Below are 230,686 nucleotides of genomic sequence, written 5' to 3'. Positions count from 1 at the left end.
AAATTGCAATGATTGGTAAACGACCGATAAATTCAGGAATTAATCCAAATTTTATTAAATCTGTAGGTTGTACTTTTTTTAGTATTGTATTATCTGAAATTGTTTTTTTATTTCTTTTAACAACAGCATTAAAACCAATTTTTGTTCTTATATTAAGTCTTTTAGAAACTATTTTTGATAAACCTGAAAATGCACCAGCACATATAAATAGGATATTTGAAGTATTAACGTGTAAAAATTCTTGTTGAGGATGTTTTCGTCCGCCTTGAGGAGGAACAGCTGCTAGAGTTCCTTCAATTAATTTTAATAAAGCTTGCTGAACTCCTTCTCCAGATACATCTCTAGTAATAGAGACATTATCAGATTTTCTTGCTATTTTATCTATTTCATCTATGTAAATAATACCTAACTCTGCTTTTTTTACATTATTTTTACATTTTTGTAGTAGTTTTTGTATGATATTCTCTACGTCTTCTCCTACATATCCAGCTTCTGTAAGACTTGTTGCATCTGCAATTACAAATGGAACATCTAATAGTTTAGCGAGTGTTTCTGCTAATAATGTTTTTCCACTACCAGTTGGGCCTATTAATAAAATATTACTTTTTCCTAATTCAACTGTATTTAATTTGTTATTAAAATTACGTAAACGTTTGTAATGATTATATACTGCAACAGACAATACTTTTTTTGTGTAATTTTGTCCAATTACGTAATTATCGAGATGTTGTTTTATTTCATGAGGTGTAGGTAAATAATTTATTTGATTTTCAGTTTCTATTGTTTTTTTTTGTTTGATTTCTTTATTGATAATATTATGACATAAATTAACACATTCATTACATATATATACTGCTGGACCAGCTATCATTTTTTTTACTTCTTTTTGATTTTTTCCACAAAAAGAGCAAATAAGGAATTTTTTAGAATCATCTTTACTCTTGTCAGTCATTTTTTAACCTCTTTTATGTATTTTGTTATTTGAGTAAATAGATTCTATAAATTTTTAAGAAATTAAAGTATATCCATTCATTTTATTTTTTATTGACGTTTGGTTAAAACAACATCAATTAAACCATATGTCATTGATTCATCTGCTGATAAAAAATGATCACGTTCTGTGTCTTTATTAATTTTATTAATAGTTTGACCAGTATGAAAAGACATTAATTGATTTAATTTTTTTTTCATTTGTACTATTTCTCTAGCATGAATAACAATATCTGAAGCTTGTCCTTGATATCCACCTAATGGTTGATGAATCATGATTTTAGAATTAGGTAAGGAAAATCTTTTTCCTTTACACCCAGATGCTAGTAATAATGCAGCCATTGAACATGCTTGACCGATACAAATAGTATTAATATCTGGCTTAACAAATTGCATTGTATCATAAATAGACATTCCTGATGTGATAACACCTCCTGGAGAATTTATATATAAAAAGATATCTTTTTGCGGGTTTTCAGCTTCTAAAAATAATATTTGAGCGACGACATTGTTAGATAATGTATCTTCAATACTACCAGTAATAAAAATTATTCGTTCTTTTAATAATCTTGAATATATATCATATGCACGTTCTCCTTTAGAATGTTCTTCAACTACCATAGGAATCAACGTGGTATAAAAATTTTTTTTATTTGTCGTATATAACATTTTTTATTCCTAAAAATATTCATTTTTTAAAAATTAATATTACATTTTATCATGTAATAATTTTTATGAGTGAATAAAAATAGAATTTTTTATTATTATGTATAGAAGATTTATATAAGTATCATGTTACAGAAAAACTTCTTGATTAGTTTGCCATTTAAAAGTTATAAATTGATCAAAGTTCCATTCTTGTTGAATGATGTTCACTTTCTTTTTAAGTAAATACATGGCTTGAGTTTCTATATCCAAATTGTGAATTAAATCTTTAAAATAATGGTTTTTATTGTACAAATCAATCAGTTCTAATTCTTTTTTCTTATTTAAAGAAATTTTTTTAATGAGTGCTTTTATGTTCTTTTTGTGTGAAGTTAAATTATTATCAACAATAATTTTTTCTATAATTATTTTAAAGCATAGTATCTTTTTTGCTTGTTTTCTTAGATTATAATGATATCTTTTTTCTAAAATATTATGGTTATTTTCTTTGTAATTTATTTTATATTTTTCATACAGTTTATTAACTTCTTCTTCCAATAAAATTTTTGGTATTATTATAATATTTTTTTTTAGTATGTTGTCCAAAATTTGATTTTTCAGGTATTCTTCAATTGTTTTGGTTATTTCATAATTAAGATTATTTTTTATAATTTTATATTCCGATGCATCAAATTTTTTGATTTCTTTTGTATGTTGATTATCTATTTCTTTTAATTTTTCAATTTTTTTTATTTTAATTTTAAATGATATTGCTTGGTTTTGTAATTCTTTTTCTGGATGAAATTGATGAAATTTGACTTTGAAAAATATAATGTCATTGACGACATGATTAATCACCCTTTCGTTTAATTGAGTAAATAATGTATTTTTAAATACAATAAATTGAATTGTTTTTACATTAAATTTCTCTATTTTTTGGTTTTTTTCATCATAAATATTATATTCAACTGTAATACGATCATACATTTTAATAGGTTTATTGACTGTTTCCCAATTTTGTTGTTCATATGCATTTTGTTCTATAATGTTAGTAATATTTTTATCAGTTACATTTACAATTATTTCTTTTGCTGTTAAGTATTTTAATTGTTTTATATCAAATTTTGGGTATTTTTCATATATTACAAAGTATTCAAAATATTCTTGTTTTTGATTTTGATTTTTATTCATATAATACTTTGGATGTCCAATGATTTTGATTTTTTCTTTATATATAAAATCATGAAAAAATTTTTGCATTAGTTTTTTAAATACATCATAATATACTTTTTCACCATGTTTTTCTTTAATAATTTTAATAGGTATTTTACCTTTTCGAAATCCATTAATGTTAGTTTTTTTTCTAATTTTTATGAATTCTGTCATAATTTCATTATTAATGATTTTATTGAGAATTTTAATTGTAACACGATGACTTGAATCTTTATTTTTTTCCATAATAAATTTCATCTTATTACCTCAAAACGATTATTTTTTATCAATTTATTATATTTATGTATATATTTCTTATAGTTACAAGTTTTCAAAATATTTTGCAATTATTAAAATACATAACCTCGTGTGTTTTTTGTAAACCATATAATAATTTTTTAATAATCGGATAAAATATCATTTTTTTTTAAAACATTGAGAAATACTAATATTTTTATTTTTTTTATATTTCCATTCGTGAATAGTATAAGTATGTAATGTTATTGAATATATTTTTTCTTTTTTTATTTCTAATAAAATAGAAAATATCATACGATGTCTATTTATCATCGGTTTTTTAATAAAATCATCACTCACAATAATCATTCTTAAATGTGTAATATCTTTTTTTGAGTGATTATGAAATAAGCTATCGTCATAAATTTTAATAAAATGTATTGTTAATTTAGATGTTAAATATTGATTAATTGTTTTCAATATCATTAATTAATGTTATATCCTATTTGTTTTTATTATAAAATATTCTAAAATAAATTAGAAAAATCTTTATACATTAGTTTATAGAACTATGTTTTATTTTCTGCAATTTTATCAATTTTTAGAAAATAATTCAATTATTTCACAAATTATTAACTTTTATAAAAAATTTTTTTCTAAATATTTAAATAAATAGTTTTAAAAAAATTTTTTATAAAGAATTTTTGATGGTAAATATCATAATTATTTTGAGGTTTTGGAATGACATTTTTAAGTTATAAAAACTTTTTTAAAAAATTATTATTACTCATCATATTTATTTCTTTGAATGGATGTAATAATTTATTTGTAGATCTTCATGGATCAATTGCTAAGGAAGAACATTCTTTAATATTGATAGCATTTATAATGATGTTATTTGTTGTTATTCCTGTGATTTTCATGAGTATATATTTTCCACTTAAATATCGTTCAAAAAATGTAAATCAAGTTTATGAACCTAACTGGTCTGATTCTTTAAAAATAGAAACAATTGTATGGGGTATTCCTATTTTGATAATTTCTTTTTTAGCATTTTTATCATGGAATTACACTCATAAATTAGAACCAAAAAAATCCATAGAATCACTTTATAAACCTATTAAAATAAATGTCATTGCATTAGATTGGAAATGGTTGTTTATTTATCCAGATTATCATATTGCAACAATTAATGAAATTTTATTACCTGTAAATAGACCTATAGTTTTTTATATCACTTCAAATTCTGTGATGAACTCTTTTTTTATACCCTCTCTTGGAAGTCAAATATATGCTATGCCAGGAATGGTAACAAAATTAAATTTAATTGCTAATAGTTCGGGAGTCTACAAAGGAATATCATCTAACTATAGTGGTAAAGGATTTTCTAATATGAAATTTACTGTCATCTCTACTGATAATAATATTATGTTTACAGATTGGATAAAAAATATAAGAAAATCATCTAATAAATTAAACTTTAACACGTTTTTTAACATAATATCTACACCAAATGAAAGTAGTTCAGTACAGTATTTCTCTTACGTTGAAAAGGATTTATTCCATCAAGTTGTACATCAATATGTTAAAAAAAGTATAAAATCAAAGAAAATATATTGTCAATTAAGATTTAATAAAGAAATCTAATAATATGGAGACATGAATAAATGTTTGGAAAACTAACATTTGACGTTATACCATACAATGAACCTATTATTATGGTGACATATCTTGCAATTTTTTTAGTTGGTTTATTTATTACGTCAAGTATTACTTATCATAAGAAATGGCGATACTTATGGTGTGAATGGTTTACTACTGTGGATCATAAAAAAATATCTATCATGTATGGAATACTTGCATTTGTTATGTTATTTCGTGGTTTTGTTGATGCAATATTAATGCGTACACAACAAGTTATTGCTTCAGCAGGTCATTCAGGTTTTTTACCACCTCATCATTATGATCAGATATTTACAGCTCATGGTGTGATAATGATTTTTTTTGTAGCGATGCCCCTTGTTATTGGATTAATGAATTTAGTTGTACCACTCCAAATTGGAGCTAGAGATGTAGCTTTTCCTTTTCTTAACAATTTAAGTTTTTGGTTAAATGTAAGTAGTACTATTTTACTTACTTTATCTTTAGGGGTAGGTGAATTTGCTGAAACTGGTTGGTTGGCTTATCCTCCTCTTTCTGAACGACAATATAGTCCAGGTGTAGGAGTAGATTATTGGATTTGGAGTTTACAAATTTCAGGTATTTCTACTACTTTAACAGGAATTAATTTTTTAGTGACAATTTTAAAAATGAGAGCGCCTGGTATGTCTTTTTTTAAAATGCCTGTTTTTACTTGGACTGCTTTATGCACTAATATTCTTATTATTATTTCTTTTCCAGTTTTAACTATCACTCTTATATTATTAACTTTAGATCGTTATTTTAATTTTCATTTTTTCACCAATGATTTAGGTGGAAATGCAATGATGTATGTCAATTTAATATGGATTTGGGGTCATCCAGAAGTATATATTTTAGTTTTACCTGTTTTTGGTGTATTTTCAGAGGTTGTTGCTACTTTTTCTCAAAAACGTTTATTTGGGTATGTTTCTTTAGTTTGGGCTACTCTATCTATTACCATTTTATCTTTTATTGTTTGGTTACATCATTTTTTTACTATGGGAGCAGGAGCAAATATTAATTCGTTTTTTGGTATTACTACTATGATTATAGCTATTCCTACTGGAGTAAAAATTTTTAATTGGTTATTTACGATGTATAAAGGTCGTGTTTACATTCATTCTGCAATGTTATGGACTTTAGGATTTTTAATAACTTTCTCCATTGGAGGAATGACTGGTGTACTTTTATCAGTACCTCCTGCTGATTTTGTTTTACATAATAGTTTATTTTTAGTTGCGCATTTTCATAATGTGATTATAGGTGGTGTTGTATTTGGATGTTTTGCCGGAATTAGTTATTGGTTTCCTAAATTATTTGGATTTACTTTAAATGAGGTATGGGGTAAACGTGCCTTTTGGTTTTGGATTATAGGTTTTTTTATTGCTTTCATGCCTTTGTATTTTTTAGGACTTATGGGTATGACTCGTCGTTTAAGTCAAAACATTGATCCTGGTTTTCATAGTTTATTATGTATTGCTGCTATTGGAGCTGTTTTAATTTCAATAGGTATAATTTGTCAAATTATTCAGTTTTTTGTTTCAATAAGAGATCGCGCTAATAATTTAGATTTAACTGGAGATCCTTGGAATGCGAGAACTTTAGAATGGTACACTAGTTCTCCTGCTCCTATTTATAATTTTGCCACTATTCCTATAGTTAATTCTAGAGATGCATTTTGGGCTATTAAAGAAAAACAAAATAATAAAAATATAAAAAAAATATCAAGTAATATTCATTATAATAATATTCATATTCCTAAAAACACAAGCTCAGGTGTGGTAATAAGTTTTTTTTCATTAATCTTTGGTTTTTCAGCTGTATGGCATATTACATGGTTGTGTCTTTTATCTTTTTTCTTAACTATTTTTAGTTTGTTTATAAAAAGTCTTAATGAAGAAAATGAACGTATTATATTAGCTGAAGAAATAAAAAAAATAGAAGATCGACATGGAAAAATGTTTAAAAAGTAGGTTTAAAATGATAAAAAATAAAACAAATAATTTAAAATTAGATGAAGTAAGTATTGAAGAAAAAAATAGAGAAAGTAATAAATTATTTGGTGTATGGGTGTATTTACTGAGTGATTGCATTATGTTTGCAGTTTTATTTGCCATTTATGCTATTATTTCTTCCAATGTACCATTTAAATTACTAGATAACAAAGTTTTTAATTTATCTTCTATTTTTTTAGAAACATTATTATTATTATTTAGTTCTTTATCTTGTGGTTTAGTAGTAACAGCTATGAATAAAAAAAATATTCAGAGGATTTATTTATATTTAATAACTACTTTTTTATTAGGCCTCCTTTTTTTATATATAGAAATAAAAGAATTTTATGAGCTTTCTATAAATAATTTTAGTCCTGATCAAAATGCATTTTTTTCAATATTTTTTACTCTGATCGGTACTCATGGAGTGCATATTTTTTTCGGTCTAATTTTAATAATATCAATTATGTTTCAAATAAAAAAATTAGGTTTAACTAATTCTATTTGTACTCGCATTTTATGTTTTAATGTATTTTGGCATTTTTTAGATATTATATGGATTTGTATTTTTACGTTTGTGTATTTAAATGGAGCTATTTAATGTATAACTCTATTAAAAAACTATTAAATTCTGATAAAAAATTAAAATCTTATCTATTAGGATGTTTTTTGTCTTTTATATTAACTACATTATCATTTTTATCAGTTATACAAAAACTTTTTTCCAATGAAATAAATCATTTAATAATATTATTATTAGCTATAAGTCAAATTATTGTCCATTTTATATATTTTTTACATTTAAATTTTTCTAAAGAAAAACAATGGCATGTAATAACTTTACTTTTTGTTATGATAATAATGTTTATTCTAGTGTTTGGTTCTATATGGATTATGTCTAATTTAAATCATCATGTGTAATTCAATTAAAAAAAGAATATATTATTTATGTTGAATTCTTATTTAAGAATAATTAAGCCTGGAATTATCATTGGAAATATTATTTTAATGATAGGAAGTTTTTTATTTGCATCTAGTCATTCATATTTTAGTTTTTTTTTATTTTTATACACTGTTTTAGGGACATCTTTAGTCATTGCATCTGCTTGTGTTTTCAATAATTTGATTGATTGTGATATTGATCAGAAAATGAAACGCACAAGCAAAAGAGTGCTACCTAATAAAATGATACATCCTAGATTTGCATTAATTTTTGCTATTTTTTTAGGATTTTTAGGAGTTTTTATATTAGGTGTATTAGTGAATTTTTTATCAATGTTTGTGTCTATTTTTGGGTTTTTTATTTATGTAGTTTTATATACTCTTTTATATAAGAGAAAATCAATTTATTCAACGTTTATTGGAAGTTTTTCAGGTTCTACTCCGTCTATGATTGGTTATACAGCAGTAACTCAATCTATTGATATATGTGCTATTTTATTATTTTTTATTTTTATATTTTGGCAAATGGCTCATTTTTATTCCATTTCGATTCTCAGAATAAAAGATTACAAAAAAGCTAAAATTCCTGTTTTTCCAGTTGTAAAAGGTATTATTATAACTAAGATACATATATTTTATTATATCATAGGTTTTAATTTTTTAGTGGCATTATTGACGTTTTTAAGTTACACAAGTTTTACTTTTTTAGTATTGTCTTTTATTTTTAATTTTTATTGGCTATCTTTATCTTATTTTAACCTTAAAAAGAAAAACCATAAAGAAAATGCAAGACAATTGTTTCAATATTCTATTTTAATAGTAATTATATTAAACATTCTTATGTCAATAGATTTTTTATTTTAATAAATCAATAGACTTTTTTATTCATTTTTATACATTATAAACATTTTACAGGTTTTGGTATTCCAGCAATTTTACTAGCTTGTTTAGCTGGTCCTTGTGGAAAGAGTTTAAATAAATAAATACTATTGCTTTTATTTTCTCCTATTTCTTCTTTAATACTATTTATTAACATTCTTATAGATGGGGTAATATTAAATTGAAAATAAAATTTTCTTATAAACATTATCACTATCCAATGATCAGAATTTAAATTAATATTTTCTCTTTTTGCTATTTCTTTAGCTAATTTTTTATTCCAATCTTTACTGTTTTTTAAATAACCTTCTTGATCTTTTTTTACTGTTTCATATAAATATGATTTTTTATTTTTAATATTCATGATTTTTAGAAAATATATGTTGATTAAACATAAAGTTTGAAGAAAAAAATAAGTGTGGAAAATTATAAAATGAATCTTTTAGAATTACAAGTGACATTAAGTTTTTGTATGGTTTTTTTATTACGTATGTTAGGAATGTTTATGATAGTGCCAGTTTTGAGTAAATACGGGATTCTTTTAGACGGTAGTAATAAATTTTTAGTTGGTTTGTCTATGGGTGTATATGGTATTTCTCAAGTTTTTTTTCAAATTCCTTTTGGAATTTTATCAGATAAATTTGGTCGAAAAAAAATAATTATCTTTGGTTTGTTTATATTTTTTATTGGAAATCTTATATCTGCTAATTTTCATTCTATTTGGGGATTAATTATTGGTAGGTTTTTACAAGGTTCTGGTGCAATATCTGGTGTATGTATGGCTTGTTTATCTGATTTAATTGATCAAAAAAACTATGTCAAAGCAATAGCTGCTATAGGTGTAAGTTTTGCACTATCTTTTTTGATAGCAATGGTTATTGGACCTATAATTATTCAATATTTTGGTTTTTTTTCGACTTTTTGGCTATCTTCATATTTCTCAGTCATATGTATGATAATTGTTCTTTTTGTGTTGCCTTTTTCGCAAAAAAATATTGTAGAACCTAATAAAAATCATTCAAACATAAAGATATTAAAATTTGTTTTTAATAAATTTTCTTTTAAATCTTATTTAGGTATATTTTGTTTGCATTTTTTATTAATAATAAATTTTATAGTTATACCTAATCAATTAGAATTGTCTGGTTGTTTGTTAAATGATCATTGGAAAATATACTTATGTATCATATTGATTTCATTTGCTATGTTATTTTTATTCATATTTTATTGTAAAATAAATACTATTTTAGAACATATTATTGAAATTTGTATTTTTTTTATTTTGATTTCAGAAATTATATTTTTAAGTATAAAAAATAATATCTTTTTTTTAATATTAGGATTACAAATTTTTTTTATTGCATTTAACTGTCTGGAAGTGTTTCTTCCTGAAAATCTAAGAAAACAAAAATCTAAATATTATAAGGGAAGTATAATGAGTATTTATTCTACTAGTCAATTTTTAGGTATAGCATGCGGTGGTGTGATTGGTGGATGGTTATATAGTTTTTTAAGTGTTCAACAAATATTTTTATTTGAAATTTTTTTTATTTATATATGGTTTTTATGTAGCTTATTTTTAAGTAATAAATTTTTTACGAAATAATTGTTTATTTTAATTTTTTAGGTATTGAAATATGTATTTTTTTCGTTTATATAATATGTATAAATGTCGAGTAAATAAAAGATTATATTATATATTAAATAAGTTACCTTTTCAAAAATATAATCTTTTGAAAGCTATGAAATACAGTATGTTTTCTGGTGGAAAAAGATTGCGTCCTTGTTTGGTATATGGTATCGGAAGAATGTTTACAGTTAATTTAATAACTTTAGATGTCATATCTTCTGCTATTGAATGTATTCATATATACTCTTTAATTCATGATGATTTACCTTGTATGGATAATGATTCTTTAAGAAGAGGTAAAAATTCTTGTCATATTGAGTATAATGAATATATTTCTTTGCTTGCTGGAGATGCTTTTCAAAGTCTTTCATTTAATATTTTATCTAATAGTATTATGCCAGGTGTTTCTAATTATAAACGCTTAAATATGATTTCAGAATTATCAAATTCTATCGGTTCATCTGGGATGTGCATAGGTCAAATGTTAGATTTAGAAAAAAAAACAATTACTGATCATAATTTAGAATCTATTAATTTATACAAAACAGCATTGTTAATACGTTCTTCTGTACGTTTAGCTTATTTTGCATCACGTAATCGTTCTAAATCTATTTTACAAATTTTAGATTCTTTTGCAATTTGTATTGGATTAGCATTTCAAATAAAAGATGATATCATAGATTTTAAAAATGATTCTTGTTCTGTAATAAAGAATATAAAACATGCTGAACACAAAATAAAAGATTTATATGAAAAGGCTTTTTTAGCATTAAAAAGTTTGAAAAAAAAAGATTTTAATATCAAGTTTTTAGAAAATTTAACAAAATTTATCATTCTAGGTAATCAATAAATTTATTAAAGAGTCCGAAATGAATTTTAATTCTAAAAAATATCCAATTTTATATTTTGCTAGTTCAGTAAAAAATTTACGCTTATTGTCTATCGATAAGTTACCTCAATTATGTTGTGAATTACGTAAATATTTATTAGAAGTTATTAGTTTTTCTAAAGGACATTTGGCTTCTGGATTAGGTGTAATCGAAATCACTGTTGCACTACATTATATTTATAATACTCCATTTGATAATTTAATATGGGATGTAGGACACCAAACATATCCTCACAAAATACTTACCGGAAGAAGACAAAAAATTAAAACTATTCGTCAAAAAAATGGTTTGCATTCATTCCCTTGCAGAGAAGAAAGCGAATATGATGCATTTAATGTTGGTCATTCTTCTACTTCTATTAGTGCAGGGTTAGGAATGTCTATTGCTGCGTTAAAAGAAGATAAAAATAGAAAAACTGTTTGTGTAATTGGTGACGGTGCAATCACAGCTGGTATGGCTTTTGAAGCAATGAACCATGCTGGTGTAACTAAATCTAATTTATTAGTGATATTAAACGATAATCAAATGTCTATCTCAAAAAACGTTGGAGCGCTATGTAATCATTTAAAATTTTTAAGATCATATAATGAAAACAATGTAAAAAAAACAAATTTTTTTACAAACAAATCGTTTTATAAAAACGATAGGATTACAAATAGTCGTAGTTCTTTTAATTCTATTTTTTCTAATTTAGGTTTTAAATATTCAGGACCTTTTGATGGTCATAATGTTATAGCTATTATTAATATATTAAAAAAAATTAAACATAAAACAGGTGTTCGTTTATTACATCTTATTACTAAAAAAGGTAAAGGTTATATTCCAGCAGAATTAGATCCTATTAAATGGCATACAATCTCTTTTTGTAATACGTTAAAGAAAAAATCTATTGTTAGTTATTCAGATGTTTTTGGTTCTTGGTTATGTGAAATAGCAAAATTTGATAAAAAATTAATAGCTATTACACCTGCTATGTGTGAAGGGTCTGGTATGCATGAATTTTCGCGTCGTTTCCCAGATCAATATTTTGATGTATCTATTGCTGAACAACATGCAGTTACTTTTGCAGCAGGTTTAGCAATTGGTGGTTATAAACCTATTATATCTATTTATTCAACTTTTTTACAACGAGCTTATGATCAATTAATACATGATGTTGCATTACAAAAATTATCTATTTTATTTGCTGTTGATAGAGGAGGTATTGTTGGTAAAGATGGACAAACTCATCAAGGAATTTTTGATTTAGCTTATCTGAGATGTATTCCTGGGATAGTTATTATGACTCCTAGTGATGAAAATGAATGTAGACAAATGCTTTATACAGGTTATATGTATAAAAATGGTCCTAGTGTGGTAAGATATCCTAAAGGAGATGGTACTGGAGTGTTATTGACACCACTAAATAAACTTCAACTTGGAAAATCGCTTATAAAGAGAGTTGGTAAAAATATAGCTATCTTGAATTTTGGAACGTTGTTAAAACATGCTATTTTTTCAGCAAACGATTTAGATGCGACATTAGTAGATATGCGTTTTGTTAAACCTTTAGACAAAGATGTTATTTTGAAACTTACTTACAATCACAAGTTTTTTGTCACTCTTGAAGAAGGAGTCATTTCTGGTGGAGCAGGTAGTGCAGTGAATGAATTTATCATGTTTAAAAAGATTCTTTTATCTGTTTTAAATATTGGATTACCAGATGTTTTTATTCCGCAAGGTAGTCAAGAAGAAATTAGACATGATTATCAAATAGATAAAAAAGGTATTCACAAAAGAATATTATCTTGGTTAAAAAAATAACAACATAGTTACTATAATTTAATAGTATTTTGTTGATTTTATTTTATTTTAACTGCTGCTTTATCTAAAACACCATTTATAAATTTATGACTGTCTTTAGAACCAAATAATTTTGCTAGTTCTATTCCCTCATTAATAGAAACCTTATAAGGTATATCTTTTCGATTATATAATTCATAGAATGCAATTCTAAGAATTGCTTTCTCAATGTGTCCTAATTCTTTTAATGATCTAAACAAATAAGGTTTCATTAAATTATCTATATTTTTACAGTTACGTGTTATTCCAAAAATTAATTCATAAAAATATTGAATATCAATATTTTTTTGGTTTTTTTCTTTCAAAAATTCTCTTGCGCTTTCTTTGATATTATTATGGGAGATTTCCCAAGAATATAGAATTTGTAAAGCGCATGTACGAGCTTTTCTTCGAAAAGAAGGTTTCATAAAATATAATACTCCTCACTATTATTTAAAATTATTTTTAGGATGTAGTATCAATCTGATATCTGAACCTATTGTTTGAATATTTTTAAATTCAAATTGAAGAGCATCAATTAAATTGAATTCATTATAAAAACAACACAGTGGTTGTGCTTTATGTCCGAGTATTTTAGGTCCTATATATATGATTAATTCATCGATTAAATGTTGATGTAATAAAAAACCAGATAAACGACTCCCCGCTTCTATCCATACGTTGTTAATTTCTGATTGACCTAAAAATTTCAAAACAGATAAAATATCTATTTTTTTTTCATGTTCTTTTATTATGATTTGTTTTGTATTTTTAGGCCATTTATTTTCATCTAATTTTAACCGCATTAGCCAAATTTTACCTTTTGTGTTGAATATTTTACATGATGGTGTAATACGATTTTTACTATCTATAATTACTCTAATTGGGTGTTTAAATATTTTTTTAGGAAATATGGATAGTGTTTTTTTATCAAATTCTTGATAACGCACGCTCAATAAAGAATCATCTTTTAATATAGTAGCGCTAGTACTTAAAATTACTGGACTTTTTGCTCGAAATTTTTGCACATCTTGACGAGCATATTTTGAAGTAATCCATTTGCTTTCACCATTTTCCATTGCTATTCTACCATCAATCGACATAGCTAGTTTAAGTTGTATTCATGGTAAACCAGTTTTCATTCTTTTAAAAAATCCTTGATTACATTTTTTGGATTCTTCTGATAATAAACCTGTCACAACAGGAATACCATTTTGTTTTAAATATAAAATTCCATTTCCTGAAACTTTAGGATTAGGATCTACGTTAGATATAATAACACGATTTATGCCTGCTTTTAATATTGCTTCGCAACATGGTGGTGTTTTTCCAAAATAATTACATGGTTCAAGTGTTATATAAGCATCAGCTCCTTTTGATTTTTCTCCAGCCATTTTTAATGCATTGATTTCTGCATGATTTTCTCCTGATTTTTCATGCCATCCTTCACCAATAATTTTGTTATTTTTTACTATCACACAGCCTACATTTGGATTAGGAAAAGTAGTAAACTGACCTAATTTACTAATTTTTATTGCTCTTTTCATGTAAAATATATCGTTCATGTTTTAACCAAAATTTTTCTTTTTTATTTTTAGATACTATATTAAAAAATTTTTTAATGCATCTAATATATTCTTCAATATATATAAAGTTTTTTAAAATACTACGCAATTTTTTATGTTTGTTTTTTTTAAAATAGTATCATATTATTTATAATTTTTTATATATAAAATTTAATTTAATTATCGTAATTTTTAAAATTATTAACGAATTTTTCAGGAAATTAATTTATTTAAATTGATTGTTTTTTTAATTGATTATTTTTGCACAATAGAACTGAAATTTATTTATATTTATAAATAGATTAAAGAAATATTCTTTAGAATAAAACTTGTTTGATTAAAATATTAATTTTATTTGTAAAAATATTCTTTTGAATTTTTATCAACTTATTATAATCAATAATTTATTGAATTATATTAAAATTTTCTTTTTAAAATTCTCAACTTTTTAAAAATGCTTTTACAGTAAGTGTGATTATCTCATGGTTTAAAATTAAATTTTTAAAATTTTATAAAATATTAAATTTTTAATTTTTTTAATTTTTTCATAACGTTAATCATTTCTAAAGCAGATAAAGCAGCCTGAGAACCTTTATTTCCCATTTTTGTCCCTGATCTTTCAATAGATTGTTCAACATTATTTATAGTTAATATACTTGATATTATAGGAATATGAGATTGAATACTAATATTTAATAAACTGCTACTAGTATCACTAGTAATATATTTAAAATGATCAGTGTCTCCTTTTATAATTGTACCTATTACAATGATAGAATCATATTTTTTAGTTTGCGCAATATAATTTGCTACAATAGGTATTTCATAAGCTCCAGGAACATAAATAATTAAAATATTTTCTTCGTTAATTTGACCTATTCTTTTTAGTGTATCTACTGCTCCTGATAATAAATTTTTATTAATAAATTCATTAAATCGTGACACAATTATAGCGATAGATGCATTTTTTGTGGTAATTCCTACTTGAATTATATTCATTTTCTATTTACTTTTTATTGATGTTGATAGTTAGTGTGTTTTATTTAATAGTTTATTTTAATATCCAAGCATATCCATAATGATTATAAAATCCGGCTAATATACCAGCTTTTTCTCCTATTCCTTCATATAAATCAAAATGTTGACCTTTAATAGCACCGCCTACATCTAATGCAACAACTAAGTGCATTTCATATTCATTAATAAAAATACCTTGTTTATTTAACAATGGTATTTTTAATAAAATTACACTTCCTTTTTTAACTATAGAATTATCTACAGCTATTGAAGTTTGTGGGATTAATGGAACACCATTAGCACCATATACCTGATTTTGTTTTGTTTCTTTAAAAAATACAAATGATGTATTTTCTTCAAATAAACTTTTTACTTCTTGTTTTGTATGTGTTTTGCACCATTCTTTAATAGCTTGCATTGACATATTTTTTTTACTTATTTCACCACGATTAATTAAAATTTGTCCAATAGCTTTATAAGGCCGGCCATTTTTACCTGCATAACTAAAAAAAGTTAATGGTTTGTTATCACCATAACTAATAAAAGCACTTCCTTGAATTTCCATAATAAAATTGTTTATTAAAGAATCACTATAAGCTAAAATATATTTTTTATCTAAAATGCCATCGTATATATCTTTTCGTTTTGGTAACAATTGATTTTTTTTTGTATTTTGAGGCATAGAGTATATTGGGTATTTAAATTGATTTTGTTTGATTTTTCTAGCGTTAATTACTGGAGTGTAATATGCAGTTATTTTAACATTTCCGTAATTATCTATACCTTTCATTTGAAATATATTAATTCCAAATTTGTCAATTTCTTTGATTTTAGAATTTTCTTTTAGCCAATTTATAATTCTATTATAAAGAGGCTTATTTTTTAGATATAAAGATGGAGATGATTTTTCAATTTCTTGAATTTGTTTCAGAAATAATTCTGAATTAGTAATTTTATTGGTAATATGAATTTTTTCAATTTTTGTAATATTTTTTGTGAATTTTTGATTGTATTGCTGTCCTCGATTTGTATTGTTATTTTGGCATGCTATTATAAAAATAGAGAATGAAATTAAAATTATTATTTGAGATATTTTGTTCATTTTTTTATTATATATAAAATATTGTTTTTTTAGTAATATTTATTTTAAAAAAGATTTTTTATAAAAAAACCTTGTATTATTTTTTGTAAAGGTGTATTATTTTATCTGTAAACGCGGGGTGGAGCAGTTTGGTAGCTCGTCGGGCTCATAACCCGAAGGTCGTTGGTTCAAATCCAGCCCCCGCAACCAAATTTTTTGAATATACAGATTTTTATGACAGAAATAAGATTTTATATTTATTATAAACCTTCCTAAAAAAAATTTCTATTCTTTTTTCAAAATTCCACTAATACTAATTCCATTGATATTAATTTTTGTAAATGTTAAAAAAATATAGGGATTTCAAAAAAAATAAAAAATATTCTCACGAAAATCGTACAGATTATTCATATTTTTTGTTTTTTATAGTTTACTTTATATTAACATTCAGTACGGTAAAGATTTTTTAGAAAAACTATGAAATATAATAATTTTTTTAATGAAATTAGATTATCATTTAATTTATAGCTTATTTAGTATGTTTAGACAAAAATTAGAAAAAGAGTATCATGATACTGTAGACTGTCTTTATTATAAAAATTAGAAAAAATATCAATTGATCTAAAAAAATTTTTTATTCATAATTAAAAAAATGATTTATTAATTGCAAAAAATAGGTTGTATTTTAACTGATATATCAGAAATTGTTTATCAATTATTCTCTTATAATAAAAAAATGTATAATTATTAGAGAAATTCTAAATCTTTGATAATTCATATATTTAAACAATTATGTTTTAAAAAAAATATTTATAATTTTTTTTAAATCATGATTTAAAATCATTAATTCTGTCTATTAAACTATTAGATATATCTGTGTTTTTTAAAACAGTTTTTAAAAAAACTTTTCTCGTCGCGAAGATATGTAATGTATTTCGAGCTCTTGTGATACTAGTATATAAAATATCTTTATTTAGAACTTGTGAGTCAAAATTTGGTAATACTAAAAATGTATGAGTAAATTCAGATCCTTGCGCTTTATGAACTGTTGTTGTCCAAGCTGTATCATAATCTCTTAGAACGTTTATAGGAATATTTAAAACTCTATCGTTTTCTTTTAGGAAAGATACTTGAAAAATACCTTTTTTATTAATATTAGTAATTCCTATATTTCCATTAAATAAATTTAAATATGTATTATTGTGAGTAATGATAATAGGTTTTCCTACATACCATATTTTTTCATTAATATAGAATTTTTTTATCATATAGTTTTTATACATTGCTTCTTCTATTTTTTGATTTAAAATCTGTACACCAAATATACTTTCATTTAAGGTGCATAATACTTGATAATTTTGAAAAATTTTTATTATTTCTTTAATTTCTTTTTTATTATATATTTTTTCCCAAAAATTTTTATAGGTTAAAGAAATATATTCGATCATGTTATGATATTCTATAATAGAATTGGTCTCATGAAAAAAAATATTATTTATAGAATTATTAAACAATTTTTTGATTATTTTAATATTTTTACTATAAATAGCATTTGATAAGATATACATCCCTGAATTTTTATTGAATCGATAATTCTTTTTTAAGACACATATCTTATCACTTATAAAATTAGATTTTTTTTTATTTTGTTTTTTTAAACATCTATATTGTATCAGTTTTGAAATTCTAGTTAAATGTTGTAAACTATAACCATCCTTAGAATAGTAACAAATGTTTTGGAATATACATCCAGGTTCTATCGGTGGTAATTGATGGTGATCACCTAGAAAAATTAGTTTGGTATGTTTTGATACTGCATAAAATATTTTTTCCATCATTAAAAGATCTATCATTGAACTTTCATCAATAATTAATATATCTAAATTTAATAAATTATTTTCTTTAAAGAATGTTTTTTGAGATGTTTTTTGAATTCCTAATAATCTATGTATAGTTAAAGCTTCGTAGGGTAAAGATATTTTTTCTTTTTCAGACAAATAAAGATCAAAAATATTATTTTTTAATATTTCATTTAAATGTGTGGTTGCTTTTCCAGTAAGTGCAGACAATTGAATTTTTATTGGATTTTTTGAATTTTTTATTGATGCAATAATTATTTTTAATATAATAGTGGTTTTCCCAGTTCCAGGACCACCGATAATAAATGTTATTTTATTGATCAAGCTAATTGCCACTGCTATTTTTTGTATATTGTCTTTTTTATTTAAAAATAAATTTTCTAATATGATAGCGCATTTTACTTTGTTGATTTTTGGATTATATCTTTTATGTAAAATTTTTAAAATATTGCTTTCTGCTTTCCACATTTTATAGAGATATATTTTTTTTTTAAAAAATACTAAAGGTGTCAAAATAGAACCATTACTTATCGCTGTATGTTTCAATATTTCTTTTTTCCAGTTCACATCTTTTCCTAAAATATTGAAACATTTTTTAAGTATTTTTTTATCAAAAATAGAAGAAAAACTATTTTTTTTAAAATATTCTATTGATAGGAAAACATGTCCATTTCTATTTTCATAGCTTACACAAGTTGCTATCAACATAAAAATATTGCTTTTTTGTGCAACAAAATTTCCAAAATATAAATCAATAGGATGAATCATTTTTTTAGATAGAGCTTGTTTCAGCAACGTAAACATTTTCATATTTTTAGATTTTCTATGAGATTAAATCTGTTAAATTTTTTACTAATGAATAATTTGGTAGTGTATAAAACACACCGTTGTTTTTTTGATTGTTGATTCCTCGTAAGAAAATATAAAAAACACCACCAAAATGATTTTTATAATCATAGTTCTTTATTCTTGTTTCTAAATATTTGTTGATTGCAATAGTATATATTTGATATTGTAAATCATATCTTTTTTTGATCATTTCTTTTTTAATACATTGATCAGAATAATATCTGTTATTTGATCCTAACCAATTAGATTTATAATCGATTATATAGTATTTATTATCCCAAAAAAACATTAAATCAATACATCCTTTTAATATCTCAGAAACAGGATTAAAAAATATTTTCGGAGTGAAAACAGATAAAGAATCAAAAGATTTAATAATATTATTTATTTTTTCAGAACATAAAATGTTTTTAATAGGTAAAAAAAATTCTAATTCTGCTACATATAATTTTTTTAACTGTGATAAAATAATTTTTTGATTACTTAAAGGGGTATTGATAATATCATATATCCAAGACATTAAGGTTTTAGACCATTTTTTAGATATATTATATTCATCTAAAATATTAACGAACCAATTTAAATGACTTTTATTTAAAATATTTAAATTTTTTAATATATAATGTATTAATATTCCAGATGTTTTTCCACTGGGAAAATTATGTATATTTAAATTGTAATTTTGTAATTTCTTTTTTTTAGAAAAGTGTGTTTCAATAATTTTATCGTTATTATAAACTAATGACTTATTTTCTTGAATTAGTGTAGTAAAACTAGTGATATCATAAGAATGATTTATTTTTCTATTTAAAATTTTCGGTGAGGGTATAGAGTAAAAATAATGTTTTTTTTCTTCAGATAACTTAAATTTAATTGTTTTTTGCTTAATTTCTATAATATTATTTTTTTTAAGTTCATTTAGATGACTCATTAAATTTTCATAATTCATAGGATTTCCATTTTGAATAATATATCCTAAAGCGCTTAAATGAATATCACTATTATTGGTATTTTTTTTTCTTTTTTTTGTTAAGCATGCTATACCGATACTACAATGAAGAATCGATCTAGTTATTGCAACATATAAAAAACGAATATCTTCTGCTAATCTTTCTTTATCAGCTTTTTTTAAAGAAGTATTATTTTTATCTATATCAAAAAATATTTTGAAATTTTTTTTATTATGATATAAAGGTAGTTTTGATTTATTAAAATTTATACTAAAAGGTATCCATACAATTGGATATTCTAATCCTTTGGATTTATGTATCGTAATAATTTTCACTGATTGGGATTCATCAAAATTTTTAATACATTCACTATATGATGGGAGTTTTTTATTATTTATTTTTTTTTCTAACCATGTTATTAAATATTTTTTTTTATAAAAAAATTTAAATTTTTCTAATAATAATTCTGCAATATGTAAAACATTTAAATTGTTTTGATATTTGACTTCTACTTTAGAATCATTTAAACATTTTTGATAATCTAGTATTATAGTTTTGATCATATGAAAAATATTTTTTGTGTTCCAAATATTTTTATATTTATACAATTTTTCTATTATTTGATATGAATGTTTAATTGTTTCTTGTGTTTTAATTTCAAAAAATATTGTATTTAAAATATTTGTTGCGATAGATTGTTCTAAAAGTTTTTTATTAGTAGGTTCTAAAATAGATTCTAAAATCCATAGCAATTCTTGAGCTTCAGAAGTGTGAAATATGCTCTTCTTACTAGAAGAATAAAAAGAAAGTATGTTTAGTTTTTTTAATTCCTCTTGAATAATATGAGCTTCTTGTTCGTTTCTAATTAATATAGCAATATCACTAGATTTTAGAGTTTGTTCGCCTTTTTTAGTGATAATTTTCACTTTGTCGTTTTTTGCGCCATTTAACCAATAACTAATTTCGTTTGCGCATTGTTTTGCTATCCATATTTGGTAATCTTCTATATTAATTGTTTTTTCTTGTGGCATAAAAAAGCTAAGTGAAGATTGAGAAATTTTTTTAATTTGAAAATCCATTTTTGAATTTTTACAACAAGGCAAAACAGGTTTAAATAAAATATCTTTGAAGATAAATGGATTTTTATTTTGAAAAAATAAATAATTAATACTATTACACATTTTAATAGAAGAACGCCAATTGGTGTCTAAATAATAGTGTTTTTTTACTTTTTTTTGAACGTATAAATATGAAAAAATATCAGCGCCTCTAAAACTGTATATCGCTTGTTTGGGGTCTCCTATTAAAAATAATGCAGTTTTTTTTGTGTTTTTATATATTAAATCAAATATTTTATATTGTTCAATATTCGTATCTTGAAATTCATCAATAAATGTTACAGGATATTTTTTGCTAATTAGATTTTTTAAATATTTTTCTTTTTGTATATTCTTTAAAAGAATACTTAATAGATCATTAAATCCTAATAATGATTGTTTGTTTTTTTCTTTAGATAAAATTATAGGAATTGTTTTTATAGCGTAAAAAATAATAATATTTTTTAATGAGAATTTTTTTTTTAATATTTTTTCAATTTTGTCAAAAAAAATATGTTGCATTTTTGTTTCAGTTGTTATGTTGTTTTGTAGATATTCTTTTGTAAAATATTTTAGTGCATTTGGTAAGATATAATCTTTAGTATCATTTTTTGACCATTGTGTAATATCTTTTACCCATCTACTAATATTAGATTGATTATATATCTTTTTGTTTATTTTTAACGTTTTAATTGTATTTAATATCGTTGAATAATAAGTTAACCATATTTTTTTAAAACAATTTATTTTATATATATTTCTTTTGTGATATACAAGCAATGTTTCATTGTTAAAATTTTTTTTTTGGAATTTTATTGATTTTATATATAACAGTGGTTTCACTTCCTTTAATAACTGTTTTGGATCTTTATAATATTTATATATGATTTTTATCATATCTTTTGGTAATTTATAGAAATAATTTCTCCAAAAATCTTGTGTGGCTTGTAAATATAACTTTTCTTCATTTTCGATAATTTTTTCTTTAAAAACAGAATTAAAATCGAAAGTATATAATTGTAATATTTTTTTACAAAATCCATGTATTGTATATATAGATATATTATTTATGTTTTTTTGCGCTTCTTCTAAAATATTAATTGCTTCTTCTAAATTTTTTATTTTTTTTAAAAAGACCTTTAAAAAAGATGGTTGTTTGATTTTTTTTGTACAAATTAAATATAAATTTTGAATTGCAGTTTTAATGCGTAAATATAATTCTTCTTTCGCAGCATTAGTAAAAGTAACTACTAATATTTCATGTATTAGAAGTTTTTTAATTGGATTTTTATCGTTTCCTATACCTAATAATAAACGTAAATACAATAATACAATGGTAAATGTTTTTCCGGTTCCAGCTGAAGCTTCTATTAAATTTATACCGTTCAGTGGTATCTTAAAAAGATTTAGTTTTTTCAAATTATCATTTTTCATATATTTTTTTATTTCTTAATAATGGCATTATCCATTTTTTAGCTGTTTTGCAAATTTTTTCTACATTACTTAAATCTAATTGTGTGATTGTTTTTTTAATATATAAATCTTCTTTTTCACCTTTAATATAATTATTTCCAATCCAAGTTTTAAACAATTTTTTGTATCCTATAAGTTTTGTATTATCATCATGTTGAATGATATTTTTCTTTATATTATAAACTGCGTCTAACCATGATGCACCTGATTTTGTTAATAAAATTAATTCTTTTGAACCTTTTATATATCCTATTATATATTTATAAAGATAATTATATGCTTTTTCATGATTCAGAGAAGAATAAGACCATATTTGATTTTTAGGACCTATTATCTTACTTTCTCCGAATCCTTTTATACAAGAATACATTAAATGTTCTATCCATAAAGCAATACGATCACTATAGCTAATTGTATTAGGCTGCCAACGTATCAGACCTGTACTTTGTACGTTATATAAAATACCATGTATTTGAAATTTTTTTAAAATAAAATTAATTTTTTTTTCTTTTGTGACAGACTTGTGTTTTATCACTGATTTAGCTATGGATTCCATATCCTTTTTTATTTTTTTAAATATATTCTCTCCAAAAAAACCGTAAGGTAATTTTCCAGAAAGAATATAAATTTTTAAAATTTTTTCGGTGTCTTTTTGATTGATTATGTTCGTCAATAACATTTCTTTTATTTTAAAAGACTCTATTTGACTGACGCAAAAAGGTTCAGTGTTATTAATTTTTTCTTTTTGAAATCTAAATTTAATTTTTAAAGAATGATTAAAAAAATAACGTATTGGATTTTTCCAGAAAAAAATTAGATCTTTTAGATGAATTTTATTGGAAATATTATTTTTGAATAATTTTATATTATATGTTTTATTGTTGTTTGTTTTAATCTTATTTTTTATAGAGTTATCTAAAGTATTTTTTATATTTTCTTTTTTGTAAAAATATTCTTTTTTGTAATTTTTACATAATAAATTAATAATTCTTTTTTTATTGTCTTTTATATTTAGATTATAATCATGTTTAGGAAAAAAATTAAATGCGATGTAATCTAATAATTGTTCAATTAAAATTGAGGAACTTGTTTTACTTTCATCTTTAATAGAAGTGCCTACATAACTTATATATAAATATTTTTGAGCACAAGAAATATTTTGCAAAAATAAATAACAATACTGTTCATAGAAATTTAAATCGCCAATTAATGGATATTTGTTTAATATATTAATAAAACTATTTGGTTTATTATTTTTTAAAGTGCTTTTATAATCTGAACCAATAATACATATTATTTCAAACGGAATATAACATATATCAGATGGATGACAAAAATTTATAACACCTGGTAAAAATTTTTGGTATGTTCTTTTTATTGTACAATTAAAATGTTTTTTTAGTATTTTAATTGAAATTTTTTGCGTATAGTTAGAATATGAAATATCATCAATCATCTTGATCCAAGATTTATGTAAATTTTGAACAGGTTTATTTGTTTTTTTATAAAAAAAGTCATTGATAAATTCTCTAAACAAAGAGCGCCAACATGAAAGATATTGTGATTTAGATATTTTTTTTTTCCATTTTTTCAGTACGTTTATAAAAATAATTAATTTTCCTATCAGATCTGCTCTAGAAGTGTTAATAACGCTACATGACACGACATCATTCCAAACATTTTCTGTGGTATTAGTTGCATAACTAAGTAATAGTTTTTCAATACCCCATTCCCATGTATTTGCATTATGTTCAGGAAGTGATAAACTTTTTTTGTGTTTAGAGTTAATACCCCATCGAATATTAGCTTCTTGTATCCAATGATATAAAATATTTATATCGTCTTCTGATATATTAAAATGATTAGCTATTTCTGGAATATTAAGAAATTCTAATATTTCTTCATTTTCAAAACGACTATATGATAAATTTAATATTTTATTAAAAAATAAAAATATTTTTTCTTCTTTTTTGGAAACTTTTGTAGAAATAAAAAAAGGAAGATTTTCATTTTCATTTTTTGCTTCGAATATTGCATGAATAGATGACATATAATCATCAATTGAATCACAAATCACAACTATATTATCTAGCTTTAGGTTTTTATTTTTATTAAAATGTAATAATAATGTGTCATGTAAAATTTGAATTTCATTATATTTATTGTCACAAATATTTATAGAAATAGAGTTGTCTATTTTAAGAAATGATTTTTTTTTAATGTTTTTTAAATTTAAACAATCAAATTTAAGAAAATTTTTTTTTATATTATTTAATAAATTTATATTTTTGTTTGCTTCATTTTTAAAAAAATTAGTTATTTTTATTTTTTTAGAATGCATCAGTTTAATTATATAATATTCTTCATATTTTCTCCATAATGATAATATTGTATTATTTGGATGTTTTTTTTTGTGAGAAAGATTACCATTTTTAATGGTATTTGGATAAAATATATTTGTTTTAAAAGGTGTTATATATAAAAAGTAGATATTTGTATATTTACTAATAATTTTTAATATTTTTATATACGATGGCGTTAATGTAAAAGAAGAAATAATAAAAATACGATTAGGTAAAACATTTTTTTTTATTTTATTATGATTCTTTAAAGATTGAAAATAATTGAATAAATTTACAAAATGATAACCGGATTGATTATTTTTTTTAGAATGATTTATTATTTCTTTCCATAATTTTACTTGCCATATTTCATCTTCGTTAATTAAACATGTATTTTTATTTTGTTCCCATTCGTTAATCCAGTTAGGACGATATATAAGGTATTGATGAAAAATTGTTGCCATTAAATATGAAAATTTAAATTTTTTATATGCATTGTCTTTTGTTTTTATATGTTCACAAAAATTCTTTTTATTTAACACATTCATAATGTTCCAAGTTATAATAGATTGGGTGCATGTGTTTTTTAAATTATTTTTGTACAGGATTGATTGAAACACTTTCCATATAAAATCATGAGGACGATAAAATTTAAAATTTGCTGAAATTCCTATATTATTTGAAATGAATATATTTAAATATTTAAATAGTATTTTACTATCATGAATAAAAATTTCTTTTTCGAAAATATTAGAAAGTGGTTTTTTTTGAATAATTTGACATACTTTTGATAAAAGTATATTTATTTTATTTGATCTAAAAATAATAAACATAATAACCTAATTGTTTTTAAATAAACACTGAAAAATAAAAAATATCTTTATAATTTATTTTTTTTACTTTTTTGATAAAAATGTACATCTATTTGAGGATAAGGGATGTTGATATTATTATCATCGAGTGCTTTTTTAAACTTCACCATTAAATCCCAGTATACAGAATGTAAATCATCTGTGTTACTCCAACAACGTACTATAAAATTTAAGGAAGATGGAGCTAATTCACTAAGTCCTACAATAATATCTCGATCTTTAATGACTCTGTCTTCATTTTCTATTACATTTCGTAAAACTTTTATCACAAAATCAATGTCTGAATCATATGCTACACTAATAATAAATTCATTACGACGTGCAGGTTCTCTTGAATAATTAATAACATTACCAGAAATAATTTTATTATTTGGGACTACTACAATTTTCCCATCTAAAGTGCGTAATGTTGTATAGAAAATATGGATATTTAATACAGTACCTGCTACGTTTCCTAAATCAACATATTCACTTGTTTTTAACGGTCTTAAAGTGACTAATAAAACACCAGCTGCAAAATTAGATAATGAACCCTGTAATGCTAAACCTATTGTCATCCCAGCAGCTCCTAATATAGCAATTACTGATGTTGTCTGTACTCCAATTCGACCTAATGCAGCAATAAGTGTAAAAGTGATGATGATATATCGCATTAATGCAGATAAAAATCCAGCGATTGTTGCATCAATATTACGAGTTATTAGGACTTGATTTACTCCGTTTGATATTATTTTTGCTATAAACATTCCCACAGTTAAAATAATAATTGCAGATGTCAGATTAACTGTATATTCAACAAGTAATTCTTGATTTCGCATTAACCAATTTCCTGCATGATTAATATCGTTTACTACATTTAATTCATCCATTTTTGTCTCTGTATATTTTAATTAATATTTGGAGATATTATAATACTTTTAATATAATAATATCTCGGAGAATAGTTTTTTTATTCCCCGGAGTATAATTTACATTGTCATAAAATATTACAAGCATTTAATTCCTTAAATGATTGTTCTAGTCTTTTTGACATTGATTCTTGAGAGGCTCTAATCCATGATCTTGGATCATAGTATTTTTTATTTGGTTGATTTTTATTAGTATTATTTCCTAATTGGTTATGTAAAAATTCTTTATTTTTTCTATAAAAGTCTAATACACCATGCCATGTAGCCCATTGCATATCTGTATCAATATTCATTTTAACTATTCCGTATTTAATCGATTCTTTTATTTCTGTTATATCAGATCCTGAACCTCCATGAAACACTAAATTTAATGGATTTTTTTTTAAATTATGTTTAATACTGACATATTTTTGTGAATTTTTTAAGATAATAGGTTTAAGATCAACATTTCCAGGTTGATAAACACCATGTACATTTCCAAATGCTGCAGCAATAGTAAAATTATTACTAATTTTATATAATATTTCGTAAGCATAATTAACGTCTTCAGGTTGTGTATATAGCAGTTTTTTATCTATTTCATTGTTATTTACACCATCTTCTTCTCCTCCTGTACATCCTAATTCTATTTCTAACATCATGTTGATTTTTTTCATCTTTTTTAAATAATTTCTACAAATAGATATATTTTCTTTTAAATTTTCTTTTGATAAATCAATCATATGAGATGTAAATAAGGGTTTATTATATTTTTTATAATAATTTTTACCAATTTTTAGTAATTCATCAATCCATGTCAATATTTCTTTTGAACAATGATCTGTGTGAAGTATTACTGGAATTTTATAATATTTTGCCATCAAATGTACATGTTTAGCTCCAGATATAGATCCTTGAATTGCTTGTTCCTGAGTACTTTTAAATCTTTCTTTATATCCTGCAATAAAAGCAGCACCTCCATGAGAAAATTGAATAATAACTGGAGCTCTCATTCTAGCAGCGGTCTCTAGTACACTGTTTATAGAATCTGTTCCTATACAATTTACAGCAGGAATTGCGAATTTTTTCTTTTTAGCAAATTCAAATATTTTTCGTGCTTCGTTGCCAGTTACAACACCGGGTTTTATTATATTTAAAATATTCAATTTTCTTCCTATTACGTAATGTTTTAAGTTTTATCTCTATTAATTTAGTTGCATTTTTTATAGGTTTCTTCCAACATACTTATTGAAGGTAATTTTTTTCCTTCTATAAATTCTAAAAAAGCACCTCCTCCAGTTGAAATATAAGAGATATTATTCTTTATATTAAACATATCTATAACAGACAATGTATCACCTCCTCCAGCAATAGAAAATGCATTGCTTGCTGAAATTGTTTTTGCAATTGTTTCAGTCCCTTGACGAAAATTGGGAAATTCAAAAACTCCAACCGGACCATTCCAAATAATTGTTTTGGACATTTTAAGAATTGGAATAATTTTTTTTATAGTTTCATCTCCAAAATCCATAATTTCTTCATCTGAATTTATATTAAAAGGTAATCTAATTATAGATTCTTCAGTTTTAGAAAAATTTTTCCCTACGCGAGAATCAATCGGTATAATAATATTATATGTATCACGTATCTTTTTAGCTTCCGCAATAAAATCTGGTTCATATAATGATTTTCCAATGTTGTAATCAATTGCTAAAAAAGTATTAGCTATTCCACCTCCAACTATAATAGTATCTGCAATTGTAGCTAATTTATGTAATACATTGAATTTAGTTGATACCTTTGCACCTCCTACTATAGCTGTCATAGGACGTTCAGGGTTTTCTAATGATTTTTTTAAACATTTTATTTCATTAATTAAAAGCGGTCCAGCGCATGCTATTTTTGCAAATTTTCCTACACCATAAGTAGATGATTGCATTCTATGTGCGCTTCCAAAAGCATCCATGACGAAGATATCGCATAGATTGGCATATTTTTTAGATAATTCATCGTTATTTTCTAATTCTCCTAAATTAAATCGAACATTTTCTAAAATAACAATTTCTTTTGGTTTAAGCTGTATTCCATCAAGGTAATTATTAGAAAAATATATTTTTATATGACTTAATTGTTTTTTTAAAAATTCAAATATAGGTAATAAAGAATATTTTTTTTCGTAATGTCCTTCTTTTGGTCTTCCTAAATGAGACATAATAATTATTTTAGCATTTTGTTTAATGGCTATTTCGATAGTAGGAAGTGCTGCTAATATTCTAGCATGAGATTGAATAATTCCATTTTTTATAGGAACATTGAGATCACTTCTAATCAAAAGTGTTTTTTCTGTTATGTTTAATTCAGTCATTTTGATCATATTCATAATATAAGTATCCATTTTATAGATAGTATTATCTAGCTATTAATTTTTTAATTACAAGTCATTAAAAAATATTTTATTTTAAAATAAATTAAAACTGTTTATTAATAAATATTTTTTAGTATTAATTTTAAATATTATATTAATTCTTAAACCAAATTTTAATTCCGTCGAGAAACATTTGAGTAGAAAGCATGATTAAAATTAAACCCATAAGACGTTCTAAGGCATTAACTCCTTTCGTTCCAAATAGTTTTAAAAATGAACCAGACAATAATAATGTAATAATAGTAAAGCACCATGCTATTAGCAATGATCCTACCAAATAAAACATATGGTTTAAATATTGATGTGATAATAGCATTAAAGTTGCTAACAAAGATGGTCCTGCAACTAATGGAATAGCTAAAGGAACTAAAAAAGGCTCTTCATGATTAGTAGTATTATTTTGATTTTCTTCAGGTGGAAAAATCATTTTGACAGCAATTAAAAAAAGAATAATCCCACCAGATATTGAAACAGTTTCAGTTTTTAAATTTAAGATGATGAGTATTTTTTCTCCAATAAATAAAAATAATAACATAATAATTAATGCTATAATCATTTCTCTTATAACTACAATCCTTCTTCTTTTTTCTTCTAAATGTTTTAATATAGTCATGAATATTGGAAGATTTCCTAAAGGATCCATAATTAGAATTAACAATATTGTTGTTGAAATTATTTCATTCATTTTAATGTTTGATGTCCTTGTAAAATTTCATGTTTTTATACGCAATATTTTTTTTAATTAATTATATAAATTTTATTTTTAACATAAAATTATAATTTTATAGTATATTTAAAATAAAAATATAATTTTTTATTTTTATTAAAAAAAAGTATATGTTTTTATTAATTATTTTTTGGAGGCGGATAAAAATTTGATTTTAACTGAATTAGTTGTGAAATTTATAAATAATTACTGTTAATTTAAATCATCCGTATATTTATTAATGATAAAATCTGTTGGATTTATAGGTTGGCGAGGAATGGTTGGATCAGTCTTAATGAAGAGAATGAAAGAAGAAAACGATTTTTTAAATATTCGTGCTATTTTTTTTTCAACATCGCAATCTGGTCAAGCTATTCCTTCAATAAAAAACGTATCAAACAAAGAATTACAAGATGCTTATAATCTTGAACTATTAAAAGAAATGGATATTATTATCACATGTCAAGGAAGTTCGTATACTGAAAATATTTATCCCAAATTACGAAAAACCGGTTGGTCAGGTTATTGGATAGATGCATCTTCTAGTTTACGTATGCACAACGATTCTATTATTGTCTTAGACCCAGTTAATTCTAAACTTATATATAAATCTATAAACCAAGGAATTAAGACTTTTGTTGGAGGAAATTGTACAGTTAGTTTAATGTTGATGTCACTAGGAGGATTATTTGCAACAGAATTAATTGAATGGATTTCCGTTTCTACTTATCAAGCTGCATCTGGTGCAGGTGCTCGTCATATAATAGAATTATTAAAACAAATGGGTATGCTATATAACATTTGTTCTAAAGATTTATTCAACGACTCTTCAATTTTAGATATCGAACATAAAGTAACCGAAGTTTCTCGTAGTCCTAATTTTCCTATAGACTATTTTTCAGCCCCGTTAGCTGGTAGTTTGATACCATGGATTGATAAAAAAATGAGTAATGGTCAAAGTCGTGAAGAATGGAAAGGTCAATCTGAAACTAATAAAATTTTAGGTTTAAATAATCAAGTTATTATTGATGGTTTGTGTGTAAGGATAAGCTCACTTCGATGTCATAGTCAATCATTTTTAATTAAATTAAAAAAAGATCTTTCTTTAGATATGATTAAAGATATTTTAAAAAACCATAATGATTGGATTGATATTATTGCGAATAATCCTAAAGATACCATATCAAAATTAACTCCATCCGCTGTAACTGGAACTTTAAATATTCCTCTTGGGCGTTTAAGAAAATTAAATATGGGTAAAAGATATTTATCTGCGTTTACAGTGGGAGATCAATTGTTATGGGGAGCTGCAGAACCTTTGAGAAGAATGTTAAATATATTAATAGCAATATAATTATATGTTTTTATGAATAAAAAATAAATTTTCATTTATACACTATATTTTAATATATTTAAATATATTAAAATTTAAGTGTATATATTAAAGTTTTTATACTCCCTTTTTTAATAAATAGTAATAAGGTTTATTGTCAATTTTATTTTCTAATAAAACATGTTGCATAAAATAACAAAAATTAGGAATATCTCTTTTTGTAGAAGGATCATCTGATAAAACTAATATTTTTTCATTTTTTTTCATGTTACGAAGTGTTTTTCTTATAATCATAATTGGTTCTGGACATCTTAATCCGATTAAATTTAATGTGATATTATATTTTTTTTTCATTATGTTTTTACTATAAATTGTTTTTTAATTAATATAAGATTTATTAAATAATAAAAATTTTTAATAAAAAATGATTTTTTTTAAACATATAATTTTTTTGATAAGATATATTGATGTACAATAGGCGGCAATAGTTTATGAGGATTTTTTCCTTTTAAATAATTATCTCTAATTTCACTAGAAGAAATATTAATAGTATTCATATTTGAACAGAAAATTAGTCCAAATGATTTTTTATGAAGTAAACTACAATCTGTGACTCGATGTGAATTAATCCAATGTTTTATTTTAAGGTTTGTTTTAATGTGTGTTCTAGGATAAATTAATAAATGTGAATATAATAATATTTCTTTCCAATTTTTCCAAAGATGTAAATTTTCTAAATTATCTTCTCCTATAATAAAACATAAAGAATCTAAGAAGCCTATTTTTGTTCTAATTTTTTTTAATGTATCTACAGTATAAAAAAATTTTTTAGTGTTTGTTTCTAAATAACTAATTTGAAAAAACGGGTGGTTATTAATAGCTAATTTAATCATTTTTAATCTATCTACAATAGACGTTTTAGTTTTTTTTTTATGAGGAGGATTTTCATTTGGTAAAAATATTATTTTTTTAAGAGATAGTTCTTTTAATAATTGTTTAGATAGATGAATATGACCATAATGAATAGGATCAAAATTTCCACCAAATATTGCATATAATTTTTTCATTTTTTGTATTTTTTGGGTTAACTGATATAAATTTTTTTCAACATAATGTTAAAGTTAATTCATATAATTGAATCCACACAGATTTACTGTATTTTTGTTTAATATTTATTTCTATTTTTAAAAGAATTTTGATTGCTTGCAAACAGTTTTGATAATTAATATTTTCAATAGCTTGTTTAAAAAATTTATATCTTGTATTCCAAACATTATGTTTTTTTAATAACATATTAATGTTAATTATTTTTTCATGTTTTGCATAAATAAGTATCAGTAAATCTTTTTGTAAAATTCGTATTAAAATAAGAGGATTATATTTCTTTTGATAAAACGTATGTAAAATATATATTGCTTTTTCTTTATTATTTTGGAGTATAGCATTAATCCAATGTAATGGAAGAAAATTAAAAAACTCTGTAATAATTTTTTTCATATTTTCTATAGTAATAGAAATATTTGGGCATGTCTTAAATAAAAAATCTAACACGTCGTTTATAAATGAAGTATTTCCTTCATAATATTTGCATAATAAAAAAAAAGCTTTTTCTTCTATTTTTATATTTTTTTTATTAATTTCGTATTTGATCCAATTTATAAAGTCTAAATTATATGGTGTACAACAAGAAATCATATTTCCATAGTTTTTTATTATATTTAAAGATTGATTGTTTTTAAATAAATGAGATAAGTGATTGAATTTTAATAAAAATAAAATATCTGAACAGAATAAAGAATTAATTTCATTAATACTTTTTATTATTTTTTTATTTAGATACGTAATAGAGAAATTAATAATTAAAGTTGTTTTTTTTAAAAATAAATTTCTTTTATTACAAAAATTTAAAATTTTTTCCCAATCTTGATTGTTTTCTATATTAACTGTAAAAATTTCAGTAAATCCATTTTGATTAGCAAATTTTAAAAGTAAGTTTTGATTTTTATTTAATAAGAAAAGATCTTCTCCTAGAAATATATAACAAGAATTTAATTTATTGTTTAAATGTTGCTGAAATTTATCGAGATGTATGATATTCATATTAATCGGTGTATCTTTTTTTGTAGTAAGTTATTCTTTATATTACAAAGTTTATAATTTTGTTTGGAATATGTATTATTTTTTTTATGGTAGCAAATTTTAAATATTTTTTAATAACATTTTGTTTTTTTGCATGTAAGAAAATTTCTTTTTCGCTAATCTGATTAGATACTTTTATGATACAGCGTTTTTTTCCGTTAATTTGAATGACAATAACATTATATTCTTTTAACAATATTTTTTTATCAAAAATTGGCCATGTCTCTTCATCAATGGATGTTTTTTGATTTAGATGTTTCCAAACCATGAAACAAAAATGAGGTGTAAAAGGATATAGCATTTTAATTATACAAATTAAACATTCTCTTATAATAAATTGATCTTGTTGTGTTTTTGTTACAATATTTTCTAATTTATTTACTAATTTCATTATTGTAGAGATAGCTGTATTAAATGATTTTCGACGACCGATATCATCTGATACTTTAGCTATGGTTTTGTGTAATTGATATTGTAATTCATTGGTTTGATTTTCTCGAAAAGAAGTATTTATATTAATATTATTTTTTGTTACATGAATGTAATTGAAGATTAACAACCACAGTTTTTTTAAAAAACGATGTGTTCCTTGAACACCAGATTCGTTCCATTCTAAAGAAGATTCTATAGGAGCAGCAAACATAATAAATAAACGAATGGTATCAGCTCCGTAATGTTTTATTGTTATTTCTGGTTCAATTCCATTGTTTTTAGATTTGGACATTTTTATCATACCCGCATAAGTTACTTCTTTCCCTTTTTTAGTATATGATTTAATAATTTGGCCTTTTGAATTGCGCTCAATTAAAAGTGATGATAAAGGCAGCCAATTACGTTCTGAATTGTTTCCAATATCATAAAAAGCATCAGCAAGCACCATTCCTTGACATAATAAGTTATCTACAGGTTCATCAAAATCAACTAATTTAAAATCACGTAATAATTTATGATAAAATCTAAAATATATTAGATGCATTGTTGCATGCTCTACTCCTCCAATATATTGATCAACAGGTAACCAATATTTAGATGCTACTGAATCAATCATTCCTAGTTTAAAATGTGGACAAGTATATCTTGCATAATACCAAGATGATTCCATAAATGTATCAAAAGTATCTGTTTCTCTAATAGCTTCTTGATTATTAATAAAAATTTTAGCCCATTTAGAATCAGGACTAATAGGATTTCTTAAAATATTAGTAGCACTGTTTTTAATTTTTGGTAATACAACTGGTAGTTCGTTTTTAGGTATTAAAACTATTTTTCCGTTTTTTAATTTTGCTATCGGAATAGGAGCTCCCCAATATCTTTGTCGCGATATACACCAATCTTGTAACTTATAATGAATTTTTTTTACTAATATTTTTTTCTGAATCAATATATTTTTTATTATTTTTGTACTATCTTTGAAATTCAAACCATTAAATTCCTGTGAATTAAATAGTATTCCTTTTGTATCTAAAAATGACGTAGATGGGTAATGTTTAGCATTTTTAGCATTCAAAATTACATATTTTATTTTTAAATTATGTGCAATTGCAAAATTCCAATGATACTTATTATGAGCAGGAATAGATAGCATAGAATTTATTCCATATTCCCTCATTGTAAAATTTGTAATCCAAATAGGTATTTTTTCTTTTGTCAAAGGATGAATAGCAAAAATATTTGTATTGATTCCTGCATACTGGAACTTTTCTATTTCTCTAGGTGAAATATTTTCGTGTTTTTTTATAAAATCTTGAATTATTTTATTTTTTTTAGCTAGATATATAGACAATTCATGACAAAAAGATATCGAAATATATGTAACACCCATGATGAGATCTAATCTATTTGTAAATGATTGTAATTGTTTCTTATAGTTAAAAATATCTAAGGTAATTTCAAATCCTTTTGTTCTTCCTATCCAATTACGTTGCATGTTTTTTATTTTTTCAGGCCAGTTTTTCAATGTATTTAAATCTTGATACAATGATTCAGCATATTTTCTAATTTTTAAAAACCATTGAGGAATTTTTTTTATTGTAATTTTCCCTTGGCAACGCCAACAACAGCCATCAATAACTTGTTCATTAGCTAAAACAGTCTTGTCATATGAACACCAATTGACGAAACTATTTTTTTTATAAACTAATTTTTTTTCATATAACAGAGTAAAAAACCATTGTTCCCATTGATAATATTCTGGTTTACACGTAGTAATTTCTCTACTCCAATCATAACTAAAACCTAATGATTGAAGTTGTTTTTTCATGTATTTTATATTTTTTTTTGTCCAATGTTCCGGTATAGTATTATTTTTTATGGAAGCTTCTTCAGCAGGTAAGCCAAAAGCATCCCATCCCATTGGCTGTAAAACATTTTTTCCTAACATTCTTTGATATCGCGCAATAACATCACTAATTGTATAGTTTCTAACATGTCCCATATGTAATTTTCCCGAAGGATAAGGAAGCATCGGGAGGCAATAATATTTTTCTTTTTTAGCGTCTTCTAATACTTCAAAAGTTTTTTTTTCTTTCCAATGTTTTTGTACGTAAAATTCTATTTTTTTTGGTGAATATTTTTTTTCCATAGTTGTCTCTTTATAAAAAATCAAATTTTACTCTATAAAAAGTAATATTATTTTATTTCTAATAAAACTGGCGTGTTGTTTTTTGGAACTGTTACATGTAATTGTATAATTTTTCTGCTGTCTACTATAGAAACTTTAAAAGAATAATCACCAATATTTAAGATTTCTCCTCTACTAGGTAAATGACCAAATTTTTTCATCACTAATCCACCAATAGTATCGACTTCTTCATCTTGAAAATTAGTATTAAAAGTTTCATTGAATTCTTTGATTTCTGTAAGTGCTCTAATAGAAAATGTACATTTTTGTAGTTTTCTGATATTTAGTGTTTCTTTGTCATATTCATCTTCAATTTCACCAACAATTAATTCTAATACATCTTCTATAGTAACTAGACCTGAAACAGCACCGAATTCATCTATTACAATTGCCATATGATTTTTTTTTGAACGAAATTCTCTTAACATTTCGTCTACATATTTACTTTCTGGAACTACAACTGCTGATCTTAGTATATTTTTTATGCAAAAAATATTATTATTCATTCTCATAAAAGGTAATAAATCTTTTGCAATTAAAACACCTTCAACGTAATTTTTATCTGCATTCATTACTGGAAAACGTGAATGTGCTGATTCAATAATTACATCGAGACATTTATTTAAATCATAATTTAATTTTAATGTTATCATTTGTGTTCTTGGAATCATGATTTCTTTAATTCTTTTTTTTGCAATATGCATTACTCCTTCTAACATATCACAAGTATTTTGATCGATAAGTTCATTTTGTTCTGCATCTCGAATTAATACTAGTAGTTCTTCTCGATTTTTAGGTTCATCATGAAAAATTTGATTTAACAAAATAGAAAAAAATCCTTTTCTATTTATTTTATCGTAGTTTCGTGAATGGTTGTCGCTCATAATGTTTTGTATTTTTTATTTTTAAAATATATTGTGTTATTCTATGGTAGAATAACTTAAGTTAAAATATTTTTATATAGAAATAGATAATTTAAAAGAAGTATGGTTCTTCATAATTTAAAGATAGCATAATTTTATTTTCTATTTTTTCCATAATGTATGCTTCTCGTTCTTTTTTATGATCGTGTCCTAATAAATGCAAAGTTCCATGTATTGTCATGTGAGCCCATCGAGATTCTAGTATTTTTTTATATTTTAAAGATTCGTATTCTATGATATGTTTGCATAGAACTAAATCTCCTAACAATTTATAATTGGTTTTAATAAATTGATTGACAGGAAAAGATAAAACATTTGTTGCTGTGTTTTGTCCTCGATAGGTAAAATTTAAATATTTTATTTCCCATTCATCAACAATACGTATTGTAATTATATTAATATTTTTTTTTTAAGAAATATTTTTTTTAACCATTTTTTAAAATCTATTTTTTTGGGTATAAACCCATTTTTCTTACAACACACTTGAAGATTTATAATTATTTTATTCATATTTTTTTATTTAGTTGTTATTAAATTAATTCACCTTTTAACGAATGTGTATGTATTTTTTTGATTTTTAACTTGATAAATTTCCCAATCATATTATATTTTCCAGTAAAAGTTACGATTCTATTGTTTTCTGTACGACCATATAATTCCATGATGTTTTTATTAGAAATTCCTTCTACTAAAACTGATTGTGTGCTATTAAACATTTTTCTGCTCCACATCATTGTTTGCATATTAATAAGGTGTTGTAAAAAATATAAACGTTTCTTCTTTTCTTTTAAATCAACGTTATCTTTCATTTTGGATGCAGGTGTACCAGGTCGATTAGAATATATAAAACTAAAACTCATATCAAAATTAATTTTTTTTATAAATGTTATAGTTTCTTGAAAATCTGTTTCGGATTCTCCTGGAAAACCTACAATAAAATCAGAACTAATTTGAATATTAGGTCTAACAGAAATTAATTTATTAATAATAGATTCATAATCTTCTGTTGTGTATGATCGTTTCATTAAATTAAGTATTTTATTAGAACCACTTTGTACTGGAAGATGAAGAAAACTTACTAATTTTGGTGTATCACGATATACTTCAATAATATCATCAGTAAATTCAAGTGGATTACTAGTTGTGAAACGGATTCTATCAATGCCTTCTATTTCTGCAACTAATCTTATTAATTCTGAAAAATAGCAAATTTTGTTATTAAAAGTTCGACCTTGATAAGCGTTAACATTTTGTCCTAATAAATTAATCTCCCTAACACCATTTTCTGCTAGATTGGATATTTCAAACAAAATATCATCACATGGTCGACTAATTTCGTCTCCTCTAGTATATGGTACAACACAAAATGAACAATATTTATTACATCCTTCCATTATAGAAATAAAACTCGTAGATCCTGTTTTTTTAGGTTTTAACAAATAATTAAATTTTTCTAATTTAGGAAAGCTGATATCTATAGTAGATTTTTTATTTTCTTGTACTTCAGAAATCATATTTGGTAACTTATGTAAAGTTTGGGTTCCAAATATAATATCTACATAACTTGCTCTTTTGAATATTTCTTTGCCTTCTTGGGTTGCGACGCAACCTCCTACAGCAATAATAATTTTAGGATTATTATTTTTTAATTTTCTCCATCTTCCCAATTGATGAAAAACTTTTTCTTGCGCTTTTTCTCTTATAGAACAAGTATTTAATATTAAAATATCAGCTTTTTCTACATTTTCAGTGATTAAATATTCATTATTGTTTTCAAGTAAACTAGCTATCATGGATGAATCATATTCATTCATTTGACAGCCCCAAGTTTTTATATATATATATTTCATATTTTTAAAAAAGCCTATTTAATGTTTATATAGATATTTTTGCTTTAATAGAAGCATAAGGATTATATCCAATAATTTTAAAATCTTGAAAAGAGTATTGAAACAATGATGGTGGTTTATTCATTATTACTAGTTTTGGAAGTGTTAAAGGAGTTCTTTTTATTTGTGTTTTTGCTTGCTCAATGTGATTTTGATATAAATGAACATCGCCTCCTGTCCATAAAAATTCTCCTACTTTTAAGTCACATTGTTGTGCTATCATATGTATAAGCAAGGAATAACTAGCTATATTAAAAGGTAATCCAAGAAATACATCACATGAACGTTGATATAGTTGACAGCTTAGTGTTTTTTTGAACACATAGAACTGAAAAAGAACATGGCAAGGAGGTAATCCCATTTGATCTATTTCGCCAACATTCCAACTAGATACTAAAATTCTACGAGAATTAGGGTCTTTTTTTAATTTAATTAATATATTTTTGATCTGATCAATTTTTTTATTTTCTAGTGTATTCCAATTTCTCCATTGTTGACCATAAATAGGACCAACGTTTCCAAATTTATCTGCCCAATGATCCCAAATAGATATTTTATTTTCATTTAAATACTTAATATTAGTATCACCATTTAAAAACCATAAAAGTTCGTGAATAATAGATGGAATATGACATTTTTTTGTTGTGATTAGTGGAAAACCTTTTTTTAAATTAAATCTCATATTATAACCGAAAATAGACAAAGTTCCTGTTCCTGTACGATCTTCTTTTTGATTTCCACTTTTAATGATTTTTTTTATTAATTTAAGATATTGTTTCATTGTTTTCCATAATCCAATTTCTTTTATAAAAAGCTTGCAATATAATAATCAATCCTAGAAAAATCATCGGAATAGATAAAATTTGACCCATAGTCATTAAATTTTTGAATAATCCTATTTGAGGATCTGGTTCTCGAAAAAATTCTATAATAATTCTAAATATTCCATAAAAAATTAAAAATAAACCGCTAACACTACCTGTAGGTCTATTTTTTTTAGTAAAAAAATTAATTATACAAAATAAAATGATACCTTCTAAAAAAAATTCATATAATTGTGAAGGATGACGGGGTAATCCTCCATATTGATCAAATAAACTTTTTAGTTTTGGATATTTTTCAATTGTTTGTAAATCTTGATATCGAGAATTAGGAAAAATCATTGCATATGAAAAATTGGGTGATACACGACCCCATAGTTCACTATTGATAAAATTTCCTAGTCTTCCAGCACCTAACCCAAAAGGTACTAGAGGAGTGATAAGATCAGATATTTCTAGCATTTTTTTTTGATATTTAAAAGAAAAATATAATATTGTAATTATAGCTCCTATTAATCCTCCATGAAACGACATTCCGCCTTCCCAGATATAAAAAAAACGTAGTATATTTTCAGAAAAATATGAAAAGTTATAAAAAATAAAATAGCCTATTCTACCTCCTATACAAGAACCTAAAAAAACAGAATATATCAATGTTTCTATTTTTTTTTCATACCATATGTTTTTGTCTTTAATTATTTTTTTTTTACCATACCATAAAGCAAAAATAAGGCTAATAAAATACATGAGCCCATACCAATGGGCAGATATAGGACCAATAGAAAAAATAATAGGATTCAAATTAGGAAATTTGATATACATTTTTTCACAACCCCTTTTTTATTAAAAATTCTTTTTATTTTTTCTTTGAAAAAAATTATATTTCTAAACTTAGAATTTCTTCTATTTTTTGTCTTCTTCGAATAAGCATTACATTATCGTTTTTTAATAGTATTTCAGGAATCAAGGGCCTAGTATTGTAATTGGATGACATTGAAGCACCGTAAGCACCTGTATCATGAAAAATTAAATAATCTCCTTTTTTAATTATTGGTAATAGTCTAGTTTGGATCGTACCTCCTTCTTTTTGCGTAAAAATATCACCTGATTCACATAAAGGTCCTGCAATGACAGTTTTTATTGTTTTTTTTTCATCAATATTTCGATTATCTCCAGAAATTACTGATATATGGTGATAACTACCATACATAGCTGGTCTCATTAAATCATTAAATCCCACATCTACTAAAACAAAATTTTTATTTCCCATTTTTTTTACAGACCATACTTGCGAAATTAAAATACCTGATTCAGCCACTAAAAATCTTCCAGGTTCGATTTCTAATTCAATTTTTTTGCCTAAAAATTTAGATATTTCTTTTCTAGCTAAATCCCATAAAATAAAATATTTTTTTATATTGATAGGTTTTTCATTAAATTTATATGGTATCGGTAAACCACCACCAGCAGAAATAGATGATATTTTTTGATTTAATTTGATTACGTTTTCTATCATCGATTTACACACTTTTTTTAGATGAATATAATTTACTCCTGATCCAATATGCATATGTAAACCTATTAATTTTAATTGATATTTTTTTATAATTGGTATTGCTAGTAACGGATCCCAGATCCCATGTTTGCTATTTTCTCCTCCAGTATTTGTTTTTTTACTATGTCCGTATCCAAATCCTGGATTGATTCGCAACCAAACGTTATGACCAGAAGATGCTTTTCCTAATTGTTCCAACATATCTAAAGAACCAGCATTAACTGGTATGTTAAAATTTACTACTTGAGACAAGGTTTTGTCATCTAAAATATCAGCAGTAAAAACTATATCATTTGTATTATGTTTAAAACCGGATAATAAAGCTCGTTGAATCTCACCTAATGAAACCGCGTCTACTTTGACATTTTTGTTTTTCATTAAGCGTAATATATGAATATTTGAACAAGATTTTTGAGCAAATCTAATTACATCAAATTCTTGCAATAATTTTATTTTTTTATAAATAATATTAGCATCATAAACCCAGAAAGGTGGTTGATATTGTTTTATTAAATCTTTTATTTTTTCTTCATTAAAATTATTTTTTATATCATTTAAACAATATGGCATTGTATTTCCTTGTTTGCCTTATAAAAAGATTCATTTTTATACGTAAAATTATTTTTTAATTTACAATATTATTTTTTTAATTGACGTAATATTGGAAAAAAAATTACATCACGAATGTTGTTTTGATTAGTTAATATCATAGCTAAACGATCAATACCAATTCCTAATCCAGATGTTGGTGGTAAACCGTATTTTAACGCGTCTATATAATCTTTATCGTAAAAAACATCTTTATTATTTGTTTGTTTTTCTTTTTTAATTTGATTTAAAAATCTATTTTTTTGATCTTCTACATCATTTAATTCTGAAAATCCATTACTAATCTCATATCCAGCAATGAAAAGCTCAAATCTATCTGTTACATTGTGGTTAATATTATTACGTTTGGCTAATGGAGATACTTCGACTGGATACTCAGTTATAAAAGTAGGTTGAATTAAGTTTTTTTCTACAGTTTTTTCAAAAATCTCATTTTCTATTTGACCTATTTCCCATGTTTTTTCTATTTTTATATTCTTTGATATAGCAATCTTTTTAAGATTATCTAAGTTATTTAAATCAGATAATTGAATTTCAGAATTAAATTTAAGAATAGCATTTTTCATGGTAATTTTATGAAATGGTTTGTTAAAATTAACATAATAATTATTAAATTTGATTGTAGTATTTTTAAAAATTGATTTTATAATTCTATTAATAAGATTTTCTGTAAATTTCATCATATCTGTGTAATCGGAATATGCCATGTATGCTTCCATCATGGTAAATTCTGGATTGTGTCGACTAGATACTCCCTCATTACGAAAATTTTTGTTAAGTTCAAAAATTCGTTCAAATCCACCGATAATCAATTGTTTTAAGTATAATTCTGGTGCTATTCTTAAATACATTTGCGTATTGATTTCGTTATGATGAGTAATAAAAGGACGAGCGTTAGCTCCTCCAGGAATATTTTGCAACATTGGAGTTTCTACTTCTAAAAAATTATGTTTTTTCATAAAATTTCTAATTTCCATAATAATTTTAGAACGATTTTTAAACACATGATATAATTTACTATTACTAATTAAATCTAAATAACGTTTTCGATACCGAGTTTCTTGATTAGATAATCCATGAAATTTATCAGGTAAAGGTTTTAATGATTTATTAAGTATTTGTATGTTACTACAATAAACTGATAATTCTTCAGTTTTGGTTTTAAATAATGTTCCTATTACTCCTAAAATATCCCCAATATCCCATTTTTTAAAATTTTTATTGTAGTGTTCAGGAGATATGTTAGATTCTGTTATATATACTTGTATTTTTCCTTTTACGTCCTGTAACGTAAAAAAAGATGCTTTCCCCATAATTCGTCTTCGTGTCATACGACCAGCAATAGAAACTTTAATTTTTAGTGTTTTCAGTTCATTAGCATTTTTTTGATCGTACTTTTGATGTATTCTTTTTGGATTGGTATTTATCTTAAAGTTATTTGGAAAAGAAAATCCTGCGTTTTTCATATTTATAAGTTTTTCTTTTCTAATATGTATCTCATGATTATAAACATTGTTTTTTTTTTCTAACATTTTTCTTCCTTATAATCCCATTATTAAGCTTTGTTCAATAAATTCATCTAAATCACCATCTAATATTGATTGAATATTATTTGTCTCTATACCTGTACGAAGATCTTTTATTTTGGAATTATCTAATATGTATGAACGTATTTGATTACCCCAAGTTATATTTGATTTGTTTTTTTCTAATTCTTTTTTCTCTTTCTGTTTTTCTCTTTTTTGTATTTCATATAATTTGGATTTCATTTGTTTGATTGCTTGTTCTTTGTTTTTATGTTGAGAACGATTGCTTTGACATTGAGTTACAACATTCGTAGGTAAATGAGTAACACGTACAGCTGATTCTGTGCGATTAACATGTTGTCCACCGGCTCCAGAAGATCTATAAACATCTATTCTTAATTCAGATGAATTTAGATTTATATAAATTTTGTCGTCTATATCTGGATATACAAAAACTGAACTAAAAGAGGTATGTCGTCTTCTTCCGGAATCAAAAGGACTTTTTCTAATTAAACGATGTATCCCTGTTTCTGTTCTTAACCATCCAAAAGAATATTCTCCATAGACTTTAATTGTAGCAGATTTAATTCCTATTATTTCTCCAGAAGATTCATGAACAATATCTGTTTGAAACCCCTTTTTATCCAACCATTTTAAATACATTCTAAGTAACATTTTAGCCCAATCTTGGGCATCTGTTCCTCCTGATCCAGATTGTATGTCTACGTAACAATTACAGTTATCATTTTCTTTTGCAAACATACGATAAAACTCAATTTTTTGGATTTTTTTGTCAATTTTTTGACTTTTAAAAAAAACCTCTTTAATTAATTGATTATCTTTTGTTTCTATACCTAACTCTAAAAAAACAATTATTTCGTTAATCTCAGTTTCTATTTCATTAATATTATCAATTATTGTTTTTAAGTAATATTTTTCTTTATTCAGTTTTTTTATAGATTCTTGTTTTTTCCATGTTATAGGTGATAATAATTCTAAGTCAATTTCTAAAATACGAGCGTTTTTTTTACCATAGTCAAAGATACCTCTTAAGATCTTTTATTCTTTTTTGTAAATTATTAATTTGATTTGAAATCATTGTTTTTCCAATATGTTTTATAGCGTGTGAATTAATCATAAAAATGATAAAAAATTTTTAACTAATTTTAATATATAGTTTTTTTTGCGTATAAAAACTATATATTTCTATTATATATATTATTTTAAATAAATTTATTTTATTTTAATTTTGTATAATATATTTTCAGTATTTTGTATAGAAAAAAGGAAAAAATTTAAAAATGTCATCATTTATATTACGACAAAATCAAGTGTATCCTTCACGTCATTTATCTTTAACTATGATATTACTAGAAGAATGGTCATTTGTTTATATAGAAGGTCTTGATGCAAAGAAATATCTTCAAAGTCAATTTACAATTGACATGAACGATTTAAGAAAAAATGATCACATGTTGTGTGCACATTGTAATTTTAATGGTAAAGTATGGAGTACGATGCGTTTATTTCATTATGATCAAGGTTATGCTTATATTCAAAGAAAAAGTATTTCTACAATACAAATAAAAGAATTACAAAAATATGCTATATTTTCAAAAGTAAAAATTCATGAATTAAATAATATTTATTTAATAGGAATCACAGGTTTGAATGCAAGATTATTTTTATTAAAATTTTTTGTAAATATACCTGATGTGAATTCACCAATAATTTATGATAACGGAAAGACCATACTATGGTTTTCTGATCCATTAGAACGGTTTTTACTAATTTTAAATGTATCAGATTTTTTATTTTTTAAAAAAAGCATTACTAACAAAATTTTTTTCAATAATAGCAAACAATGGTTGGCTTTAGATATAGAAGCTGGTTTTCCAATTATTGATAAAAAATGTTCTATCAAGTTTACGCCTCAAGCTATTAATTTAGATCAGCTTAAAGCGATTAGTTTTAAAAAAGGATGTTATTATGGACAGGAAACAGTCGCACGAATATTTTTTAAAAATTTAAATAAACGTTACTTATGTTATTTAATAGGAAATGGAAAAATTTTCCCTGAGATTGGTTCTTTTATTGAAACTAAATTAGAAAAAAAATGGTATAAGATAGGTGTTTTATTATCTCTAGTTCATATTGATGCTGAAGAAACATTAATACAAACAGTATTGCATAAATCTGTAAATGTCAATAATTCATTTAGAATATGTGGATTTAGAAATGTTTTTTTTATGACAACTATATAATCATTTTTTAAAAATATATCTTTTTTAGACGTATTTTATATAGAAATAAAATCACATGTATAATAACATACGACATTTATTTTTATTTTTTTATTGAAATTAATCGCTTAAATATCATGTCTCTAGGCATTCTTTTTATTATTTCAGCACCAAGTGGAACAGGGAAATCAAGTTTAATTAAAGGATTATTAAAATCACAATTTCTAAACAATATTAAAGCATCTATTTCTCATACTACTCGTAGTATACGTCCTGGAGAATTGCATGGAAAAGATTATTATTTTATTTCTAAAAGAGAATTTAAAATTATGATTCAACAAGAATCTTTTTTAGAATATGCAAAAGTTTTTAATCATTACTATGGAACTTCTCGCGAATTTATTGAAGACATGTTGCATTCTGGAATTGATGTTTTTCTTGATATTGATTGGCAAGGAGCAAAGCAAATTCGATATAAAATACCTAAATCAAAAAGTATTTTTTTGTTACCGCCATCTAAAGATATATTGTATAAAAGATTAAGAAACAGAGGTCAAGATAGCGATATAGTAATTGCTAAAAGAATGGAACAAGCAGTAGATGAAATGGAACATTATTTAGAATATGATTATTTGATTATTAATGATGATTTTGAAAAAGCCATTAATGATTTAATCACCATTATTTCTTCTGAACATTTATGTTTATTACATCAAAAACATAAATATAATATTTTAATTTCTAATTTATTAAAACGTTAATTTTTGTAAACAATTGTAAAAATATTTTATATAATTCTATTGAAAAAATAGAATTATATAATTAGCAAAATTATATTTTTATAAATGTTCATTGAAACTAAATATTTTTATTACGATGAAATTTTTTGCGTTCATTTTCTTTTAAATATCGTTTACGTAATCTTATAGAATGTGGTGTTACTTCTACAAGTTCATCATCGTTTATAAATCCCAATGCTTCTTCAAGTGTAAAATCGGTAGTAGTAGTTAAATTTATGGCTTCATCAGTTCCAGAAGCTCGCATATTAGTTAATTTTTTACCTGTTAAACAATTCACTGTTAAATCATTAGAACGATTATGAAGTCCTATTATCTGTCCTTCATATATTTTTTCACCATGTCTAATAAACAATTTTCCTCGTTCTTGTAAATTGAATAAAGAAAAAGCAACAGCTATACCGGTATTATTAGCAATTAAAACTCCATTTTTTCTTTGTCCAATATTATTATTTTTATAAGTATCGTAATGATTAAAAGATGAATAAAATAATCCTGTTCCAGAAGTAATACTCATAAATTCTGAACGAAATCCAATTAGTGCCCTACTAGATAAAACATATTCTAAACGTACTCTTTTATTTTCATCTATCTTCATGTTCTTTAATTCGCCTTTTCTTTCTCCTATAAATTTCATAATATTACCCTGGTGTGTTTCTTGAATATCTAAAAGTACATTTTCAAATGGTTCTTTTTTAATTCCATTAATTTCACGAAAAATTATTTTAGGACGAGAGACTTCTAATTCAAATCCTTCACGACGCATATTTTCAATTAATATAGATAAATGTAATTCACCACGTCCAGATACAGAAAAAATATTTGAATCTTTTGTTTCTTCCATTTGTAAAGCAACATTATGCATCGTCTCCTTTTTTAATCGCTCTAATATTTGACGAGATGTAACATATTTTCCTTCTTTTCCTGAAAAAGGCGATGTATTTACTGAGAATAACATGTTTACTGTTGGCTGATCTATACTTAGTGGGGGTAAGGGTTTGAAATTTTCTGGGTGACAAATTGTATCAGAAATATTTAATTTATTAAGACCTGTAATCGCAATTATATCACCAGCTACTCCTTTTTCTATCTCAATTCTTTTTAATCCAAAGTAACTTAGGACTTTATTGATTTTTCCATTACGTATTTTCCCAGAATTATCAATAATTATTACTTGATCATTTGATTTTACAGAACCTTGTTTAATACGTCCAACTCCTATACTTCCTAAATAATTATTATAATCAAGTTGTGAAATTTGCATTTGAAATTTTTGATTAGGATCAACGTTTGGAGCTGGAGCATATTTAATAATAGATTCATATAATGGAATCATATTTTTTTCCATTTTTAGATAATCTATCCCTGCAGTACCTAAGATTGCAGAAGTATAAAGGATAGGAAAATCAAGTTGTTCATCGTTAGCATCAAGATTCACGAAAAGATCAAATATTTGATTTACTACCCAATCAGGACGAGCGTTTACTCTATCTATTTTATTAATTACTACAATAGGATTTAAACCATATTTAAAAGCTTTTTTAGTTACGAATCTTGTTTGAGGCATTGGTCCATCTAATGCATCTACTACTAAAAGTACTGAGTCTACCATAGACATAACGCGTTCTACTTCGCCACCGAAATCAGAATGACCAGGAGTATCTACTATATTAATTTTATAATTATTCCATTTTATAGAAGTGTTTTTAGATAATATTGTGATACCCCTTTCTTTTTCTAAATCATTAGAATCCATAATACGTTCAGTTTTTTGTTCATGTTTCTGAAATGTCCCTGATTGTTGTAATAATTGGTCAAGTAATGTTGTTTTTCCATGATCAACATGTGCTATAATAGCTATGTTTCTTATATTTTTATGCATATTTTTCTCTTTAAATATGATTTCATGTATTTCATCAAAAATATATACTTTAGACTAATTTTAGATAGAATTACAAAAAAAGATTCATTGTTTGCAGAAATAGTATTTATATATTAAACTAAAAAATATTTTATAAATATAGTTTATAAACTAATAATTTTTAATTATTTCATAATTAGGATGAAAATTTTGCATTTATTGAACTATCATAAAACAAAATTTTTAAAAAGTTATTCGAAAACTAATGATATAGAAATTCAAGATGGTATTGAAATTGGATTTTTTGGTTATTCTAATTCAGGAAAATCTAGTGTCATTAATTCATTAACTAATCAAAAAAAATTAGCTCGTTTCAGTAAAATTCCTGGAAGAACTCAATTAATTAATGTTTTTGAGGTAGTTTCAGGTTTTAGAATAGTTGATCTTCCAGGATATGGTTATTCTGAAGTGCCCTTGTTTTTGAAAAATAAAATAAAAAAAATGATATATAATTATTTAGAAAAGCGGACACAACTCAAATGTTTAGTGTTATTAATGGATATTCGACATCCTTTTAAAGTTCTTGATCAGGATATAATCAATATTGCAATATATAATAAAATTTTTGTTTTAGTGTTATTAAACAAATGTGATAAATTTAAAAAAAATCAACAACGAATTCAATTATGTAAAGTATATAAAAAACTACATGTATTATTAAAAAAATCTTTTCAAGTTCAATTGTTTTCATCTCTAAAAAAGATAGGTATTAAAGAATTAAAATTAAATTTAAATACATTTTATCAAAAACATATCATAATAAAAAATTCAATTTTTTCAAAAAATAGTATTAAAAAATTTGAATAAATTTTCAGTATGACATGTGTTTAAAAACATATCTTTTGACGTTATATTAATAGGAATATCTATTTTGATTTTTACTAGTTTGTATGAAAGAAAAGCTAATTTTTTATAATTTTTAAGTTGGATTGTAACATTTTTAGCATTTCGAAAAGGTAAAAGTGGTATTTTTTGAATATTACAATAAATATTTTCAATGCTAGAAAACTGTTTGATTAAAAATAATGCAGTTTTTTTGCCTATTTTAGGAACACCTGGGATATTATCTGAAGCATCTCCGATTAACGCTAAAAAATCGATATATTCTTTAGGTTTAATACCATATTCGTGTTTTATTGTTTCTGATGTGATCAGATATTTTTTTTTTATTTAAAATACTAATATTTTCTGTGACTAGTTGCAACATGTCTTTGTCATGGCTTGCAATTAATACTTTATCTCCTTCTTTTTCTAATTTATATGCCAAACTTCCAATAATATCATCTGCTTCTATTCCTGGAATACTTAATATTTTAATGCCAATGTCTTGTAATATTTTAAGTAAAGGTTGAATTTGAACATATAATGCATTTGGCATAGGGGATCTATTGTTTTTATATTCTTTAAATATTTTTTTTCTAAATGTTGTTTTAAATGAATCAAAAATAATAATGAGTTTTTTGGAATGATTATATTTTTTTAAAATGTTATCTATCATTTTTAGCATTCCATATATAGCTCCATATGGTTTTCCTTTTATGTTTTTGAAATGATTAAATCCATAATAAGCGGTATATAAATATAAATTTCCATCTATTATTATAACGGGTGCTTGTTTTTGCGACATGTTTCCTCTTTTATATTATTTACTATATTCAAGTTAATATTTTTTTGAATTTATTTAAAAAAAATTTTAATATCTATTTTTTTTGAATTAAAAATTGAATTAATCTAATATATTTTTGTGCAAAATTATCTTTAAAAATTTTTTCTATATTAAAATAATCAACTATATATTTTCCGTTAACAAGGAGTATTGGTACATGTTTTAATTTAGATTTGTTAATATCTTGCTTGTATTTTTTAAGTAATATTTCTATTGTTAAACTATTCCAAAAATTATCGAATGTATTTTCATTAATCCCTGCTTTTTTTTTAAATAATTTTTTTATACTATTGATATCATAAATGGTATGAGTTTTTTGAATGCCATTAAAAATTGGCATCATAATTTTTTCTTCAATACCTATTTGTTCTGCTATTATCCAAGATTTTGTTAATATATAATTTAACGTTCCTCCTGATAAGTTAACATGATATGCATGAAATGTTATATTTTTATTTATATTTTTTTTGATTAATTTCATTGTGTTATGTGTTTTTTCAAATTCATAACAATACGGACAAAAAAACGAAAAAAAAACCATTACATGAGGAACATCGTGTATACTTTTTTTTTTATACTATATTCTTTTTTATTAATAAATTCTGCAGATGAAACGTTAAAAGATAAAAAAATAATATATAAAAAAATTAATATTGTTTTCATTTTATCACCGAATTTTATTGTTTATTATTTTTATATTATAAATTTATTAAAGTAAAGGATAATTTTAAAAATGTACTGTAACACGTTATAATTTTATTGATATATATATTTTTTTGATGTTATAAATATGTTAAAAAAATTTTACATAAATATGAAAAAATGAATTTTCTATAATGAACAAAAAAAATATAAATATTAATCTGGAATATCATACACCAATGATAAAACAATATTTATCTTTTAAAATCACAATATCCTGAAACGTTGCTTTTTATCAAATGGGTGATTTTTATGAATTGTTTTATGAAGATGCAAAACGTATTTCTCAATTATTAAAAATTACTTTAACAAAAAAAGGATACTCAAATAAAAAAATTATACCAATGGCTGGAATTCCATGTCATACAGCTAATCATTATTTATCAAAACTTATTAAGTTAGGTGAATCTATTGTAATTTGTGATCAAATAAAAGATAAACATTTTAAAAAAATTTAATTACTCGTAAGATAGTTCGTATAGTTATTCCAGGAACTACAACAGATGAAATTTTTCTTGAAGCCAATGAAGATAATTTTATATCTTCTATATGGAAAGAAAAAAATATATTTAGATATGCTATTTTAGACCTTTCTTTAGGTTTTTTTGGTGTTTCTAAGCACTTTAACCAAACTTCTTTACTTGCAGAAATTGAACGCACCAACCCTAAAGAAATACTTTATCCAGAAAATTTTTCAGATGTTTTGTTAATTTCAAGCAGAAGATGTATTCAGAAACGTCCATTATCAGAATTTGATTTAGAAACTTCATATACATTATTAAATTTACAGTTTAAAACGCATAGTTTAAATGGATTTGGAATAGAAAAAAATGATTTTATAATACGTCCTGCTAGTTGTTTACTTCGATATATTAAATTGACGAATATGAATGCAATACCTCATATTCGAATGTTAAAAAATAATTATATAGAAGACCATATTTTTATGAACGTAAGTACTCGTAGAAATTTAGAAATCACTCAAAATTTTTTAAGGGAAAATAAGAACACGTTATTTTCGATATTAAATAAAACTACTACTTCTATGGGTAGTTGAATGTTATATCGTTGGCTAAATTCTCCATTAAAAAATTTTAATTTGATCAAAAACGTCATGATAGTGTCAAGATTTTACAATCTTTTATAAAGCACTATAATCTATTCTGCGAAAAGTCAATGATTTAGAAAGAATTTATTCTCGATTATCTTTACTTACGCGTTGCCTTATGATTTTACACGTATGTGTTCCACATTAAGAATTTTACCTAATTTTCACTTAATATTAAAAAAATTAAATTGAAATATATTCAAGATATAGATCTTAATATTGGTTATTTTGAAAAAATTTTGCTCTTATTAGAAAAAGCTATTCGTCTAGATCCATCTAAATCTATTCGAGATGGAGATGTTATAGCTGATGGATATAATGTTCAATTAGATATTTTACGAGCTATCAAAAAAATTCAAAAGAGTATATTAATAATTTTGAAAAAAAATACTAATGATTGAATCATTAAAAATAAAATATAACAATATTATTCGATATTATATTCAAGTAAATAAACGTCATACTCATTTGATCCCGAAAAATTATAATAGAGTACAAACATTAAAATATACTGAATGTTATAATATTCCATTATTAAAAGAATATGAACAAAAAGTTGTGAATGCTGAAAACGAATCTTTGTTGTTAGAAAAAAAATATATATAGAGATATTTGACCATTTAGCACCATTTTTACAAGATTTAAAAAATAGTGCGTTAGCTTTTTCAGAGTTAGATGTATTAGTAAATTCTTCTGAACGTTCCATGTCTTTAAATTATACACGTCCTATTATGACTAAAAAACATAATATTTCTTTATTAAAAAGTCGACATCCAGTTGTTGAATGTTTCTTGACCACACCATTTATAAAAAATTCTGTAGTTTTATCAAAACAGCAAAAAATGCTTATTATAACAGGTCCTAATATGGGTGGAAAAAGTACTTATATGCGTCAAATTGCTCTTATTATAATAATGGCTTGGTTAGGTAGTTTTGTTCCTGCAGAATATGCTTTAATTGGTCTTATTGATAAAATTTTCACAAGAATTGGTGCAGCTGATGATTTAAGTAATGGATATTTAACGTTTATGATGGAAATGACAGAAATATCTAATATTCTTTATAATGCAACATCTAATAGTTTAGTTTTAATAGATGAGTTGGTCCGAGGAACTTCAACTAATGAAGGATTAGCATTGGCTTGGTCATGTTCTAAATATTTAATTAATCACACGAAGTGTTTCACATTATTATCTACTCATTTTATTGAATTGACAAAATTAGCTTCAAGTGAAAATTTTGTGAAACATTTTTGTTTTACTGCCTTTAATAGTAACGGTCACATAGCATTTTTATATCAAATTAAACATGGTATTTGTAAGAAAAATTACGGTATATCGGTAGCATCAATATCAGGATTACCTGATTCTGTTATCAAGAATGCAAAAGAAAATTCATGGAATTAGAAGAACTTTAGTTTTTTAAAATGTTGCTTCATAACAATTACACTTACAATCATATTTTAATTAAAATTTTTTTAACGTTATAAAAATGTAATAATAATTAATTTTTCATAAATTACATTTTATCAACAATATTAATTATTTCATATAATGAAATTTGGATTTTTAATATAATGAAAAATCAAAAAATTTTTGATCTTTTAGCTCCATTAGGATTAGAACAATTAAATTTCTTAAAACAGTTAGAAGATACTTGTTCTGATCTTCAATGCGCATGGTTATCAGGTTATTTTTGGAAAATTGCAAATAAAGATTCTAACTCTATTTCTTTGAAAGAAAATCAAAATAATAAAGATACAATAATTACTATTATTTCAGCTTCTCAAACTGGTAATGCAAAATTATTATCTCAACGACTTCATGAATATTTAACAAAAAATAATATAAAAAATCGTTTAATAGATGCTATAAATTATAAATTTAAAAAAATAAAAAATGAAAAAATACTAATTTTAATTATTTCGACTCAAGGTGAAGGTGAACCTCCAGAAGAAGCGTTATCTTTTTACAAATTTTTAATGTCAACACAAGTACCAAAATTAAATTTTTTGTATTATAGTATTTTTGGGTTAGGAGATATATCTTATGATTTGTTTTGCCAAGCAGGAAAAGATTTTGATAAAAGATTAAAAGAATTAGGCGCAAACTCTTTATTAGATAGATTTGATGCTGATATTGAATATGAAAATGATTATAATAAATGGTCTAAAAAACTGTTATCCATTATTAATGAAAAAAATATCATCAATAACTTTTCTATTAAAAATTTTAGTCAAAAAAATAATTTTGTCAATTCTGTTATTTTCTATAATAAAACAAATCCTGCGATAGCTTCTATATCAAAAAATCAAAAAATAACTGGTCGATATTCTAAAAAAGATGTACGTCATATTGAAATTGATATAAATGATTTAAACATAAGTTATACTCCTGGTGATGCACTTGGTGTGTGGTATCAAAACGATACTAATTTAATAAAAAAAATATTAAAATCACTGTCTATCAATGAATCTGAAAAAATTAATCTTAAAGAGCATATTATTACAATTTATGATGCTTTGAAGAATAGTTTTGAATTGACTGTTAATACAAAAAATATAGTAAGAAAATATGCTGATTTTTCAAAAAATAATTTCTTAAAAAATATTGTTTCTGATGAAATAAAATTAAATCAATATGTTATTAACACACCCTTAGTTAGTATGATATATGATAATCCATCAAAAATATCTTCTGATCAACTTATTAGTTTTTTACGTCCTTTAAGACCTCGATTATATTCTATTGCTTCATCGCAAGCAGAAATAAACGATGAAATTCATATTACAGTCGGTGTTGTACAAAAAATTTTTTCTAATTGTATATATTTAGGTGGTGCCTCTGGTTATCTTTCACAATCTTTAAAATCAAATAATAAAATAAAAATTTTCATTGAAATTAATAATAATTTTCGTTTACCTATAGATAAAACTACACCCATTATAATGATTGCGTCAGGAACAGGAATTGCGCCTTTTCGTGCTTTTATGCAACAACGAGATAACGATGGTTCTACAGGAAAAAACTGGATATTTTTTGGAAATCCTCACTTTACAGAAGATTTTCTATATCAAATAGAGTGGCAAGAATATATAAAAAAAGGTTTACTCACTAAAATGAGTTTAGCTTGGTCACAAGATCAAAAAAATAAAATATACATACAAGATAAAATAAAAGAACATGGAAACGAAGTTTGGTCTTGGATAGAACATGGTGCTCAAATATATGTATGCGGAAATGCTTCAAAAATGGCTAAAGATGTTGAACTAGCATTATTAGATATCATTGCTAAAAATGGTAATATGAATATTGAAGATGCTAATGAATTTTTAAACAATTTACGTATCAAGAAACGCTATAAAAGAGATGTATATTAATGAATAATGATCAAAAAATAAAGAAAGTATTGAAAACAACGCTTACTGATGCAGAGCGTGTTAAAGAAAATAGTAATTATCTTAGAGGTACAATTGTTAATGATTTAAAAAATGAAATTACCAATGGTTTCACTGGAGATAACTTTTCACTGATTCGATTTCATGGAATGTATCAACAAGATGATCGCGATTTACGCTTAGAACGCCATGAACAGAAATTAGAACCTCGTTATGCTATGATGTTACGTTGTAGATTACCAGGTGGTATTATTAAAGCAAAAAAATGGTTAAAAATTGATCATTTTGCTAGTAAATATACATTGTACGGTACAATTAGATTAACTAATCGTCAAACTTTTCAATTTCATGGCATTATAAAGAAGAAATTGAAAGATGCACATAAAATGTTACATGATATAGAATTAGATTCTTTAGGGACAGCAAATGATGTAAATAGAAATGTTCTTTGTACATCTAATCCAATGGAATCTATCGTTCATAAAGAAGCTTATAAATGGGCAAAAAAAATTTCAGAATTTTTATTACCCCATACCAAAGCATATGCGGAAATTTGGTTAAATCAAAAAAAAGTGTATACGACAGATAATGAACCGATTTTAGGTAAAACTTATTTACCAAGAAAATTTAAAACGACAGTAGTTATCCCACCCAATAATGATGTAGATTTATATGCTAATGATATGAATTTTGTTGCAATTGTCAAAAATAAAAAGATCATTGGTTTTAATGTTTTAATAGGTGGAGGTTTATCTTTTGTTCATGGGAATAAAAAAACATGGCCATCTCTTGCAAGAGAATTAGGTTATATTTCGATAGAAAATACTTTACTCGTTGCTAAAGCTATAGTAACAACACAGAGAGATTGGGGCAATCGTACTGATCGTAATAATGCAAAAACTAGATATACGATTAATAATTTCAGTTTAGAAGTTTTTAAAAAAGAAGTTGAAAAAAGAGCTAATGTAATTTTTGAACCAATTCGATTTTATAATTTCACAAATAGAGGAGATAAATTTGGTTGGAGTAAAGATATAAATCATCATTGGAATTTAACTTTGTTCATTCCTAATGGACGGATAGATGATAATGGTAATGCATCATTAAAATCTGGATTGGCAAAAATAGCAAAAATACATGATGGTAATTTTAGATTAACATCTAATCAAAACATAATTATTTCAGAAATATCTGAAAAAAATAAAAATACAATACAAGAAATTGCTATATTAAATGGATTAATAAAGAACATTAGTAATTTGCGTTTACATTCCATGGCATGCGTTTCATTTCCTACTTGTCCTTTAGCAATGGCTGAAGCTGAAAGAGTTCTTTCTTTTTTTATTACTAAATTAGAAGATATCATGTTGAAATATGGTGTTCAAAAAGAAATAATAGTTTTTCGTATTTCTGGATGCCCAAATGGTTGCGGAAGATCCTTATTATCTGAAATCGGTTTGATAGGAAAATCAAAAGGTCGATATAATTTATATATAGGCGGTAATAAAATAGGCAATCGCATTCCAAAGATGTATAAAGAAAATATTACTGAAAAAGAAATACTTTTTTATCTAGAAAATTTAATTCAAAATTGGTCTTCAAAAAGATTAAATCAAGAAGATTTTGGAGATTTTGTTATTCGAAATAATATTATAAAAAAAATTGTTAATCCCATTGCTGATTTCTGGAAATAATGTGGAGAAAATATAATGTCCAGATTTAATATTCAAGATATTAATTTATTAAACTCAGACAAAAAAAACAACATTTTATCTGAATTTAATTTATTAATCTCAAACTATTCCGCAGAAGAACGAGTATATTGGTCATTAAAAAATTTACCTGATACGCATATTATGTCATCTAGTTTTGGTATTCAATCAATGGTTTTATTGCATATCATCATACAACAAAAACCTGATATTCCTATAGTATTGATTGATACAGGTTATTTATTTCCTGAAACGTATAAATTTATTGATCTGATAAATAAAAAATATAATTTAAATTTAAAAATTTTCAGGTCAAAAATATCTCCGGCATGGCAAGAAGCTCGATACGGAAAATTATGGAAGAAAGGAATACAAGGAATTAATTTTTATAATAAAATAAATAAAGTAGAACCTATGAACTGTGCTTTAAATGAATTATCAGTAAAAACTTGGTTTTCTGGATTACGTCGTGATCAATCAAAAACCCGAAATTTATTAAATTATCTTTCTATTCAGAAAAAAGTTTTTAAAGTATTACCAATATTAGATTGGTCTAATGATCAAATACATAAATATTTGAAAAAGAATAATCTAGATATTCATCCTTTATCAAAAAATGGATATGTTTCTGTTGGTGATATACATACTACTATTAAATATATACCAGGAATGTTAGAGGAAAAAACCCGGTTTTTTGGATTAAAACGAGAATGTGGTTTGCATGAAGATTAAGTTTAATACTTTAAAAGTAGTACTATATAATAATATGTTTGTTAAAAAATTTTATTATATTCATAAATATATTCTTTTAAAATATTTTATATTTATATTTTTAATTAATTATATCAAATGACCAGTATTTATAAAAATATAAATTAATTAGAGATATAAAAAATATTTTTAGATAATATTTTCATAATTGGTTTTGTAATTTTTTTTACGATACTTTAAAAATCTTATTTATTTTAGTAAAAGGTAAATGTGAATTATCTTCCTCTTTTTTTAGATTTAACATCTAAAAATATATTAATTGTTGGTGGTGGAGAAGTTGCTTTTAATAAGATTACATTATTACTTAAAGCAAATGCTAAAGTTAATGTTATCGCAAAAGACTTGTGTACAGATGTAGAAAATCTTTTACATGAAAACAAAATAACATGGATATCTAGAGAATTTGATTCATTGTTTTTAAAAAAAATGTTTTTAGTAATTGCAGCTACAAATGATTTAAAATTAAATCAGTATGTATTTAAATTATGTAATAATCGTTGTTTATTCGTAAATGTTGTTGATGATAAATCAAAATGTTCTTTTATTTTTCCTTCTATTATTGATCGTTCCCCTATTATTATATCGCTTTCTTCAGGAGGAACCGCTCCTGTTTTATTACGTTTATTACGTGAAAAAATCGAATCAATTTTGCCTATGAAATTAGGTAAAGTTGCAAAAATTTCTGGAAAATGGAGGGAAGTAGTTAAAAACAGTTTTAATAGTTTGTTAGCAAGACGTCGATTTTGGGAAAAATTATTTAAAGGTATTTTTACTGAACATATTTTAAATGAAAATACAGAACAAGCGACTAGGATTCTAAAAAACACTCTTCAAGAACATACCTTATTAAAAGGTCAAATTAGTTTAGTAGGAGCAGGACCTGGAGATAGTGGATTATTAACTTTAAGAGGTTTACAGGTACTGCAGCAAGCAGATGTAGTATTATATGACAGATTAGTTTCTAAAGATATTTTAAATTTAATTCGTCGTGATGCAAAACGTATTTATGTAGGTAAACGTGTAGGTGTAAAAACCATATCTCAAGAAAAAATTATTAAACTATTAATATTTTTAGCGCGACAAGGTAAAAGAGTAGTACGTTTAAAAGGAGGAGATTCTTTCATATTTGGTAGAGGAGGTGAAGAAATCGAAGCAGCAAAAAATGCAGATATTGATTTTCAAATTATTCCAGGCATTACTTCTGCAATTGGTATTTCAGCATATACCGGTATACCACTAACACATCGTAAATATTCTCATGGTGTTGTTTTCATAACAGGTCATAAATATAAAAATAATTTTGTGAATAATTTTTCTATTTTATGCAATCCTTTTTATACCTTAGTAGTATATATGGGCACTTTAAACGCTATAGAAATTTCTGAAAAACTTATTATGTATGGTCGTCTAAAATCAACACCTATAGCAATTATAAGTGAAGGAACTACTATGAATCAAAAAGTTATAATAGGACGTTTAGATGAAATTAAAAAAATAATTCACCTTATTAAAACTCCATCTTTATTGATTATAGGAGAAGTTGTTCTTTTTCATGAGAAATTAAAATGGTTTAATACTAATCATAGCTTTAATAATATCGATAATATATCAAATTCTATAATAAAATTGATTTAAGGTAAATTAATGTTTAAAGAAAATACTACTCATCTCCGTCAATTAGAATCAGAAAGTATTTATATAATACGAGAGGTTGTATCAGAGTTTCAGAATCCTGTTATGCTATATTCTATTGGAAAAGATTCTTCAGTAATGCTTCATCTTGCAAAAAAATCTTTTTATCCTGGAAATTTACCATTTCCACTTTTACATATAGATACTGGATGGAAATTTCAAGAAATGTATAAATTTAGAGATTATGTGGCAAATACTAATGAAATAGAATTAATAATTCATTGTAATTCACAAGGTAAATTATTAAATTTAAATCCATTTAAAAATGGAGGTAACAAGTACACTGATATTATGAAAACTGAAAGTCTTAAAGAAGCTATAAATAAATATAATTTCGATGCAGCTTTTGGAGGAGCTAGACGAGATGAAGAAAAATCGAGATCTAAAGAACGTATTTACTCTTTTCGTGATTCTTTCCATCAATGGGATCCAAAAAAACAACGTCCTGAATTATGGTGGAATTATAATGGGCAAATTAATAAAGGAGAAAATATTCGTGTTTTTCCTCTTTCAAATTGGACTGAATTAGATATTTGGCAATATATTTTTTTGGAAAAAATAGAGATTGTTCCACTTTATTTTGCTGCTATACGTCCAGTGTTAAAAAGAGATAACATGTTAATAATGATTGATGATAAACGTATTAAACTTGATTCAAATGAAGCTATAAAAAATAAAATGATTAGATTTCGTACTTTAGGTTGTTGGCCTTTAACAAGTGCAATTGAATCTAAAGCAAAAAATCTTGAAGAAGTTATTATAGAAACACTTGCTGTCAAAACTAGTGAACGAATAGGTCGAGTTATTGATTATAACCAAAAAAGTTCAATGGAACTTAAAAAAAGACAAGGTTATTTTTAAATAAAAGGTGTTTTTAAATATGAATAGTAATGCGAAAAATGATTTTCAAAACTGGTTAAATTTACATCAAAAGAAAACTTTATTAAAATTTTTAACATGTGGTAGTGTAGACGATGGAAAAAGTACCTTAATTGGTCGTTTATTATATGATACTAAACAAATTTATGATGATCAATTATCTTCGTTAAAGGATGATAGTAAACGTCATGGAACTCAAGGAAAACAAATAGATTTTGCATTATTAGTAGATGGTCTTCAATCTGAACGTGAACAAGGAATTACTATTGATGTAGCGTATCGTTATTTTTCTACTGATAAAAGAAAATTTATTATTGCTGATACTCCTGGTCATGAACAGTATACGTGTAATATGGTTACAGGAGCGTCTACTTGCGATTTGTCTATTTTATTAGTTGATTCAAGAAAGGGTTTATTAGAACAAACTTATCGACATAGTTTTATTTCGACTTTACTTGGAATAAAATATTTAATAGTTGCTGTTAATAAAATGGATTTAGTAAACTATCAAAAAGATATTTTTATTAATATTAAAAAAAATTTTTTAAAATTTTCTAAAAAACTGTCTAATAACTTGAAAGTTTTTTTATTCCTATTTCTGCATTAATTGGTGAAAATATTGTTTTTAAAAATAATTTTATGCCTTGGTATAATGGTTTAACATTATTAAATATTTTAGAAACAGTGAAAATTCAAAACAATAATAGATTAGTTGAAATGAGATTTCCGATACAGTATGTAAATCGTCCTAATTCAAATTTTCGCGGATATTCAGGTACATTAGTATCTGGTACTATTCATGTTGGACAATTTATTAAAATTTTACCTATCAATATAACTTCTCGTATTGCTCGTATTATTGAATTTAATAAGGATTTAAAATATGCAGAAATTGGACAACCGATTACAATAGTTTTAGAAAAAGAAATAGATATTAATAGAGGAGATTTTTTTGTAAACATTAATTCTGATTTACAACCTATGCAAGAAGCTATTATTGATATCGTTTGGATGACAAGTAAAATTTTATCAATCGGACAATCATACAATGCTAAATTGTCAGGTAAAATAATACGTGTTTATGTCAAAGAAATTATATCTAGAACAGATATAAATACTTTAATGAAAAAAAAAGCAAACTTCCTAACATTAAATAATATTGGTCAAATAAAAGTAATCTTTAGTGAATCTGTTATTTTTGACGATTATCATGATAATCGAATGACAGGAAATATAATTTTTATTGATCTTTTAACAAATAGCACCGTAGGAGCAGGGATGATGAAAAAAAAATTGAAAGGAAAAGAAATCACCCCAACTGATAATAAAAATGATTTCGAATTAAGTTTCCATGCTTTTATTTCTCAACATTTTCCACATTGGAATATACCTAAATTAGCAAAAAAAAAAGTTTTTAACTAATATGAACGATGATAATTTTAAAAATAATATTACTTGGCATAAACATTCTATTACACGTGTACAACGTGAAAAAAAATATAGTCATAAATCAATTGCAGTATGGTTTACAGGTTTATCAGGTTCAGGTAAATCAACAATTGCAAATTTTTTTGAAACAATATTATTTAAAAATAATATTAAAACTTACTTATTAGATGGAGATAATATTAGATCTGGTTTATGTTCTAATTTAAATTTTAGTCGTTCTGATAGAGAAGAAAATATCAGACGTATTGGAGAAGTAGTGAAATTAATGTTAGATTCAGGTATGATAGTATTAGTATCTGTCATTTCTCCATTTCGATATCAAAGAGAAATGATTAGTAGGATGCTAGGTAAATCAAATTTTTTAGAAGTTTTTGTGAATACTCCAATCAATATATGTGAAAATAGAGATCCTAAGAATTTGTATAAAAAAGCTCGTACAGGGAAAATACTTGATTTTACTGGTATTCATGCAAAATATGAAATACCAGAAAAACCTGATCTGATTTTAGATGGTACGCAATCTTTAGAAAAAAATGCAAAAAAATTAATTAAAATTCTATATTTTCGTGATATTATATCTTTTTTTAATTTTGATTAAATAAAAAAATTTACTCTTTATAAAATTGATCAATTAGAGTAAAAGATGAATACATTGAAAATGTTCTTGTTGTTTTTATTAATTTGGTTGCAATATTCTCTTTGGTGGGGGAAAAATGGTGTGTTTGATTATATAACAATACGTAAAAAAGTATGTTTGCAAAAAAAAGAAAATATAGATCTTAATTTTCGTAACCAAAAAATTATTTTAGAACTGCAGAAATTAAATAATCATATAAAAAATGATTAAAACAAATATAGTTTTTGTAATTATTTTATAATTTTATTATATATTCAAAATTTTTAGAGTTATTTTAATGGATGTGAAAAAATATTAGTGAATTTACTAAAATTAAAAATTATTGCTATAGTACCAGCTGCAGGAATTGGAAGTAGAATGCAGTCTAGTTTACCGAAACAATATATAAAAATTAAAAATTTTACTATCCTTGAATATACCTTACATACATTATTATTGCATCCTAACATTGTTAAAATAATTGTAAGTTTGCATAAAGAAGATAAATATTTTTATAAATTACCCGTATCGTCACATTTTCGAATTATTCCTGTCATAGGAGGAAAAGATAGAATAAATTCTGTATTATCAGGACTAAAAATAAAAACAAATGCTCACTGGGTGATAATACATGATGCAGTTCGTCCTTGTTTAAGTTATCAAGATTTAGATAGATTAATATCTATTGTTAAAAAAAAACCTATAGGGGCAATTTTAGCTAGACCTGTTTCTGATACTATTAAATATAGTGATAAAAAAGGTAAGAAAACTTTATATACTCTCAACAGAAATCATTTATGGCATGCTTTAACACCTCAATTGTTTCAAATAAACGTTTTAAAAAATTGTTTAAAAAATGTGATAAAAAATAAAATTAATGTTACAGATGAAGCATCAGCACTGGAATACTACGGATATAATCCATTGTTAATTATAGGGAATAGTAGAAATATTAAAATTACTTGTCCAGAAGATTTAAGTATTGCCGAATTTTATTTAAAAAATTATGATATTAATTAGTGAAAAAAGGATGTACTTTGAAAATTGGATATGGTTTTGATCTGCATGCTTTTGGTAGTAAAAAACCTTTAATTATTGGTGGTGTTTTAATTCCTTATTCAACGGGTTTAATTTCTCATTCTAATGGTGATGTATTAATCCATACTGTAATAGATGCATTATTAGGCGCATTAGCTATGGGTGACATTGGTAGTTTCTTTCCAAGTAGTAATATAATATATAAAAATATTGATAGTAGAATACTACTTAGTAGTATTTGGAAAAAAATTAAATTAACAAATTATATTATATCTAATATTGATATTACTATTATTACAGAGTCTCCTAAAATGGCATCTTATATATTTTTTATGCGATCTAACTTAGCATTAGATCTTAATACTAAAATAGATAATATTAGTATTAAAGCTACAAGTGCAAAAAAGATAGGAGCTATTGGAAGAAAAGAAGGGATTGCTTGCCAAGCTGTAGTTATGCTTGTTAAAGATTTATAAAAATTTTTTTATAAATTCAATGGAAATATAATGGAATTAAAAAAAGTTTTATATAAATTATTTTTTTTTATTTTAGTATTAATTACTTTCAGTCATGTTTCTGTTGCGTTATCTAATAAAAAGCAAGAAAAAAATAATTATGTATATCAAAAAAAATATTCAAATATTGAATTCATTCAAAAAAAAGAAAAAAAATTTATTTTTTTAAAAAAAAATGAATGTTTTTTGTTTTCAAAATATAATGTTTTTTTTAAAAAAACAGATTTGATTATTTCTAATAGCAATTTTACTGGAATTTTTCAAAAAAATAAATTTAAGATGTTTTACGTTGTTAAACCTAAAGATACGCTTTATTCGATTGGGAAAAAATCTGGTCACAGTTATTATGAATTATCTAGATTGAATGTTATTAAAAAACCTTATAAAATTTTTGTTGGTCAAAAGATATGGGTAGGTGATTTTTTTGTTGATAATTATGTAGATAACTGTTCTGTTGTAGAATTAAATAAAAATAATGTTACTCCTTGTAAATTTATTTTTAATAATACTTTAAATTTGAAAAATTTTTTGAATAATGTAAAAAACACATATGATAAAAAATCAATAAAAATATGTTTTTCTTGCAATTATAATTGTAATATCAGTAATTTTCCTTTAAAAAACAATTTTTTTTCAAATAATTGGTTTTGGCCTGTAAAAAGTAAACATATTCAATATGTTTATGATATTAAATCAAGAAATCAACATATAGAAATTCCTGGTTTTAAAGGCCAATCAGTTTTTGCAGCAGCTGATGGAGAAGTAGTTTATATAACTGATTTATTCGAAAAATATGGTCGATTGATTATCATTCGACACAATGAAAATTATCTTAGTATTTATGCATTTAATGATGTGATTTTAGTCAAACCACGAGACAAGGTGCATGCACAACAAAAAATTTCTACAATGGGTTTTTCTGACAAGAATATAGTTCGACTTTATTTTGAAATACGTTATAAAGGAGAATCCGTAAATCCATTAAAAATTTTACCTAAAATTGATAAAAAAATTTTAGATTTTAATTTTTAAATCCATTAAAATAAATGTTGATAATCATATGACAACTATAATATTTAAAGAGTTTTATTTTGAAGCCGCACATTATTTACCTTTCGTTGATAAACAACATAAATGTGGTAGATTACATGGTCATTCTTTTTTAGTACGTTTAGAAGTAGAAGGTAAAATTCACAAAGAAACTGGATGGATAATGGATTATTCTGATATTAAATTAAAATTTAAACCAATTTATGATCAATTAGATCATCATTTTTTAAATGAAATATCTGGATTAGAAAATCCTACTAGTGAGATGTTAGCAAAATGGATTTGGAATAATTTAAAGCCGAAATTGCCTTTATTAACTTCTGTAATAATTAAGGAAACTTGTACATCTGGATGTATTTATAAAGGTGATTAAAAAGAAAAGATTTATAAACACAAATCACCTTATTAAAAGGTATTTATGAGTTTGTATAGAAAGACGCCAATTTTTAACTGTACATATTTTCATACAAATTTTTAAAGATTCTGGATTTTGACTAATGGGTTGTAAAAAAATATGACATGTTTTTCGATGTTTTAATATTGACAAAATTATTTCTAAATATAATAAATCTTGTTCTTGTAATACTGGAAATTTAATTTCATTTGCACGTATTATTGAAGTATATAAAGTTGTTTTATGTTTTTTTGGAGAAAGAGTAACCCAAGTATTAAAAGAACAATCAAGTAATTGAGTACCACTTGTTTCTATTTGACAGGTAAATCCTTGTTTTTCTAGTTTATTTGTAAGAGAACGTAAATTATATATACATGGCTCTCCACCTGTGATAACTACGTGTTTAGCTTTCCATTTTTTTTCTTTTATATTTAAAATTATTTCTTTAACATTCATATAACTCCATTTATTATTTGATATCTTTTTTTTCATCAATTCCTGAAAAGGGATTTTGTTGTTATGTATACATGACCAAGTATATTTTGTATCACACCATTTACAATGAACTGCACAACCTTGTATTCGAATAAAAATAGATGGAGTTCCAGTATAATAACCTTCTCCTTGTATTGTTTGAAAGATTTCATTAATTGAATAATACATAATTGTCTCATAAATTAATTAGGTTTTTTTATACTAAAATAAGAAGCAGGCATATTTAAAAAATACCTGATTCTTTTTTTTAGAAGAGTATTGTATATTGTTAGTGATAATTTAATTTTTTATTGCTTTATAAAATGGTGCATTTTTTTTGCCTAAATGTTCTTCTATTCTAATTAATTGATTATATTTCGCAGTTCTATCAGAACGACTCATAGAACCAGTTTTAATTTGACCTGATGCTGTTCCTACTGATAAATCTGCTATAGATGTATCTTCTGTTTCACCTGAACGATGCGAGATAATTACACCATAATTGGATTTTTTTGCTATATTTATAGCTTCAAGTGTTTCTGTCAATGTTCCTATTTGATTTAATTTAATTAAAATAGCATTAGCTATACTATTTTTAATGCCTTTTTTTAAAATTTTTGTATTAGTCACAAATAAATCATCCCCTACAAGTTGTATTTTTTTTCCTAATACATTTGTTTGATACTTAAATCCTTCCCAATCAAATTCATCTTGTCCATCTTCAATTGAAGAAATAGGATATTTATTAGATAATTCTTCTAAATAACGGGTAAATTCTTGTGAAGAAAAATTCTTTTTTTCACCTTGAAGTTGATATGTTTTAGTGTTTTTACAATATAATTCAGATGCTGCACAATCGATAGCTAGTTTGATATCTTTTCCTAATTTATATTTAGTTTTTTGTATAGCATCTTGAATAAGATTTAATGCTTCTTCATTAGATCTTAAATTAGGTGCATATCCGCCTTCATCTCCTACTGTTGTACTCATATTTTTTTCTTTTAATAATAAACCTAATGCATAAAACACTTCACATCCCATTTTTATAGCTTCTTTAATTGTTTTTGCACTAACAGGTTGGATCATAAATTCTTGAATATCAATGTTGTTATTAGCATGCTTTCCACCATTAATAATATTGATCATTGGCAGTGGCATAGAAAAAACTCCTGTAGTATTATTAATATCAGCTATATGTTGATATAAAGGGATTTTTTTAGATAAAGCCGCTGCTTTTGCAACAGCTAGAGAAACAGATAAAATAGCATTTGCACCTAATTTAGATTTATTAGATGTACCATCTAAATTAATCATAGTATGATCAATGTCATTTTGATTGTTGGCATCTTTATTTTTTAAAGCATCTGAAATTTTTTCATTAATTAAAGCAACTGCTTTTTTTACACCCATACCATTGAATCTATTTATATTTTTGTCTCTTAGTTCTAAAGCTTCAAAAGAACCTGTAGAAGCTCCAGAAGGAGATGAAGCCAAACCAATAAAACCACTCTTCAAATGTACTTCGGATTCTATAGTAGGGTTTCCTCGAGAATCTATTATTTCACGAGCTATAATTTTGATAATTTTAGACATGTTTTACCTTAATATGTTTCAATACTGTTATGATTTAATTGTGTGATATATTATTGTTTTTATACTTTCTTGCAGATTTAATGAAATCTATAAATAATGGATGTCCATCACGTGGTGTAGAAGTAAATTCAGGATGAAATTGGCATCCTAAAAACCATGGATGATTCGATATTTCTATGATTTCTACTATATTATTTTTTTGAGAGCGACCTGTCACTTTTAATCCATGTTTTTCTATTCTTTTGAGTAAAAAATTATTTACTTCATATCGATGCCGATGTCGTTCTATAATAATATCTTTTTTATATAATTTTTTAGACAAACTATTAATACTTAATTTACATGCCTGATTACCTAGTCTCATTGTACCACCTAAATTAACCTTATTTGTTTCATCAGAAATATTTTTATATATATTTATATCCCAATCTTTTATTATATCAATAATAGGGTATTTACATTTAGGATCAAATTCTGTTGAATTCGCTTCTTTTATTCCAATAACATTTTGTGCAAATTCTATAATGGCTATTTGCATTCCTAAACAAATGCCAAAATACGGAATATTATTTTCTCTTGCATACTTTGTAGATAATAACTTACCTATAATACCTCGATCACCAAAACCACCTGGTATCAAAATACCGTTAAGATTTTTTAATAGTTGAGTATCATGATGTTTTATATCTTGAGAGTTAATTAATTTTATTTTTACTTTTATTTGATTTTTTAAACCTGCATGTTTAAGTGCTTCTATGACTGATTTATATGCATCAGGTAATTTTATATATTTCCCAATAATACCAATAATAATTGTTTCATTCGAATTTTGTTCTTCATAAATTACTTGTTCCCATTCTTTTAAATCAGCTTCAGGAGCATTTAACTGAAAATACTCACAAATATAATCATCTAACTTTTGATTTTTTAATAATTTTGGTATTTTGTATATAGAGTTTACATCTTTTAAAGAAATTACAGCATTTACTGGTACATTACAAAATAATGCAATTTTTTTTCTTTCATTGATAGGTATTGTTTTTTCAGACCTACAAATTAAAATATCTGGTTGTATTCCTATTGAAAGTAATTCTTTGACTGAATGTTGAGTAGGTTTTGTTTTTATTTCACCAGCTGTGGCAATATATGGTACTAGTGTTAAATGTATATATATGACATTTTTACGACCTGTATCTGCCGCCATTTGACGAATGGCTTCTAAAAATGGTAAGGATTCAATATCTCCAACAGTTCCACCTATTTCTACAATAATAATGTCATTACTTTTTGAACATACAATAATTCTTTCTTTAATCGCATTAGTAATATGAGGAATCACTTGTATAGTAGCACCTAAATAATCACCTCTTCTTTCTTTCTGTAGAACTTTGGAATAAATACTACCGGTAGTAAAATTATTTAAATATGTCATTTTAGTATGAATAAAACGTTCATAGTGACCTAAATCTAGGTCGGTTTCAGCACCATCTTCTGTCACAAATACCTCTCCATGCTGAATAGGACTCATTGTTCCAGGATCGACATTAATATATGGATCTAGTTTTATGATGGTTACATTTAATTTTCGCGCTTTCAATATTGCTCCTAACGAAGCTGCTGCAATACCTTTTCCTAAAGATGATACTACTCCGCCAGTGATAAAAATATAATTTTTAGTCATTCTAAATATAAAATATTAGTTAAGATAAATGAATATTTTTGAATTAAAATCATAATTTTTTAACTTAAAATATTTTATTATGATATTGAATTGTAAAATATATTTGCAAAAAAGATTTTTTTGTTAAAAATTAACACGTTATTGATTTTGTAAAATAAATTAATTTTTATTCGAATAAATTTTATTATATACTTATACTTGTTTTTAGTAATATTTTTTATTAAAATAATTTATTTTTTTGAATTCCATAATTCGCGTAAACCTACAGTGCGATTAAATACTAATTTATCTTTTATAGAATCAATTTCGTCTATACAAAAGTAACCAATTCTTTCAAATTGAAAAAATATGTTCTTTATCTTGATTACTGTTTTTTCTATAAAACCATTTTTTATTATTAACGATTTTGGATTTATATACGAAAGAAAATTTTTTTCTCTTTCCGGATTTTTAATATTAAATAAATGATTATACAGTCGAAATTCTGCAGGAAATGTATTATTGACTGAAATCCAGTGTATTACTGCAGGATTTTTATTGTTTTTTGTTTTTTTTCCTAAAGTATTTAGATCACAAAAACATATGATTTTAACTATATTGTTGTATTTGTCTTTTTCTATTTTTTCTGCTTTTATTACATATGCATACCTTAGACGTACTTCTCCACCAAGTTTCAATCTTTTATATTTTTTATTGTATTTTTCTTGAAAATCTACACGATCAATATATATAATTTTGGTAAAAATAATTTCATGAGTACCTAATTCTGGAATACTTGGATGATTAGGAACTATAAATTTTTCTTCATAATTGTCATCTAGATTATATAAATATATTTTAATTGGTTCTAATACGGCCATAGTGCGAATAGCTATTTTATTCAAATCTTTTCTAATACAGTACTCTAACATAGAAAATTCTATTAGATTATTTTGTTTCGTTATACCAATGTTTTCACAAAAATTTTTAATAGAAGCAGGAGTGTAACCTTTTCTTTTTAAACCAGAAAGAGTAGGTATACGAGGATCGTTCCATCCGTTTACAAATTTTTTTTTAATTAAAATTGATAATTTTCTTTTAGATAAAACACAAAATTCTAAATTTAATCGAGAAAATTCATATTGTTTAGGGTATTTTTTTACACTAGTATTTTTTAAAATCCAGTTATATAACGATTTGTTGTCCTGAAATTCTAATGTGCATAACGAGTGAGTAATTCCTTCAATAGAATCTGAAAGACAATGAGTAAAATCATACATTGGATATATGCACCATTTATTTTTAGTTTGGTGATGTTCAGAAAAAATAATTCTATATATTACAGGATCACGCATAACCATAAAAGAAGATTGCATATCAATTTTGGCTCTCAAACATACTTCTCCTTCAGAAAATTCGCCTTTTTTCATCTTCTGAAATAATTTTATATTGTCCTGAATAGTTCTATCTCTATATGGACTATTTTTTCCTGGTTTTTTCAAACTCCCTCTATATTCACGTATTTGTTCCTTTGTTAGTTGATCTACATATGCAAGACCCTTTTTTATTAATTCTTTTGCATATTTATACAATTTTGGAAAATAATCAGAAGAATAATGAACATTATTGTTCCATTTATAACCAAGCCATTTAATGTCTTCTTGAATTGCATTGATATATTTTATATTTTCTTTTAATGGATTGGTATCATCAAATCGAAGATTACATTTTCCATTATATAATTTTGCCAGTTCAAAATTTAAACATATTGATTTTGCATGACCAATATGAAGATATCCATTAGGTTCAGGTGGAAATCTAGTATGTAAGGATAAGTTTTGATCTTCATCAAAATCGTTGTTAATGATTTGACTGATAAAATTATTTTTATATTTCTTTTTTTTATTATTCATCTATTTCTCGTTTGTTATTCTTTATCTAAATTGATAAAAATATTTTTGTTGATTATTCGATAGATATATTATAAAGTATAACAACTCTTAGATAATTAAAAATTTATTTAATAGGCTACGTAGCTCAGTTGGTTAGAGCACAGCACTCATAACGCTGGGGTCATGGGTTCGAATCCCGTCGTAGCTACTAGATATTTTAGCGCGGGAGTGGCGAAATTGGTAGACGCACCAGATTTAGGTTCTGGCGCCGAAAGGTATGCGAGTTCAAATCTCGCCTCCCGTATATTTTACAACATACAATAAGAAATGGGGTATAGCCAAGAGGTTAAGGCACCGGTTTTTGATACCGGCATCCCTGGTTCGAATCCAGGTACCCCAGCCAATCTGGGTACTATCTTGTTTAATTCCTATATAAAATAACATTTAAAAATCATGTTATTTTTTAGTGTTTATTAATTTTTAATTCAACTAACAAATAATTTATTATTTTAAATTGTTAAGATAAATTTTTATACTATGAATTTAGATAAATTAAAAAAAAAAGCCGCATGGGCAGCATTAGATTATATTCTTCCTGGTACTATCATTGGAGTTGGCACTGGCACTACTGTTTCTTTTTTTATTGAAGCATTAAGTACAATAAAAAAAATAATATACGGAGCAGTATCTAGTTCTAATAATTCTACGTTATTATTAAAAAAAAATGGAATACAGGTGTTTAATTTGCAAAATTTCAGTTCACTTCCTATTTATATTGATAGTGCTGATGAAATCAATCATCAGATGCAAATGATTAAAGGAGGAGGAGCAGCTTTAACTAGAGAAAAAATTATTGCTGCAATAGCAAAAAAATTCATTTGTATTGTTGATGAATCAAAAATAGTAGATGTTTTTAGTAATTTTCCCTTACCTATTGAAGTAATTCCTAAGGCGTTGTCTTATATTTCAAAAGAAATAATAAAAATTGGAGGACAACCAAAATATCGAAAAAATATCATTACAGATAATGGGAACATTATTATAGATGTATATAATTTACATATAAAAGATCCTGTCTTTTTAGAAAAAAAAATTAATTCACTACCTGGTGTAGTAACAGTAGGCTTATTTGCCTCAAGATCTGCCGATATTGTTTTAATTGGTACACGAAAAGGTGTTAAAGTTATTAAAAAAAATAAATTTTAACTATATTCAAAAAAATTTAAAATTAGAAATAATATTTGTATATATAAATTATCCGTTAATAATTAAATTGCACAGAAAAATATAATAAATTCATTAACACTTCTAAAATATTATATAAATATAAATGTATATATGATACTAAGCATGTTTCTTGTTTGACTATTTTACAATGCAATCGATTCAAGTTTTTTTAAAGATAAAGTGACAGCAGATAAATATAAAAAAATTTTTGTTTCTAAACATGTTTTTTTAAAAAACATATATCGTGTTCGTTTTACTTTTTACTATATTTTATATTATTATCAATGTAACATATTAGAATCTATTTTTAATTGTTAAAGATGTGATTTTAGTTTCTAGTTTAAATATGATAATATCATTTTAATCGATTTTTATCGAATTTTTGTAAAATTAGGAATGGGAAAAACTTTAATTATTTTTTTCAGAAATTATGATAAAAAATTTTTCTAGTCAGTTATCTTATAATTTTTTCATGGGTTACTAATAGTGTTTATCCTTACTAAAAGATAAGTTTTTTAGATATAATATTAAAAATTATAATTGATAAGAGTTTTATCAAAAACTATTTTTTAGCTCACCAAATTTTGTTTGTAGCGCAGTGATTGCTACAATAGCAGCCGTTTCTGTTCTTAATATTCTAGGACCTAATTTAACGGAAGTAAATCCACATTTAATAATTTTTTTAATCTCATTTTTTGAAAATCCACCTTCAGGACCAATAACTATTCTAATGTATTTTTTAAATTCAGTTAGTTGATTAATTGTGACATCAGATTCCGGATGGAAAATAATTTTCATATCATTTTTTTTATTGTTTTTACACCATGATAAAATATCTTCAGGTTTTTTTATTTTAGGAATAATATTACGATTACATTGTTGACAAGAAGATATTATTATTTTTTTCCAGCGTTTTATTTTATGAGAAAAATTAAAGAATTTTTGCTGAATATTACAATTTTCAGAAAATAAAGGTGTAATTTGTTTAATACCCATTTCAGTAGATTTTTGTATAATAAATTCTATTTTATCATTTTTAGAAATCACTTGTCCTATGTGGATATTAATAGAAGATTCATTATTTTTAATTTCATTTTTATAAATTTTAATTTTTATTGCGTGAAAGGTAATACATATTATTTTAGCAAAAAAAACATAATTAGTATTATTAAATATTTCTATTTTATCTTGAATTTTTATTCTTAAAACCTTGCTAAGGTAATGACTATTGTCTTTTGACAAATTATAAGTTTGATTTATTTGTAAATGTTCTTTCATATAAATACGTGGTATCTTATGTTTCATAAGATTAAATCTCACCTCTTAATAAGACATTTTCTATACACATAATTATTATGATGGCCTTGTATTTGAAATATTAACCCCTCTCTTTTACATTCCCAATTTGTAACAGGAAATTCTATATCCCACTTTTCAAATATTTTTTTTTGTTTAAGAGATAACGAAATGTTGTATCGTTTACTCATATAAAAATAAGTTCTAGCTATAGCTCCCCGAGCTCTTACAGGTGGTTCGACTAGTTTTTTTGTAAAATCTATTTTAAAATTACATTTTCCATATTTTGAAGTTTGTTTATTTAATTCATCGTACATGAAATTAGAACGATCTCCATTGATTTCGCCAATAACTGGTTCTAAATTATAAAGATCTGATTCAATATTATTATAAATTTGATTTTTTGTACATTTTTTACGACCACCTTTTTTCCAACATGTTTTTTCATGTCCAAATTGCCATGCTGGTACTACATGTTCCCATTCAATTCGTGTAGCTCTATTTTTATTTTTACGGATTTTATACCCACAAGATGATAAAATAGGAATACCTTTTTTTTGCTTCCAGATAATTTTACATCCACAATAAAATGAGCCTGGAACTTGTTGGTGAATTTTTATTGCTTTTAGTTTAGCTTGATGAAAATTTTTTATTTTTTGTTGTTTGAAATGATTTTGTTTAATTGAAAAGAAAAAAAAAACATACTGATTATAATTATTATTTTTTTTATCATTTTGTATTTTTATCAATTTTTAAAAATTAATTTTGTATAATAAATTATATTAAAAACATGTGTAACATTTTTTTAATTAATATGAATATACAATATATATTAATTTTTTTGAAAATAAATATCAAGAAATATTCTTAAAAAGAAATATCATATAAAAACAATTTTTTATAGTAAGAAATTAATACATATTTCATATGCATGATGTTATATTTTTATAAAATTTCACATGATAAATTTGTTAAATATCAATAAAAAAAAGGTAAATGAAAATGAATGAATATCTTTTTACATCTGAGTCTGTTTCAGAAGGTCATCCAGATAAAATAGCTGATCAGATTTCTGATGCTTTACTTGATGAAATTCTTAAACAAGATAAAAAAGCACGTGTTGCCTGTGAAACATATGTTAAAACAGGGATGGTTTTAATTGGAGGAGAAATTACAACAACTGCATGGGTTGATGTAGAACAAATCACTCGTAATACTATTAAAAATATCGGCTATATTGATTCTGATACGGGGTTTAATGCTGATTCTTGTTCTGTTTTAAGCACAATTGGAAAACAATCTATTGATATAAATCAAGGTGTAGATCGTATTAATCCTTTAGAACAAGGAGCTGGAGATCAAGGAATTATATTTGGTTATGCTACTAATGAGACTGATGTTTTCATGCCAGCTCCTATTACTTATGCTCATCTTTTAATGAAAAAACAATCTGAATTAAGAAAAAATAAAATTTTACCTTGGTTGAGGCCTGATGCTAAAAGTCAAGTAACGTTTAGATATAAAAATGGAAATATAGTAGCAATAGACACTGTAGTTTTTTCAACACAACATCGAGAAAATATTTCTCAAAATATTTTAAAAGATGCAATTATGGATGAAATTATAAAACCAGTTTTACCAAAAAAATGGCTAACAAAAAACACTAAATTTTTTATTAATCCTACCGGTAGATTTGTTATAGGAGGTCCAGTTGCAGATTGCGGTTTAACTGGTCGCAAAATTATTGTAGATACTTACGGTGGTATGTCTAGACACGGTGGAGGAGCTTTTTCTGGCAAAGATCCTTCTAAAGTAGATCGTTCTGCAGCATATGCAGCTAGATATGTAGCTAAAAATATTGTGGCAGCTGGTTTAGCTGATCGTTGTGAAATTCAATTATCATATGCAATTGGAATAGCAGAACCAATTTCTATTATGGTTGAAACATTTAATACTGGGAAAATCAGCAATCAATCTTTAATTTTTTTGATTCGTGATATTTTTGATTTACGTCCATATGGATTAATTAAGATGTTAGATCTTATACAGCCAATTTATCTTAGTACAGCAGTTTACGGTCATTTTGGAAGAAATGAGTTTCCCTGGGAAAAAACTGATAAAATAGATCAATTATCAAAATAATGTAATATGATTTAAAATTTTCAATGCTAAATATTAAATATTTTTTGAGTATATCAATTTTTAAAGATAAAAAGAATGTTTTATGAATAAGAATATATGGTCATTGTAATATTGCCCATGTTTATTGTTAGCATGGGTAGTTTTTATTTTTGATGTAATCTTCAAAAGATATTTTGTCTTCTTGTTCTATAATTTTTTGTTTTTCATGTGAATGTATGACTTCATTTTCTAGTAATGTTTGATGCAAAATTTTATGTGATTTATTAATGAATTCTTCATGGTATTTATTTGAAAAATTTAAACCAGTTTCTTTTGCACCTATTTCAAGAAAATATTTTAAGCATTGAGCAGAATAAGTTAAATCTGGATTTTTAAAAAATGAAATGATTTTTTCGCATACTTCTTGATACAATTGATTATTTTCTATTTTATCAAGTATATACGCAATATTATTGAGATCTTGAAAAATGGTTTCACCAATTTCAACTAGTGTTTTTGTTTCATTTTTTTGATTAATATAAATTTTTTGATTCGGTTTTCTTCCTTCAAAAATAATTTTTTCCCAGTTTCTAGTGGTCAGGATAAAATCCGATTTATTCATCTTTGGGGAATCAATTAAGGTACACCAGATTAAAAATAAATCTAATAATAATATTTGACTTTTATCTATACCTATTGATGAAAATGGATTTATATCTAATGAACGTATTTCTACATATTCAATACCTCTTTTTTTTAATGCTTCTATAAGTGTTTCACCATTGTATGGTGTTCTTTTGGGTCTGATTTGTGTATAAAGTTCGTTTTCTATTTGTAAAATATTAGTATTTAATTGTTGAACGTTGCCAGATATATCTTGTAAACCTATTTCTATAAATTTTTTTGATGGAGTCATCATTGCATATTGTAGTGATTTAAGATATGAATTTAAATTATTAAATGTAATGTTTAAATCCATAATGTTCGTATTAGTATATCCCATATCACTTAATCTTAGTGCAGTAGACCATGGTAAATAATATATATTATCTTTGTTCTTTTTGAATTTATGTATTTTTTGTTTATTTTTTAAAAAATGTGATGTAATTGCTGGAGACGCGCCAAACAAATAAGGAATAATCCAGCCAAATCTATAATAATTTCTAATTAAATTTAAATATCCTGATGAAATAGAATCTATTTTATTTTTTTCTTTCCAATGACGCCAAAAATTTAAGGGTAATGAAAAGTTATAATGTATACCAGAAATGGTATTCTTAAGATCACCATAACGCGCTTTTAGACCCATACGATAAGTAGTTTTTTTTCTTCCTAAATTAGAAGATCCGTATTGAGCAATTTTAATATTTGTTTTATCATCGTAACAGTAGGGTATACTAAATGGCCACATTCTTTCATTTTGTGTTTTAGATGCTACAAAACAATGAATATCTTTCAAAAAAGATAATAAGTAATTGATGTTATTGCTACTTGGAGTGATGAATTCTAATAAATTTTCTGCGAAATCAGTAGTAATCCATTTATGGGTTAAAGCTGATCCAATAGAATTGGGATGTGAAGATTCAGAAAATCGTCCATTTTTTTGAATTCTCAAAGTTTCACGCTCAATTCCTCGAAAGATACCTTTTAATATTCTAGGATTTTGTTTTAACCAGGAAATTTTTTCTGAGATATCTTGTATCAATTTTTACTCCTGATTTAACATGTTTATTTTATATTTTGAAAAAGTTTGTTTATATTCATGTTCATGTTAAAGAGATATTTTAGTATATTTTATGCATCCGGAAGGATTCGAACCTCCGACCGCTCGGTTCGTAGCCGAGTACTCTATCCAACTGAGCTACGGATGCATATTGATGTTGATCAATTATAATATTATTTCGGTGAGAGAGGGATTCGAACCCTCGATGCAAAATTTTTTTACATACTCCCTTAGCAGGGGAGCGCCTTTAACCTCTCGGCCATCTCACCTGATTTTTTATTTTACAATCATTATTGTACTTTTTTTTAGATATAAGTCAAACACATTTTATGAATTTCATAGAGATGAATAAAAATGCATCTTACTTAACAAGTAGTAAGATGCATGATTCATTAGAAACTTTTTTTTTGTTTTTTTTCAGCTTGAATACGTTGATAGATTTCTTCACGATGTACCGAAACTTCTTTAGGGGCGTTAACACCAACTCGAACTTGGTTACCTTTAACTCCTAGTACTGTTACAGTTATTTCATCTCCAATGATTAATGTTTCGCCAACTCGACGAGTTAGAATCAGCATTATTTTTTGCTCCTTAAAAGATTAAAAGAGTTCGGTCTTTCCAATCCCTGGTTTTATGAATAATATAGGGTTAAACGTAGACCAAAAAACATTTTATGATATATTATATTTTTTATAAGTAGATTGACACAAATTAGTATTATTTGTTTAAAAACTTTTAATTTAAAATAAATTTACTTTTTAATATATTAAAAAATCATCTTTATTTTTTAATTTAACATTAATCCATGATTGCATACTATTTAAAATAATCGGTAATTTTTTTGTATTGATACCTCCTCCTTCGGCGATTTCTTCTTTTCCTCCACCGTTTCCTTTTATTTTTTTCATAATTATATTTATAATATTTTTAGCTGTTATATGATTAATTAAATTTTTTGACACTCCAATCACAATAGTAAAATGGTTATCTATAATATTAACCAATATTATCACTATGTTCTTTAGTTCTTTTTTTAATTGATTAACTATTGTTCGTAATAATTTATGTTCATAATTATGAAAGATATGTGATATAAATTTTATTCCTTTTATTTCATTAGCATTTTTAACTAATTTTTTTATATTTTTTGCATTTTCTTTATTTTGAAAATCAATGATTTTATTTTCTAATTGTTTTGTTTTATTTATTAATTTTGTGATTTTATCTTTAATGCAAGCAGAATTACAATTTAGTAAAAAAGATATATCTTGTATATTATTATCTTTTTCATGTAAATAAGCTATTGCTTTTTGTCCAGTTTTAGCTTCAATTCTTTTAATTCCGGAAGATACACTTGATTGAGAAAAAATTTTAAAAAGTCCTATATCTCCAGTTCTTTTTGTATGAGTTCCACCGCAAAGTTCAATCGAAAAATCTTTTATAAAGACAGTTCTGACTTTAGAGCTATATTTATTTTCAAACAAACACATTGCTTTCTTTTTTTTTGCTTCTTCTAAATTTAACATTTGTGCTTTAATAAGAATATTATCACGAATTTTCATATTAATAATATGTTCAATTTTTTGAATATGAGATGTTTTTATGGTTTTAAAGCAAGAAAAATCAAATCTTAAATGTGTATCAGAGACCAAAGAACCTTTTTGAAATACATCATCTCCAAAAGTTTCACGTAGTGCAGCATGTAGTAAATGTGTAGCTGAATGGTTTATTTGAATAGAATGTCGATAATTTTGATTGATCTGACTAGATATACAATCATGAACTTTAATTTCCCCTATAATGAGTTTTCCAATATGTCCTATTGATTTCCCGTATCTTTTTGTATTTTCGACTATAAAACGTGAATTTTTATTGTATAATTCACCTATATCTCCTATTTGTCCACCAGATTCTCCGTAAAATGTTGTTTTATCAAGAAAAATAATTCCAGTTTCATTTTTCATAATTTTTTTAACTAATTGATTTTTTATAAAAATATATCTTACTACAGATTTTGTCTTATGTTTGTTGTATCCTTCAAATAAGCATTTATCATTTACAATGATACTATTATTGTAATTTTTATAGAATTTATTTTTTCTACTAGATTCTCTTTTTTGTTTTTCTTTTAGTAACTTATAACTAATATAATCTATTTTTATATTTTTTTCACGACACACATCAGATGTTAAATCAATGGGAAACCCAAAGGTATCATAAAGATAAAAAAGGGTTTCACCAGAAAGTGTGTTAGAATTTGCTTTTTTTATTTCGTCATCTAATATTTTTAGTCCTTTATCGAGAGTATAAGAAAATTGTATTTCTTCCATTTTTAATATTTTTTTTATTTTTTCTTTTTTTTTCTTTAATATATCAGAGTTTTCACCCATTACTTTAATTAAAGTAGATACTAATTTATAAAAAAACTTTTCTTTAATGCCAAGTTTGTGCCCATGTCTTAAGGCTCTTCTAATAATTCGTCTTAAAACGTAACCTCTGTTTTCATTAGATGGAATAATATTATCTGAAATAATGTATGCACATGATCTAATGTGATCAGCTATAATTCTCAATGAAACGTGATTTAAATCTTTTATAGAAGTTAACATGGATATATTTTTAATTAATTCTTGAAATATATCAATATCATAATTAGAATTTACGTTTTGTAAAACAGCAGATATTCTTTCTAGTCCCATACCAGTATCTATGCATTTGTTTGGTAAATGAACTATTTTTGTTTTTGAAATTCGATTGAATTCTATAAAAACAATATTCCAAATTTCAAGAAAACAATTACCTTCATTTTTGAAAAATTCTAATGAATTTTTTATTAATTTATCACTATAATTATAAAATATTTCCGTTGATGGTCCGCATGGACCAGTATCTCCCATTTGCCAAAAATTATCGGAATTATACTTGCAATTATTTTTATCACCTATCCTTATAATACGTTCGGGAGGTATTTGAATTATATTTTTCCAGATTTTATATGATTCATAATCATTTTTATAGACTGAAACCCATAATTTATCTTCAGGTATATTAAACCATTTTTTTGATGTTAATAATTCCCAAGCATATTGTATAGCTTCTTCTTTAAAGTAATCATTAAAACTAAAATTACCAAGCATTTCAAAAAATGTATGATGTTTAGAAGTATATCCTACATTTTCTAAATCATTATGTTTTCCACCAGTTCTTAAACAGTTTTGAACTGTAACAACACGAGAGTGATTAATTTTTTTTTGACCTAAAAAAATTTCTTTAAATTGATTCATACCAGCATTAGTAAATAATAAAGTAGAATCGTCTTCTGGAACTAAAGAACTACCTGGAAGAATTATATGTCCTTTATTTTGAAAAAATTTTAGAAAATCTTGACGTATTTCACTGGTTGTTTTATTCATGATTATTCTTTTTAATTTTAAAATCAAATATTAATTTATACTTCAATATTTTTAAAACTATTAATTAGTTTTTCAATTATTGTTTAACGATATTATTTTTGATATTTTTTTAGCAGTATCGAAAATCTTTAGAGCAAAAAAAGATTGTTTCATATATGTCAATGCTTTTCGTGCAGCTAATGTTTCTGGATATTTCTGAATGATTTCTTCACCTCTATTAATAACTGCTATATATTTTTTACGTGAAAAATAAAATTTTAAAATTTTCAGATCATATTCTGATAAACGACGTTTTATACATATCATGTGTTTTTTAGAATTTATTACATATGGACTATTAGGATATCTATCAATTAAATATTTAAATTGAAAAAATGCATTTATTGCGTGAATAGGATCGTTTTTATCATATTCTATAGGAAAAATTTTAAAGAATATATGTTTATCCATAGCTAAAACAATTAAAGCTTTCATGTATAATACATAATCTAAATTTGGATGATGTGGATAAAGACTGATAAATTCTTGTACAGTTTTTTGAGCCATATTAAAATTAAAATTTTTGTAATATACATAAATTAAATTTATTTGAATTTTATCATTATCAGTATTAAAAATATTATTTTTTTTTATATTTTCTAAGATGGTTATTGCTTCATCAAATTTTTTTTCTTTTAATTTTTTTTTAGCATTTTCGTAAAGCATATTTTTTTTGATTAAAGGAAAATACTTTAAAGTTTGACAATGTACTGTTAAATTTAAAAATAGAATGATAAAAATAAATATAGCTTTGTATTTTGTTTTCATTATGATTTATTCAGTTTGATTTAATAAAATTTTTATTAAAAAAATTTATATTTAATAGTATTATTAAATATTATTTTTTATAAATTTTTAGAATTAAGTTTATAAATGTATATAATATTTAATTATAGCGAGGATAATATTTTTGAAAAAAATAAAACTAAATGCCATTGTATCTTCTGTTTCTTTATCAGGGAAAAGATTAGATCAGGTGTTATCTAAATTGTTTAAAGAATATTCTCGTTCATATTTAAAACAATTAATTTTAATTAATCAAGTTTTTATTAATGATCATATAGTTAATCAACCTGATAGAAAAATATTAGGCGGAGAAATAATTACTGTCTATATTTTTTTAAATGATATTTCATTTAATCTGCCAGAGAAAATTAATTTGAATATTGTTTATGAAGATAATGAAATATTAGTTATTAACAAACCTGCGGGTTTAGTTGTTCATCCAGGTGCTGGTAATAATACAGGTACTATTTTTAATGCTTTATTATATCATTATAAAAATATTAAATATTTACCGCGAGCAGGTATCGTTCATCGTTTAGATAAAAATACAAGTGGATTAATGGTAATAGCAAAAACTATTTTTTCTTACAATTTTTTATTAAAATTGTTAAAAAAAAGAAAAATTTCTAGAGAATACCAGGGCATTGTCAAAGGAAAAATGATTTCTGGTGGAACTATAAATGCTCCTATTATGCGTCACCATAAAAAGAGAATATGTATGATGGTTCATCATTTGGGAAAAAAATCAGTTACGCACTACAAAATCATCAATGGTTTTAAATGTCATACTCATATATTGATACGATTGGAAACAGGGCGAACACATCAAATTCGTGTTCACATGTTACATATTGGCTATCCCTTGGTTGGAGATCCTCTATATAGAGGTCTTAATCGTTGTATAAGTTATCAAAAATATCAGGATGTATATAAAAAAAAATATCAATTTTCTCGTCAAGCATTACATGCCAGTCATATTGCTTTTTGTCATCCTGCTAGTCGATCTTTGATGTCTTGGACAATTCCGCTTCCTCAAGATATGAAAAATCTTCTTTTGAATTTATAAAAATCGGAAAGTTATTTTTTATTTATTGTATTTATTTTAAATAAAACATATTATTTATTCTAAATTTACTTGTTTTTTAATTTTATAATTTTTTTAATTTAAAAAAATAAAGAGTTGCCAATATCATGTTAGATGAATCTACAAAAACAGAATTTTTAATCGTATCTTTTATGAATTCTCGAAATCAAATTGTCAAAAAACCTTTGCGTGAATCTGTAAAAAAATCTTTAAAACATTATCTATTAAATCTAAATGGAAAATGTATAAATAATTTATATAAATTAGTGTTAGCTGAATTAGAACAACCTTTATTAGATATAGTTATGCAACATACTCGAGGAAATCAAACACGTGCAGCTTTACTAATGGGAATTAATCGAAGTACATTACGTAAAAAATTAAAACAATATGGTATGAATTAGTGAAGATTTAAATATTATTTTTTTCTGCACTTTCTATGTTTTATTAAGAATTAATTTCTTATAAGAGAGTGCAAGATCTTTTTTTAAAAAAATATATTCATAAATTTTTTCATGTTTTTATATTTTCCCAATTCTGTTAAAGATTGTTTTTAGCGCCCAAATATAACCGTCGACACCCAGCCCACTTATTACACCTTTAGAAATGTCAGATAACCATGAATGGGAACGAAAGTTTTCTCTTGAATAAATATTTGAAATATGAACTTCAATAAATGGAATATCAACAGAAATTAAAGCGTCTCTAATTGCTATACTAGTATGTGTAAATGCTGCAGGATTAATAATAATATAGTCAATTTTATTTTTTGAAGCATGAATTGTATCAATTAAAACATGTTCTGCATTAGATTGTAAATGTTGTAATTTAAAATTTAGTTTTTTAGCTTCTTTTTCTAATTTTTCTAATAAATCAAGCAAACTAAGATGTCCATAGATTTCGATTTCCCTTGTCCCTAAAAGATTTAAATTAGGTCCATTTACTATTAATATGTTTTTATTTTGTTTCATATAGAAATCTCTACTTAAGAATTGTTTTAAACATATAAAAAATGTTGTTTATTTTTTATTTTATATTTTATAATAAGTTTTTACAAGACCATTATAAATTAAGCGGGTTCAAATGACAGTTGAATTAGTTACTGAATCTTTATTAACTGTAAATAAAATAAATCATCAAGATATTTTTATTTGTTTAGAAGAACTTTGTAAGCGTAAAATAGATTACGGGGATTTTTATTTTCAATCTCATCTTTATGAATCTTGGCATTTAGAAAATGGAATTATTAAAGAAGGTAGTTGTCATTCAGATCAAGGCGTGGGAGTAAGAGCTATTCAAGGAGAGACTACAGGCTTTGCATACGCAGATCAAATATCACTAAAATCTTTAATAAAAAGTACAAATATGGCTAATAGTATTATATTTACAAAAGGAGGAGGTAAAACAAAAACATTATCAACAAAAAATACAGTACCATTTTACACTAATATTAATCCTTTACATAAATTTTCTTCTCAAGATAAAAATGACTTGCTTTATAGGGCAAATCATATTGCTCGTAGCTTTGATCATCGTGTTGTAGAAGTCAATGTTACTTTAACAGGCTCATACGAACAAGTGTTAGTTGCTTCAACTGATGGCAGTTTAGCTGCAGATATAAGACCGCTAGTATATTTTTCAATTAGTGTTTTAGTTGAAGATCATGGGAAAAGAGAACGGGGCAGAAGTGGAGGAAGTAGTCGTACGAATTATGACTTTTTTTTAAAAAAATATGAAAATTCTAATGAAGTGAGAATTGATTATTGGGCTAAAGAAGCAGTACGAATTGCTTTACTAAATTTATCTTCTAAAGAAGCTCCATCAGGTACATTTCCAGTAGTTTTAGGATCTGGTTGGCCAGGTGTTTTATTGCATGAAGCAATTGGACATGGTTTAGAAGGTGATTTTAATAGAAGAAAAACTTCTATTTTTACGAATATGATTGGTAAAAAAGTAGCATCAGAATTATGTACTATCATTGATGATGGAACAATATCTAATCAACGTGGTTCATTGAACATTGATGATGAAGGCACTCCAGGTCAACATAATATATTAATTGAAAAGGGAATATTAAAAAAATATATGCAAGATAAACTTAATGCACACTTAATGGGTACAAAATCTACAGGAAATGGTCGTCGTGAATCTTATTCTTATTTGCCTATGCCTCGTATGACGAACACTTATATGTTGCCTGGAAAATCAAAAATAGACGATATTATAAAAAGTGTTGATTATGGTATATATGCTGTAAATTTTTCTGGAGGACAAGTTGATATCACTTCAGGTAAATTTGTGTTTTCTACTTCTGAAGCCTACTTAATAAAACAAGGAAAAATTTCTACTCCTATTAAAAATACAACGTTAATAGGGTCTGGTTTAGAAGTGATGCAAAAAATCTCAATGGTTGGTGATGACTTAAAAATGGATGAAGGCATGGGTTTCTGCGGAAAAGATGGTCAAAATATTCCAGTTGGAATTGGTCAGCCATCTATGAAATTAGATAGCCTAACAATAGGTGGAACGGCTTAATTGTTTATGTAAGATTTATTTTTAAAATTAATATAATAATGCAGTCAAGAATTACATCGTGACTGCATATTCTTGCAAATGATATTTCATTGTTCTATTTTAGTCTTTCTTTAATGCGCGCAGCCTTTCCAGTTCTATTTCGTAAAAAATACAATTTTGCTTTTCTTACTAAACCTTTTCTTTTTACAATGATTTCATCTATACTATAAGAATGTGTTTGAAAAACACGTTCAATACCCTCTCCGTTAGAAATTTTACGAACTGTGAAAGATGAATTTAAATGACGATTTTTTATTCCAATTACAACTCCTTCAAAAGATTGTAAACGTTTTTTAGCACCTTCAATCACCCATACTTTGACTTCTATAGTATCTCCAGATCTAAAAATAGGAATATTTTTTTTTAGTTGTTCTTTTTCTATTTCGTAAATGATATTTTTCATGTATTAACCTTTAAATTAGACAACTAAAGAAATTCATTTATAATTTTTTATTATATTTTTTTTTAAATTGATTTAATAATATTGTTTCTTCTGTTGTTAATTTTTTATTTAAGAGATCAGGACGATTTAACCATGTTTTTTCTAGTGATTTTTTTAATCGCCAGAGATGAATTTTTTTATGATTCCCAGATAGTAATACTTTTGGAACCGATATATTTTTTATTTTTCTCGGTCGAGTATAATTCGGATAGTCTAGTAAATTATTAGAAAATGTTTCTGCTTCTATGGATTCTTTTTTTTTAATAACACCTGGAATGAGTCTAGAAATAGAATCAATCATAATCATAGAAGCTAGTTCTCCTCCGGTAAGTATATATTCTCCAATAGACCATTCTTCATTTACATAGTTATCAATGATTCTTTGATCAATTCCTTCATATCTACCGCAAATAAAAATAATTCTTTTTTTGTTGATTAATATTGGTATGTGTTTTTGTTGAAAAATTTTTCCTTGAGGAGACATATAAATGATAGTTGCATGTTCTTTTAGTGTTGATTTTGCATGTTGAATCGATAAATATAATGGTTCAGCACTCATTAACATCCCTGGTCCTCCTCCATAAGGACGATCATCTATAGATTTATATTTATTTTGAGAAAAATCTCTTGGATTAATAAAATCAATATTAATAATGTTATTTTGAATAGCTTTTTTGATTATTCCATAATTAGTGATTGCACGAAACATATCTGGAAAAATTGTAATAATTCTAAACCATATTAAAGTATTATCATCTGTTTTTTTCATTTATAGTATATAATTTGATTCCACTGAGCTATAATAAGTTTATTATTTATATCTATTTTTTTAATTATTTTTTCATTTATAAAAGGAATAAAAATATTTTTTTTATATATTTTAAATTCGTTTTTAATTACTAAAATATCATTAGCTTTTGTCCTGAGTAAATCAATTACTTTACCTAAATATTCTTGATTTAAATTAAATACTTTAAAATTAATAATTTGAAACCAATAATATTCATTTTTTTTTAATTCAGGTAATTGATGATTATTAATCATGATATTTGAATTAGTTAGATTTTCAGCTTCTGTACGATTAAAAATTCCTTGTATTCGTACTATAAAATTTTTTTTGTATCTTTTCCAATCATCAACATGGACTTTTGTCCATTTGTCTTCTTTACAAAAAAACCATGGAAGATAATGAAATATTTTTTCTTTTCTTTCTGAAAAAGAAAAAATGGTAATCCATCCTAATATACCATAGGCTTTTCCTACTTTTCCTACTAATATTGAATTGTTTGGTTTAATTGATCTAATATGTTTAAAATTATTTTTCATTTAATAATTTAATGATTTTTTTTGTTCTGTCTGACATTTTAGCTCCTTGATTTCTCCAATATTTAATACGATCTAAATTTAATTTAATTTGTTCAGATTTACCTTTTGTAATTGGATTAAAATAACCAACATGTTCAATAAATCGACCATCTCTAGAAAAACGACTATCAGCTATTACCATTTTATAAAAAGGACGTTTTTTTGTTCCATATCGAGCTAAACGAATTTTTATCATATATGTTTTCTTCTTTAAAGTAGATGAAACTATCAAAATTTTAGTTTTTAAATAATAATTCAAAATTATATTATAGATATATTATCCATGTATAGTTTTTTAATTCTATTATTTAGGTAATATATTTTTTATTCCTCTTATCATTTTTGATATTCCACCAGTTTGAATTTTTTTCATGATTTTTTTCACATCATTAAAATTTTTTAATAATTTATTTACATCTTGTATTTTTGTTCCTGAACCTAAAGCTATTCTACGTTTCCTTGAACCTTTTATAATAACTGGTTCTATTCTTTCTTTAGGTGTCATTGAGGATATCATTGCTTCTAGTTTATTTAAGGTATTTGTATCTGTTTTTAAGGATGATATTTTGTTAGATAATAGATTATTTCTAGAAAATTTATCTATAAAATAATTTAATCCTCCTATTTTTTTCATTTGTTTAATTTGCATTAAAAAATCATTTAAATTAAAATTATGACCTTTTTTTAATTTATTTGTTAGTTTTTTAATTTGAAATTGATCTACTTTTTCTTCTATATCTTCAATTAGAGATATGACATCATTCATGCCTAAAATTCTTTCAGCAGTTTTCTCTGGATAAAAAGCATCTAGTTCATTAATTTTTTCACCTGTTCCTATAAACTTAATAGGTTTGCCAGTGATATAACGCATAGATAACGCGATTCCATTTCTAGAATCCCCATCTGTTTTAGTTAAAATTATACCAGATATGGATAATTTATTATTAAATATTTTTGCCATATTGATTGCATCTTGTCCCATCATTGAATCTACTACTAATAGTGTTTCAATAGGTTTTGATACATGATGTATTTGATGTATTTCATCCATCATTTTTTTATCAATATGTAAACGTCCTGCTGTATCAATTAATAAAATATCATATAATTTTAATACAGCGTGTTTTATTGCTGCTTTAGTAATTTCTATAGGTTTTTGATTTTCATTAGATGAAAAAAAATCTATTGAAATTTGTTGAGATAAAATTTTAAGTTGTTTGATGGCTGCTGCACGATAAACATCAGTAGATACAATTAATATTTTTTTATTGTGTTTATTTTTAATCCATTTAGCTAATTTTGCTAAGCTAGTTGTTTTTCCAGCTCCTTGTAGACCAACCATTAATATTATAGCTGGTGGTTTGATAGATAAATTTAAAGAATTATTTTTATCACCCATTGCAAGTATTAATTCATTTTTGACAATTTTTATAAATTCTTGACCAGGTGTTAAACTTTTATTAATCGTACAACCAATTGATTTGTTTTTAACGTTATCTATAAATTTTTTTACTACTGAAAATGTTACGTCTGCTTCTAATAATGCTTTTCTTACTTCACGTATAGTATCTTGAATATTTTCCTCTGTAAGTCTTCCTTTATTAGTAATTTTATGTAAACTTTGTGAAAGACGTTGAGTTAAATTTTTAAACATTGTGTATTACTCATATTAAAATTTATAACTATATATTTTAATTGAAATAAAAATAATTATTTACAAGAATATTTAATTCTTATTAAAGAATTATTTGTAATATTTTAGATAATTTTTAAAAAAATTATATATGTTGAAATAATTTATTTATTTCAGGTTTCTACGATACTACTGGAATAATATCTTCACTAGGGTAACATCCTAGAATTTTACAAAATTTAGTGATGTTTTGTATCTGTTTAATTGTTTCCTGTATGATTGTTGAAGATAAATTGGCTGAAATTTCAATATAAAACATATCTTCCCATAGATTTTGATAAATGGTATGAGAAGTTAGTTTGTTCATAATAATTGCTTTTTCTTGCAATATTAATAATATTTTTGAAAGTACTTCTGATTTTTGTCCTGTAGTAAATATTAATGTTGTTTTAGCTGGTATTTTTTCAGATACTTCAATAGGCTTTTTTTGTAATAAAATAAATTTTGTGATATTTTTTTCTTTATTTGATAAATTTTTAGATAAAATTTTTAATCCATAAATTCTACTGCCTATTTCACTTCCTAACGCTGCATTTCTTGGATCATTATATAGAACAATTTTTTTCATTGCATCAGCTGTACTTTTTGTATATTTAATTTTCCATTTTGGAAATTTTTTAATAAAATCACTACATTGCTGAAATGGTTGAGAATGACTATATACTGTTTTAATTTTATCTAATGCAATATCTTCTGTTGACAGTAAACAGTGATTAATTGATATGTTTAATTCTCCGGTAATAAATAAATTAGTTGTTCTTAATAAGAAAACAACCTCATTAATATAACCAGAACACGTGTTTTCTAGTGGTAAAACAGCATAATCTGATTTATTATTTTCTACCGCTGTAATTACATTTTGAAATGTTTCACATTCATTGGTAATACATATTTTAAAATTTCTATCTGCATATTTGCAAGCGGCAATATGCGAATAAGATCCTTTAGGACCTAAAAAAGAAAAACTAGCAGAATGTAATTTGTGATTATTGTAAAATTTTTGTAATATTTTCTTTTGGATTGATACAGATTCTTCAATAATTAATTGAAATAATCGAGTAATATATTCAGCTCGTAAATGTTTTTCTTTTCCTAAAAATATTAACTGTTGTAATATTTTTTTTTCACGTTCTATATCTCTTATTGATTGATTATTTTCTATTTTAGATTTAGCTATTTTAGATACTAATATGTGTCTTTGTGATAATAATGTAACGATTTTTTCGTCAATTTTGTTAATTTGATCACGAAAAACACGTAGTGCACTGTTAGTAGGCATTATTTTTTACCTATGAATATATTAATTATGTTTGATATGTAAAAATTAAATTTTTAAAAAAATACACTTATCATAAATTATTAATTTTATAAAATTAAAAGTAAATAAATATTTTAATATTATGTTTAATCATTTTCATTAAGTGATAACATATATTGTAAACTACATATTTAGTACAATATATTTACTATATCTTATTAATTATAATCATAGTATTATTTTATAATATAAATAACTATATTTTTAAAGCGAATATTTGTATGAAAACTTTTTCAATAAAATCAAGTGGCATAAAAAGAAATTGGTATTATATTGATGCAACTAATAAAGTATTAGGTAGATTAGCTAGTGAATTATCTTTACGTCTTCGAGGTAAACATAAAGTTGAATACACTCCTCATCTTGATACTGGAGATTATATTATCGTCTTAAATGCTTCAAAAATTTTGGTAACAGGAAGAAAAAAAACAAATAAAATTTATTATCACCATACTGGTTATATAGGTGGTATAAAAAAATTTAGATTTGAAGAAATCATATCTCGATTTCCAGAAAAAGTAATTGAAATTGCAGTAAAAGGCATGTTACCAAAAGGTTCTTTAGGACGTGCTATGTTTAAAAAGTTAAAAGTTTTTCCACATGGAAACCATGACCATATAGCGCAATGTCCACAGTTATTAAGAATTTAGTTAAAGGGATACAAAATGATTCAGAATCAAAATTATGGAACTGGTCGTCGTAAAAGTTCTTCTGCTAGAGTATTTCTTAGAGCTGGACAGGGAGAAATTATTATAAATAAACGTTCTTTAAAAGAATATTTTGGCCGTGAAACTGCATGTATGATTGTTTGTCAACCTCTAGAACTAGTTGATATGATGAATAAATTCAATATTTACATTACTGTAAAGGGTGGTGGCATTTCTGGTCAAGCAGGTGCAATTCGTCAAGGTATAACTCGTGCATTAATGAAATATAATCAATCTTTGCGTTTTGAATTGCGCAAATCTGGATTTGTAACACGTGATTCTCGTCAAGTTGAACGTAAAAAAGTTGGTTTTCGTAAAGCAAGAAAACGTCCACAATTTTCCAAGCGTTAAAGATAAAATATCTATATGAGTGATGTTCTAGAAGAACTTGGTTTTTCAACAAACCAAGTTCTTTGTATTTTTTTCTAGATATTGACTTATGTCAACACATAATTTTTTCGTGCCTATTTTTTTTAAAGTAGAAATAAAGTAGTATTTTTCTTTTATGTTTAACCGATGTATTATTTCGTTAATTATTTTATTGATTTTATTTGAATTTAGTGAATCAATTTTATTAAAAACTAACCATCTTGGTTTTTTGTATAATTTTTTGCTGTATTTTTTTAATTCATTTACCACTATTTTTATATTTTCAAGGGGATGTAAATTGTTTTGAGGTGTTAAATCGACTATGTGTAACAATATTTTACATCTTTCTAAATGTTTTAGAAAATGAATTCCTAGTCCGAAACCGTTAGAGGCTCCTTGAATAATACCTGGAATATCTGCTATAATAAATTTTTTATTATTTTTAATACTCACACTTCCTAAAATTGGATTTAATGTAGTAAATGGATAATTTGCAATTTTTGTTTTAGCTCCTGATATGCTTGCAACTAAACTTGATTTTCCAACGTTTGGCATTCCTAATGTTCCTACATCTGCAATCAAAGAGAGTTCCAATTGTATATCTCTTTGTTCTCCTATTGTTCCTAACGTACTTTGTTTTGGTGTACGATTTGTAGAAGATTTAAATCTAGTATTACCTAATCCATGCCAACCTCCTTTAGCAACTAATATTTTTTGTTTATTTTGAATTAAATCACCTATTATTTCACGCGTTTGATAATTTATTACTTTTGTCCCTGTTGGAACATGTATTATTATATCTTCTCCTTTTTTTCCAGTACATTTTTTAGATGATCCATTTCCTCCATTTTGTGCTTGAAATTTTTTTTTAAATCTAAGATCTATTAATGTATTTAAATTATTATCAGATTTTAACCATATATTCCCACCGTTTCCTCCATCTCCACCATCTGGACCTCCTTTAGGAATATATTTTTCTCTTCTAAAATTTACACATCCATTGCCACCATTTCCAGCAATCACTTGTATTATAGTTTGATCGATAAATTTCATAATTGAATCCGTGCATAATGTTTTCTATATCAAGATTTTTTATCTTGAAATATCATATTTTAAAATGAATATATTAAACCCCTTTTTAAAAGGGGTTTTTGTATAATTTTTAGTTTATTATATTTATATATGTTCTTTTTCTTAATCCCTTTTTTTGAAATTGCACTTTGCCTTTCGAAGTAGCAAAAATTGTATGATCTTTTCCACAACCTACGTTTTTACCAGGATGAAATTTTGTTCCCCTCTGTTTAACAATGATACTCCCTGATGAAATGCATTCACCACCAAAACATTTTACACCTAATCTTTGAGCGTTAGAATCTCTTCCATTTCTAGTAGATCCTCCAGCTTTTTTATGTGCCATTTATATAACTCCCTTCATTAAAAATTATTAATATCTACAATTTTTACCTCAGTATAATATTGACGATGACCTTGTTGTTTTTTATAATGTTTACGACGATTAAATTTAATAACTTTGATTTTTTTGAGACGACCATGACTTTGAACAAGAGCTTTTATTTTTATTTCCTTTAAAAAAGGAGTTCCAATTTTCACAGAATCTTTACTAGAAATCATTAAAATTTTATTAAATTCTATAGTAGAATCAAGTGTATTATTTAATTTTTCTAATCTAACGATCTGATTTTTTTTTACTTTATATTGTTTTCCGCCACTTAAAAAAACTGCATACATAAAAGACTCCATTTTATTTTTTACTAATTTTTTTATATTTTATACAATTTTAATATCAGCTCCTAATTTATTTAATTTTTTATGAAACGATTCATACCCTCTAATGAGATGATGAGTGTGATTAACTATGGTTATCCCTTGAGCAATACAAGCTGCTAAAACTAATGTTGCTGCAGTTCTTAAATCAGTGCAAAAAACGTTAGAGGATGATAATATAGGTGTTTCATAGCAGGTAATAGTATTTTCGTTTATTTTTATTTTAGCTCCCATCTTAATTAATTCTGCAACATATTTAAAACGATTTTTAAATATCGTATCAGTGATACTTCCTACCCCTTTAGAAATTGTATTTAATAAAGCAAATTGAGTTTGCATATCTGTTGGAAATCCTGGATAAGGTCCAGTACAAATATTTAAAGAACGAGGCTGTTTCCCTCTCATATCTAATTTAATCCAGTCTTTTCCTATATAGATATTTGCTCCAGATCTACTTAATTTTTTTAATACACTTTTTAAATGTTTAGGTTCAGTTTGGTGACAAACAATGTTACCTTTAGAAATAGCTGCTGCTACTAAAAAAGTTCCAGTTTCAATTCTATCTGGAATAATTCTGTGTGTACCGCCTTTTAATTTTAAAACACCCTTGATTAATATTTTTTTGCTTCCTGCCCCAGTAATATTGGCACCTAGAGTATTTAAAAAATTTGCAATATCAACTATTTCAGGTTCTTGAGCTGCATTATCGATAATAGTTAAACCTTGAGCTAAGGTAGCAGCACTCATAATTGTAATGGTGGCACCAACGCTAATTTTTTCCATAAATATATACTTTCCCTTGAAACGTCCTGTAATTGAAGCATAAATGCAATTATCTTCTAAATGAATTTTAGCACCTAGTTTAATTAAACTATGTATGTGTAAATCTATTGGTCTCGTACCTATATTACATCCTCCTGGTAAAAATATTTTAGCTTTCCCAAAACGTGTTAAAAGAGGAGCTAATACCCATATAGATGCTCTAATTTTTTTAATTAAATTATATGGAGGTGAAAAATTATTAATTGAACTTGGATCAATATATAATATTTTTTTCTGTTTTATTTTTGCCCCTAAATTTTTAAGTATTTTAATGACTATATCAACATCTATTACATTTGGAATATTATTAATTTTTATTATTTTTTTAGTTAATATACTCATAAATAAAATTGGTAATGCAGCATTTTTTGAGCCAGAAATAGTAACGTGACCATTTAAGTTTTTATTACCTTTTATAAAAAATTTATCCATTGATTGATAAATCTCTGTTTTTTTCAATATATAAAACTTTTTTTATTATATATTGTCAGAATTATTATTATGTTTATTATGTTTTTTCCATTCTTTACATGTATAAGAAAAAATAGAAATTGCATGAATATGTTGTTTTGTAATCATTTTCATTAATGGTGTATAAACTATTTTTTGCCTTTGTACTTCACTCATTCCTATAAATATATCTCCTATAACGATTATTTTAATATGATTATTATCACCTGTAACATAAGTTTCTGTTAAATTTAATTCTGTTTTAAGCAATGATTTAATTTTTTGATTATTCATTTTTCAATATACTTTTAATGAAATGTTTTAAATTAATTTTATATTATCAAAATTTTTAACATCTTAAATATATTAATGTTTATGTCAGTGTGAAATACTTGAATAATATGTTAAATACTTTAAATTCGATATTATATTATTAATATAATGACAACACTAAATTTTTAAAATTTTGATAAATTATATTTTTTACTTTAAAATAAAAAACTAGATTTAGCATGATAATAATAAATACATATAATTTGAACAATTTGCTTTCTTTAATCTCCAAGTATTTTTTATGAATTTTAAATTACTCTTTTAAAGTTATTTCAATTTTTTTATAAAAATCAATCAATTTTAGTAAAAAATTTTTCACTATAAATTTTATATAAACTTGAAGAAATAAAAATTTTTATTTTGAAAAATTATATATAAACATATTATGTTATAAAATATATACTTTTATTAAAAATATTTAAAAATATTACCATTTTTTTAAAATTTAAAAAATATTTGTATATATTTAAAATAAAATGTTTTTTGATTTGTACAAAAAATATTTTTTATATTATTAAATTACAAAGATAATGGAGTATATAAGTATGGTAAATTTAATTCCAATGACTGTAAAAGGTGCAGAGCAGCTTCGTCAAGAACTGGAAAAATTAAAAAATATAAAACGTCCTCGTATTATTACTGCAATTGCAGAAGCAAGAGGGCATGGTGATTTAAAAGAAAACGCTGAATATCATTCGGCTCGTGAAGAACAGAGTTTTTGTGAAGGACGTATTAAAGAAATTGAAATAAAACTATCTAATGCTCAAATTATAGATGTAACAAAATTATCTAATCATAATCGAGTCGTCTTTGGTTCTACTGTAACTGTTTTAAATGTAAAAACAAATGAAAAGTTTACTTATCAAATTGTAGGTGATGATGAATCTGATTTTAAAAAAAATTTAATATCTATTAATTCTCCTATGTCTCGAGGGCTAATTGGAAAAAAAATTAATACAACCACAGAAATATGTACGCCAAGTGGTTATATTGAGTATAAAATTTTAAAAATAGCTTATATATAATTAATTATGGTGAAAATTTTATTAATTTTCTTTTTGCATTCATTAATAAAATTATAAAAATATGATTTTTAAAAAACGAAAAAAAAGTTCTAATCGTTGGTTATTAGAACATTTTAATGATAAATATGTCAAAGAAGCAAAAAAAAATAAAGTCCGTTCAAGAGCTTGGTTTAAGTTAGAAGAACTAGATAATAATCATCAATTATTTAAAATTGGTATGAATGTTATTGATTTAGGAGCTGCTCCTGGAAGTTGGTCACAATATGCTAGTACTAAAATAGGAAAAACAGGGTGTATCACGGCTTGTGATATATTACCTATTAAACCAATCAATGGTGTTAATTTTTTTCAAGGAGATATTAGTGAAAAAAAAATATTTAATTTAATAATAAATTCTTTAAATAATATCCAATATCATTTAGTAATGTCAGATATGGCTCCTAATATTACAGGAAAAGTTTCTATTGATATGCCACGTGTTATCAATTTATCAAAATTAGCTTTAAAAATATCAGATATTTTTTTATCTAAAAATGGTATTTTTTTATTAAAATCATTTCAAGGAGAAGGATTTAGTGAATTATATAAAAAAATTACAAAATTATTTAAAAAAGTTAAAATTTGCAAGCCTAAAAGTTCTCGAACAAGATCTCGAGAAATATTCATTTTAGCAATCAGATAAATATTACAGTTCTTAGTCTGTGTTTTTTTTAATATAGATTTAATGAGAGGTTGTTCCTTTGAATGACATGGTTAAAAATCTGATCTTTTGGTTAGTTATAACAGTTATACTAATGTCTATTTTTCAAAACTTCAATGCTAATGATGTAAATAATCGTAGAGTTGATTATTCCACTTTTTTATCAGAAGTCAATGAGGATCAGGTTCGTGAAGCATATATTAATGGACGTGTGATTAGTGTAACTAAGAAAGATAGTAGCAAATATACTACTTATATACCTATTAATGATCCTAAATTGCTAGATAATCTTTTAACAAAAAATGTCAAAGTGAATGGATCTATTCCTGAAGAACCAAGTCTGCTAATTTCCATTTTTATTTCTTGGTTTCCAATGTTATTGTTAATTGGTATATGGATTTTTTTTATGAGGCAAATGCAAATAGGTGGTGGAAAAGGTGCAATGTCTTTTGGAAAAAGTAAAGCACGTATGTTATCAGAAGATCAAATTCAAACTACTTTCGCAGACGTAGCAGGTTGTGATGAAGCAAAAGAAGAAGTTAGTGAATTAGTTGAATATCTTAAAGAACCTAGTCGTTTTCAAAAGTTAGGAGGAAAAATTCCAAAAGGGATATTAATGGTGGGTCCACCTGGAACTGGAAAGACTTTACTTGCAAAAGCAATAGCTGGAGAAGCAAAAGTTCCATTTTTTACTATTTCTGGATCTGATTTTGTAGAAATGTTTGTTGGAGTAGGTGCTTCTAGAGTAAGAGATATGTTTGAACATTCAAGAAAATCTGCTCCATGTATAATATTTATTGATGAAATTGATGCAGTAGGACGACAAAGAGGTGCAGGATTAGGTGGAGGTCATGATGAACGAGAACAGACGTTAAATCAAATGCTCGTGGAAATGGATGGTTTTGATGGAAATGAAGGTGTGATTTTAATCGCTGCTACTAATAGACCTGATGTTTTAGATCCCGCTTTATTACGTCCTGGTCGGTTTGACCGACAGGTAATTGTAGCACTTCCAGATATTCGAGGTAGAGAACAAATTTTGAAAGTCCATATGAGAAAAGTACCATTATCTAAAGATGTGGATGCTATGATTATTGCACGTGGTACACCAGGTTTTTCCGGTGCTGATTTAGCTAACTTAGTTAATGAAGCAGCTCTTTTTGCTGCTAGACTCGATAATCGTGTAGTATCTATGTTAGAATTTGAAAGAGCCAAAGATAAAATGATGATGGGTTCTGAAAGAAAATCTATGGTTATGAGTGATTTTCAAAAAGAGTCTACTGCTTATCATGAAGCTGGTCACGTAATCATTGGAAGATTGGTTCCCGATCATGATCCTGCTCATAAAGTAACCATTATTCCTAGAGGACGAGCATTAGGAGTAACATTTTTTTTACCAGAATCAGATACTTTGAGTATAAGTCGACAAAAGTTAGAAAGTCAAATATCTACGTTATATGGTGGTCGTTTAGCAGAAGAAATTATTTATGGTCCGAAAAATGTTTCTACTGGAGCTTGTAATGATATTAAAATAGCTACGAATTTAGCACGAAATATGGTCACTCAATGGGGGTTTTCCGAAAAATTAGGACCTTTATTATATGCCGAAGATGAAGAAGAAGTTTTTCTAGGTCGTTCAGTAGCTAAAGCTAAACATATGTCTGATGAAACAGCTAGAATTATTGATGAAGAAATTAAATTATTAATTGAAAATAATTATAGCCGAGCTCGAAATATTTTAAATGAAAATATTGATATATTACACGCTATGAAAGATGCTTTAATCAAATACGAAACTATTGATGCATGTCAAATTGATGATTTAATGGAAAGACGAGAAGTACGTAAACCAATGGGATGGATAGAAACTAGTGTTAACAAATAAATTTTTTAATTTATATATATAAATATATTTCGTAATATGTTTAGAGAAGAAATTTTTATTAATAATATTGTTTCATTTATTTTAAGTTGTTTCAATTTATATGTATTAAAATAAGATGAAGTGATAAAATTTCTATAACTTCATCTTATTTTTTTTAAATTATATAGTAATATTATAATTTATTGCAAATATCATTATTTTTAGCATTGAGTATAGGAATACAATTATTATGACTCGTTTGCAATATTTTAGAACTGATGGTATACGCGGAAAAGTAGGAAAAAATCCTATGAAACCAGAATTTTTATTAAAATTAGGAAGAGCTATTGGAATCGTTTTAGGTAAAAAAAAAGAAAAAAAAATTATCATAGGAAGAGATACGCGTATTACTGGATCTTTATTACAGTCGGCTTTAGAATTTGGCATTTTATCAACAGGAGTTTCTACTCTATTAGCTGATTGTATACCAACTTCAGCAATTTCATATTTTACAAGATATTTTAATGCTGCAGCAGGTATTATGATTTCCGGGTCACATAATCTTATTGATGATAATGGAATAAAAATTTTTTATAAAAATGGCATAAAATTGTCTGAAAAAATAGAATATTGTATTGAAAAACAAATAAAAAATACTTTTATTTATCCTAATTTTATAACTTTTGGTCGTTCTCATAGAATTAAAAATCCTGAAGATGAATATATTAACTTTTGTAAAAATATTTATCCTAAAAATTTAAATTTGTCTAAATTTACTATTGTTTTAGATTGCGCTAATGGTTCAACATTTCAGGTTGCACCGCAAATTTTTCGCGATTTAGGCGCAAAAGTAATCACACTTTCTGTTAACCCTAATGGGATAAACATCAATAAAAATTCTGGATCTACTAATATTTTAAGTTTAAAAAATATAGTGTTGTCAGAAAAAGCAGATATTGGTTTAGCATTTGATGGCGATGGCGATCGTGTTATCATGATCGATCATTTAGGAAATGAAATCAATGGTGATCAAATAATTTATATTATTGCAAAAGAATATTTACAAAAACATCAGTTGCATGGAGGTGTTATAGGAACCTTAATGACTAATACAGGGATAATCAGAGCATTAAAAAAATTAGGAATTCCCTTTTATAGTGCACACATAGGTGATCGTAACGTATATAAAAAAATACGAGAAAAAAAATGGGTCTTGGGAGCTGAACAATCAGGTCATATTATTTTAGCTGATAAACACCTGACTGGTGATGGAATCATAGCTAGTTTACAAGTTTTATTAATTATGATTGATAATAGAAAAAGTTTATATCATTTATTAAGCGAAATAAAATTATTTCCTCAAGTATTATTAAATGTTTTTTTAAAAAAAGATATTGATTTAGCAAAAAATTTAGAATTAAAAACTATTCTTAGTCAATACAAAAATATTTTAGGAAAACATAGTAGAGTATTAATTCGTAGATCTGGAACAGAATATTGTATGCGTATTATGGTAGAAGGAGAAAATTATTTAAAAGTATACAAACTAGCTCATCATATTGCAGAGATAATCAAAAAAATGTAATTTTTTAATATGTAAAACATAAAAAATATTTTTGTTCAAAAAATTTATCTTTTTTTATTAAATAAATTAATATTAAATTGTGAATCATTATATAAATAATAAAATTAATGTAAAAATAGATAATTTATATGTACAAATTTTATATATAAATTCTTTATGAAAAAATAATTTTTGGTTAATATATATTCAAAAATTTTTTATTAACAAATTAATAAAAATTTTGTCAAACAAGGAAATTATTTTTATGTATTTATTTTTTTTAGTTTTTTTTATTTTGATTTCTTTTTTTTTAATTTTTTTAATTTTATCACAATCAGGAAAAGGACTGCATAATACTTTAAATATAACTAATAATGTAAAATATTTTAATAATATTGGAACAAACAATTTTATAACAAACATTATTTCAGTATTAACATGCATATTTTTTATTATTAGTATTATATTATGTAATATTAACACTAGAAAAATGGATATAGATTTTTTTATAGAGAAAAATGTAAAAAATATTGAAACGAATGAATCTATATTAAAAAACAAATGATCAAATTTTGATATTCCTCGTTAATTTTTTAGATATTTATCATATCTATGATATATATTAATTATAAATAATATTATTTTGACCGAGGTGGTGAAATTGGTAGACACGCTATCTTGAGGGGATAGTGCCGGATAGGCATATGGGTTCAAATCCCATCCTCGGTATTATTAAATATTTGAATAAAAATTTATATATAGGGTAAAATTATCTTAACCCCGATTTTTCGGGGTTTTTTATTAGAATATTTTATTGTAAATTATTTTAATTGTATTCTGATATTAATTTATAATTAATTATATAATTATTGATTAGTAAAAATTAGTGTATTAATTATCTAATTTTATGATGAACTTTTTTATAATTAATACATTTTAAATGAGTGATTGCCTCTCATTTAAGAAATTTTTATTTTGAGGTTGTTTGAAATGAATAAAGAAATATTAGCTGTTGTAGAAGCTGTTTCTAATGAAAAATCTCTTCCCCGTGAAAAAATTTTTGAAGCATTAGAAATTGCGTTAGCAACAGCAACAAAGAAAAAACATGAACAAGAAATAGATGTGCGAGTTAGTATTAATAGAAAAACTGGAAACTTTACTACTTTTCGGCGTTGGATGGTAGTAGAGATTGTGACACAACCTACTAGAGAAATTACTTTGGAAGCAGCATGTTTTGAAGGTGAAAAAGTAAAATTAAACGATTTTGTAGAAGATGAAATTGAATCGGTTAATTTTGATAGAATAACAACTCAAACTGCAAAGCAAGTAATTGTACAAAAAGTTCGCGAAGCGGAAAGAGCAATGTTAGTAGATCAATTCCGAAAATACATTGGTCAAATAATTACTGGTATAGTAAAAAAAATTAATCGAGATAATTTAATTTTAGATTTAGGTAACAATGCTGAAGCATTAATTTTACGTGAAGGTATGTTACCAAAAGAAAATTTTCGTATAGGTGATCGTATTCGTGGTATTTTATATGGTGTATATCCAGAGTCTCGTGGTCCACAATTATTTATCAGTCGTTCAAAAATAGAAATGCTGACCGAATTATTTAGAATAGAAGTTCCAGAAATTGGAGAAGAAGTTATTGAAATAAAAGCTGCAGCACGTGATCCAGGTTCTCGAGCAAAAATAGCCGTTAAAACTAATGATAAACGCATTGATCCGGTCGGAGCTTGTGTAGGAATGAGAGGAGCTCGAGTACAAGCGGTATCAAGTGAATTATGTGGAGAACGTATTGATATTATTTTATGGGATGATAATCCCGCTCAATTTGTTATTAATGCAATGGCGCCAGCTGATGTTGCTTCTATTATAGTAGACGAAGATCATCATACCATGGATATAGCTGTAGATACTAGTAATTTAGCCCAAGCTATTGGTCGAAATGGACAAAATGTTCGTTTAGCGTCTCAAATTAGTGGCTGGGAACTAAATGTAATGACTACAGAAAATCTTCATTGTAAACATCAAGAAGAGGCTCATGCTGCTTTTAATATTTTTCAAAAATATTTAAAAATTGATGATAATATCATTAAAATTTTAGTAAAAGAAGGATTTTCTTCTCTGGAAGAATTAGCTTATATACCATTTGATGAATTATTAGAAATTGAAGGTTTAACTAAAAAAGAAGTAAGATTAGTACGAGAATCTGCTAAAAATGCATTAGTTGCAATAGAATTAAAGAAAAAAAATTTAATTGAAGAAAAAAAAACATCAGAAGATTTACTAAGAATTGACGGTATGAGTTTAGAATTAGCATCCCAATTAGCAGAAAAAAACATATTTACTTTAGAGGAATTAGCTAATCAAGGGATAGATGATTTGACTGATATTAAGAATTTAAATTCTGAAAAAGCTGGTTTATTAATTATGACTGCTCGTAATATTTGTTGGTTTGGTAGTAAAGTTTAATAATAGGAAAAATCGTATGACAGATATCAGTTTAAAAATTTTATCTAGTGAAATAAAGATTTCTATTCAAGAATTAATACAAGAATTATCTGACATTAATATAATAAAAAGTGAAAATGATTATCTTAATGTTCATGAAAAAAATATTTTTTTAAAATATTTAAAAAATAAAAAGAAAAATTCTTTAAGTACTTTAATTTTACAAAGGAAAAAACGTAGTACATTAAATGTTTCTACTATAGGAGGAAAAAATAAATCTATACAAATAGAAGTAAGAAAAAAAAGAACTTATTTAAAAAACAATAAATTTGGACATGATATTTCATTAAATTCAATAAAAAAAAATAAATCTTATATTAATCAGAATAACTCATTAAAAAATGAAGAAAAAAATAATTCAAAAAATTCAATAAAAGTACAAGATAAAAAAGATACTAATACATTAAATTCAAATACAATTCATACGCAATCTTTACATTTTAAAAAAACTAATAGATCTAAAAACTTAAATAATTCTAATCTAAATGAAAAAAATAAAAAAATAATAAGACATGTAGAAAATAAAAATTCTAATATAGAAAACAGAAAAAAAAATAAAGATAAAAAAAATATTTGGATACCTTATAAAACACCAAAAAAAGATCATCATATCACAACATTTTTAGATATAAATCAAAAAGAGAAAAATAATACTCAAAAATTAGAAAAAGATAAAAAGAATCAGAATAGATTTGTAAAAAATTATCGTCAAAAAAAGAATAAAAAAAATTTTCATAATGAGAAATATCTAAGAGAAGAAGTGCGAATAAGTATTCGTAATAAAAAAAATATTAAACAAAAAAATAAACCTATTTTGTTACATCAAGTTTTTCAAAAACCTGAATTTATTATTAATAGAGATGTTACAATTAATGGTCCTATTTCTGTTTCTGATTTAGCAAACAAAATGGCTATAAAAAGTATTGATCTTATTAAAGCTATGATGAATATGGGTATCATAGGAAATATAAATTATATTCTTGATCAAGATACAGCACAGTTAATTGCTGAAGATATGGGTCATAAAGTTATTTTACGTCGAGAAAACGCATTAGAAGAAATGATCATGAAAGATCGTGATCAAGGAAACGAAACATTTATTGTTAGAGCACCAGTAGTAACTATAATGGGTCACGTGGATCATGGGAAAACATCTTTATTAGATTATATTCGTTCTACAAAAATAGCATATGATGAAGTAGGTGGTATTACACAAAATATTGGAGCTTATCATGTTAATACAGATCTAGGTTCTATTACTTTTTTAGATACTCCTGGACATGCAGCTTTTACTGCAATGAGATCTCGTGGAGTTCAAATCACTGATATTGTTGTGTTAGTTGTAGCTGCAGATGATGGGGTAATGCCTCAAACTATTGAAGCAATCGAACATGCTAAAGAAGCTAATGTTCCTGTAATTATTGCTATTAATAAAATAGATAAACTAGAAACAGATATAGGTAAAATCAAAAATGATTTGATGAAATATAATATTGTTTCAGAAGAATGGGGTGGTGAAAATATATTTGTACCTCTGTCTGCTAAAACAGGAAAAGGTGTAAATGATTTATTGCAAGCTATTTTATTACAATCAGAAATTTTAGAATTAAAAACACTTTCTACTGGTATGGCTGAAGGTGTTGTTATAGAATCTTCCTTAGATAAAAATCGAGGACCTGTAGCTACTGTATTAGTAAAAAAAGGTAATTTGAAAAAAGGAGATATAATTTTATGTGGTTTTGAATATGGACGTGTTAGAGCATTACGAAATGAAATTGGAAAAGAAATTTTGAATGCTGGTCCATCTATCCCTGTAGAAATTTTAGGTTTATCTAAAGTACCTTTTTCAGGAGATGTAATTACTGTTGTACGTGATGAAAAAAAAGCACGTCATGTTGCTGATTATCGAAAAGAAAAATCTCGTGAAACAAAATTTTTAGGTCAAAATAAAATTAATTTAGAAAATATGTTCGATGATATAAATAAAAATAATTTTTCTGAATTAAAAATTATCCTTAAATCTGATGTACAAGGTTCTTTAGAAGCTATATCTGGTGCTTTATTAAAATTATCAAATAAAGAAGTAAAAATAAAAATAATAGGATTAGGTATTGGTGGCATTACAGAAACAGATGCCTCATTAGCTTTAGCTTCTAATGCTATTATTTTAGGTTTTAATGTTAGAGCAGACTCTTCTGCTAAAAAAATTATTAATTCAGAAAATTTAGATCTTCGTTATTATTCAGTTATTTATAATTTACTTGACGAAGTAAAACTAGCTATGGCAGGTTTGTTATCACCGAAATATAAACAAAACATCATTGGTTTAGCTGAAGTGAGAAATACTTTTAAATCCCCTAAATTTGGTTTAATTGCTGGTTGTATGGTTGTGGAAGGAATTATTAAACGAAATAACCCGATTCATGTATTAAGAAATAATATAGTCATTTATGAAGGTGAAATAGAATCATTACGCCGTTTTAAGGAAGATATGAACGAAGTACGAAATGGATTAGAATGTGGTATTGGAATAAAAAATTATAATGATATGCTGATTGGAGATATTATAGAAGTTTTTGAATTAAAAGAAATTAAAAGAATATTATAAATATTCATATATTATGTTATTGTAGAAAATTTAATTCGGTCATATAATTATGGAAAAATTGTTTCATCGATCTGTTCGTATTGCTCAAGAATTACAAAAAAAAATAGCTGTTATTATACAATATTCATTAAAAGATCCACGAATAAAAACATTCATAACAGTTTCTGAAGTTAAAGTATCTAAGGATTTATCTCATGCTCAAATATTTGTCAGTTTTTTAAAAAATGAAGATGAATTAAATATAAAAACATTATTAATTATTTTAAATAATGCTTCTAGTTATATTCGTAAATTATTATGTAAAACAATGAAATTGAGAATTGTACCAAATATTGTTTTTTATCACGATAAATCTTTTTTAATAGGTAATCATATTTCTAAATTATTAGATAATGTATCTAAAAAAAATAAAAATTCATTATGTTATGGAAATATAAAAGGTAGGTAAATGTTTTTTCATAAAAAAAGAAATGTTAATGGATTTCTTTTGTTAGATAAAACTAAAGGAATATCTTCTAATCATGCTTTACAAAAAGTTAAATGTTTATTTAATGCAAAAAAAGCAGGATATATTGGTACACTTGATCCCTTAGCTACAGGAATGTTACCAATTTGTTTTGGCGAGTGTACAAAATTTTCTCATTATTTAACAGATTCTAATAAACGATATCATGTTATTGCTAAGTTAGGTGAAAAAACATCTACATCTGATTCTGATGGTGTTATTATTAAAAAACGTCCAATTCTTTTTACTGATTCTCAACTCTATTCGTCTATAAAAGAATTTCTTGGTTTAACTTCTCAAGTTCCTTCAATGTATTCAGCTATTAAATATCATGGTATATCTTTATATAAATATGCACGTCAGGGATTAGAAATTAAACGATCTTCAAGAACAATTTTAATATATAGTATTGATTCTATTTATCAAAAAAATAATTTACTTGAATTTAAAATATTTTGTTCAAAAGGTACATATGTTCGTACACTTGTTGAAGATTTAGGAGAAAAATTAGGTTGCGGAGCTCATGTGACTTTTTTACGTCGTTTACAAGTCGGATCGTATATTACTGAAAAATTAGTCAAAATATCTGATTTACATAAACTATTAAAACCAGAAAATATTAGACATAATACATTTTTTAAAGAAATAGATAATTTATTAATGCCTATAGATAGTCCTGTTTCTTTTTTACCAAAAATATATCTTTCTGTTAAGAAATCATATAATTTTAAGTTAGGAAAAATCATTAATTTACGTTCTCACATTAAAAACAGTTTAGTACGAGTTTTTGAGGAAGATCAAAAATTTATTGGATTAGGAAAAATTAACATAGAAGAATTATTAATTCCATATAGATTAATTTCTACTTTTTCTTATTAAGTTATTCACTTTTAAATCGAAGATCTGCATGTTATTATCTTCAAAAAAATTAATTGAATGGAATACTTAATTTAATATAGCTCTAAATATATGGAGTATTATATGGCTTTATCTAAAATGAATACACAAAAAACAATTTTAAAATATGGAAAATCAGAAAGAAACAGTGGAAAAACAGAAGTTCAAATTGCATTGTTAACAAATCAAATTAATCATCTTCAAACCCATTTTTCTCAACATAAAAAAGATCACTGTAGTCGTAGAGGTCTTTTAAACATGGTATCTAAACGTCGAAAATTATTAAATTATTTAAAAAAAAACGATATATCTAATTATACTGTTTTAATTGAAAATTTAAAATTAAGACGCTAATAAATTTTATAAAAAGTTATGAAATGAAAAATTTTATTTTTAAACAAATAAAGATTTCTACAAAGGGCTGTATTGGCCCTTTTTTTACAATTTTCATTTAAATTTTATCATTAATTATATACATATATTTGTTATATTAAAATGTTTAAAATATATTTTTAAATAATTTAAAAAATTAGTTTTATGTTAAGGATATTATTTTGCTAAACCCAATTGTACGTAAATTTCAATATGGTCAATACACTATTACCTTGGAAACTGGTATCATGGCTAGACAAGCTACAGCTGCTGTTATGGCGAGTATGGATGATACTGCAGTCTTTGTCACTGTTGTTGGATATAAAAAAACAAATTTAGGTCAAAAATTTTTTCCACTTACTGTGAATTATCAAGAACGTACATATGCTGCAGGACGTATACCTGGTGGTTTTTTCAGAAGAGAAGGACGTCCTAGTGAAAATGAAATTTTAATAGCTCGATTAATAGATAGACCTATTCGTCCTTTATTCCCTAAAAATTTTTTCAATGAAATTCAAATAATTGCAACGGTAGTATCAGTTAATCCACAAATTAATCCCGATATTATTTCTATCATAGGAGCATCAGCAGCGTTAAGTTTATCAGGAATTCCATTTTATGGCCCAGTAGGTGCTGCTCGAGTTGGTTATATTAATAATCAATATATGCTAAATCCTACTAGTGACGATATGAAAAATAGTTCTTTAGATTTAGTCATTTCAGGAACTCAAAACGCTGTCCTTATGGTAGAAGCAGAAGCAAAAATATTAAGTGAAGAAAAAATTCTTGAAGCTATTGTTTTTGGACATCAACAACAACAAGTTGTGATTAATAATATTCGTTCTTTATCAAATGAAGCTAGTAAACTACCTTGGATTATATCTTATCCAGAAATTAATAAACAACTAGAATCACAAGTAATAAAATTAGCAGAAAAAGATATATATTCTGCTTATTTAATAAGCAATAAACAAGACCGATCTGAAAGATTAAATCTTATTAAAGAAGACACAATAAAATTTGTTTTGAACGAAAAACAAAATATTGATCAATCAGAAATAGAAGATATCTTACAAAAAATAGAAAAAAAAATTGTGCGAAAACGAATATTAAACAATGAAACACGTATTGACGGACGTGAAAAAGATATGATTCGTGCACTAGATGTTCGTACAGGTGTTTTGCCTAGAACACATGGTTCTGCTTTATTTACTAGAGGTGAAACTCAATCTTTAGCCGCAGTGACTTTGGGAACATCTCGAGACGCACAAAATTTAGATGAACTATTAGGAGATAGAACCGATAATTTTTTATTTCATTATAATTTTCCTCCTTATTCAGTTGGAGAAATAGGAATAGTAGGATCCCCTAAAAGAAGGGAAATTGGTCATGGACGTTTAGCGAAAAGAAGTCTTTTAGCTGTTATGCCTAAACTAGAAGATTTTCCTTATACAATTAGAATTGTATCTGAAATCACAGAATCTAATGGTTCTTCTTCCATGGCTTCTGTTTGTAGTGCTTCTTTAGCGTTAATGGATGCTGGAGTGCCTATAAAATCTGCTGTTGCTGGAATATCTATGGGTTTAGTAAAAGAAGGATCGCAATATATATTGCTTTCAGATATTCTAGGAGATGAAGATCATTTAGGAGATATGGATTTTAAAGTTTCTGGAACAGATGAAGGTATTACAGCATTGCAAATGGATATGAAAATAGAAGGTATTACTAATGACATTATACGTATAGCGTTAAATTCCGCAAGATCAGCTCGATTACATATTTTAAATGTTATGAATCGAGCATTAAGTGTATCAAGAAGTGAGATTTCTGAATTTGCACCCCGTATCCATACAATAAAAATTAATCCTGATAAAATCAAAGATGTAATAGGAAAAGGTGGTTCTGTTATTCGTATGCTCACTGAAGAAACAGGCACTATCATTGAAATTGAAGATGATGGGACAGTCAAAATATCGGCAACTATTAGAGAAAAAGCAAAAAATGCTATTCGGCGAATTCAAGAAATTACAGCTGAAATTGAAGTAGGACGAGTTTATTCTGGAAAAGTTACACGTATTGTTGATTTTGGTGCTTTTGTTTCAATTGGTTTTGGAAAAGAAGGTTTAGTCCATATTTCTCAAATCTCCGAAAAAAGAGTAGGAAAAGTTTCTGATCATTTAAAAATAGATCAAATAATATCTGTAAAGGTATTAGAAATAGATCGTCAAGGACGTCTTAGATTGAGCATTAAAGAAACAGAAAATTGTCTTGTTTCTAATCAATCGATAAATCATAATATTATCTGATATAATTATTTAATGTTTTTTTGAAATTTTAGAAACATTTTTTAATAAAACATAGATTTATGTCTTGTCAAATAGTACCATTATAAATAAATATATTATTCAATTAATTTATTTAAATGAAAATTAAAATTTAAAATAGATAAAAAATTTTTAAAAATAAATTTTAATATATTGCTAAGTATGATTTTATAAAAAATAATTTATTTATATATTTTAAAAATCATTAGCAACAACTCATAAGTAAAATTTTTACTTCTTTTGAAGTATTAAAGTTTTGTTTATTAAATCACTTTATTTGAGCCGGTTCACACTTTTCAATGAGAATAAATAAAATATTTTCATCATGAGCTATGTAGACTGGCCACTGTAACTTAAAAGGCATATCTACTGCATGACTCATATTGAAAGCACATTTTCTTTTCTTGGTTTAAATCCTTTTTTAATTCAATCACTAAACGAAATGGGATATGTTAAACCTTCTCCTATTCAAGCCACTTGTATTCCTTTACTTTTAAAAGGAAATGATGTATTAGGCATGGCACAAACTGGCAGTGGAAAAACAGCTGCTTTTTCATTACCTTTATTACATAATCTTAATATTAGTTTAAAAGCTCCTCAAATATTAGTATTAGCACCTACAAGAGAACTAGCGGTACAAGTAGCCGAGTCGTTTTCTAGTTTTTCTAAATATATGGTTGGAATTAATGTATTACCTTTATATGGTGGTCAAAGGTATGAGTTGCAGCTACGTGCATTACGACAAGGCCCTCAAATTGTTGTAGGAACTCCAGGACGTCTATTAGATCATTTAAAAAGAGGAACTCTTAATCTTTCAAATTTACGTGGATTAGTCTTAGATGAAGCAGATGAAATGTTACGAATGGGTTTTATAGAAGATGTAGAAGAAATTATGAAAAAAATCCCAAAAGATCATCAAACTGCATTATTTTCAGCTACAATGCCCGAAGTAATACGTCGTATTTCTAAAAGATTTATGAAAAACCCAAAAGAAATTAAAATACAATCGAATATAACTACACGTCCAGATATAAAACAAAGTTATTGGATGGTATGTGGTAGAAAAACTGATGCGTTAATTAGGTTTTTAGAAGCAGAAGATTTTTCTGCTACAATTATATTTGTTAGGACGAAAAATGCAACTTTAGAAGTATCTGAAGCTCTAGAACGAAATGGATATAATAGTGCAGCTTTAAACGGAGATATGAATCAAGCTTTAAGAGAACAAACGCTAGAACGATTAAAAAACGGTCGATTAGATATTTTAATAGCAACAGACGTTGCAGCTCGTGGTTTAGATGTTGATCGTATTAGCTTTGTTATTAATTATGACATTCCAATGGATGCAGAATCATATGTACACCGAATAGGACGTACTGGACGTGCTGGACGTACTGGACGTGCTTTATTATTTGTTGAAAATCGTGAACGTCGTTTATTACGTAACATAGAACGTACTATTAAACAAAGTATTCCAGAAGTACAACTGCCAAGAATTGAATTATTATCTCAAAGACGTCTTGAACAATTTGCAAAACAAGTACAAAAGCAGTTAGAAAGCAAAGATTTAGATCAATACGTTTCATTATTAGATAAACTATATTCTGTAGATGATTTAGATATAAAAAATTTAGCTGCGGCTTTATTGAAAATGGCTCAAGGTGAACGACCATTAATTATAAAATCAGATTTATCACATAATGCATCTAAAAATATCTCATTTAAAAAAGATGATCGCAGACGTGATAATAAAACATATAGTAATCGATCACGTCGTGACAGTAAAGATATAGATTTATATCGTATTGAAATAGGACGTAATGACGGAGTAGAAGTAAGACATATAGTTGGAGCAATTGCTAATGAAGGAAATATTAATAGTCGGAATATTGGTAATATTAAAATTTTTCCTACTTACTCTACTGTTGAATTATCTAAAGAATTACCTAAAGATTTATTACAACATTTTACTCATACTAAAATATTAAATAAATTAATTAACATAAAATTATTACGAGATACTAAAAAATATGAAAAAAAAATGTCTAATAGGTCTTTATTTCATAAAGATAAAACAAGTCATCGTCGTTTTTCTAATAATCGTGTAAGTAAATCAAAACCATGCAAAAACGAATTAAAATCATCTTTTTTTCGTCGTAAAAGTATTTAACTATGAATTTTTTATGCCGCTTTGCGGCATATTAAAACAGTTTAAATATAATTTATTTGAAAATCACTTGTTACATCGAATTAAAATTGTTAATTTTTTTTAAATGCAATTGCTTCAATTTCTATTTTTACATTTTTAGGTAATGCTTGAACTTCTATACAAGACCTAGCAGGAAAATTAGCGTGATTATCTAAAAAAAATTTCATGTAAATTTCATTAATAATATCAATTTTTTTTAACTGAGTAGTAAAAATTGTAGTTTTTATAATATCTTTTACTTGCAAACCTGATTCAATTAAAATTGATTTTATATTCATCAATACAATATATGTTTGCTCAGAAATATTTTCTGGAATACGATTAGATTTGATATCAATAGGTATTTGTCCAGATAAAATAACAAAATTATCTGTTTTAATAGCTTGGGAATAAGGACCAATAGGTTTAGGTGCATTTTTAGTTTTAATTATACAATTCATACAGTACCGTTTTTTTATATTTAATGTTATAAATATGATTATTAATGTGACAACACTATATTTTTAGAAAATTCTTTTTCGCAATATTTACATTTTAAATACATATTATAAAGTTTATCTTGTTTCAAAAAAAAACTAGAAGTAATAAAGTCATGATGACTGACACAATTACTATTTGGACAAATTAGAATTCTATCTATTTTTTTAGGCAAACTTGGAAAAGTTTTTCCTACTAGATTATATTCGTTAATATAATTTACAGTTGCATGTGGAGCATAAATAGCTAATTGATTAATTTGATCGTCACTTAAAAAAATATTTTCAATTTTAATGATATCTTTTTTTCCTAATTTTTGAGATGGTAAATTTAAACCTATAGTGATACGTTTTTCTGTTTCGGTAAATCTAAATAAAGATAGCAATTTGAATCCAATATGAGCTGGTATATGGTCAATAACACTACCGGATTTAATCGCTTCTACTTGAAGTTTATTGATTTCCATATTTTATCTTAAATGTTTTTCTATTAACGCCAGTGCTAAAATAGCTTGACGTACATAAATCCCATTTGCTGCTTGTTTGAAATACCATGCATAAGGTGTATGATCGACGTCATAATCTATTTCATCTATACGAGGAAGAGGATGTAATATTTTTAAATTTTTACGTGCATTTTGTAACGTTTTAGCATGTAATACAAATTTTGATTTTGAGTTTGCATATTCAGTTGAATCAAGTCGTTCTTTTTGTACTCTTGTCATATACAGAATATCTATCTTAGAAATTATTTCTTCAATATTTTTACATCTTTTCCAAAAAATTTCTTTTTTATCAAGCATATCGTTAATATATTCAGGCATAATTAATGCATCAGGTGAAATAAAAAAAAATTTATTATCTTCAAATTTAGCTAATGCTTGTGTTAATGAGTGTACGGTTCTTCCATATTTCAAATCTCCCACCATTGCAATATTTAAGTGAGTCAGTCTATTTTGAGTTTCTTGAATAGTAAATAGATCTAAAAGTGTTTGAGTAGGATGTTGATTCGCTCCATCTCCAGCATTAAATATTGGTATTCCATTAGAAAATTCAGCTGCTAAACGTGCAGAGCCTTCTTGAGGATGTCGAATAATAATAGCATCAACATAAGAACTAATTACTGTAATAGTATCTGCTAATGTTTCTCCTTTTTTTTTTAAAGAAATATTACTTTCATCAGAAAACCCTATGATTGAAGCTCCTAATCGATAGACAGCTGTTTCGAACGACAAACGAGTGCGAGTAGAAGCTTCAAAAAAACAACTAGCTATAATTTTATTTTTTAATAAATCTACTTGCGGTTTCTTTTTAAGAACCTGAGTTTTTTTTAAAACTAGTTCTAGTTCATTTCGTTTTAATTCATTAATTGAAATAATGTTTTTTTTAAACAAAGGATTTCTCAACTTTTATTTTCCTTGATTAATTCAGAGACTACAGTACTGAATACTTCGAGTATATAAAACCCTACAAAATATTTAACAAATAATTTATATATTTACAAATAATTTTTTTGTACCATCGATTTAATCTTAATTCTATTTATTAGTCTTTACAAGTTAATTGTCTTTGCAAGACTAGAGACTAGAATAGCTTTTATAGTATGTAATCTATTTTCAGCTTGTTCGAAGATAATTTTTTCGTTTTTTTGAAAAATATCATTTGTTATCTCCATACCATTGTTAAATCCATATTTTTGTAATATAGATTTTCCTAGTTCTGTTTTTTGATTATGTAATGCAGGAAGGCAGTGAAGTATTTTTACTTGAGGATTATAAGTTGCATTTAACATAGTATTGTTAACTTGATAAGATTTTAATAGTTTAATTCTTTCTTTCCATGTGTTCAAAGGTTCTCCCATAGAAACCCAAACATCAGTATAAATAAAATCTACATATTTTAGTCCTTCTTTAATATCTTCCGTGCATATTATGTTTCCTTTATGTTTTTGTGATTTTTTTTTGCACATTGAAAAAAAGTTATTTTCTGGCCAACATTCTTTTGGAGATATTAAACGTAAATCTAGTCCAACTAGTGATGCAGCTTCTAAAAAGCTATTTCCTATATTATTATGCGCATCTCCGACATATGCACATTTTATTTCATGAAATTTTTTTTTAGGATGTGTTTCTTTAATAGTTAATAAATCAGCAAGTAATTGTGTAGGATGAAATTTTTCAGTTAAACCATTCCATACTGGAACTTTTGAATTTTTTGCTAAGATTTCTATTGTTTTATGGTCATGACCTCTGTATTGAATGCCGTCATATAATCGACTAAGTACTTTTGCTGTATCTTCAATTGATTCTTTGGTGCCAAAATGTGTACTGCCAGGTCCAAGATAAGTAACATGAGCTCCTTGATCAAAAGCTGCAATCTCAAAAGAACACCGTGTACGAGTAGATTCTTTTTCAAAAATTAAAGCTATATTTTTTTTTTTAAGTAACTGAATTTCTTTTTTATCTTTTTTATTTTTTTTTAATTTTTGAGATAAATCAAGAATTAGTTTCAATTCCGAAGAAGAAAAATCTAATAATCTTAAAAAATTACGATTATACAAATTATTCATATTTAACATCCCAGTAGATAAAATTTTTATTAGAAGTAAAAAGATGTTTGTATTATATAGTATTTTTTTATTTTTCGATAATTTTAATAATAGATATTGTTAATATATTAAAACACAGTATTATAAATAAATTATATTGTAATTTGAAATAAATAAAAAATGAAATTTATTATAAAAAGTTGTAATTTAGACAAAATAAATACAGATTGTATAATAGTAAGTATTTTTGATTCATGTAAATTTTCCATTTCTGCTAATTATTTAGATCAATGTAGCAATGGTTATATTACTTCTTTATTAAAATTTGGGGATATTCAAGGGAAAATAGGTGAAACGTTGATGTTGTATAACATCCCTAAAATTTCTGCAAAAAGAATATTTATAGTAGGTTTTGGCAAAGAAAAAGAAATAAATCAATTTATTTTAAAAAAAATTTGTAAAAATATTATTGAAAAACTCAAACAGACATCTATAAAAAATTTTGTGTGTTCTTTTTCTGAATTAAGTATTAATATTAAAAATAATATATATTGGTTAATTAGATCAATTACTCTTTTTTTATATAAAGCTTTATATAAAATCAGAAAAATGAATGATGTTTTAAAAAAAAATATTTATTTTAATGTAATTATTTTAAACGTGTTAAAAGATAATGAATTATTGAGTGCAAAAAAAGCTTTAAAACATGCACTAGCTATTAATCTTGGGATAACTTCTGCAAAAGATATTAATAATTTACCACCTAATATTTGCAATCCTGAATATTTATCTATACAGGCGAAAAAACTTGCCAAAAAATATCCAAAAAATATTTTTGTTAAAATCATTGATCTTGAAAAAATGAAAAAATTAGGAATGAATGCTTATGTAGCTGTTGGGCAAGGATCTAAAAATAAACCATTTATGTCTGTAATAAAATACACTGGAAAAAATGTTATTAATAATAAAATAGTTGCTTTAGTAGGTAAAGGATTAACATTTGATTCTGGTGGAATATCTATTAAACCTGCATTAAATATGCACGAAATGAAATATGATATGTCTGGTGCTGCAGCAGTTTATGGTGTTTTAATTGCAGCGTCTGAATTAGAATTACCTTTAACAATTATAGGTATTTTATCTGGATGTGAAAACATGCCAGGATCCTCTTCCTTTAGACCAGGAGATGTTTTAACTACTATGTCAGGAAAAACTGTAGAAGTTTTAAATACTGATGCTGAGGGACGTTTAGTATTATGTGATACATTAACTTATTTAGAACGTTTTTCTCCAAATATAGTTATTGATATTGCTACATTAACTGGCGCATGCGTAACAGCATTAGGAGACTCTGTAAGTGGTTTTTTTACAAATAGTGAATATCTATCTGATGAATTTGAAAAAGCTTCGAAAGAAACGAATGATAAAATATGGCGTTTACCATTATTTACAGAATATCAGAAACAACTAACTTCTTCTATAGCAGATTTTTCTAACAGTGGGAATAGTAAAGCTGGAGCTATAACTGCAGCTTGTTTTCTTTATAACTTTGCAAAAAAATATAATTGGGTACATTTAGATATTGCAGGTACTGCTTGGAAATCACAAACAGGATCCACAGGACGACCTGTTGAACTTGTATGTCAATTTTTATTGAATCAATTAAATTAACTTTATTCTTAAAAATATTACGTAAATACTTTATATTTTTGATAATATTATTATACCTTTCTTTTATTCAAAATAGTTAGATAAAAATGGAAAAAATTTATAACCCTAAAAATATTGAAGAATCTTTATATAATTTTTGGGAAAAAAATGGGTATTTTAAACCAAACAATTTACGAAAACCAACTTTTTGTATTATGATGCCACCTCCCAATATTACTGGGAATCTTCATATGGGTCATGCATTTCAACAAACAATTATGGATATATTAGTTCGTTATCATAGAATGCAAGGAAAAAATACTTTTTGGCAAGTTGGTACAGATCATGCTGGAATAGCAACACAAATATTAGTCGAACGTCAAATATTTTTAGAAGAAAGAAAAACTAAAAAAGATTATAATAGAAATGATTTTCTTAAAAAAGTTTGGATTTGGCAAAAAAAATATAAAAACATTGTGACTAAACAAATGCGACGTTTAGGAGTATCTGTTGATTGGGATCGTGAAAAATTTACTTTAGATCCAGATATTTCTTTTTCTGTAAGAGAAGCATTTATTATATTGTATAAAAATAATTTTATTTATCAAAAAAAAAGATTAGTTCATTGGGATTCAAAACTAGAAACTGTAATTTCAGATTTAGAAGTTGAACATCGTTTAGAAAAAGGTCAAAAATGGCTAATCAAATATCCTATTATTAAAAATAATTTTTGTGCAAATTCTAAAATTAAATACTTAGTTGTTTCTACAACTCGACCTGAAACTTTATTAGGAGACACAGCTATAGCAGTCAATCCGCAAGACATTAAGTATAATCAATTAATTGGTCAATTTGTTAAATGTCCTCTAATTGATAGAATAATTCCTATTATCGGAGATAAATATGCGGATATGAAAAAAGGAACAGGATGTGTTAAAATTACTCCAGCTCATGATTTTAATGATTATGAGGTAGGTTATCGTCATAAACTACCTATGATTAATGTTTTTTCTTTTGATGGACGAATTAAATCTTTTTCTGATGTTTATGATTATAATGGGAAAATATCTAATATACATAGTAATGTTATTCCTATATCATTTCAAAAATTAGATATTTTTTCTGCCAGAAATAAAATTATTGAAGCAATTAACAATTTAGGATTATTGAAAAAAGTTGAAGAGTGTCAAATAAATGTCCCTTATAGTGATCGCAGTGGTATCGTTATTCAACCTATTCTTACAAATCAATGGTATTTAAAAACATCAAAATTAGCTCAAGTAGCACTTGATGCAGTAAAAGAAAAAAAAATAAAATTTATTCCTGAGCAATATGAAAGTATGTATTTTTCTTGGATGAAGAATATTGAAGATTGGTGTATTTCTCGTCAATTATGGTGGGGTCATCGAATTCCTATATGGTACGATAATAAAAAAAATATATATGTTGGACATAATGAAGAGATAATACGCAAAGAATATTTTTTATCAAACAAAATATTTTTACAACAGGATGAAGATGTATTAGATACATGGTTTTCTTCTGGATTATGGACATTTTCAACTTTAGGTTGGCCTAAAAAGACAACATTTTTGAAACTTTTTCATCCTACTGATGTTTTGGTTAGTGGTTTCGATATTATTTTTTTTTGGATCGCTCGTATGATTATGTTGACAATGTATCTTATGAAAGATAAAGAAAAAAACCCTGAAGTTCCATTTAAAAAAGTGTATATAACAGGATTAATTCGAGATGATCAAGGTATTAAAATGTCGAAATCAAAAGGAAATGTAATTGATCCTCTAGATATGATAGATGGAATTTCTTTAAAAAAATTGCTTCAAAAAAGAACTAGTAACTTATTACAATCACATGTATCTAATAAAATCATTCAACGTACGACCAATCAATTTCCTAATGGTATTGAGGCTACTGGAACAGATGCATTGCGTTTTACTATTTCTGCATTAGCTTCTAATACACGTGATATTAACTGGGATGTTAAACGATTAACAGGATATCGAAATTTTTGTAATAAACTTTGGAATGCTAGTCGATTTGTTTTAATAAATACTAAAAATCATTCTTTTTCAAAAATAAATTTTACGCAAGATATGTTATTAATCAATAAATGGATTTTAATAAAACTGAATAATACTATTAAATTATATCGTGATTCATTAGATAATTATCGTTTTGACGTTTCTGCTAATATTCTATATGATTTTATTTGGAATATTTTTTGCGATTGGTATTTAGAATTTGTAAAAATAATTATTAAAAATTTTTCTAATAATGAAATTCATATTACTAAAAATATTTTAGTTTATACCTTAGAGTCGATTTTAAGATTAGCTCATCCAATTATTCCATTTATAACAGAATCAATTTGGCAACGTATCAAATTAATTACTAATATAGAAGAAAAAACAATTATGTTACAACCTTTTCCAAAATATAACAACAAATTAATTGATGGAACAGTGTTAAATAATATGCATTTTCTACAACAAATTATCATCTTTTTAAGACATATTAGAATTAAAATGCATGTTAATCCCACTAAACTATTACCATTGTTTTTATATAATTTAAAATCTGAACAACAAATCATTATTAAAGAAAATTTACTTTTTTTAAAAAAAATCGCTGCTTTAGAAAGTATTACAATATTATCTGAAGAGTATAATGAAAATTTATTCATAAAAGAGATCATTAATGGAGTATCTGTAATCATCCCTATATTAAAATTAGTAGATGTAAAAATAGAATTAACACGATTAAAAAAAGAAAAAGAAAAAATTTTTACAACTATTTCAATCATAAAAGAAAAACTTTTGAATGAAAGATTTTTATTATTTGCTCCAGAAAACATAATAAAAAAAGAAAAAACTAAATTGTTACAATTAAATAAAACATATAAAGAGCTATCAAAACAAATAAAAAAATTTATAGTTTTATGTCATTAATAATATTTTTTTAATGAATGTAAAATTTATTTTTTAGAATGTTTTCTATTTTCAAAACTACAATACAAGGTATTCTAATGTCTGTTTTATATAATACTGTAGCTAAAAAAGAATTAAAAAAACGTATGTTATCAGAACAAGTACAACGTTTAACGTTATCTTTTTATAAATATTTTAATATTTTAGAACCTCAGATATATCGAGATAAAATTTATGAAAATTTTTATAAATATGATGTATTAGGTAGAGTTTACATTGCTAAAGAGGGTATTAATGCACAAATCAGTGTTCCAATAAAAAATTATTTTTTTTTAAAAAAATTTTTATATGCATTTGATTCAGAGTTAAATTGTATACGTATTAATAAATCTTTAAGCTCTAAGAAATCTTTTTGGGTTTTATCTGTTAAAGTTAGAAAAAAAATTGTATCAGATGGAATCAATGAATCTTTTTTTAATCCTAAAAACACTGGTGTTTACATTAAATCTAAAGAAACTAATATCATGCTAAATGATAAAGAAACAATATTCGTTGATATGAGAAATTCTTATGAATACGCAATTGGACATTTTAAAAATGCAGTAGAAATTAAAAGCTCAACTTTTCGAGAGCAATTAAAAAATGTAATAAAAATAATGAAATATGCAAAAGAAAAAAAAATTGTTATGTATTGTACTGGAGGAATCCGTTGTGAAAAAGCCACTTCTTGGATGCTTTTTAATGGTTTTAAATATGTTTATCATATAGAAGGAGGTATTATTGGATATGTACATGATGCTAAAAAAAATAATTTACCTATCCTTTTTAAAGGAAAGAATTTTGTTTTTGATTATCGTATGTCTGAAAAAATCTCAGATGACATAATATCTTCTTGTTATCAGTGCAAAAATTTATCAGATAATTATGTTAATTGTAAAAATAATATATGTCATTTACTTTTTATTCAATGTAAAAACTGTGCTAATATTTTTGATGGTTGTTGTTCTTTTAAATGTATGAAATAATTTGTATAATTTAATTTTTATTTCTTATTTTTTATAATATATTTTTCTAAATTTTCCCAATATATTATTTTTTTTTCTAATTTTTGTTCTTTTTTGTTTAAGTTTTTTAGTACTGGCAATGTATCTTCTACTTGATTTTTAAAAAAGTCGGTTTGATTTATTTGTTTTTGCAATTTTTTAATTTCTAACTCAATTTTTTCTATTTCAAGTAAAGTTTTGTTTAAATCTTGTTTTAATTTTTTTTGTCTCATTGTTTCTAAAGTATTATTTATTGTATTTTTATTTTTTTTTCTCTCTTTTTTTTCTTTTTGAAACAACTGATAATGGCCAATATAACTTTTAATGATCCCTTTTTCTTCAAAACACCAAGATTTATTTATTGTATTTTTGATGAATCTTTCATCATGACTAACGATTAAAACAGTTCCTTGATAATTAATAATCACTTTTTCTAATAATTGTAAACTATCTAAATCTAAGTCATTTGTAGGTTCATCAAGAATTAAAACATTACTTGGTTTCAAAAATAATTTTGCTAATAATAATCTATTACATTGTCCACCTGATAATGTTTTTACCAATGATTGTAACTCGTTTTTTTTAAAAAGAAAATTATTTAAATATTTTATTAAATATTTTTCTTCTCCATAATCCATATTTTCTATAATAGATTTGTTTGGATTTAATAAAGATCGATTTTGATCAAAATATGATATTTTTAATCCCTTTTTTTTATATATTGTTCCTTTTTCAGGTTGTGTTTCTCCTATTAGAATTTTAATAATTGTACTTTTTCCACATCCATTATCACCAATTAATCCTAATTTATCACCATTTTGAATGCTTGACGAAAAATTTTTAATAATAACTTTATTATTTATAGAAAAATGTATATTTTCTAATTTAAAAAGAATATTTCCTAAATAATCTTTAGATTGATTAATTTGAATTTTACCTAATTTTTCTGTTTTTTTATACTCATTGTGTTTTTTGCGTAAATTTTGAAAATTTTTAACTCTTCCTTCATTGCGAGTAGAACGAGCTTTAACACTAGTTTTGATCCATTTCTCTTCAATTTTAAAATTTTTATCAAATATTTTTTTATTCATTTCTTCAATACGATAGCTTTCTTGTTTTAATTTTACAAAATTATAATAATCTCCTGGCCAAGATGTTAATTTTCCACGATCAAGATCTATGATGCGTGTAGATAAATTTTGAATAAAATTTCTATCATGCGATACAAACAATATACTTCCTAGAAATTGATTTAATGTTTTTTCTAACCATTTTATTGTTTTTATATCTAAGTGATTTGTAGGTTCATCTAATAATAAGACATCAGGTTGACCTATTAATACATGAGCTAATGCAACTTTTCTTAATAATCCACCAGATAACTGAGATAACAAAGTATGTTTTTTTAATTGAATGATGTTAATTATTTTTTCAACTTTTATATGATTGTGGATATATATTTTTTTATCTGATATAATACTATTATTTTTTGTGTATTTCTGATTTAACCCTAAACTGATAAAATCATATATTGAAATATCTAATGTATTAGGGTTTTCTTGTTTTAGATAAGATATTTTTATGTCTTTTTTATAAAAAATTTTACCGTTATCTAAATCTTGTGTTTTGTTTATAATTTTTAAAATAGTAGATTTTCCAACACCATTTTTACCGATTAAACATATTTTTTCACGCTTATTAATATATAATGTGGCATTTTTTAAAATTTCTAAACTACTAAATGATAAATAAGCGTTTTGCAGTGCAATTATAGGCATAAATTTTTTTATCTTTGAGTTTTTAAATATGTTTAATGATCCAAGAATGATAAACTTTTGAATTATTTATATAATCTTTACATGTGACTTTTTTTGTAATATTTTTTGCATATAATTTAATTTTATTTAATTCGTCTAAATTAATTTTAAAATTATGTGTAGAGCTTGAAAAAATAATACTACCATTTTTACGTAAAATTTTTCTTACATTGTTGATAACATCAAAATAGTCTTTCTTTAATTCAAAAGATTTATTCATTTTTTTAGAATTTGAAAATGTGGGTGGATTGATAAATATGAGATCAAATGTTTTTTCTGTTTTTTTGATCCATTTTAAACAGTCTGTTACGATAAAATTGTGCTTAAAATGCGTTAAATTATTAATAGACATATTTTTTATAGCCCATTTTATATAAGTATTCGATATATCTACACTAGTAGTGCTTTTGGCTTGTCCTAGTCCTGCATAAACAGTTGCAGTTCCAGTATATGAAAATAAATTTAAAAAATCTTTGTCTTTAGACATTATACCGATTAATTTTCGTATTAATCTTTTTTCTAAAAATAATCCAGTATCTAAATAATCTGTTAAGTTTACTAAAAATTTTGCATGGAATTCTTTGATTTCAATAAAATTTTTTTTATCGAATAATTTTTGGTATTGTGTTTTATTTTTATTTTTTTGTCTAGTTTTTAATATTATATTATTAATATCAATAGATAATATTTCTTTAGTATAATAAATAGCATCACATAATCTTTTATGTGATTTTTTACAATTTATTATTTTAGGAGCTTTATATTCTTGAATAATTATCCATTTTTGATAAACATCTACTATTATTTTGTAATTGGGTAAATCAGCATTATATACACGAAAACATTCTATATTTTCTTTTTGAGCCCATTTTTTTAATTTTTGAAAATTTTTAGCTAGTCTATTTTGATATTCATGATTTTCTATGACAACATGTTCTAAAAAAATTTGATAGTTTTTTTGAATACAATTTAATGTACCGTTTTTTAAAAAATATTCTTTCTGTGTTTGCATTTGTAAAAAATTCAACAAAAAACATGATGAACTCAAAACAGAAAGTTGCCAATTTTTAAAATATTTTTTTGACGTTACACCTAACTGTAAATATAAAGCAACTAATTGACTTTCTGTTTTTTCTCTCTGGCCGTATGGTAGATTACTTAATAATATACCTGTATTTTTTTTATCATGAATATTTCGCAAATCACTTATATTTTTTTTAAAAAATTTTATTATTCCTGCAAAACCAGCGTTAAATGCGTTTTCTTTTGCTTTATTTATAATATTAGCATTATTATCATATCCTATAAAATAATTTGCAGAATCTTTTTTTAATCCTTTTTCAAATCTTTTTTCTGCAACATTAACAATATTTTCCCATAATGTTTTATTATATTTTTTCCAAAATTTAAATCCCCATTTTTTTCTAGTTAATCCAGGTGCTTTATCATAAAAAATCATAGCTGCTTCAATTAACAATGTTCCTGATCCACACATAGGATCTATCATTGGTGTATTTTTATTCCATTCTGAATTTAATATTATTGCAGCACCTAAGTTTTCTTTAATAGGAGTCAAATTACAAAATTTACGATAACCTCTTTTATGTAAAGCTTCACCACTTAAATCTAGCATAACATTGATCATATTGACATTTGTCATTAATACTTTTATCCTAATATCTGGATTAATCAGATTCACATTCGGACGAAAAGAATATTTTTCTTTAAATTGATCTACAATAGCATCTTTTACTATTAAAGCTCCAAATAAACTACTGCGAATAATATGATTCGTTCCTTTGAAGTTTATAATAAAAGTATTGTTTAAATGAAAAATTTTATGCCAATATATGTTATATATATTTTGATACAGATCTTTGACATTTTTTATTCTAAAAGTTTTTATACATAAAAAAATCCTGGAAGCAATTCGGCTCCAAATTAAGCTTTCATATAATAAAGCATCATTTGCTTCATAATAAATACCACCATATTTTACATTTAAATTTCTCACTCCTAAATCTAATAGTTCTTTTTCTAACAATTTTTCAGTGCCAAAATTTGTACTTGCAAATAAATAATTCATTTTTATTTTTTATGATCGGTATTATAAAAGATATATTACATACTTTTTATATATTGATATACATTTTTATTATGTTATCAAATATAAATTATGACTTAGAATAATATTTTTTAAATTAAAAATAAAAAATTTTATACAGATTTAATGATGTTTCTAATAAGTTTAGGACCATGATATATTAATCCAGAATACATTTGTATTAAAGTTGCTCCTGATTTAATTTTTTCTTTTGCTGCATTCACTGAATTAATCCCTCCTACTCCAATAATAGGGATCTTTTTTTTTAAATACTCAGATAATATTAAAATTATATCAGTACTTTTTTTTTGTAAAGGTAAACCGCTTAATCCACCTTCTTCAAAACTATATTTTAAATTAAGTATTGATGAATGATCTAATGTTGTATTTGTAGCAATGATTCCATCGATTTCATATTGAATTAATTTTTGCGAAATCTGAAATAACTCTTTTTTTGAAAGATCTGGTGAAATTTTAATTACTATTGGTACATATTTTAAATATTTATTATATAATTCATTTTGTTTTGTTTTTATTTTATACAATAAGTTCTCAAAAATAATTCCATGTTGTAATTCTCTTAAAGAAACAGTATTAGGAGACGAAATATTTATAGCAATGTAACTTGCATAAATATAAATTTTTTCTATGCATATTAAATAATCATTAATGGCATTCTGGATAGTGGTGTCTTTATTTTTTCCAATATTTACACCTATAATTCCTTCAAACTTAGATTTTTTTATGTTTTTTATTAAATTATCAATACCTAAATTATTAAATCCCATTCTATTAATAATCGCTTCTTTAGAAATAATTCTAAACATTCTAGGTTTAATATTACCGTATTGAGGTAAAGGAGTGACGGTTCCTACTTCAATAAAACCGAAACCCATTTGTGATAAAATATTTATATATTCTCCATTTTTATCTATTCCAGCTGCTGTTCCTAATTTATTTGTAAACGTTAATCCCATACATTGAATTGTTTTTGATGGAATATTGTGTTTAAAAAAAAATCTCTTAAAAATTGAAGTTTGTTACAATTAAGATATTTTAGTGTCAAAGTATGTGATTTTTCGGGATCAATTAAAAATAATAGTTTACGAATGAAATAATAAAACATTATAATTCCTATTTAATTCAGAGTCGATTAAAATTAATACTTATAATAAAAATTTAAAAAACTATAAAAATGATATTAGTTAGAATATTTTCAGTATTGCATATAATTTATACGATTAAAAAATATTATTTTACTAGAAAATTAATATCTTTTTTATTTATGTTATATTTTTTAAAAAAAGTTTATACATCGTAATATAAATTACAATATAATATAAATTACATAGTAAATTTTATACTGACTAGATGAGATAAAAAACAAAAAATATAAATAATTAGAATATACTATGAAACAATATAATTATCCAATATTAAAAACTTTTCTTGATACTGATGTATATAAATTTTATATGCAACAAGCTGTTTTTTATCATTATAAAAATGTAGATGTAGTAGCTGAATTTATTTTTAGAGGAGAGAATATTTTAGGTGGTTATTCTGATATTTTACAAGAACAAATCAAGATGATGAGGTGTTTATCTTTAAGTAACGAAGAGTATATTTATATGAATTCTTTTCCATTTTTTAAAAAAGAATATTTACTTTGGTTAAGAAATTTCCGTTATAATACTTCTCAAGTAGAAATTAATAATTATAAAGGTCAATTAAATATTCGTATAAGTGGATTATGGAAAGAAGTGATATTATGGGAAGTTCCGATTTTAGCATTAATTAGTGAAGTTTTTCACAGTAATTTTTCTCCTAAAATTACTTCTCGAAACGCCATACAACATTTAGATTATAAACTAATAGATTTCTTTAATTCTACTAAATATGTTGATTTATCACGTCTAAAAATTGTTGATTTTGGCACAAGAAGAAGATTTTCTTATGATGTACAATATTCTATTGTTAAAAGATTAAAAGAAAAATTTCCCTTTTTCATTGGTTCAAGTAATTTTCATATATCTCGTATATTAAAATTACAACCAATAGGCACACAAGCTCATGAATGGTTTCAAGCACATCAACAAATTAGTTCAAACTTAAAAGAAAGTCAAACTTTAGCATTGAAAACATGGTTATATCAATATAACAATTACTTAAATATAGCTCTTACAGATTCTATTAATATGGATACTTTTTTGCATGATTTTAATTTATATTTTACATCTTCATATCAAGGTATAAGACATGATTCAGGAGATCCAGTAAAATGGGCGGAAAAAGCTCTCGCACACTATGAAAAATTGGGTATCAATCCTTGTACAAAAACATTGATATTTTCAGATAATTTAAACTTCAAAAGAATAATATCTCTTTATAAAATGTTCAGTCATAAAATTAATATGATTTTTGGAATAGGAACAAAATTAACTTGTGATATTCCTCATGTAAAACCACTTAATATGGTATTAAAATTAGTGAAATGTAACGGTAAACCTGTTGCTAAATTGTCTGATAGTCCAGAAAAAACTTTTTGTTTAGATAAAAATTTTTTACAACATTTATGTAAAGTATTTAATATCACTCTAAATAAAAAATAACAGATGAATATATTATAAATATACAACATTGATAATATTTTATAGAAATTTTTGAACGAATTGATAATTTAAAAATATTTCCTATATTTTTTATATGTGTTAAAAAGTAATTGGAAATACATAATTTATTAGTGATATGAATAATTTATTATTTATTTTTTCAATTAATCACTTGATCTTTTATAAAATAACTTAAAAGGAAAGTATGTATGAGTACAGTATCAATATCAAATATATATAAAAATGATATTATAATTAATAGTTTAATTACTGTATCTGGATGGGTTAAAAGTCGCAGAGATTCAAAATCAGGCTTTTCTTTTATTACGCTTTATGATGGTTCATGTGGTTACTCTATACAAGTTATTGCGAATAATACGTTATCTAATTATGATAAAGAAATTTCACATTTAACGATTGGATGTTCTGTAGTTCTTACCGGAAAATTAATATTATCTATCGGAAATAAACAAAAATATGAAATTCAAGCAAAAACAATTAAAGTTTTAGGTTGGATTAAAAATCCAAATACTTATCCTATATCTGCTAAAAAACACAGTATGGAATATTTAAGAGAGGTTTCTCATTTAAGACCTAGAACAAATTTCATAGGCGTAATAGTTCGCATAAGAAATCAAGTATTACAATCACTGCATAATTTTTTACATAAAAATAATTATTATTGGATCCCTACTCCTATTATTACTTCATTAGACGCTGAAGGTGCTGGAGAAATGTTTCGCATTTCAACTTTAGATATGAAAAATATTCCTAAAAAAAAAGATGGTTCCGTTGATTTTAAAAAAGATTTTTTTGGAAAAGAATCTTTTTTAACTGTTTCGGGACAGCTAAATTTAGAAGCATATGCTTGTTCTTTATCTAAAGTATATACATTTGGTCCTACATTTCGTGCTGAAAATTCTAATACTACTCGTCATTTAGCAGAATTTTGGATGTTAGAAGTAGAATCATCTTTTGTAAATTTAAATGATCTATCAGATTTTTCTGAACGTATGTTAAAATATATTTGTAACGCTGTTGTTGAAAATTGTATTGAAGATATTAATTTTTTAAAGAATTATATTGATACTGATATAATCAATCGTTTAAACCAATTTTTATTAGTAGATTTTATACAAATAGATTATATAGAAGCTATAGAAATATTACTTGATTCTAAAATGCAATTTAAAAAACGTGTTTTTTTTGGTGTTGATTTATCATCTGAACATGAGCGTTTTCTTGTGGAGAAACACTTTAAAACTCCTATAATCATAAAGAACTATCCTAAAGAGTTAAAAGCATTTTATATGAGACTAAATGATGACAAGAAAACTGTGGCAGCAATGGATGTATTAGTCCCAAATATTGGAGAATTAATAGGAGGATCTCAACGTGAAGAACGTATTGAAATATTAGATGAACGTTTATTAGCAATGGGATTAAACAAGGAAAAATATTGGTGGTATAGAGATCTTCGTCAATATGGAACGGTTCCGCATTCAGGATTTGGGATGGGTTTTGAAAGATTAATTTCCTATATTACAGGTGTATCAAATATACGAGATGTGATTCCATTTCCACGTACTGTTAAAAACTCTAACTTTTGATAAGAATGTTTTAAGTATGCATCAACAATCAACTATTTTATTATATTAATTTTGATATAAAAAAGCAAAAAACACTTTTATTTTTTTATTACAATATACATTAATATATAATGTATATATTCATTAAAAAGGTGATATAAAAAATTATGATAAATCGTAAATCCTTAGTAATTGCAATACCATTGTTATTATCTGCTAGTCATAGTGTTCATGCTGTAGATATTTTTAATAAAAATGGCAATAAATTAGAAATATATGGAAGTATTAATCCGAACCATGAGTTCTCTCATAAATTTTTATCAAAACAAATTGAATCGCATAATGATAATACGAATGCTATTTTAGGTTTATCAGGAGAAATAAATATTACAGACGAATTAATTAGTTATGGTACTATCGAATATAGAACTGATTTTTTCTCACCAGAAGATACAATCGATAAAAAACAATCTAATACTGTGCGTTTAGGTTATGCTGGGTTTAAGTATGGAAACTTAGGTTCAATAGATTATGGTCGTAATTATGGTGTTTTTCATGATGTAGAATCTTTAACAAATCATATACCTTATATTTTTAATAAAAATAGTATCTTTTCTAATAATGATTCTTATATGATAGGTAGAAACAATAGTCTTCTTACCTATAGAAATAAAAATTTTTTTGGTTTATTTGATGGAATCAGTTTTGCATTGCAATATCAAAATCAAGCTAAAAATCAATTATCTAAACAAGAATATAACTCTAGTTGGGGTGCATCTGTAAAATATGAAACTGATGTAGGATTAACTGCTATCGGTTCTTGTTTTTCTACTGAAGGATACAAGTACAACGAACAACATAAGATTGAAAAAATCTCTCCAATAAATGCCTATGGATTAGGATTTAAGTATGATGCTAATGATGTATATATTGCTGCGTTTTATGGTGCGGGAAGTAATTTAAAATTATCTAATATTAATGCGAATCATGAACCAAATATAGATATGAATAAAACAGAAAATATTGAAGCAATTGCAGAGTATAATTTTCATTCTGGTTTTTATCCTTCTTTAAGTTATGTAGATTCCAAGGTACAAAATTCTAATGCAAAAAATTCTTCTAATCAAAATACTTGGGAATTAGCAAAACAAATTAATATATCTACTCGTTATGAATTTAATAAAAATATTTCTACATATATGAATTACAAAATTAATTTATTGAAGAATACTAATGAATTTATTGAAAAAAATAATATTCCTACAGATAATGTTATTGGTGCTGGATTAGTTTATCAATTTTAGTTATTTTTAAAATATATATTTTTTATCATTTATTTGATACCAGAATTAAAAATAATTAAGAGTTAGAACTTTCTACTGACTTATATAATAACAAAACTGTTTTTATAAATAAGTATCATATATACTAATTTTTAATATAAGTTTCAGTAGAAAGCGCTACTCTTATAAAATAGAGTTTTTAAAAGTATAGATATTTTTTTAAATAAAATATTTTTTATAAATACAATTGTTCTGTTTTTAAAAACATTATCTCTCCTGTGTTGACTCATATTAACTGTATTGTTAAAAAAATTTTTATTTTTACTATAAATATTACTTTTGAAATAATATGTTTTATGATTATTTCAAGACAATAACATTTTTTTTTTATATTTTGATCAATTTTTTTACATGTAACATGATAAACATAATTATTTTTTTAAGAAATTTTATTTTTTAAAATTTTTATTAATGTTTTATTTTTTTATAAAATATTAGTGTAATTTTTTAATAAATTCATAAAAAATCATGTTTTTTTATTAATAAATACATTTTTAGTAGAATTTAATATTTCTAAAATATTATTTTTTACTACTAAATTAAAACTTAAAAAAAAGATTTTGAATTATTTCGTTTTATTAACTGTTTTTGTGAAAGTAGAGCAACTACCTAAAAGGAAGAGAGCAAACATATAAAAAATAAATATTTAATCAAAATTTTTTCCTTATATTTTAAAAAACATAATTATTGATATTAAATTTTATTTAATTTTTTACCTCCTAATAGATGTATATGTAGATAATTTATTTCTTGTCCCGCATTTTTATTACAATTTATAATAATTCTATAACCTTCTTGACTTATTTTTTGTTGTTTTGCAATATTGACAGAAACATAGAGCATATGTGCAATAATATCTTTATTGCTTTCTTTAATATCATTTAATGATGCAATAAAAGTATTAGGTATAATTAATATATGTACTGGAGCTTTAGGTTTAATATCTTCAAATGCAGTTACTAATTTATCTTCATATATAATATTTGCTTTTGTTTTTTTATCAATAATTTTTTTGAAGATTGAATTATTTAACATTTTATAAATCCTTTAAATCTTAACATTTATTTTTTTTAAATGTGATATTTTTTTGCTATATAGATATGTAATTTTTTTTATATATTTTTTATATATTCATCTATAGCTGTTTTAATATTTTCAGATCTTGTACCAAACACAGCTTGTACACCTGATCCTGAAATAATAATTCCTGCTGCACCAAGATTTTTTAAATTTTTGTCATTAACTTTAGATATTTCTAAAACTGTTATTCTTAGTCTAGTAATACATGCATCTAAATTTTTGATGTTGTTTTTACCACCTAGTGCTTCAACGATATATGGTGCAATTTCAATATTATTTTTTAACGATGTATTATTTTGATTTTCTTCTCTTCCAGGAGTTTTTAATTTCAAATTTGTAATTAATAAATAGAAGATGCTATAGTATAAAAATCCATAAAGCATTCCAATTATAGGAAATAAGAGTATATGATTGCTATTCCCACTTAATACTATAAAATCTATAAAACCATGTGAAAAACTCGTCCCCGCCCGCATTTTCAAGAAAATACAAAGAGGAAAAGACAATCCTGCTAAAATAGCATGTACAACATATAAAATAGGTGCAACAATAATAAATGAAAATTCAATCGGTTCAGTGATTCCTGTCAAAAACGATGTTAAAGCGGCTGAAATCATGATGCTGCCTATTTTAGTTTTGTTTTCTTTTTTAGCTGAATGCCAAATAGCTAAAGCTGCTCCAGGAAGACCATACATTTTAAAAATAAATCCTCCTGATAAATTTCCTGCTGTAGCATCCCCAGCCATATATCTAGCAATGTCACCATGAAACACTTGTCCTAATGAATTAGTATATTCTCCAATTTGCATTTGAAAAGGAACATTCCATATATGATGTAATCCAAATGGTACTAAGGCTCTTTCTAATAACCCATAAAGAGCAAAAGCAAGCATAGGGTTTTGATAAGCAGCCCACTGAGAAAAAATTTGAATTGAATGTCCAATAGGAGGCCAAATGATAGATAAAGTTACACCTATAACAATTGTAGATAAACCAGATATGATAGGGATAAACCTTTTTCCGGAAAAAAAACCTAAGTATTCAGGTAATTGAATACGATAGAATTTATTAAACATATATGAAGAAATGGCTCCCGCTATAATACCTCCTAATATACCAGTGTCAGAAAGGTGTTTTTCTTTTACAATATTAATTGTTGTATGTAAAAAAATAGGTTCCACTACTGACATTGTTTCAATTAAAATACCATAAGAAACAACAGCTGCTAATGCAGCAACACCATCATTTTTAGTAAAACCAAGTGCCACTCCAATTGCAAAAATTAAAGGCATATTACTAAAAACAGATCCTCCTGTTTGAGCCATAACCTGAGAAACAACATTGGGTAAAAAACTGAAATGTGCAGATCCTATCCCTAATAGTATTCCTGCGATAGGCAATACTGACACAGGCAACATAAGCGACTTACCAACTTTTTGAAGGTTTGAAAATAAGTTTTTAAACACGTTAAACGACTCCTAAAAAAATATAAAAAATATAAATGTACATTTTATTTATGAAAAAATATATTAATTATTTATGTTCTTTATATTAAATAACGTAAAAAAATTTTTTTTTATAATTTTCGCAAGTGTTTTAATATCTATTTTAAGCAATAAAGAAATATATTTTGCTATATCAAATAAATATGCAGGCTGATTTTCCAATCCTCTATATGGCTCTGGTGATAAATATGGTGAATCTGTTTCTATCAATAAACGTTCTAATGGTATTTTTGTAATTGTATTTTGTAGCTGTGTAGAATTTTTAAAAGTAATAATTCCAGAGATAGAAATATAAAAACCCATATCTAATAATTTAGATGCTGAATTATAGTCTTCAGTAAAAGAGTGTAATATTCCTTTACATTTTTCTGCATTTTCTTCTCTTAATATTTTAAGAATATCATTAATAGCATTTCGAGAATGCACGATAATTGGTTTTTTGACGTTTTTTGCTATTCTAATATGTTCGCGAAATAGTTTTTTTTGAATATTTTTAGTATCTGTTGAATGGAAATAATCTAAACCAGTTTCACCTAATGCAATAACATTTTTTACATAAGATTGTTCTTCTATTTTTTTAGATAAATTTTCTAAGTTAGAAAAATTTTTTAATTCGCGTTTGCAATTTAATGGATGAATTCCACAGGAATAAAAAATAGATGTATTATCTTTTGATAATTTTTGGATTTTGTCAAAATTATTTATAGACGTTGATACTGCTAAAAAATTTTTGACATGATTTTTATAAGCTTTTCTTAATACATCTTGTATATTTTTATGTGAAATATCATAATTTAATCTATCAATATGACAATGTGAATCAATTAAGAACATTTTTCTATCTCTGTTATCAAAGTAATTTTTCAATTAAGTTAAAATATAAAATGTAAGATTTTTTCCCATCTAAGTAATTGTTCTATTAATAATAACTCACAATTAACTCCTGGTATATTCAACAATCTATGTTTACATCGCATCCAAGTGCGAATACTAATATCTAAAATAGAGTTTTTATAGTTGTAAGAGATAAATTTAATTAAGTCTATTTGATCTAAGTTAGTTAATTCTTTTTGTTTACTAAAATTAAGTTTAATGGAATCAAATAATAAAATACATATCCAGTCTATTTTAATTAATCGATCTCTGGTATTGAGTATATTTAATATTTTTAAAAAATTTTTATTTTTAAAACCATCAAATAAGTGTTTATAAAGATTCTCTCTTTCTATCCATATATTTCCATCAATCAAATTTTTTGCCAATATAGGTGAACCTTGACTGATTCTTAAAGCAGTTAAATATGATATATTTTTTTTAGATTTTTTTTCTTTTAGCCATCTTAAACTATCTTGTTCGTTTGGAGAAAATAGTTTATACAAAAGACAACGACTATGTAATGTTACATATAAATTTAAAGAATCATAATTTACAAAGAAAAACCAAGTTTTTTTTGGTGGTTCTTCTAATGTTTTTAAAAATGCATTTACTGCAGATTGTGTCAATTTTTGAATATTTGATAAATAAATGATTTTGTTTCCGTCTTGTTGTGAACGTTTAAATATTTTTTCATTCAGTATTCTTATATCATATACATGAAATATATTACCTTTTAAGGTATGCCAGTCTGGATGGTTTTGAGTTTTCATGAGTGTGCATCCATGACATTTATTACAAAAATATATTCCTATAGGTTCAAGACATAATAACCATCTGCTAATAAACCAAATTAAACGAGAGACTCCTATCCCTTTTTGGGATTTTATAAGAATAGCATGATGAGCTTTGTTTGCTTGATATTGATAAATAATATTTTTATATGGTTGTATTAACCAAGGATATAATTTCATATAACTTGTGTATTAAGCCAGTTTGATATTTTTTTTGTAATATTTTTAGTAACGCTTTTTATATCTGAATTAGCATTGATTTTTATAAATTTTTGATTGTTTTTTATATTTTTTAAATAAATTTTTCTAACGTTTTCAAAAAATTTTAAAGATCTACTTTCGATTCGATCTAAAGGACTTCTTTTAAATACTCTTTCTAGTCCTATTTTAGGAGACACATCTAAATAAATAGTTAAATCAGGAATACATTTTTTTAAAAACAAACTTTTTAATTTATTTATTATTATTGTGTTAATCCCTAACCCTCCACCTTGATAAGCTAAAGAGGATAAATCATGACGATCAGAAATTACCCATTTTCCAGTTTTTAATGCAGGTTTAATTTTCTTTTCAACTAATTGTACTCTTGCTGCATACATTAATAGTAATTCAGCTTCTTTAGTAAGGTCATCCTTATCAAATTTTTTTTTTATTAATTTTCTAATTTCTTCTGCGATTGGTGTACTACCTGGTTGTCGCACTAATACTACATTTACAATGTGATGTTTGTTTAATATTTTTTTTATACATATAGATGCATTTGTTTTACCTGCACCTTCTAATCCTTCAATAATAATGAATTTATTTTTTCGCATGATTTATTTTTCGAAACGAGATTGAATATAATCAATAGATTCTTGTATTGTATTAATTTTTTCAGCTTCTTCATCTGAAATTTCAATATTAAATTCTTCTTCCAAAGCCATTATTAATTCTACTATGTCAAGTGAATCAGCACCAAGATCTTTCGTAAAAGAAAAATTATTAATCAGGTTTTTTTCTTTTATATCTAATTTATCAGTTATTATTTTTTTTATGCGTTGTTCAATATTTTTCATTTATACGGTCTCTTATTGTATATTTTTTATATAATTGTCATAAATTTTTATTTATTATACCATAAACATACCCCCGTTTACATGTAATGTATGACCTGTTATATATGATGATTTTTCAGAGACTAAAAACATGACAGATTCAGCTATTTCTATAGGATTTCCTAATCTTTTCATAGGTATTTGAGATAAATATTTTTTTTTTTGAATGACATTTAAATTTTTTATAAAATCTGTTTTTATTAAGCCAGGCGAAACAATATTTACAGTAATACCTTTAGATGCAACTTCTAATGCCAATGATTTATGAAAACCTATGAGTCCTGACTTTGAAGAACTGTAATTTACTTGTCCTTTATTTCCTATTTGACCAATTACAGAACCAATAGTAATAATACGACCATATCTTTTTTTTATCATAGATTGAAGAACTTGTTTTACAAGATAAAATATTGATGTTAAATTAATTTTAATCACATTATTCCATTCCCTTTCAGTCATTTTAATTAATAAATTATCTTCTTTAATACCAGCGTTATTAATTAATATATCAATAGATTTATTTTGAGAAATTTTTCTTATACCTTGTATAATAGATTTAGAATTTTTTAAATTCAAAATCAATCCATATCCGTCATTTTTTAAATATTGATTGATTTTTTCAACTCCCTTTTGACTGGTTGATGTTCCAATTATTTGAATTCCGTTTTCTGCTAGTTTTTTGGCAATAGCTTTTCCTATTCCTTGATTAGCTCCTGTAACTAATGCTGTTTTTTTTTGACTATTCATAATTTTTCTTTATTGATTTCATTAAATGCAATTAGAAAATTTTTTAAATTATGTGTATTAAATGAAGTAACATCTTTATTTTTTTTAATTAAATTAGTTAAAATTTTTTTTGGTCCTATTTCTAACATGATAAAAATTTTCTTAAATATAATTAGATTAATAATTTCATTCCATCTTACAGTACTATAAATTTGTCTAATTAACGCATTTTTAATTTTTTTATTGTTTGTTTCACATTTCACATCAACATTGTTTATAACTGGTATTTTTGGCGATCGAATGACAATCATATTTAATATTTCTTTTAATTTTTCCGATATTGGTTTCATTAAATCACAATGCGCAGCTATATTAATGTTTAATTTAAATATATTTTTAGCACCAAATTTTTTGCATTTTAAACTAGCTTTATATACAGCCTTCTTATCTCCCGATATTACAATTTGATTATGAGAATTTATACTTGCTAAATTTACAATTGAATTTTTTGAAGATATTGAACATGCCATTTTTACTATTTTTTTGTCTAATCCAACAATTACATTCATTAAAGTAGGTCGAATAATACTGATCTTCTCCATTAATTTACCACGTAAAAAAACAATTTTTAAAGCATCAGAAAATTTTATTGAGCTCGCACATACTAAAGCAGAGTATTCACCTAGACTATGTCCTGACATTAATGATGGAAGTCTTCCATTTTGAGTTTTCCAAAGTCGATAAATTGCAACTGATGCAGTTAGTATTACTACTTGTGTATATTTGTTTTGATTTATTTTTAAATCTGGTCCTTTTTTTATAAGTTTTAATAAATTGTAATTAATATAATCTGATGCTTCATTAAAAGTTTCTATAATAATGTTTTTTTTATGAAGAAATGAAGACAACATACCTACATATTGTGAATTTTGACCTGGAAACAACATAGCGAAGGAATTCATTTTTATTACCTAGTATATTTAAAATTATTGTTTAAAAATTTCATAAATATAAAAAAACATGTTTTATATTATTTCATTGAAATATATGTCATTAATTTTAAATATTTTATATAAAAAAATTTTAAATAGTATTTATATTTAAGATTTTTATATTATCTTAATAAGATAGAATCTTTCTAAAAAATATATTTTTCAAAATGTCAATTAAAATTTAATATTTATCGTATAAACGGTGCTGTTTTAAAAGCACCATTTTTTATATATTAGATCATTTTTTTGCCTTTATAATATCCGTTCAGAGTAATATGATGTCGAATATGTGTTTCTCCACAAAATTTATCTATAGATAAAGCTTGTGTTGTCAAAAAATCATGAGAACGTCTCATTCCTCTTTTAGAACGAGTAGGTTTGCTTTTTTGAACAGCCATGTTATATATCTCTTTATTATATATTTTAAAGATTATTTTAATACAAAAAAATATTTTTTTATATTGAAATATTTTTAAAAAAATTAAACAATTTTATTCAGAAAATCCTTAAATTTTTCATCTAATGGAGCATATATGCACATTTTATTATTATTTCTTGGATGAATAAAATTAATTTCACTAGAATGTAATAAAAGTCTATTAATATTTATTTTATTTTTTATATTGGTATCTAAATTATTTTTTCCATATCTTTTATCGAACACTATTGGATGTCCAATATATGAAGTATGTACTCGAATTTGATGTGTTCTACCAGTTTTAGGAATAATTGATAGTAATGTTGATGAAGAAAATCTTTTTTTTATATCAAAATACGTTTCTGAAGGTTTGCCAGATGAATCAATTAATACTTTTTTTTGTATTTTATTCCATTTAAGTTTTAATAACGGTTTTGAAATTTTTGTTATATTTAATGGCCACAAACCATGTACTAATCCTATATATTTTTTTTTAACTTTTTTTTCTCTTAATTGTTTATGTAAAGAAATTAGAGATAAACGTTTTTTTGCTAATATTAATATACCTGATGTTTCACGATCTAAACGATGTACAAGTTCAAGAAATTTTTCTAGTGGACGTAGTTTTCGAAAATATTCAATAATTCCGAAATTTAATCCGCTACCTCCATGTACTGCAATTCCGGAAGGTTTATTAATAATTAATAAATCATCGTCTTCATATATAATATTTTTTAATAAATTTTGATCGTGACTTGTGGAAAAACAAACATGTTTTATATCTTTGAAGATTTTTATTGGAGGAATTTTAAGTATATCACCTAATTTTAATTTATAATATGGTTTGATTTTTTTTTTATTAATTCGAATTTTTCCTGTTCTTATAATACGATAAATCATGCTTTTAGGTAGATTTTTAAATCTACTATGCATAAAATTATCTACTCGTTGGTTTATCATATTTTCATTAATATATATAATAGATACAGGTAGTATTTTATATTTCATCAAAAAAATCTCTATTTTAAGTAATTTTTTTATACATTTATATTTCAACTTTTTTATTTTGAATTTTTTATAAAAAACTTATTTTTATAGGTATTTCAAATAAAAATCATATTATTATAATAATAAATTAATTTTTTGCGGCTTTATATTTCCTGTTGATGTATTTACTTATTTATAAAAATAAGAGAGAAAACGTTACAATGAAGAGAATGTTAATTAATGCAACTCAGCAGGAAGAGTTGCGTGTAGCCCTTGTCGATGGTCAACGTTTATATGATCTAGATATAGAAACTTTAGGATCAGAACAAAAAAAATCAAATATATATAAAGGGAAAATTGTTCATATTGAACCTAGTTTAGAAGCAGCTTTTGTAGATTATGGTGAAGAAAAACACGGTTTTTTACCGTTGAAAGAAATTTCTAAAAATTACTTGCCAAAATGTATCACTTATAATTTACGTTATAATATTAAAGATGTTTTACAAGAAGGACAAGAAATTATTGTTCAAATAGACAAAGAAGAAAGAGGAACAAAAGGAGCAGCGTTAACTACTTTCGTGAGTTTAGTAGGAAGTTATTTAGTGCTTATGCCAAACAATCCTAAATCTTCTGGTATATCAAGAAGAATTGAAGGGAATGATAGAATGATATTAAAAGAATTACTAGTATCATTAAAATTACCTGAACATATGAGTTTAATTATTCGTACTGCTGGAGCAGGAAAATCTATAGAATCATTAAGATGGGATTTATCCTTAAGATTAAAACACTGGGATACAATTCAAAAAATAGCAAAAAAAAGATCTGCACCATTTTTAATTCATCAAGAAAGTAATGTCATTGTACGTGCTTTTCGTGATTATTTACGACAAGATATTGGAGAAATTTTAATTGATAATCCTAAATTTTTGAATTTAGCCCGTGAACATATTACCTTTTTAGGTCGACCTGATTTTATTAACAAAATAAAATTATATACTGGAGAAGTTCCATTATTTAGCTATTTTCAAATTGAAACACAGATAGATTCTGCATTTCAGAGAAAAGTGAGACTCCCTTCGGGAGGATCAATTATGGTAGATAGTACAGAAGCTTTAACTGCTATAGATATTAATTCCTCTCGTTCTAAAAACGGAATAGATATAGAATCTACTGCATTTAATACAAATCTTGAAGCAGTTGATGAAATTTCTCGTCAATTACGTCTACGAGATTTAGGAGGTTTAATAGTCATTGACTTTATAGATATGACGCCTGTTAATCATCAACGTGCTATTGAAAATAGATTACGTGAAATCGTTCGTGAAGATAGAGCTCGAATTCAAATTGGTCAAATTTCTAAATTTGGATTATTAGAAATGTCAAGACAAAGATTAAGTTCATCTTTAGGTGAATCTACTCATCATGTTTGTCCAAGATGTACAGGGACAGGTACTATTAGAGATAATGAATCTTTGTCGTTGTCTATTTTACGTTTAATTGAAGAAGAAGCTTTAAAAGAAAATACATATGAAGTACATGCTATAGTTCCTATAGAAATCGCTTGTTATTTATTAAATGAAAAACGAGACGCAGTACATGCTATAGAAAAACGTCAAGCTGGAGGAAAAACTATTATTGTTCCTAGTAAAACAATGAAAACTCCACATTATTCTGTTTCTAGAATTAAAAAAGGTGAAAGTATAAATTCTACTAGCTATGGTCTTTCTACACTTAAAAAAAATAAAACTACACATATTTTAAAACATAGTTTTTTTGAAAAAAAGAAAAAAGAAAAATTATATTTAAATAATTCTAATATTTTTAAACATAACTGTACCAAAACAAAAAAAGAAACTATATATAAAAAAGATAACTATCATAAAAATATTTCGAACATATCATTCAATAATCTGATGATTAAGATTATCACTTGGTTAAAAAGTTCATTTTTAATGAAACGTATCTTTCTTACGAGTGATATTTTTAAAAAAAATATTTTTCAAAGTAAAAATAATATTTATTTTAAAAAAAAACATCATTTCTTAAATAAAGAAAAAATTGAATTTTTTTCTAAATTGCTTAATAAAAAGAAATTATCCTTAGGTAAAAATAAAGAAAATAATTCGAATATACAATTAGATATGGAAACTAAAGATTTAAATAATACATTTTCAGAAAATATAAATATAAAATTAATCAAAGATAATAATTTTTTTAAAAAAGATAAAAAAGATAAAAAAGAATTTTTTAATCATGAAAAGTTAAATGATGTTAAAGACAAAAATTGTTTTGATAATAACAAAAATCAGTTAAATAACTATATAAATAAAAAGAGTCAAACACATGATTGTTATATAGGAGAAAAATATTTTAAAACAGATATATTAGAAAAATACAATATGAATAATGTTCTTTTTAATAATCCTAGTATCATATCTTCAGTTCATTCATTAGCATTGACATTAAGAAAAGGTTTGATGAAAAACCGAATATTAAATGAAAAAAAAGTTAAAAAACAAACAAATATTATTACTAATAAAAATTTAAATATTGCTTCTATTATTAGTATGGAAAAAAAAATTAAAAATCAAAAATTGTTAAAACCAACAGAATACAATCAAAAATTTAAAAAAAAATCTTTTTTAAAAACAAAAAATAAAATAAATTATTTTAAAAAAAATTTTAGAAATAATAATAAAATTAAAAAGACCATACAATCTAACATTGTGTTAGTTACAAAAACAATAAATCAATCTAGTGCACCCATAACAAAAATTTCGGAAAATTCCTGTTTACAAGAAAAAAAATCGATTGTAAATTCCAATTTTTTAATCATCGAATCGAATATTATGCGAAAAAATTCTGCAGGAGCGCATTCTGCAACAAATTTTTCTAATTCACCAGTTTCAAAACCTAAATAAAAGATTTTTATTATAATTAATTGTTTTTAAAAACTACATTTTTGAAAAATTCTTATAAAGAATATTTTTTCCAAACAATTAGTACTTATAAAAAATAAAAACTTACTGAAATAAAGTAAGTTTTTATTTTTTATAAGTACTAATTGTTTAGAAAAGATATTTTTTTAACTGTAACATTCAATTATCTCATTAAAGATTTTTTCTGCTACTTGTAATACTCTGACATTTGCGAGATAAGCTTCTTGTTGAAAATTTAAATTTTCATAATTTTGTTCCATATTATTAAACATAGATGCTTTTTTATCATGAAGTATCCTAATCATATTTTTTTTAAATGGAATTTTTTCTTCTAATGATTTACATTTATGAGTTATAGATTTAGAAAATTTTTGATAAGATTGATCAAGAGTTTCTGTATCATCACTTGAAGACTCTTCAGTGAAATATGTTGTAATATTTTTCATAAAAAAATCAGGATTTTTTTGAATATTATCTATATTGTTGTTGTGAAGTAGATTAACATAAGTAGAATCTACTAAAACTTGAAATTCTTTTAATGTGTTAGAATATGGTTTTATCATATAAATATTACCATCAGTATTTTCTGCTGTGACTGCAAATTCTATTCCATCAAATGTAATGAATACTGATCCATTGTCTAAATGATGTATAAAAGGAGATACTATAGTACGATCAGATAACTTTGTGATGATCCAGTTATTATTTTTAAAATATATAATATAATCTGTGTCTTTAGCACTGCCCTTATCAATCCATTTTACTGATGTCATAGGAGACGAACGATTTGTTGAACTAGGTATGACTTCTGGTTGACTAATATTGAATAACTTTTTGCCGAAGTGTGAAAATATATCATATCCTAATAAAAAATGACTATCAATAATATGAGAAAATTTAACTGTTAATTGACTAATTTTATTTCTTGTATTAGTTAAATCTTCTCTTTTAAATTTAAATAAAGCACCTAAAATTGAATTTGAAACCATATTTTCTATTTTTTTTACTTTATTTTCATTTTCGTCAATATATCCTATACTGATGTATTTTTCATCAGATTTAGAAATAAGTGGTATTAAATTTTGTTTATGATTATTATCTATAATACAAATACCATTATTAAGGTAAATTTTATAACTATCATTTCCTTTAACTACTTTTATTCCAATTAAATCATTTAATTCATCTACTAAATGATCTCGTTTATCAATAAAACTGTCGATTCTATTAGGTAATTCTTTAACAGGAAAATAACGAATATCTATAGTAGCATCATGAATTTTGTCAATTAATTCATTAGCCCGTATTATGTTATTCATGATGTTTTTTTTTATATCTTCTTCTAAAAAATTTAATTTTTTATCAAAATTATTTATTTCTAAAACTAGTTTTTTTGCTTCTTGTTCTATCTCGCTTTCTTTTAAGTAGTTTTCGAATTGATCTTGTCTTAAGATTATGTTTTTAAAACCAATATGTTTATATATTGTTTGATATAACATTTTAAGTACTTTATTAAAAATACTTGATTTTTCGCATAATAAATCTTCTAATTTCAATAATTGCTCAATTTGAGTTTGATCGTCTTGTACTTGGGCTTGAGTTTTTCTTCTTTCTTCGGTAATAAAATCGTTATACCTATCATATATTTCTTTTACCTTGACAGAATGATCAAGATTAGAATTTTGTACAGTATTTTCTATAAAAATACGTCTTGCTATATTTTCTTGATTAGGATGATTTATTTTATCAGTAGTATTATCAATCATGATTTTCATTGCATTTATACCTGCAATGGCTAAATTAAAGATAGAACTCATGTTTTCTCCTACATGTAATTTTTTTAAATATATTGATAATTTTTCATAAAATTTTTATTTTTTATTAATTTTTTCTGGATCAATTTGATTTAATATAACTTCTGTTAATCCTATCCCCTTTTTACTCATTTCTTGGGAAATTTTTTGATCATATATTTCTTCATACAAACGACTTTGATTATTATCTAATGAACTCTCTTTTGGTAAAGAATCTCTCATGCTTTTAAGTAAAATCTGAATAAACAAACTTTCTACTTCCATAGCTGTTTGTCGTAAATATTTTTTCGGATCGTTACGAATTTGATATTTGAGTTCGTTAACAAATTGTGTACTATGATTTAAAATATTTAAATTATTTTTCATTAGATTATTTCCAATTTGGCATTTAAACAACCAGCACTTTTCATTAATTGTAAAATAGATATCAATTCATCAGGTTCAGCACCTAATATATTCAGAGATTTAACTATTTTATTCAAATTTTCTTGATTTGAAAAAATGTGATTCATATAATTTTTATTTAGTATATCTTCTGATAAGTCTTCTTTTTTGTTATAGTTTTTAACTAACTTTAAGAAATCAAAATCTTTGTTTTTGTTAGTTGTTTCATTTATTGCAATAGAAATATTGCCATTTGAAATTATACATGAACTTAATTTCACTGCTTGATTAATAACAATTGAACCAGTACGAGGATTTACTACTACTTTAGCTTCTTGAGACGGCAAAGAAATGTCTAAATTCTGAATGTTAGATAACATATGTACCTGTACATCATTATTTGCTGAAGTATTTAATTGAACTGTTTTAGAATTAATAGGAATTGCAGTATCTGGATATTTTATATTAATTAAATCACTAATACGTTGTGCTATACTAAAATCCTCTTGATTTAATTGTAAATTAATTGTGCTATTTTTACCAAAATTAGTTTTGACTTCACGTTCTATAGTTGCACCACGATTAATGATTCCAGAATTAACTTGGTTTAAATTTATATAATTTATTTTTTTACCAAAACGATCTTTTTCAGATACTAATACATCACCCTGAGCAATAGCATAAATTTGATTATCTGTTCCTTTTAAAGGTGTCATTAATAATGTCCCCCCTTTAAGGCTTTTAGAATTCCCTATAGAAGAAACTTTTACGTCTATTTTTTCACCCATATGACTAAATGGTGGTAAATTAGCTGTGACAATTACTGCAGCTACATTTTTTAACTGCATATTAATATCTGGAGGAATAGCAACATTTAATTGTGATAACATATTACTCAATGATTGATTAGTAAAAGGTGCTTGCATTGATTGATCACCAGTGCCATCTAAACCTACTATTAAACCATAACCAATAAGTTGGTTATCTCGAATTCCTTGTACACTAGTTAAATCTCGTATTTTTTCAGCATGAGAAGAAAAAGACAAACTAACTACAATAAAAATAATAAATTTTAATAATGATATTGTTTTAGACATAAAAAACCTTTTAGGAATTCACTGTTTTAAAAATATTAAATTATATATAAATATCTTATTTTGAATGAATTTTGTAATCATATAAAATTCTTACATTTTATTATTTTGTTTTTTTTGATAATTAATATGTATCTCATAAAGAAAACATATTATTCTTTATGAGATGTAAATTAGAAAAAAATAGAATTTTCAATCTTTTCTAGTTATTTAATTTTATATATATTTATATTGGAGAAATTTTTAATAAAAGTTTTTGTAGCCATCCCATGCTGTTCATTTCGTTAACAGTTCCATGAGTTAAATATTCAATACGGGTATCAGCGATTTGAGTTGATACAATTAAGTTATTTTTATTAATATTACTAGGATTAATTACTCCTGAAAAACGAATATATTCTATACCGTTATTAATAGCGACTTGTTTTTCTCCTATAACTTTTAAGTTTCCATTTGGAAGAACTTTTTTAACAGTTACAGTAATAAGTCCACTAAATGTATTTTTTGCCGAATTACTACCCTTTCCAGAAAAATCATTTTTTCCTATGCTGTTTAAACCATATTGTGAATTTTTTAAATTCATACCTAACATTGGAGATAGTTGACCTGGTGAAACGCCCATGCCTACATTTGTAGTGCCATCTCGACTCATATTTGAAACAGAGCTATTACTAGCACTTATATTTTCTTGAAGCACAACAGTTACAGTATCTCCAACGTTATGCGCATGATGATCTTCAAATAATGATTGATATCCATAACTTATAGGTGTTTTTTCTTGAAATAAAGAACCATTTACCACTCTAGGCCAAATATTAGGTGCTACAGCAGTTGTAATCCCTGAAACTAAAGGTCTTTGTTGAACAGCAGCACAACTTTGCATTAATAATAAAAAGACAGCAGTCAAATAATATTTATTTTTATAAAAAAACAACTTTATCACGAAAAAGTCACCTTTTAATAATAGACGTTTAATATATAAAGTTTTATCAAAACCTACTATAAAAATAGTATGAATATAAATATGATACAAAATACATCATTATAGCTGAGATAATTTTTGTAACATTTGATCTGATGTATTAATAGATTTGCTATTTATTTCATAAGCTCTTTGTGTTTGAATCATATTCACTAATTCTTCAGCAACATTAACATTGGAAGTTTCAACATATCCTTGATATAATAAACCAGTTCCGTTTAATCCAGGAACAGTATCGACTGGTATTCCAGAAGCTTGTGTTTCTTGATATAAATTCTCACCTAAACTTTCTAATCCAGAATTATTAACAAAATTAGTTAAATTCAATTGCCCAAGAACAACAGGTTGTATTTGTCCTTGAATTGAAACACTAATGACTCCATCTCTTGCTATGTTAATATTTAATGCATTAGCAGGTATGTTAATTTCAGGTATTATAGGAAACCCACTATTGGTCACTAATTGACCATTTTGGTTTAATTGAAATGAACCATCTCTTGTATATGCTATATTACCATTTGACAATTGTACTTGAAAAAAACCAGGACCATTAATTGCTACATCTTTTAATGAATCTGTTTTTGATAAATTCCCCTGACTATGAATTCTTTCAGTTGCTACTGGTCTTACTCCAGTACCTAATTGTAATCCTGATGGTAAATTCGTATCAATTGATGAATTAGTTCCTGCTTGTCGTATTGTTTGATACATTAAATCTTCAAATACTGCTCTATAACGTTTAAATCCATTAGTACTGACATTAGCTAAATTATTAGAAATAACATTCATATTAATTTGTTGAGCATCAAGACCCGTTTTGGCAATCCATAAAGAAGAAATCATATTTCTTTATCCTATTATTTAATTTTTTTTAATTATTGATATTAATCAATTGATTTGCATACTCATAATTTTTATCACACATTGATATCATTTTCATTTGCGTTTCAAATTGTCTAGCATTTGATATCATTTCTATCATATTTTTAGTAGCATTGACATTACTTGATTCTAATACTCCTGATTTTATACGTACATTATTATCATGAGAAATTGTATAATTATATTTATTTAAAACTTCATTGTTTGGTTTCAAATAAAACAATCCATTTTGTTGTCGTATAAGATCTTTATTAGGAAGTGTTACTAATTTTAATTGACCTATTATTTTTTCAAAAATTTTATTATTCTTTTTCTCGATAGAAGTTATTATTCCATTAGATAAAACTTTTACATTCACACTATTTGGTATTTTTATACTACAATTATGTCCAATTATTTCGTTATTTTGTATAGTTAACTTTCTATCAGGATTAATTGTTAAGTGACCATTTTTTGTATATGCTTCTTGACCATTTATATCTCGAACTGAAAACCAGCCATTATCTTTTACAAATAAATCTAAGTTTCTTTCTGTGTAATTTAAGATTCCTGGAGATAGATTATAATATTCTTTTATGATTTTATCATACTTATTATATAAGTTTTTTATATCATTATTTTGTAGAATATAATTAAATGTTTCTTTAAAACCTGTTGTTGAAATATTAGCTAAATTATTAGAAATAACAGTTTGTTTATTCAATAGTTGATTGGCTGCAATCATAGAGTTATATATTGAATTTTCCATAATAACTTGTAACCCTATTTATAAATTATTTTAAATTTATTAATGTACTAACTAATCTATCTTCTGCTTTAAAAGATTGCGCATTTGATTGATAATTACGTTGTGCAATAATCATATTAAGCAATTCTTTATTTAAATCCACATTAGATCCTTCTAATATTTTTTTATTTATCATGCCAAATCCTATATTACCTGCTACACCTATTTTTTCGGAACCAGATTCTGAAGTTACAGACCATGTGCTACCACTTTCACGTTGTAATTTTTCAGGATTTTTGAAATTTGATAATAATATTTGACCTATTGATTGTGTTTTTTCGTTCGAATAAGTACCAATAATTTCACCATTAGAAAGGATATTAAATACTTTTAAAAAACCTATTGGATATCCATCTTGATCCGGTTTTTCTAAACCACTTTCAACATTTGGTTTCGCCGTAATATCTGTTAAATCTAGAGTTATACTGTCACCTTTTAAAATTTTTGGATTAATTGTAATTTTTTTAGACGAAATTATTTCACCATTAGAATCAAATTCTATCTCAAAATGATTGTTTGTATCTTTTATATCTTCTTTGATTACATCTGTACCAGATTCTATATTTACCTTCCATTTTTTTTCATCTATCTTACTAAAGATGATATTTAATTGTTGTTTTTGTTGATTTTTATCATAAATATCAATTATATAATCTTTTGATGAAGATCTGTTAAAAAACTGATTTGCGTTGTTTGGGATAGGACTGGCATTCATATTTAATATTCCATGCATTTTTATTTCAGAAGTTTTTCTTCCATCAAGTATATCAGCATGTTTTATGTTAATAGGTTCTATTCCAGATATAGTATTTACATTGTCATTTGAAATAAATTTGTTTATTCCAGTAAGATACATGCCTTCTGTGTTCACAATGTTGTTATCATTATCAAGCAAAAACTGACCATTTTTTGTATAACGCACATATCCTTTTGGATCTAAAAGTCGAAAAAATCCTTGTTCTATAATTGCTAAATCTAAATCTCTTCCTGTTTCAATAAATACTCCATTATTAAAATTTTGCATTACATCTGAAATGCCAACACCAGAACCTTGATTATTTGTCAAATAATTTGCATTAGAATAAATATCAAAAAAAATAGGTGTGCTGGATTTATATCCTATAGTAGATGCGTTAGCAACATTATTAGATATGATATCTATATAATAACTATTAACAAGCAAACCATTCATTGCTGCTGTATTTGACATATATTTTACCCTTTTATTTTAATACAGATCTTATGGGAGAATTTCACGAATATTTGAAAGTATTGTATTTCCTGATGTTCCTAAATCTATAATAGGATCATTATTGTTATGAGATAAAATAATACTATGTACTAATGCTTGTTTTAAACTATTTGCCTGAACATTTTTATCTTGATTTTTAGCTTTTATTAAAATATTATATTTTCCACTTTCTACAGATTTTTTATTGAAATCTTTACCATCCCATGTAAAATTATATATTCCAGGGTGCATATTATCTTCTGTTTTTTTAATAGAATGTAAAATTTTTCCATTAGAATCTGTGATGTGTATTTCTAATGAAGTTGCCTTTCCAATTAATTCTATTCCAAATTTTGTTTCAACATCTTTAGTATGTATAATTTGATTTCCAGGTATCATGACCTGATGACCTATTAATGAGGATACTTGAAGGTTTGTACTTTGATTAATGTCATAAGAAAAATTTCCTACAGTTTTATTTAATTTTTCAATACCACTGGCTGTGTTAATTTGAGCTAATTGTGTTGTTAATTCTGTATTTTTAACAGGATCAGTTGGGTCTTGATTTTTAATTTGTGCAATCAATAAACTTAAAAAATTTTTTTGTAAATCTATTGGATTAAAATCATTTGGTACTCTATTACTGTTTTTTTTAATAACATGATCATATGCATTAACATTGATATTGTTCATATATTCCTCATTATTCAATAATTGTTAATGTTTTGAGTATCATGGATTTAGCTGCTTTTAATACTTCTATATTTGCTTGATAACTTCTAGCTGCTGAAATATTATTTATTGTTTCTGTTATTGGATTAACATTTGATAGTGAAACATAGCCGTTTTTATTAGCTATAGGGTTATTTGGATCATAGACAAGTTTTGCAGGACTAGGATCATTAATAATACCAGATATTTTCACTCCACCTATTTTTGAATTTTTTAAAGAATCTAATTCAAAAATTACTTGTTTTGCACGGTAAGGATAAAATTTACCATTTTGATTTATAACACTATCCATATTAGCTAAATTATTTGCAATAACATTCATTTTTTGTGATTGGGCTGTCATTGCTGATCCCGCGATATTAAATATATTTAAAAGCGACATAATTTATATTATCCTTGTAAAATGTACATTATGTTTTTAATATCATTTTTCATAAATGCTAAATTTGATTCATATTTCAAACTATTATTTAAAAATTCAATTCTTTCTCTATCCATATCAACTGTATTACCATCTGGTTTTATTTGATTTGTCAATATAGAAAGAATATGTGGTGAAAAAAAATTATCTTTTTTTGCATTTAAATGATTCGGAGATGTTTTTGAAAGAGCAATATTAGTGTGTTTACTATAGTTCTTTATTTTATTAAATTCATTAAAAAAATTAATGTCTACAGATTTATATCCCGGCGTATCTGAATTAGCAATATTGGAGGCTAAAATTTCTTGTCTTTTTGCGTATAAATTTAATGATTTTTGATTAAAGTCAAATATCTGATGTATTTTGTTAAACATTTTTTTTTCCTTGAGATAAAAATATATAGTATTAAAAATTATTTTAAATAATTATTTTAAAAGTTTTTTGAAAATTTATCGATATATTTTTCAAGAATACGCTCCTTAAAAAAATGTATTTATATTATATGTGATTATTTATTTTCTCATAAGTAAATAAATTATTTATGTTTTTTATATTAATATAAATTAAGGAATATTAATGATATTCATAAAAATAATGATTTATTTTTGTTTATTTTTTCTATCATTTACAGTTAACTCTATGAGTTTAACTAATCAATTGAATAATTTTTTTAAAAAAGAACTTTCTTTAAAAAACAATATAGATATTATAATACGTACTCCATGGAAAAAAAATATATATTGCAAAAAACCTCATTTTTTTCTTTTAAATAATTTTTTCTACTTAGGTTTAAAAGATGTTCTTTTAGTGTGCGGAAAAGAACGTTACCAGTTAAAAGTCGAACTTCAAGAAAAAGGAAAATATATTGTAGCAAACAGAAAAATTCCCAGAGGAACTAAAATACAAGAATCAGATTTAAAAATTTTAATAGGAAGATTAGATAAATTACCTGATAATATTTTTTTTCATAAAAAAGATCTCATTAATCGCGTAAATTTACGTGATATTTTCCCATTTCAACCTATAACATTTTCTATGATACGTCCATTTTGGCTGGTCAAATTCAATCAATTAGTTACTGTTGTAATTCATGAAAAAAACTTAACTATTTCTTTTCAAGCAAAATCTTTAAGTAATGCAGCTGAAAATGAAAGTATACGTATTAGAACAAAAAATGGTAAAATTATTACTGGTATTGTCAATAAACATGGTGAAGTAATAATTTCTCTTTAAATATTTTAGAAAATAAATTAATTACTAAAATTAATATAACTTTTTAAAATTTGCAAATTTATGATATCATCTTATTGATATAATCATGCATTTTTTGTATTATATACAATATTTCATGCTTTTTAAAAAAATTAATTTACCATGAAAAATTTAATAAATACAATTACTAATATAAAAAAAATTTTAATCTCATTAGAACAAATTTTAAATCAAGAATATAATTCTTTATCAAATCCTCATAAAAAAATAGACTCATTAAAAACAATTATTAAAAAAAAAAAATTCTCTTTGAAGAATATTTCACTTTAAACGAAACTAGATTATCTCTTGAAAAAAGATACAATCTATTTTCACCATATGAAAATAACCAGCAATTAAAAACTTTTTGGGATCTCATTGTTCAAAAATGTATTCTTTTAAAAGAATTAAATTTGAAAAATAAAATATTGCTTAATAAAAATTTATATTTGAATCAACGTTTTTTAGAGTTATTTTCAGAATATAAAAAAAAATCTATTTATGACATAAATGGAAATTTAAAATTTTAAAAAACTATAAAAATATAGTACTTCAATCAAAATTAAGTTTCAAGAGACCAGTTTAAAATTTTTCCTGATAAAAATGGAATAATTACATCTTTTCCAACATTTATTTGTTTTGGTATTTTATATGGTTTTTTAACTAATGTTATAGTTTCTTTGTTGACAGGTATATTATAAAATTTAGGTCCATTCTCAGAACAAAAGGATTGTAAATGTTTTAAAGCTCCCATTTTTTCAAAAATAGTAACATAACATAATAAAGAAGATGATGCGTTAAATATACCAGAATATCCAAAAATATTAATTTTATTTTTATGTAAGTGCGGCGCGCTGTCACTTCCTAAAAAAAAATGTTTATCACCACTTGCTATAACTTTTCTTAATGCTTTTCGATGAATATCTCGTTTTAAGATAGGTAAACAATATAAATATGGTTGAATTCCTCCAGAAAACATATGATTTCGATTTAACATTAAATGATGTGGAGTAATTGTTGCGCAAAGATATTTAGCATTTTTTGATTTTATATATTCTACAGATTCTTTAGTGGTAATATGTTCTAATACTATTTTTAGTTTTGAAAAATTTTTACGTAAAGGTTTTAAGGTGTTTTCAATAAACATAGCTTCTTTATCATAAATATCAATATTTTTATTTATTTCTTCACCATGAATGAGTAATGGCATTCCTATTTTTTCCATACGTTCTAAAATATGCGCGATATGATCGATTTTTTTTATATTAGTTTTTGAATTTGTTGTAGAGCAATTAGGATATAATTTAGCTGCTATAAATATTTTCTTAAAAAATCCAATTTCTAATTCTTCGGGAATTGTAAATCTATTCAAATAACATGTCATTAATGGTTGAAATATACAGTTAGAGTTCATAGCTCTTAAGATTTGATTACGATAAGAAATAGCTTGAGAACAATTTGTAATAGGATTATTAAGATTAGGCATTATAATTGCCCGTTTATAAAATGTTCCAGTATAGTTCACAACTTTTTTTAAAATTTTATCTTCTCTCAGATGCACATGCCAATCATCTGGTTTTATCATTGTAATTTTTGTTATAAATTCTGCCATTTTATTTTCTTATTGTTTAGAATATTATATAAAAATATTTTTTCACTTAGACTATCTGAATTTGTCTATAATAGGTTAATTTAAAATGAATCTTTTAAAACCTTTAGTATCAATTAGTTTTATAACTTTAATTTCACGTATATTAGGTTTTATTCGAGACGTTTTAATTGGAAGTACATTTGGTGTTTCTTCTTGTACAGATGTTTTTTTTATATCTTTTAAAATTCCTAATTTATTACGTCGTATTTTTTCAGATGATTCTTTTTCTCGAGCATTTATACCTGTATTAATAGAATATAGATCTCATCAAAACAAAACACAAGTTCAAGAATTTATTTCTTCTATATTTGGTATGATGCTTTTTATTTCATCATCTTTAACAATATTAGGAATATTTTTTTCACGTTTTATCATTTTAATAAGTGCACCTGGGTTTTTAAATTCATTAGAAAAATTTCAGTTATCTGAGATTTTATTACAAATCATGTTTCCTTATGTGTTATTTGTTTCTTTATCATCATTTTTTTCATCTATTTTAAATAGTTGGAATTATTTTTCTATACCAGCTTTATCTCCAATATTTTTAAATATTAGTATGATCATTTTTTCTATTTTTTTTAGTTCTTTTTTTGACCCTACTATTCTTTCTTTAGCATGGGCTGTTATTATAGGTGGTTGTTTACAAATATGTTTCCAGTTACCATTTTTATATCGTATAAATATGTTAGTGAAACCAAATATTATTTGGAATAATGTTGGTCTTATAAAAGTGTTAAAAAAAACAGCTCCTTCTATATTAGGAACATCTGCTAATCAGATTTCTTTAGTTATGAATATGATATTTAGTTCATTACTTAATTCTGGATCAATATCTTGGATATATTATGCAGATAAATTAATAGAATTTCCAGTAGGTGTATTAGGTGCTTCATTAAATACTATTTTATTTACTTCTCTGACTAAAAGTTATAAAAAAAATAAAAAAATAGAATATAAAAAGTTACTTAATTGGGGTTTTCGCATTGCTTTAATTTTATCTGTCCCTAGTGCTGTGATATTTTTTTTTCTTGCTAAACCAATTATTATTGTTTTATTTCAATATGGAAAATTTACATATTTTGATGTTCTAATGACAGAACGAGTATTAAGATATTACTCTTTTGGTTTGATTTCTTTTATTTTAGTTAAGATTTTAACTTCTGCATTTTATTCTTGTGAAGAAACAAACATTCCTATGAAAATTTCATTTTTTACTGTATTTTTAACACAATTTATGAATCCATTTTTTATTTTTTATTTTAAACATGCGGGTCTTGCATTATCAATTAGTATTTCCGGTTGGATAAACTTTTTATTACTTTATTGGAATTTATATAAAAAAAAAATGATTTACTTTAAAATAAATGAATTAATTTTCATTTTTCATTTAACTCTATCAGTATTAGTTATGATGTTAATTTTACTGTTAACATTACATTTTATGCCGTTATGGAGTGTAGGTTCTTTTTTCAACAAAATTATGCGGTTAATTTTTGTTTGTTTTATTGCTGGAATATTGTATTTATTTACATTAAATATATTAGGTATACGTATATTAAATTTTTCTTATAAATTTTATCTAAAATAGAAATATTATATTCATAATATATTGTATATAACAATTGTTAATATATTATTCATATAATATTTATTATATAATATCTACATAAAATATTTTTTCATGTAAAATACATTATTTACTTATTGTAAAAATTTTGATTATTCATCTAAAAATATTACTTTTTTTAATTTATCTAAAAATAAGGGAGTTTCAAATGAAAAAACGAGCTCTTGCTATCATGTTTTTATTAGCAAGTTTAGTTACGTCTGTTCACTCTGAAGAACAAAATGGATGGTATTTAGGTACAAAAATGGGATGGTCATATTTTAATCCTTTAAAATATACTTATGATTTTAATGTATCTGATAATATTGAAAATAATTTTCTTCTAAAAGAAAATTTAAGTGCTCCAATTTTTGGTGTTTTCTTAGGGTATGATTTTAATCCATACTTTGGTTTAGAAATAGAAAATAATACTAATGGTTTTTTTCCGCATAAAATTTTTGAAAAAAACACAAAATATATGCAGACTAATAGTCTTCAGTTAGGAACCAAATTATCATATCCAGTGACAGATAATTTTCATTTTTATACCAAATTAGGTGGTATGATTTTTTGGGATGATATCTTTGCTAAAGATAATTTAAAAAATGTTTTTACTAAAGAAAGTTCATTGTTTCCTAGTGTTTCTTTAGGAGCAGAATATATTTTTAATAAAAAATTTATCACTAGATTAGATTATACGTGGAAAAACAAAGTTAAAAATATAATAGATTTATCTGTTAAACCTACTTTAGGAGATGCTATTTTTTCATTTGGATGGAAGTTTGGAGAATCTCATGTAAATGATTTATATGAAACTTATGATGATGATCTGTTAACACAACAAAATGTATTAAATGAAAATATTAATTTTCCCTTTAATAGCACAGATTTAAGACCAGTTGCCTATGATAAACTTAATAAATTAGACTATGACCTTAAAAAAATGAAATTAAAAAATATTTCTATTACTCTTTCAGGGCATTCAGATAGAATAGGCAATAAGGAATATAATCAAAGATTATCCGAAGATCGTGCTTACAGTATTAAAAATTATTTAACTTCTCGTGGTTTTTCTAGAGATCAAATAGTTGTTCAAGGTATGGGACAATTATATCCATTAACTAATCAAGTATGCAAAGATATTAAAAATCGATCTTTATTGATTAGTTGTTTAGCTCCTGATCGTCGTGTAGAAATCGAAGTTTCATCAGATACACGATTTTTATCAGATACTCAATCAAAGTAAAAACTATAAATTATATTTAAATTTTTAAGATTTTATTATTAAAAATAATTAGAAAATATCTTTTTTTAAATTTTTTAGTTCATTGATTTTTTGGAGAGAGAGAGATTCGAACTCTCGGATAATTTCTCATCGGCGGTTTTCAAGACCGCTGCCTTAAGCCGCTCGGCCATCTCTCCGGGGGTGTAAAATTTTTTATATAATTTTATATTAAATCATTGTTTCATTAATTGTAAAGATATTTTTTTCTTTTATAATGTATTTTTTAAAAAAATGTAAAAAAAAATTTTATTTGTAATTTTGATTTTTTTTTTCTATAATAAACAAACAGGCGTGTTGACAGATTGGATATGTAGCGGATTGCAAATCCGTATAACCCGGTTCGATTCCGGGATACGCCTCTAAAACAGCCCGGATGGTGAAACTGGTAGACACAAGGGACTTAAAATCCCTCGGCTTTTATAGCTTTGCGGGTTCAAGTCCCGCTCCGGGTAAAAAAACGTTTTTAAAATAAAAAATTTTTTATTTTAAAAACGTTTTTCATTTTAAAAAAGCTTGATATACTTTATATTTATTATTTTTCTCTATTAAAGAATATTTTTTAAAATTTTGTCTTAATAAAATCTCGCAGGAATTATTATTGTTTGTGACAAACCTTAATTCTCCTTGTTTATTTAAAAAATTTTTTGCATGTAATATTATTTTTTTTGCTACATTAAAATTAACTTTTAAATCTTTATGAAAAGGTGGATTAGAAACAATTAAATCAAACTTTTCTAATATATTTGAATATACATCACTGATTATTATCTTGGCTTTTAATTGATTAATATCAAGTGTCTCTTTACTACATTTTAATGCTACAATACTATTATCTGTTAAAGTTAAATCTATATTTGGTGAAAAATATAACAAACAAACTGATAAAAAACCTGTTCCACTACCTATATCTAAAACTTTTCCTTTGATATTTTTTGAAAACGTTGAAGCTAATAATTGACTTCCTTCATCAATTTTTTTATAACCAAAAACGCCTGGTAAAGATTTTATATAAAAACCCTTCCACGTATGTATTTTAAAAAAGTCTTCTATTTTAAATTTTACTGTTTTTTTTAAAAATCCCATAATTAATATAGAATGTCTGGCTTTATCTATTATTTTAAAATCAATCCAATCTTTTAAGATTAATGATGCACTTTTTACTCCGCAAGAATTATTGCCGACAATAAATATTAAAGTGTTAATAGTACAACAAGAAATGATATTCATCACTTGAAATTTTGCTTCATCTTTGCTTTTAGGCCAATAATAAACGACTGTATTACAGTCTTGAATTATTTTTTTTGAAACTAAAAAATTATTGTAAATATAAATATTTTTAACATTTTTTTGTTTTTGAAAATTAATATAATCAGTATATTTTTGAAAATTTATTTTTGTTTTATAAGTTAATAAATATGCAGGTAAATTATCTTTTATATTTCCTGTAAAAAAAACTTTTTTTGTTTCAAACATTACACTATTACGTAATATTAGTTGACTGTTTTTAGAAAATAACAAAATTGAATTAATCCTTTTTTACAAATTATAAACTGAAAAAATAGAAATTGTTATCATATAATATTTATATTATAATTTATATTACATAAAAATTTTTATTCACTTTTAGATGATAAATGAAAATTTTTTATGTGCTTGTAAGTAAATATTATTGAGCAATAAATATGCAAAAACATTCCATTGAAATTAAAGGCAGTAACTTTACATTTTTAGTACTATATTTAAAGAATAATAATATTGATTTAATCAATAAATCATTATATAAAAAAACACAAGAATGTCCGAATTTTTTTAAAAATGCACCTGTCATTGTGAATATTTCAAAAATATGTAACATAGATGATTGGGAAAAAATTCGAAAAATTATTATTTCCCATAATTTTTTTATCATAGGGGTAAATGGTTGTCAAAATGATATTTTAAAAAAAAATATTATTGATTCAGGTTTACCTGTTTTGTCAGAAAATAAACATAACACAAATCACAATAATAACATAGATACTATCTATAGTTCTCATATAAATTTTTTAAAAACAAACAAAAAAAATATAGTTAATAAAATAGAAAAAACTCATATTATAGATATACCTGTACGTTCGGGTCAAAAAATTTATGCTAAATATGCAGATTTAATAGTTATTAACAATGTTAGTGCTGGCGCTGAATTAGTAGCTGATGGAAATATTCATGTTTATGGTTTAGTGCGCGGTAGAGTTCTTGCAGGTGCTAATGGAGATACAACGAGAAAAATATTTTGTACAGGATTGTTTGCAGAATTAGTTTCTATATCTGGTGAATATTGGTTATCAGATCAAATACCATCAGAATTCATTGGAAAATCAGCTCAAATTTACTTAAAAAATAAATTTTTAACTATAAATCCTCTCGGTTAAGTATATTTTTTTAAGGACATTTTATATGACACGGATTATTGTAATAACTTCAGGGAAAGGAGGTGTAGGTAAAACCACTTCAAGTGCAGCAATTGCAACTGGTTTAGCAAGAAGGAATAAAAAAACTGTTGTCATAGATTTTGACATAGGACTCAGAAATTTAGATTTAATAATGGGATGTGAACGTAGAGTAGTGTATGACTTTATCAATGTTATTCAAGGAGATGCAACATTAAATCAATCTTTAATTAAAGATAAAAAAACAAAAAATTTGTTTATTTTACCAGCTTCACAAACACGAGATAAAGAAGCTTTAACGTATATAGGAGTGGAAAAAGTTTTAAAAGAACTAATAAAAATGAAATTTGATTTTATTATTTGTGATTCACCAGCAGGCATTGAGACTGGGGCTATATTAGCTATATATTTTGCAGATGAAGCTATTATTACAACAAATCCAGAAGTTTCTTCAGTACGAGATTCTGATCGAATATTAGGTATGATTTCATCTAAGTCCAAAAGAGCAGAACAGAATCAAACCCCTATAAAAGAATATCTTTTACTAACACGTTATAATCCTAATCGTGTTAAAAAAGGAGAAATGTTAAGTATGACAGATGTAGTAGAAATTCTTCAAATACCTATTATTGGAGTAATTCCAGAAGATTCATCTGTTTTACGTGCATCTAATCAAGGAGAGTCTATTATATTAGATATTAATTCAAATGCAGGACATGCTTACAGTGATACTGTTAGTCGATTACTAGGTGAAAAACATGATTTTCGTTTTATTGAAGAAGAAAAAAAAAGTTTTTTTCAACGTTTATTCGGGAGATAGATATGGCTTTATTAGACTTTTTTTTATCCCGACATAAAAATACTGCTAATATTGCAAAAGAACGATTACAAATAATCGTTGCTGAACGAAGAAAAAGCAATAATGAACCAGATTATTTTCCACAACTAAAACGTGAAATATTATCTGTAATTTGTAAATATGTCAATATTGAACCTAACATGGTTACTGTTCAATTAGAACAAAAAAATCAAGATATTTCAATATTAGAATTAAATATTATTTTACCTGATTAAAGCAATACTTCAATATATTAATATAAATTAAAAAACAAGAGTTACAATCAATATTGATAAAAACATTTATAATGTTATGTTAATTTATTTATAATCAATACTGAACATATTTAAAATTTTCAGTATTGATTTTTCATAACATGAAATATTAGTCGTGCTATAAATTATTTAAATAATTTATTCTGTTTTCCATAGAATGTTTTTTTTGTTTTTTAATATTTAATAATGCAAATGGAATAATATCTTTTGCATTAGGAAAAAAATATTTTATTTCATTGATATTTATACATTTTTTATATTGATGATTTTGTGGTTCATTGCTTATAAGCATCCATTTTCTTTTTAAATTGTTAATTTTTGTTTCAATATTTTTCTTTTCAAGAAGTACTTCTGTATGTTTTCCTGTCCAAATAGATTTCTTATTTTTTTTATATTGACCCCAGTATACATGACTTTTCTTAGCATTTATTAAAATAATTATTTTTTTCTGTTTGTATTTTCGCCATGCTTTTTGAGCCATAATTGCTAATGTAGAAACATTAATTATAGGAATATTTAAACTTAAAGATAAACTTTGTGCAATACTATTAGTAATACGTAAACCAGTAAAATTGCCAGGTCCTTGTGAACAAGCAATATAATCTAATTCTATTAATTTAGTTTTTGTTTGTAATAATATTTTTTGCAGCATGGGTAGTACTTTTTTAGTATGTGTTTTATTGCATTGCTCTGATAAAGAATAAACGCGTTTTTTTTTATATATTGCAATTGAACAAAACTCAACTGAAGTATCAAGTGCTAAAATTGTATTAGACATGTTTATCTCAAAAAATAATCTGATTTTTTTATAAAAAATACAGTGTTTTTACAAATTATATTCAGTGTTTTTTTGGTTTTTAATAATTCTTACTAAATCAATTTTATATTCTGTTGCTTTAACAATATGAAAATGAAAAGGATAAATATAAATTACTTCTCCTGTAAGGGGTAATCGACCTTTTTGAGCAATTAATAAACCTCCTAAAGAAGCATAATTATTTTCTTTAATTAATTCTTCAGTGTTAAGTAATTGTTGTAATGAATGTAAATCTGTTTCACCTTTGACTAACCAGCTATTTTTTTCTTTAATAATATCTGGTGTTTCGTCTGCATCTGGAAACTCTCCTGCTATAGCTTCTAATACATCTAAAGGTGTAATTAAACCTTGTACAACTCCGAATTCATTAGTAATAATTACAAAACTACCTTGAGCACGACGAAGTACACCAAGAAGATTAATAGGATCTAAAGTATCGGGTATTATAATAGGTAATATTTTACTTGAAAAAGTGGTTACGTCTATTTTTTTTTCAAGAGCAACTAGTAATTCTTTAGCGCGAACAATTCCTATGATTTCATCTAATTCACCTTTACAAACTGGAAATAAACTATGAGGAGTATCTAATAGTTGCATCCGTATTTCATCAGTACTTTTTTCTGTATTTACCCAAGAAATATTACTTCTTGGCGTCATTATACTTCTAATAGATCTCCCTGCTAACGTTAAAACACCATTGATCATATATCTTTCTTCTTCTTTAAATGTCTCTATTTCTGGTGAAGATGGAATAGATTTTATCTTATGATTATTATCATTGATCTTTTGTTTTTGTTGTGTATTATTTTTTTCTCCTATCATTAAACGTAAAATAGCTTCAGCAGCTCTTTGTCTCATAGGTCTTCTAGATTGATTTTTCATAAAATTATGACGAGCTATTTGATTAAAAATTTCTATTAAAATAGAAAAACCTATTGCAGCGTATAAATAACCTTTTGGTATATAAAATTTTAATGCTTCTGTTACTAAACTAAAACCAATCATTAATAAAAAACTTAAACATAGTACTACTACTGTTTGATGAAGATTAATAAAATTAGTTAAAGTTTTTGATGCAAATAACATGAGAATTGTTGCTAATATAACAGCTATCATCATAATCAATAGCTGATTTACCATACCGACTGCTGTTATTATAGCATCTAATGAAAAAACAGCATCTAATACGACTATTTGAATTACTACAGCCCAAAATCCAGCATAATTTTTATTTTCTGAACTTTCATGATGATTACTTTCCAATCGTTCATGTAATTCCATTGTAGTTTTAAACAATAAAAATAAACCACCACATAAGAGAATAACATCACGTATTGACAAAGAAAAAAAATTATTATGAATAATGGGAGAAGTTAATGTTACTACCCAAGATATTAATGATAGCAATGCTAAACGCATTATTAACGCTAATCCCAAACCAATCAAACGTGCTTGATCTCTTTGATTAGGTGGTAGTTTTTCTGATAAAATTGCTACAAAAATTAAATTATCGATTCCTAATACTACTTCTAGAATAACTAGAGTTAACAAACCTGCCCAAGTTGACGGGTCTAAAAAAAACTCCATCAGAAAAACTCCGTAAAAAAATAGGACAGTATATATTCAAGTTTTTCTAAAAATACATCATGTTAGACTTTTCAAGTGCTATATTTTTTGATTATATTATTTAGAAAATTTTTGAATAAAAGTTAGGTCATATATGAATGAATATATTTTTGATAGAATGCATTTGTATAATTAAAACTTAATATAAAATTTGAAGTAATTTTGTACAATTTAATATATTAATTTTATAATTAAACTTGCTAAATATTAATAGATTTTTCGAGGTTAAAAAAAAAGATTTTAAAAAATTTTATACGATATTATTTTCTTGAAAAATTTAGAAATACGGTCTTCTGGATTTATATACTAGAAGGCTTTTAAATATTTTAATTTATGTAGGAGAAATATTCACTACATCTGAACGTTTTTTAGTATCTTGAATATTACATGCGACATTTTTGTCTTCAGTGAACGTTTTAAATCCGTGTTTTTGCATGAAATAAAAATGAATAAAAGACATTTTTACTGCCATCTGATGGGGTAATAAAACCAAAACCCTTAGACTCGTTGAACTACTTAACTTGACCTCTAATCTGAATCAGATTATATAAATTCCTTAAAAAAGTTTTATTTTTTAAAAATTGTATAGAAAAGAATGTTATTCTTATTAGACACAAATTTAAAATTGGGAAAGAGAGATTTTATCAAATTTTTTATTCTAAACTTTTTACAGTTTAAAATTTTATGTATCAATAAAAATTATATCTTTTGTTAACTAAATTTAAATCAGAAATTAAAATTTAACAATAGTTATAATATTTTATATTATATGATTTTTTTATAAAAAACAAGTTTTTTTATATTATAGATAATTATTATTTTTTTTATTCTCCTAATAGAAATTTTATTTTTTTCTATTAAGAGAAAAGCTTTTATTACATATATTCTTGATTACGTAATGCTTCTATTCGCTTATCTAATGAAGGATGAGAAGCAAATAATTTAAAAAGAGAATGAGATTTTCCATTTATACATAATGCAATCATATTTTCAGATTCTTGAGGTTCGTAACTTGTTTTTAGACGTTTTAAAGCGGAAATCATTTTTTCGCGACCTACTAATTTTGCCGAACTAGCATCAGCATAAAATTCTCTGTTTCTAGAAAACCACATTGTAATGACGCTAGCTAGTATACCAAACACTAATTCTAAAAATGTAGAAATAAGAAAATAAATGAATGGATTTTTTTCTTCTATATTATTGTCATCTCGATTATTTGATATTACACTACTTATTATTTGTGACAAAAATCTAGATATAAAAATTACAAAAGTATTTACTACTCCCTGTACTAGTGTCATAGTGATCATATCACCATTTGAAATATGACTAATTTCATGAGCAATAACCGCTTCTGCTTCATTACGAGTCATATTTTCTAAAAGTCCTTTCGAAACAGCAATTAAAGCAGAGTTACGACGAGCACCTGTTGCAAAAGCATTAATATCCGGTGCTGTATATATAGCAATTTGCGGCATTATAATGCCTTTTTTTATAGATTGTGAACGAACTGTATTGATAAGCCATTGTTCTATTTCATTACGAGGATGTGTAATAATTTCACCATTAACAGAACGTAATGCAATCCATTTTGATAAAATTAATGATACAATAGAACCTCCAAATCCAAATAGTCCTGATATAGTTAGTAGGCCATAAATACTATGAGAATCAATACCTATAAAACTAAGTATCAGACTAAATATTAACATAACTGCTAAATTAGTTAATAAGAAAAGAATAATACGCATCATAAAATATTATTTTCCTCCGTTAAAAAAACAAATATTTTAAAAATTTATTTTGTTTTTTTATATATAAATATATTATATTTCTTTTTGTAAGATTGAGAAATTGAATTTTCAAGCTAACATAATTATCTTGATTAAGTCAAGATAGATAATACTTTAATTAAATTCATACCAAACACGATTATCATTAAAGAGCAATAAATTTGAATTTTCTGGACCCCAGGTACCAGATTGATATAATTGAATGTTACTATTTTTTGTTTTTTTCCATGCATTTATAATTGGATCAATCCATTTCCATGATTCTTCTATTTCCTCACGAGATACAAATAAAGATTGTTTTCCCCTCATACTCTCTAAAAGTAATCTTTCATAAGCATCAATTAAATTTTTAGAATTTTTTTTCGAGAAATAATTAGATTCAAATTGAGAGTTTTCTAGTTTATATTCTGAATTTAATCCTGGCATTTTATTTAAAAAATCAATTTTAATATTTTCATTCGGTTCTAAACGTATGATCAATTTGTTTTGAAACTCCCGCAAATTTGAATTTTTAAATAAATTTACAGGTATTTTTTTAAAAACAACTACTATTTCAGAATATTTATATCGCAAACGTTTACCTGTTCTTAGATAAAATGGAACACCAAACCATTTTTTATTTTCAATATTTACTTTAATAGCTACGAAAGTTTCAGTTTGGCTATTTTGATTTGCACCTTCTTCTTTTAAATAAGAAGGTACGTTTTTCCCTTTAATATAACCTTCAGAATACTGACCTCTAACAGTATGAGTACTTATGTTTTTTTCATTAATAGTTTTTAAAGATCGCAATATTTTTAATTTTTCATTTTGTACATTTTTAGCTGTAAGATTTTTTGGTTGTTCCATTGTAATAATAGCTAAAATTTGTAAAAGATGATTTTGTACCATATCTTTCATTTGACCTGTTGTATCAAAATAACTCCATCGACCTTCAATACCTACTTCTTCAGATACAGTGATTTGAATATGGTCAATCACATTATTATTCCAACAATGGAAAAAAAATGAGTTAGCAAAACGTAAAGCAAGTAAATTTAATATTGCTTCTTTGCCAAGGTAATGATCGATTCGAAAGATTTGTGATTCTGAAAAATATTGAGAAATTTGATTATTGATGATTTTTGATGTTTTTAAACAACTACCTAGTGGTTTTTCTAAAATAATACGCGATGACTGAGGATTCAAATTGGCGTTTTTTAAACCTATAAAAATAGAGTTCAACGTATGAGGAGGCATAGCACAATAGTAAATGATTGTATTTTTTTTTTGATCTAATATTTTTTGTAATCTAATAAAATGTAATTTTTCATAAACATCAATATTACAAAAATTTAGACGAGAACTAAACTTTTTCCAAATAACACTATCAATTTTTTCATTTAAAAAATTTTCTATTGCTGTTTTAGCTATTTTTATATATTCTGGTATATTCCAATCAGCACGACCTGCTCCAATAATTCGTGTGTTTTTATGCATTCTATTTGATTTTTCTAGTTTATATAAAGCAGGTAATAATTTTCTTTTTGACAAATCTCCTTTTGCGCCAAAAATTACTAAATCACAAGCTTGATTTGTTTCTATAATCATAATCTTCTCTTTATTAAAAATTTATATTTTAATATTAAAATTTTTAACGTAATAATTTAAGACAATATTTTTTTAAAATATCATAAAAATTTTAAATTTTAAAAAATACTGTTATTTCATGTTCTAATTTTACTAAATAACTGTGAAAATACAAATAAATATTTTAACCATTGTTGCTATTCAATATAAATTAAAATACATTAAAAAAGAATTTATGTTAATTTGTAGATATTTTGAAAAAATTATTTTGAAAAATGTTAAATATTAAAAGGGTTTTTTTATGTTAAATCGTTTAAGAAGAACAAAAATTGTAGCTACCTTAGGTCCATCTACAGATATTGATAATAATCTTGAAAAAATCATTCGTTCAGGCGTAAATGTTTTGCGATTAAATTTTTCTCATGGTTCAGGTATTGAACACAAATTAAGAGCAAAACAAGCAAAAAAAATTATGATTGATTTAAATTGTCATATTGCTTTACTTGGCGATTTACAAGGACCTAAAATTCGTATTTCTAAATTCAAAAAAAATAAAATTTTTTTACAATATGGAGAAATTTTTATATTAGATGCTCTTTTAGAAGAAAAAAATGGTACTGAAAAAAGAGTAGGGATTGATTACAAAAAATTACCAAATGATTTAAAAAAACATGATATTCTATTACTAGATGACGGAAAAATACAGTTAAAAGTAATAAAATTAAATGAAAATGAAGTAGTTACTAAAGTAATAATAGGTGGCGTTCTTTCGAATAACAAAGGAATTAATAAATTAGGTGGTGGTTTATCAGCTAATTCTCTTACTGAAAAAGATGAAAAAGATATTATTTTGGCATCTGAAATTGATGTAGATTATTTAGCAATATCATTTCCTAGATCTAGTGATGACTTAAATAAAGCTAGAAAGTTAGTAGAACAATCTGGTAGTAATGCTAAAATTATTGCTAAAATAGAACGTGCTGAAGCCGTAATGAATCAAAATACTATAGAAGACATAATATTATCTTCAGATGGAGTTATGATAGCTAGAGGGGATTTGGGTGTAGAAATTGGTGATTCTGAATTAGCAGGTATTCAAAAAAAAATAATTAGAACTGCTAGACAATTAAATCGAATAGTTATTACGGCAACACAAATGATGGAATCTATGATTATTAACCCATCACCTACTCGTGCAGAGGTAATGGATGTGGCTAATGCTGTTTTAGATGGTAGTGATGCAGTTATGCTTTCGGCTGAAACTGCATCCGGAAAATATCCATCAGAAACTGTGATGAAAATGGCTAAAATTTGTAAAGGTGCAGAAAAAGTTCCGAGTATTAATGTTTCTAGACATCGTCTGAATGATATATTCAATAATATTGAAGAAGCAATTGCTATGTCAGCGATGTACGCGGCTAATCATTTAAAAGGTATTACAGCAATTATAACCATGACCGAATCAGGTAATACTGCATTAATGACTTCTAGGATTACATCTGGTTTACCTATTTTTGCTTTATCAAAAAATATAAAAACCTTAAATTTAACTAGTCTGTACAGAGGTGTTACTCCTATATATTTTGACAGTAAATATGATGGTCTTAAATTTACTAATGCAGCTGTTGCTTTATTGTGTAAAAAAGGATTTTTGAATAGTGGTGATTTAATTATTATCACTCAAGGTGATATTATAGGGAAAATTGGAAAAACTAATACTATAAAAATTTTAAAAGTTAAATAATTTTATTGAGAAAAAATTCATATTTTTGTTATCTAATCAAGTACTTTTTAATTTAAATATGCAAAATTTTTTTACTTTTTTAAAATATATGTTTTTCGTTTCTTAATTAATGTACTAGAATATTTAAGGATTTTATTAGTAGGATGAATGACATGTTTGTTAATCCGAATGGCATAATGTAAATGTAGTTGAGTGATTTGACCAGTATTACTAGATAAAGTAATTTTTTGACTAATTTTTACTATATCACTAGTTTGAACTACAATTTTATGAAGATATAAATATCGAGTTATATAATTTTTTTTCTTTTTAGCTCAATATAGAATCTATCTATTTTATCAAAACGTATTCTGAGAATTTTTTCGTTCACACTTACTAAAATAAATAAATGCACCTTGAAATATAGAACAATCTGATCTTAAATGATCAGCAATCTTATTAGTGATAAGATGCATACAATTTAAATTTAACTCGAAGAAAAAAATATTTTTTTCACAATAAAAAATTTATAAATATGTTTTTTTATATCCGTTAATATCATCAACATATTTATTAGATGCACATACAGAATAATATGTTATCCCAGAATTGTTTAATTTTACACCTAATAATATATTTTTTGATCTTTTAAATTATATTCAAAAATTACATAAAATCTACTACTAATACTTCATTGAAGATAATTTACTGTCTATTTTAGTGCTTGAATAATTTTATTTACCTTACATTGATGAAAACCTGAATGTAATGAATCTCTAAAGAGAGATACATTTTTTTGATACATATAGCTTTATGTATAATAATATTATTTTCTTTCAAAGATATTAAATCTTAAAAAGATATTTTTTTGGGTCAATAATTTTCTATAGTAATTTGATTAATTTGTCTAATTTTTTCATTTCCAAAATAAATACTGATCTATTTTAAGATTTTTTAAAAGTCATCTATTTTTTGAATTAATTGAGATATATCTTTTTTTATCTTTAATTTTTTAAATGTTAAAAATTTTTTCTTTTTTTATGAATTTTTGATCATATTTTGTAACTTTGTTGAAATAGTTTTTATTTCTGTGATTTGAATTATTTTTATTAGAAAATTTTTATATTGATTTTTCTTGTAATTTGAGTATTATTTAATAATATACATGCTATTTTAATGTTAATAAAGATCAGAATAACATTCTGATTAAATAGAGCATTTAAGACAACTATTTAGTAAATTTTCTACATTTTTTTTCTTAAAATATTTGAAGAAGCGAATCGATTAACGAAATAAAAAAAGAAAAATAAAAAATTTATGTATTCATTTAAAATTAGAAGTAATTTTATCTCAATATTAAAAATGTTTTCTTAATTTTAATATTTGTTTGAATATTTAAAAATATCCTTTATAATATTGTAATTTTTTATAAAAAATTTCTTAATAACATGTTAGAATTTATTAAATTAAGCAATGTCTATGTCAATTTTTCTAATCGTTCAATTCTTTCCAATATTTCATTGTCATTAATTCCTAATCGTATTCTTACCTTGATTGGACCGAATGGAGCTGGAAAATCTACTTTAGTGCGTGTTATTTTAGGTTTAATAAAACCTAATTCAGGAAAAATTATTCGTTCCAATAATTTATCTATAGGTTATGTACCTCAAAAACTATATTTTAATAATTTACTGCCTATTACAGTCGAAAGATTTATGAAGTTATCCCAATCAACTAATAACACAATAACAATATTAAAAATCTTAAAAAAAGTTAAAGTAGAATATCTTAAAAAACGTCAATTAAAAACTTTGTCAGGCGGAGAAATGCAAAGAATTCTTTTAGCTAAAGCTTTGTTAAATAATCCTAACTTACTTGTTTTAGACGAACCTACACAAGGAGTGGATGTAATTGGACAATCTGCTTTATATGAATTAATTAATCAAATCAAATATAAATTACAATGTTCTGTTCTAATGGTTTCTCATGACTTAAATTTTGTCATGGCTCAGACTGATGATGTTATTTGTTTAAACAATCATATTTGTTGTTCTGGTACACCAGAAATTGTTTGTAAAAATTTAGAATTTAATTCTATCTTTGGTGTAAAACATGTAAGAGATTTTGCTGTTTATCATCATAATCATAATCATATTCATAATTTTTAAAAAATATTTAATTAACAGAGTGATTGTTATGTTTGAATTAATTTTTCCAGCATGGTTAGCCGGCATTATACTAGTATTGACAACTGGTCCATTAGGTTCATTTATCGTTTGGCGTAAAATGTCATCTTTCGGTGATACTTTATCGCATTCTTCTTTTCTAGCTTTAGCTATATCTACACTTTTTAACATTAGTTCTTTTTATTTTGTTTTTTTTTTCATTAGTTTTCTTTCTATTTTTTTAGCTTGGTTAGAAGAAATATCACCTTCTTCATTAGACAGTATATTAATTATCATGTCACATACATCAATATCTTTAGGAATCGTTTTCATTAGTTTAATATCTAAAAATTACCAGAAAGTAGAAATTCCGAATTACTTATTCGGTGATTTATTAGCCGTAAAAAAATCTGATTTAATATTTATGATAATAGGCACTGTAATAATAATTAGTATTCTAATTTATCGTTGGAATTCTATTTTATTAGCGACAGTTAGTAAAGAATTAGCACAAATTGATGGGATAAATATTTTTTATACTCGTTTAACAATTATGCTTATGAGCGCTTTCACTATATCTATGGCTATCAAATTCGTGGGAGCGTTACTAATTACTTCGTTGTTAATCATTCCTCCAGTTACTGCTCAACATTTTTCTAAATCACCAGAAAAAATGGTGTTTTTTTCTATTTTAATAGGTATCATATCTGTTACAGGAGGAATATTTTTTTCTGCTTTTTATGATATACCAGCTAGTCCTTCTATAGTTTTATGTTCTTCTTTACTTCTTTTATTAAGTAATATAAAACATTCACTTTTTAAAAAATTCATTAAAAAATCAAGATGATGTTTTTTCTATAATTTTTATACCTAACTCTTTTAATAACGTATTATTAGATATGCTGGGAGAGTCAGTCATTAAACAACTTGCTGATGTTGTTTTTGGAAAAGCAATCACGTCTCTAATATTTTTACTGTTAGTTAAAAGCATCACCATTCTATCTAATCCTAAAGCGATTCCTGCATGTGGAGGCGCGCCATATTTTAAGGCTTCTATTAAAAAAGAAAACTTTTCTTTTTGAACTGATTTATCTATTCCAATTAGATCAAATATCTGTTCTTGCATCTTTGAATTGTGAATACGAACTGATCCTCCACCAATTTCATAACCATTTATAATTAAATCATAACTATCTGAAATAGTAGATTGAGGTACGTTTTTGAGGTTTTTTATATTATTTGCCTTTATAGCAGTAAAAGGATGATGAAGCGAAGATAAATGTCCATCTTTGTCTTTACTAAACATAGGAAAATCTACAATCCACAAGGGTTTCCAAGTATTTTTTTTAGTAATATTAAAATCATGTCCTACTTTTAAACGTAACATACCGAGAGATTTATTAACAATAAATGCTTTGTTGGCCACTAAAAACAATATGTCTCCATCTTTAGCATTAGTTTTTTTTAATATTTTTGTAAATATTTTTTTATTTAAAATTTTTTTCATTGAACTATCAAATTTTTGATCTTTGCAAGAATTTTTGATTTTAATGTAAAATAATTTATTGATATGATACTTTTTTAAGTATTGACTATAATTATCGATAGATTTACGACTTAGTTTTGCACCTCCTGGAATACATAATAATGCTATTTTATTATTTTCTTTACTATCTATATTAAAAAAAAACATAGAGTTTTTATCCATAAAAATATTAGATACATCAATAATTTCTATTGGATTGCGTAAATCTGGTTTATCTGTTCCATATTTTTGCATCGAAGTATTAAAAGATATCGTAGGAAATTTACTTAATTTAACATTTTTTATTTTAAAAAAAATATTCTTTATTAATTTTTCTATTAAATTACGAATTTTTTTTGCATTAACGAAAGACATTTCAATATCGATTTGAGTAAATTCAGGTTGTCGATCTGCTCGTAAATCTTCGTCACGAAAACATTTTACTATTTGATAATATTTATCAATTCCAGCAATCATTAATAATTGTTTAAATAATTGAGGAGATTGTGGTAAGGCATAGAATTTTCCATGATGATTGCGACTTGGTACTAAATAATCTCTAGCACCTTCAGGTGTTGATTTTGTAAGAAATGGAGTTTCAATTTCTAAGAAATTTTTTTTTGTCATAAAATTTCGTATTAAAGAATTAATTTTACTTCTGACTTTAAGATTTTCTAAAATATCAAATCGACGTAAATCTAAATACCTGTATTTTAATCTTAGATCATCATTTTGATTATCATTTAGATAATCTAATGGTAATGGCTTTGAAGTATTTAAAATAGTTAAATTATGTGCTAAAATTTCTATTTCTCCAGTATTAATTTTAAAATTTTGATTTTTTGTGTCCCTTTTTTTCACTACTCCAACAATTTGAATACAAAATTCATTTCGTAAAGTTATAGCTTTTTTAAAAACAACATTATTTTTTGATTCAAAAAATACTTGTATTAGACCAGTATAGTCTCTCATATCCATAAAAATAAATGGACCAAAATTTCTTATCTTATGTACCCATCCGCACAATTTAACTATTTTATTTAAATCAAATATTCTTAGTTTTCCACAATATTTAGTACGCATAAACTCTCTTTGACTATTTTTTTTTAAAAAATTGATTATATCTTTAAAAATTATCTAGTTAATTATTAATTTTTAAATATAGAAATTAATTTTTTTAACGACTCCTAAAAATAATTCTTCCTTTAGTTAAATCATATGGTGTTAACTCAACAGTAACTTTATCACCTGTGAGTATTCGAATATAATTTTTCCTCATTTTGCCTGAAATATGTGCAATAATAATATGTTTATTTTCCAATTCAACACGAAACATCGTATTTGGTAAAGTATCTATTACTATTCCTTGCATTTCAATGTTTTCTTCTTTAGTCATGTTTTTCTCTTTAATACCGATATGTTTAAAAAGCACATAAAATGTGTACTATATCATAGTATCAGATACTGATCATATTGACTAGTCTGTTTTAAGCATGTTAATATTTTCTAGTTTTTTTAAAACTCTCAAGAGTTTTTACTTAGATAACGTTCGCTATCTAATGCCGCCATACAACCACTGGCAGAAGACGTAATTGCTTGTTTATATACATGGTCTATTACATCACCTGCGGCAAAAACACCAGGAACACTTGTTTGAGTATAATTACCATGTTCGCCATATGATACTTTAATATAACCATTTTCCATTTTTAGTTGGTTTAAAAAAATATTAGTATTAGGAGTGTAACCAATCGCAATAAATAAACCAGAAATTTGGAGATTCAGATATTGTTTTTCTTTTATAGAATGTTCCTTGATAATTTCTAAGTTAGTAACTCCACAATTGTTGCCTAGAATATTTTTTATTGTTGATTTTAAATGTAATATCACTGTATTATTTTTTATTTTTTTTTGTAAACGACTAACTAAAATTTTTTCAGCTTTAAAATCAGTACCACGATGAATTAAATAAACTTTTTTGACAAAATTTGATAAATATAATACTTCTTCTATTGCTGTATTCCCTCCTCCTACTACTGCAACTTCTTTGTTTTTATAGAAAAACCCGTCGCATATAGCACATGTTGAAACTCCTTTTCCTTTAAATTTTTTTTCTGATTCTAATCCTAAATAACGAGGATTTGCTCCAGTTGCAATAATCACTGAATCTGCAGTATATTCATTATTATCTCCTATCAAAGAAAATGGTTTTTTTTTAAAATTTACTGAATTTATGTTATCAGATATAATTTCAGTATTAAATTTAATAGTATGTTGACACATACGATTCATTAATTCCAAACCAGAAATTGTATTAGCATCTCCGGGCCAATTTTCAATTTCATTAGTATTCATTAATTGACCTCCTTTATTTTTTCCTGTGATTAAAACAGGATTTAAATTTGCTCTCGAAGCATATATAGCAGCGGTATAACCTGCTGGTCCAGAACCTAAAATTATCAATTTCGTTTGTTTGACATTTTTCATATTTAATATCTCGTAAAAAATATTTTTAACTATTTATAAAATATACAAATATATTTTTTATTATATTTTGCAGAATATAGAATATATTTTAACATGTGTATAAATTTTACAAAAATAAATATTTTAATACAAATTATAAAAAATTTTTTAATATCAATTAAAAAAAGCAATACTCTTCATTAAATTACAAATTTTTCAATTTTTATTGTAAAATAGTATTTATTAATAATTTAAATAAATAAAACATATTATGTTAGATCCTTCTTTATTAAGAAATAATTTAAATTTAATAGCAGAAAAATTACTAAAAAAAAATTATAAATTAGATATAAATAAAATATCTATGATGGAAGAAAAACGTAAAATCCTACAAATTGAAACTGAAAAATTACAAAATACACGTAATACATTATCAAATATTTTCAAAGATCGAAAAAGCAAAGATTTAAAAAATCAAATTGTGAAATTAAATAATAATTTAAATCATTTAAAAAATGAACTTAGTGTTTTAAAAGAAAAAATGCATAATTTTTACATGTATTTACCTAATATTCCGTTTGATGATGTTCCCGAAGGAAACATATCTCTAGATAATCAAGAAATAAAATGTTGGGGTCAAAAAAGGAAATATAATTTTGAAATTAAAGATCATGTAGAAATAGGAAAAAAATTTAATGAGTTAGATTGGCAATCGTCAGCTAAAATATCAGGATCAAGATTCGTTGTAATGAAAGGCCAGATGGCATTATTACATCGTGCGTTAAGTCAATTTATGTTAGATTTGCATATTTCAAAACATGGCTATCAAGAAACTTATGTACCTTATTTAGTTCGTCCTCAAGCGTTGTATGGAACGGGGCAATTACCTAAGTTTAGTAATGATTTATTTCATATCAATTTAATGGATAAAAATAGTTATATTTTAATCCCTACAGGAGAAGTGCCATTAACTAATTTATTTTTTAATCAAATTATTGATGAAATACATTTACCTATTATGTTAGTAGCACATACTCCTTGCTTTCGATCAGAATCATCTTCTTACGGACGCGATGTAAAAGGACTTATTCGATTACATCAATTTGACAAAGTAGAATTAGTTCAAATTGTTCAACCAGAAAAATCTATAGAAGTTTTAGAACAATTAACAAATCACGCTGAGACAGTTTTACAACTGTTAGATTTACCATATAGAAAAATACTGTTATGTTCTGGAGATATGGGTTTTTCTTCAGCTAAAACTTATGATTTAGAAGTTTGGTTTCCTTCTCAAAAAAAATATATAGAAATTTCTTCTTGTTCTAATATGACTGATTTTCAAGCACGTCGTACAAAAACTCGTTATCGTAAAAAATCTAATAAAAAAAATATTTTTGTACACACCTTAAATGGCTCTGCTTTAGCAATAGGAAGAACATTAGCTGCTATATTAGAAAATTATCAAAAATCTGATGGTCGTGTAGAAATTCCTAAAATTCTTCAAAAGAAATACATGAAAGGTTTAAAATTTATAAACTAATTTTTAATATTTATCAATATGATTGGTGAAATAATGCAAAGCATTTATAATTTTAGCGCAGGTCCATCGATGATCCCAAAAGATGTGCTTTGTCAAGCGAGAAAAGAACTTCAAAATTGGAAAGACTCAGGTTCTTCTATTATGGAAATTAGTCATCGTAGTAAAGAATTTATCCAAGTTGCTTTAGAAGCTGAAAACGACTTAAGAGATTTATTAAATATACCTGATTCGTACAAAGTATTATTTTGTCAAGGTGGTGCTAGAGGGCAATTTTCTGCTATTCCTATGAACTTATTAGGAAATGTAAAAACAGCAGATTATATAAATAGTGGATATTGGTCAAATTGTGCGTTTATTGAAGCTAAAAAATATTGCAATCCCAAATCTATAGTGATTAGTAAAAAAATAAATAATACAATTTCTCTTTTACCAATATGTCAATGGCATATAAATAAAAATGCAGCTTATATTCATTATTGTCCTAATGAAACGATAGATGGATTATCTATTTATGAAGAACCAATTTTTAAAAATAAAATAATAATTGGAGATTTTTCATCTTATATTTTATCTCGTCCAATTAATATTGAAAATTTTGATTTAATTTATGCAGGAGCTCAAAAAAATATTGGCCCTGCAGGTATAACTATAGTTATTATTCGAGACAATTTGTTAGAGTATTCTTCTACAAAAACACCTTCTATTTTAGATTACAAAAACATATCAGAACATCATTCTATGTTCAATACACCGCCGACGTTTTCTTGGTATTTATCAGGATTAGTTTTTAAATGGTTAAAAAAACAAGGTGGTTTAAAAGAAATTGAAAAGTTAAATCAAAAAAAATCAGATTTATTATATCAAAAGATTAACACTAGTGATTTTTATATTAATAATGTAGATATTAAACATAGATCACAAATGAATGTTGTATTTCATTTAGTAAAATCAGAATTAAATGAAATTTTTTTAAAAGAAGCTTCTGAATTAGGTTTAACTGCTTTAAAAGGGCATCGTATAGTAGGCGGGATGCGTGCATCTATTTACAACGCTATGCCATTAGAAGGTGTTATCTCTTTAGTAAAATTTATGTCATATTTTGAAAATCGATATGGATAAATTTATTTCTAAAATCATTAAGAAATCATATTTTTTGTTTTTATTTTAATTTAATTGAGTGTATATTCATTATGCAAAATTCTCTTTATTTAAAACCAATATCTTATATAGATGGAACGGTTTATTTACCAGGCTCAAAAAGTATTTCTAACAGAGTTCTACTGATTTCTGCAATGGCTAAAGGCACGACATATTTGCATAATTTGTTAAGTAGTCACGATACTGAATATATGTTAAACGCTCTTAAACAGTTAGGAATTAATTATCATCTATCGGATGATAAAAAAACATGCTGTATCAAGGGTATTGGTACATTTTTTCAACTAAAAACACCTATGAAATTATTTTTAGGTAATGCAGGAACTGCTATGCGTCCACTTTTATCTGCTTTGTCTTTATATAAAAATGATGTTTTACTAAGTGGAGATGAAAGAATGCATGAAAGACCAATACAAGATCTTGTTAATGCTTTAAAACAGGGAGGTGCTCTTATAGAATATAAACAAAATATTGGATATCCTCCAATACGAACACAAGGTGGATTTATTGGTGGGAGTATTGTTTTAAATGGAAATATTTCTAGTCAATTCTTAACTTCTTTATTAATTAGTGCTCCACTAGCTTTAAAAGATACGACGATTTTTATCAAAGGTAGTTTAGTATCTCAGCCTTATATAGATATTACACTTAATTTAATTAAATCTTTTTCAGTAAATATTGAACATGATTCTTATAATGTTTTTTATATAAAAGGACAACAACAATATAAAACACCAGGAAATTATACAATTGAAGGAGATGCTTCATCAGCGTCATATTTTTTAGCAGCTTCTGCAATCAGAGGTGGTTCTGTCAAAGTTATTGGTATAGATAAAAACAGTATACAAGGTGATATACGTTTTGCAGATATCTTAGAAAAAATGGGTGCAATTATTAATTGGGGTGATAATTTTATTAGTTGTACTCGAAATAAATTATATGCAATAGATTTAGATATGAATCACATTCCTGATTCTGCAATGACGATTGCAATCGTAGCATTATTTGCTAAGGGAACTACAACTATTAGGAATATATATAATTGGAGAGTAAAAGAAACTGATCGTTTGACTGCGATGACTATAGAATTAAAAAAAATTGGAGCTATAGTACAAGAAGGTGAAGATTTTTTATCTATTACACCACCTGTTCGTTTTAAGTATTCTAATATTGAAACTTATAACGATCATCGTATAGCTATGTGTTTTTCATTGATATGTTTATCTGGAACTGCTGTAAATATTATAAATCCTAGTTGTACTTCAAAAACTTTTCCCTCTTATTTTAAAAAATTTTTATCTATAAGTAAAACTGTATAAAATTTCTCGAGAATACTTTTAACTAACATGTTCTTTTAAAATATAGTTTAATGAATAACATAATTCCTGTAATTACTATCGATGGTCCTAGTGGTGTAGGTAAAACAACGATATCTAAAATAATAGCTAATAAATTAAAATGGTCTATTTTAGAATCAGGTAAAATTTATCGATTACTAGCATATTTAATTGTCAGTAAAAATATTACTATATTAGAAGATAATATCATTCCATTGATGAAACATTTAGATATTTTATTAAAAAAAAATTTACGACATAACAATGAATTCATAAAATCTGAAAAAATTAGCAACATTGCTTCTCAATTAGCATCTTTTCCGAAAATTAGAAAAATATTGTTAAAAAAACAAAGAGTATTTCGCGTTTATCCCGGTTTAGTAGCAGAAGGACGTGACATGGGTAGTATGGTTTTCCCAGACGCCATAATAAAATTTTTTTTAGATGCTAATTTACGAGTACGCGTCAATAGAAGAATGTTAGAATTAAAAAAAAATAATTGCTATATAAACTTTAAAAAATTATCTGTTCAAATGAATTATCGTGATAAATGCGATCGAAATCGTTTATTTTCTCCTTTATGCGTGCCAAAAAATGCTATAATATTAGATTCTACTAATATGAGTTTATCACAATTAATTTCAATTTTTATGGAACATATCATCAAAATCGTAAAAATATAAAAAGATTAATTAAAATATTACACTCTTTAATAAGGATTATTATAAGATATATAAAACAAGCTCATTTCAACATGATGTTAAAATGAACATTTAAAAAATATTTTTAAAAATTATCAATTATGAATGAATCATTCGCTCAATTATTTGAAGAATCTTTAAAAGAAATCAAAACTCGTCCAGGGTCAATTATCCGAGGAACTATCATTTCTATAGAAAAAGATATTGTTTTAGTAGATGCCGGATTAAAATCTGAATCTGCTATTCCTATTGAACAATTTAAAAACCCACAAGGATTAATAGATGTTCATGTGGGTGATGAGGTTGATGTAGCTTTAGATGCTATTGAAGATGGATTTGGTGAAACACTATTATCTCGTGAAAAAGCAAAACGCCATGAAGCATGGTTAGTATTAGAAAAAGCTCATGCAAATTCGGAAACAGTTATTGGTATTATTAATGGGAAGGTAAAAGGCGGTTTTACAGTTGAATTAAATGATATACGTGCCTTTTTACCAGGTTCATTAGTAGATATTCGTCCAATTCGAGAAACAATTCATATTGAAGGTAAAGAATTAGAATTTAAAGTCATCAAATTAGATCAAAAACGTAATAATGTTGTTGTTTCACGCCGAGCTGTAATTGAATCAGAAAACAGTGCTGAAAGAAATCAACTTTTAGAAAGTTTACAAGAAGGAATACATATTAAAGGTATTGTTAAAAATTTAACAGATTATGGTGCATTTGTAGATTTAGGAGGTGTAGATGGTCTTTTACATATTACTGATATGGCGTGGAAAAGAGTTAAACACCCAAATGAAATTGTCAATATAGGCGATGAAATTAACGTAAAAATTTTAAAATTTGACAGAGAAAGAACTCGGGTATCATTAGGATTAAAGCAATTAGGTAAAGATCCATGGATAGAAATTTCTAAACGTTATCCAGAAGGTACTAAACTAAATGGACGTGTCACAAATTTAACAGATTATGGTTGTTTTGTGGAAATTCAAGAAGGAGTGGAAGGTTTAGTACATGTCTCTGAAATGGATTGGACTAACAAAAATATTCATCCATCTAAAGTTGTTGCTGTAAATAATACAGTGGAAGTTATGGTATTAGATATTGATGAAGATCGTAGACGTATTTCTCTTGGTTTAAAACAATGTAAAGTAAACCCGTGGAAAGAATTTTCTGAAACTCATAAAAGAGGAACACATGTTTTCGGAAAAATAAAATCTATTACAGATTTTGGTATTTTTATCGGTTTAAATGGTGGAATTGATGGATTAGTACATCTATCTGATATTTCTTGGAGTATGTCTGGTGAAGAAGCAGTCAAAAAATATAAAAAAAGTGATGAAATTTCAGCTGTTGTTCTTCAAGTGGACGCTGAAAGAGAGCGTATATCATTAGGAATTAAACAATTACAAGAAGATCCTTTTATTACATATATTTCTAAACACAAAAAAAATGAAATTATTACTGGAATAGTTAAATCTATTGATAAAAAAAATATCATCATAAAATTGTCAGAAAATGTAGAAGGTGTTATAAAATTTCTAGATACATCTCGTTTAGAATATGAAGATTTAGTAAATAAATTAAAAATTGATGATAAAATTTTAGTAAAATTATCTAGTTTTGATCGTAAAAATAGAATAATTTATCTTTTAACTCACTTTTTAGACGAAAATGAAAAAAAAGAGATAACTAAAATATCTAATAAAAAAGAAAATAATGACATATTTTCTAATGTAATGAAAGAAGCTTTTAAAGCCGCTAAAAACACAGAATAAAAACTTTTTATTACAATAAAACACTTATTTTAAAATAAAAAATTTAGTCTTTTAGACCTATAAATACTGAGGATGTATGACGAAGTCAGAATTATTTGAAAGAATTAGTAAAAAAAAAATTCATATTTCAAATAAAATTATAAGACATGCCATAAAAGAAATATTAGAACATATGACAATATCTTTAGAAAAGGGACGAAGAATTGAAATAAGAGGTTTTGGTACCTTTTCTTTGCACTACCGTTCCTCTCGATTAGGTCGAAATCCTAAAACTGGAAAAACAATACAATTAAATGCTAAAAATATCCCTTATTTTAAACCAGGTAAACAATTACGAAATAGAACTAATACATATAAATAATATATTTTAAGAATTTAGAATAGAAACTAAGTATTTTTATAGGTTTTGATCAAAAAACTTAGTTTCTATAGAAAATTAAAATTATGTAGGTAAAAAAATGAGAAATAAATTAATTGTAGCAAATTGGAAATTAAACGGAAATATTGAATTAATCTCTAATTATTTGGATTTTTTAAAATTTAATTTACCGAATAATTTAAAAGATAATACAATTGTTATTGTTCCTCCTTTTGTATATTTAGAACGAATGTCTCATGTTGTAAACAAAATGAATATTTTTCTTGGAGCACAAAATGTAGATATTAATTTAAAAGGAGCATTTACTGGTGAAATTTCTGTTTTAATGTTAAAAGAAATAGGTGTGAAATATGTTATTATCGGACATTCCGAAAGACGATCTTTTCATAACGAAACTAATAATTATATAGCAAAAAAATTTCTTTTAGTTAAAAACTATAATTTAATACCTATATTATGTATAGGTGAAACAGAACAAGAAAAAAGAAAAAATCAAACGCAAAAAGTGCTGAAGGAACAACTAGATTGCATATTTAAAACATTAGGAGAATTAGCTTTTAGAAACACAGTTATTGCATATGAACCCATATGGGCTATTGGAACAGGTATTTCTGCTGATCCAAAATATGTACAAAATATACATCAATTTATTAGAAATTATATTGAAAAACATGATGTTTTAAGTAAAAATATCACTATTCAGTATGGTGGTTCTGTTAATTCTTTAAATATAAAAGATTTTATTATACAGCCAGATATAGATGGTTTTTTAGTTGGCAATGCTTCTTTAAATGTTCAAGAATTTTTAAAAATTATAGCCATGTGTATTTCTTATTTTACAAATGAATAAAATTTATTAATTCATAAAATAATTATAAATTTAGTATTTTATGCATCCAACCACCTAAAATGGCACCTAAAATAGGGCCTAAAACAGGAATTAAACAATATGAAAAACTATTGCCTCCAGTAAAAGATAATAACCCCCATCCAGTAAGACTTAAAAATATTTTAGGACCTAAATCTCGAGCTGGATTTAAACTCACATTACTTAAAGGGCTTATAGTTATATTGATTATGAAAACTAGTATTCCAATTAAAATAGGAGATATAGAACTATAAGATAGTAAGTAATTATTTTTTTTATTATTAAATTCTAATAAAATTATTATAAAAAATGCAGTTGTAAATATTTCAATTATAGAATTATAAATAAAACTATTATTATATTTAGGATAAATACAAAAAATAGATGCTAAAGAAACACTTTCTTGTGAACCTCTAATAATATTATTTTTTTCCTCAAACGAGATTAATATATTATAATAAAGATAATATATTAACATTGTAAAAATAAAAGCCCCAAAAATTTGAGATATTATATATGGAATCACTTTTTTTTTATTAAATTTAGAAGACAACCAAAAAAAAATAGTAATTGCTGGATTTAAATGAGCACCAGATATGGTATGACTAAGGTAAATTGATATAGACACACTTAAACCCAAAATACAACTTATTTCGAATTGATTCAAATGAACATTTGTTAATTTTGAAGCTGCTATAGAACTTGTTCCAAAAAATGTTATTAAACCTGTTCCAAAAAATTCAACAATACATTGTTTTATGATATTTTTTTTTTATAACAATTCATTTTTAAAGGCCTGTATACTTTTACCGAAAAAAATAGATAACACGAAGAAATACAAGCGCCGGAAATACCGGCACTGATGTTTATATTAGTATAACTTTTTAGCAGTAATTAACCAATCTTTTTTAAAAGTACGTTTCATATTTTTTAACGCATCTTTTATATCATTAAATACCATTTTTTCATTTTTGACTCCAACGCATTTTCCAGAATGACCTTGGATCAGTAATTCTACTGCATAAGCCCCCATTCGCGATGCTAAAATACGATCATACGCAACTGGTGCTCCACCTCTTTGAATATGTCCTAGAATTGTTGCTCTAGTTTCTCGATTAGTTTTTTGTTCAATATATCTAGCTAGTCTTTCTACATCACAAATATATTCTGTTATCGCGACAATAGCATGTTTTTTACCTTTTTTGATACCAGCTTTTATTTCCTTAACTAATTCTTCTTGTGTGTAGAGAATTTCTGGTAAAACGATAAATTCACATCCACCAGCAATAGCTGCTGCTAATGTTAAATCACCACAATATCGGCCCATTACTTCTACAATAGAAATTCGTTGGTGAGAAGTTGAAGTATCTCTTAAGCGATCAATAGCTTCTACAACTGTTTGTAAAGCTGTAAAATATCCTATTGTATAATCAGTTCCTGAAACGTCATTATCTATAGTTCCTGGAATGGTAATACATGGAATTCCCATTTCTGTTAATTTCATAGCTCCTATGTAAGATCCATCACCACCAATGACAACAAGAGCATCAATATGTTTTTTCTGTATATTTTTAATTGCAATAGAGCGTATATTTTTTTTACAAAAATCAGAAAATCTGGCTGATCCGAGAAAGGTTCCTCCTCTATTGATCATATCAGAAACACTATATCTATCTAGATTTATCATACGATTTTCATATAAACCTAAATATCCATCGTAAATCCCAAAAACTTCTAATTTTTCGCTCAGAGCCGTTCTTACAACACCTCTAATTGCAGCATTCATCCCTGGAGCATCTCCGCCACTGGTTAAGACTCCAATTTTTTTAACCATCAAAACCTCTTTTTTTTACTTCCAAAAATAAAATATTTTTTATATTTTATTCAGTTTGATATTTATTGTTAATAAATGTTTTGTGAGATGCAATCATATTATGAATATATATTTATATTGTATGATACAATTAATTCTTATTTTTAATGTATTTATATAAGATTAATATGGAAGTTTATAGGATTTGAAAATATATTTTTTCAATAATGAATATTATTTCAAGTAATACCATTTAATAGGCATATAATGTTCATTAAAATCAAAAACAATAGGTGTTCCAGTTGGAATATCTAAATTTAAAATTTCTTTATTATCGATTTTGTTTAAAAATTGTATTAAAGCTCGTAAAGAGTTTCCATGAGCCACAATAAGTATTTTTTTATTTTCTTTTAACTTGGGATAAATAATTTTTTTCCAGTAAGGAATCACTCGTTTTACGGTTGTTTTTAAACTTTCACCTAATGGTATTTGATGTATATTTAAATTAGAGTAACGTATATCGTTTTTTGGAAAACGTTGGTCTGTTTCATCAATTTTTGGAGGAGTAATATCAAAACTTCTTCTCCATAAAGTTACTTTTTTTTCTCCGTATTTTTGACTTACTTCATTTTTATTCAATCCTTCTAAAGCCCCATAATGTCTTTCATTTAAACGCCAAGTTTTTTTTACTGATAACCAAGGTTGATTTAATTCATCTAAAATATATCTTAGCGTATATATTGCTCTTTTTAACATTGATGTATATGCATAATTAAAAAAAAATTTTTTTTTCTTTAATAAAATCGCAGCAGATTTTGCTTCTTTTTTTCCTTTTTCACTTAAATTTGCATCATACCATCCAGTAAATTTATTTAATTCATTCCATTCACTTTGACCATGTCTAATTAAAACTATTTTATGAATTTTCATGTTTTTCTCTAACATTATGTAAAAGTATTATTTCAAAAAAAATGTTTTTTTGAAAGTTAATATAAATTCTTTCAAATTAAAATTTTATATTGACAATTTAAAATTAAATCAATTGAATTGAAAATATTTATAAGTAGACTAATTCTTTAAAAAAAATTTATTTTATGTAATAAAAGTATAGTTTATTAAAAATAAATTTACTGAACTGTTAAAATATACATAATAAAATATTTAAATATCGATTAGAATACGATCAAAATCTTCTAATATATTTTTTATAGTTACTAAAAAACTGACTGATTCTTTACCATCTATTAAGCGATGATCATAAGATAAAGCTAAATACATCATTGGAAGAATTTTAATTGCACCATTTACAACTATTGCTCTATCTTGAATAGCATGCATTCCTAATATAGCTGATTGAGGAGGATTAATAATAGGTGTTGACATTAAGGAACCAAAAACACCGCCGTTTGTAATAGTAAAATTACCTCCTGTTAATTCATTTATATTAATTTTATTTTGAGATCCCTTGATAGCAAATTCTTTTATTTTTTTTTCTATTTCTGATATTGACATAAGATTTGCGTTTTTTAAGACGGGTGTTATTAATCCCTTAGGTGTAGATACAGCTATACTAATATCAAAATTTTTATAATAAATTATATCTGTTTCATCTATAGATGCATTGATTTCTGGAAATTTTTTTAATGCATGAACTACAGCTTTAACAAAAAACGACATAAAACCAATTCGAACACCATGTGTTTTTTCAAAAATTTCTTGATATTTTTTACGTAATAATATTACTGATTGCATATTTACTTCATTAAAAGTCGTTAACATTGCGGTATTATTTTTACTATATAATAATCTTTCAGCAATTTTTTGCCGCAATCGACTCATTTTTACTCTGTTTTTAAACTCATTATTTTTTTGTATATAAAAATGATTTTCATTTAAAATGTTCGTAGTTAGTTTGTTTGCAGTGTTTTTAACATCATTTAAATTACTAATTTCTTTGTTTTGGTACATAGATTTATTAAGAATATTGTTGTTGCTTTGTATTCTCGTTAAACGTCTCATAGATGGTGTAAGATTTTTATTTGTTGTTTCAAAAGAATTTTTTATTTGTGCCGTTTTTGATATCAAATGTTCTTTATTTTCTAAAAAATCATTTTTTTTATTTATCTCAAAATGCTTTGAGTTTTCTGTTTGAATAAAATTAGACTCTTGTATTTTACCAATCACTTGAGTAGGTTTTACTATTTTCCCTTCTATTTCTAAAATTTTTTCTAATATCCCGTTACATGGTGATGATATTTCTATCATAACTTTATCTGTTTCAATATCTACGATATTATCATCAAAATTAACTACATCTCCTATTTTTTTATGCCATTTTGCAATTGTTGCATCATTAATCGATTCTGGTAAATCTGGAACAAGAATATCTATTTGTTTCATTCTTTATCCTGTTATTTTTAATTGATATTTAACGCATCACAAAGTATTTTTTCTTGTTGTGTTTTATGAATAGAAATATTACCAACTGCAGGTGAAGATGTAGATAAACGACCAATATATTTTAATGAAGCATACAATGGTAATAAATTTTTCAAATTATCTTTAATATAAAACCAACTTCCTTGATTACGAGGTTCTTCTTGACACCAGATAAAATCTTTTATATAAAGATAGTTTTCTAATATCTTTAATATTTCTTTTTTAGGAAATGGATATAATTGTTCAATTCGAATTAAAGTAATATTTATTATTTTGTTATCAGAGCGTTTTTGTAATAAATCATAATAAATTTTACCAGCAGAAAAAATAAGACGTACAGATTTTTTTATATTTTGGTCTATTTCATCTATAATTTTTCGAAATTTTCCATAAGCTAAATCGTTTAAAGAACAACTAGCATGTGGATTTCTTAAAAGTGATTTCGGTGTGAAGATAATTGATGGTTTATAAATATTATTGAATATTTGTTCTCGTAAAAGATGAAATATTTGTGAAGATATAGTAGGAATGAATATTCTGATGTTTTCTTCTGCACAAAGTTGTAAAAATCTTTCAATTCTAGAAGATGAATGCTCAGGGCCTTGTCCTTCATAACCGTGAGGTAAAAATAAGATTAAATTACATTTTTTATTCCATTTTTGTTCTCCAGAAACAAGAAATTGATCAATAACGATTTGTGCTCCATTAACAAAATCACCGAATTGAGCTTCCCAAATACATAATGTGTTAGATGGAAACAAAGAATATCCATATTCAAAAGCTAAAACAGCTTCTTCTGATAAAACAGAATCCCAAATATAAAACTGTCCTTGTTTTTTTTTAATATTATTTAATGGAACATATATAGATCCATTAATTTGATCATGAATAAAAGCATGACGATGAAAAAAAGTTCCTCTACTAACATCTTCTCCAGAAATACGACAAGAAATTCCTTGATCAAGAATAGTCGCATAAGATAATGTCTCTGCTGCCCCCCAATCAAATAATCTTAATTCTTTCGACATGTCTAATCTTTCTTCATAAATTTTTTTAACTTTTTTATGCATGTTGATTGACTGAGGAATATTATTTATTAAATAAAATAAACTTTGAAGATAAGACTTGTTTATAGAGATATTTTTAGATCTTTTTTTTGTTTTTGTTGAAAATAATTTACTTTTTTCATATTGAAAATCTATTTTTTTATTTTTTGAAAATATATTTTTTCCTGTATTTAATTTATCAGAATATTTTTTAATAATTTCTTGTGTTTCTGTTATAGTGATTATTTGTTTTTCAATTAATAATTTAGAATATATTTCTCTTACTGTACAATGATTTTTGATTTTTTTATACATAATAGGCTGTGTTACAGAAGGTTCATCTACTTCGTTATGTCCATGTCGTCTATAGCAAACTAGATCTATAAAAACATCCTTTTTAAATTTATTTCTAAAATATAGAGCTAATTGTATAGCAAAAATAGAGGATTCTATATCATCTGCATTAACATGGAAAATAGGTGCTTGAATCATTTTAGCGATATCAGTACAATATTGAGTAGAACGAAGATATTTAGGATCAGAAGTAGTAAAACCAATTTGGTTGTTAATGACAATATGAACAGTACCTCCTACTGTATAACCTTTTGTTTGAGACATATTTAATGTCTCTTGAGTTACACCTTGGCCAATTATAGAAGCATCTCCATGAATACTAATAGGTAAAACTTTATTATTATTTAATTGATCAATAGAAGCTCTTGCCATTCCTGAAATAACTGGATTAATTATTTCGAGATGAGAAGGATTACATGCCATTTTTAACATTATTTTATTTTGATTTTGAATTTCTGCTATACCTCCCATATGATACTTAACATCTCCGCTGTTTTTTTGAAAAATATTTTTATTAGAAAATTCATCAAATAAAATTTTAGGATTTTTATTGAAAACATTTACTAAAACATTTAATCTACCCCTATGAGCCATGCCTAATATTATTTCAGATATATTATGCTGTTTTGCATATTTTATTACTTCATGTACCATAGGAATTAATACTTCAGCACCTTCTAAAGAAAATCTTTTACTACCAGGAAATTTTTTTCCAAGGTGCTTTTCTAAAGTTTCAGCATAAGTTATTTTTTTCAAAAAACTTATTTTTTCTTTATTAGTCAATAAATCTTCATGAAAAAAGGATTCAATATAGTTAGTAATAGATTGTTTTTCTAATACATTATCTATATACATATATTCAAAACCAATTGAATTTAAATATTTATTTGATAAAATTGAATATAAATTTAAGATGTTTGTTTTAAATTTTGAATTGTTTTGAAATTTTATTTCGATATTTTGTTCCAATTCCGTTTTTTTTAGATTATAAAATTCAAGTGTTAAATCTTGAATTATTTTTTTTTGTTTCAATTCTAATGGATCAATATTAGCTATTTTATAGCCTTTCTTACGAAATGAATTAATTATATCATCTATTTTTTTTATAAGTAAAAGTCTCTTATCTTTTCTATATTCATCTTTAGAAAAATATTTTTTTTTAGAAATTTTCAAAAATGCATTATGCCAAAAAATATCGACAGATTGAGGGTTTTTTAAAAAATTTTTATATATTTCTTCTATGTAATTTTTATTATTTCCAGATAACCAAGAAGAATGTAACCAATATTCTATTTTTTTTTTATTCATTTTTTTCTTTTTAAAGGAATTTTTTTATGTTAAACGTTATAAAAATTTATAATTTTTAAAATTATGCGGGATTATGAATATCAATGAAAGTAACATCTAAATTATGTTTTTTAGATAACCATTTTCCTAAAGATTGAATACCATCTTTTTCAGTGGCATGATGTCCTAAGGCAAAAAAATGAATACCTAATTCTCTAGAGAGATGAATAGTGTCTTCTGAAATTTCACCTGTTAAAAAAGCATCTATTCCAAATTTATACGCTTGTTTAATAAAACTTTGTCCCTTGCCGCTACACCAGGCAATACGATTAATATATGGTGAACTATTTTCATGTAGATATATAGGACGTTTTTTATATATTTTTTCTATTTTTTTTGCAAATTCAAATCCAGTTGTTTGTTTTATAATGCCCCATAAAACATAAGGTAAAACATTACCTTTAATACAAATATTTAATTTTTTAGCAATTTGTACATTATTACCTAGTGTAGAATGAATATCTAAAGGTAAGTGCCAACTATATAAGTTTATATTATTTGAAAGTATTGTTTTTAATCTATTTCTTTTTATATTATGTATATATTGTGATTCATTTTTCCAAAAGTAACCATGATGTACTATTATCGCATTAGCTTTATAAAGTAAAGATTGATCTAATAATTTTTGACATGCAGTAACTCCTGTAATAACTTTTTTTATAATTTTAGCACCTTCAATTTGTAAACCATTGGGGACTATATCATCGTATTGATGAGAAAGTAGTTTTTTATTAATAATGTTTTCTAAAAAAAAATTATTCATTAATTTTCAAACCTATTTTTTATAGTAAAATCGTGCTTGATGAAATGCTAGCAAAAATTTTTTTCTACTATCATCATAATTTATAATAGGATGGGGATAATCTAATTTATAATTTGTTTTTTTTGACCATTCATGTGGTTGATGAATATATTTTCTTGGTACTACATTTAATTCTGGAATAAATTTTTTTATAAAATCTCCAGATTTATCAAATTTTTTTGATTGAAGATATGGATTAAAACTTCGTATATATGGCATGGAATCTGTGCCAATCGAAGCGGACCATTGCCATCCCCCATTATTTAGCGCTAGATCACCGTCAATTAAATTAGATATAAAATATTTTTCACCTTCTCGCCAATTTATTAAAAGATTTTTTACCAAAAAACTTGATGTAATCATTCTTAATCGATTATGCATCCAACCTAATTTATTTAATTGACGCATACCGGCATCTATTAGAGGATATCCTGTATTTCCTTCTTTCCATGACTGGAAATGTTTTACATTATTATTCCAATCAATGTTGTTTTCCCATTTTACTAATGATTGACATTTACTAAGTATAGGAAAACCAATTAATAAATGATAATAAAATTCACGCCATAATATTTGATTAAACCAAGCGCAATTGGACATAATATTTAAAAGAGAATTATTTTTTAATTTTAAAAGCATCATTAAACAACATCGAGACGATATGATGCCAGAAGAAAGATATGGAGATAACATACTAGTATAATTTAAAATAGGAAAATTTCTCTTAGATGAATATTCTTGGATTTTATTAGAACAAAAATATGTTAATCGATTAATAGCTGATTGTTCTCCAACAGGAAAAATTGTTTCATTAAACTGATAAGTTAATTTTTTAAAAGAAAAAGAATTCGTAAAACAATCTCTGTCAGATTTTCTTTTTTTCGGAACGGAAACACATTGCGGGATATTTTTATATAAATTTTTGACTATTTCTTTTTTGAAAAAAGAATATACTTTATATGTTGCATTTTTTCTGTTTTTGATATATTGATTTGAAATTAAAAGATTACTATGAAAACCTTTCATAAATATATTATGTTCAGACAGTTTCTTTTTTGCCAATAAATCTCTATTCCGTTCATTAATTTCATATTCATAATTATAAAACAAATTATTGATTTTATGGTTTTTACAAAAATCTATTAAATATTTTATAGAATGTAAAAAATCAGTTGATTCATGATAATGGAGAATAATATTTAATTTAAATAATGCTTTTTTCAAAGAAATTATATGATGATATATAAAAGATATTTTTCTAATAGATATAGAATGACTGATCCATTGTTGTGGGGTTGCAATAAATATACCTACAACTTTATCTTCATCAGATTTGCATGCTTCATATAAAGCTATATTATCGTATAATCTAAGATCATTGCGAAACCAAATCAAATTTTTTTGCATAATTTTTTATATTTTAATTCAAACGGTATGTTAAAAAACATTTATGTTACAAACATATGTAATATGTTTATCATACATTTTTTCGTAAATATTTTTTTAATTTTTTATCTTGTTTTTTAAAAAAATTCTTTATCTTTAATTAAATTAGATTAGAAAATATAATCGTAAACATATAGAAAAAATAGTTTTTAGATAAAAAGCAATATTAACATATATGTGATAAAAAAATAAAATATTAATTTTAAGAATATTAATGAAAAATTTTTGTTTTATGTCCATCATATTTTCTATAATCAACTAATATATTATTGATACTAACATAAACATATCTTATTATAGGTCATAAAAATGAAAAAAATAGGTCTTTTTTTTGGAAGTGATACAGGTAATACAGAAAATATAGCAAAATTAATTCAAAAATCTATCGGTAAAAATATTTGTATATTATATGATATTAGCAATTCTACTCAAAAAGATCTTGAAAAATTTGATTCTTTAATACTAGGAATTCCTACTTGGTATTATGGTGAAATTCAATGTGATTGGGATGATTTTTTACCAACTTTAAAAAAAATTAATTTTTCAGGTAAAACTGTAGCATTATTTGGATGTGGTGATCAAGAAGATTATAGTGAATTTTTTTGTGATGCGATAGGATTAATATACAAAGTCATTAAAGAAAAAAACGCTAAAATTATTGGAGAATGGCCTACAAAGGGATATTTTTTTGAAAAATCTAAAGCTTTGTTAAATAGAGAACATTTTGTAGGATTAGTTTTAGATGAAGATAGACAACCTGATAAAACTAATGAAAGAATTAAAAAATGGCTAAAAAGTATTCTTGCTTCATTTTAAATACAATAGAAAGAATTGTTAAAATTTTTTTAAAGATTAATATATTTGATATAATGTACAATAATTCAGAACAAACATCTTTTTATTTTTAAAAACTTTAAAAAAGACATTATATGAGTTTAAAAACAGATCATTTTAACTTGTTAAAAAGTATACCTCGAAAAAAACACCGGAATATTATTAAATTAAACAATTCTCATCTTCCATTTTTTGGCAAAGACGTTTGGACTTTATATGAATTATCTTGGTTAAATGAAAATGGTATTCCGGAAGTTGCTGTTGCTATATTGGAAATTCATGCAAGTAGTCTTAATATTATTGAATCTAAAAGTTTAAAAATGTATATTAATAGTTTTCATCAAACTAAATTTAGTCATAGTAAAAAGATTATGCAAGTATTAAAATCAGATCTTACTAATTGTATATGTGGACAAGTATCTATTAAACTTTTTACGTTAGATGATATTAACAATCAAAATATATCAAAATTTCAGGGTGTGTGTATAGATAAACAAAATATCAATATAAAATCTTATCAATACGATCCATCGCTCCTTATTTGTCATTCTAAAAACACCTTAACAGAATCTTTGTATAGTCATTTATTTAAATCAAATTGTCCCATAACTCATCAACCTGATTGGGCATCAATACAGATTATATATTCTGGAAAACAAATCAATCATTCTGCATTGCTTGCTTATTTAATTTCTTTTCGTGGTCATAATGAATTCCATGAAGAATGTGTAGAAAGAATTTTTCATGATATTTTAAGTATTTGTAAACCTAATGAGCTTACTATATACGCAAGATATACACGTAGAGGCGGGATTGATATTAATCCATGGCGTACTAATAGTATTTTTTTGCCTTCTATTATTCGAATGGCTCGACAATAAAATATTTATCATGTTTTACCATAAATAATATTTTTTTAGTATAAATGTTATTTTTTTGATGTTGTATAAAGCAGTATTAAGTTAAAAACTTAATACCGCTTATACATTCTAAATAAAAAATAAAACATATTTATCATTTATATATAATAAAAATATTATTTTACTAAATTCTTTAGTAAAATTTTAATAAAATATTTATTTTTCAGATACTAAATTAACTAAATCAAGGACTTTGCTAGAGTAACCTGTTTCATTATCATACCATGAAATTAATTTCACAAAATTTTTATTTAAAGCTAAACCGGCTTTAGCATCAAATATAGAAGTTAATTCTTCTCCATTGAAATCTGTAGATACCACTTCATCTTCAATATACCCTAAAACTCCAATCATTTCTTTTTCTGAAGCGTTTTTAATTACTTGACATATTTCTGTATAACTAGCTGATTTTTTATAACGAACTGTTAAATCTACAACAGATATATTTGATACTGGTACTCGAAATGCTATACCTGTTAATTTACCATTTAAATTTGGTAAAACTTTTCCGACAGCAATAGCTGCTCCAGTAGAAGATGGGATGATATTTTGTAATACACCTCGTCCACCTCTCCAATCTTTTTGTGACGCTCCATCAACAACTTTCTGAGTCGCTGTACTAGCATGTACAGTTGTCATTAAACCTTCAATAATACCGAAATTATCATCTATTACTTTAGATAATGGCGCTAAACAATTCGTAGTACACGATGCATTTGAAACAATCTTTTCTCCATTATATTTATTAAAATTAGCACCTTTTACAAACATAGGAATATCATCTTTAGAAGGGCCCGTAATAACTACTTTTTTGGCTCCAGCTAAAATATGTTTATAAGCTGTTTCTTTTGTTAAAAAAAGTCCAGTTGATTCGATTACTACATCAATTGATAAATCTTGCCAGTTTAACTGTTCAGGATCTTTTATTGCAGTAATTCGAATTTTTTTTCCATCTACAATAATGCTTTCCTTGTCAATTTCAATAATTTTTTTAAAAACTCCATGAGTAGAATCGTATTTTAACATATAAGCTATATATTCAGGACTTAATAAATCATTAATAGCTACAATTTCAATATTTTTACGTTTTTGGGCAAGTCGAAATATTACACGTCCAATTCGACCAAATCCATTAATGCCTATTTTAATAGTCATATTTTCACCATTTCATAGAAAAATTATTTTTTAAAAAATCAGGTATTTTTAATATTCTTTTAATATTTCACTCGGATTAAGACGTGAAGCATAATATGCTGGATACCAATTTGTAATAATACCTATAATTAAAATATTAATGAAAACAACAGATACATCAAATAAATTTAATTCTAATAAAAAAAAATTTTTGTAATAAATATTATCTAATAATATACTTTTTTTAAAAAAGTATTCTAAAAAAAATATTATGTTTTTAAAATTTAAAATACTGATTAAACTAAGAAAGATACCTATCATAGAAGATATAATTATAGATCTTATGCCATAATATAAAAAAATTATTTGAATAAGAAAATTATTAGCCCCCATACTACGTAGTATAGCGATTTCTTGAGTTTTTTTAGATATAGTCATTAATGAAATAGATGTAATGCTAAAACATGAGATAATTATTAGTAGTAACAAAAATAAATATATAATTGCTTTCATTACATTAATATCATGATATATATATTTATAATCATTAATCCAAGTGTATAAAAAAAGGGGCGTATGAATTTTTTTTGCTATATTGATAATAATTTTATTGGCATCAAATGGATTAAACATATATAACTCAATTTTATCAATATCATCTTCTCTAATAAGAAATTTTTGAAAAAATTCAAAAGGTATATATCCTATATTAGAATCTAATATACCATTTTCTTTGAATGTTCCTATTACCTCTAAAGAGAAATATTGTAAATTGAATTTAGTGAGGTTTTCTTTTTTATTGAAAACAATCAAATGAATTAAATCACCCGTTTGAATTGATAGTGTTTTTGCAAAAATTGATGAAATAATAATTTTATTATTTTTTTTTTTAAAAAATCAATATTTTTACATTGAACACAATTTTTTTTAAAATAATTTATATCTTTAAAACTTTTAATTTCAATCATTTTTACTGTATTTTTATAACTTAATAATCCATTTTTAATAACATAAGGTTCACAATATAAAATGTCCGGAGAAGAATTTGATATTTTTACTACATCTTTCCATCTTAATGAAGATGGTTTAGTTAATTGAATAATTCCATGAGGCACGCTAGATAAAATTGTTTTATTTAATAATGTGTGAAAACCATTTAATGCGCTTAAACTTATAATTAGTGCAAACACAGAAATAGATATTCCTATTTTAGATAAAATAGAAATTATCAATATTTTATTATTTTTATTTTGATTCAGGTATAATCGTTTTGCAATTAAAAATGGTAAAAAATTCATTCATCATATCTTTTTTTATTGGTTATTATAATTATATAGTTGACCATTTTTCATTTCGAATAAAACAGGTATTTTTTTTATTAAATTAACATCATGTGTAACAATTAAAAAAGATGTATCATAAGAACTATTAAATTCAAAAATTAAATTTAAAATGATATTAGCATTGTATTGATCTAAATTACCAGTAGGTTCATCTGCAATTATCAGAGAGGGTTTATTCACAAAAGCCCTAGCAATTGCAACACGTTGTCTTTCTCCACCGGAAATTTCAGATGGATATTTGTTTATTTTTTTTTCTAATTTAACTTTTTTTAACATTTGATATGCTATTTCTTCAGATTCTGATTTGCTTTTATTGCTAATTAACAAAGGAATGGCAACATTTTCTAATATATTGAATTCTAACATTAAATAATGAAATTGATAAATAAATCCTAGTTGTTTATTTCTGAACTGGGCAATTTTATTTGACGACATAGAATTTATTGAGATCCCATTTAAAAAAACATCACCAGAACTTGCTGCATCTAAACCAGCAAGTAAATGTAAAAATGTGCTTTTTCCTGAACCAGATTTTCCAATAATCGCTACTATTTCTTTATTATTTAATTGAAATGAAATTTCTTTTAAAATATTTATAGTTAAATCGCCATCTTTATAAAATTTAGTTAACTTTATGCATTTTATAATATTATTCATTGGATAAAATTTTAGCTGGATTTGATTTGATACTATTCAAAGCTGGATATAACGTAGCAAGGCTTGTAACTAATATAGATGCAATATTTACAAATAACACTTGATAGAGTGATATAATCACAAAAAAATCAATTTCACCAAAAAATATACTTATTAGAGATTTTAAAAAGTATTTCTCTTGAATTAATATAATACTAATGATTGTACCAAATATATTTCCTATGACAGCAGTACTAGAACCAATTATAACAAATATTAATATAATTTTCCAATTTGCTAATCCTTGTGACTGTAATATTGCAATACTATTTTTTTTTTCTATGGTATAAATAGTAAGACTAATAAATATATTAAAAATTGACACTATCAAAATCAAAATAAATAAAAAAAACATAATATATTTTTCAATAATCATTTCTTTGAATAATTCACCTTTTTGTGATTTCCAGTCTAGTAAAACAAAACCATTAATCAATTTTTTAATTTGATTAATATCTAAAGATAGCGGATTTTTAAACCACACGCGCCAACCAGTAATATAATCTTTAGAAAAATTTAATAAATTTAAACTATCTTCTTTATTAATTAAAATTTGATAATAATCAATTTCATTTTTAGTATAAAAAAAATCTATAACTTTAAATGTTTTTACAGTCACATTATTTTTTAAAAAAAAACTTTTCTTATTAGAAAAAGAAATTAATTTGATTTGATCTCCAATATGAATATTTAATTTTTTTGCTAATTCTAATCCGATAATTGTATTATATTTATTAGGATACAGTATATTTGAAATATTTTTTATATTATACTGATTAATGTTTTTATCGCTAATATTATCAACTCCAATTATTTCTCCTATACTGATATTATTTTTAGTTTTTAAAATAACTTCATGATTAATAAATTCAGAAAATTTTTGAAAGCTATATAAATTTAAGATATTTTTAGGAAATTCTGATTTATTAATATAATTATTTTTATTTGTAACAATTAAATGAGGAACAAAAGATAAAATATTTTTTTTAAAATTTTCTTCGAAACCATTAATTATAGACATAATGATAATAAGTGAAGCTATGCTAATAGCAATACTTGTAATAGACAAAATAATAGTTAATTTTTTAAATATTGGTAAATGAATATTCCATAAATAACGCAAACTAATAAATAAATATATAGGTTTATACATACATTACTTCTTAAATAAGAATATGTTATTTAATAAAAATTTTTTATATTTATTTCTATTTTAAAAAAATTAAAAAACAGATATTATGAAAAAACTATTTAAAATAAAAAAGATATACTATCATAGTATAAATAATAAATTGACAAAAATATTGTTAATAAATATTTTTAAACAGTGAAATTTGATAACATGAAAACATAATGAAATATTACATTGTTTCTTGTTTCATTTAAATAATAATAATGTTAAGTGAATACTTAATTAAATTTCGCATTTATATATTATAAAAATAAAATTTTATTCATTTAATATTTTAAAAACAATAAATTACAACTCAAACAGTTTACATCAAGATATTTAATTTCTTATATAATAACTAAAATTCTATTTTTGGAATAGAAAATACGAATTAAAATTTTAATCTTTTCTTTTAAAATACTTTCCTCAAATGAAAACCACAGAAAATCAAATTTTAAAAAACAAAAAACTTATTAATTGTAAATATAATACATTATCAAATGTTTTTCATGATTTTAATGATCAAAAAAAATTGAAGACAATTTTGTCTTTTTTACATAATTTTTCAGGAAAAATAATATTTTTTTTAACACAAAAACAATTTTTAAAAAAAATTTTAAATTTTTTAATGAAAAATAAAATTTATCCAAAATATGTAAAAAAAACTATTGAACTTGATAATAATATTAATTATTTTTATATGACACAAAAAATCGAAAAAGAATTTATAGATACAAAAGATAAGTTTTTGTTTATTTTTACAAAAGACTTATTACCACTAATTAATCATGAATATATTGTTAATGTGAAAAATAACATTAATAATTCACAAAATACTAATTTATCTCAATTTATTATAAATCATCCGATCATACATATTCAACATGGTATTGGGCGTTATCAAGGTTTAACTACTATAAAAACTGCTAGCATGCAATCTGAATATTTAATTATTTTATATGCAAATGAAGATAAATTATATATTCCTGTTTCATCTTTAAATTTAATTTCTCCGTATACAGAAACTTCAAAAGAAAATGCACCTCTTCATAAGTTAGGTGGTGATGAATGGAATAAAATAAAACAAAAAATTAATACAACGATATATGACCATGCTGCACAGTTATTAAATATCTATTCTAATAGAAAATCCCAAAAAGGATTTTTATTTAAAAAAAATGAAAAAATTTACAACATATTTTGTAAAGATTGTTTATTTGAAATAACAGTAGACCAAAAAAAAGTCATGAAATCTGTACTTCAAGATATGTGTAATTTTGTTCCGATGGATCGTTTAATTTGTGGAGACGTAGGTTTTGGAAAAACAGAAATTGCAATGCGAGCAGCTTTTGTATCTGTATCTAATAAAAAGCAAGTAGCTATTTTAGTCCCAACTACTTTATTAGCGCAACAACATTATGAAAATTTTAACAAACGATTTTGTAATTGGAATATTAATATTGAAATATTATCTAGATTTCAAAATAAAAAAAAACAAAATTTAATTTTTCAAAACACTGAAAATGGAACAATTAATATTTTAATCGGTACGCATAAACTTTTATTAAAAGAAATAAAATGGTATGACTTAGGTTTATTGATTATTGATGAAGAACATAGATTTGGTGTAAATCATAAAGAAACCTTTAAACAAAGACATCCTAATATTGATATATTAACATTAACAGCTACACCTATACCGCGTACTTTAAATATGACTATGATTGGTATTAAAGATGTTTCAATTATAGAAAAACCACCAGCTCAAAGATTAGCTATTAAAACTCTTATTGAAGAATATAATCCTTTATTAATCAGAAAGACGATATTACGCGAAATATCAAGAGGTGGACAAGTATATTATATATATAATAAAGTCAAAAATATTTTTAATATTGCTGAAAGATTATCAAAATTAATTCCTGAAGCTAATATTAAAATAGGTCATGGAAAAATGAATAATGTCGATTTAAAAACAGTGATGAATGAATTTTATAATAATGAATTTAATGTTTTAATTTGTACTACTATTATTGAGAGTGGTATTGATATACCAAGAGCAAACACAATTATCATTGAAAATTCAGATCATTTTGGCCTTTCTCAACTTCATCAGTTACGCGGACGAATTGGTAGATCAAATCATCAAGCATACGCTTTATTTCTTGTAAACAATTTTAAAAAAATTACGTCTGATGCAAAAAAAAGATTAGAAGCAATTTCATCAGTGGATAATTTTGGAGGAGGATTTTCTTTATCCAATCAAGATCTTGAAATTAGAGGTATAGGTGAAATTTTAGGAAAAGAACAAAGTGGACATGTAAAAAGCATAGGGTTTTCTCTATACATGAAACTTTTAAAAAATGCTATTCGTTTATTGAAGAATCAAAATAATTTGTCTTATAGTGAATTATTAAAAGAGTCAGTAGAAATTGAATTATATGTATCAGCATTATTGCCAGAAAATTACATTTCTGATGTTAATTTACGATTATTTTTTTATCAAAAACTTAGTAATGCTAAGAATGAAAAAGAAATTGAAAACATTCAATCTGAATTAATTAAAAATTTTGGAAAACTTCCAGAATTTTCTAAAAATTTAGTGATGATTTCTAAAATTCGATTAATTTCATATAAAATAGGAATTAAATTGATTAAATTCAATAAAAAAACAGGTATTATCGAATTTAATAACACTAATTTAGTGAATACTGAATATTTATTAAAAATATTCCAAAAAGAACCAGATATTTGGAAAATGGAAAGTTCTACAAAATTAAAATTTTTATATCATTCAGATAATGATTATTTACGTCTTGTATGGATGTTAAATTTATTAAAACATTTAAAAAAAAAGAATTGAATATAACTTATAAATCATCAATATCTTTGTGTTTTCAATGTTTTTGAATCGTATATATTAATATAATTAATATATTTTTTTAATACAATATCACTAAAAAATATCAAAGGAATTATATGAAACAAGTTATCTATATTGCCAATGCAAAAAGTGAAAATATAGAAATATGGCATTTACATGAAAATGGAGATATGAATTTAGTACAAACAATCTTAACAAATGGTCAAATTCAACCTATAAATATCATTCCAGAAAAAAATCTTTTGTATGCTGGAATTCGACCTAATAATAAAATTATTACATATTTTATAAACAAAAATGGTGAACTTGAAAAAAAAGATGAAAGTTTTATTCCTGGACAACCTAATTATATTTCTTTTAATAAAACTAATGAATTTTTGTTTTGCAGTTCATATCATGAAAATTGTGTTAGTGTTAGTCCATTGAATAAAAATGGTATACCTAAAAATCCTATTCAGATTATTCATAATATAAAAGGTTGTCATGCTGCCAAAATAAATTACAAACATAACATATTATTTGTTACTTCACTTAAAGAAGATTGCATTTATTTATATTATTTAACAACATTTGGGATACTAAAAAGTACAGAACAAGTGTTTTTAAAAACCATAAAAAAATCAGGACCACGTCATATTGTTTTTCATCCTAATCAGGATTTTATATATACTGTTAATGAATTAAATGGAACTATAGATGTGTGGAAAGTAAAAGATATAAATAACACAACTTACATAAAAAATATACAAAACATTAATATCTTAAATAGTAATTGTTCTCCGGAAGTTTATTGGTCTTCTGATATACACATAACATCATGTGGTCGTTTTTTATATGCGTCTGATCGTTCTTTTAATACTATTTCTTTATTTCATATAAATAAGAATTATACAATTACATTTTGTAAAAGTTATAATACAGAAAAAAAACCTAGGTCTTTTTGTATTGATTTGAGTAATTCATATTTAATAGTTGCTGGTGAAGAAAGTAATATATTTACTATATATAGTATTTCAAAAAATACTGGAGAATTAAATAAAATAAAATCATATAAAACTAGCGATAGACCTGTATGGATAATTGCGCATCAATTAACTTAAATAAAATTTATATCAATAATATATTTTTTAATATCAAAATGATTTATATAAAAAATAAAGGATTATCTAAAGCTTCTTTAATAGATTTAGTAAGAATACTTAATTCTTTAGAATTAATAATATAAGGTGGTACGATATAAATTAATTGTTTAAATGGTCTAATCCAAACCCCATTTTTTACAAAAAATTTTTGTATCGATTCTATATTCACAATACGCATACATTCTACCACACCAATTGCTCCTAATATTCTTACATCAACTACATTTTTATGATTGAGTAATGGTAATAAATCTTGACATAATTGTTTTTCAATCTTGGATACTTGAATTTTCCATTCATTTTTTTGTAAGATTTTAATATTAGCATTAGCAACAGCACAGGCTAATGGATTACCCATATAAGTTGGACCATGCATAAAACAACCGACTTTACTATTACTAATCGTATCTGCAATATTTCTTGAAGATATAGTGACTGCTAAAGTTAAAGTGCCGGCTGTAATTGCTTTTCCGAGACATAATATATCAGGTACAATATTAGCATGTTCAAAAGCAAAAAGTTTTCCAGTACGACCAAATCCTGTAGCAATTTCATCAAAAATTAAAGGAATAGAATAATAATCACATAATATTTTTATTTTTTTTAAACATTTAGGATGATAAAATTTCATCCCGCCTACTCCTTGTACTATAGGTTCTAAGATAACACCAGCTATTTTAGATGAATGTGTTTTTATTATTTTTTGAAAAGACAAAAGATCATTTTCATTCCATTTATCATGAAAAGAAGATATTGGTGAATCAGCAAAAAAATTTTTAGGTAAGAAATGATTGTATATTTTATGTATAGAATTTTTAGGATCAGAAACTGACATTGCAGCAAAAGTATCACCATGATATCCATGACGAAAAGTTAAAAAAATTTTTCTTTTTTGGCCTAATGCCTGCCAATATTGTATTAACATTTTTATTGCTACTTCGATCGCAACTGATCCAGAATCAGAAAAAAACACACAATCTAAATTTTTTGGTGTTAAATAAATCAATTTTCGAGCAAGAGCTGTTGCTGAAGGATGTGTAATACCACCAAACATAACATGAGACATTTTTTTTATTTGTTTTTTTAAAGCTTTATTTAATATAGGATGATTATAACCATGTATGGCAGACCACCATGACGACATACCATCTATTATTTTTTTTCCATTATTTAATTTTAAATATACCCCTTTAGCAGATACAACAGAATAACAAGGAAGTGGATTAATCATAGACGAGTAAGGATGCCAAATATGTTGATAATCAAAATTTATGTCAAATTGATTCATTATTATTTATATATAAACTATTAAATAATTCAATTATAAACCTTTAGTAAAATAAAATCATAATTTTTTTGGAGAGAAAATGAAAAAAAAATGGACCTTAAATGAAACAAAAAAATTGTTTAATAAATCGTTTTTTGATCTGATTTTTCAAGCTCAAAAAGAACATAGAAAAAATTTTAATCCAAATACTATACAAATAAGTACGTTGCTTTCAATTAAAACTGGAGCTTGTCCCGAAGATTGTAAGTATTGTCCACAAAGTTCTAGATACAAAACAAATGTAAAAAAAGAATCTTTACTAAAAATGGAAAAAATTCTTGATGCAGCAAAAAAAGCGAAAATGTCAGGTTCTAGTAGATTTTGTATGGGAGCAGCCTGGAAAAGTCCAAAAGAAAAAGATATGCCTTATTTAGAAAAAATTATTAAAAAAGTAAAATCAATGGGCATGGAAACCTGCATGACTTTAGGTACTTTGAGCTCTTTACAAGCAAAAAAATTAGCCGCTGCAGGTTTAGATTTTTATAATCATAATTTAGATACTTCTCGCAAATTTTACACTAATATTATTACTACTCGTACCTATCAAGAAAGATTAGACACATTAAACAAAGTTCGCAATGCTGGAATGAAAATTTGCGCTGGAGGTATTATCGGTTTAGGAGAAAACATACAAGATCGTATGGAATTATTGATGGAATTATCTAATTTACCTATTCATCCAGAAAGTGTACCTATTAATATGTTAGTAAAAATTCCGGGAACTCCAATGGAAAAGAATAAAAATATAGAACCATTCGATTTTATTCGCATAATTGCTGCTGCGCGTATTATGATGCCAAAATCTTATATTAGACTATCTGCAGGACGAAACAATATGAATGATCAAACACAAGCGATGTGTTTTATGGCTGGAGCAAATTCCATTTTTTATGGATGCAAACTACTTACTGCAAGTAATCCAGAAGAAAAAAATGATTTAAAATTATTACATAAATTAAATTTATATCCAGAATATAAAAACGAAACTACACTGAAAAAAAATACTAACAATTTAATAATTCAAGAAAAAAAAATTCACAAAGATCAATATTATAATGCCGCAATATTTTCATAAACAAATATGATTAATATAGTTCTGTGAGAGATATTAATTAGTCATTTTAAATTAAACATACAAAAAATTTTCTTTAATTTTTAACTAAAACAATTATATTTTTATGAATATAATCTTAAAAATTTAAAATCTAAAATCTAAAATGTAGAGTAACTCAATATTATAGTAATGTGTTATTTTACTAAATACACAAAATTAAATATATCGAGTTACTTTACTGTTATTAAGATTGTAGATTATCTGATATTAAGATATTGATTATTATTTTAAATATATTTTTTAATAATTGATTCAAAAAACATAGGATTTTTATGATTAAAAAATTTTTTATTACTGGAACTGATACTAATATAGGAAAAACATTCGTCAGTCAAATTTTATTAAAAAAAGCGAATCAATATGGATATAACACTGCAGGATATAAACCTGTATCTTCTGGATGTAAAAAAACATCATTTGGATTTTTAAATAATGATGCAATAATATTAAAAAAAAATAGTTCTGTAGAATTAAATTATCAAGAAGTTAATCCTGTTGCATTTATTGAAAATGCTCCACCTCATATTTTAAGTGATATTTATACTCAAGAAATCAAGATACAACAACTTTCTCTTGGGTTAAAAAACATTATGAAAAAAAGCAATTGGATTTTAATAGAAGGAGCCGGTGGATGGTATACACCTTTATCTTATGAAAAAACTTTTTCAGATTGGGTTAAAAAAGAAAAATTAATTGTCGTTATTGTTATTGGCATTAAATTAGGATGTATAAATCATGCTATTTTGACAGAAAAAGCTATTATTTCTGATAAACTAAAATGCGGTGGTTGGATTGCTAATAATATTTTTCCTAAAAATCAATATAATCATTATTATATCCAAACTTTGCTGAAATATATTAAATCACCTCTATTAGGTATAATTCCTTATTTTAAGAATAAGAATTATATAAATCTTAACGAAATAAAGATTAAACTACCTCAATAAATTTAAAAAAATTTAATGATTAATATCATTTCTAACAAAGATGGATATCTTTGTATAATTTAATTTAAATAGACAGGAAACTTGGTGCAAATTTTTAATACTTGATTTTTAATATTAGAAATATTTTCTGTATCATCTATGTTATTTAAAATACTAACTATCCATTTAGATATTTTAGACACTTCTTTTTCTTTAAAACCTCTTCTAGTAACTGCCGGGGTTCCAATTCGTATTCCTGAAGTAATAAAAGGGCTTTTTTCATCATCAGGGACAGTATTTTTATTGATAGTTATATTTGCTTTACTTAAAGCAATATCTGCGTCTTGTCCAGTGATTTTTTGATTATTTAAATCAATTAAAAATAAGTGATTATAAGTTTTTCCAGAGACTACTTTATATCCCTCTTTTAAAAAAATTTTAGTCATAATTTTAGCATTTTCTACTATTTGTATTTGATATTGCTTAAACTGTGGTTCTAAAGCTTCTTTAAACGCAATAGCTTTTCCAGCAATGACGTGCATTAGTGGGCCTCCTTGAGTACCTGGAAAAAGAGATAAATTTAATTTTCTGTATAGCACATTATCTCCATTTTTAGCTAAAATCAATCCTCCACGAGGACCCGCTAATGTTTTATGAGTAGTGCTAGTCACCACATGTGCATAATTTATTGGACTTGGATAAATTCCTGCTGCTACTAATCCAGCAATATGAGCAATATCTACAACAAGATAAGCGTTTACTTGATCTGCAATGTCACGCATTTGTTTCCAATCACAAATTCCAGAATATGCAGAAAAACCACCAATAATCATTTTAGGTTTATGTTTTTTACTCAAAAATAATAGTTCTTCATAATCAATATCACCATTTTTATTTACTCCATATGAAATTACATTGTACATCTTTCCTGAGAAATTCACATGAGAACCATGAGTTAAATGTCCTCCATGTGATAATTTCATACCTAATATTGTCTCTCCAGGTTTTAATAAAGCGGAATACACAGCAAAATTAGCTTGAGAACCAGAATGTGGTTGCACATTAGCATAATCGGCATTAAATAACTGTTTTGCACGACTAATTGCTAATTCTTCAATTATATCTACATATTGACATCCACCATAATAACGTTTTCTAGGATATCCTTCTGCATATTTATTAGTTAATTGGGATCCTTGTACATTCATAATATAATTACTTGTATAATTTTCTGATGCAATTAGTTCGATGTGATTTTCTTGTCGTTCTTTTTCTTTTTCTATTGCCGACCATAATTCTGGATCATATTTTGATAATGTTATTTTTTTGTTAAACATTTTTTTCCTAAAAATTAAATTTAGTTAAAATTCGTTATGGAGAAAATAAATTTTTATTCAAAAAAAATTTTAATTTTTTTAATTAATTCATTTCTTGAAAAGTAATATTGTTCTCGTTTTTTTAAATCTTTAATTAAAAAATATTCTTTTTTTGTATGCTCATCATCAATTAAAATCATAATTCTTGCTGAAGTGTTTATAGCATTTTTTATTATTTTTTTAATTTTTTGATTAGAAAAATCAATAAATATTTTTAATTTTGGATATTCATTTCTTATTTCTTCAGATAAATTTATAGCTATGTTTTTACTTTGATCAATTATTCCTGCAATATAAATATTTACTTCTTCTATAGTTTCAGAAAAAAGATTAAGTTTTTTCACTAATAAAACTAAACGCTCCATTCCTATAGCAAATCCTATTGCAGATGTATTTTTAGCCCCCATATCTTTACATAAAAAATCATATCGTCCTCCTGCACAAATAGTGTTTTGAGATCCTAATTTATCACTTTTCCATTCAAATACAGTGTTATTATAATAGTCTAGCCCCCTTACTAAAATAGGGTTATATTTATATTTGATTCCATAAGAATGGATAATTTTACACAGATTTTTAAAATCAACATTTTTATCTTTATCAATATAATTACTTAATAATGGAGCTTCTTCTAATATTTTTTGAACTTGTTTATCTTTAGAATCTAAAATTCTTAAAGGATTAGTATGTAATTTTCTTTTACAATCTTTATCTAACAGATGTTCATGTTTTTTTAAAAAACATACTAATTCTTTTTTATATTGATATCTCTCAATTTGAGAACCAATTGAATTAATTTCTAAAGTTAAATATGAATGAATACCTATTCTTTTCCAAAAACGGTTTGTCAATAAAATTAATTCTAAATCAATATCTTTCGTATCTAATCCAAATACTTCTACACCTAATTGATAAAATTGACGATATCTACCCATTTGAGGTCTTTCATATCGAAACATAGGACCTAAATACCAAAATCTATGGCTATTTTTTTCTTCTAGCAAACAATTTTGTATAATAGCACGAACACATCCTACAGTTCCTTCTGGTCTTAAGGTTAAGCTGTTTCCTTTTCTATCTTGAAAAGAATACATTTCTTTTTCAACTACATCAGTTATACTTCCAATAGCTCTTTTAAAGATTTCAGTTTTTTCTAGTAGAGGTAATCTAATTTCTAAATAACAATAACTAATTAATACTTCTTTTAAAATATCTTCAACGTAATTCCATATTTTTAAATCTTTAGGAAAATAATCATGCATGCCTCTAATAGATTTTATTGCTTTATTATTCACTATGTTCTCTTGTTGTTATAGAAAGAATTCTATTCATTTCAATCAAATATTATTTTTTAAAAATGTTCTAATTTTTGTATTTTTTTGCTTGTTTTCTAATTTGCATTTCCATTTTTGTGATAATTTCTTCATTTTTAATTTTGTTTTTTTGACGTATTCCATCTTTGTACAAAGTACTTTTTTTACAACCTCCTATCAATCCTAATGATGCCATTTTAGCTTCTCCTATTCCATTTACAATACATCCGATAATTGATATATCTATGGGAGTAGAAATATCTTCTAATTTGTTTTCTAACTCGTTAACTGTATTGATAACATCAAATTCTTGTCTAGAACAAGTAGGACATGCAATAAAGTTAATGCCTCTAGATCGTATAGATAAAACTTTTAAAATATCGTAACCAACCTTCACTTCTTCAATAGGATTTGCTGATAATGAAACACGTATTGTATCACCAATACCTTGTAACAATAAATAAGCAATTCCAATAGAAGACTTGACTGTACCGTTTCTTAAAGCACCTGCTTCTGTTATTCCAATGTGTAAAGGTTGTGTAATTTTTTTTGATAACATTTGATACGCTTTAACAGCTAAAAAAACATTAGATGATTTCACACTGACTTTAAATGCATTAAAATTTAATGAATCAAAATATTCAACATGTTTCATAGCGGATTCTACTAATGCTTCTGGAGTAGGAGATCCATATTTATTCAGTATATCTTTTTCTAAAGATCCCGAATTCACTCCGATACGAATTGGTATATTTTTATCTTTTGCTGCATTTATAATTTCTGATACTCTTTTTTTATTACCAATGTTACCAGGATTTATTCTTAAACAATTCGCTCCATATTTTATTGATTTTAAAGCTAATCTATAATCAAAATGTATATCTGCGATTAAAGGAACGTTTACTTTTTTTTTAATTATTTTAAATGATTCAGCAGCTTTCAAACTAGGTATAGACAGACGAACAATATCAACTCCTACCTTTTCTAAATCTGAAATTTGTTTTACAGTTTCTAAAATGTCTTCTGTATTAGTATTAGTCATTGACTGCACTGAAATAGGTGCATTATCTCCAATAGGAACATTTCCAACATAAATACGATTGGATTTTCTTCGAACGATAGTTTTGTATTGTTTCATATTTTTCTTATATCTTTAATATAATAGAATATACGTTTTTAAATAAACTTACACAACAATGTAAAATTCATGGAATATAAAAAAACATATTTTTCAGTATTATTTTTTTTAATGTACAATATTATAATTTTTTAATACGATTAGTAATCTTTCCTGTTAATTGACCACATGCAGCGTTTATATCATTTCCTCTATTTTTTCGAATCACTGTTGTAAATCCTTTTCTTTTTAAAATATTTGCAAAAATATTAATTCTATTAATATTACTTGATGAAAAATTTGAGTTTAAAAAAGGATTCCAAGGAATAAGATTAATTTTACTAGGTATTTTTTTCAATAAAAAAGCTAATTCAACTGCATTTTCATTAGAATCATTTATTCCATGTAACATAACGTATTCAAATGTAATACCACCTCTATTAGATTTTGAGTATTTTAAATATTTTAATGCTGAATTTAAAATTAATTGTATATTATATCTTTTATTAATTGGCATAATAAGATTGCGAATCTTATCATTAGATGCATGAAGAGAAATTGCTAGGCATACATCAATCATATTTCTTAATTGATTTAAAGCTGGTACTATACCAGAAGTAGATAAAGTAATACGTCTTTTTGATAGATAAAAACCATTTTCATCTAACATTATTTTTATAGCTGAAACAACATTATTTAAATTTAATAAAGGTTCACCCATACCCATAAATACTATATTAGTAATAGATTTTTTAATTTTTTTTTCTTTTAAAATTTTATTTGCTTGCCAAACTTGAGAAATAATTTCAGAGACTTTTAAATTTCGATTAAAACCTTGTTGTCCAGTAGCACAAAAATTACATTTTAAAGGACAACCTATTTGTGAAGAAACGCAAAGTGTAGAACGATTTTTTTCTGGAATATAAACAGTTTCAATTTTTTGATTATTAAGTGATGTAATCCATTTTATTGTACCATCAGAAGACATTTTTTCTTCTATAAATTTATTTGCAAAAATATAAGACTGCTTATTCAATTTTTCTCTTGTTTTTATGCTAATATTAAACATTTTGTTAAAATCATCACATTTATTCTTATAAATCCAATTCATCATTTGTTTTACAAAAAATGTTTTCTGTCCTAAAGAATTAAGAAAATAATATAAATCTTTAGGATTGAGGTCTAATAAATTAATTTTATTATTACAATTATTTAATGCATTTGCATGTTGTTTCATATAAAACCTTAAGTCAATTTTATAAAAAATTTTTTTAATTTGTCTTTCAATAATATTTATTAATTTTTTTGTAATTATTATAAATAATTTTTTAATTATTAAAATATTAAAGATATTTAAATTATGATATTATTTTGATAAAATTAAATATTTAGGAAATTTTCATGCATCCCATGTTAAACATTGCTATTCGTGCAGTAAGAAAAGGAGGAAATATTATAATTCAAAATTATGATACACAAAAATTTCTCAAAGAAGATTTAGAAAAGAATCAAATATTTATAAAAAATATTATGTATAAAACATTTAGAATAATCAGTGAAATTATTTATAAATCTTATCCGCATCATATTATTTTAAATAAGAATGAAAATTTTGCATTGAAAAATAATGATAAAACTACTATTTGGATTGTTAATGAATTAGACGGAAAAAAAAATTTTATAAAAAATTTTCCATATTTTTGTATTTCTATTGCTGTTATTGTCAGAAAAAACATAGAAATTTCTGTAATATATGATCCTATAAGAAATGATTTATTTACTGCTGTAAAAGGACAAGGATCTCAATTAAATGGATATAGAGCAAGATGTAGTAATATTAATAATTTAAAACATACAACAATTGCTGTTAATTTACCTAACCGTATTTATGATAAATCATTTTCTTATCTTGAAATATATAAAAAATTAATTTTATGTGGCATTTCTTTTAGATCAACTGGATCAAATGTATTAAATCTAGCTTACGTTGCAGCTGGAAGAATAGATTGTTTATTTGATTTTAATTTAGATCCTAGTAACTTTATAGCAGGAAAATTACAAGTTCGAGAAGCGGGTTGCTTAATTAGTAATTTTACAGGAGGACATGAAAACAATAACTGTCATTCTGGAAATCTAACTAGCAGCCCAAAAATTATTAGATTAATTACTGAAAAAATAAGAAAATTTTGTATTTAGTATATATTGCTTTTTTACTAATTCATAATGCACCATTTTTTATTTATAAATAAAGCTGACCAATTTGTAAATTTTCCTTCTTCTTTAGATCCGATATAATATTGCTTAATTTTTTTATTAAAACAAACGATCGTTTTATTGCCTTTGGCATCAACCTTAGGAGCATTCGCTAAATAGCGAATTTTTTCTGGCAATAAATGTTGAAATTTAGCAAGTTCTTCTACGAAAGGAGATCTCGTTTCGCGAGATTTAGGAAAAGTATTAGCAGCAAAAAAAATTCCAGATATTCCTTCTCGTAACACAAACCATGCATTAGATTTCTTACATAATAATTCTGGAAAGGGTATTGGTTCAAACTTTGGATCTGATATTTTACCATCAGGCAAAATTTTTCTCGTATTTTTACATTCTTTTTTTATACAAAGAAAAAATCTGCCAAATCGACCAGATTTTAATATCATATTATTATAGCATTTTTCACATTGAATTGTTTTAGATAAATAATTAAGATTTTCAAAATGACCTTCTTCAATCTCATAACCCAAACAACTAGGATTATTAATGCAAATATGTATCTTTAATGTATTATCAATAAAATATTCATCCATTACCATCTTACATTTTTTGCATTGATTAATTTTTTTTATTTTTTTTATTTTATGATTTTTATCAAATTCATTTAATGAAATAAGATTTATAGTTTTCTTACAACGTTTTTTAGGTATAGAATTATATCCTGAACAACTTAAAAAAACACCAGTAATAGCATTTTTTATCCCCATTTTCTTTTTGCATATAGGACAATCAATTGATGTCATAACAATATTATTAAGTTCCATTCCTCCTTCTTCTGGATTTTTTTTCGCTTTTTCTAAACGTTTAGAAAAATCTTTAAAAAACGCATTTAGAACACATTTCCATTCAATTTTGTTCTCAGCTATGCTATCAAGTTTTTTTTCCATATCAGCAGTAAAGTTATAATCAAGTAAATTACTAAAATTTTTTTTTAATCGAGCTGTTAAAATTTCGCCCATTTTTTCTGCATATAGTTTATTGTCTTTTAGTTTAACATATCCTCGTTCTTGTATTTTTGATGTAATTGCAGCATAAGTAGAAGGTCTTCCAATACCTTTTTTTTCTAATTGACGTACTAAAGAAGCCTCACTAAAACGAGGCAAAGGTTTAGTAAATTTTTGAATAGGAATGATTTTATTGAAAAATAATAAATTACCTGTTTTTAATAAAGAGATTTCTAAAGATGTATTTTTTTCTTCTTTTAAAATTTTTCTCCAACCTTCAAAAATTACTATTTTTTCATCTTTTTTCAATTCAAATGCATCAGCGGTAATAGTAATAGTACTAGATTGATACTTTGCTGATGACATTTGAGAAGAGATAAATTGCTTCCAGATCAGTGTATATACTTTTTGAGCATCTGAATTCAAATGAGTTGTATTTATATTTTTTATTTTAATGTTAGATGGTCGAATAGCTTCATGAGCTTCTTGAGAATTTTTCATATCAGAATAAATATTAGGATGTTTTGGTAAAAAATTAGCGCCATAATATTTTTTAATGTATGTTCGTGCTTGTTTAACAGCATATTCACTTAAATAAGTAGAATCAGTTCTTATATAAGTTATATAACCTTCTTCATAAAGTTTTTGCGCTAAAAACATTGTTTTTTTCACACTAAAACCTAAATAAAGACTACAAGTCTGTTGTAAAGTTGAAGTTATAAAGGGAGGTGGTGATAGTTGATAACTAAATTTATCTTCACGATTTGTAACAAAAAAACATGATTTTTTAATTTTTTTTATTGCAATATTGAGTTCTGTTCGATTTTTTGGGCAAAAAATTTTGTTTTTGTAATGAGTTACATTAGCAATAATGTTTTTCTCTTTTTCAAAAAAAAGAGATATATTTAGCTTCCAATATTCTGTTGATATAAAATTTTTTATAATGTGTTCGCGTTCAGATATTATACGTACAGCAACAGATTGAACGCGTCCTGCAGATAAACCTCTTGAAATTTTTTTCCATAATAAAGGAGAAATCATATAACCTACAATACGATCCATAAAACGACGTGCTTGTTGAGCATTTACTCGATGCATATTTATATATGTTATATTTTTAAAAGCGTTTTTTATTGATCGCTGAGTTATTTCATTGAATACTACACGTCTAAACTTAGAAGAATCACCCCCAATAACTTTTTTTAAATGCCAAGCTATTGCTTCTCCTTCTCGATCTAAATCGGTAGCTAAATATATAAAATCAACTTTATTCGCAATTTTTTTTAATTCAGTAACTATTTTTTCCTTACCTGGTAAAATATGATATTCAGCTTTCCAATTCTTATAAGGATCAATTCCTATTTGATATATAAGATTATTTTTCTTGTTAAGCATGGAACTAGATTTTTTAATACCATCTCTTTTTTTAGTTTTTTTTGTAAATAAATCTCGTATATGTCCTATGCTAGATTTAACTATATATTTACAACCTAAATATTGATTTATAGTTTTTGCTTTTGCTGGAGATTCAACTATAACAAGAGATTTTTGCATATTTTTATCCAAATAAATCATATTTAATTGTACTAATTCATTTAATAATATATAAAGTATGTTTAAAACAATTTTATTTCTTAAAATTATAAAAAATTTTTATAAAAAAATAATTTAAGAGCAATTTTACTAAAACTATCTACTATTGAATATGTAAAACGTTCTAACATTGTTTTGTTACAAATATATTGAATCCTCAATAAATTATATTCTTCCATTTTAGAAATTAAAAAATCATCACTTGTACCAATTTCATCTACTAATTTTTTTTTCAAAGCCATTGTTCCAAGCCAGTGCTCTCCACTCGATACACTTTCAATATCTAAACAGGGTCTCATTTCTTTGATAAAGTTTTTAAAAAGATGGTGTATTGTATTTAATTCTTCACAAAATTTTTTTCGCGTTGAATCTGTATTATGCCCTAACATTGTTAAAGTACGTTTATAGTTTCCCGCAGTATGTAATTCAATATCTATATTACATTTCTTTAGTAATTTATTAAAATTAGGTATTTGACCTACTACTCCAATAGATCCAATTATAGCAAATGGAGCTGAAATAATATAATCTGCAACACATGCCATCATATATCCTCCACTAGCAGCTATTTTATCAACAGATATAGTTAATCGTATCCCTTTTTTACGTAATCTATTTAATTGAGAAGCTGCTAATCCATATCCATGAATAACACCTCCAGAACTTTCTAAACGTAGTAATACCTCATCATTTTGATTGGCTACAGAAAGTATAGCTGATATTTCTTCTCTCAATCCCATGACTTCATTTGCATAAACACCACCTTTAAAATCTAATACATATAATGTTTTTTTTTGATGTTGAAAATATTCTTTAGTATGTTTTGCAATTTTTTTATGTTTTGTTTTTTCTCTACTTAACCATTCTTTCTTTTCGAAATTAGTCATCTTAGATAACAACATATTCTTTTTTACATCTTGATAATTATCTTGTAATACAGTTATTTTTAATTTATTTCGATTATTTTTTTTTCTTTTTATAAGCATATAAAAAAATACAATAGCACTTAAACTAATAGTAAAAAAAGTAATAATTTTAGCTAAAAATAATCCATAATTAAGAAGTAAATTCACGAATTTTTCCTTTTTTTAAATATAGACAATCATTATTGTCATTATTTTTCAGAAATCAATGTGTACAATTTATTAATTAATCTAGTATTTAATTTTGAAAATTTTCCTGATTGTAAAGTACTAGGTAAAATAACATTTCCATAACGTATTCTAATTAATCGACTAACTTGGCATTTCATTTCTTTCCACATTAATCTAATTTCACGGTTTCTTCCTTCACATATAACACCTTTAAACCATTGGTTTTTTGATCTTTTTTTCATATTAATAGATTTGATTTCTTTAAATGAAGCATAACCATCTTTAATTCTAACTCCATTTTTTAAAATATTCATTGTATTTTTATTAATTTTGCCAAAAACACGAATATAATATTCTCTTTCGATGCGATTTCGAGGATGCATAAGTTGATTAGCTAAATTTCCATTATTTGTAAACAATAATAAACCTCTAGTATTAATGTCTAATCGTCCAATGTTAATCCATTTTCCTGTTTTTAAAATCGGTAGTCTATCAAATATCGTAGAACGATTTTTAACATCATGACGAGTACAAATCTCTCCTTCAGGTTTGTTATAAATTAATAGTTCAGTATTGATTTTTTTTTTAGGTATAGAAATTAATTTACCTTCTATCATAATTTTATGGATATTTTTTACTTCTAAACGTTGTCCAATAAAAACTTTTTTATCATTGATTAATATGTTTCCAGATTTAATGATTTGTTCAATTTTTCGGCGAGAGTGACATCCAAAACGAGATAAAATTTTTTGTATTTTTTCATTCACTTATAAAAACCTTAAAAAGATTAAAAATGTATTCAGAGTTATATTTTATTTTTTATTGTAAATATATCAACTGGTATTAAAGTTAATAATATTCCGACTAGTAAAGGAAAAAAGAACCATACTTCACATGATAAGATTGTATCTTTATAAATATAATTTTCTAAAAATCCGGCAATTATTGGAAAAACTAAGAAAACGGTAGAAGCATAAAATGCACTTACTTTTTTTTGCAAATAAAAATATGATAAAATTCCAAAAATACCAGAAAAATCTCCAAGATATAAAACGGCTAGCATAGATTTTTTAGAAAAATCATTAATATTTGGGGATTCTAAAAACCAAGATATGATAGATAATAATATTCCAGACATTAACGATGGTAAAGCGTTAAAAGTAATTACAGAAACATTACATCGTTGTTTTTGGCATTCAGCATAAATCATAGCATGACTAAAAAGAGCTAAAAGTAAAGCTAAAATAGCTTTCCATTGAATGAAGCATTTTGATTCCAATTCTATAAATAAAACAATCAGCAATGTAACTAAAGAAATTATTAAACCAATTTTTTGTGCGATAAATAATTTTTGTTTCAAATACAAGCAAGATATTATCAATACAATTACAGGCATGTTTGAAAAAATAATAGAAGCTATAGAAGAACTAACATAAATCCCTCCATATAACATTAATGTAAATGGTAAAGAAAAATAAAAAATCGCAATTATAAATTGAAACCATCTCTTTCCAGGTGGAAATAAAAGCGGAGTTTGTGTATAAAAAGCTAATATAATCAATAAGGGAGAAGCTATTAAAAAACGTATTCCAGTCGCGAACAATGGCGGAATTGTTTCCGTTGCAACTTTCATTGCAATCCAAGTTGTTCCCCAGGTCATAGAAACTAAGAAAAACAATAATAATATTATTAATTTATTCATTGTAAAAATTCCAAAAGCCAAGTTATCATATATAATAAATTATGACTATTTTTATATATTATTTTTTAGTCTTACAATTATTTTTAAAAAATTTTTATTTTAAGTTTTTAAAATTTAAATTGAATTATGTATATCAATAGATTATTGTTGAAAATAAAAAATAATAAATATCAAAATATTTTATATATAAATATTCATTTTTTGTAGAAAAACATTTGAAAAATATTAACAGGTAAAAAATGCAAAATATTTTGAATAAAATTTATCAATCACAACATTTAAATAAAGAAGAGAGTTATAGATTATTTAAATCTATTTCTTCCGGAAGCATAACAGATATAACATTATCCTCTATATTAACAGCAATGAAAATAAGAGGTGAATCAAAAGAAGAAATTATTGGAGCAATATTAGCATTTTCAGAATGTGTCAAATATTTTCCAAAGCCCAACTATGTTTTTGCTGATATAGTAGGAACAGGTGGAGACATTAAGAATACAATCAATATTTCTACTGCAAGTGCTTTTGTTGCTTCAAGTTGTGGCTTAAAAATTGTAAAACATTGTAATCAAGGAGTGTCTAGTACATCAGGTTCTGCTGATATATTAAAAAGATTTCACATAAATTTACATGCATCTTCAAAAGAACATCGTAAGACTTTAGATAAATTAAATATTTGTTTTTTATTTGCACCTAACTATCATGATAGTTTTAAATATTCTAATAATGTACGTAAAATTTTAAAAACTAGAACTATTTTTAATCTATTAGGACCTTTTCTTAATCCTGCAATGCCACCTCTTGCTGTAATTGGTGTATATAAAAAAGATTTATTGTACTCTTCAATTGAAATTTTAAAAAGTTTAAAATATCAACGCGCTATAGTTTTACACGGCGATGGTACGGATGAAGTAACATTAAACAACACTACACATGTTGCTGAATTATTTAATGGTAAAATTTTTTCATATGAACTACATCCTAAAGATTTTGGTTTAAAAATACATGATAAAAAAATATTTACAAAAACTTCGTTAGAAGAAAATTATTATATTATTAATCAAATTATGAAAGGGAAAGGAGATAAATTAAATGAAGAATTAATCGCAGCAAATGTCGCTATTTTATTTAAAATCTTTGGTTATGAAGACTTAAAATCGAATACGAAATTAGCATTAAATAAAATTCGTAGTGGAGATGTATATAAACATATAATTAATGTTGCTAATATGTTAAAAGAAGATAAAGATGAAAGAAACAATACTTGAAAAAATTGTAAAAAATAAATATGAATGGATTAAATTTAGAAAAAAAAAACAACCATTAATCACTTTTAAAAATCATATTAACACTAAAACACGCAATTTTTATAATTCCTTAAAAGAGAAAAATCCTGTTTTTATATTAGAATGCAAAAAAAAATCTCCTTCTTTAGGAATTATTAAAAAAAATTTTAATTTAATTGATATCGCAAAAATTTATAATAAATATGCTTCTGCCATATCAGTTCTTACTGATGAAAAATATTTTGATGGAAAGCTAGAGTTTATTAATATAGTAAGAGAACGTGTATCACAACCAATTTTATGTAAAGATTTTTTTATTGATCCCTTTCAAATATATTTAGCAAGATATTATAATGCAGATGCTATTCTATTAATGCTATCTATTTTAGATGACTTTCAATATCAAAAACTATCCAAAATAGCAAAAGAATTAAATATGGGGATATTAACTGAGGTAAATAATACTTCGGAACTAAAAAGGGCTATTAAATTAAATGCGAATATCATTGGAATTAATAATCGTAATTTACATGACTTATCAATTAATTTAAATCGCACTCGTATCCTTTCTTCTTTAATACCTAAAAATATCATAATAATTAGTGAATCTGGTATCACAAAATACAAGCAAATAAGATATCTCAGCCAATTTGTTAATGGTTTTTTAATTGGATCACATTTGATGTCTGAAAAACAATTAGAGATAGGCGTACGTTCTTTAATATTAGGTGAAAACAAAATTTGTGGATTAACTAGAAGTTGTGATATAGAAATCGCGGAAAAATATGGAGCTGTATATGGAGGATTAATTTTTGCACCAAGTTCGCTTAGAAAAATTAGTAAGAATACAGCAAAAAAAATAATTTTCAACAATACATTAAGAAATGTAGGTGTTTTTCAAAATGAAAATATAGAAATCGTTAAAAATATTGCTGAAGAACTGAATTTATATGCAGTTCAACTGCATGGTCAAGAAGATTTGAAATATGTAAAAAAACTTAGACAAACATTATCTATAAATATTCAAATTTGGAAAGCATTTTCAATTGATTCTAAGATACCAGATCTTAATTGGAATCACATACACATGTATGTACTAGATTCTCAATTTGGTGGAAGTAATAAATGTTTTAATTGGTCTATTTTAAAACATCAAATTTTAGAAAATGTAATTTTAGCTGGAGGTATTAATTCTAATAATTGTATTAAAGCATCTAAATTAAATTGTTCAGGATTAGATTTGAATTCTGGCATAGAAGTTTCTCCAGGTATTAAAGATCATAAAAAAATAAAGTCAGTATTTCAAAAATTAAGATATTATTAATACTTTTAAAAAACCAGGAAATCATTATATGACTTTATTAAATCCTTATTTTGGTAAGTTTGGTGGCATGTATGTTCCTCAAATACTAATGCCAGCTCTATTAGAATTAGAAAAAAATTTTGTTGAAGCACAAAAAGATATTAATTTTCATAAAACGTTTTTTAATTTACTAAAAAATTATGCAGGAAGACCTACGCCATTAACTTTATGTAATAATTTAACTAAAGATACAAAAACACGTATTTATCTTAAAAGAGAAGACTTATTACATGGTGGAGCTCATAAAACCAATCAAGTTTTAGGACAAGCTATTTTAGCAATTAGGATGAAAAAAAATGAAATTATTGCTGAAACTGGCGCTGGTCAACATGGAGTAGCTACTGCTATTGCTTGCGCTTTATTGAATTTGAAATGTAGAATTTACATGGGAATCAAAGATATCAAAAGACAACATCCTAATGTTTTTCGAATGAAATTAATGGGTGCAGAAGTGATACCTGTAAAAAATGGATCTGGTACTTTAAAAGATGCGTGTAATGCAGCATTACGTGATTGGTCTAATAGCTATAAAAATTCTCACTATATGATTGGTACTGCAGCAGGACCACATCCCTATCCTACTATTGTTCGAGAATTTCAAAAAATTATTGGAGAAGAAACTAAACAACAAATTTTAGAACAAGAAACAAAATTACCAAATGCAATAATCGCATGTGTTGGAGGAGGTTCTAATGCAATTGGTATTTTTTCAAATTTTATTAATGATAAAGAAGTAAGTTTAATTGGTGTTGAACCCGGGGGGAAGGGTATAAAAACAGGTCAACATGGTGCACCATTAAAACATGGTAGAACTGGTATTTTTTTCGGAATGAAATCTCATTTAATGCAAGATCAAGAAGGTCAAATTCAAGAATCTTGGTCTATTTCTGCAGGATTAGACTTTCCATCTGTTGGTCCAGAACATGCTTGGTTAAATAGTATTAATCGTGCTCAATATGTATCAATTACAGATCAAGAAGCACTTGATACATTTCAATTATTATGCAAAAAAGAAGGTATAATACCAGCATTAGAATCTTCTCATGCATTAGCTTATGCATTAAAATTAATGAATCTGTCTCCAAAAAAAGAACAAATTTTTGTTGTCAATCTTTCTGGCCGTGGTGATAAAGACATCTTTACAGTACACGATATTCTAAAAAAAACAGGAAAAAGAATATGAATCGATATGAAAATATTTTTGATCGATTATCTCAACGTAAAGAAGGATGTTTTGTTCCCTTTGTTGTTTTAGGAGATCCATCTTTAGATACATCACTAAAAATAATTAACATTTTAATACAAAATGGAGCAGATGCATTAGAATTAGGTATTCCATTTTCAGATCCATTAGCTGATGGTAAAACTATTCAAAAAGCAAATTTACGAGCATTATCTCAAAAAAATAATATTTTTCAATATTTTAAAGAAATAAAAAATTTAAGAAAAAAACATACACAAATACCCATCGGTCTTTTAATATACGCTAATCTTGTATATAACCAAGGTCTTGATAATTTTTATTTGAAATGTCGTAAATCTGGTGTAGATTCAGTGCTAATAGCAGATGTACCTATTGAAGAATCAGAAATTTTTTATACAACCGCTAATAAATATAAAATTAGTTCTATTTTTATATGCCCTCCTAATGCAGATGATGATTTGTTATATCGCATTTCTTTATATGCAAAAGGATATATTTATGTATTATCTCGACCTGGAGTAACAGGGATAGAAAATCAAAATTTTTTTGTATCTGGTGATTTTATAAAAAAAATAAAAAAATATAATTCTGTACCTTTATTGCAAGGTTTTGGCATCTCTAATTCTATTCAAGTAAAACAAGCCATATCATCAGGTCTTTCCGGTGTAATATGCGGTTCCGCAATAATAAATATTATTGAGAAATATTTGTATGAAGAAGACATCATGATGACTAAAATACAAGAATTTGTGAAACATTTAAAAAAATCTACAAAATTAATAGCATAAATATTTTGATATAAAAAATATTTTATTTTTTAATAATGTTTCAACTATACATTATATATTTATAAGGAGTATACATGTGATTATTACGGCTAGTGAAATACGTAATGATACATATCATTTTTTTGGCACACAAATAAAAAAAATTTTTTTTATATGTATGTTCGTTACATGTATCAGCATTTTAATTGATATGTTTATACAACCAAATGTACGTATTATTTCAATAATAGAAAATAATAAACTTATTAATACACATTCATTTTTAGATTTAGTTAAAAATATGAATATAATTGAAAAAAATCAATTACTTAAATATTTTATTTTTAAAATTATAGAGTTATTATTAAGTAAAACATTATTATTAGGAATAATGCTTACTTTGATTTTTAATGTATCAAGTAATAAAGGAGAACCAATGATATCTTTAATTTCTTCTTTTTTTCCATTTCTACCTAATTTATTTATATTAAATTTTCTTATAACTTTTTTAATTCAATTAGGTTTTATGTTTTTTATCATTCCAGGTGTATTATTATCAATAATGTTGTCTTTATCACCTATTATTTTTTCTTTTAAAAAACATAGTATCATTGAATCTATGCAAATTAGCATGTCAATTTCTTGGCAACATATAAAGATCATAGGATCAGGTGTCATATTATGGATGTGTAGTAAATTTTTTGTAACTACGATATTATCTAGTACTTATTTTTTAAATAAAAACATTATTTTTTTAATACTAAATATGAGTTTAAATATACTATATTCTCTTTTAATTATATATTTGTTTCGTTTTTATATGATTTTTTTACGTTCTCAAAAATTAAATATTTTTTAGGTTTGCATCATGAAAAAAATATTACACATTTTTCCAATGATAGTTTTTTTTATTTTTTATAATTTTTATGATATTTTTATAGCTTCTGCATCTTTAACTTTTACATCAGGGTTAATATGTATACTACATTGGATTTTTTATAAAGAACTAGATAAAATGAGTTTGTTCAGTTTTTGTACAATTTCTTTTTTTAGTTTTTTGACAATATTTTTTCATAATAGTCAATTTATTAAATGGAAAATTACAATAATCTATCTTTTTTTTTCTATTGTTTTACTCATCAGTCAATTTTTTTCAAACAAACCAATAATACAAAGATTTTTAGAACGAGAAATCAATATCTCTAATGTTTATTGGCGTAAAATAAACTTAATATGGTCTTTATTTTTTTTATTTTGTAGTATTTTAAATATTTATATAGCACTGTGTTTTTCAGAAAAAACTTGGGTTATTTTCAAAGTTTTTGGTTTTACAACTTTAACATTTTTTCTCATTTTAGTAACAAGTATTTATATAAATTTTAAAATATTTAAAAAAAAATAATTATTTTAAATCATTATGGAGTATTATTTTAATAATGCCAAAAAAAAAAATATTACCAAGTGGAACACTAGTATTAAAAACTCTTGCTATGCCTAAAGATACAAATGCAAATGGTGATATATTTGGTGGTTGGATTATGTCTCAAATGGATATGGGCGGAGCAATTCTAGCAAAAGAAATTGCAGGCGGAAAAGTTGTAACCGTTAGAGTAAGTAATATTAATTTTTTACAATCAATTTCAGTTGGAGATATTGTTAATTGTTATGCACGATGTATTAAAATTGGAATTAGCTCAATGAAAATTGATGTAGAAATATGGATTAAAAAAATATATTCAAAACCATTAGGGCAATATTACTGTGCTGCAGAATCTGAATTTATTTATGTTGCAATTAATCAAGAAGGAAAGCCTCGAGAATTATTACCAATGAGTATTATTTAACAAATATCAGTAAATGAAGAAAATTTTTGATTTATTTTTTTTACATTTACAATAAAAAAATTTTATTAACAATATATTCACAAATGTTAAAAAAATAGTTTTTGTATAATTTTTTAAAAAATATACAAAAGTTTTTTAACTAGAACTAAAAAATTTAATTCAGAGTAAAAACTTTTTAAAAAAGTATAAATAGGATTTTCAATGGATGAATATTTTTTTAATTCAATAAAATGTTTAATTTTTTTAACATATTGGTTATTGATTGCTAATATTACTTTTCGTGTTTTAATAAAAAAGAGACGTAGTATAGCTTCTTCAACATTGTGGTTATTAACTGTTTATATTATTCCATTTATTGGAATTTCTGTTTGGTTTTTTTTCGGTGAATTATATTTAGGAAAAAGACAAAAAAAAATAGCAAATAGAATTTGGTCTATGTCTAACAATTGGCTAAATGAACTAAAATCTTGTACAAATATTTTTCAAATGAAAAATAGCGAAGTCGCAAATTCTTTATTTCAATTATGCAAGCATAGACAAGGAACTTATGGAATAAAAAGTAATAAATTAAAACTTTTAAGTAATACTAATCAAACTATACAAATTTTAATACGCGATATTTCGTTAGCAAAAAAAAATATTGAAATGGTGTTTTATATTTGGAAACCTGGTGGGATAGCAGATGATGTCGCAATAGCCTTAATAAAATCTGCAAAACGTGGAATACATTGTAGGTTAATGTTAGATTCTGCAGGTAGTATAGCATTTTTCAGAAGTCCTTGGGCTAAAATAATGAGAAAATCTGGAATTCAAATAGTAGAAGCATTGAAAGTTAGTCTATTAAGAGTTTTTTTAAGAAGATTAGATGTGAGACAGCATAGAAAAATGATCTTGATTGATAACTATATTGTTTATTCAGGTAGCATGAATCTTGTAGATCCTTCTTTATTTAAACAATCTTCTGGAATCGGTCAATGGATTGATCTGATGACAAGAATAGAGGGACCTGTAGCAGCAACTATGGGTATTATTTATTCTTGTGATTGGGAAATTGAAACTGGTTTAAAAATTTTACCTCCATTACCAAATAAACAACATTTAAGAAACGAATATACTCGAAATTCCAGTATTCAGGTTATTGCATCAGGACCAGGTTTTCCTGAAAATATGATCCACCAAGCTTTATTGACCGCAATTTATTCTGCTAGAAAAGAATTGATTATGACTACCCCTTATTTAGTACCTAGTGAAGATTTATTATATGCTATTTGTACTGCTGCTCAAAGAGGTGTTAAAGTTAGTATTATTATACCTTTATATCATGATTCTATTTTAGTGAAATGGGCTAGTAGAGTTTTTTTCGCTGAATTATTAGAAGCAGGTGTAAAAATTTATCAATTTAAAAAAGGTTTACTTCATAGTAAAAGCATTTTAGTAGATAAACAATTAAGTTTAATTGGTACTGTAAATTTAGATATGCGAAGTCTTTGGTTAAATTTTGAAATTACTTTAGTGATTGATGATAGTAATTTTGGGAAAGATCTATTTTATATACAAAAACAGTATATTTCTGATTCTCTTTTATTGGATAAAAGAATGTGGTCTACGCGAGCATATTGGACTATAATTTTGGAAAAGATATTTTATTTTTTAAGTCCTTTATTATAAAGTAATAATTTTTAACCAAGTTTAAAACATTTAAAAAATATTAATATTTTTTATATTGATATTTCAATATAAAAAAATAATATTTTTTATTATGAATTAAACTCAACTAATTATTAATGATAAAAAACAATTAAAAAAATTAATTATTTCAGTCCATATAATAACTTTTATTCATGTAATAAATGACCCATTTTTTTTTCTTTTGTTTGTAAATAAAAAGCATTTTTAGAATTTTTTTCTACTATAAGAGGTACTCGTTCTACAATATTTATTCCAGCATTTATTAGCATTTGCATTTTAAACGGATTATTTGTCAGTAATCGAATTTTTTTAATATTCAATATTTTAAAAATATCAGCACATAATGAAAAATCTCTTTCGTCTGCAGAAAAACCCAATTTCTCATTAGCTTCGACAGTATCCAAGCCTTTGTCTTGTAAAGCATATGCTCTTATTTTATTCAATAATCCAATATTTCTTCCTTCTTGACGATGATAAATTAAGACACCACTCCCTTCTTTAGAAATAATTTGCATCGCTATTTTTAATTGAATACCACAGTCGCATCTTAAGCTAAAAAAAGCATCTCCTGTTAAGCATTCTGAATGTACTCTAGAAAGAATCGGAGTATTTTCGTTTATATTGCCATATACAAGAGCAATATGATTTTTCCCATTTTTCTTTTCTTCAAAACCAAAAATAAAAAAATTACCCCAAGGAGTAGGTAAAATGGCTTTCTCTATTTTTATTAATTGCATCAAACCTCCTTATCAAAAAACTATGTATTCTTTGATGTTATTGCATAGATTTTATTATTAAATCCAATTTTTTAATTGGATTTTTTGACATTGTAATAGAACGTCCTAAAACTATATAATCTATTTTAGATTCTTTAGCTTCTCTAGGAGTAATAATATTATTTTGATCATATAGTAAATCTTTAGAAGATCTAATACCTGGTGTGATAATTTTATATTGATGACCAAACAAAAATTTTATTTTCTTTGCTTCTTTCCCTGGACACACAATTCCATCTAAACCACAATCATTAGATAATTTTGATAATTTTAAAATGTATTCTGTTAAAGAACTTTTAATTCCAATGTCTTGCAAATCTTCTTCTTTCAAACTAGTTAACGCTGTAATGGCTATTAATAAAGGAGCCTTTTTAAAATTCTTTAAAGCTTTTTTGGCAGAAATTAACATTTTTTTTCCTCCAGCTGCATGAACACTTAGCATCCATACTCCTAAATCTGCAGCAGCTTTTGTTGCATTAAAAACAGTATTGGGGATATCATGAAATTTTAAATCAAGAAATATACTAAATCCAAGTTGATGTAATTCTTTTATAAATTTATAACCTAAAATTGTAAACATTTCTTTTCCAATCTTTAAATAAAAAATAGATGGATTTAAAAGATCAATGAGTTTCATAGCTGATTTTTTATCAGAAAAATCTAATGCAATAATGATTTTAGGCATATTAAAAAAAATGGGATTTAACACTTATAACCTCTAATATATAATATACATCAAGAAAGAAATATTCTTTTCTATATATTTTTAATGCAAAATGTACTAATTACATGATGTATAAAAATATTTATAAAAATTTATTTTTAAAAATATCAATTTTATTTCTTAATAGGTAATAGTGATTGAAAACTAGCATGGTATGATGAACGAACAAATGAACCACAAAAAACATTAGAAAAACCAATAGATAAAGCTTCTTTCTTAATATATTCAAATTCTTTAGGTGAGATGTAACGTTTCACTGGAACATGATTAGTACTGGGTTGAAGATATTGTCCTATTGTTAATAAAGTTACTCCACTTGAATAAAGATCTTTCATGACTTGAATTATTTCTTTTTCTTTTTCACCGAGTCCTAACATTAATCCAGATTTTGTAGGTATATTAATATATCTTTTTTGGAATGATTCCAATAATAATAACGATTTTGAATAATTTGCTCCAGGACGAATTTTTTTATACATTCTAGGAATACTTTCTATATTATGATTAAAAATATCAGGTAACGATGTATTAAATATGTTTAATATTAAATCAATCTTTCCTCGAAAATCAGGCACTAATATTTCAATTTTTACTTGATTTTTATTTCTAATTGATTTTATACAATTAACAAAATGTTGTGCACCACCATCATATAAATCATCACGAACTACTGATGTGATTACTACATAATTAATACCCATATCAAATATTGCATTGGATAGATTATCAGGTTCTGTTTTATTTACAGGGTATGGTATACCATGAGATACTGCGCAAAAAGGGCAATTTCGAGTACATATTGATCCAAGAATCATGAATGTCGCAGTACCATTGTCAAAACATTCTGGTAAATTGGGACAACGAGCTTCTTCACAAACAGAATACAGATTGTGTTTACGTAAGGCTGTTTTTATTTTTTTTATACGAGAAGTGTGAATAGGTAGTTTAATTTTTATCCAATCAGGTTTTGTTAATTTTGTTTGAAATTTATAAATATTTTTAATTGGAATTGTATTTAACTGTTTTGATATATTACTTTTCGATAAAATATTTTTATTTATCTTCATAAGATTTATTATCTCAATTACGAATATTAAAAAATATATGTTATATAAAGATATAAAAGATATTTTGAAATAAAAATTAAATTTTATTTTAATTCCTAAAGTAAAATATAATTAATTATTTCATTGTTTTTTTTTTATCATAATAACTTGAAAATAATTAGATAAAACTGTTACTAAAACAGTTTTTAAGTCTTTTAATTTAATATCTTTATTAAACTCTTTTATTTGTGTCATCTGTATATTTATATCGCCACAAGGATAGATATAATTAAATGGTGTTAAATCCATATTCACATTAATAGACAAACCATGAAAAGTAAAATTTCTTTTTATCCTTAATCCTAAAGAGCATATTTTTTTTTTATTTACATACACACCTGGAAATTTTTTTTTAGTATATGCTTGATGTATAGAAAGTTTATTTAAAGTCTTTATTACTATTTGTTGCATGATATCAATTAAGTCACGAATACTAATATTTCTACGTTTAAGATCAATTAAAAAATATAATATTTGCTGGCCTGGCCCATGATATGTAATTTGGCCACCTCTATTAGTATTTATTACAGGTATATTGTTAATATGAGTTAAACTCTTTTTTTGATGTGCATACCCTTGTGTAAAAACAGGATAATGCTCAACAAACCATATTTCATCAAATGTATAAAAATCGCGCAATATTGTAAAATTGTGCATTTTTTTAAAGGTAATCGACCATTCTTCTATTCCTAAATCACGAAAAAAAATAATTTTATTTTGTAAAAAACTTTTCATAAGATTTATATTAAAAAACATTAATTTAATAATCCAGGGAAAATCGTACTTATACCTATAGTAATAAACTCTATTCCTAATGACATTAATAATAAACCCATAATACGTGTAATAATGTTAATTCCTGTTGTTCCTAATATTTTTACAACGCATGGAGCTGCTTGAAAACACAACCAACATACCATTGAAAAACAGATAATAACTAAACTGCATCCAAATAAATTCATCCAATTAGAATAATAAGTACTCCAAACAATAGTCGAACTTATAGCTCCTGGTCCTGCAATTAAAGGCATTGCTAAAGGAACTACACTAATGTTTTCAGGTTTTTGATTCGTTTTGTTTTCTTTTATTTGTTTTACTTTATTTAAAAAATTTCCACTAATCATAGAAAACGCTATACTGATTATAAGTATGCCTCCAGCAATACGAAACGAACTAATAGATATACCAAATGCATTTAAAATATTACTACCAACAAATAGTGATATGATTAAAATCAGAGATGCTGAAAAATTAGCTATTAAATTAGTTTTTTGTCTTTCTAAAATAGATTGACTATGAGTCATAGTTGTAAAGATAGGAATCATTCCAATTGGATTAACTAAAGCACATAAACCTATAAAAAATTTTATATATATAGATAAATCAAAAATCGAAATATGCATCTATCATACTCCTAAGTATATGTTAAATTTTTATAACTCGTTTGAAGATATTTTATCTATGTAAGCATTTTGCTTATAAATATATAATATTTTTTATTATCAAAGTTAATTTTCTGGTTTCGCAATAATACTACGGGTTTCTAATCGAATATCTGATAAAATGACTGATATAACATCCGAAACTTTATAAATTAAAATACCATTAATAAATACCTTGCCCATTTCTTGATTAAATAGTAATTCGGTTTTATTTTTGTGTAAAAAAACACCTGGAATAAAAACATACGCACCATTTTCTATTAAACGAGCCCTCATTCCACTTCTTGAAATATCAATAATTTCAGCATTAAATTTTTTATTTCGATTTTTTTCTTTTTGTAAAAATATAGCATAAAGCCAATCTGATACGTCTCTTTCAGCAGTCCTGTTTCGTCTTTTTTGTTCACTTATCTTTAATTTAATTTCTTCGCTAGGTTTAATCGGTGTTTCTTTTCTAATAATAGATTTTAATAGACGATGATTAATCATATCACTATATTTGCGAATAGGGGAAGTCCAAGTAGCATATTCTGAAAAACCAAGAGCAAAATGAGGACCTGGTACAATACTAAAATCACCAAATGATTGAAAACGACGAATACGATTATCAATGTAATTATTAGATAATATATTTAAAACACGTCTAAGTTTACAAAAACCTTTTAAAGTAGTAATTTCTTCAACAGTAAAATTTAAGTTATAATCTTTTAAAAAAGACACTACATTTTCAGCGTTAATCAGATCAAAACCAGTATGTACATTATATATTCCAAAACCAATATGCTTAGATAAAAATTTAGCTGCAGACATGTTAGCAATAATCATACATTCTTCAACAATTTTGTGAGCAATACGTCTTTTGTCAATAAAAATATCTAAAATATTTCCGTTTTCAGATAAATTAAATCGATATTCTGGGTTGTCTTTAAACAATACAGAATTTTTTGAACGCCATTTTATTCGTAATAAACATAATCGATGTAAGCATAATATTTGATTTTTTATAGATTTCGTAGGAGGTTGCCATGTTCCAGATTGTTCAATCCAATCTGATACGTTATCATAAGATAATTTTGATTTAGATTTAATCCATGCTAAAAAAAATATAATATTTTCAGATATACTACCATCTTTTAAAATATTAATACGACATGCTAATGCTGGACGACGTTCATTGGGATTCAATGAACATATATCTTCTGATAAATTTCTAGGCAACATAGGAATATTGAACCCAGGTAAATAATTTGTAAAACCTCTTTTATATGCAATAACATCTAATTGACTATCTTTTTTTATATAAGCAGTAGGATCAGCAATTGCTACAGTTAAAACAAAATCTCCTGTAATATTTTGATTAATAAAAAGTGCATCATCAATATCTTTGGTATTACTATTGTCTATAGTCACAAAATCTAAATTTGTCAAATCTTTTCTATCACATTCATCTTTCAATTTAAAATCATTTATATTAGATAATGGTTCTTGTTTGGGAAGATTATGACGTGCTAAAGTTACTCTCCATGGTATGAAAGGATCATTATTTTTTATAATTTTTTCAATTAATTCAGCATAAAAAAAATGATTTCCATTAAGCTTATGTTTAGTTAGTTTTGCAACAACCCAATCTCCATTATGAAAAACATTTGAACTGTTTTTATAATTTATACATATTATAAGAGTTTTTAAAAATGGATAATCGGGTACAATAAATAATTTATTTTCTTTCTTTTCTATTTGTCCCACAAACCGATTTAGAAAAGGCGCAACTAATTTTTCAGGTTCAATGATTTCTCTATCTTTTTCTATTTTTAATAATGCAATTATCTTATCTCCGTGCATCACTTTTTTCATGTGTTTTGGTGGGATAAAATAACTTTTTTGTGCATCCGTTTCTAAAAATCCAAATCCTCTTTCAGTGCTTTTTACTACGCCTTCAATACGAGGTGTTTTAGCATGTAGATTTTTTTTTAACAGTGTAAGCAATGGATTATTTTGGAACATAATAATAAAACCTAATTGTCGTAGTAAAAATCAATAATTCGTAAATTTAAAAATTTATTTGAATAGATTTATCATGCATTAAATAAAATAGGTGATCTTTTGACATACAAATCACAAAAATTTTATTTTAACGTGTTTATTGACTGAATAAACATGATAAGTGACTTTATAAAAAATAAAAAAAATCATAAATTTTTTATTTAAACATATATACTGTTTAAATTTTTTAAAAATATATTTAATATTTTTTTAATAAAACAATACAAATAGTAATTATAACTTAGATAGAACTGACATGAAATCCGTTATCAACATAAATAACTGAACCAGTAATACCGATTGATAAATCTGATAATAAAAAAGATGCAACATTCGCTATATTTTTGCTAGTGATAGAATTTTGTATTAGTGCTGATTTATAATGATGTTGTTTAATTTCATTAAAATTTTTAATACTATAAGAAGAAATAGTTTTGATAGGACCAGATGAAATAGCATTGACTCGAATATTGTTTTTACCCAACGTATAAGCTAGATAACGAACATTTGCTTCTAACGAAGCTTTCGCTAATCCCATAATATTGTAATTAGGTATCACACGTTGAGCTCCTAGGTAAGATAAAGTCAACAAAGAAGAACCATGTTTTAGAAATTTTCTACATTGTTTTATTAATCCTAAAAAACTATAACAACTAATTTCATGAGAAATATTAAATCCTTCTCTAGTAGTTTGATCAATGAAATCTCCATAAAGTAATTTTTTTGGACAATAAGCAATAGCATGTATTAATCCGTCAAAATTTTTCCATACCTGTGATAAATTAAAACACATTTTTTTTATATTTTCGTCATTTCTAAAATCACATGTAAATATAAAACTAGATTTCATTGCATCTAATGATGTTTTCATTTTATTACAAATTTTTTCATTTTGACATATAAATCCTAATTCTGCTTTTAAACCATACATAGATTTTGCTATCTCAAAAGCAATTGATCGTTTACTAGAAATTCCTGTGATTAAAATCTTTTTACCTTTTAAAAATCCCATCTTTCAATCTCAAATATAAATTTTGTTTCGATAAAGATTTTTTATTTTAAAGTCTAACGTAAAAATTATATTTAATAGATAATTTTATATTAAATCATAAATCATTATCACTTTCATTAAATAATTTGAAGCTTGCTTTGCTGGATGTTTTTTTTTATATATGCACAAAAAGAGTTTATATTCATAGTGTTAATTATAGATATTGCTTTTTTTCTATTTTTAGAGAAAAGTTTTAGCAATGCACTATCTCCATTGACATATGAAACAATAGTAGCATATCTCATTAGTTCTTTGTTTTTTATACCCAACAATTTTTTTGTTTGCAATAAACTAATATAAGCAGTACCTATATCAATATTTATTTTAGGATTATATAATTCTTTAAGAGAAGGTTGACGTTTTTTTCCTTGTAAACGATATATTTCAAAACCTGCAGCAGATGGTTTAATTTGCATTAATCCAATCGCATTAGAACTGCTTTTAGCATAAGGGTTACCAGAAGATTCTGCATAAATAATAGATTTAATTAATTTTTCATCAACATGATATTTATATGCAGCAATTTTTGTAATATTATTCCAAGAATGTATTCTATTTTCTATAATATTTTTATTTAAAAAATATTTTTTTTTAAAATATGTTTGCGTATTAATAAAATTATTACAACCAGTTAAAAAAATAAGAGAGATAACTAATATTATTGATGTCACAAAAAAAATTTCCTTGAAATTATATATCTAATTAAATGTTTAAAATAATTAAATGATTTTTTGATATAACATATGATTAATTGTTTATTCTAATTCATTGATTATTTGACTTGCTGCCCCTATATAATTACAAGGCGTAAGTTTCTTTAAGCGTTTTTTTTCTTTTTCTGGTATTTCTAAACTAGCAATAAACATATGTATAATATTTTTATTTATTTTTTTTCCGCGAGTTAATTTTTTTAATTGTTCATATGAATTTTTTATACCATAACGACGCATAACAGTTTGAATTGGTTCAGATAAAACAGACCAGTTTTCATTTAAATTTTTTAACATTTGAACTTCATTTATTTCTAGTTTTTTTAAACCCGATAATACAGATTTATATGCAATGACAGAATAAGCTATAGTTACTCCTAAATTACGTAATACTGTAGAATCACTTAAGTCACGTTGCCATCGAGAAATAGGTAATTTATGTATCATATGATTCATAAAAGCATTTGATAACCCTAAATTCCCTTCAGAATTTTCAAAATCAATAGGATTAATTTTATGAGGCATAATAGAAGAACCTACTTCATTTTCTACTGGTTTTTGTTTAAAATAGTTAAGTGAAATATATCCCCAAATATCACGATTAAAATTAATTAATATTGTATTAAATAATGAAATACAACTAAAAAATTCTGATATGTAATCATGAGGTTCGATTTGTGTAGTATATGGATTCCAAGATATTCCTAAAGATGTTACAAATTC

The 230,686-nt window shown here is 24.7% G+C and carries 200 protein-coding genes, 10 tRNA genes and 6 pseudogenes (2 of these 216 running past the window's edge); 91 read left to right on the top strand and 125 right to left on the bottom strand.

Features of this window, described 5'->3' with window-relative positions:
* From clpX to ATN01_RS02375, 4 genes are all read right to left on the bottom strand, one after another.
* Positions 1-952, bottom strand: partial view of an ATP-dependent protease ATP-binding subunit ClpX gene (gene clpX, locus ATN01_RS02390; RefSeq protein WP_075433486.1) — the 5' portion only. 335 nt of this gene lie to the left of the window's left edge; 952 of the gene's 1,287 nt are visible here — the first part of the coding sequence; it begins with the start codon at positions 950-952; the stop codon falls past the left edge of the window.
* Positions 953-1,041: 89 nt separating this feature from the next.
* Positions 1,042-1,659, bottom strand: coding sequence for an ATP-dependent Clp endopeptidase proteolytic subunit ClpP (gene clpP, locus ATN01_RS02385; protein WP_075433485.1), 618 nt, complete (start codon positions 1,657-1,659; stop codon positions 1,042-1,044).
* Between the two features lie 126 nt (positions 1,660-1,785).
* Positions 1,786-3,105, bottom strand: coding sequence for a trigger factor (gene tig, locus ATN01_RS02380; RefSeq protein WP_075433484.1), 1,320 nt, complete (start codon positions 3,103-3,105; stop codon positions 1,786-1,788).
* Positions 3,106-3,264: 159 nt separating this feature from the next.
* The gene (locus ATN01_RS02375; RefSeq protein WP_075433483.1) at positions 3,265-3,570 is read right to left on the bottom strand and encodes a BolA family protein; all 306 of its coding nucleotides are present in this window, start codon (positions 3,568-3,570) and stop codon (positions 3,265-3,267) included.
* 255 nt (positions 3,571-3,825) lie between these two features.
* Here ATN01_RS02375 and cyoA point away from each other — a divergent pair, with 255 nt between their 5' ends.
* The 5 genes from cyoA to cyoE are packed head-to-tail and all read left to right on the top strand — an operon-like array spanning position 3,826 to position 8,564.
* The gene (gene cyoA / locus ATN01_RS02370) at positions 3,826-4,731 is read left to right on the top strand and encodes a ubiquinol oxidase subunit II (RefSeq protein ID WP_075433482.1); all 906 of its coding nucleotides are present in this window, start codon (positions 3,826-3,828) and stop codon (positions 4,729-4,731) included.
* Positions 4,732-4,751: 20 nt separating this feature from the next.
* Positions 4,752-6,737 (top strand): cytochrome o ubiquinol oxidase subunit I, encoded by a 1,986-nt coding sequence (cyoB, locus tag ATN01_RS02365; protein ID WP_075433481.1) that lies wholly within the window; start codon positions 4,752-4,754, stop codon positions 6,735-6,737.
* A 7-nt stretch (positions 6,738-6,744) separates the two neighbouring features.
* Positions 6,745-7,359 carry a cytochrome o ubiquinol oxidase subunit III gene (cyoC, locus tag ATN01_RS02360; protein ID WP_075433622.1) on the top strand — a complete coding sequence of 205 codons (615 nt, stop codon included), beginning with the start codon at positions 6,745-6,747 and terminating at the stop codon, positions 7,357-7,359.
* Positions 7,359-7,679, top strand: a complete 321-nt coding sequence (cyoD, locus tag ATN01_RS02355) for a cytochrome o ubiquinol oxidase subunit IV (RefSeq protein WP_075433480.1) — start codon at positions 7,359-7,361, stop codon at positions 7,677-7,679. The genes cyoC and cyoD overlap by 1 nt, the downstream gene beginning before the upstream one ends.
* A gap of 27 nt (positions 7,680-7,706) precedes the next feature.
* Positions 7,707-8,564 carry a heme o synthase gene (gene cyoE / locus ATN01_RS02350; RefSeq protein WP_075433479.1) on the top strand — a complete coding sequence of 286 codons (858 nt, stop codon included), beginning with the start codon at positions 7,707-7,709 and terminating at the stop codon, positions 8,562-8,564.
* 34 nt (positions 8,565-8,598) lie between these two features.
* Here cyoE and ATN01_RS02345 read toward each other — a convergent pair whose 3' ends face one another.
* Complete coding sequence (locus ATN01_RS02345; RefSeq protein WP_075433478.1) at positions 8,599-8,943, bottom strand: TusE/DsrC/DsvC family sulfur relay protein; 345 nt, start codon at positions 8,941-8,943, stop codon at positions 8,599-8,601.
* 69 nt (positions 8,944-9,012) lie between these two features.
* Between ATN01_RS02345 and ATN01_RS02340 the strand changes: the two genes are divergently transcribed.
* The 3 genes from ATN01_RS02340 to dxs are packed head-to-tail and all read left to right on the top strand — an operon-like array spanning position 9,013 to position 12,902.
* Positions 9,013-10,185 carry an MFS transporter gene (locus ATN01_RS02340; protein WP_075433477.1) on the top strand — a complete coding sequence of 391 codons (1,173 nt, stop codon included), beginning with the start codon at positions 9,013-9,015 and terminating at the stop codon, positions 10,183-10,185.
* A gap of 31 nt (positions 10,186-10,216) precedes the next feature.
* Entirely contained in the window at positions 10,217-11,059 is an 843-nt protein-coding gene (locus tag ATN01_RS02335; RefSeq protein ID WP_075433476.1) for a polyprenyl synthetase family protein, read from the top strand.
* A 19-nt stretch (positions 11,060-11,078) separates the two neighbouring features.
* Entirely contained in the window at positions 11,079-12,902 is a 1,824-nt protein-coding gene (dxs, locus tag ATN01_RS02330) for a 1-deoxy-D-xylulose-5-phosphate synthase (RefSeq protein ID WP_075433475.1), read from the top strand.
* A gap of 38 nt (positions 12,903-12,940) precedes the next feature.
* Here dxs and nusB read toward each other — a convergent pair whose 3' ends face one another.
* From nusB to mltA, 4 genes and pseudogenes are all read right to left on the bottom strand, one after another.
* Positions 12,941-13,348, bottom strand: coding sequence for a transcription antitermination factor NusB (nusB, locus tag ATN01_RS02325; protein WP_075433474.1), 408 nt, complete (start codon positions 13,346-13,348; stop codon positions 12,941-12,943).
* A gap of 21 nt (positions 13,349-13,369) precedes the next feature.
* Positions 13,370-14,467, bottom strand: a pseudogene (ribD, locus tag ATN01_RS03170) (bifunctional diaminohydroxyphosphoribosylaminopyrimidine deaminase/5-amino-6-(5-phosphoribosylamino)uracil reductase RibD).
* A gap of 537 nt (positions 14,468-15,004) precedes the next feature.
* Entirely contained in the window at positions 15,005-15,484 is a 480-nt protein-coding gene (gene ribE / locus ATN01_RS02310; protein ID WP_075433471.1) for a 6,7-dimethyl-8-ribityllumazine synthase, read from the bottom strand.
* 52 nt (positions 15,485-15,536) lie between these two features.
* The gene (gene mltA / locus ATN01_RS02305) at positions 15,537-16,604 is read right to left on the bottom strand and encodes a murein transglycosylase A (RefSeq protein ID WP_075433470.1); all 1,068 of its coding nucleotides are present in this window, start codon (positions 16,602-16,604) and stop codon (positions 15,537-15,539) included.
* 112 nt (positions 16,605-16,716) lie between these two features.
* Here mltA and ATN01_RS02300 point away from each other — a divergent pair.
* Positions 16,717-16,793, top strand: a tRNA-Met gene (locus tag ATN01_RS02300).
* Between the two features lie 617 nt (positions 16,794-17,410).
* On the opposite strand, the gene recD is transcribed toward ATN01_RS02300, so the two are convergent.
* The 7 genes from recD to ATN01_RS02265 form a co-directional block, all read right to left on the bottom strand.
* A complete protein-coding gene (gene recD / locus ATN01_RS02295; RefSeq protein ID WP_075433621.1) occupies positions 17,411-19,246 on the bottom strand; it encodes an exodeoxyribonuclease V subunit alpha in 1,836 nt (611 codons plus the stop codon).
* 19 nt (positions 19,247-19,265) lie between these two features.
* On the bottom strand, positions 19,266-22,772 hold the full coding sequence (gene recB / locus ATN01_RS02290) for an exodeoxyribonuclease V subunit beta (RefSeq protein ID WP_075433469.1): 3,507 nt from the start codon (positions 22,770-22,772) through the stop codon (positions 19,266-19,268).
* Positions 22,762-25,986: an exodeoxyribonuclease V subunit gamma gene (gene recC / locus ATN01_RS02285; protein WP_075433468.1), complete on the bottom strand. Its 3,225-nt coding sequence runs from the start codon at positions 25,984-25,986 to the stop codon at positions 22,762-22,764. The genes recB and recC overlap by 11 nt, the downstream gene beginning before the upstream one ends.
* Before the next feature lie 47 nt (positions 25,987-26,033).
* Entirely contained in the window at positions 26,034-26,894 is an 861-nt protein-coding gene (gene mscS / locus ATN01_RS02280; protein WP_075433467.1) for a small-conductance mechanosensitive channel MscS, read from the bottom strand.
* Positions 26,895-27,001: 107 nt separating this feature from the next.
* On the bottom strand, positions 27,002-28,078 hold the full coding sequence (fbaA, locus tag ATN01_RS02275; RefSeq protein WP_075433466.1) for a class II fructose-bisphosphate aldolase: 1,077 nt from the start codon (positions 28,076-28,078) through the stop codon (positions 27,002-27,004).
* A 44-nt stretch (positions 28,079-28,122) separates the two neighbouring features.
* The gene (locus ATN01_RS02270; protein WP_075433465.1) at positions 28,123-29,292 is read right to left on the bottom strand and encodes a phosphoglycerate kinase; all 1,170 of its coding nucleotides are present in this window, start codon (positions 29,290-29,292) and stop codon (positions 28,123-28,125) included.
* Positions 29,293-29,431: 139 nt separating this feature from the next.
* On the bottom strand, positions 29,432-30,022 hold the full coding sequence (locus ATN01_RS02265; RefSeq protein WP_075433464.1) for a YhgN family NAAT transporter: 591 nt from the start codon (positions 30,020-30,022) through the stop codon (positions 29,432-29,434).
* A 265-nt stretch (positions 30,023-30,287) separates the two neighbouring features.
* On the opposite strand from ATN01_RS02265, the gene asd reads away from it, so the two are divergent.
* Entirely contained in the window at positions 30,288-31,397 is a 1,110-nt protein-coding gene (asd, locus tag ATN01_RS02260; RefSeq protein WP_075433620.1) for an aspartate-semialdehyde dehydrogenase, read from the top strand.
* Between the two features lie 96 nt (positions 31,398-31,493).
* Here asd and tusA read toward each other — a convergent pair whose 3' ends face one another.
* The 12 genes from tusA to prfB all read right to left on the bottom strand — a co-directional run bounded on the left by tusA (position 31,494) and on the right by prfB (position 44,557).
* Positions 31,494-31,730: a sulfurtransferase TusA gene (tusA, locus tag ATN01_RS02255; RefSeq protein WP_075433463.1), complete on the bottom strand. Its 237-nt coding sequence runs from the start codon at positions 31,728-31,730 to the stop codon at positions 31,494-31,496.
* 80 nt (positions 31,731-31,810) lie between these two features.
* Complete coding sequence (nadD, locus tag ATN01_RS02250; RefSeq protein ID WP_075433462.1) at positions 31,811-32,443, bottom strand: nicotinate-nucleotide adenylyltransferase; 633 nt, start codon at positions 32,441-32,443, stop codon at positions 31,811-31,813.
* 37 nt (positions 32,444-32,480) lie between these two features.
* Entirely contained in the window at positions 32,481-33,476 is a 996-nt protein-coding gene (gene holA / locus ATN01_RS02245; protein WP_075433461.1) for a DNA polymerase III subunit delta, read from the bottom strand.
* Between the two features lie 37 nt (positions 33,477-33,513).
* The gene (gene leuS, locus ATN01_RS02240; protein WP_075433460.1) at positions 33,514-36,096 is read right to left on the bottom strand and encodes a leucine--tRNA ligase; all 2,583 of its coding nucleotides are present in this window, start codon (positions 36,094-36,096) and stop codon (positions 33,514-33,516) included.
* A gap of 47 nt (positions 36,097-36,143) precedes the next feature.
* Positions 36,144-37,019 carry a CNNM family magnesium/cobalt transport protein CorC gene (corC, locus tag ATN01_RS02235; protein WP_075433459.1) on the bottom strand — a complete coding sequence of 292 codons (876 nt, stop codon included), beginning with the start codon at positions 37,017-37,019 and terminating at the stop codon, positions 36,144-36,146.
* Positions 37,020-37,110: 91 nt separating this feature from the next.
* Positions 37,111-37,419: an rRNA maturation RNase YbeY gene (gene ybeY / locus ATN01_RS02230; RefSeq protein WP_236854844.1), complete on the bottom strand. Its 309-nt coding sequence runs from the start codon at positions 37,417-37,419 to the stop codon at positions 37,111-37,113.
* A 169-nt stretch (positions 37,420-37,588) separates the two neighbouring features.
* Positions 37,589-38,908 carry a tRNA (N6-isopentenyl adenosine(37)-C2)-methylthiotransferase MiaB gene (gene miaB / locus ATN01_RS02225; RefSeq protein ID WP_075433458.1) on the bottom strand — a complete coding sequence of 440 codons (1,320 nt, stop codon included), beginning with the start codon at positions 38,906-38,908 and terminating at the stop codon, positions 37,589-37,591.
* Between the two features lie 25 nt (positions 38,909-38,933).
* Entirely contained in the window at positions 38,934-39,728 is a 795-nt protein-coding gene (thyA, locus tag ATN01_RS02220) for a thymidylate synthase (protein ID WP_075433457.1), read from the bottom strand.
* Positions 39,712-40,590, bottom strand: a complete 879-nt coding sequence (gene lgt, locus ATN01_RS02215) for a prolipoprotein diacylglyceryl transferase (protein WP_075433456.1) — start codon at positions 40,588-40,590, stop codon at positions 39,712-39,714. The genes thyA and lgt overlap by 17 nt, the downstream gene beginning before the upstream one ends.
* Positions 40,591-40,645: 55 nt before the next feature.
* Positions 40,646-41,893, bottom strand: coding sequence for a diaminopimelate decarboxylase (gene lysA / locus ATN01_RS02210; protein ID WP_075433455.1), 1,248 nt, complete (start codon positions 41,891-41,893; stop codon positions 40,646-40,648).
* Between the two features lie 68 nt (positions 41,894-41,961).
* Positions 41,962-43,464, bottom strand: a complete 1,503-nt coding sequence (lysS, locus tag ATN01_RS02205; protein ID WP_075433454.1) for a lysine--tRNA ligase — start codon at positions 43,462-43,464, stop codon at positions 41,962-41,964.
* Between the two features lie 9 nt (positions 43,465-43,473).
* A protein-coding gene (gene prfB / locus ATN01_RS02200) for a peptide chain release factor 2 (RefSeq protein ID WP_236854790.1) occupies positions 43,474-44,557 on the bottom strand; the annotation gives its coding sequence in 2 pieces (ribosomal slippage) (positions 43,474-44,496 and positions 44,498-44,557; 1,083 coding nt in all).
* A 202-nt stretch (positions 44,558-44,759) separates the two neighbouring features.
* On the opposite strand from prfB, the gene ygfZ reads away from it, so the two are divergent.
* Both ygfZ and gmk read left to right on the top strand, forming a co-directional pair.
* Positions 44,760-45,722 (top strand): tRNA-modifying protein YgfZ, encoded by a 963-nt coding sequence (ygfZ, locus tag ATN01_RS02195; RefSeq protein ID WP_075433452.1) that lies wholly within the window; start codon positions 44,760-44,762, stop codon positions 45,720-45,722.
* Positions 45,723-45,838: 116 nt separating this feature from the next.
* Positions 45,839-46,462 carry a guanylate kinase gene (gene gmk / locus ATN01_RS02190; protein WP_075433451.1) on the top strand — a complete coding sequence of 208 codons (624 nt, stop codon included), beginning with the start codon at positions 45,839-45,841 and terminating at the stop codon, positions 46,460-46,462.
* A gap of 97 nt (positions 46,463-46,559) precedes the next feature.
* On the opposite strand, the gene typA is transcribed toward gmk, so the two are convergent.
* Positions 46,560-48,380 (bottom strand): translational GTPase TypA, encoded by a 1,821-nt coding sequence (typA, locus tag ATN01_RS02185; RefSeq protein WP_075433450.1) that lies wholly within the window; start codon positions 48,378-48,380, stop codon positions 46,560-46,562.
* Between the two features lie 180 nt (positions 48,381-48,560).
* On the opposite strand from typA, the gene yihA reads away from it, so the two are divergent.
* Positions 48,561-49,226, top strand: coding sequence for a ribosome biogenesis GTP-binding protein YihA/YsxC (gene yihA, locus ATN01_RS02180; protein WP_236854788.1), 666 nt, complete (start codon positions 48,561-48,563; stop codon positions 49,224-49,226).
* Here yihA and ATN01_RS03165 read toward each other — a convergent pair.
* The 3 genes and pseudogenes from ATN01_RS03165 to ATN01_RS02170 all read right to left on the bottom strand — a co-directional run bounded on the left by ATN01_RS03165 (position 49,197) and on the right by ATN01_RS02170 (position 50,748).
* Positions 49,197-49,481, bottom strand: a complete 285-nt coding sequence (locus ATN01_RS03165) for a 5'-3' exonuclease H3TH domain-containing protein (protein WP_236854841.1) — start codon at positions 49,479-49,481, stop codon at positions 49,197-49,199. The two genes, yihA and ATN01_RS03165, sit on opposite strands and share 30 nt — an antisense overlap.
* 52 nt (positions 49,482-49,533) lie before the next feature.
* Positions 49,534-50,046: a 5'-3' exonuclease gene (locus ATN01_RS03160; protein WP_236854786.1), complete on the bottom strand. Its 513-nt coding sequence runs from the start codon at positions 50,044-50,046 to the stop codon at positions 49,534-49,536.
* Between the two features lie 73 nt (positions 50,047-50,119).
* A pseudogene (locus ATN01_RS02170) lies at positions 50,120-50,748 on the bottom strand (DsbA family protein).
* Between the two features lie 173 nt (positions 50,749-50,921).
* Between ATN01_RS02170 and mutS the strand changes: the two are divergent.
* The 13 genes and pseudogenes from mutS (at position 50,922) to queD (ending at position 65,387) form a co-directional block, all read left to right on the top strand.
* Positions 50,922-53,301 (top strand): annotated as a pseudogene (mutS, locus tag ATN01_RS02165) (DNA mismatch repair protein MutS).
* 170 nt (positions 53,302-53,471) lie between these two features.
* Positions 53,472-55,274, top strand: a complete 1,803-nt coding sequence (locus tag ATN01_RS02160; protein WP_075433448.1) for an assimilatory sulfite reductase (NADPH) flavoprotein subunit — start codon at positions 53,472-53,474, stop codon at positions 55,272-55,274.
* Entirely contained in the window at positions 55,274-56,986 is a 1,713-nt protein-coding gene (cysI, locus tag ATN01_RS02155; RefSeq protein WP_075433447.1) for an assimilatory sulfite reductase (NADPH) hemoprotein subunit, read from the top strand. Before ATN01_RS02160 ends, cysI begins: the two co-directional genes overlap by 1 nt.
* A gap of 15 nt (positions 56,987-57,001) precedes the next feature.
* The gene (locus tag ATN01_RS02150; protein WP_075433446.1) at positions 57,002-57,736 is read left to right on the top strand and encodes a phosphoadenylyl-sulfate reductase; all 735 of its coding nucleotides are present in this window, start codon (positions 57,002-57,004) and stop codon (positions 57,734-57,736) included.
* A gap of 249 nt (positions 57,737-57,985) precedes the next feature.
* Positions 57,986-59,410 (top strand): siroheme synthase CysG, encoded by a 1,425-nt coding sequence (gene cysG, locus ATN01_RS02145; protein WP_075433445.1) that lies wholly within the window; start codon positions 57,986-57,988, stop codon positions 59,408-59,410.
* Positions 59,411-59,419: 9 nt separating this feature from the next.
* Complete coding sequence (gene cysD, locus ATN01_RS02140) at positions 59,420-60,328, top strand: sulfate adenylyltransferase subunit CysD (protein ID WP_075433444.1); 909 nt, start codon at positions 59,420-59,422, stop codon at positions 60,326-60,328.
* A gap of 19 nt (positions 60,329-60,347) precedes the next feature.
* A pseudogene (gene cysN / locus ATN01_RS02135) lies at positions 60,348-61,768 on the top strand (sulfate adenylyltransferase subunit CysN).
* Position 61,769: 1 nt separating this feature from the next.
* Positions 61,770-62,393: an adenylyl-sulfate kinase gene (cysC, locus tag ATN01_RS02130; protein WP_075433443.1), complete on the top strand. Its 624-nt coding sequence runs from the start codon at positions 61,770-61,772 to the stop codon at positions 62,391-62,393.
* Positions 62,394-62,438: 45 nt separating this feature from the next.
* Entirely contained in the window at positions 62,439-62,642 is a 204-nt protein-coding gene (locus ATN01_RS02125; RefSeq protein ID WP_075433442.1) for a septum formation initiator family protein, read from the top strand.
* A gap of 81 nt (positions 62,643-62,723) precedes the next feature.
* Complete coding sequence (gene ispD / locus ATN01_RS02120; RefSeq protein WP_075433441.1) at positions 62,724-63,431, top strand: 2-C-methyl-D-erythritol 4-phosphate cytidylyltransferase; 708 nt, start codon at positions 62,724-62,726, stop codon at positions 63,429-63,431.
* Positions 63,432-63,448: 17 nt separating this feature from the next.
* The gene (gene ispF, locus ATN01_RS02115; protein WP_075433440.1) at positions 63,449-63,925 is read left to right on the top strand and encodes a 2-C-methyl-D-erythritol 2,4-cyclodiphosphate synthase; all 477 of its coding nucleotides are present in this window, start codon (positions 63,449-63,451) and stop codon (positions 63,923-63,925) included.
* A gap of 30 nt (positions 63,926-63,955) precedes the next feature.
* Positions 63,956-64,996, top strand: coding sequence for a peptidoglycan DD-metalloendopeptidase family protein (locus ATN01_RS02110; protein WP_075433439.1), 1,041 nt, complete (start codon positions 63,956-63,958; stop codon positions 64,994-64,996).
* 28 nt (positions 64,997-65,024) lie between these two features.
* Positions 65,025-65,387, top strand: coding sequence for a 6-carboxytetrahydropterin synthase QueD (queD, locus tag ATN01_RS02105; RefSeq protein ID WP_075433438.1), 363 nt, complete (start codon positions 65,025-65,027; stop codon positions 65,385-65,387).
* Between the two features lie 24 nt (positions 65,388-65,411).
* On the opposite strand, the gene queE is transcribed toward queD, so the two are convergent.
* The 4 genes from queE to glnS all read right to left on the bottom strand — a co-directional run bounded on the left by queE (position 65,412) and on the right by glnS (position 71,048).
* Complete coding sequence (gene queE / locus ATN01_RS02100) at positions 65,412-66,071, bottom strand: 7-carboxy-7-deazaguanine synthase QueE (protein WP_075433437.1); 660 nt, start codon at positions 66,069-66,071, stop codon at positions 65,412-65,414.
* A gap of 111 nt (positions 66,072-66,182) precedes the next feature.
* Positions 66,183-67,475 carry a phosphopyruvate hydratase gene (gene eno / locus ATN01_RS02095; RefSeq protein ID WP_075433436.1) on the bottom strand — a complete coding sequence of 431 codons (1,293 nt, stop codon included), beginning with the start codon at positions 67,473-67,475 and terminating at the stop codon, positions 66,183-66,185.
* A gap of 34 nt (positions 67,476-67,509) precedes the next feature.
* A complete protein-coding gene (locus ATN01_RS02090) occupies positions 67,510-69,156 on the bottom strand; it encodes a CTP synthase (RefSeq protein ID WP_075433435.1) in 1,647 nt (548 codons plus the stop codon).
* A gap of 230 nt (positions 69,157-69,386) precedes the next feature.
* Entirely contained in the window at positions 69,387-71,048 is a 1,662-nt protein-coding gene (gene glnS, locus ATN01_RS02085) for a glutamine--tRNA ligase (RefSeq protein WP_075433434.1), read from the bottom strand.
* Positions 71,049-71,161: 113 nt separating this feature from the next.
* Here glnS and ATN01_RS02080 point away from each other — a divergent pair.
* From ATN01_RS02080 to rpiA, 4 genes are all read left to right on the top strand, one after another.
* Positions 71,162-71,235, top strand: a tRNA-Met gene (locus ATN01_RS02080).
* Positions 71,236-71,249: 14 nt separating this feature from the next.
* Positions 71,250-71,331 (top strand) — tRNA-Leu (locus ATN01_RS02075).
* A gap of 24 nt (positions 71,332-71,355) precedes the next feature.
* Positions 71,356-71,430 (top strand) — tRNA-Gln (locus tag ATN01_RS02070).
* 134 nt (positions 71,431-71,564) lie between these two features.
* Complete coding sequence (rpiA, locus tag ATN01_RS02065; RefSeq protein ID WP_075433433.1) at positions 71,565-72,233, top strand: ribose-5-phosphate isomerase RpiA; 669 nt, start codon at positions 71,565-71,567, stop codon at positions 72,231-72,233.
* A gap of 576 nt (positions 72,234-72,809) precedes the next feature.
* Here the strand turns inward: rpiA and ATN01_RS02060 are convergent.
* On the bottom strand, positions 72,810-73,559 hold the full coding sequence (locus tag ATN01_RS02060) for a 16S rRNA (uracil(1498)-N(3))-methyltransferase (RefSeq protein ID WP_075433432.1): 750 nt from the start codon (positions 73,557-73,559) through the stop codon (positions 72,810-72,812).
* An 11-nt stretch (positions 73,560-73,570) separates the two neighbouring features.
* Positions 73,571-74,299 carry an endonuclease gene (locus tag ATN01_RS02055; RefSeq protein ID WP_154021183.1) on the bottom strand — a complete coding sequence of 243 codons (729 nt, stop codon included), beginning with the start codon at positions 74,297-74,299 and terminating at the stop codon, positions 73,571-73,573.
* A 253-nt stretch (positions 74,300-74,552) separates the two neighbouring features.
* Here ATN01_RS02055 and metK point away from each other — a divergent pair, with 253 nt between their 5' ends.
* Positions 74,553-75,692 carry a methionine adenosyltransferase gene (gene metK / locus ATN01_RS02050; protein ID WP_075433431.1) on the top strand — a complete coding sequence of 380 codons (1,140 nt, stop codon included), beginning with the start codon at positions 74,553-74,555 and terminating at the stop codon, positions 75,690-75,692.
* 127 nt (positions 75,693-75,819) lie between these two features.
* On the opposite strand, the gene gshA is transcribed toward metK, so the two are convergent.
* The 6 genes from gshA to ATN01_RS02020 all read right to left on the bottom strand — a co-directional run bounded on the left by gshA (position 75,820) and on the right by ATN01_RS02020 (position 81,614).
* Positions 75,820-77,376, bottom strand: coding sequence for a glutamate--cysteine ligase (gene gshA / locus ATN01_RS02045; RefSeq protein WP_075433430.1), 1,557 nt, complete (start codon positions 77,374-77,376; stop codon positions 75,820-75,822).
* A gap of 92 nt (positions 77,377-77,468) precedes the next feature.
* Positions 77,469-77,542 (bottom strand) — tRNA-Arg (locus tag ATN01_RS02040).
* A 31-nt stretch (positions 77,543-77,573) separates the two neighbouring features.
* Positions 77,574-77,663 (bottom strand) — tRNA-Ser (locus ATN01_RS02035).
* Positions 77,664-77,786: 123 nt separating this feature from the next.
* On the bottom strand, positions 77,787-77,972 hold the full coding sequence (gene csrA, locus ATN01_RS02030) for a carbon storage regulator CsrA (RefSeq protein ID WP_075433429.1): 186 nt from the start codon (positions 77,970-77,972) through the stop codon (positions 77,787-77,789).
* A 180-nt stretch (positions 77,973-78,152) separates the two neighbouring features.
* Positions 78,153-80,807, bottom strand: coding sequence for an alanine--tRNA ligase (alaS, locus tag ATN01_RS02025; RefSeq protein ID WP_075433428.1), 2,655 nt, complete (start codon positions 80,805-80,807; stop codon positions 78,153-78,155).
* A 72-nt stretch (positions 80,808-80,879) separates the two neighbouring features.
* Positions 80,880-81,614 carry an outer membrane protein assembly factor BamD gene (locus ATN01_RS02020; RefSeq protein ID WP_075433427.1) on the bottom strand — a complete coding sequence of 245 codons (735 nt, stop codon included), beginning with the start codon at positions 81,612-81,614 and terminating at the stop codon, positions 80,880-80,882.
* 142 nt (positions 81,615-81,756) lie between these two features.
* Between ATN01_RS02020 and rluD the strand changes: the two genes are divergently transcribed.
* Together rluD and fis are read left to right on the top strand one after the other, a co-directional pair.
* Positions 81,757-82,698, top strand: a complete 942-nt coding sequence (rluD, locus tag ATN01_RS02015; protein ID WP_075433426.1) for a 23S rRNA pseudouridine(1911/1915/1917) synthase RluD — start codon at positions 81,757-81,759, stop codon at positions 82,696-82,698.
* A 125-nt stretch (positions 82,699-82,823) separates the two neighbouring features.
* On the top strand, positions 82,824-83,120 hold the full coding sequence (gene fis / locus ATN01_RS02010; protein ID WP_075433425.1) for a DNA-binding transcriptional regulator Fis: 297 nt from the start codon (positions 82,824-82,826) through the stop codon (positions 83,118-83,120).
* Between the two features lie 117 nt (positions 83,121-83,237).
* Here fis and aroQ read toward each other — a convergent pair whose 3' ends face one another.
* Positions 83,238-83,687: a type II 3-dehydroquinate dehydratase gene (gene aroQ, locus ATN01_RS02005; protein ID WP_075433424.1), complete on the bottom strand. Its 450-nt coding sequence runs from the start codon at positions 83,685-83,687 to the stop codon at positions 83,238-83,240.
* 112 nt (positions 83,688-83,799) lie between these two features.
* Here aroQ and tldD point away from each other — a divergent pair, with 112 nt between their 5' ends.
* Positions 83,800-85,251 carry a metalloprotease TldD gene (tldD, locus tag ATN01_RS02000; RefSeq protein ID WP_075433423.1) on the top strand — a complete coding sequence of 484 codons (1,452 nt, stop codon included), beginning with the start codon at positions 83,800-83,802 and terminating at the stop codon, positions 85,249-85,251.
* A 94-nt stretch (positions 85,252-85,345) separates the two neighbouring features.
* On the opposite strand, the gene rplS is transcribed toward tldD, so the two are convergent.
* From rplS to ATN01_RS01970, 6 genes are all read right to left on the bottom strand, one after another.
* A complete protein-coding gene (gene rplS / locus ATN01_RS01995; protein WP_075433422.1) occupies positions 85,346-85,693 on the bottom strand; it encodes a 50S ribosomal protein L19 in 348 nt (115 codons plus the stop codon).
* A 37-nt stretch (positions 85,694-85,730) separates the two neighbouring features.
* Positions 85,731-86,501: a tRNA (guanosine(37)-N1)-methyltransferase TrmD gene (gene trmD / locus ATN01_RS01990; protein ID WP_075433421.1), complete on the bottom strand. Its 771-nt coding sequence runs from the start codon at positions 86,499-86,501 to the stop codon at positions 85,731-85,733.
* Positions 86,498-87,058, bottom strand: a complete 561-nt coding sequence (rimM, locus tag ATN01_RS01985) for a ribosome maturation factor RimM (RefSeq protein ID WP_075433420.1) — start codon at positions 87,056-87,058, stop codon at positions 86,498-86,500. Before rimM ends, trmD begins: the two co-directional genes overlap by 4 nt.
* Positions 87,048-87,293, bottom strand: a complete 246-nt coding sequence (gene rpsP / locus ATN01_RS01980; RefSeq protein ID WP_075433419.1) for a 30S ribosomal protein S16 — start codon at positions 87,291-87,293, stop codon at positions 87,048-87,050. The genes rimM and rpsP overlap by 11 nt, the downstream gene beginning before the upstream one ends.
* A gap of 108 nt (positions 87,294-87,401) precedes the next feature.
* Positions 87,402-88,751: a signal recognition particle protein gene (ffh, locus tag ATN01_RS01975; protein ID WP_075433418.1), complete on the bottom strand. Its 1,350-nt coding sequence runs from the start codon at positions 88,749-88,751 to the stop codon at positions 87,402-87,404.
* A 160-nt stretch (positions 88,752-88,911) separates the two neighbouring features.
* A complete protein-coding gene (locus tag ATN01_RS01970; protein ID WP_075433417.1) occupies positions 88,912-90,069 on the bottom strand; it encodes a chorismate mutase in 1,158 nt (385 codons plus the stop codon).
* Between the two features lie 260 nt (positions 90,070-90,329).
* Between ATN01_RS01970 and rplM the strand changes: the two genes are divergently transcribed.
* Both rplM and rpsI read left to right on the top strand, forming a co-directional pair.
* A complete protein-coding gene (gene rplM / locus ATN01_RS01965; protein ID WP_075433416.1) occupies positions 90,330-90,758 on the top strand; it encodes a 50S ribosomal protein L13 in 429 nt (142 codons plus the stop codon).
* Positions 90,759-90,773: 15 nt separating this feature from the next.
* Positions 90,774-91,166 carry a 30S ribosomal protein S9 gene (gene rpsI, locus ATN01_RS01960; protein ID WP_075433415.1) on the top strand — a complete coding sequence of 131 codons (393 nt, stop codon included), beginning with the start codon at positions 90,774-90,776 and terminating at the stop codon, positions 91,164-91,166.
* 45 nt (positions 91,167-91,211) lie between these two features.
* Here rpsI and cgtA read toward each other — a convergent pair whose 3' ends face one another.
* The 5 genes from cgtA to ATN01_RS01935 form a co-directional block, all read right to left on the bottom strand.
* Entirely contained in the window at positions 91,212-92,237 is a 1,026-nt protein-coding gene (gene cgtA, locus ATN01_RS01955; RefSeq protein ID WP_075433414.1) for an Obg family GTPase CgtA, read from the bottom strand.
* 109 nt (positions 92,238-92,346) lie between these two features.
* Positions 92,347-92,601 carry a 50S ribosomal protein L27 gene (gene rpmA / locus ATN01_RS01950; RefSeq protein WP_075433413.1) on the bottom strand — a complete coding sequence of 85 codons (255 nt, stop codon included), beginning with the start codon at positions 92,599-92,601 and terminating at the stop codon, positions 92,347-92,349.
* 17 nt (positions 92,602-92,618) lie between these two features.
* Entirely contained in the window at positions 92,619-92,933 is a 315-nt protein-coding gene (rplU, locus tag ATN01_RS01945) for a 50S ribosomal protein L21 (RefSeq protein ID WP_075433412.1), read from the bottom strand.
* 39 nt (positions 92,934-92,972) lie between these two features.
* A complete protein-coding gene (gene murA, locus ATN01_RS01940; RefSeq protein ID WP_075433619.1) occupies positions 92,973-94,223 on the bottom strand; it encodes a UDP-N-acetylglucosamine 1-carboxyvinyltransferase in 1,251 nt (416 codons plus the stop codon).
* Between the two features lie 45 nt (positions 94,224-94,268).
* Positions 94,269-94,535: a BolA family protein gene (locus tag ATN01_RS01935; protein WP_075433411.1), complete on the bottom strand. Its 267-nt coding sequence runs from the start codon at positions 94,533-94,535 to the stop codon at positions 94,269-94,271.
* Between the two features lie 584 nt (positions 94,536-95,119).
* Here ATN01_RS01935 and greA point away from each other — a divergent pair.
* The 13 genes from greA (at position 95,120) to ATN01_RS01875 (ending at position 111,120) form a co-directional block, all read left to right on the top strand.
* On the top strand, positions 95,120-95,599 hold the full coding sequence (gene greA, locus ATN01_RS01930; RefSeq protein WP_075433410.1) for a transcription elongation factor GreA: 480 nt from the start codon (positions 95,120-95,122) through the stop codon (positions 95,597-95,599).
* A 61-nt stretch (positions 95,600-95,660) separates the two neighbouring features.
* Positions 95,661-96,281 (top strand): 23S rRNA (uridine(2552)-2'-O)-methyltransferase RlmE, encoded by a 621-nt coding sequence (gene rlmE, locus ATN01_RS01925; protein WP_075433409.1) that lies wholly within the window; start codon positions 95,661-95,663, stop codon positions 96,279-96,281.
* Between the two features lie 67 nt (positions 96,282-96,348).
* The gene (gene ftsH / locus ATN01_RS01920) at positions 96,349-98,184 is read left to right on the top strand and encodes an ATP-dependent zinc metalloprotease FtsH (RefSeq protein ID WP_075433408.1); all 1,836 of its coding nucleotides are present in this window, start codon (positions 96,349-96,351) and stop codon (positions 98,182-98,184) included.
* A 229-nt stretch (positions 98,185-98,413) separates the two neighbouring features.
* Entirely contained in the window at positions 98,414-99,748 is a 1,335-nt protein-coding gene (gene glmM, locus ATN01_RS01915) for a phosphoglucosamine mutase (RefSeq protein ID WP_075433407.1), read from the top strand.
* 244 nt (positions 99,749-99,992) lie between these two features.
* Positions 99,993-100,292 carry a preprotein translocase subunit SecG gene (secG, locus tag ATN01_RS01910; RefSeq protein WP_075433406.1) on the top strand — a complete coding sequence of 100 codons (300 nt, stop codon included), beginning with the start codon at positions 99,993-99,995 and terminating at the stop codon, positions 100,290-100,292.
* Between the two features lie 81 nt (positions 100,293-100,373).
* Positions 100,374-100,456 (top strand) — tRNA-Leu (locus ATN01_RS03090).
* A 261-nt stretch (positions 100,457-100,717) separates the two neighbouring features.
* Positions 100,718-102,205: a transcription termination factor NusA gene (nusA, locus tag ATN01_RS01905; RefSeq protein ID WP_075433405.1), complete on the top strand. Its 1,488-nt coding sequence runs from the start codon at positions 100,718-100,720 to the stop codon at positions 102,203-102,205.
* 16 nt (positions 102,206-102,221) lie between these two features.
* Entirely contained in the window at positions 102,222-104,852 is a 2,631-nt protein-coding gene (gene infB, locus ATN01_RS01900) for a translation initiation factor IF-2 (RefSeq protein ID WP_075433404.1), read from the top strand.
* A gap of 49 nt (positions 104,853-104,901) precedes the next feature.
* The gene (rbfA, locus tag ATN01_RS01895) at positions 104,902-105,300 is read left to right on the top strand and encodes a 30S ribosome-binding factor RbfA (RefSeq protein WP_075433403.1); all 399 of its coding nucleotides are present in this window, start codon (positions 104,902-104,904) and stop codon (positions 105,298-105,300) included.
* Positions 105,301-106,236 (top strand): tRNA pseudouridine(55) synthase TruB, encoded by a 936-nt coding sequence (gene truB / locus ATN01_RS01890; protein WP_075433402.1) that lies wholly within the window; start codon positions 105,301-105,303, stop codon positions 106,234-106,236. It begins immediately after the preceding gene.
* Positions 106,237-106,338: 102 nt separating this feature from the next.
* Complete coding sequence (rpsO, locus tag ATN01_RS01885; RefSeq protein WP_075433401.1) at positions 106,339-106,608, top strand: 30S ribosomal protein S15; 270 nt, start codon at positions 106,339-106,341, stop codon at positions 106,606-106,608.
* A gap of 200 nt (positions 106,609-106,808) precedes the next feature.
* Positions 106,809-108,932, top strand: coding sequence for a polyribonucleotide nucleotidyltransferase (gene pnp, locus ATN01_RS01880; protein ID WP_075433400.1), 2,124 nt, complete (start codon positions 106,809-106,811; stop codon positions 108,930-108,932).
* A 391-nt stretch (positions 108,933-109,323) separates the two neighbouring features.
* Positions 109,324-111,120 (top strand): DEAD/DEAH family ATP-dependent RNA helicase, encoded by a 1,797-nt coding sequence (locus ATN01_RS01875; RefSeq protein ID WP_075433399.1) that lies wholly within the window; start codon positions 109,324-109,326, stop codon positions 111,118-111,120.
* Between the two features lie 89 nt (positions 111,121-111,209).
* On the opposite strand, the gene ATN01_RS01870 is transcribed toward ATN01_RS01875, so the two are convergent.
* The 4 genes from ATN01_RS01870 to argF form a co-directional block, all read right to left on the bottom strand.
* A complete protein-coding gene (locus tag ATN01_RS01870; protein ID WP_075433398.1) occupies positions 111,210-111,599 on the bottom strand; it encodes a Rid family detoxifying hydrolase in 390 nt (129 codons plus the stop codon).
* A 41-nt stretch (positions 111,600-111,640) separates the two neighbouring features.
* A complete protein-coding gene (pyrI, locus tag ATN01_RS01865; RefSeq protein ID WP_075433397.1) occupies positions 111,641-112,102 on the bottom strand; it encodes an aspartate carbamoyltransferase regulatory subunit in 462 nt (153 codons plus the stop codon).
* Positions 112,103-112,105: 3 nt separating this feature from the next.
* A complete protein-coding gene (gene pyrB / locus ATN01_RS01860) occupies positions 112,106-113,041 on the bottom strand; it encodes an aspartate carbamoyltransferase (RefSeq protein WP_075433396.1) in 936 nt (311 codons plus the stop codon).
* A gap of 146 nt (positions 113,042-113,187) precedes the next feature.
* A complete protein-coding gene (argF, locus tag ATN01_RS01855) occupies positions 113,188-114,204 on the bottom strand; it encodes an ornithine carbamoyltransferase (RefSeq protein ID WP_075433395.1) in 1,017 nt (338 codons plus the stop codon).
* A gap of 159 nt (positions 114,205-114,363) precedes the next feature.
* Between argF and ATN01_RS01850 the strand changes: the two genes are divergently transcribed.
* The 3 genes from ATN01_RS01850 (at position 114,364) to ATN01_RS01840 (ending at position 119,806) form a co-directional block, all read left to right on the top strand.
* Entirely contained in the window at positions 114,364-115,854 is a 1,491-nt protein-coding gene (locus ATN01_RS01850) for a leucyl aminopeptidase (protein WP_075433394.1), read from the top strand.
* A gap of 86 nt (positions 115,855-115,940) precedes the next feature.
* Positions 115,941-118,802 (top strand): valine--tRNA ligase, encoded by a 2,862-nt coding sequence (locus ATN01_RS01845; RefSeq protein WP_075433393.1) that lies wholly within the window; start codon positions 115,941-115,943, stop codon positions 118,800-118,802.
* 77 nt (positions 118,803-118,879) lie between these two features.
* Complete coding sequence (locus ATN01_RS01840) at positions 118,880-119,806, top strand: rhodanese-related sulfurtransferase (RefSeq protein ID WP_075433392.1); 927 nt, start codon at positions 118,880-118,882, stop codon at positions 119,804-119,806.
* 17 nt (positions 119,807-119,823) lie between these two features.
* Here the strand turns inward: ATN01_RS01840 and ATN01_RS01835 are convergent, their stop codons facing one another.
* From ATN01_RS01835 to pyrD, 3 genes are all read right to left on the bottom strand, one after another.
* A complete protein-coding gene (locus ATN01_RS01835; protein WP_075433391.1) occupies positions 119,824-121,602 on the bottom strand; it encodes an ATP-binding cassette domain-containing protein in 1,779 nt (592 codons plus the stop codon).
* Between the two features lie 22 nt (positions 121,603-121,624).
* Entirely contained in the window at positions 121,625-123,727 is a 2,103-nt protein-coding gene (rlmKL, locus tag ATN01_RS01830; protein ID WP_075433390.1) for a bifunctional 23S rRNA (guanine(2069)-N(7))-methyltransferase RlmK/23S rRNA (guanine(2445)-N(2))-methyltransferase RlmL, read from the bottom strand.
* Positions 123,728-123,858: 131 nt separating this feature from the next.
* Complete coding sequence (gene pyrD, locus ATN01_RS01825; RefSeq protein ID WP_075433389.1) at positions 123,859-124,722, bottom strand: quinone-dependent dihydroorotate dehydrogenase; 864 nt, start codon at positions 124,720-124,722, stop codon at positions 123,859-123,861.
* 435 nt (positions 124,723-125,157) lie between these two features.
* Here pyrD and pncB point away from each other — a divergent pair, with 435 nt between their 5' ends.
* The 3 genes from pncB (at position 125,158) to ATN01_RS01805 (ending at position 129,250) form a co-directional block, all read left to right on the top strand.
* Positions 125,158-126,357, top strand: a complete 1,200-nt coding sequence (pncB, locus tag ATN01_RS01815) for a nicotinate phosphoribosyltransferase (protein WP_075433387.1) — start codon at positions 125,158-125,160, stop codon at positions 126,355-126,357.
* A gap of 209 nt (positions 126,358-126,566) precedes the next feature.
* Positions 126,567-127,967: an asparagine--tRNA ligase gene (gene asnS, locus ATN01_RS01810; RefSeq protein WP_075433386.1), complete on the top strand. Its 1,401-nt coding sequence runs from the start codon at positions 126,567-126,569 to the stop codon at positions 127,965-127,967.
* A 146-nt stretch (positions 127,968-128,113) separates the two neighbouring features.
* Entirely contained in the window at positions 128,114-129,250 is a 1,137-nt protein-coding gene (locus ATN01_RS01805) for a porin (RefSeq protein WP_075433385.1), read from the top strand.
* Between the two features lie 732 nt (positions 129,251-129,982).
* Here ATN01_RS01805 and ATN01_RS01800 read toward each other — a convergent pair.
* The 10 genes from ATN01_RS01800 to ATN01_RS01755 form a co-directional block, all read right to left on the bottom strand.
* On the bottom strand, positions 129,983-130,324 hold the full coding sequence (locus ATN01_RS01800) for a histidine triad nucleotide-binding protein (protein ID WP_075433384.1): 342 nt from the start codon (positions 130,322-130,324) through the stop codon (positions 129,983-129,985).
* Between the two features lie 77 nt (positions 130,325-130,401).
* On the bottom strand, positions 130,402-131,835 hold the full coding sequence (gene ptsG / locus ATN01_RS01795) for a PTS glucose transporter subunit IIBC (protein ID WP_075433383.1): 1,434 nt from the start codon (positions 131,833-131,835) through the stop codon (positions 130,402-130,404).
* Between the two features lie 63 nt (positions 131,836-131,898).
* Positions 131,899-132,708 (bottom strand): TatD family hydrolase, encoded by an 810-nt coding sequence (locus tag ATN01_RS01790; protein ID WP_075433382.1) that lies wholly within the window; start codon positions 132,706-132,708, stop codon positions 131,899-131,901.
* A gap of 38 nt (positions 132,709-132,746) precedes the next feature.
* Entirely contained in the window at positions 132,747-133,721 is a 975-nt protein-coding gene (locus ATN01_RS01785) for a DNA polymerase III subunit delta' C-terminal domain-containing protein (protein WP_075433381.1), read from the bottom strand.
* The gene (gene tmk, locus ATN01_RS01780) at positions 133,718-134,356 is read right to left on the bottom strand and encodes a dTMP kinase (protein WP_075433380.1); all 639 of its coding nucleotides are present in this window, start codon (positions 134,354-134,356) and stop codon (positions 133,718-133,720) included. The genes ATN01_RS01785 and tmk overlap by 4 nt, the downstream gene beginning before the upstream one ends.
* A gap of 3 nt (positions 134,357-134,359) precedes the next feature.
* Positions 134,360-134,599 (bottom strand): acyl carrier protein, encoded by a 240-nt coding sequence (acpP, locus tag ATN01_RS01775; RefSeq protein WP_075433379.1) that lies wholly within the window; start codon positions 134,597-134,599, stop codon positions 134,360-134,362.
* A gap of 54 nt (positions 134,600-134,653) precedes the next feature.
* Entirely contained in the window at positions 134,654-135,385 is a 732-nt protein-coding gene (locus ATN01_RS01770; RefSeq protein WP_075433378.1) for a beta-ketoacyl-ACP reductase, read from the bottom strand.
* On the bottom strand, positions 135,382-136,326 hold the full coding sequence (gene fabD / locus ATN01_RS01765; RefSeq protein ID WP_075433377.1) for an ACP S-malonyltransferase: 945 nt from the start codon (positions 136,324-136,326) through the stop codon (positions 135,382-135,384). The genes ATN01_RS01770 and fabD overlap by 4 nt, the downstream gene beginning before the upstream one ends.
* Before the next feature lie 263 nt (positions 136,327-136,589).
* Positions 136,590-136,754: a 50S ribosomal protein L32 gene (gene rpmF, locus ATN01_RS01760; protein ID WP_075433376.1), complete on the bottom strand. Its 165-nt coding sequence runs from the start codon at positions 136,752-136,754 to the stop codon at positions 136,590-136,592.
* An 83-nt stretch (positions 136,755-136,837) separates the two neighbouring features.
* A complete protein-coding gene (locus tag ATN01_RS01755) occupies positions 136,838-137,782 on the bottom strand; it encodes an RluA family pseudouridine synthase (RefSeq protein WP_075433375.1) in 945 nt (314 codons plus the stop codon).
* Positions 137,783-137,982: 200 nt separating this feature from the next.
* Here ATN01_RS01755 and rne point away from each other — a divergent pair, with 200 nt between their 5' ends.
* Complete coding sequence (rne, locus tag ATN01_RS01750) at positions 137,983-140,685, top strand: ribonuclease E (protein WP_075433374.1); 2,703 nt, start codon at positions 137,983-137,985, stop codon at positions 140,683-140,685.
* A 164-nt stretch (positions 140,686-140,849) separates the two neighbouring features.
* On the opposite strand, the gene ATN01_RS01745 is transcribed toward rne, so the two are convergent.
* The 10 genes from ATN01_RS01745 to flgB form a co-directional block, all read right to left on the bottom strand.
* A complete protein-coding gene (locus ATN01_RS01745; protein WP_075433373.1) occupies positions 140,850-142,520 on the bottom strand; it encodes a FlgK family flagellar hook-associated protein in 1,671 nt (556 codons plus the stop codon).
* A gap of 54 nt (positions 142,521-142,574) precedes the next feature.
* Positions 142,575-142,883: a rod-binding protein gene (locus ATN01_RS01740; RefSeq protein WP_075433372.1), complete on the bottom strand. Its 309-nt coding sequence runs from the start codon at positions 142,881-142,883 to the stop codon at positions 142,575-142,577.
* Positions 142,883-143,998: a flagellar basal body P-ring protein FlgI gene (locus ATN01_RS01735; protein WP_075433371.1), complete on the bottom strand. Its 1,116-nt coding sequence runs from the start codon at positions 143,996-143,998 to the stop codon at positions 142,883-142,885. Before ATN01_RS01735 ends, ATN01_RS01740 begins: the two co-directional genes overlap by 1 nt.
* 223 nt (positions 143,999-144,221) lie before the next feature.
* Positions 144,222-144,938 (bottom strand): flagellar basal body L-ring protein FlgH, encoded by a 717-nt coding sequence (locus ATN01_RS01730; protein ID WP_075433618.1) that lies wholly within the window; start codon positions 144,936-144,938, stop codon positions 144,222-144,224.
* A gap of 99 nt (positions 144,939-145,037) precedes the next feature.
* On the bottom strand, positions 145,038-145,820 hold the full coding sequence (gene flgG / locus ATN01_RS01725; RefSeq protein WP_075433370.1) for a flagellar basal-body rod protein FlgG: 783 nt from the start codon (positions 145,818-145,820) through the stop codon (positions 145,038-145,040).
* 28 nt (positions 145,821-145,848) lie between these two features.
* Positions 145,849-146,607, bottom strand: a complete 759-nt coding sequence (flgF, locus tag ATN01_RS01720; RefSeq protein ID WP_075433369.1) for a flagellar basal-body rod protein FlgF — start codon at positions 146,605-146,607, stop codon at positions 145,849-145,851.
* 25 nt (positions 146,608-146,632) lie between these two features.
* Complete coding sequence (locus ATN01_RS01715; protein WP_075433368.1) at positions 146,633-147,856, bottom strand: flagellar hook protein FlgE; 1,224 nt, start codon at positions 147,854-147,856, stop codon at positions 146,633-146,635.
* Positions 147,857-147,886: 30 nt separating this feature from the next.
* Entirely contained in the window at positions 147,887-148,570 is a 684-nt protein-coding gene (locus tag ATN01_RS01710) for a flagellar hook assembly protein FlgD (RefSeq protein WP_075433367.1), read from the bottom strand.
* Between the two features lie 10 nt (positions 148,571-148,580).
* The gene (gene flgC / locus ATN01_RS01705; protein ID WP_075433366.1) at positions 148,581-148,991 is read right to left on the bottom strand and encodes a flagellar basal body rod protein FlgC; all 411 of its coding nucleotides are present in this window, start codon (positions 148,989-148,991) and stop codon (positions 148,581-148,583) included.
* An 8-nt stretch (positions 148,992-148,999) separates the two neighbouring features.
* Complete coding sequence (flgB, locus tag ATN01_RS01700; RefSeq protein ID WP_075433365.1) at positions 149,000-149,404, bottom strand: flagellar basal body rod protein FlgB; 405 nt, start codon at positions 149,402-149,404, stop codon at positions 149,000-149,002.
* Positions 149,405-149,669: 265 nt separating this feature from the next.
* Here flgB and flgA point away from each other — a divergent pair, with 265 nt between their 5' ends.
* The 3 genes from flgA to flgN all read left to right on the top strand — a co-directional run bounded on the left by flgA (position 149,670) and on the right by flgN (position 150,811).
* Positions 149,670-150,263: a flagellar basal body P-ring formation chaperone FlgA gene (gene flgA / locus ATN01_RS01695; protein ID WP_236854783.1), complete on the top strand. Its 594-nt coding sequence runs from the start codon at positions 149,670-149,672 to the stop codon at positions 150,261-150,263.
* A 141-nt stretch (positions 150,264-150,404) separates the two neighbouring features.
* Positions 150,405-150,572 carry a hypothetical protein gene (locus ATN01_RS03155; protein WP_236854781.1) on the top strand — a complete coding sequence of 56 codons (168 nt, stop codon included), beginning with the start codon at positions 150,405-150,407 and terminating at the stop codon, positions 150,570-150,572.
* Positions 150,545-150,811, top strand: coding sequence for a flagellar export chaperone FlgN (flgN, locus tag ATN01_RS03180; protein ID WP_335621899.1), 267 nt, complete (start codon positions 150,545-150,547; stop codon positions 150,809-150,811). The genes ATN01_RS03155 and flgN overlap by 28 nt, the downstream gene beginning before the upstream one ends.
* 32 nt (positions 150,812-150,843) lie before the next feature.
* Here the strand turns inward: flgN and pyrC are convergent, their stop codons facing one another.
* Entirely contained in the window at positions 150,844-151,893 is a 1,050-nt protein-coding gene (gene pyrC, locus ATN01_RS01685; protein ID WP_075433364.1) for a dihydroorotase, read from the bottom strand.
* A gap of 85 nt (positions 151,894-151,978) precedes the next feature.
* On the opposite strand from pyrC, the gene murJ reads away from it, so the two are divergent.
* Positions 151,979-153,520, top strand: a complete 1,542-nt coding sequence (gene murJ, locus ATN01_RS01680) for a murein biosynthesis integral membrane protein MurJ (protein WP_075433363.1) — start codon at positions 151,979-151,981, stop codon at positions 153,518-153,520.
* A 187-nt stretch (positions 153,521-153,707) separates the two neighbouring features.
* Positions 153,708-154,784: an OmpA family protein gene (locus ATN01_RS01675; RefSeq protein ID WP_075433362.1), complete on the top strand. Its 1,077-nt coding sequence runs from the start codon at positions 153,708-153,710 to the stop codon at positions 154,782-154,784.
* Between the two features lie 91 nt (positions 154,785-154,875).
* Here ATN01_RS01675 and ATN01_RS01670 read toward each other — a convergent pair.
* A tRNA-Ser gene (locus ATN01_RS01670) sits at positions 154,876-154,960 on the bottom strand.
* 151 nt (positions 154,961-155,111) lie between these two features.
* Between ATN01_RS01670 and ATN01_RS03085 the strand changes: the two genes are divergently transcribed.
* Together ATN01_RS03085 and ATN01_RS01665 are read left to right on the top strand one after the other, a co-directional pair.
* Positions 155,112-155,182, top strand: a tRNA-Cys gene (locus ATN01_RS03085).
* Positions 155,183-155,190: 8 nt separating this feature from the next.
* Positions 155,191-155,275: transfer RNA gene (locus tag ATN01_RS01665), tRNA-Leu, on the top strand.
* Positions 155,276-155,321: 46 nt separating this feature from the next.
* Here ATN01_RS01665 and rsmC read toward each other — a convergent pair.
* Positions 155,322-156,341 carry a 16S rRNA (guanine(1207)-N(2))-methyltransferase RsmC gene (gene rsmC / locus ATN01_RS01660; protein ID WP_075433361.1) on the bottom strand — a complete coding sequence of 340 codons (1,020 nt, stop codon included), beginning with the start codon at positions 156,339-156,341 and terminating at the stop codon, positions 155,322-155,324.
* A gap of 164 nt (positions 156,342-156,505) precedes the next feature.
* On the opposite strand from rsmC, the gene minC reads away from it, so the two are divergent.
* From minC to minE, 3 genes are read left to right on the top strand one after another with little or no spacing between them, the layout of a single operon-like run.
* Entirely contained in the window at positions 156,506-157,234 is a 729-nt protein-coding gene (gene minC / locus ATN01_RS01655; protein WP_075433360.1) for a septum site-determining protein MinC, read from the top strand.
* Positions 157,235-157,259: 25 nt separating this feature from the next.
* Positions 157,260-158,072 (top strand): septum site-determining protein MinD, encoded by an 813-nt coding sequence (gene minD / locus ATN01_RS01650; protein WP_075433359.1) that lies wholly within the window; start codon positions 157,260-157,262, stop codon positions 158,070-158,072.
* Positions 158,073-158,074: 2 nt separating this feature from the next.
* A complete protein-coding gene (minE, locus tag ATN01_RS01645; RefSeq protein ID WP_075433358.1) occupies positions 158,075-158,326 on the top strand; it encodes a cell division topological specificity factor MinE in 252 nt (83 codons plus the stop codon).
* A 157-nt stretch (positions 158,327-158,483) separates the two neighbouring features.
* Here the strand turns inward: minE and tsaB are convergent, their stop codons facing one another.
* The 5 genes and pseudogenes from tsaB to zwf all read right to left on the bottom strand — a co-directional run bounded on the left by tsaB (position 158,484) and on the right by zwf (position 164,191).
* Positions 158,484-159,143: a tRNA (adenosine(37)-N6)-threonylcarbamoyltransferase complex dimerization subunit type 1 TsaB gene (gene tsaB, locus ATN01_RS01640; protein ID WP_075433357.1), complete on the bottom strand. Its 660-nt coding sequence runs from the start codon at positions 159,141-159,143 to the stop codon at positions 158,484-158,486.
* A gap of 48 nt (positions 159,144-159,191) precedes the next feature.
* Positions 159,192-160,769: a TerC family protein gene (locus tag ATN01_RS01635; RefSeq protein ID WP_075433356.1), complete on the bottom strand. Its 1,578-nt coding sequence runs from the start codon at positions 160,767-160,769 to the stop codon at positions 159,192-159,194.
* A gap of 370 nt (positions 160,770-161,139) precedes the next feature.
* Positions 161,140-161,350 (bottom strand): annotated as a pseudogene (locus tag ATN01_RS01630) (cold shock domain-containing protein).
* Positions 161,351-161,683: 333 nt separating this feature from the next.
* Positions 161,684-162,562, bottom strand: a complete 879-nt coding sequence (htpX, locus tag ATN01_RS01625) for a protease HtpX (protein WP_075433355.1) — start codon at positions 162,560-162,562, stop codon at positions 161,684-161,686.
* 153 nt (positions 162,563-162,715) lie between these two features.
* On the bottom strand, positions 162,716-164,191 hold the full coding sequence (gene zwf, locus ATN01_RS01620; RefSeq protein WP_082248321.1) for a glucose-6-phosphate dehydrogenase: 1,476 nt from the start codon (positions 164,189-164,191) through the stop codon (positions 162,716-162,718).
* Positions 164,192-164,471: 280 nt separating this feature from the next.
* Here zwf and pyk point away from each other — a divergent pair, with 280 nt between their 5' ends.
* Positions 164,472-165,914, top strand: coding sequence for a pyruvate kinase (gene pyk / locus ATN01_RS01615; RefSeq protein WP_075433353.1), 1,443 nt, complete (start codon positions 164,472-164,474; stop codon positions 165,912-165,914).
* Between the two features lie 71 nt (positions 165,915-165,985).
* On the opposite strand, the pseudogene ATN01_RS03210 reads toward pyk, so the two are convergent.
* A pseudogene (locus ATN01_RS03210) lies at positions 165,986-166,210 on the bottom strand (peptidoglycan DD-metalloendopeptidase family protein); the annotation flags it as partial.
* A 1,131-nt stretch (positions 166,211-167,341) separates the two neighbouring features.
* Between ATN01_RS03210 and znuC the strand changes: the two are divergent.
* Both znuC and znuB read left to right on the top strand, forming a co-directional pair.
* Positions 167,342-168,061, top strand: coding sequence for a zinc ABC transporter ATP-binding protein ZnuC (gene znuC, locus ATN01_RS01605; protein WP_075433352.1), 720 nt, complete (start codon positions 167,342-167,344; stop codon positions 168,059-168,061).
* 28 nt (positions 168,062-168,089) lie between these two features.
* Positions 168,090-168,905: a zinc ABC transporter permease subunit ZnuB gene (gene znuB / locus ATN01_RS01600; protein ID WP_075433351.1), complete on the top strand. Its 816-nt coding sequence runs from the start codon at positions 168,090-168,092 to the stop codon at positions 168,903-168,905.
* On the opposite strand, the gene aspS is transcribed toward znuB, so the two are convergent.
* The 3 genes from aspS to trxB all read right to left on the bottom strand — a co-directional run bounded on the left by aspS (position 168,897) and on the right by trxB (position 172,070).
* On the bottom strand, positions 168,897-170,666 hold the full coding sequence (gene aspS, locus ATN01_RS01595; protein WP_075433350.1) for an aspartate--tRNA ligase: 1,770 nt from the start codon (positions 170,664-170,666) through the stop codon (positions 168,897-168,899). The genes znuB and aspS overlap by 9 nt on opposite strands.
* 94 nt (positions 170,667-170,760) lie before the next feature.
* Positions 170,761-170,979 (bottom strand): translation initiation factor IF-1, encoded by a 219-nt coding sequence (gene infA, locus ATN01_RS01590; RefSeq protein WP_075433349.1) that lies wholly within the window; start codon positions 170,977-170,979, stop codon positions 170,761-170,763.
* A gap of 128 nt (positions 170,980-171,107) precedes the next feature.
* The gene (gene trxB / locus ATN01_RS01585; protein ID WP_075433348.1) at positions 171,108-172,070 is read right to left on the bottom strand and encodes a thioredoxin-disulfide reductase; all 963 of its coding nucleotides are present in this window, start codon (positions 172,068-172,070) and stop codon (positions 171,108-171,110) included.
* 250 nt (positions 172,071-172,320) lie between these two features.
* On the opposite strand from trxB, the gene serS reads away from it, so the two are divergent.
* The 7 genes from serS (at position 172,321) to tpiA (ending at position 179,792) form a co-directional block, all read left to right on the top strand.
* Positions 172,321-173,589, top strand: coding sequence for a serine--tRNA ligase (serS, locus tag ATN01_RS01580; protein ID WP_075433347.1), 1,269 nt, complete (start codon positions 172,321-172,323; stop codon positions 173,587-173,589).
* A gap of 33 nt (positions 173,590-173,622) precedes the next feature.
* Positions 173,623-174,708 (top strand): 3-phosphoserine/phosphohydroxythreonine transaminase, encoded by a 1,086-nt coding sequence (serC, locus tag ATN01_RS01575; protein ID WP_075433346.1) that lies wholly within the window; start codon positions 173,623-173,625, stop codon positions 174,706-174,708.
* Positions 174,709-174,779: 71 nt separating this feature from the next.
* Positions 174,780-176,066: a 3-phosphoshikimate 1-carboxyvinyltransferase gene (gene aroA, locus ATN01_RS01570; RefSeq protein ID WP_075433345.1), complete on the top strand. Its 1,287-nt coding sequence runs from the start codon at positions 174,780-174,782 to the stop codon at positions 176,064-176,066.
* Between the two features lie 50 nt (positions 176,067-176,116).
* Positions 176,117-176,767 (top strand): (d)CMP kinase, encoded by a 651-nt coding sequence (gene cmk, locus ATN01_RS01565; RefSeq protein WP_075433344.1) that lies wholly within the window; start codon positions 176,117-176,119, stop codon positions 176,765-176,767.
* Between the two features lie 119 nt (positions 176,768-176,886).
* The gene (gene rpsA, locus ATN01_RS01560; protein WP_075433343.1) at positions 176,887-178,563 is read left to right on the top strand and encodes a 30S ribosomal protein S1; all 1,677 of its coding nucleotides are present in this window, start codon (positions 176,887-176,889) and stop codon (positions 178,561-178,563) included.
* A 76-nt stretch (positions 178,564-178,639) separates the two neighbouring features.
* Positions 178,640-178,924 carry an integration host factor subunit beta gene (locus ATN01_RS01555; RefSeq protein WP_075433342.1) on the top strand — a complete coding sequence of 95 codons (285 nt, stop codon included), beginning with the start codon at positions 178,640-178,642 and terminating at the stop codon, positions 178,922-178,924.
* Positions 178,925-179,021: 97 nt separating this feature from the next.
* Positions 179,022-179,792 carry a triose-phosphate isomerase gene (gene tpiA / locus ATN01_RS01550; protein ID WP_075433341.1) on the top strand — a complete coding sequence of 257 codons (771 nt, stop codon included), beginning with the start codon at positions 179,022-179,024 and terminating at the stop codon, positions 179,790-179,792.
* 22 nt (positions 179,793-179,814) lie between these two features.
* On the opposite strand, the gene ATN01_RS01545 is transcribed toward tpiA, so the two are convergent.
* The 7 genes from ATN01_RS01545 to phrB form a co-directional block, all read right to left on the bottom strand.
* Entirely contained in the window at positions 179,815-180,573 is a 759-nt protein-coding gene (locus ATN01_RS01545; RefSeq protein WP_075433340.1) for an MIP/aquaporin family protein, read from the bottom strand.
* Positions 180,574-180,681: 108 nt separating this feature from the next.
* Positions 180,682-181,644, bottom strand: a complete 963-nt coding sequence (gene pfkA, locus ATN01_RS01540) for a 6-phosphofructokinase (RefSeq protein WP_075433339.1) — start codon at positions 181,642-181,644, stop codon at positions 180,682-180,684.
* A 213-nt stretch (positions 181,645-181,857) separates the two neighbouring features.
* A complete protein-coding gene (gene gpmA, locus ATN01_RS01535) occupies positions 181,858-182,553 on the bottom strand; it encodes a 2,3-diphosphoglycerate-dependent phosphoglycerate mutase (protein WP_075433338.1) in 696 nt (231 codons plus the stop codon).
* A 231-nt stretch (positions 182,554-182,784) separates the two neighbouring features.
* Positions 182,785-184,023, bottom strand: a complete 1,239-nt coding sequence (sucB, locus tag ATN01_RS01530) for a dihydrolipoyllysine-residue succinyltransferase (RefSeq protein WP_075433337.1) — start codon at positions 184,021-184,023, stop codon at positions 182,785-182,787.
* Between the two features lie 17 nt (positions 184,024-184,040).
* Positions 184,041-186,770: a 2-oxoglutarate dehydrogenase E1 component gene (locus ATN01_RS01525; protein ID WP_075433336.1), complete on the bottom strand. Its 2,730-nt coding sequence runs from the start codon at positions 186,768-186,770 to the stop codon at positions 184,041-184,043.
* A gap of 61 nt (positions 186,771-186,831) precedes the next feature.
* Positions 186,832-187,572: a Nif3-like dinuclear metal center hexameric protein gene (locus tag ATN01_RS01520; protein ID WP_075433335.1), complete on the bottom strand. Its 741-nt coding sequence runs from the start codon at positions 187,570-187,572 to the stop codon at positions 186,832-186,834.
* 12 nt (positions 187,573-187,584) lie between these two features.
* A complete protein-coding gene (gene phrB / locus ATN01_RS01515) occupies positions 187,585-189,018 on the bottom strand; it encodes a deoxyribodipyrimidine photo-lyase (protein WP_075433334.1) in 1,434 nt (477 codons plus the stop codon).
* A gap of 348 nt (positions 189,019-189,366) precedes the next feature.
* Here phrB and fldA point away from each other — a divergent pair, with 348 nt between their 5' ends.
* Both fldA and queF read left to right on the top strand, forming a co-directional pair.
* Complete coding sequence (fldA, locus tag ATN01_RS01510; RefSeq protein ID WP_075433333.1) at positions 189,367-189,873, top strand: flavodoxin FldA; 507 nt, start codon at positions 189,367-189,369, stop codon at positions 189,871-189,873.
* 113 nt (positions 189,874-189,986) lie between these two features.
* Positions 189,987-190,772 (top strand): NADPH-dependent 7-cyano-7-deazaguanine reductase QueF, encoded by a 786-nt coding sequence (gene queF, locus ATN01_RS01505; RefSeq protein ID WP_075433332.1) that lies wholly within the window; start codon positions 189,987-189,989, stop codon positions 190,770-190,772.
* A gap of 195 nt (positions 190,773-190,967) precedes the next feature.
* Here the strand turns inward: queF and gap are convergent, their stop codons facing one another.
* The 5 genes from gap to ATN01_RS01485 are packed head-to-tail and all read right to left on the bottom strand — an operon-like array spanning position 190,968 to position 195,137.
* Positions 190,968-191,966 carry a type I glyceraldehyde-3-phosphate dehydrogenase gene (gap, locus tag ATN01_RS01500; protein WP_075433331.1) on the bottom strand — a complete coding sequence of 333 codons (999 nt, stop codon included), beginning with the start codon at positions 191,964-191,966 and terminating at the stop codon, positions 190,968-190,970.
* A gap of 48 nt (positions 191,967-192,014) precedes the next feature.
* Positions 192,015-192,758: an FtsX-like permease family protein gene (locus tag ATN01_RS03145; protein WP_236854777.1), complete on the bottom strand. Its 744-nt coding sequence runs from the start codon at positions 192,756-192,758 to the stop codon at positions 192,015-192,017.
* Positions 192,759-192,763: 5 nt separating this feature from the next.
* Positions 192,764-193,243 (bottom strand): hypothetical protein, encoded by a 480-nt coding sequence (locus ATN01_RS03140; protein WP_236854774.1) that lies wholly within the window; start codon positions 193,241-193,243, stop codon positions 192,764-192,766.
* Positions 193,244-193,258: 15 nt separating this feature from the next.
* A complete protein-coding gene (gene lolD, locus ATN01_RS01490) occupies positions 193,259-193,945 on the bottom strand; it encodes a lipoprotein-releasing ABC transporter ATP-binding protein LolD (protein WP_075433330.1) in 687 nt (228 codons plus the stop codon).
* On the bottom strand, positions 193,938-195,137 hold the full coding sequence (locus tag ATN01_RS01485) for an FtsX-like permease family protein (RefSeq protein ID WP_075433329.1): 1,200 nt from the start codon (positions 195,135-195,137) through the stop codon (positions 193,938-193,940). Before ATN01_RS01485 ends, lolD begins: the two co-directional genes overlap by 8 nt.
* Before the next feature lie 448 nt (positions 195,138-195,585).
* Here ATN01_RS01485 and mfd point away from each other — a divergent pair, with 448 nt between their 5' ends.
* Complete coding sequence (gene mfd, locus ATN01_RS01480) at positions 195,586-198,018, top strand: transcription-repair coupling factor (RefSeq protein ID WP_075433328.1); 2,433 nt, start codon at positions 195,586-195,588, stop codon at positions 198,016-198,018.
* 116 nt (positions 198,019-198,134) lie between these two features.
* Positions 198,135-199,139: a 6-phosphogluconolactonase gene (gene pgl, locus ATN01_RS01475; RefSeq protein ID WP_075433327.1), complete on the top strand. Its 1,005-nt coding sequence runs from the start codon at positions 198,135-198,137 to the stop codon at positions 199,137-199,139.
* A gap of 43 nt (positions 199,140-199,182) precedes the next feature.
* On the opposite strand, the gene bioA is transcribed toward pgl, so the two are convergent.
* Positions 199,183-200,469, bottom strand: a complete 1,287-nt coding sequence (gene bioA / locus ATN01_RS01470; RefSeq protein WP_075433326.1) for an adenosylmethionine--8-amino-7-oxononanoate transaminase — start codon at positions 200,467-200,469, stop codon at positions 199,183-199,185.
* A gap of 79 nt (positions 200,470-200,548) precedes the next feature.
* Here bioA and bioB point away from each other — a divergent pair, with 79 nt between their 5' ends.
* Together bioB and bioD are read left to right on the top strand one after the other, a co-directional pair.
* The gene (gene bioB / locus ATN01_RS01465) at positions 200,549-201,583 is read left to right on the top strand and encodes a biotin synthase BioB (RefSeq protein ID WP_075433325.1); all 1,035 of its coding nucleotides are present in this window, start codon (positions 200,549-200,551) and stop codon (positions 201,581-201,583) included.
* A 311-nt stretch (positions 201,584-201,894) separates the two neighbouring features.
* Entirely contained in the window at positions 201,895-202,569 is a 675-nt protein-coding gene (bioD, locus tag ATN01_RS01460; protein ID WP_075433324.1) for a dethiobiotin synthase, read from the top strand.
* A 59-nt stretch (positions 202,570-202,628) separates the two neighbouring features.
* Here bioD and glyA read toward each other — a convergent pair whose 3' ends face one another.
* The 4 genes from glyA to rlmN form a co-directional block, all read right to left on the bottom strand.
* Complete coding sequence (glyA, locus tag ATN01_RS01455; protein WP_075433323.1) at positions 202,629-203,885, bottom strand: serine hydroxymethyltransferase; 1,257 nt, start codon at positions 203,883-203,885, stop codon at positions 202,629-202,631.
* Between the two features lie 53 nt (positions 203,886-203,938).
* Positions 203,939-205,186, bottom strand: coding sequence for a histidine--tRNA ligase (gene hisS / locus ATN01_RS01450; RefSeq protein WP_075433616.1), 1,248 nt, complete (start codon positions 205,184-205,186; stop codon positions 203,939-203,941).
* 100 nt (positions 205,187-205,286) lie between these two features.
* A complete protein-coding gene (gene ispG / locus ATN01_RS01445) occupies positions 205,287-206,375 on the bottom strand; it encodes a flavodoxin-dependent (E)-4-hydroxy-3-methylbut-2-enyl-diphosphate synthase (RefSeq protein ID WP_075433322.1) in 1,089 nt (362 codons plus the stop codon).
* A 121-nt stretch (positions 206,376-206,496) separates the two neighbouring features.
* Positions 206,497-207,591: a 23S rRNA (adenine(2503)-C(2))-methyltransferase RlmN gene (gene rlmN, locus ATN01_RS01440; RefSeq protein WP_075433321.1), complete on the bottom strand. Its 1,095-nt coding sequence runs from the start codon at positions 207,589-207,591 to the stop codon at positions 206,497-206,499.
* Between the two features lie 164 nt (positions 207,592-207,755).
* On the opposite strand from rlmN, the gene ATN01_RS01435 reads away from it, so the two are divergent.
* Positions 207,756-208,550 (top strand): inositol monophosphatase family protein, encoded by a 795-nt coding sequence (locus ATN01_RS01435; RefSeq protein WP_075433320.1) that lies wholly within the window; start codon positions 207,756-207,758, stop codon positions 208,548-208,550.
* 17 nt (positions 208,551-208,567) lie between these two features.
* On the opposite strand, the gene topA is transcribed toward ATN01_RS01435, so the two are convergent.
* The 4 genes from topA to ATN01_RS01415 all read right to left on the bottom strand — a co-directional run bounded on the left by topA (position 208,568) and on the right by ATN01_RS01415 (position 213,958).
* A complete protein-coding gene (gene topA, locus ATN01_RS01430) occupies positions 208,568-211,123 on the bottom strand; it encodes a type I DNA topoisomerase (protein ID WP_075433319.1) in 2,556 nt (851 codons plus the stop codon).
* Between the two features lie 86 nt (positions 211,124-211,209).
* Positions 211,210-212,235 carry a protease SohB gene (sohB, locus tag ATN01_RS01425; protein ID WP_075433318.1) on the bottom strand — a complete coding sequence of 342 codons (1,026 nt, stop codon included), beginning with the start codon at positions 212,233-212,235 and terminating at the stop codon, positions 211,210-211,212.
* 41 nt (positions 212,236-212,276) lie between these two features.
* Positions 212,277-213,023 carry a pseudouridine synthase gene (locus ATN01_RS01420; protein ID WP_075433317.1) on the bottom strand — a complete coding sequence of 249 codons (747 nt, stop codon included), beginning with the start codon at positions 213,021-213,023 and terminating at the stop codon, positions 212,277-212,279.
* A 38-nt stretch (positions 213,024-213,061) separates the two neighbouring features.
* On the bottom strand, positions 213,062-213,958 hold the full coding sequence (locus tag ATN01_RS01415) for a DMT family transporter (RefSeq protein ID WP_075433316.1): 897 nt from the start codon (positions 213,956-213,958) through the stop codon (positions 213,062-213,064).
* Positions 213,959-214,197: 239 nt separating this feature from the next.
* On the opposite strand from ATN01_RS01415, the gene trpD reads away from it, so the two are divergent.
* The 8 genes from trpD (at position 214,198) to cls (ending at position 222,090) form a co-directional block, all read left to right on the top strand.
* The gene (gene trpD, locus ATN01_RS01410) at positions 214,198-215,226 is read left to right on the top strand and encodes an anthranilate phosphoribosyltransferase (RefSeq protein ID WP_075433315.1); all 1,029 of its coding nucleotides are present in this window, start codon (positions 214,198-214,200) and stop codon (positions 215,224-215,226) included.
* The gene (trpCF, locus tag ATN01_RS01405) at positions 215,207-216,568 is read left to right on the top strand and encodes a bifunctional indole-3-glycerol-phosphate synthase TrpC/phosphoribosylanthranilate isomerase TrpF (protein ID WP_075433314.1); all 1,362 of its coding nucleotides are present in this window, start codon (positions 215,207-215,209) and stop codon (positions 216,566-216,568) included. The genes trpD and trpCF overlap by 20 nt, the downstream gene beginning before the upstream one ends.
* 28 nt (positions 216,569-216,596) lie before the next feature.
* Entirely contained in the window at positions 216,597-217,790 is a 1,194-nt protein-coding gene (gene trpB, locus ATN01_RS01400; protein WP_075433313.1) for a tryptophan synthase subunit beta, read from the top strand.
* Positions 217,787-218,599 carry a tryptophan synthase subunit alpha gene (gene trpA, locus ATN01_RS01395; protein ID WP_075433312.1) on the top strand — a complete coding sequence of 271 codons (813 nt, stop codon included), beginning with the start codon at positions 217,787-217,789 and terminating at the stop codon, positions 218,597-218,599. Before trpB ends, trpA begins: the two co-directional genes overlap by 4 nt.
* 76 nt (positions 218,600-218,675) lie before the next feature.
* On the top strand, positions 218,676-219,437 hold the full coding sequence (locus ATN01_RS01390; protein WP_075433311.1) for a YciC family protein: 762 nt from the start codon (positions 218,676-218,678) through the stop codon (positions 219,435-219,437).
* A 9-nt stretch (positions 219,438-219,446) separates the two neighbouring features.
* On the top strand, positions 219,447-219,980 hold the full coding sequence (locus tag ATN01_RS01385) for a septation protein A (protein ID WP_075433310.1): 534 nt from the start codon (positions 219,447-219,449) through the stop codon (positions 219,978-219,980).
* A gap of 34 nt (positions 219,981-220,014) precedes the next feature.
* The gene (gene yciA / locus ATN01_RS01380; protein ID WP_075433309.1) at positions 220,015-220,422 is read left to right on the top strand and encodes an acyl-CoA thioester hydrolase YciA; all 408 of its coding nucleotides are present in this window, start codon (positions 220,015-220,017) and stop codon (positions 220,420-220,422) included.
* A gap of 201 nt (positions 220,423-220,623) precedes the next feature.
* Positions 220,624-222,090 (top strand): cardiolipin synthase, encoded by a 1,467-nt coding sequence (gene cls / locus ATN01_RS01375; protein WP_075433308.1) that lies wholly within the window; start codon positions 220,624-220,626, stop codon positions 222,088-222,090.
* Positions 222,091-222,257: 167 nt separating this feature from the next.
* Here the strand turns inward: cls and ribA are convergent, their stop codons facing one another.
* The 9 genes from ribA to purB form a co-directional block, all read right to left on the bottom strand.
* Positions 222,258-222,848, bottom strand: a complete 591-nt coding sequence (gene ribA / locus ATN01_RS01370; RefSeq protein ID WP_075433307.1) for a GTP cyclohydrolase II — start codon at positions 222,846-222,848, stop codon at positions 222,258-222,260.
* 37 nt (positions 222,849-222,885) lie between these two features.
* Positions 222,886-223,596 carry an orotidine-5'-phosphate decarboxylase gene (gene pyrF / locus ATN01_RS01365; RefSeq protein ID WP_075433306.1) on the bottom strand — a complete coding sequence of 237 codons (711 nt, stop codon included), beginning with the start codon at positions 223,594-223,596 and terminating at the stop codon, positions 222,886-222,888.
* Positions 223,597-223,724: 128 nt separating this feature from the next.
* Complete coding sequence (gene lipA, locus ATN01_RS01360) at positions 223,725-224,678, bottom strand: lipoyl synthase (RefSeq protein WP_075433305.1); 954 nt, start codon at positions 224,676-224,678, stop codon at positions 223,725-223,727.
* Between the two features lie 120 nt (positions 224,679-224,798).
* Entirely contained in the window at positions 224,799-225,452 is a 654-nt protein-coding gene (lipB, locus tag ATN01_RS01355) for a lipoyl(octanoyl) transferase LipB (protein ID WP_075433615.1), read from the bottom strand.
* A gap of 20 nt (positions 225,453-225,472) precedes the next feature.
* Complete coding sequence (locus ATN01_RS01350) at positions 225,473-226,120, bottom strand: YchE family NAAT transporter (RefSeq protein ID WP_075433304.1); 648 nt, start codon at positions 226,118-226,120, stop codon at positions 225,473-225,475.
* A 105-nt stretch (positions 226,121-226,225) separates the two neighbouring features.
* Positions 226,226-228,163 carry an exoribonuclease II gene (rnb, locus tag ATN01_RS01345; RefSeq protein WP_075433303.1) on the bottom strand — a complete coding sequence of 646 codons (1,938 nt, stop codon included), beginning with the start codon at positions 228,161-228,163 and terminating at the stop codon, positions 226,226-226,228.
* 280 nt (positions 228,164-228,443) lie between these two features.
* Positions 228,444-229,214, bottom strand: coding sequence for an enoyl-ACP reductase (locus tag ATN01_RS01340; RefSeq protein ID WP_075433302.1), 771 nt, complete (start codon positions 229,212-229,214; stop codon positions 228,444-228,446).
* 116 nt (positions 229,215-229,330) lie between these two features.
* Positions 229,331-229,924, bottom strand: a complete 594-nt coding sequence (locus tag ATN01_RS01335) for a transglycosylase SLT domain-containing protein (protein WP_082248320.1) — start codon at positions 229,922-229,924, stop codon at positions 229,331-229,333.
* A gap of 84 nt (positions 229,925-230,008) precedes the next feature.
* Positions 230,009-230,686, bottom strand: the 3' portion of a protein-coding gene (purB, locus tag ATN01_RS01330; protein WP_075433300.1) for an adenylosuccinate lyase. Its footprint extends 693 nt past the window's final position; the window shows 678 of its 1,371 coding nt (coding positions 694-1,371); its start codon lies off the right edge, out of view; the stop codon is at positions 230,009-230,011.

It is taken from the genome of Buchnera aphidicola (Diuraphis noxia), from assembly GCF_001700895.1.
Lineage (GTDB): Bacteria > Pseudomonadota > Gammaproteobacteria > Enterobacterales > Enterobacteriaceae > Buchnera > Buchnera aphidicola_D.
This window is presented reverse-complemented; position numbering and strand designations above follow the sequence as displayed.

Excerpts from the sequence above, each read along its gene's own strand:
- cyoA (WP_075433482.1), top strand. The coding sequence starts at position 3,826 with ATGACATTTTTAAGTTATAAAAACTTTTTTAAAAAATTATTATTACTC.
- ribA (WP_075433307.1), bottom strand. The coding sequence starts at position 222,848 with ATGCAATTAATAAAAATAGAGAAAGCCATTTTACCTACTCCTTGGGGT.
- pfkA (WP_075433339.1), bottom strand. The coding sequence starts at position 181,644 with ATGGTTAAAAAAATTGGAGTCTTAACCAGTGGCGGAGATGCTCCAGGG.
- acpP (WP_075433379.1), bottom strand. The coding sequence starts at position 134,599 with ATGAAAAATATTGAACAACGCATAAAAAAAATAATAACTGATAAATTA.
- rpsO (WP_075433401.1), top strand. The coding sequence starts at position 106,339 with ATGGCTTTATCTAAAATGAATACACAAAAAACAATTTTAAAATATGGA.
- ATN01_RS01435 (WP_075433320.1), top strand. The coding sequence starts at position 207,756 with ATGCATCCCATGTTAAACATTGCTATTCGTGCAGTAAGAAAAGGAGGA.
- ATN01_RS01635 (WP_075433356.1), bottom strand. The coding sequence starts at position 160,769 with ATGGAGTTTTTTTTAGACCCGTCAACTTGGGCAGGTTTGTTAACTCTA.
- znuB (WP_075433351.1), top strand. The coding sequence starts at position 168,090 with ATGTTTGAATTAATTTTTCCAGCATGGTTAGCCGGCATTATACTAGTA.
- serC (WP_075433346.1), top strand. The coding sequence starts at position 173,623 with ATGCAAAGCATTTATAATTTTAGCGCAGGTCCATCGATGATCCCAAAA.
- trpCF (WP_075433314.1), top strand. The coding sequence starts at position 215,207 with ATGAAAGAAACAATACTTGAAAAAATTGTAAAAAATAAATATGAATGG.
- ATN01_RS03160 (WP_236854786.1), bottom strand. The coding sequence starts at position 50,046 with ATGTCGCAAAAACAAGCACCCGTTATAATAATAGATGGAAATTTATAT.
- recC (WP_075433468.1), bottom strand. The coding sequence starts at position 25,986 with ATGTTTATTATTTTTAGATCAAATAAAATAAATATACTTTTATCAAAA.
- tpiA (WP_075433341.1), top strand. The coding sequence starts at position 179,022 with ATGAGAAATAAATTAATTGTAGCAAATTGGAAATTAAACGGAAATATT.
- leuS (WP_075433460.1), bottom strand. The coding sequence starts at position 36,096 with ATGGAAAAAAAATATTCACCAAAAAAAATAGAATTTTACGTACAAAAA.
- cyoC (WP_075433622.1), top strand. The coding sequence starts at position 6,745 with ATGATAAAAAATAAAACAAATAATTTAAAATTAGATGAAGTAAGTATT.
- metK (WP_075433431.1), top strand. The coding sequence starts at position 74,553 with ATGAATGAATATCTTTTTACATCTGAGTCTGTTTCAGAAGGTCATCCA.
- fabD (WP_075433377.1), bottom strand. The coding sequence starts at position 136,326 with ATGAATTCCTTCGCTATGTTGTTTCCAGGTCAAAATTCACAATATGTA.
- nusA (WP_075433405.1), top strand. The coding sequence starts at position 100,718 with ATGAATAAAGAAATATTAGCTGTTGTAGAAGCTGTTTCTAATGAAAAA.
- asnS (WP_075433386.1), top strand. The coding sequence starts at position 126,567 with ATGAGTACAGTATCAATATCAAATATATATAAAAATGATATTATAATT.
- argF (WP_075433395.1), bottom strand. The coding sequence starts at position 114,204 with ATGAATAATTTGTATAATCGTAATTTTTTAAGATTATTAGATTTTTCT.
- rlmKL (WP_075433390.1), bottom strand. The coding sequence starts at position 123,727 with ATGAATTATTTATTTGCAAGTACAAATTTTGGCACTGAAAAATTGTTA.
- trpD (WP_075433315.1), top strand. The coding sequence starts at position 214,198 with ATGCAAAATATTTTGAATAAAATTTATCAATCACAACATTTAAATAAA.
- dxs (WP_075433475.1), top strand. The coding sequence starts at position 11,079 with ATGAATTTTAATTCTAAAAAATATCCAATTTTATATTTTGCTAGTTCA.
- alaS (WP_075433428.1), bottom strand. The coding sequence starts at position 80,807 with ATGAATAAAACAACCAGTGAAATACGTCAAGATTTTCTAAAATTTTTT.
- pgl (WP_075433327.1), top strand. The coding sequence starts at position 198,135 with ATGAAACAAGTTATCTATATTGCCAATGCAAAAAGTGAAAATATAGAA.
- aspS (WP_075433350.1), bottom strand. The coding sequence starts at position 170,666 with ATGCGTACTAAATATTGTGGAAAACTAAGAATATTTGATTTAAATAAA.
- aroQ (WP_075433424.1), bottom strand. The coding sequence starts at position 83,687 with ATGAAACAAAATAAAAACATATTAATAGTAAATGGACCTAATTTAAAT.
- lipB (WP_075433615.1), bottom strand. The coding sequence starts at position 225,452 with ATGAAAAGTTTTTTACAAAATAAAATTATTTTTTTTCGTGATTTAGGA.
- queD (WP_075433438.1), top strand. The coding sequence starts at position 65,025 with ATGACAACTATAATATTTAAAGAGTTTTATTTTGAAGCCGCACATTAT.
- cyoB (WP_075433481.1), top strand. The coding sequence starts at position 4,752 with ATGTTTGGAAAACTAACATTTGACGTTATACCATACAATGAACCTATT.
- cgtA (WP_075433414.1), bottom strand. The coding sequence starts at position 92,237 with ATGAAATTTATCGATCAAACTATAATACAAGTGATTGCTGGAAATGGT.
- rpmF (WP_075433376.1), bottom strand. The coding sequence starts at position 136,754 with ATGGCTGTTCAAAAAAGCAAACCTACTCGTTCTAAAAGAGGAATGAGA.
- rpmA (WP_075433413.1), bottom strand. The coding sequence starts at position 92,601 with ATGGCACATAAAAAAGCTGGAGGATCTACTAGAAATGGAAGAGATTCT.
- tusA (WP_075433463.1), bottom strand. The coding sequence starts at position 31,730 with ATGAAAAAAAAATATAATATCACATTAAATTTAATCGGATTAAGATGT.
- fldA (WP_075433333.1), top strand. The coding sequence starts at position 189,367 with ATGAAAAAAATAGGTCTTTTTTTTGGAAGTGATACAGGTAATACAGAA.
- ATN01_RS01555 (WP_075433342.1), top strand. The coding sequence starts at position 178,640 with ATGACGAAGTCAGAATTATTTGAAAGAATTAGTAAAAAAAAAATTCAT.
- ATN01_RS01745 (WP_075433373.1), bottom strand. The coding sequence starts at position 142,520 with ATGAGTTCTATCTTTAATTTAGCCATTGCAGGTATAAATGCAATGAAA.
- lolD (WP_075433330.1), bottom strand. The coding sequence starts at position 193,945 with ATGAATAATATTATAAAATGCATAAAGTTAACTAAATTTTATAAAGAT.
- ATN01_RS02020 (WP_075433427.1), bottom strand. The coding sequence starts at position 81,614 with ATGAAAACAAAATACAAAGCTATATTTATTTTTATCATTCTATTTTTA.
- csrA (WP_075433429.1), bottom strand. The coding sequence starts at position 77,972 with ATGCTGATTCTAACTCGTCGAGTTGGCGAAACATTAATCATTGGAGAT.
- ATN01_RS02125 (WP_075433442.1), top strand. The coding sequence starts at position 62,439 with ATGAATACATTGAAAATGTTCTTGTTGTTTTTATTAATTTGGTTGCAA.
- ATN01_RS02150 (WP_075433446.1), top strand. The coding sequence starts at position 57,002 with ATGTCCAGATTTAATATTCAAGATATTAATTTATTAAACTCAGACAAA.
- rplM (WP_075433416.1), top strand. The coding sequence starts at position 90,330 with ATGAAAACTTTTTCAATAAAATCAAGTGGCATAAAAAGAAATTGGTAT.
- recB (WP_075433469.1), bottom strand. The coding sequence starts at position 22,772 with ATGAAAAATGATAATTTGAAAAAACTAAATCTTTTTAAGATACCACTG.
- ATN01_RS01485 (WP_075433329.1), bottom strand. The coding sequence starts at position 195,137 with ATGTATAAACCTATATATTTATTTATTAGTTTGCGTTATTTATGGAAT.
- flgF (WP_075433369.1), bottom strand. The coding sequence starts at position 146,607 with ATGGAAAATTCAATATATAACTCTATGATTGCAGCCAATCAACTATTG.
- ATN01_RS03155 (WP_236854781.1), top strand. The coding sequence starts at position 150,405 with ATGAAAAATTTAATAAATACAATTACTAATATAAAAAAAATTTTAATC.
- mltA (WP_075433470.1), bottom strand. The coding sequence starts at position 16,604 with ATGAACAAAATATCTCAAATAATAATTTTAATTTCATTCTCTATTTTT.
- nusB (WP_075433474.1), bottom strand. The coding sequence starts at position 13,348 with ATGAAACCTTCTTTTCGAAGAAAAGCTCGTACATGCGCTTTACAAATT.
- mfd (WP_075433328.1), top strand. The coding sequence starts at position 195,586 with ATGAAAACCACAGAAAATCAAATTTTAAAAAACAAAAAACTTATTAAT.
- trmD (WP_075433421.1), bottom strand. The coding sequence starts at position 86,501 with ATGAAAAAAACAGATGATAATACTTTAATATGGTTTAGAATTATTACA.
- serS (WP_075433347.1), top strand. The coding sequence starts at position 172,321 with ATGTTAGATCCTTCTTTATTAAGAAATAATTTAAATTTAATAGCAGAA.
- nadD (WP_075433462.1), bottom strand. The coding sequence starts at position 32,443 with ATGAAAAAATTATATGCAATATTTGGTGGAAATTTTGATCCTATTCAT.
- minE (WP_075433358.1), top strand. The coding sequence starts at position 158,075 with ATGGCTTTATTAGACTTTTTTTTATCCCGACATAAAAATACTGCTAAT.
- cyoE (WP_075433479.1), top strand. The coding sequence starts at position 7,707 with ATGTTGAATTCTTATTTAAGAATAATTAAGCCTGGAATTATCATTGGA.
- flgG (WP_075433370.1), bottom strand. The coding sequence starts at position 145,820 with ATGATTTCTTCTTTATGGATTGCCAAAACGGGTCTTGATGCTCAACAA.
- lipA (WP_075433305.1), bottom strand. The coding sequence starts at position 224,678 with ATGAAGATAAATAAAAATATTTTATCGAAAAGTAATATATCAAAACAG.
- ATN01_RS02060 (WP_075433432.1), bottom strand. The coding sequence starts at position 73,559 with ATGAAACATAAGATACCACGTATTTATATGAAAGAACATTTACAAATA.
- tig (WP_075433484.1), bottom strand. The coding sequence starts at position 3,105 with ATGAAATTTATTATGGAAAAAAATAAAGATTCAAGTCATCGTGTTACA.
- minD (WP_075433359.1), top strand. The coding sequence starts at position 157,260 with ATGACACGGATTATTGTAATAACTTCAGGGAAAGGAGGTGTAGGTAAA.
- ATN01_RS02270 (WP_075433465.1), bottom strand. The coding sequence starts at position 29,292 with ATGAATATGATCAAAATGACTGAATTAAACATAACAGAAAAAACACTT.
- secG (WP_075433406.1), top strand. The coding sequence starts at position 99,993 with ATGTATTTATTTTTTTTAGTTTTTTTTATTTTGATTTCTTTTTTTTTA.
- rpsA (WP_075433343.1), top strand. The coding sequence starts at position 176,887 with ATGAATGAATCATTCGCTCAATTATTTGAAGAATCTTTAAAAGAAATC.
- truB (WP_075433402.1), top strand. The coding sequence starts at position 105,301 with ATGTTTTTTCATAAAAAAAGAAATGTTAATGGATTTCTTTTGTTAGAT.
- trxB (WP_075433348.1), bottom strand. The coding sequence starts at position 172,070 with ATGAAAAATGTCAAACAAACGAAATTGATAATTTTAGGTTCTGGACCA.
- glnS (WP_075433434.1), bottom strand. The coding sequence starts at position 71,048 with ATGAATAATAAAAAAAAGAAATATAAAAATAATTTTATCAGTCAAATC.
- ATN01_RS01805 (WP_075433385.1), top strand. The coding sequence starts at position 128,114 with ATGATAAATCGTAAATCCTTAGTAATTGCAATACCATTGTTATTATCT.
- pncB (WP_075433387.1), top strand. The coding sequence starts at position 125,158 with ATGAAACAATATAATTATCCAATATTAAAAACTTTTCTTGATACTGAT.
- tsaB (WP_075433357.1), bottom strand. The coding sequence starts at position 159,143 with ATGTCTAATACAATTTTAGCACTTGATACTTCAGTTGAGTTTTGTTCA.
- glyA (WP_075433323.1), bottom strand. The coding sequence starts at position 203,885 with ATGTTTAACAAAAAAATAACATTATCAAAATATGATCCAGAATTATGG.
- greA (WP_075433410.1), top strand. The coding sequence starts at position 95,120 with ATGGTAAATTTAATTCCAATGACTGTAAAAGGTGCAGAGCAGCTTCGT.
- rnb (WP_075433303.1), bottom strand. The coding sequence starts at position 228,163 with ATGTTCCAAAATAATCCATTGCTTACACTGTTAAAAAAAAATCTACAT.
- ATN01_RS01790 (WP_075433382.1), bottom strand. The coding sequence starts at position 132,708 with ATGTTCTTAATTGATTCACATTGTCATATTGATAGATTAAATTATGAT.
- flgB (WP_075433365.1), bottom strand. The coding sequence starts at position 149,404 with ATGTTTAACAAAATACATCAGATATTTGACTTTAATCAAAAATCATTA.
- ATN01_RS01970 (WP_075433417.1), bottom strand. The coding sequence starts at position 90,069 with ATGCCTACTAACAGTGCACTACGTGTTTTTCGTGATCAAATTAACAAA.
- ATN01_RS01710 (WP_075433367.1), bottom strand. The coding sequence starts at position 148,570 with ATGAACAATATCAATGTTAATGCATATGATCATGTTATTAAAAAAAAC.
- ftsH (WP_075433408.1), top strand. The coding sequence starts at position 96,349 with ATGGTTAAAAATCTGATCTTTTGGTTAGTTATAACAGTTATACTAATG.
- ffh (WP_075433418.1), bottom strand. The coding sequence starts at position 88,751 with ATGTTTAAAAATTTAACTCAACGTCTTTCACAAAGTTTACATAAAATT.
- cls (WP_075433308.1), top strand. The coding sequence starts at position 220,624 with ATGGATGAATATTTTTTTAATTCAATAAAATGTTTAATTTTTTTAACA.
- ispG (WP_075433322.1), bottom strand. The coding sequence starts at position 206,375 with ATGAAACAATACAAAACTATCGTTCGAAGAAAATCCAATCGTATTTAT.
- pyrI (WP_075433397.1), bottom strand. The coding sequence starts at position 112,102 with ATGGAAATCAATAAACTTCAAGTAGAAGCGATTAAATCCGGTAGTGTT.
- ATN01_RS01800 (WP_075433384.1), bottom strand. The coding sequence starts at position 130,324 with ATGTTAAATAATTCAATCTTCAAAAAAATTATTGATAAAAAAACAAAA.
- ATN01_RS02345 (WP_075433478.1), bottom strand. The coding sequence starts at position 8,943 with ATGAATATTAAAAATAAAAAATCATATTTATATGAAACAGTAAAAAAA.
- ATN01_RS02160 (WP_075433448.1), top strand. The coding sequence starts at position 53,472 with ATGAAAAATCAAAAAATTTTTGATCTTTTAGCTCCATTAGGATTAGAA.
- phrB (WP_075433334.1), bottom strand. The coding sequence starts at position 189,018 with ATGCAAAAAAATTTGATTTGGTTTCGCAATGATCTTAGATTATACGAT.
- ATN01_RS01735 (WP_075433371.1), bottom strand. The coding sequence starts at position 143,998 with ATGTCTAAAACAATATCATTATTAAAATTTATTATTTTTATTGTAGTT.
- miaB (WP_075433458.1), bottom strand. The coding sequence starts at position 38,908 with ATGAAATATATATATATAAAAACTTGGGGCTGTCAAATGAATGAATAT.
- queE (WP_075433437.1), bottom strand. The coding sequence starts at position 66,071 with ATGTATTATTCAATTAATGAAATCTTTCAAACAATACAAGGAGAAGGT.
- ATN01_RS02110 (WP_075433439.1), top strand. The coding sequence starts at position 63,956 with ATGGAATTAAAAAAAGTTTTATATAAATTATTTTTTTTTATTTTAGTA.
- ATN01_RS01870 (WP_075433398.1), bottom strand. The coding sequence starts at position 111,599 with ATGAATTGTATAATTAAAACTAAAAATGCACCTAAACCTATTGGTCCT.
- zwf (WP_082248321.1), bottom strand. The coding sequence starts at position 164,191 with ATGATTATAGAAACAAATCAAGCTTGTGATTTAGTAATTTTTGGCGCA.
- gmk (WP_075433451.1), top strand. The coding sequence starts at position 45,839 with ATGTCTCTAGGCATTCTTTTTATTATTTCAGCACCAAGTGGAACAGGG.
- ATN01_RS01770 (WP_075433378.1), bottom strand. The coding sequence starts at position 135,385 with ATGAATAGTCAAAAAAAAACAGCATTAGTTACAGGAGCTAATCAAGGA.
- mscS (WP_075433467.1), bottom strand. The coding sequence starts at position 26,894 with ATGGATGAATTAAATGTAGTAAACGATATTAATCATGCAGGAAATTGG.
- rbfA (WP_075433403.1), top strand. The coding sequence starts at position 104,902 with ATGGAAAAATTGTTTCATCGATCTGTTCGTATTGCTCAAGAATTACAA.
- rplU (WP_075433412.1), bottom strand. The coding sequence starts at position 92,933 with ATGTATGCAGTTTTTTTAAGTGGCGGAAAACAATATAAAGTAAAAAAA.
- eno (WP_075433436.1), bottom strand. The coding sequence starts at position 67,475 with ATGTCTAAAATTATCAAAATTATAGCTCGTGAAATAATAGATTCTCGA.
- aroA (WP_075433345.1), top strand. The coding sequence starts at position 174,780 with ATGCAAAATTCTCTTTATTTAAAACCAATATCTTATATAGATGGAACG.
- pyk (WP_075433353.1), top strand. The coding sequence starts at position 164,472 with ATGTTAAATCGTTTAAGAAGAACAAAAATTGTAGCTACCTTAGGTCCA.
- trpA (WP_075433312.1), top strand. The coding sequence starts at position 217,787 with ATGAATCGATATGAAAATATTTTTGATCGATTATCTCAACGTAAAGAA.
- pyrD (WP_075433389.1), bottom strand. The coding sequence starts at position 124,722 with ATGGGATTAACGTTTACAAATAAATTAGGAACAGCAGCTGGAATAGAT.
- ATN01_RS02340 (WP_075433477.1), top strand. The coding sequence starts at position 9,013 with ATGAATCTTTTAGAATTACAAGTGACATTAAGTTTTTGTATGGTTTTT.
- glmM (WP_075433407.1), top strand. The coding sequence starts at position 98,414 with ATGACTCGTTTGCAATATTTTAGAACTGATGGTATACGCGGAAAAGTA.
- flgC (WP_075433366.1), bottom strand. The coding sequence starts at position 148,991 with ATGTCGCTTTTAAATATATTTAATATCGCGGGATCAGCAATGACAGCC.
- ATN01_RS01520 (WP_075433335.1), bottom strand. The coding sequence starts at position 187,572 with ATGAATAATTTTTTTTTAGAAAACATTATTAATAAAAAACTACTTTCT.
- yciA (WP_075433309.1), top strand. The coding sequence starts at position 220,015 with ATGCCAAAAAAAAAAATATTACCAAGTGGAACACTAGTATTAAAAACT.
- rpiA (WP_075433433.1), top strand. The coding sequence starts at position 71,565 with ATGAATTTAGATAAATTAAAAAAAAAAGCCGCATGGGCAGCATTAGAT.
- ATN01_RS01675 (WP_075433362.1), top strand. The coding sequence starts at position 153,708 with ATGAAAAAACGAGCTCTTGCTATCATGTTTTTATTAGCAAGTTTAGTT.
- infA (WP_075433349.1), bottom strand. The coding sequence starts at position 170,979 with ATGACTAAAGAAGAAAACATTGAAATGCAAGGAATAGTAATAGATACT.
- bioB (WP_075433325.1), top strand. The coding sequence starts at position 200,549 with ATGAAAAAAAAATGGACCTTAAATGAAACAAAAAAATTGTTTAATAAA.
- ATN01_RS01350 (WP_075433304.1), bottom strand. The coding sequence starts at position 226,120 with ATGCATATTTCGATTTTTGATTTATCTATATATATAAAATTTTTTATA.
- topA (WP_075433319.1), bottom strand. The coding sequence starts at position 211,123 with ATGCAAAAATCTCTTGTTATAGTTGAATCTCCAGCAAAAGCAAAAACT.
- znuC (WP_075433352.1), top strand. The coding sequence starts at position 167,342 with ATGTTAGAATTTATTAAATTAAGCAATGTCTATGTCAATTTTTCTAAT.
- ATN01_RS02375 (WP_075433483.1), bottom strand. The coding sequence starts at position 3,570 with ATGATATTGAAAACAATTAATCAATATTTAACATCTAAATTAACAATA.
- htpX (WP_075433355.1), bottom strand. The coding sequence starts at position 162,562 with ATGATGCGTATTATTCTTTTCTTATTAACTAATTTAGCAGTTATGTTA.
- lgt (WP_075433456.1), bottom strand. The coding sequence starts at position 40,590 with ATGTATATCAAATTTCCTAATTTGAATCCTATTATTTTTTCTATTGGT.
- recD (WP_075433621.1), bottom strand. The coding sequence starts at position 19,246 with ATGTTTACGTTGCTGAAACAAGCTCTATCTAAAAAAATGATTCATCCT.
- ATN01_RS01935 (WP_075433411.1), bottom strand. The coding sequence starts at position 94,535 with ATGAATAATCAAAAAATTAAATCATTGCTTAAAACAGAATTAAATTTA.
- ribE (WP_075433471.1), bottom strand. The coding sequence starts at position 15,484 with ATGAATATAATTCAAGTAGGAATTACCACAAAAAATGCATCTATCGCT.
- tmk (WP_075433380.1), bottom strand. The coding sequence starts at position 134,356 with ATGCGAAAAAATAAATTCATTATTATTGAAGGATTAGAAGGTGCAGGT.
- tldD (WP_075433423.1), top strand. The coding sequence starts at position 83,800 with ATGACAGTTGAATTAGTTACTGAATCTTTATTAACTGTAAATAAAATA.
- yihA (WP_236854788.1), top strand. The coding sequence starts at position 48,561 with ATGAAAATTTTGCATTTATTGAACTATCATAAAACAAAATTTTTAAAA.
- ATN01_RS03140 (WP_236854774.1), bottom strand. The coding sequence starts at position 193,243 with ATGAATTTTTTACCATTTTTAATTGCAAAACGATTATACCTGAATCAA.
- thyA (WP_075433457.1), bottom strand. The coding sequence starts at position 39,728 with ATGAAACAATATCTTAAATTAATAAAAAAAATCATTAAAAGTGGAAAT.
- queF (WP_075433332.1), top strand. The coding sequence starts at position 189,987 with ATGAGTTTAAAAACAGATCATTTTAACTTGTTAAAAAGTATACCTCGA.
- rlmN (WP_075433321.1), bottom strand. The coding sequence starts at position 207,591 with ATGAAACAACATGCAAATGCATTAAATAATTGTAATAATAAAATTAAT.
- rpsI (WP_075433415.1), top strand. The coding sequence starts at position 90,774 with ATGATTCAGAATCAAAATTATGGAACTGGTCGTCGTAAAAGTTCTTCT.
- flgA (WP_236854783.1), top strand. The coding sequence starts at position 149,670 with ATGAGTTTAACTAATCAATTGAATAATTTTTTTAAAAAAGAACTTTCT.
- typA (WP_075433450.1), bottom strand. The coding sequence starts at position 48,380 with ATGCATAAAAATATAAGAAACATAGCTATTATAGCACATGTTGATCAT.
- ATN01_RS02265 (WP_075433464.1), bottom strand. The coding sequence starts at position 30,022 with ATGAATGAAATAATTTCAACAACAATATTGTTAATTCTAATTATGGAT.
- bioD (WP_075433324.1), top strand. The coding sequence starts at position 201,895 with ATGATTAAAAAATTTTTTATTACTGGAACTGATACTAATATAGGAAAA.
- ATN01_RS01835 (WP_075433391.1), bottom strand. The coding sequence starts at position 121,602 with ATGCCTATAATTGCACTGCAAAACGCTTATTTATCATTTAGTAGTTTA.
- ATN01_RS01525 (WP_075433336.1), bottom strand. The coding sequence starts at position 186,770 with ATGAATAAAAAAAAAATAGAATATTGGTTACATTCTTCTTGGTTATCT.
- hisS (WP_075433616.1), bottom strand. The coding sequence starts at position 205,186 with ATGCATGATTATTTTCCTAAAGATTTAAAAATATGGAATTACGTTGAA.
- rne (WP_075433374.1), top strand. The coding sequence starts at position 137,983 with ATGAAGAGAATGTTAATTAATGCAACTCAGCAGGAAGAGTTGCGTGTA.
- sucB (WP_075433337.1), bottom strand. The coding sequence starts at position 184,023 with ATGAAACAAATAGATATTCTTGTTCCAGATTTACCAGAATCGATTAAT.
- ATN01_RS01785 (WP_075433381.1), bottom strand. The coding sequence starts at position 133,721 with ATGAAATTATATCCTTGGTTAATACAACCATATAAAAATATTATTTAT.
- cysI (WP_075433447.1), top strand. The coding sequence starts at position 55,274 with ATGAATAATGATCAAAAAATAAAGAAAGTATTGAAAACAACGCTTACT.
- ygfZ (WP_075433452.1), top strand. The coding sequence starts at position 44,760 with ATGTCATCATTTATATTACGACAAAATCAAGTGTATCCTTCACGTCAT.
- bioA (WP_075433326.1), bottom strand. The coding sequence starts at position 200,469 with ATGAATCAATTTGACATAAATTTTGATTATCAACATATTTGGCATCCT.
- ATN01_RS01340 (WP_075433302.1), bottom strand. The coding sequence starts at position 229,214 with ATGGGATTTTTAAAAGGTAAAAAGATTTTAATCACAGGAATTTCTAGT.
- pyrC (WP_075433364.1), bottom strand. The coding sequence starts at position 151,893 with ATGGCAGAATTTATAACAAAAATTACAATGATAAAACCAGATGATTGG.
- gap (WP_075433331.1), bottom strand. The coding sequence starts at position 191,966 with ATGACTATTAAAATAGGCATTAATGGATTTGGTCGAATTGGACGTGTA.
- rimM (WP_075433420.1), bottom strand. The coding sequence starts at position 87,058 with ATGAAAAATAATTTTAAACATATTAGATCAATTAAACCAAACAATTCA.
- rlmE (WP_075433409.1), top strand. The coding sequence starts at position 95,661 with ATGATTTTTAAAAAACGAAAAAAAAGTTCTAATCGTTGGTTATTAGAA.
- clpP (WP_075433485.1), bottom strand. The coding sequence starts at position 1,659 with ATGTTATATACGACAAATAAAAAAAATTTTTATACCACGTTGATTCCT.
- cmk (WP_075433344.1), top strand. The coding sequence starts at position 176,117 with ATGAATAACATAATTCCTGTAATTACTATCGATGGTCCTAGTGGTGTA.
- lysS (WP_075433454.1), bottom strand. The coding sequence starts at position 43,464 with ATGTTAGAAAAAAAAAACAATGTTTATAATCATGAGATACATATTAGA.
- cyoD (WP_075433480.1), top strand. The coding sequence starts at position 7,359 with ATGTATAACTCTATTAAAAAACTATTAAATTCTGATAAAAAATTAAAA.
- corC (WP_075433459.1), bottom strand. The coding sequence starts at position 37,019 with ATGAGCGACAACCATTCACGAAACTACGATAAAATAAATAGAAAAGGA.
- gpmA (WP_075433338.1), bottom strand. The coding sequence starts at position 182,553 with ATGAAAATTCATAAAATAGTTTTAATTAGACATGGTCAAAGTGAATGG.
- ATN01_RS01875 (WP_075433399.1), top strand. The coding sequence starts at position 109,324 with ATGACTCATATTGAAAGCACATTTTCTTTTCTTGGTTTAAATCCTTTT.
- rplS (WP_075433422.1), bottom strand. The coding sequence starts at position 85,693 with ATGAAAAATATCATTTACGAAATAGAAAAAGAACAACTAAAAAAAAAT.
- fis (WP_075433425.1), top strand. The coding sequence starts at position 82,824 with ATGTTAGATGAATCTACAAAAACAGAATTTTTAATCGTATCTTTTATG.
- murJ (WP_075433363.1), top strand. The coding sequence starts at position 151,979 with ATGAATCTTTTAAAACCTTTAGTATCAATTAGTTTTATAACTTTAATT.
- ATN01_RS01840 (WP_075433392.1), top strand. The coding sequence starts at position 118,880 with ATGTCTGTTTTATATAATACTGTAGCTAAAAAAGAATTAAAAAAACGT.
- holA (WP_075433461.1), bottom strand. The coding sequence starts at position 33,476 with ATGAATATCATACATCTCGATAAATTTCAGCAACATTTAAACAATAAA.
- cysD (WP_075433444.1), top strand. The coding sequence starts at position 59,420 with ATGTTTAAAGAAAATACTACTCATCTCCGTCAATTAGAATCAGAAAGT.
- ATN01_RS01715 (WP_075433368.1), bottom strand. The coding sequence starts at position 147,856 with ATGTCAAATACAGCAGCAATGAATGGTTTGCTTGTTAATAGTTATTAT.
- ATN01_RS02090 (WP_075433435.1), bottom strand. The coding sequence starts at position 69,156 with ATGACTAAAAATTATATTTTTATCACTGGCGGAGTAGTATCATCTTTA.
- ATN01_RS01385 (WP_075433310.1), top strand. The coding sequence starts at position 219,447 with ATGAAAAAAATATTACACATTTTTCCAATGATAGTTTTTTTTATTTTT.
- murA (WP_075433619.1), bottom strand. The coding sequence starts at position 94,223 with ATGGATAAATTTTTTATAAAAGGTAATAAAAACTTAAATGGTCACGTT.
- ATN01_RS01845 (WP_075433393.1), top strand. The coding sequence starts at position 115,941 with ATGGAAAAAATTTATAACCCTAAAAATATTGAAGAATCTTTATATAAT.
- ATN01_RS02335 (WP_075433476.1), top strand. The coding sequence starts at position 10,217 with ATGTATTTTTTTCGTTTATATAATATGTATAAATGTCGAGTAAATAAA.
- ATN01_RS01740 (WP_075433372.1), bottom strand. The coding sequence starts at position 142,883 with ATGAAAAATAATTTAAATATTTTAAATCATAGTACACAATTTGTTAAC.
- ATN01_RS01850 (WP_075433394.1), top strand. The coding sequence starts at position 114,364 with ATGAAATTTATTATAAAAAGTTGTAATTTAGACAAAATAAATACAGAT.
- rpsP (WP_075433419.1), bottom strand. The coding sequence starts at position 87,293 with ATGATAAAAATTCGTTTAGCTCGATATGGAACAAAAAAACGTCCTTTT.
- infB (WP_075433404.1), top strand. The coding sequence starts at position 102,222 with ATGACAGATATCAGTTTAAAAATTTTATCTAGTGAAATAAAGATTTCT.
- ATN01_RS01415 (WP_075433316.1), bottom strand. The coding sequence starts at position 213,958 with ATGAATAAATTAATAATATTATTATTGTTTTTCTTAGTTTCTATGACC.
- lysA (WP_075433455.1), bottom strand. The coding sequence starts at position 41,893 with ATGCCATATTGTTTAAATGATATAAAAAATAATTTTAATGAAGAAAAA.
- cysC (WP_075433443.1), top strand. The coding sequence starts at position 61,770 with ATGAACGATGATAATTTTAAAAATAATATTACTTGGCATAAACATTCT.
- trpB (WP_075433313.1), top strand. The coding sequence starts at position 216,597 with ATGACTTTATTAAATCCTTATTTTGGTAAGTTTGGTGGCATGTATGTT.
- ATN01_RS01755 (WP_075433375.1), bottom strand. The coding sequence starts at position 137,782 with ATGAAATATAAAATACTACCTGTATCTATTATATATATTAATGAAAAT.
- minC (WP_075433360.1), top strand. The coding sequence starts at position 156,506 with ATGCAAAAACATTCCATTGAAATTAAAGGCAGTAACTTTACATTTTTA.